The sequence below is a fragment of the Azospirillum brasilense genome (assembly GCF_001315015.1).
GTDB classification, from domain to species: Bacteria; Pseudomonadota; Alphaproteobacteria; order Azospirillales; family Azospirillaceae; genus Azospirillum; species Azospirillum brasilense.
This window is the reverse complement of the sequence record NZ_CP012915.1, coordinates 626519-854309: the sequence shown is the minus strand read 5'-3', so window position 1 is coordinate 854309 and position 227791 is coordinate 626519. Positions and strand designations below refer to the sequence as shown.

At 68.2% G+C, this 227791-nt stretch carries 214 protein-coding genes and 2 tRNA genes (2 of these 216 cut by a window edge); 112 read left to right on the top strand and 104 right to left on the bottom strand.

The genetic code is table 11. The features are described from left to right. A protein-coding gene (locus AMK58_RS17650; RefSeq protein WP_035675943.1) for a type II toxin-antitoxin system RatA family toxin crosses the window boundary here: on the top strand, positions 1–22 show its end. The gene continues 446 nt to the left of window position 1, outside the view; the window shows 22 of its 468 coding nt (coding positions 447–468); its start codon lies beyond the left edge, outside the window; the stop codon is at positions 20–22. A 13-nt stretch (positions 23–35) separates the two neighbouring features. On the opposite strand, the gene AMK58_RS17645 is transcribed toward AMK58_RS17650, so the two are convergent. Continuing rightward, positions 36–539, bottom strand: coding sequence for a CinA family protein (locus AMK58_RS17645; RefSeq protein ID WP_035675944.1), 504 nt, complete (start codon positions 537–539; stop codon positions 36–38). 71 nt (positions 540–610) lie between these two features. Beyond that, positions 611–1765: a bifunctional 2-C-methyl-D-erythritol 4-phosphate cytidylyltransferase/2-C-methyl-D-erythritol 2,4-cyclodiphosphate synthase gene (locus AMK58_RS17640; protein ID WP_035675945.1), complete on the bottom strand. Its 1155-nt coding sequence runs from the start codon at positions 1763–1765 to the stop codon at positions 611–613. 201 nt (positions 1766–1966) lie between these two features. Here AMK58_RS17640 and AMK58_RS17635 point away from each other — a divergent pair, with 201 nt between their 5' ends. The 18 genes from AMK58_RS17635 to mazG all read left to right on the top strand — a co-directional run bounded on the left by AMK58_RS17635 (position 1967) and on the right by mazG (position 19681). Next, positions 1967–2782: a cytochrome C assembly family protein gene (locus tag AMK58_RS17635; protein ID WP_059399240.1), complete on the top strand. Its 816-nt coding sequence runs from the start codon at positions 1967–1969 to the stop codon at positions 2780–2782. Positions 2783–2906: 124 nt separating this feature from the next. Further along, positions 2907–3893, top strand: coding sequence for a tRNA dihydrouridine synthase DusB (gene dusB / locus AMK58_RS17630; protein WP_035675952.1), 987 nt, complete (start codon positions 2907–2909; stop codon positions 3891–3893). Next, positions 3893–5095, top strand: coding sequence for a two-component system sensor histidine kinase NtrB (locus AMK58_RS17625; protein WP_035675954.1), 1203 nt, complete (start codon positions 3893–3895; stop codon positions 5093–5095). Before dusB ends, AMK58_RS17625 begins: the two co-directional genes overlap by 1 nt. Next, entirely contained in the window at positions 5092–6537 is a 1446-nt protein-coding gene (gene ntrC, locus AMK58_RS17620; RefSeq protein ID WP_014197046.1) for a nitrogen regulation protein NR(I), read from the top strand. Before AMK58_RS17625 ends, ntrC begins: the two co-directional genes overlap by 4 nt. A 186-nt stretch (positions 6538–6723) precedes the next feature. Then, on the top strand, positions 6724–9045 hold the full coding sequence (locus tag AMK58_RS17615) for a sensor histidine kinase NtrY-like (RefSeq protein WP_035675957.1): 2322 nt from the start codon (positions 6724–6726) through the stop codon (positions 9043–9045). Next, complete coding sequence (ntrX, locus tag AMK58_RS17610) at positions 9035–10435, top strand: nitrogen assimilation response regulator NtrX (protein WP_035675959.1); 1401 nt, start codon at positions 9035–9037, stop codon at positions 10433–10435. Before AMK58_RS17615 ends, ntrX begins: the two co-directional genes overlap by 11 nt. A 305-nt stretch (positions 10436–10740) precedes the next feature. Next, on the top strand, positions 10741–11049 hold the full coding sequence (locus AMK58_RS17605) for a hypothetical protein (RefSeq protein ID WP_035675960.1): 309 nt from the start codon (positions 10741–10743) through the stop codon (positions 11047–11049). Positions 11050–11272: 223 nt separating this feature from the next. Continuing rightward, the gene (gene trkA / locus AMK58_RS17600; protein ID WP_035675963.1) at positions 11273–12649 is read left to right on the top strand and encodes a Trk system potassium transporter TrkA; all 1377 of its coding nucleotides are present in this window, start codon (positions 11273–11275) and stop codon (positions 12647–12649) included. Between the two features lie 42 nt (positions 12650–12691). Beyond that, positions 12692–13555: a D-amino-acid transaminase gene (locus AMK58_RS17595; protein WP_035675966.1), complete on the top strand. Its 864-nt coding sequence runs from the start codon at positions 12692–12694 to the stop codon at positions 13553–13555. Continuing rightward, entirely contained in the window at positions 13552–14250 is a 699-nt protein-coding gene (locus tag AMK58_RS17590) for an HAD family hydrolase (RefSeq protein WP_035675967.1), read from the top strand. The genes AMK58_RS17595 and AMK58_RS17590 overlap by 4 nt, the downstream gene beginning before the upstream one ends. Before the next feature lie 95 nt (positions 14251–14345). Next, a complete protein-coding gene (gene hfq / locus AMK58_RS17585) occupies positions 14346–14594 on the top strand; it encodes an RNA chaperone Hfq (protein WP_035675971.1) in 249 nt (82 codons plus the stop codon). A 52-nt stretch (positions 14595–14646) separates the two neighbouring features. Further along, complete coding sequence (gene hflX / locus AMK58_RS17580) at positions 14647–15906, top strand: GTPase HflX (RefSeq protein WP_079284960.1); 1260 nt, start codon at positions 14647–14649, stop codon at positions 15904–15906. A gap of 172 nt (positions 15907–16078) precedes the next feature. Further along, complete coding sequence (locus AMK58_RS17575) at positions 16079–16363, top strand: hypothetical protein (RefSeq protein WP_035675976.1); 285 nt, start codon at positions 16079–16081, stop codon at positions 16361–16363. A gap of 100 nt (positions 16364–16463) precedes the next feature. Continuing rightward, the gene (locus AMK58_RS17570) at positions 16464–16994 is read left to right on the top strand and encodes a hypothetical protein (protein ID WP_236778291.1); all 531 of its coding nucleotides are present in this window, start codon (positions 16464–16466) and stop codon (positions 16992–16994) included. Beyond that, a complete protein-coding gene (locus AMK58_RS17565; RefSeq protein WP_035676033.1) occupies positions 16991–17803 on the top strand; it encodes an inositol monophosphatase family protein in 813 nt (270 codons plus the stop codon). Before AMK58_RS17570 ends, AMK58_RS17565 begins: the two co-directional genes overlap by 4 nt. Positions 17804–17936: 133 nt before the next feature. Beyond that, on the top strand, positions 17937–18203 hold the full coding sequence (locus AMK58_RS17560; RefSeq protein WP_236778290.1) for a hypothetical protein: 267 nt from the start codon (positions 17937–17939) through the stop codon (positions 18201–18203). A gap of 72 nt (positions 18204–18275) precedes the next feature. Further along, positions 18276–18695 carry a hypothetical protein gene (locus AMK58_RS17555; protein WP_035676039.1) on the top strand — a complete coding sequence of 140 codons (420 nt, stop codon included), beginning with the start codon at positions 18276–18278 and terminating at the stop codon, positions 18693–18695. Positions 18696–18871: 176 nt separating this feature from the next. Next, the gene (mazG, locus tag AMK58_RS17550; RefSeq protein ID WP_035676041.1) at positions 18872–19681 is read left to right on the top strand and encodes a nucleoside triphosphate pyrophosphohydrolase; all 810 of its coding nucleotides are present in this window, start codon (positions 18872–18874) and stop codon (positions 19679–19681) included. A 7-nt stretch (positions 19682–19688) separates the two neighbouring features. On the opposite strand, the gene AMK58_RS17545 is transcribed toward mazG, so the two are convergent. The 6 genes from AMK58_RS17545 to hyfB are packed head-to-tail and all read right to left on the bottom strand — an operon-like array spanning position 19689 to position 26878. Continuing rightward, a complete protein-coding gene (locus tag AMK58_RS17545) occupies positions 19689–20210 on the bottom strand; it encodes an NADH-quinone oxidoreductase subunit B family protein (protein WP_035676043.1) in 522 nt (173 codons plus the stop codon). Positions 20211–20221: 11 nt separating this feature from the next. Then, positions 20222–21763: a hydrogenase large subunit gene (locus AMK58_RS17540; protein ID WP_059399236.1), complete on the bottom strand. Its 1542-nt coding sequence runs from the start codon at positions 21761–21763 to the stop codon at positions 20222–20224. Positions 21764–21773: 10 nt separating this feature from the next. After that, positions 21774–23231: a hydrogenase 4 subunit F gene (locus AMK58_RS17535; RefSeq protein WP_035676045.1), complete on the bottom strand. Its 1458-nt coding sequence runs from the start codon at positions 23229–23231 to the stop codon at positions 21774–21776. Continuing rightward, positions 23228–23890, bottom strand: a complete 663-nt coding sequence (locus AMK58_RS17530; protein ID WP_035676048.1) for a hydrogenase-4 component E — start codon at positions 23888–23890, stop codon at positions 23228–23230. Before AMK58_RS17530 ends, AMK58_RS17535 begins: the two co-directional genes overlap by 4 nt. Before the next feature lies 1 nt (position 23891). Continuing rightward, complete coding sequence (locus tag AMK58_RS17525) at positions 23892–24848, bottom strand: respiratory chain complex I subunit 1 family protein (RefSeq protein ID WP_175424484.1); 957 nt, start codon at positions 24846–24848, stop codon at positions 23892–23894. Then, positions 24845–26878: a hydrogenase 4 subunit B gene (hyfB, locus tag AMK58_RS17520; protein ID WP_059399235.1), complete on the bottom strand. Its 2034-nt coding sequence runs from the start codon at positions 26876–26878 to the stop codon at positions 24845–24847. The genes AMK58_RS17525 and hyfB overlap by 4 nt, the downstream gene beginning before the upstream one ends. 396 nt (positions 26879–27274) lie before the next feature. Between hyfB and AMK58_RS17515 the strand changes: the two genes are divergently transcribed. Both AMK58_RS17515 and AMK58_RS17510 read left to right on the top strand, forming a co-directional pair. Continuing rightward, on the top strand, positions 27275–29644 hold the full coding sequence (locus AMK58_RS17515) for a Tex family protein (RefSeq protein ID WP_035676052.1): 2370 nt from the start codon (positions 27275–27277) through the stop codon (positions 29642–29644). A 106-nt stretch (positions 29645–29750) separates the two neighbouring features. After that, on the top strand, positions 29751–30860 hold the full coding sequence (locus tag AMK58_RS17510) for a sensor domain-containing diguanylate cyclase (protein ID WP_051140383.1): 1110 nt from the start codon (positions 29751–29753) through the stop codon (positions 30858–30860). A 31-nt stretch (positions 30861–30891) separates the two neighbouring features. Here the strand turns inward: AMK58_RS17510 and AMK58_RS17505 are convergent, their stop codons facing one another. From AMK58_RS17505 to AMK58_RS17480, 6 genes are all read right to left on the bottom strand, one after another. Beyond that, positions 30892–31527, bottom strand: coding sequence for a LysE family translocator (locus AMK58_RS17505; RefSeq protein WP_035676055.1), 636 nt, complete (start codon positions 31525–31527; stop codon positions 30892–30894). A 90-nt stretch (positions 31528–31617) separates the two neighbouring features. After that, complete coding sequence (locus AMK58_RS17500) at positions 31618–31938, bottom strand: hypothetical protein (RefSeq protein WP_035676058.1); 321 nt, start codon at positions 31936–31938, stop codon at positions 31618–31620. Between the two features lie 39 nt (positions 31939–31977). After that, a complete protein-coding gene (locus AMK58_RS17495; RefSeq protein WP_035676060.1) occupies positions 31978–32289 on the bottom strand; it encodes a hypothetical protein in 312 nt (103 codons plus the stop codon). 39 nt (positions 32290–32328) lie between these two features. Next, entirely contained in the window at positions 32329–33126 is a 798-nt protein-coding gene (locus AMK58_RS17490; RefSeq protein ID WP_236778289.1) for a hypothetical protein, read from the bottom strand. A 31-nt stretch (positions 33127–33157) separates the two neighbouring features. Further along, positions 33158–34111, bottom strand: coding sequence for a YqaJ viral recombinase family protein (locus AMK58_RS17485; RefSeq protein WP_079284959.1), 954 nt, complete (start codon positions 34109–34111; stop codon positions 33158–33160). A 340-nt stretch (positions 34112–34451) separates the two neighbouring features. Then, on the bottom strand, positions 34452–35087 hold the full coding sequence (locus AMK58_RS17480; RefSeq protein ID WP_035676062.1) for a hypothetical protein: 636 nt from the start codon (positions 35085–35087) through the stop codon (positions 34452–34454). A 218-nt stretch (positions 35088–35305) separates the two neighbouring features. Here AMK58_RS17480 and AMK58_RS17475 point away from each other — a divergent pair, with 218 nt between their 5' ends. Further along, positions 35306–35626, top strand: coding sequence for a heavy metal-binding domain-containing protein (locus AMK58_RS17475; protein ID WP_014197078.1), 321 nt, complete (start codon positions 35306–35308; stop codon positions 35624–35626). A 103-nt stretch (positions 35627–35729) separates the two neighbouring features. Continuing rightward, positions 35730–36926, top strand: a complete 1197-nt coding sequence (locus AMK58_RS17470; protein ID WP_059399234.1) for an E22 family MetX-like putative esterase — start codon at positions 35730–35732, stop codon at positions 36924–36926. An 89-nt stretch (positions 36927–37015) separates the two neighbouring features. Here the strand turns inward: AMK58_RS17470 and AMK58_RS17465 are convergent, their stop codons facing one another. From AMK58_RS17465 to AMK58_RS17455, 3 genes are all read right to left on the bottom strand, one after another. Further along, entirely contained in the window at positions 37016–37468 is a 453-nt protein-coding gene (locus AMK58_RS17465; protein ID WP_035676065.1) for a hypothetical protein, read from the bottom strand. Positions 37469–37689: 221 nt separating this feature from the next. After that, on the bottom strand, positions 37690–38094 hold the full coding sequence (locus AMK58_RS17460) for a response regulator (protein WP_035676067.1): 405 nt from the start codon (positions 38092–38094) through the stop codon (positions 37690–37692). An 18-nt stretch (positions 38095–38112) separates the two neighbouring features. Next, positions 38113–39939, bottom strand: a complete 1827-nt coding sequence (locus AMK58_RS17455; protein ID WP_035676070.1) for an extracellular solute-binding protein — start codon at positions 39937–39939, stop codon at positions 38113–38115. A gap of 206 nt (positions 39940–40145) precedes the next feature. Between AMK58_RS17455 and AMK58_RS17450 the strand changes: the two genes are divergently transcribed. Then, entirely contained in the window at positions 40146–40766 is a 621-nt protein-coding gene (locus tag AMK58_RS17450; RefSeq protein WP_236778288.1) for a glutathione S-transferase family protein, read from the top strand. A 61-nt stretch (positions 40767–40827) separates the two neighbouring features. Here AMK58_RS17450 and AMK58_RS17445 read toward each other — a convergent pair whose 3' ends face one another. The 3 genes from AMK58_RS17445 to AMK58_RS17435 all read right to left on the bottom strand — a co-directional run bounded on the left by AMK58_RS17445 (position 40828) and on the right by AMK58_RS17435 (position 44113). Continuing rightward, entirely contained in the window at positions 40828–41934 is a 1107-nt protein-coding gene (locus tag AMK58_RS17445) for a TRAP transporter substrate-binding protein (RefSeq protein WP_059399233.1), read from the bottom strand. Positions 41935–42101: 167 nt separating this feature from the next. Continuing rightward, positions 42102–43727: an alpha-glucosidase family protein gene (locus AMK58_RS17440; RefSeq protein WP_035676076.1), complete on the bottom strand. Its 1626-nt coding sequence runs from the start codon at positions 43725–43727 to the stop codon at positions 42102–42104. Between the two features lie 74 nt (positions 43728–43801). Beyond that, the gene (locus tag AMK58_RS17435; protein ID WP_035676078.1) at positions 43802–44113 is read right to left on the bottom strand and encodes a hypothetical protein; all 312 of its coding nucleotides are present in this window, start codon (positions 44111–44113) and stop codon (positions 43802–43804) included. Between the two features lie 145 nt (positions 44114–44258). Between AMK58_RS17435 and AMK58_RS17430 the strand changes: the two genes are divergently transcribed. Next, on the top strand, positions 44259–45377 hold the full coding sequence (locus AMK58_RS17430; protein WP_035676080.1) for a DNA topoisomerase IB: 1119 nt from the start codon (positions 44259–44261) through the stop codon (positions 45375–45377). A 3-nt stretch (positions 45378–45380) separates the two neighbouring features. Here the strand turns inward: AMK58_RS17430 and AMK58_RS17425 are convergent, their stop codons facing one another. The 3 genes from AMK58_RS17425 to AMK58_RS17415 form a co-directional block, all read right to left on the bottom strand. Beyond that, positions 45381–46370 (bottom strand): small ribosomal subunit Rsm22 family protein, encoded by a 990-nt coding sequence (locus AMK58_RS17425; RefSeq protein ID WP_035676082.1) that lies wholly within the window; start codon positions 46368–46370, stop codon positions 45381–45383. An 85-nt stretch (positions 46371–46455) separates the two neighbouring features. After that, positions 46456–48405, bottom strand: a complete 1950-nt coding sequence (locus AMK58_RS17420) for a methyl-accepting chemotaxis protein (RefSeq protein WP_236778287.1) — start codon at positions 48403–48405, stop codon at positions 46456–46458. A 267-nt stretch (positions 48406–48672) separates the two neighbouring features. Further along, positions 48673–49752: a lytic transglycosylase domain-containing protein gene (locus tag AMK58_RS17415; RefSeq protein ID WP_059399231.1), complete on the bottom strand. Its 1080-nt coding sequence runs from the start codon at positions 49750–49752 to the stop codon at positions 48673–48675. A 343-nt stretch (positions 49753–50095) separates the two neighbouring features. Between AMK58_RS17415 and AMK58_RS17410 the strand changes: the two genes are divergently transcribed. Genes AMK58_RS17410 through AMK58_RS17400 form a run of 3 tightly spaced genes read left to right on the top strand, consistent with a single transcriptional unit; the run spans position 50096 to position 55075 of the window. Continuing rightward, positions 50096–50755, top strand: coding sequence for a TetR/AcrR family transcriptional regulator (locus AMK58_RS17410; RefSeq protein ID WP_051140386.1), 660 nt, complete (start codon positions 50096–50098; stop codon positions 50753–50755). Then, on the top strand, positions 50752–51912 hold the full coding sequence (locus tag AMK58_RS17405) for an efflux RND transporter periplasmic adaptor subunit (RefSeq protein WP_035676099.1): 1161 nt from the start codon (positions 50752–50754) through the stop codon (positions 51910–51912). Before AMK58_RS17410 ends, AMK58_RS17405 begins: the two co-directional genes overlap by 4 nt. A gap of 16 nt (positions 51913–51928) precedes the next feature. Beyond that, entirely contained in the window at positions 51929–55075 is a 3147-nt protein-coding gene (locus AMK58_RS17400) for an efflux RND transporter permease subunit (protein ID WP_035676102.1), read from the top strand. A gap of 4 nt (positions 55076–55079) precedes the next feature. On the opposite strand, the gene AMK58_RS17395 is transcribed toward AMK58_RS17400, so the two are convergent. Continuing rightward, positions 55080–55829 (bottom strand): sulfite exporter TauE/SafE family protein, encoded by a 750-nt coding sequence (locus AMK58_RS17395; protein ID WP_035676103.1) that lies wholly within the window; start codon positions 55827–55829, stop codon positions 55080–55082. A 101-nt stretch (positions 55830–55930) separates the two neighbouring features. On the opposite strand from AMK58_RS17395, the gene AMK58_RS17390 reads away from it, so the two are divergent. Then, positions 55931–56818: a LysR substrate-binding domain-containing protein gene (locus tag AMK58_RS17390; RefSeq protein ID WP_059399230.1), complete on the top strand. Its 888-nt coding sequence runs from the start codon at positions 55931–55933 to the stop codon at positions 56816–56818. A 148-nt stretch (positions 56819–56966) separates the two neighbouring features. On the opposite strand, the gene AMK58_RS17385 is transcribed toward AMK58_RS17390, so the two are convergent. Together AMK58_RS17385 and AMK58_RS17380 are read right to left on the bottom strand one after the other, a co-directional pair. Further along, on the bottom strand, positions 56967–60089 hold the full coding sequence (locus tag AMK58_RS17385) for an efflux RND transporter permease subunit (RefSeq protein WP_059399229.1): 3123 nt from the start codon (positions 60087–60089) through the stop codon (positions 56967–56969). Then, complete coding sequence (locus AMK58_RS17380; protein ID WP_236778286.1) at positions 60086–61270, bottom strand: efflux RND transporter periplasmic adaptor subunit; 1185 nt, start codon at positions 61268–61270, stop codon at positions 60086–60088. The genes AMK58_RS17385 and AMK58_RS17380 overlap by 4 nt, the downstream gene beginning before the upstream one ends. Before the next feature lie 163 nt (positions 61271–61433). Here AMK58_RS17380 and AMK58_RS17375 point away from each other — a divergent pair, with 163 nt between their 5' ends. From AMK58_RS17375 to AMK58_RS17340, 8 genes are all read left to right on the top strand, one after another. Further along, positions 61434–62396, top strand: coding sequence for a LysR family transcriptional regulator (locus AMK58_RS17375; protein ID WP_035676106.1), 963 nt, complete (start codon positions 61434–61436; stop codon positions 62394–62396). A 43-nt stretch (positions 62397–62439) separates the two neighbouring features. Further along, on the top strand, positions 62440–63303 hold the full coding sequence (locus AMK58_RS17370; RefSeq protein ID WP_051140385.1) for a putative hydro-lyase: 864 nt from the start codon (positions 62440–62442) through the stop codon (positions 63301–63303). 2 nt (positions 63304–63305) lie between these two features. Continuing rightward, positions 63306–64292 (top strand): TRAP transporter substrate-binding protein, encoded by a 987-nt coding sequence (locus tag AMK58_RS17365; RefSeq protein ID WP_035676108.1) that lies wholly within the window; start codon positions 63306–63308, stop codon positions 64290–64292. A 156-nt stretch (positions 64293–64448) separates the two neighbouring features. After that, on the top strand, positions 64449–64958 hold the full coding sequence (locus AMK58_RS17360; protein ID WP_035676110.1) for a TRAP transporter small permease: 510 nt from the start codon (positions 64449–64451) through the stop codon (positions 64956–64958). Positions 64959–64961: 3 nt separating this feature from the next. Next, positions 64962–66263 (top strand): TRAP transporter large permease, encoded by a 1302-nt coding sequence (locus AMK58_RS17355; protein WP_035676113.1) that lies wholly within the window; start codon positions 64962–64964, stop codon positions 66261–66263. An 11-nt stretch (positions 66264–66274) separates the two neighbouring features. Further along, the gene (pxpB, locus tag AMK58_RS17350) at positions 66275–66997 is read left to right on the top strand and encodes a 5-oxoprolinase subunit PxpB (protein WP_035676116.1); all 723 of its coding nucleotides are present in this window, start codon (positions 66275–66277) and stop codon (positions 66995–66997) included. Beyond that, a complete protein-coding gene (locus AMK58_RS17345) occupies positions 66994–68091 on the top strand; it encodes a 5-oxoprolinase subunit C family protein (RefSeq protein ID WP_059399228.1) in 1098 nt (365 codons plus the stop codon). Before pxpB ends, AMK58_RS17345 begins: the two co-directional genes overlap by 4 nt. After that, positions 68088–68867: a LamB/YcsF family protein gene (locus AMK58_RS17340; protein ID WP_035676201.1), complete on the top strand. Its 780-nt coding sequence runs from the start codon at positions 68088–68090 to the stop codon at positions 68865–68867. The genes AMK58_RS17345 and AMK58_RS17340 overlap by 4 nt, the downstream gene beginning before the upstream one ends. A 10-nt stretch (positions 68868–68877) precedes the next feature. Here AMK58_RS17340 and AMK58_RS17335 read toward each other — a convergent pair whose 3' ends face one another. From AMK58_RS17335 to AMK58_RS17310, 6 genes are all read right to left on the bottom strand, one after another. Beyond that, positions 68878–69285: a response regulator gene (locus AMK58_RS17335; protein ID WP_035676136.1), complete on the bottom strand. Its 408-nt coding sequence runs from the start codon at positions 69283–69285 to the stop codon at positions 68878–68880. Beyond that, entirely contained in the window at positions 69278–70855 is a 1578-nt protein-coding gene (locus tag AMK58_RS17330; protein WP_059399227.1) for a PAS domain-containing sensor histidine kinase, read from the bottom strand. The genes AMK58_RS17335 and AMK58_RS17330 overlap by 8 nt, the downstream gene beginning before the upstream one ends. Before the next feature lie 219 nt (positions 70856–71074). Next, on the bottom strand, positions 71075–72682 hold the full coding sequence (locus tag AMK58_RS17325; protein ID WP_035676137.1) for a peptide chain release factor 3: 1608 nt from the start codon (positions 72680–72682) through the stop codon (positions 71075–71077). A gap of 157 nt (positions 72683–72839) precedes the next feature. Then, positions 72840–73325: a hypothetical protein gene (locus tag AMK58_RS17320; RefSeq protein ID WP_035676139.1), complete on the bottom strand. Its 486-nt coding sequence runs from the start codon at positions 73323–73325 to the stop codon at positions 72840–72842. 206 nt (positions 73326–73531) lie between these two features. Further along, the gene (locus AMK58_RS17315; protein ID WP_035676141.1) at positions 73532–74545 is read right to left on the bottom strand and encodes an aspartate-semialdehyde dehydrogenase; all 1014 of its coding nucleotides are present in this window, start codon (positions 74543–74545) and stop codon (positions 73532–73534) included. Positions 74546–74830: 285 nt separating this feature from the next. After that, positions 74831–77329, bottom strand: a complete 2499-nt coding sequence (locus tag AMK58_RS17310) for a glycogen/starch/alpha-glucan phosphorylase (RefSeq protein ID WP_035676143.1) — start codon at positions 77327–77329, stop codon at positions 74831–74833. A gap of 301 nt (positions 77330–77630) precedes the next feature. On the opposite strand from AMK58_RS17310, the gene AMK58_RS17305 reads away from it, so the two are divergent. The 5 genes from AMK58_RS17305 to AMK58_RS17285 all read left to right on the top strand — a co-directional run bounded on the left by AMK58_RS17305 (position 77631) and on the right by AMK58_RS17285 (position 83562). After that, complete coding sequence (locus tag AMK58_RS17305; RefSeq protein WP_236778285.1) at positions 77631–78824, top strand: GNAT family N-acetyltransferase/peptidase C39 family protein; 1194 nt, start codon at positions 77631–77633, stop codon at positions 78822–78824. Next, positions 78824–80305, top strand: coding sequence for a RimK family protein (locus AMK58_RS17300; protein WP_059399225.1), 1482 nt, complete (start codon positions 78824–78826; stop codon positions 80303–80305). The genes AMK58_RS17305 and AMK58_RS17300 overlap by 1 nt, the downstream gene beginning before the upstream one ends. 488 nt (positions 80306–80793) lie before the next feature. Then, on the top strand, positions 80794–81267 hold the full coding sequence (locus AMK58_RS17295; protein ID WP_035676146.1) for a sigma-70 family RNA polymerase sigma factor: 474 nt from the start codon (positions 80794–80796) through the stop codon (positions 81265–81267). 331 nt (positions 81268–81598) lie between these two features. Beyond that, positions 81599–81826, top strand: a complete 228-nt coding sequence (locus tag AMK58_RS17290) for an anti-sigma factor family protein (protein ID WP_236778284.1) — start codon at positions 81599–81601, stop codon at positions 81824–81826. Positions 81827–82077: 251 nt separating this feature from the next. Further along, positions 82078–83562, top strand: coding sequence for an alkaline phosphatase D family protein (locus AMK58_RS17285; protein WP_051140387.1), 1485 nt, complete (start codon positions 82078–82080; stop codon positions 83560–83562). Between the two features lie 16 nt (positions 83563–83578). On the opposite strand, the gene AMK58_RS17280 is transcribed toward AMK58_RS17285, so the two are convergent. The 7 genes from AMK58_RS17280 to AMK58_RS31435 form a co-directional block, all read right to left on the bottom strand. Beyond that, positions 83579–83977, bottom strand: coding sequence for a hypothetical protein (locus AMK58_RS17280; protein WP_035676147.1), 399 nt, complete (start codon positions 83975–83977; stop codon positions 83579–83581). A gap of 117 nt (positions 83978–84094) precedes the next feature. Then, entirely contained in the window at positions 84095–85021 is a 927-nt protein-coding gene (locus AMK58_RS17275) for a DMT family transporter (protein WP_059399224.1), read from the bottom strand. Positions 85022–85037: 16 nt separating this feature from the next. Continuing rightward, positions 85038–87623 (bottom strand): cation:proton antiporter, encoded by a 2586-nt coding sequence (locus AMK58_RS17270; RefSeq protein ID WP_079285452.1) that lies wholly within the window; start codon positions 87621–87623, stop codon positions 85038–85040. 169 nt (positions 87624–87792) lie between these two features. Beyond that, positions 87793–89436 (bottom strand): sensor histidine kinase, encoded by a 1644-nt coding sequence (locus AMK58_RS17265; protein WP_079285451.1) that lies wholly within the window; start codon positions 89434–89436, stop codon positions 87793–87795. After that, on the bottom strand, positions 89417–90217 hold the full coding sequence (locus AMK58_RS17260) for a response regulator transcription factor (protein ID WP_035676148.1): 801 nt from the start codon (positions 90215–90217) through the stop codon (positions 89417–89419). The genes AMK58_RS17265 and AMK58_RS17260 overlap by 20 nt, the downstream gene beginning before the upstream one ends. Then, positions 90210–90749 (bottom strand): hypothetical protein, encoded by a 540-nt coding sequence (locus tag AMK58_RS17255; RefSeq protein WP_014197128.1) that lies wholly within the window; start codon positions 90747–90749, stop codon positions 90210–90212. Before AMK58_RS17255 ends, AMK58_RS17260 begins: the two co-directional genes overlap by 8 nt. A gap of 799 nt (positions 90750–91548) precedes the next feature. Next, positions 91549–93003, bottom strand: coding sequence for a MerR family transcriptional regulator (locus tag AMK58_RS31435; protein ID WP_051140389.1), 1455 nt, complete (start codon positions 93001–93003; stop codon positions 91549–91551). A 260-nt stretch (positions 93004–93263) separates the two neighbouring features. On the opposite strand from AMK58_RS31435, the gene AMK58_RS17245 reads away from it, so the two are divergent. The 11 genes from AMK58_RS17245 (at position 93264) to AMK58_RS17195 (ending at position 102703) form a co-directional block, all read left to right on the top strand. Further along, positions 93264–94268, top strand: coding sequence for a hypothetical protein (locus tag AMK58_RS17245; protein ID WP_079285449.1), 1005 nt, complete (start codon positions 93264–93266; stop codon positions 94266–94268). Next, on the top strand, positions 94265–94681 hold the full coding sequence (locus AMK58_RS17240) for a phage holin family protein (protein WP_035676152.1): 417 nt from the start codon (positions 94265–94267) through the stop codon (positions 94679–94681). The genes AMK58_RS17245 and AMK58_RS17240 overlap by 4 nt, the downstream gene beginning before the upstream one ends. Positions 94682–94688: 7 nt before the next feature. Then, positions 94689–95714, top strand: coding sequence for a hypothetical protein (locus AMK58_RS17235; RefSeq protein WP_059399222.1), 1026 nt, complete (start codon positions 94689–94691; stop codon positions 95712–95714). 282 nt (positions 95715–95996) lie between these two features. Beyond that, on the top strand, positions 95997–96479 hold the full coding sequence (locus AMK58_RS17230) for an SUF system Fe-S cluster assembly regulator (protein WP_035676156.1): 483 nt from the start codon (positions 95997–95999) through the stop codon (positions 96477–96479). A gap of 48 nt (positions 96480–96527) precedes the next feature. Then, the gene (gene sufB / locus AMK58_RS17225; protein ID WP_014197137.1) at positions 96528–98015 is read left to right on the top strand and encodes a Fe-S cluster assembly protein SufB; all 1488 of its coding nucleotides are present in this window, start codon (positions 96528–96530) and stop codon (positions 98013–98015) included. 32 nt (positions 98016–98047) lie between these two features. Next, positions 98048–98800, top strand: coding sequence for a Fe-S cluster assembly ATPase SufC (gene sufC / locus AMK58_RS17220; RefSeq protein WP_035676158.1), 753 nt, complete (start codon positions 98048–98050; stop codon positions 98798–98800). A 2-nt stretch (positions 98801–98802) separates the two neighbouring features. Then, positions 98803–100158 (top strand): Fe-S cluster assembly protein SufD, encoded by a 1356-nt coding sequence (sufD, locus tag AMK58_RS17215; RefSeq protein WP_051140391.1) that lies wholly within the window; start codon positions 98803–98805, stop codon positions 100156–100158. Positions 100159–100172: 14 nt separating this feature from the next. After that, on the top strand, positions 100173–101435 hold the full coding sequence (locus AMK58_RS17210) for a cysteine desulfurase (protein ID WP_035676161.1): 1263 nt from the start codon (positions 100173–100175) through the stop codon (positions 101433–101435). After that, positions 101432–101899, top strand: coding sequence for a Fe-S cluster assembly sulfur transfer protein SufU (sufU, locus tag AMK58_RS17205; protein ID WP_014197141.1), 468 nt, complete (start codon positions 101432–101434; stop codon positions 101897–101899). The genes AMK58_RS17210 and sufU overlap by 4 nt, the downstream gene beginning before the upstream one ends. A 23-nt stretch (positions 101900–101922) precedes the next feature. Beyond that, positions 101923–102330, top strand: coding sequence for an iron-sulfur cluster assembly protein (locus AMK58_RS17200; RefSeq protein ID WP_014197142.1), 408 nt, complete (start codon positions 101923–101925; stop codon positions 102328–102330). A gap of 16 nt (positions 102331–102346) precedes the next feature. Continuing rightward, the gene (locus AMK58_RS17195; protein WP_035676164.1) at positions 102347–102703 is read left to right on the top strand and encodes a HesB/IscA family protein; all 357 of its coding nucleotides are present in this window, start codon (positions 102347–102349) and stop codon (positions 102701–102703) included. A gap of 21 nt (positions 102704–102724) precedes the next feature. On the opposite strand, the gene AMK58_RS17190 is transcribed toward AMK58_RS17195, so the two are convergent. Beyond that, the gene (locus AMK58_RS17190) at positions 102725–103240 is read right to left on the bottom strand and encodes a DUF305 domain-containing protein (protein WP_035676227.1); all 516 of its coding nucleotides are present in this window, start codon (positions 103238–103240) and stop codon (positions 102725–102727) included. Between the two features lie 167 nt (positions 103241–103407). Here AMK58_RS17190 and pepN point away from each other — a divergent pair, with 167 nt between their 5' ends. Then, a complete protein-coding gene (pepN, locus tag AMK58_RS17185) occupies positions 103408–106065 on the top strand; it encodes an aminopeptidase N (protein ID WP_059399221.1) in 2658 nt (885 codons plus the stop codon). A gap of 83 nt (positions 106066–106148) precedes the next feature. Here pepN and AMK58_RS17180 read toward each other — a convergent pair whose 3' ends face one another. The 3 genes from AMK58_RS17180 to AMK58_RS17170 all read right to left on the bottom strand — a co-directional run bounded on the left by AMK58_RS17180 (position 106149) and on the right by AMK58_RS17170 (position 107904). Continuing rightward, entirely contained in the window at positions 106149–106529 is a 381-nt protein-coding gene (locus AMK58_RS17180) for a c-type cytochrome (RefSeq protein WP_035676169.1), read from the bottom strand. Positions 106530–106658: 129 nt separating this feature from the next. Continuing rightward, entirely contained in the window at positions 106659–107342 is a 684-nt protein-coding gene (locus AMK58_RS17175; protein ID WP_035676171.1) for an SRPBCC family protein, read from the bottom strand. Between the two features lie 100 nt (positions 107343–107442). Then, positions 107443–107904, bottom strand: a complete 462-nt coding sequence (locus tag AMK58_RS17170; protein WP_035676230.1) for a hypothetical protein — start codon at positions 107902–107904, stop codon at positions 107443–107445. A 234-nt stretch (positions 107905–108138) separates the two neighbouring features. Here AMK58_RS17170 and folK point away from each other — a divergent pair, with 234 nt between their 5' ends. From folK to AMK58_RS30925, 3 genes are all read left to right on the top strand, one after another. Then, complete coding sequence (gene folK / locus AMK58_RS17165; protein WP_035676172.1) at positions 108139–108645, top strand: 2-amino-4-hydroxy-6-hydroxymethyldihydropteridine diphosphokinase; 507 nt, start codon at positions 108139–108141, stop codon at positions 108643–108645. Between the two features lie 126 nt (positions 108646–108771). Beyond that, entirely contained in the window at positions 108772–109179 is a 408-nt protein-coding gene (locus tag AMK58_RS17160) for a dihydroneopterin aldolase (protein WP_211105247.1), read from the top strand. Between the two features lie 213 nt (positions 109180–109392). After that, positions 109393–109551: a hypothetical protein gene (locus tag AMK58_RS30925; protein ID WP_014197156.1), complete on the top strand. Its 159-nt coding sequence runs from the start codon at positions 109393–109395 to the stop codon at positions 109549–109551. Between the two features lie 60 nt (positions 109552–109611). On the opposite strand, the gene AMK58_RS17155 is transcribed toward AMK58_RS30925, so the two are convergent. The 4 genes from AMK58_RS17155 to AMK58_RS17140 all read right to left on the bottom strand — a co-directional run bounded on the left by AMK58_RS17155 (position 109612) and on the right by AMK58_RS17140 (position 113205). After that, positions 109612–109971, bottom strand: coding sequence for a hypothetical protein (locus AMK58_RS17155; protein ID WP_035676175.1), 360 nt, complete (start codon positions 109969–109971; stop codon positions 109612–109614). Between the two features lie 258 nt (positions 109972–110229). Continuing rightward, positions 110230–110490 (bottom strand): hypothetical protein, encoded by a 261-nt coding sequence (locus AMK58_RS17150; RefSeq protein ID WP_014197158.1) that lies wholly within the window; start codon positions 110488–110490, stop codon positions 110230–110232. A 150-nt stretch (positions 110491–110640) separates the two neighbouring features. Then, positions 110641–111507, bottom strand: coding sequence for a universal stress protein (locus AMK58_RS17145; protein WP_051140392.1), 867 nt, complete (start codon positions 111505–111507; stop codon positions 110641–110643). Between the two features lie 138 nt (positions 111508–111645). After that, positions 111646–113205 carry a bifunctional aminoglycoside phosphotransferase/ATP-binding protein gene (locus tag AMK58_RS17140; RefSeq protein WP_059399220.1) on the bottom strand — a complete coding sequence of 520 codons (1560 nt, stop codon included), beginning with the start codon at positions 113203–113205 and terminating at the stop codon, positions 111646–111648. Positions 113206–113451: 246 nt separating this feature from the next. Between AMK58_RS17140 and AMK58_RS17135 the strand changes: the two genes are divergently transcribed. From AMK58_RS17135 to AMK58_RS17125, 3 genes are all read left to right on the top strand, one after another. Further along, entirely contained in the window at positions 113452–114027 is a 576-nt protein-coding gene (locus tag AMK58_RS17135; RefSeq protein ID WP_236778283.1) for an acyloxyacyl hydrolase, read from the top strand. A 162-nt stretch (positions 114028–114189) separates the two neighbouring features. Next, positions 114190–114732: a DUF2934 domain-containing protein gene (locus AMK58_RS17130; RefSeq protein ID WP_051140396.1), complete on the top strand. Its 543-nt coding sequence runs from the start codon at positions 114190–114192 to the stop codon at positions 114730–114732. A 115-nt stretch (positions 114733–114847) separates the two neighbouring features. After that, positions 114848–115810 (top strand): DMT family transporter, encoded by a 963-nt coding sequence (locus AMK58_RS17125; protein WP_035676179.1) that lies wholly within the window; start codon positions 114848–114850, stop codon positions 115808–115810. Between the two features lie 48 nt (positions 115811–115858). Here AMK58_RS17125 and AMK58_RS29700 read toward each other — a convergent pair whose 3' ends face one another. After that, complete coding sequence (locus AMK58_RS29700; protein ID WP_079285448.1) at positions 115859–119425, bottom strand: PAS domain-containing protein; 3567 nt, start codon at positions 119423–119425, stop codon at positions 115859–115861. A gap of 284 nt (positions 119426–119709) precedes the next feature. Between AMK58_RS29700 and AMK58_RS17115 the strand changes: the two genes are divergently transcribed. From AMK58_RS17115 to AMK58_RS17085, 7 genes are all read left to right on the top strand, one after another. Further along, a complete protein-coding gene (locus AMK58_RS17115; RefSeq protein WP_104675331.1) occupies positions 119710–120963 on the top strand; it encodes a multidrug effflux MFS transporter in 1254 nt (417 codons plus the stop codon). Positions 120964–121094: 131 nt separating this feature from the next. Then, complete coding sequence (locus AMK58_RS17110; RefSeq protein WP_035676184.1) at positions 121095–122039, top strand: LysR family transcriptional regulator; 945 nt, start codon at positions 121095–121097, stop codon at positions 122037–122039. A 156-nt stretch (positions 122040–122195) separates the two neighbouring features. Then, the gene (locus tag AMK58_RS17105) at positions 122196–122684 is read left to right on the top strand and encodes a formate dehydrogenase subunit gamma (RefSeq protein WP_035676186.1); all 489 of its coding nucleotides are present in this window, start codon (positions 122196–122198) and stop codon (positions 122682–122684) included. Then, a complete protein-coding gene (locus AMK58_RS17100; protein ID WP_059399219.1) occupies positions 122681–124246 on the top strand; it encodes a formate dehydrogenase beta subunit in 1566 nt (521 codons plus the stop codon). Before AMK58_RS17105 ends, AMK58_RS17100 begins: the two co-directional genes overlap by 4 nt. A 19-nt stretch (positions 124247–124265) precedes the next feature. Further along, positions 124266–127094 (top strand): formate dehydrogenase subunit alpha, encoded by a 2829-nt coding sequence (gene fdhF, locus AMK58_RS17095; protein WP_035676190.1) that lies wholly within the window; start codon positions 124266–124268, stop codon positions 127092–127094. A gap of 28 nt (positions 127095–127122) precedes the next feature. After that, a complete protein-coding gene (gene fdhD / locus AMK58_RS17090) occupies positions 127123–127908 on the top strand; it encodes a formate dehydrogenase accessory sulfurtransferase FdhD (protein ID WP_035676192.1) in 786 nt (261 codons plus the stop codon). Between the two features lie 32 nt (positions 127909–127940). Then, positions 127941–128171 carry a formate dehydrogenase subunit delta gene (locus tag AMK58_RS17085; protein ID WP_035676195.1) on the top strand — a complete coding sequence of 77 codons (231 nt, stop codon included), beginning with the start codon at positions 127941–127943 and terminating at the stop codon, positions 128169–128171. A 76-nt stretch (positions 128172–128247) separates the two neighbouring features. Here the strand turns inward: AMK58_RS17085 and AMK58_RS17080 are convergent, their stop codons facing one another. Further along, positions 128248–128685 (bottom strand): MarR family winged helix-turn-helix transcriptional regulator, encoded by a 438-nt coding sequence (locus AMK58_RS17080; RefSeq protein WP_035676197.1) that lies wholly within the window; start codon positions 128683–128685, stop codon positions 128248–128250. A 344-nt stretch (positions 128686–129029) separates the two neighbouring features. Here AMK58_RS17080 and rimO point away from each other — a divergent pair, with 344 nt between their 5' ends. Beyond that, entirely contained in the window at positions 129030–130394 is a 1365-nt protein-coding gene (gene rimO / locus AMK58_RS17075; protein WP_035676241.1) for a 30S ribosomal protein S12 methylthiotransferase RimO, read from the top strand. A gap of 66 nt (positions 130395–130460) precedes the next feature. On the opposite strand, the gene AMK58_RS17070 is transcribed toward rimO, so the two are convergent. The 4 genes from AMK58_RS17070 to AMK58_RS17055 all read right to left on the bottom strand — a co-directional run bounded on the left by AMK58_RS17070 (position 130461) and on the right by AMK58_RS17055 (position 133940). Next, on the bottom strand, positions 130461–130796 hold the full coding sequence (locus AMK58_RS17070; protein WP_035676199.1) for a tRNA-binding protein: 336 nt from the start codon (positions 130794–130796) through the stop codon (positions 130461–130463). Positions 130797–130936: 140 nt separating this feature from the next. Continuing rightward, positions 130937–131365, bottom strand: coding sequence for a phasin family protein (locus AMK58_RS17065; RefSeq protein ID WP_035676200.1), 429 nt, complete (start codon positions 131363–131365; stop codon positions 130937–130939). Between the two features lie 137 nt (positions 131366–131502). Then, positions 131503–132237 carry a TetR/AcrR family transcriptional regulator gene (locus tag AMK58_RS17060; RefSeq protein WP_059399218.1) on the bottom strand — a complete coding sequence of 245 codons (735 nt, stop codon included), beginning with the start codon at positions 132235–132237 and terminating at the stop codon, positions 131503–131505. Positions 132238–132293: 56 nt separating this feature from the next. Next, positions 132294–133940, bottom strand: coding sequence for a glycosyltransferase family 39 protein (locus AMK58_RS17055; protein ID WP_236778282.1), 1647 nt, complete (start codon positions 133938–133940; stop codon positions 132294–132296). A 146-nt stretch (positions 133941–134086) separates the two neighbouring features. Between AMK58_RS17055 and hflX (AMK58_RS17050) the strand changes: the two genes are divergently transcribed. From hflX (AMK58_RS17050) to AMK58_RS17025, 6 genes are all read left to right on the top strand, one after another. Beyond that, positions 134087–135493 carry a GTPase HflX gene (gene hflX, locus AMK58_RS17050; RefSeq protein WP_079285447.1) on the top strand — a complete coding sequence of 469 codons (1407 nt, stop codon included), beginning with the start codon at positions 134087–134089 and terminating at the stop codon, positions 135491–135493. Positions 135494–135643: 150 nt separating this feature from the next. Then, positions 135644–136069 (top strand): DUF2934 domain-containing protein, encoded by a 426-nt coding sequence (locus AMK58_RS17045; protein ID WP_051140378.1) that lies wholly within the window; start codon positions 135644–135646, stop codon positions 136067–136069. A gap of 167 nt (positions 136070–136236) precedes the next feature. Further along, positions 136237–138102 (top strand): dihydroxy-acid dehydratase, encoded by a 1866-nt coding sequence (ilvD, locus tag AMK58_RS17040; RefSeq protein WP_035675977.1) that lies wholly within the window; start codon positions 136237–136239, stop codon positions 138100–138102. Positions 138103–138394: 292 nt separating this feature from the next. After that, complete coding sequence (locus AMK58_RS17035; RefSeq protein ID WP_035675978.1) at positions 138395–140377, top strand: hypothetical protein; 1983 nt, start codon at positions 138395–138397, stop codon at positions 140375–140377. 216 nt (positions 140378–140593) lie between these two features. Beyond that, positions 140594–141544, top strand: coding sequence for a sensor histidine kinase (locus AMK58_RS17030; protein ID WP_051140379.1), 951 nt, complete (start codon positions 140594–140596; stop codon positions 141542–141544). Positions 141545–141636: 92 nt separating this feature from the next. Continuing rightward, positions 141637–142554: an acetyltransferase domain-containing protein gene (locus AMK58_RS17025; RefSeq protein ID WP_236778281.1), complete on the top strand. Its 918-nt coding sequence runs from the start codon at positions 141637–141639 to the stop codon at positions 142552–142554. A gap of 25 nt (positions 142555–142579) precedes the next feature. Here the strand turns inward: AMK58_RS17025 and AMK58_RS17020 are convergent, their stop codons facing one another. The 6 genes from AMK58_RS17020 to AMK58_RS16995 form a co-directional block, all read right to left on the bottom strand. Continuing rightward, entirely contained in the window at positions 142580–143587 is a 1008-nt protein-coding gene (locus AMK58_RS17020; RefSeq protein WP_079285446.1) for a YihY/virulence factor BrkB family protein, read from the bottom strand. Between the two features lie 10 nt (positions 143588–143597). Beyond that, on the bottom strand, positions 143598–144422 hold the full coding sequence (locus AMK58_RS17015; protein ID WP_051140380.1) for a DUF3618 domain-containing protein: 825 nt from the start codon (positions 144420–144422) through the stop codon (positions 143598–143600). Positions 144423–144631: 209 nt separating this feature from the next. Then, positions 144632–144707 (bottom strand) — tRNA-Lys (locus tag AMK58_RS17010). Between the two features lie 121 nt (positions 144708–144828). Further along, positions 144829–145377: a pantetheine-phosphate adenylyltransferase gene (coaD, locus tag AMK58_RS17005; protein WP_035675985.1), complete on the bottom strand. Its 549-nt coding sequence runs from the start codon at positions 145375–145377 to the stop codon at positions 144829–144831. Positions 145378–145398: 21 nt separating this feature from the next. Beyond that, positions 145399–148206, bottom strand: a complete 2808-nt coding sequence (gyrA, locus tag AMK58_RS17000) for a DNA gyrase subunit A (protein ID WP_059399216.1) — start codon at positions 148204–148206, stop codon at positions 145399–145401. Between the two features lie 199 nt (positions 148207–148405). Beyond that, positions 148406–149785 carry an MATE family efflux transporter gene (locus AMK58_RS16995; RefSeq protein WP_035676014.1) on the bottom strand — a complete coding sequence of 460 codons (1380 nt, stop codon included), beginning with the start codon at positions 149783–149785 and terminating at the stop codon, positions 148406–148408. 194 nt (positions 149786–149979) lie between these two features. Between AMK58_RS16995 and AMK58_RS16990 the strand changes: the two genes are divergently transcribed. From AMK58_RS16990 to AMK58_RS29690, 6 genes are all read left to right on the top strand, one after another. After that, positions 149980–150132, top strand: a complete 153-nt coding sequence (locus AMK58_RS16990; RefSeq protein WP_014197259.1) for an entericidin A/B family lipoprotein — start codon at positions 149980–149982, stop codon at positions 150130–150132. 41 nt (positions 150133–150173) lie between these two features. Further along, positions 150174–150362 carry a hypothetical protein gene (locus AMK58_RS29695; RefSeq protein ID WP_014197260.1) on the top strand — a complete coding sequence of 63 codons (189 nt, stop codon included), beginning with the start codon at positions 150174–150176 and terminating at the stop codon, positions 150360–150362. 256 nt (positions 150363–150618) lie between these two features. Next, positions 150619–151245: a calcium-binding protein gene (locus AMK58_RS31845; protein WP_035675989.1), complete on the top strand. Its 627-nt coding sequence runs from the start codon at positions 150619–150621 to the stop codon at positions 151243–151245. Between the two features lie 171 nt (positions 151246–151416). Then, on the top strand, positions 151417–151869 hold the full coding sequence (locus AMK58_RS16980) for a hypothetical protein (protein ID WP_051140381.1): 453 nt from the start codon (positions 151417–151419) through the stop codon (positions 151867–151869). A 141-nt stretch (positions 151870–152010) separates the two neighbouring features. Then, on the top strand, positions 152011–152265 hold the full coding sequence (locus AMK58_RS16975) for a hypothetical protein (RefSeq protein ID WP_035675990.1): 255 nt from the start codon (positions 152011–152013) through the stop codon (positions 152263–152265). Further along, positions 152262–152609: a hypothetical protein gene (locus tag AMK58_RS29690; protein ID WP_079285443.1), complete on the top strand. Its 348-nt coding sequence runs from the start codon at positions 152262–152264 to the stop codon at positions 152607–152609. The genes AMK58_RS16975 and AMK58_RS29690 overlap by 4 nt, the downstream gene beginning before the upstream one ends. Here the strand turns inward: AMK58_RS29690 and AMK58_RS16970 are convergent. Both AMK58_RS16970 and AMK58_RS16965 read right to left on the bottom strand, forming a co-directional pair. Further along, positions 152569–152874 (bottom strand): hypothetical protein, encoded by a 306-nt coding sequence (locus AMK58_RS16970; protein ID WP_035675993.1) that lies wholly within the window; start codon positions 152872–152874, stop codon positions 152569–152571. The two genes, AMK58_RS29690 and AMK58_RS16970, sit on opposite strands and share 41 nt — an antisense overlap. Before the next feature lie 153 nt (positions 152875–153027). Continuing rightward, positions 153028–153528, bottom strand: a complete 501-nt coding sequence (locus AMK58_RS16965) for a single-stranded DNA-binding protein (protein WP_059399215.1) — start codon at positions 153526–153528, stop codon at positions 153028–153030. A gap of 467 nt (positions 153529–153995) precedes the next feature. Here AMK58_RS16965 and uvrA point away from each other — a divergent pair, with 467 nt between their 5' ends. From uvrA to AMK58_RS16940, 5 genes are all read left to right on the top strand, one after another. Continuing rightward, positions 153996–156848, top strand: a complete 2853-nt coding sequence (gene uvrA / locus AMK58_RS16960) for an excinuclease ABC subunit UvrA (protein WP_035675995.1) — start codon at positions 153996–153998, stop codon at positions 156846–156848. Between the two features lie 115 nt (positions 156849–156963). Beyond that, positions 156964–157164: a hypothetical protein gene (locus tag AMK58_RS16955; RefSeq protein ID WP_014197270.1), complete on the top strand. Its 201-nt coding sequence runs from the start codon at positions 156964–156966 to the stop codon at positions 157162–157164. Positions 157165–157349: 185 nt separating this feature from the next. Further along, positions 157350–157826 carry an SRPBCC family protein gene (locus AMK58_RS16950; RefSeq protein WP_035675997.1) on the top strand — a complete coding sequence of 159 codons (477 nt, stop codon included), beginning with the start codon at positions 157350–157352 and terminating at the stop codon, positions 157824–157826. A 141-nt stretch (positions 157827–157967) separates the two neighbouring features. Further along, entirely contained in the window at positions 157968–159332 is a 1365-nt protein-coding gene (trmFO, locus tag AMK58_RS16945) for a methylenetetrahydrofolate--tRNA-(uracil(54)-C(5))-methyltransferase (FADH(2)-oxidizing) TrmFO (RefSeq protein WP_035676000.1), read from the top strand. Positions 159333–159484: 152 nt separating this feature from the next. Then, positions 159485–161530 carry a methyl-accepting chemotaxis protein gene (locus AMK58_RS16940; protein ID WP_079285458.1) on the top strand — a complete coding sequence of 682 codons (2046 nt, stop codon included), beginning with the start codon at positions 159485–159487 and terminating at the stop codon, positions 161528–161530. 10 nt (positions 161531–161540) lie between these two features. Here AMK58_RS16940 and AMK58_RS16935 read toward each other — a convergent pair whose 3' ends face one another. Continuing rightward, positions 161541–162395 carry a phytoene/squalene synthase family protein gene (locus AMK58_RS16935; RefSeq protein ID WP_059399214.1) on the bottom strand — a complete coding sequence of 285 codons (855 nt, stop codon included), beginning with the start codon at positions 162393–162395 and terminating at the stop codon, positions 161541–161543. 120 nt (positions 162396–162515) lie between these two features. Between AMK58_RS16935 and AMK58_RS16930 the strand changes: the two genes are divergently transcribed. From AMK58_RS16930 to AMK58_RS16915, 4 genes are all read left to right on the top strand, one after another. Then, entirely contained in the window at positions 162516–163388 is an 873-nt protein-coding gene (locus AMK58_RS16930; protein ID WP_014197277.1) for a squalene/phytoene synthase family protein, read from the top strand. Between the two features lie 39 nt (positions 163389–163427). After that, the gene (gene hpnD / locus AMK58_RS16925; protein WP_059399213.1) at positions 163428–164363 is read left to right on the top strand and encodes a presqualene diphosphate synthase HpnD; all 936 of its coding nucleotides are present in this window, start codon (positions 163428–163430) and stop codon (positions 164361–164363) included. Positions 164364–164372: 9 nt separating this feature from the next. Continuing rightward, positions 164373–165683: a hydroxysqualene dehydroxylase HpnE gene (hpnE, locus tag AMK58_RS16920; protein WP_035676259.1), complete on the top strand. Its 1311-nt coding sequence runs from the start codon at positions 164373–164375 to the stop codon at positions 165681–165683. A gap of 69 nt (positions 165684–165752) precedes the next feature. Further along, positions 165753–166358 carry a superoxide dismutase gene (locus AMK58_RS16915; protein ID WP_035676248.1) on the top strand — a complete coding sequence of 202 codons (606 nt, stop codon included), beginning with the start codon at positions 165753–165755 and terminating at the stop codon, positions 166356–166358. An 85-nt stretch (positions 166359–166443) separates the two neighbouring features. On the opposite strand, the gene AMK58_RS16910 is transcribed toward AMK58_RS16915, so the two are convergent. From AMK58_RS16910 to AMK58_RS16890, 5 genes are all read right to left on the bottom strand, one after another. Then, positions 166444–166821 carry an Mth938-like domain-containing protein gene (locus tag AMK58_RS16910; RefSeq protein WP_035676250.1) on the bottom strand — a complete coding sequence of 126 codons (378 nt, stop codon included), beginning with the start codon at positions 166819–166821 and terminating at the stop codon, positions 166444–166446. Between the two features lie 42 nt (positions 166822–166863). Next, entirely contained in the window at positions 166864–167817 is a 954-nt protein-coding gene (gene secF, locus AMK58_RS16905) for a protein translocase subunit SecF (protein WP_059399212.1), read from the bottom strand. Positions 167818–167829: 12 nt separating this feature from the next. Next, the gene (gene secD, locus AMK58_RS16900; RefSeq protein WP_035676252.1) at positions 167830–169428 is read right to left on the bottom strand and encodes a protein translocase subunit SecD; all 1599 of its coding nucleotides are present in this window, start codon (positions 169426–169428) and stop codon (positions 167830–167832) included. 36 nt (positions 169429–169464) lie between these two features. After that, positions 169465–169836, bottom strand: coding sequence for a preprotein translocase subunit YajC (yajC, locus tag AMK58_RS16895; RefSeq protein ID WP_035676253.1), 372 nt, complete (start codon positions 169834–169836; stop codon positions 169465–169467). A gap of 111 nt (positions 169837–169947) precedes the next feature. Next, the gene (locus tag AMK58_RS16890; protein ID WP_035676254.1) at positions 169948–170688 is read right to left on the bottom strand and encodes a hypothetical protein; all 741 of its coding nucleotides are present in this window, start codon (positions 170686–170688) and stop codon (positions 169948–169950) included. Positions 170689–170826: 138 nt separating this feature from the next. Between AMK58_RS16890 and AMK58_RS16885 the strand changes: the two genes are divergently transcribed. Continuing rightward, positions 170827–171684: an ATP-binding protein gene (locus AMK58_RS16885; RefSeq protein ID WP_035676257.1), complete on the top strand. Its 858-nt coding sequence runs from the start codon at positions 170827–170829 to the stop codon at positions 171682–171684. Here AMK58_RS16885 and AMK58_RS16880 read toward each other — a convergent pair. Genes AMK58_RS16880 through serS form a run of 4 tightly spaced genes read right to left on the bottom strand, consistent with a single transcriptional unit; the run spans position 171641 to position 175674 of the window. Further along, entirely contained in the window at positions 171641–172906 is a 1266-nt protein-coding gene (locus AMK58_RS16880; RefSeq protein WP_236778280.1) for a LysM peptidoglycan-binding domain-containing M23 family metallopeptidase, read from the bottom strand. The two genes, AMK58_RS16885 and AMK58_RS16880, sit on opposite strands and share 44 nt — an antisense overlap. A gap of 38 nt (positions 172907–172944) precedes the next feature. Then, complete coding sequence (locus tag AMK58_RS16875; RefSeq protein ID WP_035676268.1) at positions 172945–173598, bottom strand: protein-L-isoaspartate(D-aspartate) O-methyltransferase; 654 nt, start codon at positions 173596–173598, stop codon at positions 172945–172947. 28 nt (positions 173599–173626) lie between these two features. Beyond that, positions 173627–174409 carry a 5'/3'-nucleotidase SurE gene (surE, locus tag AMK58_RS16870; RefSeq protein ID WP_035676270.1) on the bottom strand — a complete coding sequence of 261 codons (783 nt, stop codon included), beginning with the start codon at positions 174407–174409 and terminating at the stop codon, positions 173627–173629. Continuing rightward, complete coding sequence (serS, locus tag AMK58_RS16865; protein WP_035676272.1) at positions 174409–175674, bottom strand: serine--tRNA ligase; 1266 nt, start codon at positions 175672–175674, stop codon at positions 174409–174411. The genes surE and serS overlap by 1 nt, the downstream gene beginning before the upstream one ends. A 185-nt stretch (positions 175675–175859) precedes the next feature. Here serS and AMK58_RS16860 point away from each other — a divergent pair, with 185 nt between their 5' ends. Further along, entirely contained in the window at positions 175860–177023 is a 1164-nt protein-coding gene (locus tag AMK58_RS16860) for a GGDEF domain-containing protein (protein ID WP_051140397.1), read from the top strand. 13 nt (positions 177024–177036) lie between these two features. Here the strand turns inward: AMK58_RS16860 and tatC are convergent, their stop codons facing one another. From tatC to AMK58_RS16805, 11 genes are all read right to left on the bottom strand, one after another. Continuing rightward, positions 177037–177840 (bottom strand): twin-arginine translocase subunit TatC, encoded by an 804-nt coding sequence (tatC, locus tag AMK58_RS16855; protein WP_035676283.1) that lies wholly within the window; start codon positions 177838–177840, stop codon positions 177037–177039. A gap of 22 nt (positions 177841–177862) precedes the next feature. Further along, positions 177863–178384, bottom strand: coding sequence for a Sec-independent protein translocase protein TatB (tatB, locus tag AMK58_RS16850; protein WP_035676275.1), 522 nt, complete (start codon positions 178382–178384; stop codon positions 177863–177865). Between the two features lie 48 nt (positions 178385–178432). Next, positions 178433–178726 carry a twin-arginine translocase TatA/TatE family subunit gene (locus AMK58_RS16845; RefSeq protein WP_059399211.1) on the bottom strand — a complete coding sequence of 98 codons (294 nt, stop codon included), beginning with the start codon at positions 178724–178726 and terminating at the stop codon, positions 178433–178435. Positions 178727–178825: 99 nt separating this feature from the next. Then, positions 178826–180139: an ABC transporter ATP-binding protein gene (locus AMK58_RS16840; RefSeq protein ID WP_104675330.1), complete on the bottom strand. Its 1314-nt coding sequence runs from the start codon at positions 180137–180139 to the stop codon at positions 178826–178828. 124 nt (positions 180140–180263) lie between these two features. Further along, complete coding sequence (gene scpB, locus AMK58_RS16835; RefSeq protein ID WP_079285440.1) at positions 180264–180917, bottom strand: SMC-Scp complex subunit ScpB; 654 nt, start codon at positions 180915–180917, stop codon at positions 180264–180266. Then, positions 180914–181732 (bottom strand): segregation and condensation protein A, encoded by an 819-nt coding sequence (locus tag AMK58_RS16830; RefSeq protein WP_035676279.1) that lies wholly within the window; start codon positions 181730–181732, stop codon positions 180914–180916. Before AMK58_RS16830 ends, scpB begins: the two co-directional genes overlap by 4 nt. A gap of 4 nt (positions 181733–181736) precedes the next feature. Then, entirely contained in the window at positions 181737–182423 is a 687-nt protein-coding gene (locus AMK58_RS16825; protein ID WP_079285439.1) for a site-2 protease family protein, read from the bottom strand. Positions 182424–182477: 54 nt separating this feature from the next. Next, positions 182478–183485: a beta-N-acetylhexosaminidase gene (gene nagZ / locus AMK58_RS16820; protein WP_079292167.1), complete on the bottom strand. Its 1008-nt coding sequence runs from the start codon at positions 183483–183485 to the stop codon at positions 182478–182480. 82 nt (positions 183486–183567) lie between these two features. Beyond that, positions 183568–184491: an SPOR domain-containing protein gene (locus AMK58_RS31790; RefSeq protein WP_059399209.1), complete on the bottom strand. Its 924-nt coding sequence runs from the start codon at positions 184489–184491 to the stop codon at positions 183568–183570. Beyond that, a complete protein-coding gene (gene argS, locus AMK58_RS16810; RefSeq protein WP_035671259.1) occupies positions 184488–186248 on the bottom strand; it encodes an arginine--tRNA ligase in 1761 nt (586 codons plus the stop codon). The genes AMK58_RS31790 and argS overlap by 4 nt, the downstream gene beginning before the upstream one ends. 61 nt (positions 186249–186309) lie before the next feature. Continuing rightward, positions 186310–187509 (bottom strand): deoxyguanosinetriphosphate triphosphohydrolase, encoded by a 1200-nt coding sequence (locus tag AMK58_RS16805; protein WP_035671256.1) that lies wholly within the window; start codon positions 187507–187509, stop codon positions 186310–186312. Positions 187510–187701: 192 nt separating this feature from the next. Between AMK58_RS16805 and erpA the strand changes: the two genes are divergently transcribed. The 5 genes from erpA to AMK58_RS16780 all read left to right on the top strand — a co-directional run bounded on the left by erpA (position 187702) and on the right by AMK58_RS16780 (position 190941). Then, positions 187702–188070 (top strand): iron-sulfur cluster insertion protein ErpA, encoded by a 369-nt coding sequence (gene erpA, locus AMK58_RS16800; RefSeq protein ID WP_035671253.1) that lies wholly within the window; start codon positions 187702–187704, stop codon positions 188068–188070. Between the two features lie 46 nt (positions 188071–188116). Next, positions 188117–188902 (top strand): exodeoxyribonuclease III, encoded by a 786-nt coding sequence (locus AMK58_RS16795; RefSeq protein WP_035671250.1) that lies wholly within the window; start codon positions 188117–188119, stop codon positions 188900–188902. 73 nt (positions 188903–188975) lie between these two features. After that, positions 188976–189548 carry a hypothetical protein gene (locus AMK58_RS16790; protein ID WP_035671248.1) on the top strand — a complete coding sequence of 191 codons (573 nt, stop codon included), beginning with the start codon at positions 188976–188978 and terminating at the stop codon, positions 189546–189548. A gap of 205 nt (positions 189549–189753) precedes the next feature. Next, a tRNA-Ser gene (locus AMK58_RS16785) sits at positions 189754–189843 on the top strand. Positions 189844–190044: 201 nt separating this feature from the next. Next, positions 190045–190941, top strand: coding sequence for a diguanylate cyclase (locus AMK58_RS16780; RefSeq protein WP_035671246.1), 897 nt, complete (start codon positions 190045–190047; stop codon positions 190939–190941). Positions 190942–190968: 27 nt separating this feature from the next. Here AMK58_RS16780 and leuD read toward each other — a convergent pair whose 3' ends face one another. The 14 genes from leuD to dcd all read right to left on the bottom strand — a co-directional run bounded on the left by leuD (position 190969) and on the right by dcd (position 206217). Beyond that, positions 190969–191565 (bottom strand): 3-isopropylmalate dehydratase small subunit, encoded by a 597-nt coding sequence (gene leuD, locus AMK58_RS16775; RefSeq protein ID WP_035671243.1) that lies wholly within the window; start codon positions 191563–191565, stop codon positions 190969–190971. A 2-nt stretch (positions 191566–191567) separates the two neighbouring features. Beyond that, positions 191568–192974 (bottom strand): 3-isopropylmalate dehydratase large subunit, encoded by a 1407-nt coding sequence (gene leuC, locus AMK58_RS16770; protein ID WP_059399208.1) that lies wholly within the window; start codon positions 192972–192974, stop codon positions 191568–191570. Beyond that, positions 192971–194392, bottom strand: coding sequence for an FAD-dependent oxidoreductase (locus AMK58_RS16765; protein WP_035676303.1), 1422 nt, complete (start codon positions 194390–194392; stop codon positions 192971–192973). The genes leuC and AMK58_RS16765 overlap by 4 nt, the downstream gene beginning before the upstream one ends. Then, on the bottom strand, positions 194389–195003 hold the full coding sequence (locus tag AMK58_RS16760; RefSeq protein ID WP_035676304.1) for a cysteine hydrolase family protein: 615 nt from the start codon (positions 195001–195003) through the stop codon (positions 194389–194391). The genes AMK58_RS16765 and AMK58_RS16760 overlap by 4 nt, the downstream gene beginning before the upstream one ends. After that, on the bottom strand, positions 195000–197096 hold the full coding sequence (locus AMK58_RS16755; RefSeq protein WP_051140402.1) for a hydantoinase/oxoprolinase family protein: 2097 nt from the start codon (positions 197094–197096) through the stop codon (positions 195000–195002). Before AMK58_RS16755 ends, AMK58_RS16760 begins: the two co-directional genes overlap by 4 nt. Positions 197097–197115: 19 nt before the next feature. Beyond that, positions 197116–198861: a hydantoinase B/oxoprolinase family protein gene (locus AMK58_RS16750; RefSeq protein ID WP_035676305.1), complete on the bottom strand. Its 1746-nt coding sequence runs from the start codon at positions 198859–198861 to the stop codon at positions 197116–197118. Continuing rightward, positions 198858–199745 (bottom strand): isocitrate lyase/PEP mutase family protein, encoded by an 888-nt coding sequence (locus tag AMK58_RS16745; protein WP_059399417.1) that lies wholly within the window; start codon positions 199743–199745, stop codon positions 198858–198860. The genes AMK58_RS16750 and AMK58_RS16745 overlap by 4 nt, the downstream gene beginning before the upstream one ends. A 110-nt stretch (positions 199746–199855) precedes the next feature. Further along, positions 199856–200569, bottom strand: a complete 714-nt coding sequence (locus AMK58_RS16740; protein WP_035676307.1) for an ABC transporter ATP-binding protein — start codon at positions 200567–200569, stop codon at positions 199856–199858. Beyond that, the gene (locus AMK58_RS16735) at positions 200562–201308 is read right to left on the bottom strand and encodes an ABC transporter ATP-binding protein (protein ID WP_059399207.1); all 747 of its coding nucleotides are present in this window, start codon (positions 201306–201308) and stop codon (positions 200562–200564) included. Before AMK58_RS16735 ends, AMK58_RS16740 begins: the two co-directional genes overlap by 8 nt. Further along, positions 201295–202293, bottom strand: a complete 999-nt coding sequence (locus AMK58_RS16730) for a branched-chain amino acid ABC transporter permease (RefSeq protein ID WP_035676309.1) — start codon at positions 202291–202293, stop codon at positions 201295–201297. Before AMK58_RS16730 ends, AMK58_RS16735 begins: the two co-directional genes overlap by 14 nt. Further along, a complete protein-coding gene (locus AMK58_RS16725) occupies positions 202290–203162 on the bottom strand; it encodes a branched-chain amino acid ABC transporter permease (protein ID WP_035676310.1) in 873 nt (290 codons plus the stop codon). Before AMK58_RS16725 ends, AMK58_RS16730 begins: the two co-directional genes overlap by 4 nt. Positions 203163–203269: 107 nt before the next feature. Beyond that, on the bottom strand, positions 203270–204514 hold the full coding sequence (locus tag AMK58_RS16720) for an ABC transporter substrate-binding protein (protein WP_051140403.1): 1245 nt from the start codon (positions 204512–204514) through the stop codon (positions 203270–203272). Positions 204515–204519: 5 nt separating this feature from the next. After that, complete coding sequence (locus AMK58_RS16715; protein ID WP_035676311.1) at positions 204520–205374, bottom strand: GntR family transcriptional regulator; 855 nt, start codon at positions 205372–205374, stop codon at positions 204520–204522. Between the two features lie 258 nt (positions 205375–205632). Next, a complete protein-coding gene (dcd, locus tag AMK58_RS16710) occupies positions 205633–206217 on the bottom strand; it encodes a dCTP deaminase (protein ID WP_035676313.1) in 585 nt (194 codons plus the stop codon). A 141-nt stretch (positions 206218–206358) separates the two neighbouring features. Here dcd and AMK58_RS16705 point away from each other — a divergent pair, with 141 nt between their 5' ends. Next, positions 206359–207234 (top strand): hypothetical protein, encoded by an 876-nt coding sequence (locus AMK58_RS16705; protein WP_051140404.1) that lies wholly within the window; start codon positions 206359–206361, stop codon positions 207232–207234. Positions 207235–207247: 13 nt separating this feature from the next. On the opposite strand, the gene AMK58_RS16700 is transcribed toward AMK58_RS16705, so the two are convergent. Then, on the bottom strand, positions 207248–207652 hold the full coding sequence (locus AMK58_RS16700) for a four-helix bundle copper-binding protein (RefSeq protein WP_035676315.1): 405 nt from the start codon (positions 207650–207652) through the stop codon (positions 207248–207250). 159 nt (positions 207653–207811) lie between these two features. Between AMK58_RS16700 and AMK58_RS16695 the strand changes: the two genes are divergently transcribed. Beyond that, positions 207812–208561, top strand: a complete 750-nt coding sequence (locus AMK58_RS16695) for a sulfite exporter TauE/SafE family protein (protein ID WP_035676316.1) — start codon at positions 207812–207814, stop codon at positions 208559–208561. On the opposite strand, the gene AMK58_RS16690 is transcribed toward AMK58_RS16695, so the two are convergent. Further along, positions 208551–209591: an SDR family oxidoreductase gene (locus tag AMK58_RS16690; protein WP_059399206.1), complete on the bottom strand. Its 1041-nt coding sequence runs from the start codon at positions 209589–209591 to the stop codon at positions 208551–208553. The genes AMK58_RS16695 and AMK58_RS16690 overlap by 11 nt on opposite strands. A gap of 189 nt (positions 209592–209780) precedes the next feature. Here AMK58_RS16690 and AMK58_RS16685 point away from each other — a divergent pair, with 189 nt between their 5' ends. Genes AMK58_RS16685 through AMK58_RS16675 form a run of 3 tightly spaced genes read left to right on the top strand, consistent with a single transcriptional unit; the run spans position 209781 to position 211626 of the window. Next, the gene (locus AMK58_RS16685; protein WP_035680244.1) at positions 209781–210017 is read left to right on the top strand and encodes a sulfurtransferase TusA family protein; all 237 of its coding nucleotides are present in this window, start codon (positions 209781–209783) and stop codon (positions 210015–210017) included. Positions 210018–210049: 32 nt separating this feature from the next. Next, positions 210050–211288 carry a DUF2478 domain-containing protein gene (locus tag AMK58_RS16680; protein WP_059399205.1) on the top strand — a complete coding sequence of 413 codons (1239 nt, stop codon included), beginning with the start codon at positions 210050–210052 and terminating at the stop codon, positions 211286–211288. An 11-nt stretch (positions 211289–211299) separates the two neighbouring features. Continuing rightward, on the top strand, positions 211300–211626 hold the full coding sequence (locus AMK58_RS16675; protein WP_014197334.1) for a DUF1244 domain-containing protein: 327 nt from the start codon (positions 211300–211302) through the stop codon (positions 211624–211626). A gap of 45 nt (positions 211627–211671) precedes the next feature. Here the strand turns inward: AMK58_RS16675 and AMK58_RS16670 are convergent, their stop codons facing one another. Further along, the gene (locus AMK58_RS16670) at positions 211672–212922 is read right to left on the bottom strand and encodes a molybdopterin molybdotransferase MoeA (protein ID WP_035676333.1); all 1251 of its coding nucleotides are present in this window, start codon (positions 212920–212922) and stop codon (positions 211672–211674) included. A 401-nt stretch (positions 212923–213323) separates the two neighbouring features. Here AMK58_RS16670 and AMK58_RS16665 point away from each other — a divergent pair, with 401 nt between their 5' ends. The 7 genes from AMK58_RS16665 to AMK58_RS16635 all read left to right on the top strand — a co-directional run bounded on the left by AMK58_RS16665 (position 213324) and on the right by AMK58_RS16635 (position 219177). Next, positions 213324–213998: an amino acid ABC transporter permease gene (locus tag AMK58_RS16665; protein WP_035676335.1), complete on the top strand. Its 675-nt coding sequence runs from the start codon at positions 213324–213326 to the stop codon at positions 213996–213998. Positions 213999–214012: 14 nt separating this feature from the next. Next, positions 214013–214666, top strand: coding sequence for an amino acid ABC transporter permease (locus AMK58_RS16660; protein WP_104675329.1), 654 nt, complete (start codon positions 214013–214015; stop codon positions 214664–214666). Between the two features lie 36 nt (positions 214667–214702). Next, the gene (locus AMK58_RS16655) at positions 214703–215503 is read left to right on the top strand and encodes a transporter substrate-binding domain-containing protein (protein WP_035676336.1); all 801 of its coding nucleotides are present in this window, start codon (positions 214703–214705) and stop codon (positions 215501–215503) included. Positions 215504–215567: 64 nt separating this feature from the next. Next, on the top strand, positions 215568–216356 hold the full coding sequence (locus tag AMK58_RS16650) for an amino acid ABC transporter ATP-binding protein (protein WP_059399204.1): 789 nt from the start codon (positions 215568–215570) through the stop codon (positions 216354–216356). Between the two features lie 25 nt (positions 216357–216381). Then, positions 216382–217320, top strand: coding sequence for a 2-hydroxyacid dehydrogenase (locus AMK58_RS16645; protein WP_035676338.1), 939 nt, complete (start codon positions 216382–216384; stop codon positions 217318–217320). A 12-nt stretch (positions 217321–217332) separates the two neighbouring features. Next, positions 217333–218385, top strand: coding sequence for a LacI family DNA-binding transcriptional regulator (locus AMK58_RS16640; protein ID WP_035676340.1), 1053 nt, complete (start codon positions 217333–217335; stop codon positions 218383–218385). A 39-nt stretch (positions 218386–218424) separates the two neighbouring features. Next, positions 218425–219177: a 2-keto-4-pentenoate hydratase gene (locus tag AMK58_RS16635; protein WP_035676349.1), complete on the top strand. Its 753-nt coding sequence runs from the start codon at positions 218425–218427 to the stop codon at positions 219175–219177. Between the two features lie 192 nt (positions 219178–219369). On the opposite strand, the gene edd is transcribed toward AMK58_RS16635, so the two are convergent. Together edd and AMK58_RS16625 are read right to left on the bottom strand one after the other, a co-directional pair. Beyond that, the gene (gene edd / locus AMK58_RS16630) at positions 219370–221172 is read right to left on the bottom strand and encodes a phosphogluconate dehydratase (protein WP_059399203.1); all 1803 of its coding nucleotides are present in this window, start codon (positions 221170–221172) and stop codon (positions 219370–219372) included. 28 nt (positions 221173–221200) lie between these two features. Then, a complete protein-coding gene (locus tag AMK58_RS16625; RefSeq protein ID WP_051140407.1) occupies positions 221201–221752 on the bottom strand; it encodes a gluconokinase in 552 nt (183 codons plus the stop codon). Between the two features lie 118 nt (positions 221753–221870). Between AMK58_RS16625 and gntR the strand changes: the two genes are divergently transcribed. Together gntR and gndA are read left to right on the top strand one after the other, a co-directional pair. Beyond that, positions 221871–222929 carry an HTH-type transcriptional regulator GntR gene (gntR, locus tag AMK58_RS16620; protein ID WP_236778279.1) on the top strand — a complete coding sequence of 353 codons (1059 nt, stop codon included), beginning with the start codon at positions 221871–221873 and terminating at the stop codon, positions 222927–222929. Positions 222930–223026: 97 nt separating this feature from the next. Then, the gene (gndA, locus tag AMK58_RS16615) at positions 223027–224469 is read left to right on the top strand and encodes an NADP-dependent phosphogluconate dehydrogenase (protein ID WP_059399202.1); all 1443 of its coding nucleotides are present in this window, start codon (positions 223027–223029) and stop codon (positions 224467–224469) included. A gap of 113 nt (positions 224470–224582) precedes the next feature. On the opposite strand, the gene AMK58_RS16610 is transcribed toward gndA, so the two are convergent. The 3 genes from AMK58_RS16610 to AMK58_RS16600 all read right to left on the bottom strand — a co-directional run bounded on the left by AMK58_RS16610 (position 224583) and on the right by AMK58_RS16600 (position 226853). Beyond that, positions 224583–225383 carry an oxepin-CoA hydrolase, alternative type gene (locus AMK58_RS16610; RefSeq protein WP_059399201.1) on the bottom strand — a complete coding sequence of 267 codons (801 nt, stop codon included), beginning with the start codon at positions 225381–225383 and terminating at the stop codon, positions 224583–224585. Further along, on the bottom strand, positions 225380–225811 hold the full coding sequence (locus AMK58_RS16605) for a PaaI family thioesterase (protein ID WP_035676358.1): 432 nt from the start codon (positions 225809–225811) through the stop codon (positions 225380–225382). The genes AMK58_RS16610 and AMK58_RS16605 overlap by 4 nt, the downstream gene beginning before the upstream one ends. A 61-nt stretch (positions 225812–225872) precedes the next feature. Next, positions 225873–226853 carry a S1C family serine protease gene (locus AMK58_RS16600; protein WP_035676360.1) on the bottom strand — a complete coding sequence of 327 codons (981 nt, stop codon included), beginning with the start codon at positions 226851–226853 and terminating at the stop codon, positions 225873–225875. Between the two features lie 213 nt (positions 226854–227066). On the opposite strand from AMK58_RS16600, the gene lysM reads away from it, so the two are divergent. Together lysM and AMK58_RS16590 are read left to right on the top strand one after the other, a co-directional pair. Then, complete coding sequence (gene lysM / locus AMK58_RS16595) at positions 227067–227552, top strand: peptidoglycan-binding protein LysM (protein ID WP_035676412.1); 486 nt, start codon at positions 227067–227069, stop codon at positions 227550–227552. A 156-nt stretch (positions 227553–227708) separates the two neighbouring features. Continuing rightward, positions 227709–227791: the 5' end (the start) of a hypothetical protein gene (locus tag AMK58_RS16590; RefSeq protein WP_035676362.1), read on the top strand. 799 nt of this gene lie beyond the right edge of the window; 83 of the gene's 882 nt are visible here — the first part of the coding sequence; the start codon lies at positions 227709–227711; its stop codon lies off the right edge, out of view.

Below are 227791 nucleotides of genomic sequence, written 5' to 3'. Positions count from 1 at the left end.
GGCCGCGGCGCGGACCGCCTGAGGCCGGTGTTCCCTCAGCGAATCCCGGTTTCCGGTCGGGCGGTGCGCAGCCGCTCCAGCGCGGTCTGCACGGTCGCGAGGCGCACCGCCTCGCGGTCGCCGGGGAAGGTGTATTCCTTGTGTTTGGCGGTCCCGCGGCGGACGGCCGTGGCGATGTAGACGCGTCCCACCGGCTTTTCCGGCGTTCCGCCGCCAGGGCCGGCGACTCCGGTCACCGCCACCGTCACGTCGGCCTTCGACTTTGCCAGGGCGCCCACCGCCATGGCCACCGCCACCTCCGGGCTGACCGCGCCATGGGCGTAGATCAGGCTGGGCGGCACGCCGAGCATCTCGGATTTGGCGACGTTGGAGTAGGTGACGAAGCCCCGGTCCACCACCTTGGATGAGCCCGCGATGTCGGTCAGTGCCCCCGCGATCAGGCCACCGGTGCAGGATTCGGCGGTTGCCAGGGTGTAGCCGGCCAGCTCGTACTCGGCGAGCAGCTTGGCGGCGAGCTCGCGGATGTGATCGGGAAACATGCGGGTCCCTTTCGTCGTCGTGCCAGAACCAGCCCCTCTCCGTCCTGGGAGAGGGCTACGGAAGGTTCATGCTATCCTGGCAGACGGATCGTCGCCATCGCCTGCGCCGCGATGCCCTCGCCGCGCCCGGTGAAGCCCAGGCGCTCCGTCGTCGTCGCCTTCACGCTGACCCGGTCCACCGGCATGCCCAGGATGTCGGCAACCCGCGCGGTCATCGCCTCGCGGTGCGGGCCGACCTTCGGGCGCTCGCAGATGATCGTCACGTCGACATGGGCGATCCGCCCACCGCGCGCCGTCACCAGCTCCGCCGCGTGTTTCAGGAACAGAGCGCTGTCGGCGCCGCGCCACTGCGGGTCGCTGGGCGGGAAATGGCTGCCGATGTCCCCGGCGCACAGCGCGCCCAGGATGGCGTCGGTCAGCGCGTGCAGCCCGACGTCGGCGTCCGAATGGCCGTCCAGCCGCTGCGTGTGCGGCACCCGCACGCCACAGAGCGTGACGTGATCGCCCTCGGCGAAGCGGTGCACGTCGAAGCCCGATCCGGTGCGAATGTCGGACAGGGCGGAGTCGAGCGCGCGGGTGGCGCGGGTCAGGTCGTCGGGGGTGGTCACCTTGAAATTCTCCTCCCTGGCGGGCACCAGCGCGACCGGCAGCCCGGCGCGTTCGGCGACCGCCGCGTCGTCGGTCAGTTCCAGCCCGGCGGCATCGCGATGCGCGGCCAGAATAGCGGGAAAGCGGAAGCCCTGCGGGGTTTGGGCGCGCCACAGGCCGCTGCGGTCCACCGTGCCGGCCACCAGCCCGTCATCCCCGCGCTTCAGCGTGTCGGCGACCGGAACGGCGGCCAGCGCCGCGGGATGGGTGTCCAGCGCGGCAATCACCGCGTTGATGGTGTCTGAGTCGATCAGCGGGCGTGCCGCGTCGTGGATCAGCACGAGGCCCGGGGCCGAGTCGGCCAACGCCTCCAGCCCATTGCGCACCGAATCCTGGCGGGACGCCCCGCCGGCAACCGGTTCGGGCAGATCCAGTCCCGCGACGGCCGCATCGTAGAGATCGCGAAACGCGGGATTGATGACGACGCGCACCGCGCTCACCTTGGGGTGGCGGCGGAAGGCCTCGACCGTGCGGCGCAGCACGGGCTGCCCGGCGAGATCGAGATACTGCTTGGGCTGTTCGGCGCCGAAACGCTGGCCGCTTCCGGCGGCGACGATCAGCGCGATACAGGAAGACATGGGACGCATCCGTGCCGTTTGGGCTATGGTATCCGCGCTTGACGGGCCGTCCGCGTGACGCTTACGTCATGGCGGCCGGACGCAGCGGAGCCTAGCCGCTCACCGGCGTTCCGCCAAGAGCTTCAGAGACTTGTCCAACAACGACTTTGGGTCCAACAGCGACTTTGGGTTTCCGCAGAGGGAAGGGCACGGGTCCGCCGCATGTCGCAGAACATCGTCTACAGCCTGACCGCGCTGATGGCTTTGCTGCCGGCGTCGATCTACCCGTACCACCGGATCGCGGGGCAGGGGGCGGACGGGCGGTCCGCCTATTTCTGGGGTGCCCTGGTTCTGGGCTTCGCCGGGCCGGCGGCCTGGGCGCTGACCCAGGTGGCGGGACGCTGGCACACCGGCCTGTCCACCGCGCTGTGGATCACCATCGCCGCCTGCATGCTGCTGTTCATGGCGATGAGCGCGCTGACCCGGTCGGCGTGGCGGCTGTCGCCGCTGCTGCTGCCCTATCTGCTGACCGTCGGCGCCTTCGCGACGCTGGCCCAGCAGGCACCGGCGCCGGTGCTGCGCGGCGGGGCGCCGGGCATCTGGATCGATCTGCACATCGCCGTGTCGGTCATCACCTACGCGCTGCTGACCATGGCCGCCGTGGCCTCGCTCGCCGCCTTCCTTCAGGAGCGGGCGCTGAAGTCGAAACGTCCGACGCCGCTGACCCGCTTCCTGCCCCCGGTGACGGAAAGCGAGCGGATGCAGCTCCACCTTCTCGGCGCGTCGGAGGCGGTTCTGGGGGCCGGTCTCGCCACGGGAATGGCGGTGCTCTATTACGAAACCGGCGCGCTGCTGCGCGCCGACCACAAGACGCTTCTGTCCGTCGCCAGCTTCGTCGTCATCGGCGGGTTGCTGCTGGCCCACGCCCGCACCGGCGTGCGCGGGCGGATGGCGGCGCGTCTCGTGCTGATCGCCTATCTGCTGCTGACGCTCGCCTATCCGGGTGTCAAGTTCGTCACCGACGTCCTGCTCGGCTAGCCGTTGCGCAGGATAGTCACCGTGGCGCTCGCGGTATGTGCACTTGCAACATGCCGAAACGCTGTGCTACCGTGCACAAATTCTCATCATATCGCTAATGTGCCCATCATGTGGGCAGGTGAACATGGCCATTCAAATCGGCACCATCTCGCTTGAGGGTCCGGTGATCCTCGCCCCTATGTCCGGCGTTACCGACCTGCCGTTCCGGAGGCTGGTAAAGCAGTCGGGCTGCGGACTGGTCGTCTCCGAGATGGTCGCGAGCCAGGCGATGATCCGCGAGAACCGCCAGACGCTGCGCATGGTCGAGTGCGAACCGGAGCAGTTCCCCATGGCCGTCCAACTCGCCGGCTGCGAGCCCGACGTGATGGCCGAAGCGGCAAAGCTGAACGAGGACCGCGGGGCGGCCATCATCGACATCAACTTCGGCTGTCCCGTGAAGAAGGTGGTCAACGGGCACGCCGGCTCCTCCCTGATGCGCGACGAGGCGCTCGCCGCCCGCATCCTGGAAGCCACGGCGAAGGCGGTCACGATCCCGGTGACGCTGAAGATGCGCAAGGGTTGGGACGACAGCAGCCTGAACGCGCCCCGTCTAGCCCGCATCGCCGAGGAGTGCGGGATCAAGCTGGTCACCGTCCACGGCCGCACCCGCGAGCAGTTCTACAACGGCACCGCCGACTGGTCCTTCATCCGCTCCGTGAAGGAGGCGGTGTCGATCCCGGTGGTGGTCAACGGCGACATCACATCCTTCGACGCCGTGGATCGTGCGCTCGCCGAGTCCGGCGCCGACGGGGTGATGATCGGGCGCGGCGCCTACGGGCGCCCCTGGTTCCCCGCCCAGGTTATGCATTACATCCGCACCGGCGAGCGGTTGCCCGACCCGCCGCTCCACGAGCAGCTCGACACGCTGCTGGAGCATTACGACGCCATGCTGACCCATTACGGCGTCGAAGGCGGGCTTCGCGTCGCCCGCAAGCACATCTCCTGGTACTCAACGGGCCTGCGCGACTCCGCCGAATTCCGCTCGGAGGTCAACCGCATGTCCGATCCCGAACGAGTGCGCGGCTTCATCCGCGACTTCTACGCCCCGGCGATCGAAAGGATGGCTGCCTGATGGCCCGTGCATCTGCCGCTGCTCCACTGCCCCGCCGCCCGGCGCGGCCCCGTGCGCCCTCCAGTTCCTACCGTCCCGTCCGCCCCTGCATCGATCCGTCCGTCATGCTGAACGCGCTCCCCGACCCGGTTCTGGTCGTCGACGGCTCCGGCGACATCCGCTACGTGAATCTGGAGGCGCAGGAGTTCTTCGGCCTGTCCGCCGCCATGATGGAAGGCATGCCGCTGGCCGAGCTGCTGCCGCCCAACAGCCCGGTCAGCCAGTTGATCGAGCAGGTGCAGCAGGGTCGCCACCGCGCCTCGCAGGAAGGTGTCGTCATCGACACGCCGCGCATCGGCCCGCACCATGTCACCGTGCGGGTCACCGCGCTGGGCGAGCCCGCCGACCATGTGCTGCTGACGGTCAACGAGCGTACGCTGGCCCGCAAGATCGACAATTCCCTGACCCACCGCAACGCTGCCCGCTCGGTCACCGCCATGGCGTCGATGCTCGGGCATGAGGTCAAGAATCCGCTGTCGGGCATCCGCGGAGCGGCACAGCTCCTGGAGGAAAACTGCAGCGAGTCCGACCGGGTGCTCACCCGGCTGATCTGCGACGAGGCCGACCGCATCGTCGCTCTGGTCAACCGGATGGAGGTCTTCTCCGACCAGCGCCCGCTGGAGCGCGATGCGGTGAACATCCACACCGTTCTGGAGCATGTCCGCAAGGTGGCCCAAAGCGGCTTCGCGCGGAACATCCGCTTCATCGAGCGCTATGACCCATCCCTGCCGCCGGTTTATGGCAACCGCGACCAGCTTATCCAGATTTTCCTCAACCTGATTAAAAATGCGGCAGAAGCTGCACCGGAATCGGGCGGCGAAATCATTCTCAGCACATCTTATCAGCACGGCGTCCGCATGGCCCTGCCCGGCGGCGACACCCGCCTGCACCTGCCGTTGCTGGTGTCCGTTCAGGATAATGGGGACGGCATACCCGACGACCTGCGTTCCAACCTGTTCGATGCGTTCATTACGACCAAGGTCAATGGGACTGGCCTGGGGCTTGCATTGGTAGCCAAAATCGTCGGCGACCACGGCGGCGTCATCGAATTTGACAGCCAGCCGCGCCGCACCGTCTTCAAGGTCTCGCTACCCATGTTCGATGAAGCGCAGATGAGCGGCGATCCTGCACCGGCCAGAGGCATCCGAGGGGCCATCGGATGAGCGCAGCCACGATCCTGGTTGCGGACGACGACCGCGCCATCCGCACCGTTCTGACCCAGGCACTCGCCCGTCTCGGGCACGAGGTGCGCACCACCGGCAATGCCTCCACGCTCTGGCGCTGGGTGGCGGACGGGCAGGGCGACCTCATCATCACCGACGTGGTGATGCCCGACGAGAACGGGCTGGACCTGATTCCGCGGATCAAGAAGATCCGGCCCGATCTGCGCATCATCGTGATGAGCGCGCAGAACACGCTGATCACAGCGGTGAAGGCGGCGGAGCGCGGTGCCTTCGAGTATCTGCCCAAGCCCTTCGACCTGAAGGAGCTGGTCTCAGTCGTCGAACGGGCACTGAACTCCAACACGCCGCCGGCGGCCTTGCCCGCCGACGCCGGCGAGGCGGACGAGCAGCTTCCCCTGATCGGACGCTCGCCGGCCATGCAGGAGATCTACCGCGTCCTTGCCCGTTTGATGGGCACCGACCTGACGGTGACGATTACCGGCGAGTCGGGAACCGGCAAGGAGCTGGTGGCCCGCGCGCTGCACGATTACGGCAAGCGGCGCAACGGCCCCTTCGTCGCGATCAACATGGCGGCCATTCCGCGCGAACTGATCGAGTCCGAGCTGTTCGGTCACGAGAAGGGCGCCTTCACCGGAGCCACCAACCGCTCCACCGGCCGGTTCGAGCAGGCGCAGGGCGGCACCCTGTTCCTCGACGAGATCGGCGACATGCCGCTGGAGGCGCAGACCCGCCTGCTGCGCGTGCTACAGGAAGGCGAGTACACGACCGTCGGCGGACGTACACCGATCAAGACGGACGTACGCATCGTCGCCGCGACCCACCGCGATCTGCGCACCCTGATCCGCCAGGGCCTGTTCCGCGAGGACCTGTTCTACCGCCTGTGCGTCGTCCCTATCCGCCTGCCGCCGCTGCGCGAGCGTACGGAGGACGTACCGCTCTTGGTTCGCCACTTCCTGAACCAATGCTCGGCCCAAGGGCTGCCGGTGAAGAGCATCGACCAGCCTGCCATGGACCGGTTGAAGCGCTACCGCTGGCCGGGCAACGTGCGCGAGCTGGAAAACCTCGTCCGCCGCCTCGCCGCGCTCTATTCGCAAGAGGTCATTGGGCTCGACGTGGTGGAGGCGGAGCTTGCCGATACCACCCCCGCTGCCCAACCGGTGGAGGAACCGCAGGGCGAGGGCCTGTCCGCCGCCGTGGAGCGCCATCTCAAGGATTATTTCGCCGCGCACAAGGACGGCATGCCGTCGAACGGACTGTACGACCGGGTGCTCCGCGAGGTGGAGCGGCCGCTGATCTCGCTCAGCCTCTCGGCGACGCGGGGCAACCAGATCAAGGCGGCGCAACTCCTCGGGCTCAACCGCAACACATTGCGCAAGAAGATCCGCGACCTCGACATCCAGGTGGTGCGCGGGCTGAAGTGATCCGGCGCCGGGCGGTTCGGCCCGGCGTCGCTACCAGCCCACAGCGTGTTGTTTTTGCGACAGGCTTTTGGCACCTCTGCCGTTCGCGATGCTCCTTAGGGACTGTGCGAAAGGCAGAGGGGTTGCCGCTTGGCAGGACGGCAACAGCTCGTGTATCATTCTGGCAACAGACTGGTTGCCGGATTGATGTCGCCCACACCCCCTGAAACCGTCACGCCGCTTTGGCAGCAGTTCCTTCGCTGGGCAGCCCGTGTCGGGCTGGCGAAGCGGCTTGCCTTTGCGCTGTCCTTGGCGGCCTTGGTGGCGGGCTTTGCAACCTATACGGCGCTGACGGAGAGCGCGCCCTTCGGGGAAACCAACCCGCGCACCGTCACATGGCTGCTGACCCTCGATCTGGCGCTGCTGCTCCTGCTTGGCGTGCTGATCGCGCGGCGGATCGTCTATCTGTGGATCGGGCGGCGGCGTGGCCTCGCCGGGTCGCAGATGCATGTGCGGCTGGTCGCGGTGTTCAGCCTGCTCGCCGTCGCACCGGCCATCATCATGGCCATTTTCTCCACGGTCTTCTTCTATGTCGGCGTGCAGTCCTGGTTCAGCGAGCGGGTGCGCACGGCGGTGAACGAATCGCTGGCCGTCGCCAGCGCCTATCTGCACGAGCACCAGCAGAACATCCGCGCCGACGCGCTCGCCATGGCGAACGACCTGAACCAGGAGGCGGCGCGCCTCGCCAGCGACCCCGAGCGGTTCGAGCAGGTGGTCGCCACCCAGGCGATGCTGCGCGCGCTGTCGGAGGCCATCGTCTTCAACGGAACGACGGGTGCCATCGTCGCGCGTTCCGGCTACACCTTCGCGCTGGAGTTCGACCCGATCCCCGACGACAAGCTCGCCACCGCCCGCCGCGGCGAGGTGGCGATGATCGTCAGCGAGAACGACGACCGCGTGCGCGCGCTGGTCCGGCTCGACCGCTTCGCCGACACCTATCTCTATGTCGGCCGCATGGTCGAGCCGCGCGTGCTGTCGCACATGGCCTCGGCGGAAGGGGCGGTGCGGGAGTTCGGTGCGCTGGAAAGCCAGCGCGGCAGCCTGCAGATCACCTTCACCCTGATCTTCCTGGTCGTCGCCCTGCTGCTTCTGCTGGCGGCGGTGTGGGCGGGGTTGATCTTCGCGACGCGGCTGGCGCGTCCGATCAGCGCCCTGATCGGTGCGGCGGAGCGGGTGCGCGCCGGCGACCTGACCGTCCGGGTGACCGAACCGCCCGGCGAGGACGAGCTTGGCCTGCTGTCGCGCGCCTTCAACCGCATGACGACGGAGATCGAAAGCCAGCGGCACGAGCTTCTCTCGGCCAACCGCCTGATCGACGAGCGCCGCCGCTTCACCGAGACCGTGCTGGGTGGCGTGTCGGCGGGCGTGATCGGGTTGGACGCGGAGGGGCGCATCACCCTTCCCAACTTCTCGGCCGCGCGCCTTCTCGGCGTCGAGGACGCGGAAAGCCTGATCGGGATGAGGCTGGCCGAGCTGTCCCCCGAGATGGGGGAACTTCTCGACCACGCGCCGGGCCGTCCGGGCCGGGTGGTGCAGGACCAGATCCAGATCCGCCGCCCCGGCACGACGCCGCTGACCCTGCTCGTCCGCATCTCCACCGAGGGGCGGGGCAGCGGGGAGATCCGCGGCTACGTCGTGACCTTCGACGACATCACCGAGCTGGTCTCCGCCCAGCGCAAGGCGGCCTGGGCCGACGTCGCCCGCCGCATCGCCCACGAGATCAAGAATCCACTGACGCCGATCCAGCTCTCCGCCGAACGGCTGCGCCGCAAGTACCTGAAGGAGATCACCAGCGACACCGAGGTCTTCACCATGTGCACGGACACCATCGTCCGGCAGGTGGACGACATCCGGCGCATGGTGGACGAGTTCTCGGCCTTCGCGCGCATGCCTCAGCCGGTGATGAAGCCCTGCAACCTCAACGACCTCGTCCGGCAGGCGGTCTTCCTGCAGTCCAGTGCGCACGCTGGGAAGATCAAGTTTGACATGGCATTGCCCCAGGGGCCGCTGACCGTGCCCTGCGACAGCCGCCAGATCAGCCAGGCGTTGACCAACCTGCTGCAGAACGCCGCGGACGCCATCGAAGGGCGCCCGCCGCCCGCCGAAGGCACGGAACTGCCGCCCGGCCATGTCGCCATCCGGGTCGAGGCCGATGCCGAGCGCATCGCCATGATCATCGAGGACAACGGCAAGGGCTTGCCGACCGAGGAACGCGACCGGCTGACCGAACCCTACGTGACGACGCGCGCGAAAGGCACGGGACTGGGGCTGGCAATCGTCAAGAAGATCATGGAGGACCACGGCGGCGTGCTGACCCTGGAGGACCGCGAAGGCGGCGGGGCGCGCGTCGGGCTGGTCATCCCCAACACATCCACCAGCTCCGGCACGGCCGCGGGCGACGCCCCCGGCGGCGTTGGCACGCCGGCGGAGACCGGTGAAGAGAAGAGGCACGCAGCCCATGGCGCATGACATTCTGATCGTCGACGACGAAGCGGACATCCGGATGCTGATCGCCGGCATCCTGAACGACGAAGGCATGAAGACGCGCGAGGCCGCCGACGCCGATCAGGCGTTCGCCCAGGTCTCCGCGCGCCGTCCGAGCCTCGTGGTTCTGGACATCTGGCTGCAGGGCAGCCGGCTGGACGGGCTTCAGATCCTCGAACAGCTGATGCGCGACCACCGGAACCTGCCGGTCATCATGATCTCGGGCCACGGCAACATCGAAACCGCCGTCTCGGCCATCAAGATCGGCGCTTACGACTTCATCGAGAAGCCCTTCAAGGCCGACCGGCTGCTGCTGATGGTGGACCGCGCCATCGAGGCGGCCCGGCTGAAGCGTGAGAACGAAGAGTTGAAGCTGCGCGCCGGCGGCGAGGTGGAACTGATTGGCCGTTCCACCGCCGTCAACCACGTCCGCCAGAGCATCGAGAAGGTGGCGCCCACCGGCAGCCGCGTCCTCGTCACCGGCCCCGCCGGCTCCGGCAAGGAGGTGGTGGCCCGGCTGATCCACGCGCGGTCGCGCCGCGCCGGTGGTCCCTTCGTCGGGCTGAACTGTGCCACCATGCGTCCTGACCGGCTGGAAATGGAGTTGTTCGGCACGGAGGCCGGGGTGGACGGCGGTGGCCGTAAGATCGGCACCTTCGAGCAGGCGCACGGCGGCACGCTGCTGCTCGACGAGGTGGCCGACATGCCGTTGGAAACCCAGGGCAAGATCGTCCGCGCCCTGCAGGAGCAGGTGTTCGAGCGGGTCGGCGGCGGTCACCGGGTCGAGGTGGACGTGCGCGTCATCGCCACCTCCAACCGCGACCTCCAGGCGGAGATCGACCAGGGCCGCTTCCGCCAGGACCTGTTCTATCGTTTGGCCGTCGTGCCGATCCGCGTGCCGTCGCTGGCCGAGCGGCGCGAGGACATCCCGCTGCTGGCCCGCCACTTCATGCAGCGCTCGGCCGAGGCCGCCGGTCTGCCGGCCCGCGAGTTCGGCGAGGATGCCATGGCCGCGCTGCAGGCCTATGACTGGCCGGGCAACGTGCGCCAGCTGCGCAACGTGGTGGATTGGCTGCTCATCATGGCGCAGGGCGATCCCAAGGAACCGATCCGCGCCGACCAGCTGCCGCCGGAAATCGGCGCCATCACCCCCACGGTCCTGAAATGGGACAAGGGCGGCGAGATCATGGGTCTGCCGCTCCGCGAGGCGCGCGAGGTGTTCGAGCGTGAGTATCTGCTGGCCCAGGTGACGCGCTTCGGCGGCAACATCTCCCGCACCGCCTCCTTCGTCGGGATGGAGCGTTCCGCCTTGCACCGGAAGCTGAAATCGCTCGGCGTGCACGGCAGCGAGAAGGGCAAGCTGTTCGTCGAATAAATTCGCTCCACAACGCCAAGAGTCCGTCGCTTACCTCGATCCTGAAGCAGGCTTCCCAAGCATGTCCGCGATAGCGGACGGCTTGCGAAGCATTTACAATTTGTGCCCTTCGGGCCGTCATCCCGGCGAAGGCAGGAATTCAGGGAGTCGACATTCATAAATACCATTGTATTTATATATTTAATGAAATCTCAAGTAACAGTTTTTACTGTTGATCGCATCAAATTGCCTAAATAAAAATATTTTTTGTGAGTGCTCATAAAAAAGAACGCAATGTCTTTCTTTTGTGATGGAGGAATTCCAAAATGGCGACCACGGCTATCTTGACCGTCAATTATACGGATAACCAGCTTGTTGCTTACTTGAACGGGGCGCAGGTTTACAACAGGATCGGGGGCGGCGAAGCGATCAATGAGCAGGTTGTGCTGACCGGCAATCTCCAGGCCGGCGTGAACCAGCTTCTCCTGGTCTGTGTGAATTTCGGTGGACCGGCCCACGCCCAGGGGTCGGTCAACATCAACGGCCGGTCCCAGGACTTCAACTTCGACACCCGCAGGGACGACGCGCCGCAGGGCATCGTCACGCAGTTCTATTACGCGATCGACAACAGCTGACCGGCGTGCCGGCACACGGCTCTTCGTCTCGCGCGCAGAGCCGGGGTGGGTGACGGGGCGGTCCCCCGTCACCCTCTTGCACACCCTCGCCAATGCCCGCGCCAATATCAGCGAGGCCAGGCGTATTTTCCTTCGCAAACATAGAGTTGGTGCGTCCTCGCGCGAGATGATAAGGTCTTCGGCCTGAGTGCCTGGAAAATGGGCGGGGAAGGGTGCAAAGGCCGTGAAGGTCATCGTTTGCGGAGCCGGGCAGGTCGGCTCGAACATCGCGCGCTATCTGGCGTCCGAGGGCAACAACGTCACGGTGATCGACCATTCGCCGGAGCTCATCCAGCGGATCAGCGACACGCTCGACGTGCAGGCCATGGTCGGCCACGCTTCGCACCCTGACGTTCTGGAGGCGGCGGGGGCGGGTGAGACCGACATGATCATCGCGGTCACCCAGATCGACGAGATCAACATGGTCGCCTGCGAAGTCGCCCACGCCCTGTTCAAGGTGCCGACCAAGATCGCCCGTGTGCGCAATCAAAGCTATCTGAAGCCGATCTGGGCGGACCTGTTCAGCCGCGACCACATGCCGATCGATGTCATCATCTCGCCGGAAATCGCGGTGGCGCGGGCCATCGCCCGCCGACTCCAGGTGCCGGGCGCCTTCGACATGATCCCGCTGGCGGACGGCAAGGTCCGTGTGGTCGGCGTTCTGTGCACCGAAACCTGCCCGGTGCTGCACACGCCGCTGCGCCAGTTGACCGGCCTGTTTCCCGACCTGGGTCTGGAGGTGGTGGCGATCATCCGCAACGACCGCTCCTTCATCCCCGGCGGTGACGACCAGATGCTGCCCGGCGACGAGGTCTATTTCGCCTGCGACAACCGCCACCTCAACCGCGCCATGTCCGCCTTCGGACACGAGGAGGTGGAGGCCCGCCGCATCATCATCCTGGGCGGCGGCAACATCGGGCTGTGCCTGGCGGAGGAGCTGGAGGCGAAATACCCTCACGTCACCGCCCGCATCATCGAGATGAACCGCAGCCGCGCGCAGTATGTGGCGCAGCGCCTGTCGCGCACCATGGTGCTGCATGGCGACGGGCTGGACCCGGAGATTCTGGAGGAAGCCAACGTCCGCGCCACCGAGACGGTGGTCGCCGTGACCAACGACGACGAGGGCAACATCCTGTCCTCGCTGCTCGCCAAGCGGCACGGGGCAAAGCGCGCCATCACGCTGATAAACAAGGCGTCCTACACCTCTCTGGTGTCGCCGCTGGGGATCGACGCGGTGGTCAGCCCGCGCGCCATCACCGTGTCGAACATCCTCCAGCACGTCCGCCGCGGCCGCATTCGCGCGGTGCACAGCCTGCGCGACGGCTTCGCCGAAGTTATCGAGGCGGAGGCGCTGGAAACCTCCGCGGTGGTGAACACGCCGCTGCGTGAGGTGAAGCTGCCCTCCGGGGTCATCGTCGGCGCCATCGTGCGCGGCGACGAGGTCATCGTCCCGCGACCGGCTACGGTGATCCGTCCGAAGGACCGGGTCGTCATCCTCGCCACCGCCGGTCAGGTGAAAAAGGTGGAGAAGATGTTCGCCGTCCGGCTTGAATTCTTCTGATCGCCTCACGTATCGTTTTTGGCACCAACAAAAAGAACCTCCATGGCTCGATGGGCATACGTCAACGGCCGTTACCTGCCGCACCGGCAGGCAGCGGTTCATGTGGAAGACCGCGGCTTCCAGTTCGCCGACGGCGTCTATGAGGTGGTGACCCTCCTCGACGGGCGTTTCGCGGACATGGACGGCCATATGGAGCGTCTGGGCCGCAGCCTGTCGGAGCTGCGCATGGACTGGCCGGCGGCGCCGCGCGTCGTCACGATGATCGCCCGCGAACTGGTGCGGCGGAATGGCGTTCGCAACGGCTCGCTCTACATCCAGGTCACCCGCGGCGTCGCCCCGCGGGACTTCAAGTTCCCAGCGGATACCCCCGCGACGCTGGTGATGACCGTCAAGCGGGTCACCGCCTTCGCCAAGCCGGAGCAGCTTGAGAAGGGCGTGGCCGTGGTCACGGTGCCCGACATCCGCTGGGGCCGGCGCGACATCAAGACGGTCGGCCTCCTCGCCCCGGTGCTGGCCAAGCAGCAGGCCGCCGAATCGGGCGCCTACGAGGCGTGGCTGATCGATCCGGACGGCACGGTGACGGAGGGATCCTCCTCCAACGCCTGGATCGTGACGCAGGACGGCGTGCTGGTGACCCGGCCGCCGTCGCAGAAGATCCTCAACGGCATTACCCGTCTGTCGCTCCTGCGGCTGGCCGGCGAGCGCGGTATCCCGGTGGAGGAACGCAGCTTCACGGTGGAGGAGGCGCTCGCGGCCCGCGAGGCCTTTGTGTCCTCGGCCGGCACCTTCGCGCTGCCGGTGACCCGCATCGACGGCAAGCCGGTGGGTGAGGGCAGGCCGGGGCCGGTCACGCGGGCGCTGCGTCAGGCCTATCTCGATTACGTGGCCGCCGAGCTGCCGTCATGAGCGACGCCGCCGCCGTCATCGACCGTCTGCCCGTGCTGCCGCGCGCCGTCCTCTACGACTGGGACAACACGCTGGTCGACAACTGGGGCACCGTGCGCGCCGCGCTGAACCACGCGCTGGTCACCTTCGGCCATCCGGCCTGGACGGAGGAGGAGGCGCGTGAGCGCATCAAGCAGTCGCTGCGCGACAGCTTCCCCCGCATCTTTGGGGAGCGCTGGACCGACGCGCGTGACCTTTTCTACGCCTATTTCGAGGCGCATCACCTGGAGCATCTCCGGCCCCTGCCGGGCGCGGAATCCCTGCTGCGCGGCTTCGCCGAGCGCGGAATCTATCAGGCGGTGGTCTCGAACAAGACCGGCCGCTTCCTGCGGGCGGAGGCCGACGCGCTGGGCTGGACCGGCTATTTCGGTCGTCTGGTCGGCGCCCAGGACGCCGAATTCGACAAGCCGCACGGTGCGCCGGTGCTGATGGCGCTGGAACCGGCGAACATTTCGCCGGGCCCGGACGTCTGGTTCGTAGGGGACGCCGACATCGACATGGAATGTGCCCATGGCGTGGGAATGGTCCCGGTGCTAATAGGGGCGGGCGAGGGCAGCGGCTTCACCCGCTTCCCTCCGGCCCATCAGTACGACACGTGCCATGCATTGTTCGGGTTGGTGGGCAGCGGTGGTGACACCATATCGGATGACCAGTAGTCGAGACGGTTGCGACCAACCATAACCTTATCGCTGCAGGGGGCGGGCTTCCAACAAGGAGCCCCAAAAAACACTGAAGAAGGGGGCGACATAAAATGTCTGAAAAAAGCCAAAATGTGCAGGACGTGTTCCTCAATCACGTCCGCAAGAACAAGACTCCCGTGACCGTGTTCCTCGTGAACGGTGTTAAACTTCAGGGAATCATCACCTGGTTCGACAACTTCTCGGTACTGCTGCGGCGCGATGCGCATTCGCAGCTCGTCTACAAGCACGCCATCTCCACTGTGATGCCCGCGCATCCGATCCAACTTTTCGAGCCGCCCAAGGAAGGTGAAAACGTCTGATCTTCCGACCAATGGCAACGGCCGGACGCCTGATGCCTCCGGCCGCGCCATCGTGGTCCACCCCGTCCTCCGCAATGAGGCGGACGGGGTCCTGCGCCATCCCGAATCCTGCCTGGACGAGGCGGTGGGCCTCGCCCGCGCCATCGATCTGGAGGTCGTGCACGCCGAATGCGCGCGGGTGAACCGCCCGCAGCCTTCGATCCTTCTCGGGTCGGGGACGGTGGAGCATTTTGCCCAGATCGTGGAGGAGACGGAGGCATCCCTCGTCATCCTCGACCATGCGCTGTCGCCGGTGCAGCAGCGCAATCTGGAAAAGGCCCTCAAGGTCAAGGTCATCGACCGCACCGGCCTGATCCTGGAGATCTTCGGCGCCCGCGCCCGCACGCGCGAAGGCATGCTCCAGGTCGAGCTGGCCGCCCTGACCTACCAGAAATCGCGCCTCGTCCGCTCCTGGACCCACCTGGAACGCCAGCGCGGCGGCTTCGGCTTCCTCGGCGGCCCCGGTGAATCCCAGCTTGAGATGGACCGCCGCCTGATCGGCGACCGCATCGTCAAGATCAAGAAGGAGTTGGAGGAGGTCCGCCGCACCCGCGGCCTGCACCGCAAGGCCCGCGCCAAGGTGCCGTACCCGGTGGTGGCTCTGGTCGGCTACACCAACGCCGGCAAGTCGACGCTGTTCAACCGGCTGGCCAACGCCGATGTCTTTGCCAAGGACCTGCTGTTCGCCACGCTGGACCCGACGATGCGTCAGGTGACTCTTCCGTCCGGGCGCAAGGTGATCCTGTCGGACACGGTGGGCTTCATCTCCGACCTGCCGCACGGCCTCGTCGCCGCCTTCCGCGCCACGCTGGAGGAGGTGGACGCCGCCGACATCATCCTGCATGTCCGCGACGTGTCCCACCAGGACAGCGAGGCCCAGAAGGCCGACGTGCACGAGGTCATGAGCGACATGGGCATCGACCCGGACGCCGACGACCGCGTGATCGAGGTGCTGAACAAGATCGACGCGCTGGACGAGGAGTCCCGCGAGGCAGTCCTGGCCCAAACGGCCCGCAATCCGCGTGCCGTCGCGGTGTCCGCCCTGTCGGGTGCGGGGATCGCCGATCTCGACCGATTGCTCGACCAGCGGATGAACGCCCACCGCCAAGTGGTGGACCTGTCCGTGGAACTGGGGGACGGGGCTGCGCTCGCGTGGCTCTATGAAAAAGGTGAGGTGCTGGAGCGGCGCGACGACGAGGTCCAGGCCCACATCCAGGTGGCCATAGATCCGGCGGATCTGGCCCGTTTCGAGAAACGGTTCGTGCACGGCTGATCTTTCGCCATAATGGAATCGGGCGCGTCATAATTCGTTCGTGCACGTGCGACGACATGACGCGCCCGATTTCAGCCCCGTCCTACGACGTCCGAGGTGTAGCCTTTTCCCAACGCGCCCCCGATATTCGACACGGGGAGCCGATGGGTTATCCCCGGGAGGAGGCCCGCCTATGCGTTTGCAGACCGATCCAACACACTTTTCGATCACCGCCTTCCTGGCCGATCAGGTGACCCTGGTCGCCCGGCAGGAGCAGTTGTCGCCCGGTGCCGCGGTGCTGCGCATCCAGGAGCTGTCGCGCGACAACGCCGGCCGCGCCCGTCTGCTGGAAATCATCAGTGACGCCTGGCGCAAGGAAACCAACCCGACGGAAAGCAGCAAGATTGCCGCCCTGCGGTCCGAACTGGCCGCCTGGGCGCTGCACGCCACCCCGAGCGACAGCCTGCCGCGCTCCTGACGGAGGCGGGTGTGCCGGGGCAAGGATTTGTCCGTGGCTATGCAGCGGGCAGGGCGCCATAATGGCGGCTCGGCCCGCTTCTTTTCTTTTTCGGATTCCCTTGCGCGTCCCGATCGCTCTCCTGTCCCTGGCGTTCCTGGCCTTCGTGGGCACCGCCGCCGCCGCCGAGCGGGTGTTGCCACCGGGATTCGTGGAGGAGCCGCCCGTCGCGCCGGAAGATCCCCTGCCGCCGGAGCCCGCGGAGTTTCCGCCCGCCCCCTTCAGCCCTCTGGTCGTGGCGCCGGACCCGAAAGAGTTGCTGAAGGCCTGCAAGGAAGCCACCTTCACCGACTGTTTCCGCCTGTGGCGTCCGCCCCCGCCGCCGCCCAAGGCGGAAACGCGGGAGGCGCGCGACGTGCCGCAGCCTCCGCCCGATCCGAACACGCCGCGCAAGCCGCCGGAGCCCGGTCCGCTGACCGGCACGCCGCCCGCCCCGAACCCGGCCGCCGATCAGGCCACCTATGACGCGCTGGTCAAAGCGTTGAAAGACAGTGGCTTGGACGGCAAAGTCATGCTGCCGGAGCCGCCGAAGGATGGCGGAACGGTTCTGAGACTCGACCCCCGATCCAACAAAGCAGCACCGAAACCGTGACGAAATTTCCGATTCCCGACGTCGACCGCGTCTCCGCGATCATTCGCGAGGTCGCGGAGAGCGAGATCCTTCCCTATTTCCGTGATCTGGCGAACGCCGGCATCCGCGAGAAGACCGGGCCGGCCGATCTCGTGACCCTGGCCGACGAGGCGGGCGAACGCGCCCTGACGCCGCGCCTGCTGGACCTGCTTCCCGGCAGCACGGTGGTGGGGGAGGAGGCTGTCTCCGAGGACAAGTCCCTGCTCGACCGCATCCACGGCGACGCGCCGGTCTGGATCATCGACCCGATCGACGGCACCCTGAACTTCGCGAACGGGCGCCCGCTGTTCGCGGTGATCGTCGCCCTGGCCTGCCGCGGCGAGACCGTCGCCGGCTGGATCTACGACCCGTGCGACGGCCGCATCGCCACGGCGGTGAAAGGGCAGGGCGCCTACCTGAACGGCACGCGCGTCACGGTCGCCCCGTCGGTCCCCCTGGCCGAGATGACCGGGGCCCTGTCGACGCGCTTCTGCGCCGAGGATCTGGGACGCCAGCTCGACGAGCGAGGCCGTTCCCTCGGCCCGCGTGTCTGCCTGTCCAGCGCCGCGCAGGAGTATCTGCGCCTGCTCGACGGGCGGGCGCATTTCTCGATGTACCACCGGCTGATGCCCTGGGATCACGCGGCGGGCGTTCTGCTCCACGCGGAGGCCGGGGGATACAGCGCGCTGTTCGACGGCTCGCCCTATCGTCCGACCGTGCTCAACGGTGGGGTGATGCTGACCCCCGACCGTGCGAGTTGGGAGGCGATGCACCGGCATCTGTTCGGTTAAGGCGGGGGCGCACCGGACTACCGCACACGTCCTGCGGTGGGGACCGGATTCGGCGGGAACTCCGCGGGCACGGCGGCCTTATAGTGCCAGGATGCCGGAAACGGCCGCCGTGAGCCTTGCGGAGCGCCCGACCATGAAGGCCAGTGCCCTGAAGCGCGTGTTGTTGGTGGCGTCGCTGCTGGCGCCCACGGCCTGCGCGGAGCGGATCGCCGAATGTCAGCCCAGCGGCGGGGCGTCCCTGGCGGCCGGACCATCGCGATGCCCGACCGAGTCCGAGTCCGCGGACGTCGCCCTGGATCATGAGGTGGTTCGCGCCACCGACGCCGAGCCGGTGCTCAGTGTGGCGCCGCCGCAGCGGCGGAAAGCGCGGGCCGTCGCACACGCGCATTCCATGGAGTGAAAAGGCCCGCGGTCCCTCGGAACCCGCCATCGCCACCATGTGTTGGACCAACGCAACAACGGCGGGTGATCCATGCAGACGGCCAACATCAACGATCCCTTGAGCATCGAGAGCGTCTATCCACGAAGCGCCTTCGACAACGACGCGCGGCAGAACGCGCGGGACAAGGAGGCGGTGGAGCATGGCGTGATGATCCTGTCGATGCCGGACGCCGATGGGAACTTCGCGCTGAAACCTTCCCAGCGTCATGTCGGCGAGCCGGAGACGACAACCCACTCGATTTTTCTGTCGCCGACCCTGGAAAACTCCGAGTACGGAGCGCTCAATCCGAGTGGCAGCGGCTATGACGGGCCGATTGAACCGGCTGAATCCGTGAAGACCTCCAGCGATCCTTACCGGTCCTTCGTGGACTCGCTGATCCAGGCCGCCCGTGACGCAGATTTCCCACCGTCGCCGCCCGCCGAGAGCTTGAAGGGGTTTCGCGGAGGCTGACGCATCATGGGAGCGGAGGGTCGCCAAGGCCCCCCTCCTCCCTTCCTCCCGCATATTTTCCATAATCTTGCTTATATGATTTTTATGCTCCGGCGGGGCGTGTTCCCTTTTCTCACCGCCATGGGTCGGCTAAGGTCGCTGTCCCATCCCATCCTGCTGCCGAAGAAGACCTTTCCATGGCCCGCAACATCGACCGACTGATCGACGTCATGGCCCGCCTGCGCGACCCCAACGGCGGATGCCCGTGGGATCTGGAGCAGACCTACGCCACCATCGCGCCGCACACGATCGAGGAAGCCTACGAGGTGGCCGACGCCATCGAGAAAGGCGACATGCCGGCGTTGCGTGAGGAGTTGGGCGACCTGCTCTTCCAGGTGGTCTATTACAGCCAGATGGCCCGCGAGGAAAATCTCTTCGACTTCGACGAGGTCGCCGGCGTCATCGCCGACAAGATGATCCGCCGCCACCCGCACGTCTTCGGCGCCGAGGAGGTCAAGGGCGCCGACATGCAGACTTCGCGCTGGGAGGACCACAAGGCCGCCGAACGCGCCGCCAAGGCCGCCGAAGAGGGCCGCGCCCCGTCCGCCCTGGAGGGCGTCATCGCTGGCCTCCCCGCCCTCACCCGTGCCCTTAAGCTGCAGAACCGCGCCGCCCGCGTCGGCTTCGACTGGACCGACGCGCGGGACATCCTCGACAAGATCGAGGAGGAGGTCCGCGAACTGCGGCATGAGATGGACAGCGGTTCCGCCCCGGACCGGGTGGCCGACGAGTTGGGCGATCTGCTCTTCGCTCTGGTCAACCTTGCCCGCCGCCTGAAGGTCGAGCCGGAATCGGCGCTGCGCGGCACCAACGCCAAGTTCGAACGCCGCTTCCACCGCATCGAGGCGTTGCTGTCCGAACAGGGTCGCACGCCCAAGGAGGCGACGCTGGACGAGATGGAGGCCTTCTGGCAGCAGGCCAAGCGCGAGGAACGCGGGGAGTCCTGACCCGCCCTCACCGCGCCGCGCTGGTCTCCAGCAAGGCCAGCAGGCCGGCCAGCAGATCGGTCGGCCGCGGCGGACAGCCGGGAATGCGCAGGTCCACCGGCAGCACCTCCTCCACCGGGCCAACGCAGGCGTAGCCGCCGGCGAACAGCCCGCCGCTGACCGCGCAATCGCCGCAGGCCACCAGCCATTTCGGGCCGGGCGTGGCGTCCCAGGTGCGGACCAGCGCCTCGCGCATGTTGCGGGCGACCGGGCCGGTGACCAGCAGGACGTCGGCGTGGCGCGGCGAGGCGACGAAGCGGATGCCGAACCGTTCCAGATCGTAGATCGGGTTGTTCAGCGCGTGGATTTCCAGCTCGCAGCCGTTGCAGGACCCCGCATCGACCTCACGGATCGACAGGCTGCGGCCCAGCCGGGCCTTGGCGGCCTTGTCCAGCTTTCCTGCCAGTTCCGCCAAGGCCGGATCGGCGGGGGCCGGAGCGGCTTCGGTGACCGGGCCGCCGGTCAGGGAGGTCAGGATGTGCTTCAGCATCGGCGGCCTCCTTACAGGTCGTGTCCCGCGTAGGAACAGTTGAACGACTTGTTGCACAGCGGAAAGTCGGCGACGATGTTGCCGCCGATGGCCGCCTCCAGCAATGGCCACTGGAACCAGGACGGGTCGCGCGGGTGGCAGCGGGTGACGGCGCCCTCCCCGTCCAGCCGCACCCAGGTCAGGATCTCGCCGCGGAAGGATTCCACCAGGGCCATGCCCTCCCCGCCCCGGCCGGAGTCCAGCGGGACCGACGGGTGGTCCAGGCCGCGCGAGATCGCCGGCAGGCGGGCCACGATCTGCTCGATCAGCGACAGGGATTGCTCCACCTCGCGGATGCGCACCCAGACTCGGGCGTTCACGTCGCCCTCGGTCAGCACCGGCACCTCAAAATTCAGCGCGTCGTAAGGCGCGTATCCGGGGCTGCGGCGGGCGTCCTGGTCGCGGCCGGAGGCTCGCCCAACGTGACCGCCGGCGCCGAAGCGGGTGACCAGTTCCGCAGACACGAACCCGGTGGTGACCGTGCGGTCCTGCAAGGACGCCTTGCCGTCATAGATGGCGACCAGCGGCGGGAAGCGTTTGCGCAGCTCCGCCACCAATTCCAGCAACAGGCCCGCGCCGCGCTCCGGCAAATCAGTGGCGACGCCACCGGGAATCACCCGGTCCATCATCAGCCGGTGCCCGAAGCAGGCGTCCGCCGTGCGCAGCACCCGCTCCCGCAACTGGCTGGTCTGGGCCAGCATGAAGGCGAAGGCGGCGTCGTTGCAGATGGCCCCGATGTCGCCCAGATGGTTGGCGATCCGCTCCAACTCCGCCATCAGGGCGCGCAGCCACACCGCCCGCGCCGGCACCTCGACGCCGAGCGCCGCCTCGACCGCGCGGGCGAAGGCGAGGCTGTGCGCCACCGTCGCGTCGCCGGAGATGCGGGCGGCCAGCATCGCCGCCTGTGCCACCGGCCTGCCCTGCATCAGCCCTTCCACGCCACGGTGGACGTAGCCGAGCCGCTCCTCCAGCCGGACGACGGTCTCGCCGTTGGCGGTGAAGCGGAAATGGCCGGGCTCGATGATGCCGGCGTGGACGGGGCCGACCGGGATCTGGTGTAGCCCGTCGCCCTCCACCGGCAGGAAGGTGTAGGGGCCGGGGTTGGGCACCGGTGCCGCCGGCTGCTCCGACAGGGGACGGCGCACGCCCCAGGCGTCGTGGTCCAGCCAGGGGCGCGGGTCGGTGGTGCGCTCCGCCACCAGGCCGTAGAGGTCGTGGGCGGCGCGCTCCAGTCGGTTGGCGGCGGGGCGCACGGCGCTCAGGCTCGGAAAGCGGCCCTGCGGGCAGTCGAGGCTGACCACCGCGACGTCGCCGGAGAAATCCTCGCGCAAGGCGGCGTGGACCGTCTTGGGCTCGCCCCACAGGCCGAGCAGGCTCCAGCCGTTGCCCGCCAGCCCCTCGATCAGGCGCAGCCAGCCGTCGCGGCCCAGCCGGTAGCGCGGCCAGGGCCGGTGGCCCTCGACCGGCGTGCCGATGCGGTTCAACAGGCCGAACAGCGGTTCTTCCCCGTACATGCCGCCTCCCCTACCCCAGCAGCGCCGCGACGGTCTGGAACCACGCGACCAGCGGCCCCGGCAGCCAGACCCCCGCCACCAGAACCAGCGCCAGATGCGCGTAGAGCGGAACCAGCGTCCCTTGCAACGGCACCTCGGCCACCGGAACGCCGCTGCCCTCCGCTGTGCCGGGCGCTCCGAAGCACAGTTGCTGGACCCGCAGCACCAGCGCCCCGAAGGCGACCAGGATGCCCACGACCAGCGGCAGGGCCAGCAGCGGTTCCCGCGCGAAGGTGCTGGTGACCAGCAAAAATTCGCTCATGAACACGCCGAAGGGTGGCAGGCCGGCGATGGCCACCACACCGGCCAGCAGGCCCCAGCCGAGCGCCGGATGGCTGACCGTCAGGCCGGAAATCCGCTCGATCCGCTGCGTGCCCGTCACCTGCACGGCGTGGCCAACCGCGTAGAAGATGGCCGACTTGGTCAGGCTGTGCATCGCCATGTGCAGCAGCCCGGCGAAGTTGGCGAGCGGCCCGCCCATGCCGAAGGCGAAGGTGATGATGCCCATATGCTCGATGGAGCTGTAGGCGAAGAAGCGCTTCACGTCGCGCCGCCGATAAAGCATCAGCCCGGCCAGCAGCAGGGAGGCCAGCCCCATGGCGATCATCAGCGGCCCCGGCGCGATGGCCTGCCCGTTCGCCGCCAGCAGCATCTTGAAGCGCAGCACGGCGTAGAGCGCCACGTTGAGCAGCAGGCCGGACAGCACGGCGGAGATCGGCGTCGGCCCTTCCGCGTGGGCGTCCGGCAGCCAGGCGTGCAGCGGCGCCAGCCCGACCTTGGTGCCGTAGCCGATCAGCAGGAAGACGAAGGCGAGGTTGAGGATCGCCGGGCTGATCCTGGCGACGTGGCCCATCAGCTCCGTCCAGGTCATCGCCGCCATGCCCGGACCCATCACCGGCTGGGCGGCCATGTACATCAGGATGGTGCCGAACAGGGCGAGCGCGATGCCGACGCCGCACAGGATGAAGTACTTCCACGCCGCCTCAATGCTGGCCGCGGTGCGGTAGAGGCTGACCATCAGCACGGTGGTCAGCGTCGCCCCCTCCACCGCCACCCACATGACGCCCAGGTTGTTGGCCGACAGGGCCAGCAGCATGGTGAACATGAAGGCCTGGTACATGGCGTGGTAGAAGCGCAGCTTGCGCTCGTCCAGCTTCCCCACCGCGATCTCGTGGGCGATGTAGCCGGCCGAAAAGACGCTGGTGGTCAGCCCGACGAAGGCGGTGAGCGCGATCAGGTAGATGTTGAAGGCGTCCACCACGAACAGCGCGCCGCTCGACGGCTCCAGCCCGAACAGGACCAGCGACGCCAGCAGCGTGACGGCGGAGAATCCGATGTTCAGCCGCGCGCCCAGCCGGTGGCCGGGAACCAGGGCGAGGACGGCGGCGCCGATCAGCGGGGTGGCGACGATGACGGCGACGGCGTTCAATCGCTCTCCCCCCGGAAGCTCTCGATCTTCTGCATGTCGAGCGTGTCGAACCGCTCGCGGATGTGGAACAGGAAGATGCCGAAGATGATGAAGGCCACCATGACGGAGAAGGCCACCGACATCTCGACGACCAGCGGCATGCCGGCGACACCGACCGCCGCCAGAATCAGCCCGTTCTCGATCGACATGAAGCCGACCACTTGGCTGACTGCGTTGCGCCGGGAGATCATCATCAGCAGGCCGAGCAGGACGACCGACAGCGACAGCGCCAGATTCTCGCGGGTCAGGGCGGTGGCGTCCGCCGTCACCGGCAGCACCAGCAGGATCGACAGGGTGACCAGCGACACGCCCGCCACCATGGTCAGCCCGATCCCCAGCGCCGGCTCGATGCTGCGGTGGATCTTCATCTTCACGACGATGCGGTGCAGCGCCACCGGAATCAGGATGGCCTTGAGGACCAGCGTCAGCAAGGCGGTGATGTAGAGGTGCGGCTCCCCGTGGGAGTAGGCCTGCCACGCCGCCGTCGCGGTCAGGGCGAGCGCCTGCATCGTGAAGACGTTGAGCAGGGAGAACAGCCGCCGCTGGTACAGCAGGGCGAAGCTCATCAGCAGGACGACGGCCCCCAGCATGTGCGCGACGTCATAACCCAGGTCGCTCACCTCACACCCCCCGCGACACGTAGAGGAAGATCGCGCCGAGCAGGCTCAGCAGCAGGGCGCCGCCCAGGAACTCGCCGACCCGGAAGACGCGCATCTTGGCGATGGAGGTCTCGAACAGCGCCAGCAGGGTCCCGCCGACGGCGAGCTTCGCCACGAAGACGACCATGCCGCCCAGCGCCGCCGCCACGCCGGACCCGGCGGTCGCCATGCCCCAGGGCGCGAAGACGCAGGCGATCAGCGCCATGTAGAGCAGCATCTTGAGCATGCTCGCCGCCTCGACCAGGGCGAGGTGACGGCCGGAATATTCCAGCACCATGGCCTCGTGCACCATGGTCAGTTCCAGATGCGTGGCCGGGTTGTCGATGGGGATGCGCGCGTTCTCGGCGATCGCCACCATGACCAGCGCGATCAGCGCGAGCGCCAGGGAGATGCGCAGCCCGACCGCGCCGGACAACATGAAATCGGCGATCTCGGCGAGCGAGGTGCTGCGGACAAGGATCGCCACCGAGAAGACGATCATCAGCATCGCCGGTTCGGCGAGCGCCGCGATCATCATCTCGCGCGACGAGCCGATGCCGCCGAAGCTCGTCCCCGTGTCCATCCCGGCGAGCGCCAGGAAGAAGCGCGCCGAGCCGAGCAGCGCGATCAGCGCGATCAGGTCCGCCGTGGGGGCGAGGGCCAACTGTGTGGTGAAGACCGGGACCAGCCCGGCGGCCAGCCAGATCGCCGTGAACATCATGTAGGGCACGGAGCGGAACAGCCAGGAGGCGTTGCGGGCCAGCACCACCTCCTTGCGCAGCAGCCGCAGCAGGTCGCGGTAGGGCTGAAGGACAGAAGGCCCCCGCCGCCCGACCAGCCGCGCCTTGACCAGCCGCACCCAGCCGGTCAGCAGTGGCGCCAGGGCCAGCACCAGCAGCATCTGCAGGATCTGGTAGAGGGTGGCCAGCAGCAGCGTCATCGTTGAGTCACCGCCACCATCACCAGCAGCACGACCAGCGCCAGGAACATCAGGGTCAGGTAACGGCGGATGGTCAGGAACTGCAGCCGGTTGGCCTTCTCGGCCAGCCAGCCCACCGCGCGGGACAGCGGCTCCACCACCACGACCCAGGCCGGGTCGGTCCAGGTCACCGACAGGCGGGCGGGGCGCGTGTCGCCCGGCACCGGCATGTCCACATGGTCGCGGGCGCGGAATACCGTGCTGCCGAAGGCGCGGCGGATCGGCTGGCCGAAGCTGGAGGCCGTGTATTGGGTGACCGCCGCCGGGTCCGGACCGTCGAAGCCGCAGCCCCAGGGGATCGACCAGCGCACCCGGTCGCTCGCCTTGCGGTGGATGCCCAGCACCAGCACGACCGACAGCAGCGCAATCACCACCAGCATGATCAGGCCGTTGTAGGAGTTGCCGATGGCCGAGGTCGGGGCCAGCCAGAACCACGGCTGGTAGGCGCGCCCGTCGAACGGCCCGGCCTCCACCAGCAGGCGCAGCGCCGGCTCGAACAGGCGGATCAGCGGGGTCGGCAGCACGCCGAGAACGACGCAGAGCACCGCCGGAACCGCCATGCCCAGCCGCATCGCCCGCCCGACCTCAACCGCCTCGCCCGCGGCGCGCGACCGCGGCCGTCCCAGGAAGGCGATGCCGTAAAGCCGCACGAAGCAGGCGCCGGCAAGCGCGGTGGCGAGCGCCAGGGCGGCACCGACCACGGCGATCTCAATCTTCAGCGACCATTCGGACAGAGCCGGAGCGTTCAGGATGGCCTGGAACAGCAGCCATTCCCCGACGAAGCCGTTCAGCGGCGGCAGGGCCGAGATCGCCGCGGCGCCGATCAGGGCGAGGACGGCGGTGGTCGGCATCCGGTGGATCAGCCCGCCCAACCGATTGAGGTCGCGCGACCCAGTGGCGGTCAGCATGGCGCCCGCCGCGAAGAACAGCAGGCTCTTGAACAGGGAATGGTTGACCACATGGAGAAGCGCTGCCGCCAGGGCGAGCGCGGCGATCACCGGCGTGTGGGCGGCCTTGAAGACCAGCGCCAGACCCAGTGCGATGACGATGGCTCCGATGTTCTCCACCGTCGAATAGGCAAGCAGCCGCTTCACGTCGTCCTGCATCAGCGCGTAGAGCACGCCCATCACCGCGGTCAGCGCGCCGAATCCCATGGTCACGCCGCCCCACCACCATTCCGGCTCGCCCAGCAGATCGAACAGCACGCGGATCATCGCGTAGACGGCGACCTTGGTCATCACGCCGGACATCAGGGCCGACACATGGCTGGGCGCCGCCGGATGGGCCAACGGCAGCCAGACATGCAGCGGAACAAGCCCGGCCTTCGACCCCGCCCCCAGCAGGATCAGCACGACGACCAGCGCCGCAGCCCCCGCCGCCGGCGCGTGGGCGCGGATGGCGGCGAAGCTGTAGTCGCCGTGCGCCGTCGCCAGGACCCCGAAGGCCAGCAGCAGGCAGGCCGTGCCGAAGCTCGCCATGATGATGTAGAGGCGCGCGGCCTTCGGCGTTTCCGGATCCCGGTGGGTGGACAGCACGAGCAGCCAGGAGGCCAGCGACATGAACTCCCAGGACAGCAGGAAGGTGAAGGCGTCGGCGGCGATCAGCACCATGTTCATGCCCGCCAGGAACAGCGGGTAGAGCGGCAGCACCGGCCCGTCCTGGGATCCGCCATGGGATTCGTGATGCGCCCGCTCGTACCCCCAGCCGAACAGGCTGGCGGTGATGCCGCCCAGATTGACGACGATCAGGAAGACGGCGGACAGCGCGTCGGCGCGCAAATGGGCCTGTATCCAGGGCAGCCCGACCGGCAGCACCAGCGTCGCATCCGGCCCGCCTCCGGCCAGCCGGAGCGCCGCCCACAGCGCGATCAGCGCGCAGGCCGACGCCGTTCCGCCATAGACCACCGTGGACACTTGCGGCAGCCGCCTCGCCGCGGCGCCGACGACGGCCACTGCGAACAGAAAGACGATTGCCGAAACGACCAGTCCCAAGGCAGCGAATCCGTTTGGATTAGACCCACAATCAGTAAGGATGTTTCTCCCAATGAACGCAAGGGGAAAAACTCTGTCGCGTTCATCTTGCGAGTGCGCGTGCTTTGGGCGACACGCGCACAGAAAAAAGGCGGCTCACCAATTCGGGAGCCGCCGTAGTCTGTTCGGGAGGAAACGCAACCAAGTTGCAGGGGAAGATATGCGCCCGTTAAGGTTAACGACGCATGAATCGTGTGTGGTTTTTCTTTAACTATACTTTTTCGCAGGAACCGGGCTCCGGATTCGCGCGTCCTCTCCGGACCGGTCTCCCCGGCCTCTCCCAGATCGGCACTGGCCGGGAAGGCCCCCTTCGCGCTATAGGAGGCACCCTTCCCTTTCACCAGTCACCGGTCCTCCATGCCGTCCACGTCCATCAGCCAACGCATCGCCGACGAGCTTTCGGTCCGTGAATCCCAGGTCGCCTCGGCCGTCAAGCTGCTCGACGAAGGATCGACCGTCCCCTTCATCGCCCGTTACCGCAAGGAGGCCACGGGCGGGCTCGACGACACGCAGTTGCGCACGCTGGAGGAACGGCTGTCCTACCTGCGCGAGCTTGAAGACCGGCGCGCGGCGATCCTGTCCTCCGTCCGCGAGCAGGACAAGCTGACGCCGGAGCTGGAGCTGCAGATCCGTCAGGCCGACACCAAGACGCGCCTGGAAGACCTCTACCTGCCCTACAAGCCGAAGCGCCGCACCAAGGCGCAGATCGCCCGCGAGGCGGGGCTGGAGCCGCTGGCCGACCGCCTGCTCGCCGATCCGTCGCTCCAGCCGGACGCCGAGGCCGCCGGCTTCGTCAGCGCCGACAAGGGCGTCGCCGACGTCAAGGCGGCGCTCGACGGCGCCCGCCATATCCTGGTGGAGCGTTTCGGCGAGGACGCCGAACTGGTCGGCCGGCTGCGTGCCACCATGGCCGACAAGGGCGTGGTGACCGCCAAGGTGATCGAGGAGAAGCGGGCGGAGGGCGCCAAGTTCTCCGATTACTTCGAGTTCGACGAACCCTGGGCGAAGGTCCCCTCGCACCGGGCGCTGGCGCTGTTCCGCGGCCGGACCCAGGGCGTTTTGGACATCCGCCTGGACCTGCCGGTCGAGGAGGGACAACCCCACCCGGCGGAGCGCACCATCGCCGCCCACACCGGCATCCGCGATCAGGGCCGCCCCGCCGACAAGTGGCTGTCCGACGTGGTGCGCTGGACCTGGAAGCTGAAGATCGGCCCGCATGTCGAGACCGATCTGATGGGCGACCTGCGCGAGCGTGCGGAGGACGAGGCCATCCGCGTCTTCGCCCGCAACCTGCACGACCTGCTGCTGGCCGCCCCGGCCGGTCCGCGCACCACCATCGGCCTCGACCCCGGCATCCGCACCGGCGTGAAGGTCGCCGTGGTCGACGCCACGGGCAAGCTGGTCGACACGGCCACCGTCTACCCGCACCAGCCGAGGAACGACTGGGACGGCGCCATCGCCGCCATCGCCGCCCTGGCGGTGCGCCACAAGGCGGAGCTGATTTCCATCGGCAACGGCACGGCGAGCCGCGAGACGGACAAGCTGGTCGCCGATCTGTTCAAGCGCCATCCGGAGCTGAAACTCACCAAGCTGGTGGTCAGCGAAGCCGGCGCGTCGGTCTATTCGGCCTCCGAGACCGCGGCGGCAGAGTTTCCGAAGCTGGACGTCAGCCTGCGCGGCGCCGTCTCCATCGCCCGCCGCCTTCAGGACCCGCTGGCCGAGCTGGTGAAGATCGAGCCGAAGTCCATCGGCGTCGGCCAGTACCAGCACGATGTGTCGGGCGGCAAGCTCGCCCGCTCGCTGGACGCGGTGGTGGAGGACTGCGTGAACGCGGTCGGCGTGGACCTGAACACGGCATCCGTTCCGCTGCTGACCCGCGTGTCCGGCCTGAACGAGACGATCGCCCGCAACATCGTGGAGCACCGCGACCGCAACGGCGCCTTCCGTTCGCGCAAGCAGCTGCTGGACGTGGCGCGCCTCGGCCCGAAGACCTTCGAGCAGGCCGCCGGCTTCCTGCGCATCCGCGAGGGCGACAACCCGCTGGACACCTCCGCCGTCCACCCCGAAGCCTACCCGCTGGTCGAGCGCATCCTGAAGAAGACCGGCAAGGATCTCGGCAGCGTCATCGGCGATGCCCGCTTCCTGCGTGGGCTGAACGCCGAGGACTTCACCGACGAGCGGTTCGGCGTGCCGACCATCGAGGACATCCTGAAGGAGCTTGAGAAGCCGGGCCGCGACCCGCGTCCGGAATTCAAGACGGCCACCTTCCAGGAGGGCGTCGAGGAGCTGAAGGACCTCCAGACCGGCATGGTTCTGGAAGGGGTGGTGACCAACGTCACCGCCTTCGGCGCCTTCGTGGACATCGGCGTGCACCAGGATGGGCTGGTCCACATCTCGCAGCTGTCCACCAGCTTCGTGAAGGACCCGCACACCGTCGTGAAGGCCGGCGACATCGTGAAGGTCAAGGTGATGGAGGTCGACATCCCGCGCAAGCGCATCGGCCTGACCATGCGCCTGACCGACGCCGCTCCGCGCCCCGAGCGTGGCCAAGGCCGTACGGAGGGGCAGCGTGGCGACGACAAGCGCCGGGACGACCGCCGCAGCCCGCCGCCCGGCAAGGGCGGCTCCGCTCCGAAGCCGGCCCCCAAACCGGCAAAGGCGCCAGAGCCCGTCAACAACGCCTTCGCCGAAGCCTTCGCGCGGGCGCAGGCCGGCAAGAAGCGGTGAGGCTCAACAAACGTGGGGCGGGTGCCGGACACACTCCGGTACTCTCCCCATGGACGGTGCGTGCGCCAAAGGATAGTGTGCACTGACGCCAACCGCATAGGCGCCCATGTTCTCTTCGGCAACCCGAATCGTCGGACTGTACGCGGTCCTCGCCACCGCGTGGGTGGTGGGGTCCGACCGCCTTTTGGACGCCGCCGGGCTGGACGAGGTGGTGCTGATCCAGAACGTCAAGGGCACCGCCTTCGTCCTGTTCACCGCCCTGGTGCTGTGGGGTTTCCTGCGCCAGGAGTTCCAGCGCCGCACCCGGTCGGAGGACGCATTGCGCTCCACGCTGGAGCGGCTGGCCCAGTCGGAAGCCGACCTCCGTTCGGTCATCGAGAAACTACCGGACGCCTTCTTCCGCACGGATCTCGACGGTCGGGTCAGCATGGCCTCCCCCCAGTTCGCGCGGGAGTTCGGCCTGACTCCGGAGACGGTGATCGGCACCCGTATCGCCGACCATTACGTGGAAGAGGACGGGCGCGCCAAATTCCTTGCGGCGCTGGAGGAGGCGGGCGGCGAGGTCCGCGACCACCGCATGCCGATGCGGCGGCAGGACGGCACCAACTTCTGGATTTCCGCCAACGCCTACATCCGCCGCGATCCCGCCGGGCGTCCCATCGGGGTGGAGGGGATTGCCCGCAACACCACCGCCCAGCATCATCTGGAGGAGCGGCTGCGCTACCTCGCCGGGCACGACGCGCTGACGGGCTTGTGCAACCGCATCCGCTTCGAGGACCGGCTGGAGCACGCCATCGCCCGCGCCAAGCGCGAGGACAAGAGCTTCGCCCTGCTCTTCCTCGACCTCGACGGGTTCAAGGAGGTCAACGACACCCACGGGCACCAGAAGGGCGACGAGGTGCTGGTGACCACCGCCCAACGCCTGTCCGGCGCGCTGCGCAACAGCGACACCACCGCCCGCATCGGCGGCGACGAGTTCGCCGTGCTGCTGGAGGGGGACATCTCCGTCGAGAACGCACGGGCCGTGGCGGAAAAGGTCATCGACTCCATCGACCGGCCCCTGCCCGGCCTTGACCTGTCGGTGTCGGCCAGCGTCGGCATGGCCTTCTACCCGTCGGACGGCGCCGACGCCGGCGTTCTACTGCGCTGCGCCGATCAGGCCATGTACCGCGCCAAGCGTTTGGGCAAGAACCGGCTGGAGCTGGGCACCGCCTGAGTGGGACGGCCACCGCCGGAAGGGTTGGCCGTCAGGACGGCTTGGCCGCGTCCATCACCAACCGTATGCCCAGCGCGCCGATAACCGAGGCCGCCAGCCGGTCGATCCACGCCTTGGACCGCAGATAGGCGGCGCGGGGGCGGCCGGCGGAGAAAGCCACGGCGACGATGGCATACCAACCCGTCTCGACCAGGAACACGGCGGGCGGCAGGGCCAGCAGAACCCAGGCCGGCGGCGAGGCCGGCAGAAGGGCGGCGAAGATGCTGGCGTAGACGATGGCGGTCTTCGGATTGCTGATTTGCGTCGCCAGCCCGATCCCGAAGGAGCGCAAGATGCCGTGAGACTTGGCGGCGGCATCCGGAACGCGGACCGGCTCCGCCGCTCCCCGCCAGATCCGTACCGCCAGATGGACGAGATAGAGGCCGCCTGCGACTTTCAGGGTCAGATAGAGCCACCCGACCTGAGTCAGCAGGGCGTGCAGACCGAGGAGGGCCAAGGTGGCGAAGACCACGCCGCCGGCCCCCATGCCGACGGCGGCGGCAACACCCGCGGCACGCGACACGGCGATGGAGGTGCGTGCCACCAAGACAAAGCTGGGGCCGGGGCTGATGGCGCCGATGGCCAAGGCGCCGAGAACGCTCAAAAGGGCAAGAACGGACCCATCCATGGCTGCGGCTCCGCTGTTCGGGAAAGCCGCAGTTTATGGATGGCGAACGGTATCGTCAGCCGACAAAATGATCGCAGGCGCCCTGCCCGCTCACTCCGCGGCCATCAGAAAGCTCGTGCCGTGATGGGTGCGCGGGGGCATGTCGGGGAGGCCGATCGTCCGTCCGACCTCCTCGGTCGTCGGCTGGCGCCGGTAGGTTTCCACATAGCGGTCGAGCGCGGCGAGGCACTCGGCGATCGAACCGGAACCGACCGCCCGGCAGTCCTCGAAGGCGTGCGGGTCGGGGCGGAACCAGTGGGTGATGTAGCCGTCCTCGGTCCCGTTCAAGGTGAGGGTCAGGGCGAAGCGTCCCTCATGCCCGATGCGGGCGTGGGCCGCGCGCAGCCGGGACTGGACCTCTTCGATGGTCATGGCGCGTGCATCCTTCTTAAACATCAGGCGGCCTTTCGATCACGCGGCGTTGCGGAGCAGCCGGTCTTCCAGGCTGCGCGCCCATTCGGCGTCGCGGGCCAGCGATTCGACCAGCAGGCGGGCCGGGCCGGCGGAGTCTGCCGGGGTGTCGGGACGGAGCAGCCCGGCCAGCCGCAGAGCCAGCGATTCCGCCTCCGCCTCGACCCAGCGGGCATACTGCTTGCGGCGTTCCGCCTCGTTCCAGTACCAGCGCGGAAGCTGGGGATAGCTGCGCTCCATCTCGCCTTCCCAGGCGCTCATGCGGAACAGGCCGCTTGGGGAACGTTCAGTGGTGGTGCTTGCGGGTGTCATTCAGGACTTCTCCCTTCCACGCCGCGGGAATGGCGTGGCTCAGGCGGCCTCCAGATCGCCGCCCTCATCGTCGTCTTGCTTCAGGATTTCCGCCTTCTTCTGGGCGAACAGGCTGGTGATGCGGTGCTGGGCCGTGCGGTCCACCGTGCCGATCTCGCGCAGGCGGGTGCCGGCGCCGGTGCGCCACAGCTCCTCCAGGTCGTCCAGGTCCAGACAGGCGCCGAGCCGCTTGCGGATCTCTTCCTCGAAGGCGGCGATGGCGGACGGCTGCAGGTCCGGGTTGGACTTGGCGGCGTAGAAGGCCTCGGCCTCCTCCCGGTACTTGCTGTCGTCGAACTGGCCCATATGGACGTCGGCGGCAAGGCCGAGCTGGACGAGGCATTTGCCCACCGCGTCGGTCATCGACATCTTGAAGCACTCGTCGTCGGGCGCCTCGATGCCGTTGCGGCGGCGGACCATCTCCGTGCCGCCCCACTGCGGCCCGGTCCAGCACTTCTCGCCCGTCTCCGGGTCGAGGTACCAGACGCGGGCGCAGATGAAGATCATGCGCTCGGCGATGGTCCAATCCATCTGCTCATAGCCCCAGCCCTTGCCGACCGGACCGAACACCTCGGTCATCATCATCAGGCGCCACGTCGGGTCGATCTGCGTGCCGCGGAAGCCACCGGAGCGGGTGAAGGGCTTGGTCGCCTTGGGGTCGGTCCGCTTCAGCCGGTTCCACAAATGCATGGGGTCCGGGGCGGCGGGGTCCACGGTGGCGGTCTGGGAACCCGCGACCTTCGGAGCGGCCGTGCTGACGGTCTTTTCGGTTTCGGCAACGGTGTCGGTCTTGCTCATGCGTCCCATGGTCGTCGGGTTCCCCTTGTGGTCAGTAGCGTTCGTCTCTCCCCTCACCCCAGCCGCCGCTGAGCACAGCGTCCAGGCTCGGGTCAGGGGACGGATCGGCCGTGGCCGGCTGCCACGGTTCGGCGGTGTCGAGCGCCCGCCGCGGCGGCGCGCCGTAGCGCAACGACAGGCGTCCCTCGCGGTCGCGGGCGAGATACAGGCCGCGGCCCGGTTCCTCCCCCGCCACGAAGGCGATGCGCGCGTCGGCGGGCATCAGCGCCTTCAAGGCGGCCTCCGCCTCGCGGACAGCGAGCGCGGCGGCGCGGCGGTCGACCAGTTCCGCCGCCAGAGCGGCGAAGCGGTTGTGCCGGGCCATATCGACCACCCGACGCGTCTCGTAGGACGGCGCCTCCGCGGGCAGCGGATCGCCGGGCTCCACATCGTTGGCGACGTGCCACCAGAAGGCATCCAGCGTCGCCATCAGCCGCCCGCAATCCGCCTCCCGTCGCGGCACCCGGACGAGCGTGTGGCCGGTGGGGCGCAGAATGGACAGCATGGCCCGGTCCAGCCCGGTGACCACCAGCTGGTGCTGGACCTGCCAGTGGTAGCGCTGAGCCAGTTCCGCATCCGTCTGAAAACCGCCGGTGAATTTCGCTTCCACCAAAGTGTCGGGCAGCGTGTCCGGCGCGCCGCCGTCCGTGTCGCCCTCCCAGGTCAGGAAATCCGGGTGGGCGACCATCCAGTCATGCTCCGGATGGACCCAGGTCCGTTCCGCCGGCACGCAGGGAAGGCCGGTGGCCTTTTCCACGAAGCGGGGATGCAGGTGTTCGGTCGCAATGCCGATCTGCACCGCGGCGACGAGGTCGAGGTCGGCCGGCGACGACCGCCCTGTCTTCTCGCGCCACAGGCTCAGCCAGTCGCCCGCCATGATGCGGGTGGCGTCGGAAGACCCGATACGCCCTGCCCGTGCGGCGCGCTGCGCGTCCGTAATCGCCATTCCCCTGCCGGCCCCCAGCCGTTTCTCTGCGTCTCTGGTTTCGAATCGATGCGTCTTCGCAGCGCCATCGCCGTTAACCATAAGCCGTATCGTGAATATGGGCTGCGAACACGCAGGGTTCAAGAACAAAAAGAGAACCTGCGGCTTGGCCGCAGGATCGAATCTTCGAACCTTTTCAAAAAACTAAGTAGAATGCAGCGCAGCCGCGGTCCCGCTGTGACCGAGTCGGGCGACTCGGCACAGATGGTTATGGATTCGTGGAGTCAAAGGGGGTTATGGAAAAGAATTTCACCGCCAGAATTGGCAGCTTTTCTCCCAGATTCCCGCCAAATACGCGCGATCAGGCGCGCAGGAAGCGCGTGATGTGAACCGCGACCCCCGCGACGTTGGCGCGCTCGATGGGCGTCGGGCGGCAACCGGGGTCGGTGCTGACTGGCAGCAGATGGGGTGGGAAAAAGCGGTATCCGCACACCGTTCCGTCGCCCACCGTAACCACCACGTCACCGGCCTGCGGGGCCAGCACGTCCAACGGCTCCAGCACCACGCAGTCGTCGGGCAGCACGCCGGCGGCGTTCAGGCTGGAAGAGGCGATGGTCAGCGCGAAGGCGCGGCGTGAGGCCGGGCGGTCCACGGCGATGCCCCGCGCGCCGCCGCTGAGCGCCGCGGCGATGAAGGATTCGCCCGCCCGCCGCCCCAGTTCCAGGAAGGCGCGCACCTGCTCGACCGACAGCAGCGGTACGCGAGCGACCGGCGTGTAGGCGGTCTCGTCGAGGAAGCGCGGCTCCGACCCGGCGACACGGGCCAACCGGCCCAGGGTTTCCGCGCTGGGAACGCTGCCGCGCGCCGGGTCGCGCAGGAAGCGGGTGATGTTGGTCGGGGTCACCTCGGCCAGCCGCGCCCAGGCTCCGGCGCTCCAGCCCTGAGCCTCCATCACACCAGTCATCCAGCGCAGGATCGCCCGCCGCGTGTCGTCCATACCGCCGTCCTCCCCGCCGAAAGAGCGCCTTATAAGAGAGAACGTTGACGGAACGCGCAAGGTTTCTTCGCTTATGTCGCAATTTCGCCGAGGATGCGCTGCGATTTCGCAGTATCGCGTTGCCCCCCCTCCCCTCCGGCTGCGCCCTTTCCCAACCCATTGCGCCGTGCCGTGCACGCCGCCATCTGGAGGGCGCGAAACCACATCCGGAGGAAGCGATGATCGTCACCAGCACCGACACCGTCGAAGGCCGTCCCGTCACCCAATATCTGGGCATGGTCGCGGGCGAGGCGATTTTAGGCGTGAACATGTTCCGCGACCTGTTCTCCGGCATCCGCGACATCGTCGGCGGCCGGGCCGGCGGCTACCAGAACGCGCTGCGCGACGCCCGAGAGGCCGCCTTCGCCGATCTGCAGGACGCTGCGCGGGCGCTGGGCGCGGACGCCATCGTCGGCGTGGACATCGATTACGAGGTGCTGGGCAAGGAGAACGGCATGCTGATGGTTTCCATCAACGGAACCGCCGTCCGGCTGGGCTGAGTTCCCCCAACCGTTTAGGCCGATTGCCCGCCTGGACGGGCAGCCGCACCCTCTTACACTCCCTCCCCGCATCGATAGGGACCTGAGAAACGGGAGGGACGACATGCGTTCTCTGGCGAAACGGCTCGGCGGTCTGGTTCTGGCCGCCGGGCTCTTCTGCGCGGCGCCGGCCCTGGCCTTCGAAGGCCTCGTGGAGAAGAAGGTGTTCGAGATGCCGTCCTACACCACGGTGGGCGGCGGCACGATCAAGAACGTCCGGATCGGCTGGGAAAGCTACGGCAAGCTGAACGACGCCAAGGACAACGTCATCCTCGTCACCCATTTCTTCAGCGGCAACAGCCATGCCGCCGGCAAGTACAAGATGGAGGACCCGGCCCCCGGCTATTGGGATTCCATCATTGGGCCGGGCAAGCCGCTGGACACCGACAAATACTTCATCGTCAGCTCCGACACGCTGGTGAACCTGTCGCCGAAGGACCCGACCGTCACCACCACAGGCCCGGCCAGCGTCAACCCGGACACCGGCAAACCCTACGGCATGAGCTTCCCGGTCGTCACAATCCGCGATTTCGTAAACGTTCAGAAGGCATTGCTGGACAGCCTTAATGTCACGTCTCTGCATGCGGTGATGGGCGGGTCCATGGGATCGCTCCAGGCGCTGGAATGGGGCGCCGCCCATCCGGAGATGGTCAAGCGCGTGGTCGCGGTGATCGGCGGGGCCGAAGCCGATCCCTTCCTGATCGGCTGGCTGAATCTGTGGGCGGCCCCGATCCGCGTCGATCCGAACTGGCAGGGCGGCGATTACTACGGCAAGACGGAGCCCAAGGCCGGGCTGACCGAGGCGCTGAAACTGGTGACACTGCACGCCCGCCATTGGAAATGGGCCGACGCCACCTTCGGCCGCGGTTGGGCGGAGGACGGCAAGGACCCCGCCGCCAGCATGAACAACCAGTACGCCATCGAGGCGTGGCTGGACAAGGCCGCCGCCGCCCGCGCTGCGGTCAGCGACGCCAACCACTTCCTGTATCTGGTGAAGGCCAACCAGACCTTCCTGGTGGGTGGCGGCGGGTCGTTGGACGAGGGGCTGGCGAAGATCAAGGCACCGGTCCTGCTGATCCCGTCCGCCGACGACCTCGTCTTCCCGCCGGAACGCGCCATGCGCCCTCTGAAGGAGCGGCTCGAAAAGCAGGGCGTCGCGGTCACCTACACCGACGCGATCACCACCAGCCTCGGCCATCTCGACGGCATCGCCAACATCGCCAAGGCGGGAGATACGATATCGGCCTTCATGGCGAAGTGACGAACGCAACCGCCCCGCCCGGAGATAACCGCCCGGCGGGGCGTTTTCCGTTTGCTCTCAAGGACCAACGTTCTCAGGGACCAACGTTCTCAGGGACCAACGTAGTGCGGCATCAGCTTGGCCTGTTCGCCGACATAGACGCTGCAGCGACTGTCCTGGCCGTCGAAGAAATACACCTCTCCGGTTTTCCGCTTGTTCTGCGGGTCCGACAGGTTCGCCCCACCGGAGAAGGCGACGCCGTAACGCTTGTCCGGGGTCCGCGCCCAGTAGAAGCCGTCCATCTCCTGCCCGAAGGCACCGCGCTGGCACAGGCGCGACAAGGCGGCGTCGTAGCGGGTGAACCCCTCCAGCCCCTTTGGCAGGCTATAGACCGCTTGGCTGCGCACGTAGCGGGTGCGAGGCGGAATGACCTCTGGGGGAAGCGAGGAGCGATTCAAGGCGCGCAGATGGCCGGGATCGGTCCGCTCGACCCGCATCGGGTCCGCCGCCGCGGGCACAGCCAGCAGCGCAAGCAACAGCGGAACGGCGGCGATGACCTTCATGGGCTGAATGGCGGAACGGGCAAGGAGGACCGGACTTTAGCATGGACTGCTCGTCACTGAGGAGCGGGCACCGGACGATGCCACTGTGCGAGTTGAGAAAATCGTTTCTTTTCAGATGGCTGAGATCATTTCCTCACCTTACTAAATAAAAGAGTCTGCCGTTCTGATTTTTGGAGTGATACCTGATGAAATTTCCTTAATAGACTGTTTTTAAAGGGATTTCATATTCGTTCCCCCTTGCCGTCCAGATAGCGGGTGATCGTCGCCAGGAAGTCCTTCGGCTGGATCGGTTTGGGCACGTGCCCGTCGAAACCGGCGTTGGAAAAGCGCAGCATGTCCGTAGGTGTGGACAGATTGGTCACCGCTACCACCAGCGTGCGTGCCAAAGCCCGGTCGGCGCGGATCAGCCGAACCAGCTCGACACCGGACAGGCCGGGCATCACCACGTCCATGATCACCAGATCGGGATTCAACGCGCGCATCAGGTCGAGCACGCCCCGCGGATCGTCCGTCTCCACAACGCGATGACCGCCCTCCTCCAGACAACGGACCAGCAGTTTGCGCATCAGGGCGTTGTCATCGACGACGAGGATGGTCCGCGTCGCGGTCAGTGATTGAACACTCATGGCAGCCGTCCTGCTTCGTCACGGCGCTTTGCCAGGGCCGGCGGACGAGGCGTCCGACAGCCACCAGGCGTCGAAGGAGATCGAATAGGGCGGCACGGTGTCGGGGCGCTTCAACCGGCTCCAATAGGCCACACGGTAGACGCCGGAGTACCAGTGCGGCACCACGTAATGGTTCCACAGCAGCACCCGGTCCAGGGCCGACACCGCAGCCTTCAAATCCTCCTGGCTGTTGGCGCGGACGATCTCGCCGATCAGATGATCGACCGCCTCGCTGCGCACACCGGCCATGTTCTGGCTTCCCGGACGGTCGGCGAAGGCCGATCCCCAATAGCCGGTCTGCTCGTTCCCCGGCGACAGGGACTGCGGCCAGACATGGACAACCATGTCGAAATCGAAGTCACGCGTGCGGTTCTCGTACTGGGTTGTGTCCACCGTGCGGATGCTGGCGCGGATCCCGAGCCGCTTCAGATTCTCGATGAAGGGCAGCGTCACCCGCTCGAAGGTCGGGCTGTCCAGAAGGATTTCGAAGTCCAGCGGCTTGCCGGTCGCGACGTCGACCCGCACCCCGTTGCGCACGTCGGTCCCCGCCTCGTCGAGCAGCCGCTTGGCCTCCAAGAGGTTGCGGCGCAGCCCGTTCTGGCCCTCCGTGCTGGGCGGGTGGTAGGTCTTCTCGAAGACCTCGGCGGGCACCTTCCCACGCAGCGGCTCCAGGATCGCCAGTTCGCGGCCCTGCGGCAGGTCCCTGGACTGGAGCGGCGAGTTCTCGAAATAGCTCTCCGTCCGTTTGTAGGCGCCGTAGAACAGGGTCTGGTTCGTCCATTCGAAATCGAAGGCGTAGGCGATGGCTTGGCGCACCTTCGGGTTCGCGAAGACCGGGCGGCGCGTGTTGAACACGAAGCCCTGCATGCCCGCCGGCACCTCGTTGGCGATCTCCTCCTTCACCACCCTGCCGTCGCGCACGGCGTCGAAGTCGTAGCCGGTGGCCCAGGTCTTGGCGACATTTTCCTGGCGGAAGTCGTACAGCCCGCCGCGGAAGGCCTGCAGGGCGACGCTGGCGTCGCGGTAATACTCGTAGGCCATGCTGCCGAAATTGTTCCGCCCGACATTCACCGGCAGGTCCCGGCCCCAATAGTCGGCAACCCGCTCATAGGTGATGCCGCGGCCCGGATCGAAGGACGCGATGCGGTAGGGACCACTGCCCAGCGGTGGCTCCAGCGTGGTCGACTGGAAGTCCTTGCCCTCCCAATAATGCTTCGGCAGGACGGGCAGCTGGCCGACGATCATCGGAAGCTCGCGGTTGTCGCCCGGCTTGAAGGTGAAGCGGACGCGGCGCTCCCCCTCCGCCTCCACCTTGTCCACCGCGCCGTAATAGCTGCGGTAGAAGGGATGGCTCTCCGTCAGGATGGTGAAGGAGAACACCACGTCCTCCGCGGTGACCGGCTTGCCGTCGTGCCACCGCGCGCCGGAGCGCAGGTTGAAGGTGATGGAGGAGCGGTCCTCCGGCATCTCCACGCTTTCCGCGAGCAGGCCGTATTCGGTGAAGGGCTCGTCCGCCGACCCGGTCATCAGCGTGTCGTAGATCAGCGCCGCCCCCGCCGCGGGCACCCCGCGCAACGTGAAGGGGTTCAGCGTGTCGAAGGAGCCGATGGCCTGAAGGGTCACCTTGCCGCCCTTCGGGGCGTCCGGGTTGACGTAATCGAAATGCCGGAAGTCCGGCCCATATTTGGGCTCGCCATACAGCGCCATGCCGTGCCGCGCCATGCCCTGCTGTGTCTGCGCGCCCGCCGTTCCGGCCACGGCGGCGGCGATCAGCCCGATCAACAGTCCTGCGGCCACACGGCGCATGCCCCATCCTCCCATCGTTCGCTCCGGGGCGCTCGGCCCCGGTTCCGCTCTGATAACATGTGGGAGGGATGAGGCGGTGCGAAACCCCCTTCCCCACCCCGCGGCATCGCGCCCCGCGATTTGCTCTGGCGTCCCGTCGGGCTTGCGGTCATGGTTTTCGGCAATCCGCGCGGCCAAGCGCGATCAGCATGGAGGGTTCTTCGACCGTGTCCGCCGAATTCACCGTCTACGGCAATGTCAACTCGCAGCCCGCCACCCGCGTCGTCCTGTTCCTGTCGATGGCCGGGGTACCCTTCGCCTACCGCCATGTCGACCTGCGCGGCGGCCAGCAGAAGTCGGCGGATTATCTCGCCATCAATCGCTTCGGCCGGGTACCGACCCTGGTCCATGGGGACCTCAGCATCTCCGAATCGGGCGTCATCCTGACTTATCTGGCGGAAAAGACTGGCCAATTCGGTGGGCGGGACGAGCGTGAGAAGGTCAAGCTGGCGGAGTGGCTGTCCTGGCTGGCCGACGTGCTGCTGCCCGTCCAGCGCGCCCGCGCGGTGCGCAAGTTCAACGGCGACGCCAACGCCCTGCCCTGGATCGACGCGGCAGCGGCCAGCGGGCTCGCCCAGTTCGACCGCCATCTGGCGGGGCGGACCTTCATCGAGGGTGAGCGGGTCACCATCGCCGACATTTTCGCCTTCCCGTGGATCGACCTCGTGGAGGAGTCGAACATCGACATCGCCACCTACCCCAACGTCCAGGCGTGGCATGGCCGCATGCTGACCCGGCCCGGTGCCAAACGCCAGATGGAACTGATGCCGCAGAAGGATGTCGGCTGACGAACAAAAGAAAAGCCCCCAGCCGCGGCGCGGCTGGGGGCCTGTTTTCAGAAAAACGATTTTACTTCTTGGAGCTGTTCGTCGCCATGAAGTTGTCGTAGGGCAGCTCGGCGACGCGGAACCAGAGCTGGGTCTCGTCCAGGAACGGCTTCCAACTCTCGTAGATCGTCTTGAAATTCGGGTTGGTCTTCGCCAACTCGTCATAATACTCGAAGGCGATCTTGTGCGCCTGCTCCATCAGTTCGCGCGGGTAGCCGCGCAGCAAGGTGCCCTTGGCGATCAGGCGCTTCAGGGCCTTTGCGTTCTCCGCATCGTAGCGGGCGATCATGTAGGTGTTCGCCTCGGCGCAGGCTGCCGTCAGGATCGACTGGTACGCCTTGGGGAGCTTCTCCCATTCCTGCAGGTTGACGTAGAGCGAGACGTTCGGCCCGCCTTCCCACCAGCCCGGGTAGTAGTAATACTTGGCGACCTGATGGAAGCCCAGACGCTCGTCGTCGTAGGGGCCGACGAATTCGGTCGCGTCGATGGTGCCCTTTTCCAGCGCCGGATAGACATCCGCGCCGGCGATCTGGGTCGGGGTGGCGCCCATCTTCGACATGATCTGACCAGTGATGCCGGCGATGCGGATCTTCAGCCCCTGGAAGTCCTCGACGGTCTTGATTTCCTTGCGGTACCAGCCGCCCATCTGGGCGCCGGTGTTGCCCGCCGGAAACTGAATGACATTGTAGTTCTTCATGAAGGCGCGCATCAGTTCCAGACCCCCGGCCTGGAACCAGGCAGTGGTCTGACGCGCGTTCGGGCCGAACGGAATGGCCGTGTCGAAGGCGAAGGTCGGGTCCTTGCCGACATAGTAGTAGCCGCAGGTGTGGCCGCACTGGACCGAACCGTTCTGCACGGCGTCGAGCACCTGGAGGCCGGGCACCAGTTCACCGCCCGGGAAGGCGCGGATCTGGAACTTGCCGTCCGTGCTCTCGGCGACGCGGCGGGCGATCAGCTCCGATGCGCCGAACAGGATGTCGGTGCTCTTCGGGAAGCTCGACGCCAGGCGCCACTGGATTTCCGGCTGCGACTGCGCAATGGCCGGCGCGGCCACGCCGGTGACCGCCAGCCCCGCACCCGCGGCCGCGGCGCCCGCACCCGCCGACTTCAGAAACGCACGTCTTTTCACGATTCTTCTCCCGTGGACTCCGCCTTCCCTTTTCGTTTCAAGCGGCCCGTCGGACCACTTGTTGCGAGGGAATTTTCACAACTGTAACAAAGCAGCGTTTTCGTTCCGATTCATCGCACAAAAGCGCATGACAGGTCTACCCTGACCCTACGGATTAGGTGTGCGCCTCAACCACGTCGCCCCAGGAAGGCGGCGAGAGGCGGCAGGACCAGCGTCCGCCCATCGGCGCTGATCTCGGGAACCGACGCTCCCGGCGGGCGCGGCAGGTCGAGGGCAACCATCAGCGGCTTGCGCTTCAGCGCGTATTCCGCCGGCTGGTCGGACAGGTTGAAGACGGCCAACAGGCTTTCGCCCTCGGCCGTCCGCTCGAAGGCGAGCACGCTGCCGGCCTCCTCCACCGCCGCCACGCTGCCCTGAGTCAGCGCCGGATGGCGGCCGCGCAGCCGCAGGGCGTTCCGCCAAACGTCGAGCGGGCTACCGGGGCGCCGTTCCTGCACGTCGACCGCCAGGGTGTGGTGAATTTCGGCCACCGGCAGCCAGGTCTCGACCGCGCTTGAGAAACCGGCATTGGCGACGCCGGACCGCCAGGGCATCGGCGTGCGGCTGCCGTCGCGTCCCTGGAAGTCGGGCCAATAGGCGATGCCGAAGGGGTCGCGCAGATCCTCCGGCTCCAGCACTGCGTTCGGCAGCGCCAGTTCCTCCCCCTGATAGAGGCAGACGGTGCCGGGAAGCGTGGCGAACAGGGTGGCGAGCAGAGCGTTGAAGCGCTCCGGATCGGCGCCGGGGGGCAGCCAGCGGCTGGCGGCGCGCTCGACGTCGTGGTTGGAGAAGCTCCAGCAGATCGCCTCCGGCTGCGGCGTGCCGGTCAGCGCCCCGGCGAAGTTCTGCGCGGTGAAGGGCTGCTTGGCCAGCGACAGGGTGTAGGCGGCGTGCAGTCCCTGCGGCCCGCAATAGGCGGCGATGCGCCGCGCCGCGCCCGGCTGGCTCGACAACTCGCCCAGCAGCACCCGGTCGGGATAGCGATCCACGACGACGCGCAGCCGGGCCAGCACGGTGTGAATGGCCGGGTGCATCATGTCGTAGAGATGCTGTTGCAGGGCGAACAGCTTGGCCGGCGGCTCCGCCCCGCCCCAGGCCGCCGCGGGGTTGGAGCGCAGTTGCGGGTCGTGGGCGAAGAAGTCCACCGCGTCGATGCGGAAGCCGTCCACCCCACGCTCCAGCCAGAAGGCCGCCGTGTCGTCGAGCGCCTGGAGCACCGCCTCGTCGTGCAGGTTCAGGGCGGGCTGGCTGGACAGGAAATGGTGCAGATAATACTGGCGCCGCCGCGGCTCCCACGTCCAGGCTGGACCGCCGAACACCGACAGCCAGTTGTTGGGCGGCGTCCCATCAGGGCGCGGGTCGGCCCAGACGTACCAGTCGGCGAACTCTCCGTCGCGCGACCGGCGGCTGGCGCCGAACCAGGGGTGCGCGTCCGACGTGTGGCCGCAGACCAGATCAAGGATCACCTTCAGCCCGTGGCCGTGCGCCGCCTCGATGATGCGGTCCACCGTCTCCAGCCGGCCCATGCGCGGGTCGACCGCCCGGTGGTCGGTGATGTCGTAGCCGAAGTCCTTCTGCGGCGACGGGTAGAAGGGGCTGATCCACACCCCCTGCACGCCGAGCGACGCCACATGGCCGAGGCCGTCCAGCACGCCGTCCAGATCACCCCAGCCGTCGCCGTTTCCATCAAGAAAGCTGAGGGGATAGATCTGGTACAGCGCGGAACCGCGCAGCCACGAAGACGCCTGGGACATAAGGACCCTCCACAACAGACTTGTGGAAAGGGTCCCCCCATAGCCCTAACGATCGGTTACCGAGCCGGTTTTGGTCACGGCTTCCGAGCGTCCGGCGATGGCGTCAGGCGCAGCCAGGGCGCCCAGGCCTGCCGCACCGCGTCGCTCCACAGCCGCATCGGTGCCATCCACAGGGCCAGCATCGGGTTGGCATTGGCGAGGGCCGGGTTGAGCAGCGGGTTGGCCGAGGCCAGCAGCGCCGGTCCCATCATCCCGCGCAGCGCGTCGAAGGAGGGCGTGGCGGTGATCTGCACGGCGATCGTCTCGGACCCACGCTCCGGGTCGTCCCGGTGCAGGATCTGGATGTCCAGATTCGGCAGGGCGGCGGTCAGCTTGATCTCGTCCATCGTCCTCTTCCCTTCGGTGCCGGCGGGTCGCTTGGCCGGGGCCATGGTCGCCGAACGGCGTGCGCGCCGCAACCATGCAACCAAAAGCCGGCACGGATGTTTCCCGCTGGCAGCCGAAGGGCTGGCAACCGATGGGGATTCCAGCATGGACGGAGTGACGGTCATCGATCCCCGCACCGACGCGGAGGAGGCCGCGGCCTGCGCCGGCCTGAGCTACGTCTGCGACGACGAGCCGGGCATCCGGCGGCGCCGCGCCGGCAAGGGCTTCTCCTACCGCTGGCCCGACGGCACGCGGGTGACCGAGGAGGACACGCTGGAGCGCATCCGCAAGCTAGCGATTCCCCCGGCCTACCGCGGTGTCTGGATCTGCCCGGACCCGGACGGCCATCTCCAGGCCACGGGGCGTGACACGCGCGGGCGCAAGCAGTACCGCTACCACCCGCGCTGGACCGAGATGCGCGAGGGCACGAAGTTCGGGCGGATGCTCGACTTCTGCCGCGCCCTGCCGGCCATCCGCCGTCAGGTGGACGGCGACCTCGCCCGCCGTGGCCTGCCGCGCGAGAAGGTGCTGGCCGCCGTGGTGCGGCTGCTGGAGACCACGCTGATCCGCGTCGGCAACGAAAGCTACGCGCGGGAGAACAGCAGCTACGGCCTGACCACCCTGCGCGACGACCACGCCGACATCGAGGGGACCGAAATCCGTTTCACCTTCAAGGGCAAATCCGGAAAGGAATGGAACGTCGCGCTGAAGGACCGCCGCCTCGCCCGCGTCGTCCGCGCCTGCCGCGACGTGCCGGGGGACGAGTTGTTCCAGTATGTCGACCGCGACGGGCAGCGCCACGCGGTGAGTTCCGGCGACGTGAACGAGTATCTGCGCGCCGCCACGGGCCAGGACTTTACCGCCAAGGACTTCCGCACCTGGGCCGGCACCGTTCTGGCCGCCATGGCGCTGCGTGAGTTCGAGAGTTTCGACAGCGCCGCCAAGGCCAAGCGCAACGTCACCCACGCCATCGAGCAGGTGGCCGCCCGCCTCGGCAACACCGCCAGCGTCTGCCGCAAGAGCTACGTCCATCCCGAGATTCTGGACGCCTATCTGGAGGGCAACCTGCTGGACTCCCTGACCCGTGAGGTCGAGACCGAACTGCGCGAGGAGCTTCCCGAACTGGAGGCCGAGGAGGCCGCCGTGCTGGCCTTCCTGCGCGGCCGGCTGGAGCGCGAACGCCGGTCCCGCGCCAGCGAGAGCCGGCGGCGGCGCGTGGCGTAGGGTCTAGGACTCCGGCTGGTCCGGGGCGGACAGGCCGTCGCCCCAGTCCAGCCGGCGCGCGGCCTTGAAGGCGGCGCCGTCGCGCTTGCCGAGAATCCGCTCCGTCCGGGTGCCGTCCCGGCCGCAGAGCTTGAAGCCGATGCGTCCGTTTCCGGCGCTCCAGGGCGGTGCGATGATGCGGGCCTCGGGGCGGGTACCGGGCTGGCGGGAGGCGGCGATGTAGACGAACTTCTCGTCTTCCCATGGCACCTCCGCCCCCTTGGCCATGCGATGCAGGCGGGAACGGGCGACCCGGCGGGAGAAATGGCACCAGTCCGGTGCCGCCAGCGGACAGGCAGCGCTATGCACGCAGGGCGCCACCAAATGGGCACCGGCGGCGACCAGCCGCTCCCGCGCCCGGATGATCCGCGCCCAGCCGGCCGGCGTGCCGGGCTCCACGATCAGCAGCGTCCCGGCGGTGAGCGACCACAACCGGTCGACCAGCCGGTCGCGCGCCGGCTCCGCCAGTTCGTCCAGCACATAGGCCAGCGTCACCAGATCGCGCGGTTCCAGTCCAGGCAGGTCACCCGTGGCGTCGCCGGCCCGCCATGCGATTCGCGCCGCCGGCGCCGCTTGCGACAGCGTCTCGCCGACCGCGCGGATGGCAGGGCTGCCCTCGATCAGCAGGGCATCGTCCAGGCTGGCCCAGCAGTCGGATGCCGCCCAAAGCGCTGTTCCCGGCCCGGCCCCGACGTCCAGGGCGGTGACCGGCGCGAAGTCGGGAAGCGCCTCGGCCACCGCCTCCATGCTGGAGCGGACGGCGGCGAAGGTGGCCGGCAGGCGGGTGGCGAGATAGGCCCGCGCCGCCAGATCGTCCGACAGGTGGAAACGCCCGTCCCGCACCTCCGCCCGGTAGCGTTGGGAGAGGCGGTCCGCCGCGCGCTTCAGGTCGGACAGGGCGATGCCGTCGAGCGCGCGGTCCACCGCGTGGCGGAGCGAGGGGGGAAGTTCCATGGGTCCGGAGGGGCAGGCGTGGTCTCGTTCCGCCTGTTAGCACGCCACCCGCCCCGCGCACACGGACAAAACAGGGAACCGGCGCTTACGCCCGCACCTGCCGCAGGAAATCGTCCACCGCGCCGTTCAGGGTGCCGGCCAGCTCCGACAGGCGGTCGGCCGCCCCCATCATGGCGTCGGCGGAGCGCCCGGTGTCCACCGCCACCCGGCTGACGTCGCCGATGTTGGACGACACGTCGGTGTTCATGCACTCCACGATGCGCACGTTGTGGGTGATCTCCGAGGTGGCCTGGCGCTGCTGCTCGACCGCCGCGGCGATGCCGCTCACGCTCTCGCCGATGACGCCAATGGTGGAGCCGATGCGGGCGATGGCGTCCACCACCCCCATGGTCGATTGCTGGATGCCATGGACCAGCGTGGCGATCTCCTCCGTCGAGGAGGCGGTCTGGGAGGCGAGCGCCTTCACCTCGGTGGCGACGACGGCAAAGCCCTTGCCGGCGTCGCCGGCCCGCGCCGCCTCGATGCTGGCGTTGAGCGCCAGCAGGTTGGTCTGCTGGGCGATGGCGGTGATGATGGCGACCACCTCGCCGATCTTCTGGGCGGAATCCGACAGGCCCTTGGTCAGGCCATCGGCGCGCCGGGATTCGGCGACGGCGTCCTCCGCCACGCTGCGCGACTGGGCGATCTGCCGCCCGATCCCGTCGATGGAGGCGGAGAGCTGCTCGCTGGCCGAGGCCACGGCGCCGACGTTGCTGGTCGCCGTGCCGGCGGCGTCCGCGGCGGCGCGGGTGCGCTGCGCGGTGTCCGACGCCATGCCGGCCACCGCGCGGGCGGAGCCGGTGACCTCCTCCGCCGCCACGGACAGGGAGCCGGCCACCGCCTGGACGGTGCGCTCCAGCCCGTCCGCCAGTTTCGCCATCAGGGCGCGGCGTTCCTCCTCGGCGCGGCGCTCCTGGTCGCGGCGCGTCTCCTCCGCCCGCTGGCGGGCGTCCAGCGCCTCGCGGAACGCCTCGACCGCGCCGTGGATGTCGGCGATCTCGCGCAGGGGCGAGGGGCGCAGGGGCACCGCGCCCTCGCCGCGGGTCAGCGCCTGGAGCGCCCGGCTGGCGTCGCGCACCGGCTGCATGATGAAACGGTACCCCAGCAGCATGTTCAGGCCACCGATCAGCCCGATCAGCACGAAGGCACCCAGCGCGATCAGCGTCAGCCGGTCGAGCACCGCGGTCAGCGCCGCCGCTCCCTCCTGACTGCGCGCGGTCACCGCGTCCGAGGCGGCGTTCATCCCCTGTACCAGCCCGTCGACCAGCGTCCGGACCTCCTGGTTGTGGGCGTGGGCGTCGGTGGTCAGGCGCAACGTTTCGGTGCGCTGCGTGAAGGCCTCGTCGAGTGCGGCGAAGGACGCGATGTCGTCGGCGACACTCTCGAACTCGTCGGCGGATGGCAGATGCCGGCGCAGCTCCATGGCCTTGGCCATGTGCTCGCGGAACTGGCGCAGGTCGTTGCCGACGGCCGGCGGGTAGAGCTGGGACGGCAGGCGGGTCAGCAGGAACTTGGCGTCGCGGATCGTCGAGAAGAGCGTGGCGAGCGCCTGCTCATCCGCCGGCTGCGTGGTCGCGCGCATCGCCGCCGACAGGCCGCGGGCGATGTCGCCCGACAGGCTTTCCGCGCGGCTGATGTTGAAACCGAACTTCTTGTCCAGCGCCTCGACCTTGGCACCGATGGCCGCGGCCTCCCGGCTCGCCGCGACCGCCTTGACGACGGTCTGCGCGATCTCCGGCGCGGCGTTGGCCGACATCCGCGCGGCGTGGGCGTCCAGGCTGGTCAGCGCGTCGCCGCGCGTCGCCTCGTCGCCGCTGACGATCACCGCCTCGCCCAGCTTGGCGAGCCGCTCGGCCTCCAGCGCGATCCTCTGGTTTTCGGCCACCCGCTGCGCCAGTTCGGCGTTGCCGTCGGCGATGCGCGTCGCCTCCATGGCGGTCATGCCGCCGAACACCGCCAAAGCGGCCACCACGACGCCCGCAATCAGGCAATCCACCACAACGACTTGAAAGGTCGAGCGTTTTGCCCGTTCACCTGCACCGGATACCATCTCCACACCTCATCCGCAGCGTTCCCCCGAACTCTTCGTTCTTCCGGATGGGCGGCACTGGGCGGCTCCTCCGGGGCTTTATTGTTTGAGTACCTATATGCTCGGGGATGTGGGGGTGAGGCTATTGTGGAAAACCGAAGACGGCGCCCGACCGTCCGGTGGGCGCCGCCTCTGGTTGTTGCCGATGCTGTGAGACGGAAGCGGACGAGGCCGTTACAGGCCGGCGCCTTCCCCTCCGGCCAGAGCGACGCAGACGCGGTCCCGGCCCTCCAGGCTGCCGCAGCCGCCGCTGCGCTGGGACACGAAGCGGATGACCACCCGTTCCCCCTTGCCGACCGCGTGGGGCGGCAGCATCGCCTCGGCGACCAGGGTTTCCACCGTCCGCGACGGTGTCCGTCCGGAGCGGGCCGCGGTCGGCGCATCCCGGTCGGTGGCGGCGACGAATTCCGCGGGCGGACGGGCTTCGCCACGGCCACTCGGCTCCACCACCAGCGGAGCCGGGCGGGGTTCCAGGGCGGCCACGGCGATCGGCGCGAGAGCGGCCGGGGTCTGCGGCACCGGCGCCACCGGTTCCGGAACCACCGCGGCGACGGCCACCGGCTCCGGAGCCGCCGGCTTGACGGCGGGCTTGGCGGCCACCGCCACGGGCGGCGGCGTGGGGGCGCTCGCCGGAACGATGGCGACCTCGATCGCACTAGCGCCCGCCGCCTGCGACGGCTCGCGCGGCGCCGCGCCGCGGAGATTTGGCGTCAAGGCTGCGATGTACATCCGGGTTTCGCGCGGCAGCCTCTGCTTGCCCGCGAGGTGCGAGGCGTAGCAGGCCGGGCCGCAATTGTAGGCGGCGACGAAGCCCGGCGCGCCGAACAGGTCGTACATCTCCCGCAGATAGGCGGTGCCGGCCAGGATGTTGTCGCGCGGGTCCGACGGATCGGAGCCCAGCCCGTATTGCGTGCGCATCATATCGTAGGTGCCGGGCATCACCTGCATCAGCCCGATGGCGCCGGCGTGGCTGGTGATGGTGCGGCCGTTCACGACGGAACGCCCGCCGCTCTCGCGCATCATCACGGCCCTGATCCACTTCTCCGGCACGTCGAACCGCTCCGACGCCTCACGCATGTGGGGGACCCAGCGGCCGAGCGGATCGTTCGGATCAATCGGGACGACGGCCACCTCCGGGGCCTTGACGGCAAGCTCCGCCGTTTCCGGAGCGTTCGAGGCGCAACCCGCCAAGCCGAGGGCGAGAATCAGGGCGGCACCGGCGGTGCGAGCCGCGGTGAAGTCACGATAAGCCACGAGGAGGGGTCCGTGCTGATTGCACAAAGATCGAAAGCGTTACCCTCTCTTTGCGATGTAATGGTGCCTGCTGTCAAGCAACAAGGCGGGTGTAATGTCCTGATTCCACGGTCTTTCCCTTTTTCATAGCCCCTTTGGAATGGTTTTCAGGTAAATGCTGTTCATCCGTTTTCGCCCTTTTTCTGTCCCGGCCGACACTGTTGCGATCTTTGCCAAGGCAGGCGAGAGACCGATTCCTGTCACGCCCTAAACTTGCAGGGCCGATCACCGCAGCCCCCTCAACCACTTGACTTTACAAAGGTCAGTCCATATTGAATGAACATTCATTTATAGCCGCATGCCGATGCCCGACAGCTCTCCCCTTCCCCCCTCCCGCCGGTCCCGGCGCAAGGAGGCCCGCCCCGCCGAGGTGATCGAGGCGGCGCGCGACCTGTTCATCTCGCGCGGATTTGCCGCAACCAAGCTGGAGCATGTCGCCCGCAGGGCCGGCGTCAGCGTCGGGCTGCCCTACCTCTATTTCGAGAACAAGGAAGGGCTGTTCAAAGCCGTCGTCCGGCAGTCCATCCTGCCGCAGTTCCAGATGGGCGAAGACCTGCTGGACAGCTTCACCGGCAGCAGCGAGGAGTTCCTGCGCGGCCTCGCCCGCGGCTTCTGGGAGATGGAGCAGAGCCCCAACGCCGGTCTGTCGAAGCTGGTCATCGCCGAGGCGCAGAACTTCCCCGACCTCGCCCGCTTCTACATGGAGGAGGTCGTCCTGCGCGGGCGGCGCTTCTTCACGCGCATCCTGCGCCGCGGCATCGAGCGCGGGGAGTTCCGGCCCGTCGATGTCGAGCAGATGGCCCGCGTCATCGCCGCCCCGCTCAGCATGCTCTCGCTGTGGAACCATTCGCTGCGGCCCTTCGAGCCGGATCCCGCCGCGGCCTCCGCCGAATCCTACCTCGACGCCTATCTCGACCTCGTCCTCGCCGGGCTGAGAGCCGAACCCAAGGACCGCACCCCATGATCGACGCCGCCCGTTCCGATGGTCCCGCCGCCAAGCCGCGGCGCCGCCTGCTGCTGCCCCTGCTGATCGTCGGGGCTCTGGCCGCGGGCGGCGTCGCCTGGAGGACCACGAGCAGCCACGACGCGGTCTCCCCCGCCGCGGCCAACCTGCCCCCGGCAGAGCGGGCGGTGGAGTTGTCGCCCGTCGAACTGACCCGCATGGCCCCGCGCCGCCTGACCGAGCTGGTGCGGCTCAGCGGCTCCGTGAAGCCGATGGAGCAGTCCATGGTCAAGTCGGAGGTCGCCGCCCGGCTGGTCGAGGTGCCGCTGCGCGAGGGGCAGGCCGTCCGGAAGGGCGAGGTGCTGGCCCGCTTCGACACGGTGGAGCTTCAGGCCAAGCTGGACGAGAAGCTGAGCAACCTGGAAGGCGCCAAGGCGCAGCTCGTCCTGGCGGACAAGACCCGCGCCAAGAATCTGGCTCTGCGCCAGAAGGACATCGTGTCGGAAACCAACATGGATCAGGCGCAGAGCACCTTCCGCTTCCAGCAGGCTGCCGTCGCGGCGCTGGAGGCCCAGGTGGACCTCGCCCGCAAGGCGCTGCGCGACGCGGTGGTGGCGAGCCCGATCGACGGAATGGTGGCCGAGCGGGCGGTCAACCCCGGCGAGACGCTGGCGGTCAACGCCAAGATGTTCTCCGTCGTCGACCTCAGCCGCGTCGAGGTCGAGGCGGCGGTGCCCGCCGACGACGTGGCCCGGCTGAAGCCCGGACAGACCGTGCGGCTGCGCGTCGAGGGCTTCGGCGAACGCGACTTCGTCGGCCAGATCGCCCGCATCAACCCGATGGCCCGCGCCGGCACCCGCGCCATCCCCGTCTACATCGTCCTCGACAACGCCGACGGGGCCCTGCGCGGCGGCATGTTCGCCGCGGGCGACGCGATGGTCGACGAGGTGGAGGGCGCCTTCGCCCTGCCCCCGGCGGCCGTCCGCCACGACCAGGACGGCACCTTCGTGCTCGTCGTCTCCGGAGGCCGGGTGGAGCGCCGCAAGGTCGAGGTGCTGGGCGCCTGGTCGCGCGGCGATCTCGTGCAGGTGCGCGGGCTGGCCGACGGCGACCTGGCGGTGACCGCCCCCCTGCCCGGCCTGACCGCCGGGCGGGCCGTCACGGTCATGGGTTCATAAGGGAACGCGCCGCACCATGCCGATCACCCGCATCAGTGTCGACAACCCCGTCTTCGCCACCATGATGATGGTGGCGCTGATGGTGCTGGGCCTGTTCTCCTACAACCGGCTGGGCGTCGACCAGTTTCCCGACGTGGACTTCCCCCTGGTCGTCATCTCCACCGAATATCCCGGCGCCAGCCCGGAATCGGTCGAGACCGACGTCACCCGTCCCGTCGAGGACGCGGTCAACACCATCGCCGGCATCAAGACGCTGACCTCCCGCTCCTACGAGAGCCAGTCGGTGGTGATCGCCGAGTTCGACCTGAAGACCGCCTCGACCCAGGCGTTGCAGGACGTGCGCGAGAAGGTGTCGGCCCTGCGCCCCAAGTTCCGGGACGAGGTGAAGGACCCGCAGATCACCCGCTTCAACCCGGACGACCAGCCCATCCTGTCCCTGGCGGTGAAGTCGGACATCCGGTCCTTGCGCGACCTGACCACCATGGCCGACCAGATCGTCCTGAAGCGCCTGCAGAACGTGCGCGGCGTCGGCCGGGCGACCATCGCCGGCGGGGTCAAGCGGCAGGTCCAGGTGCGGCTGCGCCCCGAACGGCTGGAAGCGCTGGGCGTCGGGGTCGATCAGGTCCTCAAGGCGATCCGCGACGAGAACCAGGACATTCCCGCCGGCACCGTCTCGGGCAACGGGGCGGAGCGCGTCGTCCAGGTCGATGGCCGCGTCATCAACCCGCGGGAGCTTCTCGACATCATCGTCACGCGGCGCGGCGGTGAGCCGGTGCGGCTGCGCCAGGTCGCCGAGGTGCTGGACGGCCAGGAGGAGCAGGACTCCGTCGCCCTGTTCAACGGGCAGCCGGCGCTGGCCGTCGACGTGGTGAAGATCCAGGGCTCCAACACGGTGGAGGTGGCTCGCGGCCTCTACAAGGCGCTGGACGAGCTGCGCCGCGACGGCTCCCTGCCCTCCGACGTCGCCCTGGAGGTGGTGCGCGACACCTCGCGCGGCATCACCAACTCGCTGAGCAACGTGCAGCGCACGCTGGTCGAGGGCGGCGTGCTGACCATCGCCATCGTGATGATCTTCCTGGGGTCCTGGCGCAGCACGGTGATCACCGCGCTGACCCTGCCGGTGGCGGTGATGGGCACCTTCGGCGTGCTGGCGGCCTTCGGTTTCACCCTGAACACGATGACGCTGATGGCGCTGTCGCTGGCCATCGGCATTCTGATCGACGACGCCATCGTGGTGCGCGAGAACATCATGCGCCACCTCGGCAAGGGCCAGGGGCACCGGCAGGCGGCGCTGGACGGCACCAAGGAGATCGGTCTGGCGGTCCTGGCGACCACGCTGACCATTGTGGCGGTGTTCCTGCCCGTGGCCTTCATGGGCGGCATCATCGGGCGCTTCTTCCTGCAATTCGGCATCACCGTGTCGGCGGCGGTGCTGATCTCGCTGTTCGTGTCCTTCACCCTGGACCCCATGCTGTCCAGCCTGTGGTACGACCCGGCGGCCCACGGGCGGCACGGGCGCGGCGTCTTCGGGCGCTTCGCGGCGGGCTTCCAGGGCGCTTTCGACACATTGGCTCGGGTCTATGGCCGGACACTGCGCTGGGCGCTGCGCTGGCGCTGGCTGGTCCTGCTGATGGCGCTGGGGATCTTCGTCGGCAGCTTCTTCCTGGTGCCGCGCATCGGCGTGGAGTTCGTGCCCGCCGCCGACCTCGGGGAATCCATCGTCGACGTGGAAACGCCGGTCGGCTCGTCGCTCGACTACACAGCGGCCAAGCTGCGGCAGGTGGAGGCGGCGATCCGCGAGTTTCCAGAGGTCGCGTACACCTATTCTACGGTGAACACGGGCGCGTCGGTCGGCAAGAACCGGGGCAGCGTCTATGTCCGGCTGAAGCCGATCGACCAGCGGACGCGCACGCCCAACACGCTGGCCCCGCCGCTGCGCGAACGGCTGTCGGCGATCCCCGGCGTCCAGATCGGCATCGGCATTCCCGGCGTCGGCGGTGTGCAGAAGCAGATCCAGGTGTCCGTCCAGGGCCGCGACATCGCGGAGCTGGACCGCATCGGCAAGCAGGTGACCGCCGCCATGGCTGGCATCCGCGGCTTCGTGGACGTGGACGTCAGCCTGAAGGCCGCCAAGCCGACCCTGTCGGTGCGGCTGGAGCGCGATCTGGCGAGCGACCTCGGCGTCGGCACGGCGCAGGTGGCGAACACGCTGCGGCCCCTCTTCGCCGGCGACAAGGTGTCGACCTGGAAGGCGCCGGACGGCGAGACCTACGATGTGCTGGTCCGCCTGCCGGAAAGCGACCGGGTGGGCCGCGCCGACCTCGACCGCATCTACCTGACCGGCTCCAACGACGCCGAGGGGGCGCCGCGCATGGTGCCGCTGTCGCAGGTCAGCCGGGTCGAGACGACTCTCGGCGCCTCGCAGATCAACCGCCGCGACCTGTCGCGCGAGGTGAACGTCCAGGCCAACGTCCAGGGCCGCCCGGCCGGCGACGCCGGCAAGGAGCTTCAGGCGGCCATCGCGGAGATCAAGCTGCCGCCCGGCTACCGCATCGTCTTCGGCGGCTCGACCAAGGACATCGCCGAGACGTCGGCCTACGCCACCCAGGCGCTGCTGCTGGCGGTGATCCTGATCTACCTGATCCTGGCCTCGCAGTTCGGCAGCTTCCTCCAGCCCATCGCCATCATGATGTCGCTGCCGCTGTCGCTGGTCGGGGTGTTCCTCGGGCTTCTGGTCGCCGGCTCCACCCTGAACATCTTCAGCGCCATCGGATTCATCATGCTGATGGGTCTGGTGACCAAGAACGCGATCCTGCTGGTCGACTTCGCCAACCAGGCCCGCGCCCGCGGGGTGGACCTGCGCGACGCGGTGGTGGAGGCCGGCATCATCCGCCTGCGCCCCATCGTCATGACCACCATGGCGATGATCTTCGGCATGATCCCGCTGGCGCTCGGCATCGGCGAGGGCGCGCAGCAGCGCGCACCCATGGCCCACGCGGTGATCGGCGGCCTCATCAGCTCCACCCTGCTCACCCTTCTGGTAGTGCCCGTGATCCTCACCTACCTCGACGCGCTGTCCCGGCGCTTCAAGCGCTGGTTCGCCCACAAGGACCCGGACGCCGTGGCGCACGGCACGGCAACACAGGGCACGGCTGCGGAGTAGCTCTTTACCTCAGATGCTCCAGCATCAGGAACAGCCCGAGCGCCAGCAGGCCGAGGAAGAAACAGCGCCGGAACACCTCCGCCCGCACCCGCCGGCGGAGGCTCTGGCCGAGCGCCATCCCGGCCAGGGCCGGCAGCAGGGACGCCAGTGATCCCCAGGCCAGCGTGCCGTCGAATAGCCCATGCTGCGCCAGCCCGGCGGCCAGAGCCAGCGTGGACACCGTGAAGGACAGGCCGAGCGCCTGGATCAGCCGGTCGCGCTCCAGATCCAGCGCCTGGAGGTAGGGCACGGCGGGAATGACGAAGACCCCGGTCGCCGCCGTCACCACCCCGGTCGCCACGCCGACCAGCGGCGACAGCCAGGATTCCGCCGCGGGCGGCACCCGCAGCGGCAGCTTCACCAGCCCGGCCACCGCGTAGAGCGCCAAGGCCCCGCCCAGCGCCGCCGCGGCCTGCCCCGACGAGGCGCCGGCCAGCAGCCCCGCCCCTGCCCAGGTGCCCAGCGTGATCCCCAGCATCATCGGCCAGAATCGCTCGATGGTGGCACCGAGGCCGGGGCCGAAGGCCAGTTGCCAGAGATTCGTCACCAGCGAAGGCACGATCAGGATCATCGCCGCCTCGGCGGGCGGCATGACGAGGCCGAGCAGACCCATGGCAACGGTCGGCAGGCCCAGGCCGATCATGCCCTTGACGAACCCGGCCAGCAGGAAGGTCAAGGCCATGGCGGCGACAATGAGGAGGGGAAGGTCGGTCATGCCCACCACTTGAAGCCTAGCCTCGGCTTCCGGCAATGTGGATGTCACGCAGCCAGCCTTCGGTTCAGACGAAGGCTGGCACCCCACCGGAGACCCGTCCCATGCGCTTCGACCTGACCGACCTGCGGCTGTTCCTGAACGTGGCGGAGGCGGAGAGCATCACCCACGGTGCGGAGCGGACGCACCTCGCCCTCGCCTCGGCGAGCGCGCGCATCCGCGGGATGGAGGAGACGCTCGGCGTGCCGCTGCTGGAGCGCGGGCGGCGCGGCGTCCACCCAACTCCGGCGGGTGAGGCGCTGGTCCATCACGCCCGCCTCCTCCTTCAGCAGGTCGAGCGCATGCGCGGCGAGCTGGGCGATTACGCCAAGGGGCTGAAAGGGCATGTCCGGCTGCTGTCAAACACCGCCGCCCTGGCCGAATTCCTGCCCGAGGCTCTGGCGCCCTTCCTCGCCGCCCACCCCAACATCGACATCGATCTGGAGGAACGGCCCAGCCACGAGATTGTGCGGGCGGTGGCGGAGGGTCTGGCCGACGCTGGGGTGGTGTCCGATCACGCCGACCTGTCGGGTCTGGAGGTGTTTCCCTTCCGCACCGACCGCATGGTGCTGGTCACGCCGCACGGCCACCCGCTGGCCAACCGCCGCAGCGTCGCCCTAAACGAGGTTCTGGAAGAGGATTTCGTCGGGCTGGCGACGCGCAACGCCCTTCAGCGGCACATCAACGAGCACGCCATCCGCTCCGGGCACCCGCTGAAGCTGCGCGTGCGGGTGCGCGGCTTCGACGGGATATGCCGGATGGTCGAACAGGGGGTGGGGCTCGGCATCGTCCCGGAAGCTTCGGCGAAGCGCTGCCGCCGCTTCACCAAGATCCGCGCGGTGCGCCTGACCGACCCCTGGGCGGTCCGCTCGCTGGTCGTCTGCGTCCGCCGGCTGGACGCGCTGCCCAGCCACAGCCGCGAGCTGGTAAAACGGTTGGCCGGCGCTGTTTAGCCCTCTCCCCTCTGGGGAGAGGGTGGCCCGGAGGGCCGGTGAGGGGGTTGCGCTTTTGCCGGACGCATCGCCACGTGCAACCCCCTCACCCTAACCCTCTCCCCGGAGGGGAGAGGGGATTCGTTCCATGGTGTCGGGCGGCGTTCCCTTATTCCGCACCCGGCACCGGGTGCGGCGCCTCCGGGGCGGCGCCGTGACGGCGCTTCCACAGGCGGGAGACGGCGTTGCCGGCATCCTCCATGTAGAGATACAGCACCGGCGTGATGTAGAGCGTTAGGATCTGCGACACGCACAGGCCGCCGACCACGGCGAGGCCCAGCGGTTGGCGAAGCTCCGCGGCGGCGCCATGGGCGACGGCGATGGGCAGCGTGCCCACGATCGCCGTCACCGTCGTCATCATGATCGGGCGGAAGCGCAGCAGGCAGGCCTGCTCGATCGCCTCGCGCGGGGACATGCCCTGGTTGCGCTGCGCGTCGATGGCGAAGTCGATCATCATGATCGCGTTCTTCTTCACGATGCCGATCAGCATCAGGATGCCGATGATCGCGATGACGCTTAGTTCCTGCCCGAACACCATCAGCGTCGCCAACGCGCCAATGGCCGCCGAGGGCAGACCGGACAGGATGGTCAGCGGGTGGATGAAGCTCTCGTACAGCACGCCGAGCACGATGTAGATCACCAGCACCGCGGCCAGCAGCAACAGCCCCTGGCTCTTCTGCGCGTCCTCGAACACCTGGGCGGTGCCGGCGAATCCGGTGGTGATGCCCGGCGGCAGGGCCATCTCCACCTCCGCCTGCCGGATCATGTCCACCGCCTCGCCGAGCGAATGGCCCGGCGCCACGTTGAACGACACGGTGACGGCGGGCAATTGGCCCTGATGGTTGACCGTCAGCGGCCCGGCGGTGCGCTGCACGCTGGCAAAGGCGTCCAGCGGCACCAGCTTTCCGGAACCGGAGCGCACGTAGATGCGCGACAGGGCGTTGTCGTCCTGCTGGTACTTGGGCGCCAGCTCGATCAGCACCTGATAGTCGTTGGTGGGTGTGTAGATGGTGGAGACCTGCCGCTGGCCGAAGGCGCTGTACAGCGTCGAACGCACCTGATCGACACCGATGCCCAGCGTCGCGGCCTTTTCCCGGTCCACATGGACATAGGCCTGCGGGCTGTTGAGCTGAAGGTCGCTGGTCACGTCCTGAAGAATGGAAATGTCGTTCAGGGCGCGCTCCAGCCGCCCGGACCAGACGTACAACTCCTCCGGGTTCAAGCCCTGGATGGTGTACTGGTACTGGCTCTTGGAGGACCGCCCTCCGATGCGCAGATTCTGGACCGGCTGCATGTAGACCGCGAAGCCCGGTATGCCGGAAAGCTGGCGGCGCAACTGCTGGATCACCTCGCCCGCCGGCGGCCGCTCGCTGCGGGGCTTCAACACGACGAACATGCGGCCCGTGTTGACCGAATTGCCGCCGATGGCGACCGCCGACGTCATGTCCGCCACCGCCGGGTGCGCCGCGACAATCCGTGCCGCCTCCTGCTGCCGTTCGGCCATAGCCGGGAAGGAGATGTCGGGAGCGGCCTCCGTCGAGACGGTGATCTGCCCGATGTCCTCCGTCGGGAAAAAGCCCTTGGGAATTGCCTGGAACAGCAGGACGGAACCGACCACCGTGGCGATCATCACCAGCCCCATCACCGGACGGTGCTTCAGCGCCAGCCGCAAGGTGGATGCGTAGCCGCGGTGCATGGCGCTGAACCCGCCCTCCAGGATACGCCCGAACCATCCCTCCTTGGGCTTATGAGTCTCGTGGGTCAGCAGGCGCGCGCACATCATCGGCGTCAGCGTCAGGGCCACGAAGGCCGACGCGCTGATGGACATGGTCACCACGAGCGCGAAGGAGTGGAAGACCCGCCCGACGACGCCGCCCATCAGCAGGATCGGGATGAAGACGGCCACCAGCGACACGGTGATGGAGATGATGGTGAAGCCGATCTCCCGCGAGCCTTTGATGGCGGCCTCGAAGGGCGGCATCCCTTCTTCGACGTAGCGGACGATGTTCTCCATCATCACGATGGCGTCGTCGACGACGAGGCCGACCGCCAGCGTCAGCGCCATCAGCGAGATGTTGTCGATGGAGAAGCCCATCAGATGCATTCCGCCCGCCGTCGCGATCAGCGACACCGGAACGGTGAGGGCCGGGATCATGGTGGCCGTCAGGCGGCGCAGGAACAGGAAGATGACCAGCACGACGAGCGCAATGATCAGGCCCAGCGTGAACTGCACGTCCTCCACCGCCTCGCGGATCGAGGTGGAACGGTCGTTCACCACCTCGACCTTGGCGCTGGGGGGAAGCTGCGCGCGGAAGCTGGGCAGCAGGTTGCGCACCCGGTCCACCACATCCACGGTGTTGGCGTCGGGCTGGCGCTGCACGGCCATGACGATGGCGCGGGTGCCGTTGTGCCAGCTCGCCGTGCGGGCATTTTCGACGCCGTCCAGCACGGTCGCCACGTCGCCCAGCCGGACCGGGGCGCCGTTGCGGTAGGTGACGATCAGGCCGCGGAATGCCTCGGCGTCGGGAAGCTGCGGGTTGGCGGCCAGCACGAGCTGCTGCTTGGCGCCGGACAGCGTGCCGACCGGGGTGTTGGCGTTGGCGGCGGCCAGCGACCGCTGAAGCTCGTCGATGCCGATGCCGCGCACGGCCAGCGCGTTGGGGTCGACCTGGACGCGCACGGCGTATTTCTGCGCGCCGTAGATCTGCACCTGGGCGACGCCCGGCAGGGTGGCGACCTTGGGCTGGACCGCGGTCTCGGCGAAATCGTTGAGCGCCGACAGGGTCAGCGTCGGCGACGAGAGCGCCAGCATCAGCACCGGCTGGTCGGCCGGGTTCACCTTGCGGTAGCTGGGCGCGGTGGTCATCTCCGCTGGCAGGCGGCGCTGGGTGCGGGCGATGGCCGCCTGCACGTCCTGGGCGGCGGCGTCGATGTCGCGCTCCAGAACGAACTGGATGGTGATCGAGGTGTTGCCGAGGCTCGACGTCGAGGTGATCGTGTCGATACCGGCGATGGTTGAGAATTCACGTTCCAGCGGGCTGGCGACGGAGGCCGCCATGGTTTCCGGGCTGGCGCCGGGCAGCGTGGCGGAGACGTTGATGACCGGAAAATCCACCCGCGGCAGCGCCGCGACGGGCAACTGGCGGTAAGCGGCGAGCCCCCCTAGAACCAGCGCCGCCGTCAGCAGGATGGTCATCACCGGACGGCGGATGCACAGCTCCGAGAGGTTCATGACGCGCCTCCGGTAAGCGGAGCCTTGCCGTTGGCGCCCTCCTTGCCGCCGTTCTTGGCGGCGGCGACCTTGGCGCCGGGATAGAGGCGGGACTGGCCGTCGACCACCACGCGCTCACCGGCCTGGAGCCCGTCGGCGATGACGGCGACGCCCTCCTGGCTGCGCGCCACGGCGACGTTGCGGATCTCCACCGTGTCGTCGGGCTTGACCACATAGACGAATCGGCCCTGCTGGCCGGTCTGCACCGCCTCCTCCGGCAGGGTCAGCGCCTGTGGCTCGACCCGCAGGGTCAGCACCACGTCGACGAACTGGCCGGGCCACAGCCGCGTGTCGGCGTTGTCGAACTGTCCCTTCACCAGGATGGTGCCGGTCTGCTGGTCGACTTGGCTGTCCACGAAATTCAGGACGCCCTCGGCGGGCGGGACGGCGGCGCCGGGAATGCCGGCGGTGACCGCCAGCCGGCTCGTCTCCATCGCCGCGCGGATGGTCGGCAGATGGCGCTCCGGCACGTTGAAGGCGACGGTGATCGGACGGAGCTGGGTCAACGTGACCAGCGGCGTGGCGTCCGCTGCGCGGACCATCGTGCCGGGCTTGGCGTTCACCGCACCGGTGCGCCCATCCATGGGAGCGGTGATGCGGGTGAAGCTGAGCGAGACCTTGGCCGCCTCGATGGCCGCCTGCCCGGCCTTCACCGTGGCCTCCAGCGCGTCGGCGGCGGCCACCGCCGCGTCGAACTGCTGGCGGGCCACCGTGTTGGAACGGACGAGCTGCTCGTAGCGCTTCACGTCGCCGCGCGCCTTGTCGAGGTTGGCGCGGTCGCGCTCCAGATTGGCCTGGGCCTGACGGAGCTGCGCCTCCAGCGCGCGGGAGTCGAGGGTGAACAGCAGGTCGCCCGCCTTCACCTCCTGTCCCTCGGTGAAATGGACCGTCTCGACGACCGAATCGACGCGCGCCTTGATGGCGATGGCGGCCAGCGGCTGGACCGAGCCGATGGTGCCCAGCCGCTCCGGCACCGCGCGCTGCTCCACCGGCCGGATGACCACCGGGAGGGCGCGCGGTCCCGCCGGGGCGGCGGCCTTCGCCGTCTGCGCGTCGGCCCCGCCCGCCCGGTGCGTGTACCAGTAGCCGCCGCCCATGAGCGCGGCCAGCAGGAGCGCAAACAGCGCTATGCGTTTCGTCACATCGAACTCCCGATGGGGCTGCCCGGTCCGGCCGGAATGCGCCATCCCGCCATAAGGCAATGCGGCCCATTATCGCAGGAGAGGCTTTGCAGGTTAATGTCCATCCTACAGCCATTTGGTAACAGACTGTAACAGCGGCTATGGGCTGCGGAGCGATTCGGCGATGTTGGACCTGAAGAACCTGGAAGCCTTCGTGTGGATTGCCCGTTTGGGCGGCTTCCGCGCCGCGGCCGGACGGCTGAACACCACCCAGCCGGCCATCTCCGCCCGCATCGCCCAACTGGAAAAGGAACTGGGCGTCCAGCTGTTCAACCGCGGAACCCGGCGGGTGACGCTGACGCTGAAGGGCATGGAGCTGCTGGACCACGCCGAGCGGATGCTGACGCTCCAGGCCGAGCTGGTCCACGCGGTTGCCGAATCGACGACCCTGCGCGGGCTGATCCGGCTGGGGGTGGCGGAGACCATCGTCCACACCTGGTTGAGCCGCCTGATCGAGCGGCTGCACAATCGCTTCCCGCTGGTCAGCCTGGAGATCGAGGTCGACACCTCCATCCATCTGCGCAACGGGCTGCTGGCGCACGACCTCGACATCGCCTTCATGCTGGGACCGGTGGCCGAGCCGGACATGCGCAACGAGGCATTGAGCAGCTACCCCATGGCCTGGGTGGCCAGCCCCTCGCTGGACCTGCCCGCCGGGCGGCTCGGGCTCGCCGATCTGGCGCGTTATCCGGTCATCACCTTTTCCCGCCAGACCAAGCCGTCGGTGGCCATCCAGCAGATGTTCAAGCGACCCGGCCTGCCGCCGCTGCGATTCTACGGCAACAGCTCGCTCGCCAGCATCGTGCGGATGACCCTGGACGGCATCGGCATCAGCGCCATCCCGCCCGCGGTGATCGAGCGCGAACTGGCCGAGGGGCTGCTGCGGCTGATCCCGGCGGAGGACCCGCTGCCCGACCTCGACTTCACCATCTGCCATCCGGTGGACAGCGACAACCCGCTGGTGCCCATCGTGGCGGATATGGCATTGGAGATCGTGCGGGCGCAGCGGCATGGAGCGCCCACTGATAAACGCCGTTTATCGCAAACGATCCAAAATGAAAATTTGACGGATCGGACGGATGCGTGAACCCTTAGGACACAACAGTTTGGTCACCGAGGTTTTGCCCGCCATGCAGTCCGTGACCCCAAGCACCCCGTTTCCGCCCGGCTCACCGTCCGCCGCCCTGCTGGCCCGGCTGGCGATCCGCCGGGGCGAGCATCGCGGGCCGACCGCCGGACTGGCGCCCGGCCATGTGCAGGCAAACCTTGCCATCGTTCCCGCCGATGCGGCCCCCGCCTTCGAGCGGTTCTGCCGCGCCAACCCGGTGCCCTGCCCGCTGCTCGCCGTGTCGCAGCCCGGCGACCACCGCTTCGCGGAGCTTGGCGCGGACCTCGACCTGCGCACCGACTTCCCGCGCTACCGCGTCTACCGCGACGGCCGGCTGTCCGAGGAGCCGGAGGACCTGCTGTCGGTCTGGCGCGACGATCTGGTCGCCTTCGCCATCGGCTGCTCCTTTTCCTTCGAGGAGGCGCTGCTCGCCGCCGGCCTGCCGGTCCGCCACATCGAGCGCGGATGCAACGTGCCGATGTACGTGACCGACCGGGACTGCGTGGCCGTCCCGCCCTTCGCCGGGCGCATGGTGGTGTCGATGCGTCCGATGACGCCCGCGCAGGCCGAACAAGCCGCCGCGGTGACCGGGCGTTACGCCGCCGTCCACGGTGCGCCGGTGCACGTCGGCGACCCGGCGGCGCTCGGCATCCGCGACCTTTCCCGGCCGGAGTTCGGCGACGCCGTGCCGATCGCCCCCGGCGAGGTCCCCGTCTTCTGGGCTTGCGGGGTCACCCCCCAGGTGGCGCTCGCCGCCGCCCGCCTGCCCTTCGCCATCGCCCACAGCCCCGGCCACATGCTGGTCACCGACCGGCTGAACGCCGAGCTGGAGGGTGTGTCCCCTTCGGTCGCGCAACTTTTCAGACAAGAACAGGGAGCTTCCTAACCATGACCGCGATCACCCTGCGGACCCGCCTCGCCGCCGCCGCCTTCGGCATCGGCCTTTGCGCCACCCCGGTCGCAGCCTTCGCCGAGACCTGGGACATGCCGACCCCCTACCCCGACACGAACCTGCACACCATCACGGTGCGCCAGTTCGCCGAGGACGTGAAGGCGGCGACCAACGGCAAGATCCAGATCACCGTCCATTCCAACGGCTCGCTGGTCAAGCATCCGGAGATCAAGCGCGCCGTCCAGTCCGGCCAGGCCCAGATCGGCGAGGTGCTCATCAGCTCCTGGGCGAACGAGGACCCGCTCTACGGCCTCGATTCCGTGCCGTTCCTGGCGACCGACTTCGCCGCGTCGAAGAAGCTCTACGAGGTGTCCAAGCTCTTCCTGGAGAAGAAGCTGGAGCGTCAGCGCCTGAAGCTCCTCTACTCGATTCCGTGGCCGCCGCAGGGCCTCTATGTGAAGCAGGAGATCAGCTCCGTCACCGACCTGAAGGGGCAGAAGTTCCGCGCCTACAACCCGGCGACCACCCGCATCGCCGAACTGGCCGGCGCCGTGCCGACCAAGATCGAGGCCGCCGAGGTGTCGCAGGCCTTCGGCACCGGCATCGTCACCGCGATGATGACCTCCGCCGCCACCGGCGTCGACACCAAGGCGTGGGACTTCGTGAACGTCTATTACGACGTGCAGGCCTGGTTGCCGCGCAACATGGTGTTCGTCAGCACCGAGGTCTGGAAGGGCTTGGACGACGCCACGAAGAAGGCCGTCGAGCAGGCCGCCGCCAAGGCCGAGGCCACCGGCTGGACCGAGTGGGAGAAGAAGACGGCGGAGCTGAACCAGACGCTGTCCGGCAACGGCATGAAGGTGCTGACCCCGTCCCCGGCGATCAAGGACGGCTTCGCCGCCATCGGCAAGACGATGACCGACGAGTGGACCAAGGCCGCCGGCGCCGATGGCGAAGCGATCATTTCGGCCTTCCGGAAGTAAGCGGCGCCGTTTGCCCCCACCCCGGCCCTCCCCCGCTTCGCGGGAGAGGGAGACTGATCCCCTCCCCTGCGAAGCGGGGGAGGGTTAGGGAGGGGGCAAAACCTACCCCCCAAAAAAAGACACTCCCCGCCCGCCCAATCCGGAGGTGGTCGCGCCATGCGCACCGCATTGACCTTCCTGTACCGCGCCGCCGAGATTCTGGGCGCGGTGTTCCTGGTGCTGATCGCCGTGCTGATCGTGTCCCAGGTCTTCGCCCGGCTGGCCAACCGCATGGTGCCGGGAGCCGATGAGCTGGCCGGCTACTGCATGGCCGCCTCCTTCTTCCTCATGCTGGGTCCGGCGCTGCGCCGAGGCGCGCACATCCGCGTCGGCGTGCTGGTGGACCGGCTGCGCGGTGGCCCCCGGCGCGCCGTGGAGCTGGTCTGTCTCGGCTTCGGCACGGCGCTCAGCGCCTATTTCGCGTGGTTCTGGCTGCGCATGACCTACGATTCCTACGATTTCGGCGATTTGGGACAGGGGGTGCTGCCCATCCCGTTGTGGATTCCTCAGGCCGCCATGGGGGTGGGGCTGGTGATCCTGGTGATCGCCTTCCTGGACGACCTGCTGGCGGTGATCCAGGGGCGCGAGGCGTCCTACCAAAGCGCCGGCATGCAGAGCGAGGGCTGATCGATGGACCAGACGACCGCTTCCATCGTCGTCGTGGTGACGATGCTCCTGATGCTGGGGACCGGCATCTGGGTGGCCCTGGCGCTCGCCGGCGTCGGCTTCGTCGCCATGGCGCTGTTTACCACACGCCCCGTCGGCATGGTCATGGCGACCAACATCTGGGGCGCCAGCACGAGCTGGACCCTGACCGCCCTGCCCCTGTTCATCTGGATGGGCGAGATCCTGTTCCGGACGCGCATCTCGTCCGACATGTTCAAGGGGCTGGCCCCATGGACGGGCTGGCTGCCAGGACGGCTGATGCATGTCAACATCGTCGGCTGCACGATCTTCGCCGCCGTCTCCGGCTCCTCCGCCGCGACCGCCGCGACCATCGGGCGGATGACCATCCCGGAGCTGACCCGGCGCGGCTACGACCCGATGATGATCGTCGGCTCGCTGGCCGGCGCCGGCACGCTGGGCCTGCTGATCCCGCCCTCGATCATCATGATCGTCTACGGCGTGGCCGCGGACGTGTCCATCGCCCGTCTGTTCATCGCCGGCGTCATTCCGGGCATCGTGCTGACCGGGCTGTTCATGCTCTATGTCGGCGGCTGGTCCCTGCTGAACCCCGACCGCGTGCCGCCGCGGGAGGCGCGCCAGAGCTTTGCGGAGAAGATCCGCGATACCGGGTCGCTGATCCCGGTCATGCTGCTGATCGTCGGGGTGCTCGGCTCCATCTACGCGGGTATCGCCACGCCGACCGAGGCCGCGGGCATCGGCGTTCTGGGATCGCTGGTGCTGGCCATGGTCACCGGCACGATGAGCTGGGCGACCTTCCGCGACAGCGTGATGGGGGCGGCGCACACCTCCTGCATGATCGGCTTCATTCTGGCGGGGGCGGCCTTCCTGACCGTCGCCATGGGCTACACCGGCATTCCGCGCCTGCTGGCGGAGTGGATCACCTCCATGCAGCTCTCCACCGCATCGCTGCTGGTCGTGCTGACGCTGTTCTTCATCGTCATGGGCTGCTTCCTCGACGGCATTTCGATGGTCGTGCTGACCACTTCGGTCATCCTGCCGATGGTGCAGAACGCCGGGATCGATCTGCTGTGGTTCGGCATCTACATCATCATCGTGGTGGAGATGGCGCAGATCACGCCGCCGGTTGGCTTCAACCTGTTCGTCCTGCAATCGATGACGGGCAAGAGCATCTTCACCGTGGGCAAGGCCAGCCTGCCCTTCTTCGTGATGATGATCCTGATGGTGGCGCTGCTCTGGATCTTCCCAGGCATGGTGACGTGGCTGCCCTCGCTGATGATCGGGTGAGGTGCAAGTCCATGAACGTCCGTTTCACCACGGCGGGCGACACGGCCTTCAACGTGGAGTTCGGCGAGGGCATCGACCGCCCCACCAACGCCCGCGTCATGGCTCTGCACGCCCGCCTGAAGGCCGCCGCCCCGCCGGGTCTGGTGGAGACGGTACCGACCTTCCGCTCGCTCCAGGTCGTCTACGACCCGGCGGCAACCAGCCGCCGGGAGGTCCAGGCCGCCGTCGAGGCGGAGCTGGCCCACGCCGGGGAGGCGCCGGTCGAAGGCACCCTGTGGCGCCTGCCCGTCTGCTACGATCCCGATCTGGGGCCGGACCTTGCGGAACTGTCCGCGTCGCTCGGCCTGACGGCGGAGCAACTGATCGCCCTGCACGGATCGACGGAATATTTCGTCTACATGCTGGGCTTCATGCCGGGCTTCGCCTACATGGGCGACCTGCCGGCGGAGCTGGAGAAGCCGCGGCGCAGCGAGCCGCGGGTCCGCGTGCCGGCGGGGTCGGTCGCCACCGCCGGGCGGCTGACCACCGTCTATCCGTGGGAGAGCCCCGGCGGCTGGCATCTGATCGGGCGCTGTCCGGTGCCGCTCTACGACGGCTCCCGCCCCTCCCCGGTCTTGCTCGCCGCGGGCGACCGGGTGCGGTTCGAGGCGGTGGACCGCACCCGCTTCGACGCCCTGTCGGCCGAGGCCGCCGCCGGCCGCTTCGATCCCGACACGCTGAGGGCCACGTCATGAGCGCTTCCCGCCTCACGCCCTGTCTCACCGTTGTCCGGCCGGGGTTGTTCGCCACCATCCAGGACCTCGGCCGCTTCGGCCATCAGGAACTCGGCATGCCGGTCGCCGGCGCGCTCGACCCCATTGCCCTGCGCCTCGCCAACGCGCTGGTCGGCAACCCGGCGGGCACGGCGGGGGTGGAGATCGCCCTGCTCGGCCCGACGCTGAAGGTGGAGGCCGACGGCGTGCGCGTCGCCGTCGTCGGCCCCATGGCGCTGAGCCTGGAGCGCGAGGGGCAATCGCCCCAGCCGCTGGAACCCCACCGCAGCCACACGCTGGCGCGCGGCGACGTGCTGAAGCTGGGCGCGGTCACCGGGGCGGCGGTCGCCTATCTGGCGGTGGCCGGCGGCTTCGCGCTGGCCCCCTTCCTGGGCAGCCTGTCCACCTACGTGCGCGCCGGCATCGGGCCGCTCGGCGGCAGGCCGCTGGGCGACGGGACGCGCCTGCCGCTCAACCGCAGCGACGCCCCGCCGGACGCCGACGTGGAGCTGCCGGAGCCGCCGGACTATGGCGGCGGGCCGGTGCGGGTGGTCCTCGGCCCGCAGGAGGACCGTTTCACGGCGGAGGCGGTGGAAACCTTCCTGTCGGCCGGCTACCGCGTCGGCAAGGACGCCGACCGCATGGGCCTGCGGCTCGACGGCCCGACGCTCGCCCACACCGGCTCCGCCGACATCCCGTCGGACGGGCTGGTTACCGGCTCGATCCAGGTGCCGGGCAACGGCCAGCCGATTCTTCTGCTGAACGACCACCAGACGGCGGGCGGCTATGCCAAGATCGCCACGGTGATCTCCGCCGACCTGCCCCGCGTCGGCCGGCTGAGCCCCGGCGGCGCCCTCAGCTTCCGCGCCGTCACGGTGGAGGAGGCGGAGGCCATCCGGCGGCGCCAGGAGCAGACCATCGCCGCCTGGGTTCGTGCCATCCGCCCGGTGCGTCCGGCGGGCGGTGTCGATCTGGAGGCGCTCTACGCGGAAAACCTCGTGTCCGGGGTCGTCGACATCGTCAACGGCAACGGCGACATCCTGAACCGAGAAGAGATGTGCGGGAGGGCACCATGACCATCACCGTGAACCTGAACGCCGACCTGGGCGAGGGTTTCGGCGCCTACGACATCGGCGACGACGACACGATGCTCGGCATCGTAGCCTCTGCCAACATCGCCTGCGGCTTCCATGCGGGCGACCCGCTGGTGATGACGCGGACCGTCCGGAACGCGGTGGCGAAGGGCGTCAGCCTGGGCGCCCACCCCTCCTACCCCGATCTCCAGGGCTTCGGGCGCCGTCCCCTGCGCATGTCGGCGGCAGAGGTCGAGGCAATGGTCGCCTATCAGATCGGCGCGCTGATGGGCATCGCCGCCACCGCCGGCGGTTCGGTCACCCATGTGAAGGCGCACGGCGCGCTGAACAACATGGCGGCGGTGGACGAGGGGCTGGCCCTGGCGATCGGGCGGGCGATCAAGGGCGTCGATCCCAACCTGATCTATCTCGCCACCGCCGGGTCGGAAATGGCTCGGGCCGGGCGGACGCTGGGCCTGCCCACGGCGGAGGAGGTCTTTGCCGACCGCGCCTACGACGACAACGGCAACCTCGTGCCGCGCGGTCAGCCCGGCGCGATGGTGCATGACCCGGACGTGGCGGCCGCCAACGTCCTGCGCATGCTGGAGGAGGGCGTGATCCTGTCGGTCACCGGCACGCGCATCCCCTGCACCGTCCATTCCGTCTGCGTCCATGGCGACGAACCGAGCGCCGTTGCCATGGCCGGAAACCTGCGCCGCACCCTGGAGGCCAAGGGCGTCCGCATCGTCCCCCTGCCGGAACTGCGCGACCGGTTCTAGGAAGGCGCGATCATGCAGGCCGCAGCTTCGCCGCCTGGGCGAGGTTGGCGAGCGTGTCCAGGATGACCTGAGGACTGACCGGCTTGCGCAACACCACCAGTGGTTGCCATCGGTCGGACGTCAGGTCGTCCTCCCCCGTCTCCATCGACAGGAAGCCGGTCATCACCAGGATCGGCAGTCCGGCGGCCTTGATCCTCAGCTCGCGGATCAGGGCTCGGCCGTCCATACGCGGCATGCGCAGATCGGTGATGACGAGGTCGGCGGGGTCGGCGCTGTAGCGCTCCAACCCCTCCTGCCCGTCCTGGGCCAGGGTCACGCGGTATCCCTTGCGGGAAAGAAAATCCTCCAACGCCATGGCGGCCAAGGCTTCGTCCTCGGCCACCAGAACATGCAACGGAGCGGTGACGGGGTCAGGCATGAGCGCGCTCCACGTCCTGAATGGAGGGATGGGACACCGGAACGGTGATGGTGAAACGGACGCCGCGGCTTCCATCGTCTTGGGTCACATTCGCCGCATCGATCCGGCCCCCCATGGAGTCGATGATGCCATAGCCGATCGACAGTCCGAGGCCCGACCCCTTCCCCACTTCCTTGGTCGTGAAGAAGGGGTCAAAGATGCGCGGCAGGATGTCCGGGTCGATGCCGCCGCCGTCGTCGGTGATGGTGATGACGGCCCGCCCGGCGGTCATGTCGCAACGCATCCCGATGGCAATCCGGCCGGCAGCGGGCGACCCGTCGGGGTCGGCGCGCCATTCCAGAATCGCATCGCGCGCGTTGGACAGCAGATTGACCAGCACCTGCTCCAGTTGCAGGGGACGGCCGCGCGTGACGCAGTCGATGGCCGGGACGTCGCTCACGACCTCGATGTTTTCCAAGGCGAACTGGTTGGACACCAACTCGACGGCGGAGCGGACGCTGGCCGCGGGGTCGAAGCGCTGGGTGGCGCCGTCGCGGCGGCTGAAGGTGCGCATATGGTCGATGATGCGGCCCATGCGCTCCGCCTGGTCCGACATGATGGTCAGCACCTTGTCCAGGCGCGCGGTGTCGGTGTCGCCGTCGCGCAGGCGGGACAGGGCGTTCTCGGCCCAGATCCGGATGATGTTCAGGGGTTGGCTCATCTCATGGGCCATGCCGGCGGCAAGCGTGCCCAGGGTCGCCAGCTTGGAGGTCTGGACCAGCTCCTCCTGAAGCCTCTTGCGGTCGGTGATGTCGCGGGAGCTGCCCAGAATCTGGACCACCTCCCCTCCCTCGCCGCGCACCGGCACCAGGACGGTGTGCCACGTGCGCCGTCCGACCGGAAGGTCCAGCGTCTCCTCGTAATCGATCGGGCCGCCCGCAGCGACGCAGGCGCTGTAGCGTTCGATCACCGCCGCGGCAGTCTCCGGCGGAACGGCCTCGCGGACCAGCCGGCCGCGGATGGTCTCCGGGTCGATTCCCGTCCCCCGCGCGTGGGCGGGGTTCAGCGTGTCGAAGGCGAAGTCACCGTCCGGCAGCACCGTGACGACGAACAGCCCCTCCGCCAGATTGTTGAAGAAGCTGGCGTAGCGCAGCTCGGCCTGACGCCGGATCTCGATCTCGCGCTGAAGGGCTCCGTTGGCGTCGGCGAGCTGGGTGGCGCTGGGCAAAGCGAGAGCCTTGGGCATCTGCACCCACAAGGCGACGGCGGTCAGCACCGACACCATTGCGGTCAGCGCCTTGACGATGCCTTCCACGGCATAGTCGGGATACCACAAGGTCCACAGGCTGAAGAAATGCGTCGTGCCGCAGGCCAGGATGAAGGCGGCGAACAGCCAGACGATCCAAGTGAAGGCCACGTCGCGGCGCTTCACAACGAAATAAAGCAGCGCCACCGGAATCGAATAATAGGAGAGGCCGGTTAACACATCGGACACGATGTGCAGGGTCAGGATTTCCGGACGCCAGAACAGGCACACGCCGTGAGGCAAGTACGCGCTGGTGTCGAAGAAGGCTTCCACGCCACCGAACATGCCGCCCCTCTTTTATTCGGTCACCGTCCGCGGTCCAGCCGGGTCCGGAAATGCCACCGTTTCTCTGATCTTGCCCCAAAACCTTGAAGCACAACGCCTTGCGGCACCATGCCGCGGAGGCTGCGTCAGCAAACGCTACTCGAATCAGCGGGGCGGAGCAACACGCGGAACGCGATGCCGGCCAATGGTCAGCGCGTTCCGCATGGTTCTGGATGCACGTTACGCCGCAGTGTGCACCTTGCGGTTTTGCTCGCGGGTCTTCAAGAAGCGCAGGGCCGGAAAATCCTCCTGCGTGCGGTTCAGGTGCCAAGCGTTGCGGGCGAGGAACACCAGCGCCCCATCATGGTCCTCCGCCGCTGCCGAGCGATTGAGGTCGAGGAACTTCTTGAGTTGGTCCTCGTCGTCCGTCTCGATCCAGCGGGCGGCGTCCACACCCGCTCCCTCGAAGCGGGCGGCGAGACCGTATTCCGCCTCGATGCGGGCGGCCAGCACCTCGAACTGCAGCTGGCCGACCACGCCGACCACCCAATCCGCCCCGGTCAGCGGCTTGAACACCTGGGAGGCGCCTTCCTCCGCGAAATGCTCCAGCGCCTTGCGCAGGTGCTTCACGCGCATCGGGTCTTCCAGCCGGACGCGCTGCAGCAGTTCCGGTGCGAAGCTCGGCACGCCGGTGAAGCGCAGGTCCTCGCCCTCGGTCAGCGTGTCGCCGATGCGCAAGGACCCGTGGTTCGGGATGCCCATGATGTCGCCGGGCCACGCCTCTTCCGCCAGCTCGCGGTCGCGGGCCAGGAACAGCACGGCGTTGTTCACCGCCATCAGCTTGCCCGAACGGACATGCTTCAGCTTGGCACCGCGCTTGAACTTGCCCGAGCAGATGCGCACGAAGGCGATGCGGTCGCGGTGGTTGGGGTCCATGTTGGCCTGGACCTTGAACACGAAGCCGCTGAACTTGCCCTCGTCGGGCTGCACGGAGCGCTGCTCCGCCGGCTGGGGGCGCGGCGGCGGGGCGTTCTCAGCGAGGCCCTGCAGAAGCTCGCGCACGCCGAAGTTGTTGATGGCCGAGCCGAAGTAAATCGGCGTCAGATGGCCGGCGCGGTAGGCCTCCAGGTCGAAGGGCGGCATCAGCCCGCGGGCCATCTCCACCTCCTCGCGCAGCTTCGCCACCGCGTGGGCTGGAAGCAGATCGTCGAGGCGCGGGTCGTCGAGACCGTTGCACTCGATGCCGTCGTCGATCTCGTCGCCCTTGGTGCGATCCATCAGGATCAGGCGGTCGCGGATCAGATCGTAGCAGCCCAGGAAGTCGCGGCCCATGCCGATGGGCCAGCTCGCCGGGGTCACCTCCAGCGCCAGCGAGCTTTCGATCTCGGAGATGAGGTCGAAGGGGTCGCGGGCCTCGCGGTCCATCTTGTTGCAGAAGGTGATGATCGGCACGTCGCGCAGGCGGCAGACCTCGAACAGCTTCAAGGTCTGGCTTTCGATGCCCTTCGCGCCGTCGATCACCATGACGGCGCTGTCCACCGCGGTCAGCGTCCGGTAGGTGTCCTCCGAGAAGTCCTCGTGGCCCGGCGTGTCCAGCAGGTTGAAGGTGCGCCCTTCGTAATCGAAGGTCATGACGGAGGCGGTCACGGAGATGCCGCGCTCGCGCTCCACCTTCATCCAGTCCGACTTGGCGCGGCGCTGCTCGCCGCGGGCCTTCACGGCGCCGGCCATCTGGATGGCGCCGCCGAACAGCAGCAGCTTTTCGGTGAGGGTGGTCTTGCCGGCGTCGGGGTGCGCGATGATCGCGAAGGTTCGACGCCGGGAAACAGCGTCCAGAAGCTCGGACATGCGCGTTCCCGTAACTCAGCGGTGCAGACAACGGCGAAGAGGGCCGGGAGGCGGAACGCCCCACGGCCCTCTTCGTTCGGACGTATAGATAGCAGCCTGAGCGCTCAGGTTCCAGGCGCCTTTTGGGAGCCCGGCGGCTTTGCGTCCCACCAAACCCCTAACTTTTGAAGACCTCCTTGCAGATGCGCCCCGAGAAGTCCTTGCTCAGACCATTCTCGGCGTCGGCCAGGATCGCGAGTCCGACGACGCCGGCGCCGGCGGTCACTTCCGAAACGCGATATTCGCCGAGAAGGCGCCCGCTCTGCGCGTCCGTGAACGTCACCAGACCGACCAGCGTGACGTGGTCACCCAGCAGGACCGTCATCGCGCCATTCTGTTCCTTGTAGTTGTCGACGCGCACGTTGATGTTGGCGGGCATTGAACCTGTCATGCAAGTCGCCAAGGTGTTCATCAGGTTGGTGCGCAGCGTCTCGGGAAGGGTTTTCCGGACATCGGGGACCTGGACATCGACGGTGATCTGACCGGGTTGGAGCTGGGCGGCCTGATCCGGTGTCATGGTGGTACGCGGGTCGACACTGGACGCGCAGGCGGTGGTCAAGGCGCACGTAGCGGCAATGATCAGAACGCGCAAAAACGACGACATCTCAAACTCCAAAGTCACGCATTACACCGATGATGCGTCGTTATGCCGTAAAAACGTTAATACTCTACAACCTTGGATGATAAAATCCGCAACGGCTCCATCATGCATCGACCGATCTTTCGAGCCTTCCGTACAACCACGAGACATGAAAAAAGGGCGCCTCCGGAGAGACGCCCTCGTTCACCATCCCAGACAGAAGATGGGCCTTACAGGCTGAGTTCCGCAATCTGGACGGCGTTGAGCGCAGCACCCTTCAGGAGCTGGTCGCCACAGACGAACAGGTCGAGGCCGTGGTCGCCGAAGATCAGGCTGGTGCGGATGCGGCCGACCTCGACGTCGAACTGGCCCGTGGCGTTGATCGGCATCGGGTAGACGCCGTCGGCCGGCACGTCCTTCACCACCACGCCCGGCGCGTCGGCCAGCACGGCGCGGGCAGCGTCCGGGGTGACCGGGGACAGCGTCTCCACGGTGATCGCCTCGGAATGGGCGCGGTAGGTCGGGATGCGCACCGCCGTGCAGCTCACCGGCAGGTCCGGGATCTCCAGGATCTTCCGGGTCTCCCAGGTCACCTTCATCTCCTCCTTCGTGTAGCCGTTCTCCTGGAAGGCGTCGATCTGGGGGATCAGGTTGAAGGGGATCGGGTGACGGAACACGCTGTTGACGACCGGCTTGCCGTCGAGCTGGTTGCGGGTCTGCTCCTCAAGCTCGGCCATGCCCTCCGCACCGGCGCCGCTGGTCGCCTGATAGGTGGAGACGATGACACGGCGAAGGCCGAACGCCTTGTGCAGGGGCCCGAGCGCCACGACGGCGATGGCGGTCGTGCAGTTCGGGTTCGCGACCAGCTTGGCGTCGCCCATGGCGTGGGCGTTGATCTCCGGCACGATCAGCGGGACGTTGTCGTCGTAGCGGAAGGCCGAGGAGTTGTCGATCACCAGCGCCCCGCCGGCGGCGATGGCCGGCGCGTGCTCCTTGGCGAAATCACCGGACACGGCGAGCAGGACGATGTCGTAACCCTTCACCTTCTCGACGTCGAACGCCACGAGGGTCTTCTCGCCGAACGGGGTCTCGACCGTGCGGCCGGCGCTGCGCTCCGACGCGAACAGGCCGAGTTCCGCGACCGGGAACGAACGGCGGTGAAGAACATCGACCATCTCGCGGCCGACGGCGCCCGTGGCACCAACGATGGCAACGCGGCGGGGAGAAGGGGAAGAGGTGCTCATGGGTGTGGTCCGTCCTTTGGTCTTGCCCGGATCGAGCGTGGACGGCGGCCCCAGATGCACCAAGGCCCCGTCCGTGTCCGGCGGGGCCTTCGTGGTGGGTGAAGCGTCTTACTCGATCAACGCACGCCACCGTCCGACGGCCCGCCGGAGCGGGTCGTTTTGGTAGTGGTGGTGGTGATGGCGAGCGAGCGATTCATAACTCGCTAGATAAACGAAAGGCGCGGGGCTTGTAAAGCGCCCGCGCCTTCGCAGCACAATTTTTGTCCGGGCCCGGACGGGGCCGCGTCAGGTCTCGGTTTCGGCGGGATGCTCCGGCTTCACGGGATGCACGTCCCAGATCTCCGTCGCGTATTCCATGATGGTGCGGTCGGAGGAGAACCAGCCCATGTTGGCCGTGTTCAGGATGGCCTTGCGCGTCCATTCCTCCTGGTCGCGGTAGAGGTCCATGGCCGCCTGCTGCGCCTGGCAATAGTCGGAGAAATCCGCTGTCACCAGGAAATGGTCGCCGCCGTCGGTCAGCGCCTGGAGGATCGGGTGGTAACGGTGGGGATCGTCCGGCGAGAAGACGCCGGTGGAGATCATGTCCAGAGCCCGCTTCAGGCTGGGGTTCGACGCGATGACGTCGCGCGGGTTGAAGCCGCCGCTGGCCCGCAGGTCGTTCACCTCCTCCGCGGTCAGGCCGAAGATGAAGATGTTGTCCTCGCCCACATGCTCGCGGATCTCGACGTTGGCGCCATCCAGCGTGCCGATGGTCAGCGCGCCGTTCAGGGCCAGCTTCATGTTGCCGGTGCCCGACGCCTCCATGCCCGCGGTGGAGATCTGCTCCGACAGGTCGGCCGCCGGCATGATGATCTCCGCCGCCGTCACGTTGTAGTTCGGCAGCAGCACGATCTTCAGGTTGTCGTGCACCGACGGGTCATGGTTCACCACCTTCGCCACATCGTTGATGAGCTTGATGATGAGCTTCGCCATGTGATAGCTCGGCGCCGCCTTGCCGGCGAAGATCTTGGTCACCGGCACCCAGGATACGGTCGGGTTGTCGCGCATCTCGTTGTACAGCGCGATCGCCTGGAGGATGTTCAGGAGTTGGCGCTTGTACTCGTGCATGCGCTTGACCTGCACGTCGAACAGGCTGTCGACCTGCACGTCCACCCCGGTCTGGCGCGCGATATAGGCGGCCAGCCGCTTCTTGTTCTTGCGCTTGGCGCGGCGGAACTCCTCGCGGAAGACCAGATCATCAGCCTTCTCGGCCAGCGCGCTGATCTGGCTGAGGTCCTTGATCCAACCGTTGCCGATGCGGCTGGTGATCAGCGCGGCCAGCGGCTGGTTCGCCTGATGCAGCCAGCGGCGCGGCGTGATGCCGTTGGTCTTGTTGTTGATGCGCTCCGGGAACTCCGCGTGGAAGTCGGCGAAGACGGTCTGCTTCATCAGCTCGGTGTGCAGGGCCGACACGCCGTTGACCTTGTGCGAGCCGAGGAAGGCCAGATTGCCCATGCGCACCCGGCGGTCGCCGCGCTCGTCGATCAGCGACAGGCGGGACAGCCGCCCGTTATCCCCCGCCGCCCGCGCCTTGGAGCGGTTCAGGAACTTGGCGTTGATCTCGTAGATGATCTGCATGTGGCGCGGCAGCACGCGCTCCATCATGCGCACCGGCCACGCCTCCAGCGCCTCCGGCAGCAGCGTGTGGTTGGTGTAGGAGAAGGTCGCACGGGTGATGTCCCACGCCTTGTCCCAGGTCACGCCGTGCTGGTCCACCAGCAGACGCATCAGCTCGGCGATGCCGATGGCCGGGTGCGTGTCGTTGAGCTGGATGGCCGCCTTGTCCGGCAGGCTGTCGAAATTGGAATGGTGCTGCAGATAGCGGCGCAGGATGTCCTGCAGCGAGGCGGAGGTGAAGAAATACTCCTGCTTCAGCCGCAGCTCCTTGCCGCCCTCCGTCGCGTCGTTCGGGTAGAGGACGCGGCTCAGATTCTCGGTCAGCACCTTCTGCTCGACCGCCTTCATGTAGGCGCCGTCGTTGAAATGGCCGAAGTTGAAGTCGCGCGTGGCGCGGGCCGACCACAGGCGGAGCGTGTTGATCGTGTCGCCGCCGTAGCCGACCACCGGCGTGTCGTAGGCCATGGCCAGCACGCGCTCGGCGTCGACCCAGCGGTAGGCGCGCTCGCCCACCGAATCCCGGAACTCCTCGACGCGGCCATAAAACTGGACGGGGTACAGCACCTCCGGGCGCGGGAATTCCCACGGGTTGCCGAACTGCAGCCACTGCTCCGGATACTCGACCTGCCAGCCGTGCTCGAAGCGCTGCTCGAACAGGCCGAACTCGTAGCGGATGCCGTAGCCGTAGCCGGGCAGCGCTTCCGACGCCATGCTGTCGAGGAAGCAGGCGGCCAGACGGCCGAGGCCGCCGTTGCCGAGCGCCGCGTCCGGCTCAGCCTCCACCACGTCGTCGAGGTTCAGGCCGATGCGGTCGAGCGCCTGACGGCACTGGTCGGTGATGCCGAGATTGGCGAGGCTGTTCGTCAGCAGGCGGCCGATCAGAAATTCCAGCGAGAGGTAGTAAACGCGCTTGGCGTCCTGCTGGTAATAGGTCCGCGTCGTGTCCATCCAGCGGTCCACGAGGCGGTCGCGCACGGCGAGCGCCACGGTGTGGAACCAGTCGCGCCGGGTCGCCGCCCGCGCGTCCTTGCCGACGGAATAAACCAGCCACTCCAGAAACGAGCGCTTCAGCCCGTCGACATCCAGACTGCGGCGTTCGATCTCGCGGGACTTATACCGAGCGTCCATGTCTTGACTTTCTTCTTTCCAGGGCCAACTGGAGCGGCGGTTATTCAGCCGGTCTTCCATCGGCGGCAGTTTCCGGGGTCCATGGTTAAGCAACGTTTAAGTCGCTGCGCCAACCAGTCGAATCGGCCTGTCGAATTGCCTAGGCCGTTCGTCCAGAGCAACAGCCAAGACTTGCCCTTGTGCCACACGCGCTGTGCCAAAATGGAAACCATCCCCGCGGCGCACCGAAGCTCGGTAATCGCTGCGAAGCCCCGCTGGAGGGAGTAAGATGGCGTCCGTGTCAGCCTCTTTGAACCTCCCGATGCTCGACAATACCGTATCCGCGGACTCCCGCCAGGAACTGCCCGGCGACGCCACCATCCTGCTCCGTCAGGCCCAGCCGGCGGACATTCCCGCGCTGCTGGCCATCGAGGAGCGGTGCTTCGCCACCGACCGCCTGACCCGACGTAGTTTTCATTATTTGCTCACGAAAGCCAAGGCCACAGGACTTGTGGAAGTCCACAGCGGGGCGGTCGTCGGTTACGCGCTGGTGTCCTTCCATTCCGGGACGTCGCTCGCCCGGCTCTACTCCTTCGCCGTCGATCCCGGCCACCGCGGCCGGGGCGTCGCCAAGCGGCTGCTGGCCGCGGCGGAGCAGGCGGCCCGCTCGCGGGACTGCATCTACCTGCGTCTGGAGGTGCGGCGCGACAACACCGCGGCGATCGATCTCTATAAGAAGGCCGGCTACCGCGAGTTCGGCGTCTACACCGATTATTATGAAGACCATATGGAGGCGCTGCGGCTGGAGAAACGCCTCGGCCACAGCGGCCCCAGCGCGCCGCTGGGTGGCCCCCTGGTTCCCTACTACCAGCAGACCCTGGACTTCACCTGCGGCCCGTCGGCCCTGATGATGGCGATGAAGGCGCTGAAGCCCACGGAGATCGAACTGGGGCGGAAGCTGGAGATCCGGCTGTGGCGGGAGTCCACGACGGTCTTCATGACTTCGGGCCATGGCGGCTGCGGCCCGTTCGGGCTGGCGCTGGCGGCGGCGCGGCGCGGCTTCGCGGTGGACATCCACATCAAGGACAACGCCACCCCCTTCCTGGACAGCGTGCGCAGCGACGAGAAGAAGGAGGTCATGCGCATCGTGCACGAGGACTTCCTCGACGAGTTGGAGGGCAGCGGCGCCACCGTCCGCCACAACACGCTGAGCGCCCAGGATATGGCCGACGCCGTGGCGGGCGGGGCCATCCCCATCGTGCTCATCAGCTCCTACCGGATCTATCACGAAAAATTTCCGCATTGGGTCGTCGTGACCGGTGCCGACGACCGCTTTCTCTATGTTCATGATCCGCTTGTGTACGACCGTCACCACGCTCACATCGACCGGATGAACATGCCGATCCCGAAAGCCGACTTCGAGCGCATGGCCCGCTACGGCAAGGCCCAGTTGAAGGCCGCCCTTCTCCTCCGCCCCCAGTCCTCTGATCGGGCCTCCGATGGGGCCGCCGACTGATGCCCGCGCATCTCCTGGTCGTCGACCGCCGGGCGGACGTGAAATGGGCGAAGGACGGGCTGCCGGTGATCAGCGCCCGCGACTACATCGCCCACCCGGAGCAGGCGCCGCGCGGCGCGCGGGTGCTGAACCTGTCGCGCAGCTACCGCTATCTGGGCACCGGCTACTACGTCTCGCTGCTGGCGGAGGCGCGCGGCGAGCGGGTGATCCCCTCCGTCCGGACCATCCTGGACCTGTCGCAGAAGACCTTCTACCGCGCCCAGCTGGCCGAGGTGGAGGAGGCGCTGCGCAAGGCCATCAAGCGGATGGACCACCCGCCGGAAGCCTCCTTCAACCTCACCCTCTTCTTCGGCCACGCCGACGACGCCCGGTTCCAGGACATCGCCCGGACGATCTTCGATCGGTTCCGCTGCCCCCTGCTGAAGGTTCAGGTGCGGCTGAAGGAGGGCTGGACCGTCCATGCCCTGGAGCCGCTGTCGCTGGCCGACCTTCGGCCCGACCAGGAACCGCTGTTCCAGGCGGCGCTTGACGCCTACACCCGGACCTCCTGGCGGGAGCCGGCGGCGAAAGCGCCGCCGCGCTACACGCTGGCGATCCTGCACAACCCGAAGGAGGAGCTTCCCCCCTCCAGCCCGCGCGCGCTCCAGAAATTCGTGAAGGCCGGGGAAAGCCTGGGCATCGCGGTCGAGCTGATCGAGAAGAAGGACTACGTCCGCCTCGCCGAGTTCGACGCGCTGTTCATCCGCGAGACGACGAATCTCGACCACCACACCTACCGCTTCGCCAAGAAGGCGGCGGCGGAGGGCATGCCGGTGATCGACGATCCGAACTCGATCCTCAAATGCACCAACAAGGTCTATCTGGCCGAGTTGCTGCGCGCCAATCGTATCCCGGCACCGAAGACGGTGATCTTCGACAAGCGCGGGCTGGCGACGCTGGATCAGGATATCCCCTACCCCATCGTCCTCAAGATCCCGGACGGCTCCTTCTCCCGCGGTGTCTTCAAGGTGCAGACCCGCAGCGAGCTGGAGGCGACGGCGGAAAGCCTGTTCGAGCAGTCCGACGTGATCCTGGCCCAGGAGTTCATGTACACGGAGTTCGACTGGCGCGTCGGCGTGCTGAACCGGCAGCCGATCTATGTCTGCCAGTATCTGATGGCGAAGAAGCATTGGCAGATCGTCAAGCACGGCGGCAATGGCCGGGCCGAGCAGGGCTCCGCACGCACGCTGGCCGTCGAGGAGGCGCCGCGCGAGGTCATCGAGAACGCGGTGAAGGCGGCGGGACTGATCGGCGACGGGCTCTACGGCGTGGACGTGAAGCAGAACGAGCGCGGCGTCTTCGTCATCGAGATCAACGACAACCCCAGCATCGACCTGGGCGTCGAGGACGCCAAGCTGAAGGACGGCCTGTACCGCCTCATCATGGGCGAATTCCTGCGCCGCCTGGAATCGCGGCCGCGCAAACCCGGCCCTGGCGCCTGAAATCCCCCTTCGGGCAGTTCCACCATCCGTTTGGATGACCCCCACATTCCAAACACTTCTCCTCCTAAGATGTTTTCGGCTGTGGCCGCCGGGGAACAAGCCTCTTCCCACCGCGTTATGAATTCAACGTCACCACGAACGGGAGCAACACCGAAGCGCATCAACGCTTTGGAGTTGCCCAGGCTGGAGAGCGGGAGACCGTTGATGACGACGAACTGCTCATTGTGCTGCGCCGGACCGATGCCCGGACACTGCTAGGCAGCACCACCGCATTTTAACCCACCGACAAGAATCACAAAAACCGGCACGGCCACAGGACCGGCGCCGGAAGGGACCACGCGTCGAAAATTGGGCGCGCCGAAAGAGGGATCGTCTCCCACCGAAGCCTCGGGAGCCGGAATCCCGCGAACTGAACTCTCGGGACGGGGGCGCCGTCACCACGGACCGGCAGCCCCGCCGAATGAAGAGAAGCTGGAGGAAGAGCAACAATGGCGTATTGTTTCGAATCCGAACTGATCCGTTGCATGCCGAACCTGCAGCGCTATGCCTGCAAGTTGACCCGCGACGTCAGCGCCGCCGAGGATCTCACCCAGGACTGTCTTGCCCGCGCTCTGTCCCGCCAGCATCGTTTCGAGCCCGGCACCAACATGCAGGCTTGGCTGACCACGATGCTGAAGAATCTGCATTTCAACAACCTCCAGCGTGAAAAGCACGTCACCAAGGTCGAACTTTGGGACGGCGCCATGTCGGTCGAGGCCTCGCAGATCGCCCGGCTGGTCTTCCGCGACGTGGACCGTGCCTTCGGCGCCCTCACCCCCAGCCAGCGCAAAGTGGTCAAGCTGGTCGCTATCGAAGGCCGCCCCTACCAGGAGGCTGCGGAGAAGCTGAACGTCTCCATCGGCACCATCCGGTCCCGCCTGTGCCGGGCCCGCGAGCGGCTGAACAACCTGATGGCCGCCTAGGGCACGGCAGGGAATGCGCCGCGGGGTATGGCAACCGTACAACAGGTTGATTCTTCCATCGCATCGGACAATCCGGCGCCGGAACAACCGACGGGAGCGGCTGTTACATCCCGCGTGTGAAACGAGTATGGCTGCTGCGGAGTGGCCGAACATCCACGGGGAACGATCGGGTACGCTTCGCCACCCATTTGGCGGTATCGGCATCATCCCCATAAGAAGAGGTAAGTCACCACTCCCGACGCCGTGCCCGCCGCACTATATTGAACTCTGCGTCGCGGATCGTTTCCGTCTCAGGGGGATGGCCTCCGGAGACGTTCCGGGATCAAAAGATATGAAGCGTGTGACGATGAACCATATCAACGCATATCTTGACGGTGCCTTGGACGATAAGGAGCGTCAGGAGTTCGAGCAGTCCGTAGAGGACGATGCCGACGCGAAGGCCGTGGTGACCTTCCACAGAAGCCATGTGGAGGAGCTTCACCGCCTTTACGATCCCGTGCTGGAAGAGCCGGTACCGGCGCGCATGCTCGAACTGCTGAGGCAGCGCCGCAAGGACTAGCCCCCCCGATTCCCGCGTTCCATCGTCACATGAGGGGCGACCGGACGACCCGGCCGCCCGCTTTTTTTGCCCGCACCCCGGTTTTCCGCCGCGGCCGTGGCTGCTTCCGCATTTCCACGCGGCCTCCCCCTTCGGATCAACGCTTGCCCCTTTTACAGACCGGCGGCTTTTCCCATAAACAGGAGCCGCAGAAACGGAAGCTGGGCCATGGGCGCCCGGACCGGCAGGAATGAAGAGGAAGAACAGCGTCCATGGCGCGCGGCAGGCCGGCACCGAACATCATTCTGGGTCCCGTCCTTTATTTCCGGGGAGAGCAAGGCGACCGTTGGTGGCTGTCCGCCCTCTTCGTGCTGGACGGCGACGCAGAACCCTACGATCTGCGGGTGGACGGCGTGACCCTGCCCGTTCCGCCCCGCCACCTCGCCCAATGGGGCAACCGGCATGTCTGGCGTTTCGATTTCGCCATTCCGCGCGGCGTGCGTGATGTCGAGGCCGCCTATGGCTTCACCGACGGCGCTTCGCCGGGGGACACCTGGGCGGTGACCGTCCCCGGACGCGCTTCGTCGCCGCGGATCGCCTACGTCTCCTGCAACGGGGCGGAGGACGAGGAGAAGATCGCCGGGCTCGACGCGCCGCGCAACGCCCTGTGGGGTGACCTGCGCCGCCGCCATGAGAGCGAACGCTTCCATCTGCTGCTGCAAGGCGGCGACCAGCTCTACGCCGACGCGGTGTGGCGCCGGCCGCCGCTGCTCAGCGCCTGGAAGAAGCGGACCGACGCCGCCCGCCTGGACGAGCCCTTCACTCCCGCCATGGCGCAAGAGGCGGAAGACTTTTACTTCGACCTCTATCTGCGGGTCTGGGGCCAGCCGGAAACCGCGGCGGTCACGGCGCGCATTCCCTCGGTGATGATGTGGGACGACCACGACATCTTCGATGGCTGGGGCTCCCACCCGGACGAGGAGATGACGTCCCCGGCCTGGCGCGGCGTCTACGCGGCCGCCCGCCGCCACTTCTCGCTGTTCCAGCTTGCCGCCATGGAGGGCGCCCAGCCGGAATGCGTGTGGGGGGCGCCCATGGACTCCTTCAGCCAGGGGTTCCGGCTCGGCGATGTTGGCGTTCTGGCGCTGGACATGCGCAGCGACCGCACCCCCCGCCGCGTTCTCTCGGACCGGGTGTGGGAGGCCCTGCCGGAGTGGCTGGAACGCTTCAAGGGCTGCCGCCACCTGATTCTGATGTCCAGCGTGCCGCTGCTCTACCTCGACACCGGCGTGATGGAGCGGGCGGTCGGCCTGTCGCCCGTCCGCGTCGGGATCGAGGACGATCTGCGCGACCAATGGCGCAGCCCGGCCCACGCCGAGGAGTGGTTGCGCCTGATCGGCCTGCTGGCGGAATTCTCACGGCGCACCGGGTGCCGGGTGACGTCCGTATCGGGCGAAATCCACGCGGGTGCGCGGGCCGTGCTGCGCGGCGGCGGCGTGGAGATCTGGCAGCTCATCGCGTCGGGGGTCGTCCATCCGCCGCCCGCCAAGGCCACCGCCTTCGCGTTGGAATGGCTGGCCGGCCGCAAGGAAACCCTGCCCAACGGCTATGTCTTCGAAATGCCGGCTTTTCCTGAATCGGGCAAGCGCATCATCCGGCAGCGCAACTGGCTGTCGCTGATCTTCGACGGCAAGGGGCAAATCCATGCCCGCTGGTCCGCCGAGGGCCAGCCGAACCGCTACACCCAGGTGATCTGACCGGAGTTGAGCCGGCTCACTCCGACTGCGGCGACCGGCGGCGGTTGCGCAGATTGAGCGCGTTGAGGAAGCTGGTGGCCTGCGCCGGCGTGGCCGGGCCGCCGGACCCCGGCGCCTTGGCCGAGGTTGCCAGGAAGCCACCGACGCGGGCACGCAGCTCGACCGAATCGTGGGCCGCCTGATCGGCGGTCTCCGCCACCTGACGCCGCACGTCGGCGTCGAGTGTGTTGAAGGCGCGGGTGGCGAATTCGAAGGCCGGCTGGGACTTGGTGGCGATCACCTGCCGCAGCGCCTTGGAAACCAGAACCGTGTCCAGCCCGCCGGGGCCGTCCACCCCGTCCAGGACATCGGCCAGGATGCCGATGGCCTGCAGGGTCTGGTTGTCATCGAGCGAGATGGGCTCCAGGCCGTCCATGACACTCACTTCCGATGTGGTTTGCCGAAGCGTGATTGAACCAGCGGACACCGCTGGATCTTTTGCCGGTGCGGGAAAGCATAGTCGGAGCGCCCCGCCGAGGCAATGCGCACGGCGTCAGGGCGCACGCTTGGCGCCCCGGTTGATGGCACTGCGGTTGACCAGGGCGACCCCGGCGACCGCCAGCGCCATGCCGGACAGGGCCAGCAGCCCCAGCCGCTCCCCGAACATCGCCCAGGCGATCACCGCCGTCACCGGCGGGACCAGATAGAACAGGCTCGCCACACGCGCCGCCGCACCGCGCCGGATCAACAGGAACAGCAGGAAAATCGCTCCCACCGACAGCACGAAGCTGAGCCACAGCAGGGCGAAGACGAATTCGCCGGTCCAATCGATGTGCATGGTCTCGAACAGCGGAGCCAGAACCGCCAGAACCGCCGCGGTCGCGGCGTATTGGATGGCGGCACCGCTGCGCAGGTCCATCGCCGTGCCGTGGCGCTTCTGGTAGAGCGTGCCGAAGGTGATGCCCAGCAGGGCGGCCAGCGCCAGCCCGATGCCCAGCGCGTCGGTGGAGTCGAAGTGGAGCTTCTCGCCCACCACCAGCCCCACACCGGCCAGCCCCATCAGGAAGCCCACCCATTGCCGTCCACTCACCCGCTCGCCCAGCAGCGGGCCGGAGAGTGCGGCGGTCAGCAACGGCTGGATGCCGACGATCAGCGCGGTCACCCCCGCCGGCATGCCCTTGGCGATGGCGCAGAACACGCCGGTCAGGTAGACGCCGTGCACCAACAGCCCGGCCAGCGCGATCCGCCCGGCTTCGGCCCAGCTTTTCGGCCAGGGCGCGCCGGTGACCAGGGCGACGAGGCCGAGGATCACGGCGACCAGCCCCAGCCGGACCAGCAGGAAGGTCAGCGGCTCCGCGTAGGGAAGGCCGTATTTGGCGCCGATGAACCCGGTGCTCCACAGCAGGACGAAGACGCCCGGCATCAGGCGCACCCAATCGGGCCGCCCGCCCGCGGCGGCGGTGGTCGCTTGCACGGTCATCGTCTCTCGTCGTCTCCTATCCCCGTGCCTGCGCGCTTTCGGCGGCGGGGGCCTCGACCACGGCAGGCGGGTCCGCCAGCGGGGTCGCAACCTCCTGAACGGCCTCGGGCGGCTTCGGCGGCGGGTTGCGCCGCGCCTCGGCCACCGACTGAAGATGGGCGCGCAGGCTTGCGTCCTTCTTCACCAGCCGATGGAAGTCTCTCACATCCAGGACCAGCAGTTGGCAATAGCCCATCGCACGCACATCGGCGTTGCGCCGCTGGCGGGTCAGCAGCGCCATCTCGCCGAACACCTCCCCGGTGCCGAGCTGGACCGGCTCGTCCAGACCCGGAACCAACACCTCGACGGCGCCGGACGCGATGAAGAACATGGCGTCGCCGCGCTCGCCGCGCCGGACGATGGTCTCCCCAGGCAGGACCAGCCGCGGCTTCAACAGGGTGGCGATGCCGCGCAGGCGATCGCCCTCCAGTCCCTTGAACAGCGGCACCCGCCCGACGAGGTCCATCAGATCCAGCCGCAGATCGAGCTTCGGCAGGGCGTCGAGCGCGCGGCGGCGGTCATCCAGATCGCGCTGCAGGTCGCTCAGGATCTCCTGGCTGATGATCGATTCGGCGAAGAGCGCCCGGTAGTCCGCCTCCTCCAGCCGCAGGGCGGCGCGGCTGACGTAGCGGCTCTGCAGGATCAGCGCGTAGTCGGGATATTGCAGCTTCAGCGCCGCCAGCGCCTGCTCGACCATGGCGAGGCGCACCGTCAGGATGCCCTCCAGTTCGCAGGCGACGTCTGTGCCCAGCACCTGCCCGACCTTGTCGTTGATGAACTCCAGCAACTCGCGCTGCACGGTGCGCACGCCCAAAAGGATCTCGAAGCGGAAGGCGAGCCGGCGGGCCAGCGGAGCGTGGATGCCCAGCCGGCGGTGCAGCAGGCTGGCGACCCGCATCCAGGGCGTGAAGGAGATGAAAGGCTCCTCGAAGGCGCGGTAACCGGCGCGCCCCTGGGCCTTCACCGCGTCGAGCAGGCGCCCGGTCCGGCGGTTCAGCAGTTCCGCCACCCCGCGCGACAGGATGCCCTCGCGGAAGTGTTCGTAGTACAGCTCCTCCTCGCGATTCACGAGGATGACGAGGCCGATGGTCACGCGGTCTTCGTTGTTCAGCGGCGCTTCGGTCGACTGCTCCCGGAGGATGGCGTCGAGCCGGTCGCTGTATTGCGACACGGTGGAGGCGACGGCCTGCTCGTCGACTTCGTAGCGATGGGCCAGCCCCTCCACCCGCTCGCGCACGCCGGCCAGGGACAGGGCGAGCGCGCGGTTGCGCATGGCGTGTTCGACCGGCGACAGCTTGTTGAGGCCGAGCAGGTTGATGACGGCGCGCAGCGTCGTGCCGTTGATGAACAGCGTGTAGAAGACGAAGCCGGTGACCAGCACGGCGACGAAGCCCTGGACCCGGTCGGGCACGCGCCCGTTCTCGGTGACGGCCAGAGCCAGCGTCAGCGACACCGCGCCGCGCAGGCCGCCCCACAGCATCACCGTCTTATAGGGGTGACTGACGCGTTGGGCCAGACCGGCGCCGGACAGCAGCGGCAGCAGACCGAACAGCACCAGCGCGCGGGACACCGTGGCCGCTCCGACCACGACCAGCACCAGCCCGACGTCGCTCCAGCCGATGCCCCCCAGCAGGCGCGGCACCAGCAGCGCCGTCATCAGGAAGATCAGCGAGTTCGCCCAGAAGCCGAGCTGCTTCCAGACATGCTCCAGCGCCCCCCAGGTGGCCGGTGATATGCGCGTGCGCCCGACCGAGCCGACGACCAGCGCGGCCGTGACCACCGCCACGACGCCCGACGCGCCGACGTAATGCTCCGCCAGCACATAGCTGAGATAGGCGAGCGCCACGGTCAGCGTGATCTCGGCCATCGGCTGGTCGCGCACCGGCTCGACGACCATGCAGACCACGCGCCCGCAGACATAGCCGGTCGCCACGCCGCCCGCGAAGTCGCGCAGAAACTCCATCGCCGCTTCGGTCGCCCCACCATGGGCGTTGCGGGTCAGCATGCCGAGCAGAAGCGTGAACAGCGCGATGGCCGCGGCGTCGTTCAGCAGGCTTTCGCCCTCGACCAGCATGGTCAGGCGGCGCGGCGCGCCAAGGTCCCGGAAGATGCTGACGACCGCCGCCGGATCGGTGGTGGCGACGATCGCCCCCAGCAGCAGGCAGGCCACCAGCCCCATCGAGGTGAAGAGATTGAGCGCGTAACCGACAGCGAAGGTGCAGACGAACACCGCCACCACGGCCATCAGCAGGATCGGCCACACATCGTCGAACAGTCGCCGCACGTCCACCGCCAGCGCCGTCTCGAACAGCAGCACCGGGAGGAAGATGTAAATCAGCACCTCGGACGAGATGTCCATCTCGGCCAGGGAATTCAGGAAATCATGGAAGGGGCCGGTGCCGCCCTGCCCGGCGAAGGTCTGGATCGCCAATCCCAGGGCCACGCCCACGGCGGCCAGCAGAACCGTGTAGGGCACCCGCAGCCGCGCTGCCAGTGGCGGAAGCAGGCTGACCAGCGCCAGAAGGCCGGAGACCGCGAGGACATAAATGACGATGACGTGCATGGGGCTGCCTTGCCCTTTTGGGGGGCCCTTGGAAGGTCGCGGCGCACGGTATCGCCCGATTGGGGCGGGAGCAAGGTCAGGATAAGGGACAATGCTGTTCCGTACGTGTGACCGGACGTACGGTCCGGCCACACCCCTACGGAGGGGCGCGTACAGGGCGCCCCGCCCGTCAGGCCACCGCCAGCGTCACCGTCATGCGGAAGCCGCCGGTGGAGCGGTTTTCGGCGCGGACCTTTCCGCCGAACGCTTCGATGTTCCGTCGCACGATCCACAAGCCGATGCCAAAATGGGTCGCCTCGGCCTGGTTCTGGGCCACCGCGTCCTCCGGCATGCCCCGTCCCGGCTCGCGCTGGGAGAAGTAACGTTCAAAAATGCGCGGCAGGTTCGCCGGGTCGACGCCCGGCCCCTCGTCCTCGACCACCAGTTCAGCCCAAGCGCCGTTGCGCGACAGGCGCACACTGACGGTGCCGTCCGGCGGGGAGAAGCTGACGGCGTTCTCCACCAGATTCTCGATGACGGTTTCCAGAATGTCCTCGCTGGCCCGCACGACCACCTCGGATTCGATACGCGAGCGCATGTGGAGCTGCCGTTCGGCAAGCAGGCTGGTGTAGCCGCCGGCCATACGCTCGACCAGATCGGACAGGTCCACCCGGCGGCGCGGCGGAACCAGCAGGTCGGCGGCGGCCTCGTCCATGCGCCGCCCGAAGGAAACCAGACCGTCGAGCTTGTCCACCGACTTCTCGATCATGGTCAGGGCGCGCTGGCTGCGGTTGTCCTCGGCGGACAGGGAGCGGCGCAACGGCTCCACCGACTGGCGGATCACCGCGATGGGCGTCTTATAGGCGTGGGCGTTGTCCTCGGCTGCGCGGCGCAGCGACCGCGCGCTTTCGCGCAGGGTGTCGACCAGCCGGTCGAAGTCCTCGGCCACCCCGGACAGTTCCGGCACGGTGTTCCGGTTGGTAAAGGACCCCTGCCCGCTCTCACCGATTCCGCCCGACACGATGTCGCGCGCCAAGTCGCCGAAACGGTGCAGGTTGCGCCAGACGCCCAACAGCACCGCCATCACCAGCGCCGCCATGACGATGTAGATCATCGCCGCGGCCTGGACGACCGGCGTGCTCCAATAGGGGCGTCCCAGGGAGGATTCCAGATAGCCGCCGGCGGTGTGGCTGGTCACCAGCGCCCAGCAGCCGAAGGCGGTGTTGATCGGCGTGACCGAAGTCAGAATTTCATAGCCACCGGAGGCGCGCGGCAGGCGCAAGGCCAGCGGTTCGTTCCCGGCGCAGGAAGCGCCCAGCCGATCCAGAACCCCCTGTTCAAGGAGTTGGTGCCGCTCGGCGTCCAAATCGTCGGTCGGCACCGACGGAGCGGCGGCGACGTAGTAGAAGCCGTCGCTGCCCATCAGGTTGTTGCCGGCCAGGGCGCGCGGCCGGACCAGCAGCTTCAGCCGCGTGTTCCCGTCCGCGAAGCGGCGCAGGATGGGGCCGAGTTGCGGCAGGGCGGCGCGGTTGGCGCGGGACAGGTCCGGCTCCAGCGCGCGGGCGATCAGCTCGCCCTGCCGCTGCGCGCTTTGCAGCAGCAGGGTCTGCGTCGTGGTGTCGGCCCGCTGGAACTGATCGTAGATCAGCACCGGGACCGCCAGGAAGACGATGGTCAGCAGCGCCAGCCGGCTGGCCAGCGAGTGCCACAGCCACCGCAACCGGCCGCCGGGGAAACCCGCCATGGAGAAGCCTCCCTTGGTGAGTTCCGCCCCGTCCCGCGCGCCGTCCGGCCCCCCGTCGGGCCCATGGGCCTCAATCGGCAGCAGCGCCATCGACCATCACATCCGCGTCGTCATCCCGCGTGCGGCCCGTGCCACCGGTGCCGTTGCCCCAGCGGTAGCCGAAGCCCGGATAGTTCTCGATGCAATCGAACTCGGCATCCACCACGCGGAACTTCTGCCGGATACGCTTGATGAAGGCGCGGACGTTGGCGCGGTAGCCCGACGGGCCGTAACCGGCCAGGAAGCCCTTGCCATGAACGAGGTCGTAGATCTCGCGGTACGACACGTCCTCTTCCGGACGGGTCGCCATCAGCTTGACGATGTTGAACTCGGTCAGCGTCAGGTCGATGCGCTTGCCGTTCCACAGGGCGCGGCTGTTGTCCAGGCGCAGGTCGAGATTGCCCAGCGCATAGACGGACTCCTTCGGCCCCTCGGCCTCCTCGGGCGTGCCTTTGGAGCCGTCCACGATGAGGCGCATGCGCTTCAGCAGGATGGACAGGCTGCGCGACTTCTCAACGAAGTCGAGCGCGCCGCCGGCCAGAGCGGCCTCTTCGTAAATCTGGTCCGACAGCACGGTGAGGAAGATCACCGGCAGGTCGATGCCGCGGGAACGCATCTGGCGGAGGACGTCGATGCCGTCCATCTTCGGCATGCGCCAGTCCAGCAGGACAATATCCACCGAACCGCCCTCGGCGAAGAAGTCGAGCGCGGGTTCGCCACGGTCGAAGGTGACGACCTCATACCCCTCATCGGCGAGGTTGAGGCTAAGGGATTCGCGGAACAGGTCGTCGTCGTCGACCAGCGCCACGCGGGCGACGGCGGCCTCAGTCATTGCGGACATCCCAGCCTTGGGCAAGGAGTTGAGCGAAGCATCGTTTATCGACATCTGGGACATTTTCGCTGCTCTTCATATCGTAGGAAAGGGCACGGAAGTCCTGGGAGGACGTCATGTCCATGAAGAAGAAGACTTTGAGCGAACAGTCGCCCTTAGCGTAATGCCACACCTTTGCAGGTGGCGCCTCTTCCGTTGCGGCAGGGGTGCCCAGGAGACGCCGGGTCTGGACTTGGTCCAGGCCGACGAGCGTTTCGGGGGACAGGGTGGCGGGCGGGCTGGCGCCGCCGAACGGTACGGGGGGCAGCCCCGCCACCTCTGTTCCAGCCATGGCGATGACCTCGGCGGCGGGACCGGTCCCCGGACCGTTCACCGCTGGCGTGGCCGCCTGATCCTTGCCCGCGGTCTTGACGCGCGGAGGAGCAGGTTTCGTCTTCGGCACCGGAACGGCCATGGCGGTCGGTCCGGCGGTCTGCGTTTCAGGAGGAACCGTGGTGCCGGGGCACCCGGCCAGCAGAAGAACCGCCAGCACAAGGCCCGCCTTCCGCCGCCGGCACCCCACTCCGACATTGGTTCCAGCCACTTCGCATATGGTACCCGTCATCGTCATCGTCGGGCCTTTCAAGCATCGTGGTTGAATTCGCGGGCGGTGTTGCTGGCCCCTTGCCTGCACTTGCCGCCTCTGTGAGATCAAGGTCAGTCCAGTCTGGTTAATGTGGCGTTAAACCCCTGTTTGATACCCCCTTTTTGCGCACATTTGCGGCCAATTTTTGTTCCTACTCCTATCGATAGGTCGGATTTTGAACTAATTTGCCTATTTGGAGGTTAGGTGAGCGGATGCCGATCGCCTCAAATACCCACACTTCTCTTTGGCTTATCCTCTGACGGGAAAAGCGCAAGAACTCTTTGCGCACGGCGCGTAGCGCCATGCGCCCATGGGCGAGAAAACCGGCGGCTGGGAAGGGAAAAGGAAGGGGCGAAAAAGAGCCCCAAAAACAATCGGCGGCGGAGCCACCCGGGTATGGCCCCACCGCCGGTCAGCCGGACGGGCAACAGTATCCATAAGATGAGAGCGCCACATTGGCGTCTCACATGATGTTGCCGCTTGAACTCCAGCCTTCTATCCGACCGTCGTTACCGCCGGTCGGCACTGTGCGTACAATGCTTTTTGAGCATCAACCTTCACGCCGATCATCCTGCGCCCACCCGATCTCCTCGTCAAGACCGCGTTGACTGCAAAATGGGCTGGGTTACCCAGATGGCGATACTGCCGAAGGGGAGCGCCCAACGCGCACGAAGGGGGTGAGTCGAGCATCCGCGCCCCGACGCTCTTACGCGAGCAGATTGACCGAACCGGACAGGGCGGGCATCCCCAGATCCGTCCCACTGAGTGCTTGCAGGCTGTCCGCCGAAGGCATGATTGCGGCCTCTCCGGCGGTACCGTCCTGCTCGCCGGAACCGCCGTCCGCATCGTCCGGGGTGGTCATGGCCTCCACGAAATCCTTCAGGGTCGTGCCGGACCCGAAGGCCGCTTGGCGCAGTTCGTTGACGTTGTCCTGCGCCTCTTCGACGATTTTGTCGTAATCCTTGAAGGACTCCCGCCGTGCCTTGCGCCGCTCTTCGGCCTGATCCAGCTCGTTGGCGGCCTTTGCTTCGGCGATGATCGACTTCGCCTCGGCGAGCACGGCCTCCACCCGGCGCCCGAACTCGTCGGCCTCGCGGTAGCGCGACATCTTCAGCTCGTTGTCCGCCATCATCCGCTGAATGTAGTTGCGGATCCGGTCGCCCTGCGGAGCGTTGGGCGTGGCGTTCAGACTGGGCGCAACGTCCTTCATCAACTGCTCGAGGTCGGTCCCCTGCCCGTCTTTGGCCTCCGCGGCCTCCGCGTCGGTTTTCCCTTCGGCCCCGTCCTTTTCCTTTTCTTCTTCCGTCTTCTCGGCCGCCGCCTTTTCGTCAGCCGCCTTTCCAGTGGCGGACTTGCCGTCCGACGGGGTCTTGCCATCCGGAGCAACGCCTTGGGTCGTGGCCTGCCCGGCCAGACCAGCGGCCTCCGCCGCGACGGCCTCGGCGGCGCGCGCCTCTCCGTCTTCCGCCGCCTCTTCGCCGGCCGCCATATCCTCAGCCGTGCTCGTGCCCTCTGCGGCCGCAGTGCCCGTCGGCAGCGGCGGGGCTGGCGGAGCCGCCGGCATCTCCGGCGGCGCCCCTTCGGTCGAGGCGCCCTCGGCCGTCGCGCCGTCGCCGCGGATGGTCACCGTCACATCGACGGCGATTTCCGTCTGAACCATCGTGATGGAGGTGCGGGTGGTGGTCCGCTCGATGGTGATGCCGCCGATGGATGGCGCCCCCGCCCCGCCGGGAAGCCCCATCTCAGCCGCGGCGGCCACACCGGCGCCGTACTCCTTCGCCGCCCGTCCGGCCTGCTTGGCGAGGATCGCGGCTTCCCGCGCCAACTGCACCAGCTTTTCCCGGTCGCCGTGGTTGTGGCGCATCATCATCTTCAGTTCGGCGATCTTGCGCTCGACCTCCTCCAGCCTCTGCGCGGCGACAGCCTTCGGGCCCCCGACGCGCTTGGCCTCCTCCAGCGCGTTGACCACGGCGGTGAAGTTCTTCTGCTGCTCGGGAGTCATGGTGAACGGCATTTTCGCTTGGTCGGCCTTGTCCGCAAGGCGCTGGGTGGCGTCCTTGTAATCCATGGCGTCCATCGCCCGCTCCCAGTCCTTCTTGGCCTTCTGGAGCTGGAAGAGGCTGTTCTGGCCGTTGCTCAGAGCGGAAAAAATGCCGTTCACGGCCGCCTCCTCCGGTTCATTGGAACCTTCGCGAATTCGCGGAGAAGTTTAGCACAGTTCCGCAGTCCGTCCAATTCCGACAGCGTTCACGGAATCGGCGCCGGCAACCCCGCGTTGATGCGTAGGAACGCATTACACACCCCGGAACTCCGATGCCCATGAGGGTGTTTGATTCCCGACATCGGACGCCGCAGAGCGCGGCGAATTGCCGCAGGCTGCGGCCGGGACACACCCGCAGCCGACCCCGAGGAGGAAAACAGATGGCAGACCGCGATACGTTGGGCACCGGCGAACCGAACCGCAAGTCGTCAGACCCGATGGCAAACAGTGGAGCGAACACGGGAATGGGGAACGACCGTTCGCAAAATCGGGGTTCCTCCAACGACATCAACCGCACGGCCGGCGAGGCCGCCCGCGAGGCTTCTGACGCCGGCCGCGACACCCTCGGCGCCGCACAGGGCCGCATCCGCTCGCTTCTGGAGACGCAGACGGACCGCGCCGCCGACCAGTTGGGCAGCGTCGCCAACGCGCTGCACAAGGCCGCGGAACAGTTGAACGACGAGAACAACGGCACCGCCGCGCATTACGCCGGGCAGGCCGCCGACCGTGTCGAGCGGGTGGCCGACATGCTGCGCAACTCCACCGTGGACGACATGGTCGGTCAGGTGGAGCGCTTCGCGCGGCGTCAGCCGGAGGTCTTCGTCGGCGCGGCCTTCGCCGTGGGCTTCCTGTTCGCCCGCTTCGTCAAAAGCTCCGGAGAACGGCGATTTCGCGGCGCGTCGTCGTCGCATCTGACCGGCGGCTACGCCCGGCATGACCGCGGCTACGGCGGTCATGACCAGGACCATCACGACTACCGTGACTTCGGCCTGCGCGGCGCCGACCGCGCCGGGCAAGAGGCCCTGCGCACCGATCATGATCTCGCCGGCCATCGCCGGACCGGGACCGGCGGCATCGGCGGCGCGACCTCCACGGAAGGCACCGGGGTGGTGCGCCCGAGGGCCGGCCTGTCGTCCGGCATCGCCTCCTCCGGCATGACGTCGGCGGCGGCGATAACGTCGGCCGGCGGCGGGATCGGCCGCAACCAGGAGAGCCCGCGTCCGCTGAACACCGCCACGGCGGCGACCACCGCCGCCCGCACCCGCGACGCCGCTGAAATGGTCGCCGGCACCACGCCCAGCGCCACGCCCGGTTCCACGCAGGGCAGTTCCACCGAGTCCAAGCCGGTGTCCGGCAGCAACCCGATCCAGGGGATCAAACCATGAGCGCTGCGGAGGACCGTTCCTACGATCCGCGGCAAGACCGTCCCATCGCCGGGCTGTTCGCCGATCTGGCGCGGGAGACCACAAACCTCGCCCGTACCGAGATCGAACTGGCCAAGGCCGAGTTGACCGAGAAGGCCGGACAGGCGGCAGGCGGCGCGGCTTATGTCGTTGCCGGCGGACTGATCGCCTTCGCGGGCGTTCTGGTCCTGCTGGCCGCAGCGGTGCTGGCCCTGTCGAAGGTGGTCGAGCCCTGGCTGGCCGCCGTCATCGTCGGAGCCGTCGTGCTGGTCATCGGCGGCGTGCTGGCGATGATCGGCAAGAAGCGGCTCAGTCCCGAGAATCTCCAACCGCAGCGCACGATCGAGACGCTGCGTGACGACAAGCGCTGGGCCCGCTCCCAGCTTGCCCGATGAGCGGCCCATGAACGACGGACCAATGAACGGCGGTGAGAAGGGGCGCGGAACGCCCCGCGACTACGACGCGATGCAACGGGAGATCCGCGAACGCCAAGCCCGGATCGGCGACACGATCCAGGTCCTGAAGCGCAAGACAGCGCGGCTCGCTCCCCGTCACCTGATGGAGCAGACCATGAACCGGATGCACACCACCACCGGCGGCTACGGCGAACGCGCCCAGGACCGCTATTACGAGCCGATCCGCAACCAGACCCACCAGCGGTCCCACTCGGTCGGCGAGACCATGCGCAGCAATCCGATCCCACTCGCCATGATCGGCATCGGTCTGGGCTGGCTCGCACTGACCGCCTCGGGCTATGACCGGCGCATCGCACGCAGCGGCGCGATGCACAATGTCCGCGACCGCGCCGGCAGCGCCGCGCAGTACGCCCGCGACACCTTCTACAGCGCAGGCCACAGCGTGCGCGACGCCGCCAGCCAAGCCTACGAGCGGGCCAGCGATGCCGCGGGCCATGTCTACGAACGGGCGAGTGACGCCGTGGACGAGGCCGGTGACCGCGTGCGCGGCCTTACCGACCACGCCCGTGAACGGGCGCATGATCTGACCGACCACGCCCGCGACCGGGCGTATGGCATGCGCCGGGACATGAGCAGCCGCGTGGAAAGCCATATCGGCAATCACGGTGGCAACCACGGCGGCGCCAGCCATTTCCGCGCATCGGACCGGTTGCACAGCGCGACCGGACGTTTCTGGGAGATGGTGGACGACCATCCGATGGTGGCCGGCATGATGGGTGTCGCCCTGGGAGCCGCGCTGGGCGCCAGCATCCCCTCATCGCGCTACGAGGACCGCTGGGTCGGCGACTACGCCGACGAGGCGACGAACCGCGCCAAGGAAATGGCCCGTGACGCCATGGACCGCGGCACCCGCGCCGCCCGCGCGGCCGTCGAAGCCGCCAAGGAAGAGGTCGGCGATGCGGTGAGCGCTGCCAGCGACGCGGCGCGGGAAGAGGCGCACAAGCCGGGCTGATCCGGTTTCGCTCACCGCTTCCACCGGCTCCTTTCGGGTTCCACGCTGATTGCACCGGCCCCGCGGCCTTCACCGCGGGGCCGGTTTTTTTGTCCGACCGCAGTGTATGGTTTCCCGTAGGTGGAAGCCGCCTGCGACCGTTCGCCGCAGCGTGCACCGGGCGCAGGCCTGCCATCCTTATACCCGAGTGTTTTTCCCGGTTATCCCGCTCCGGTTCCGCTTGACAAAGGTCCTATGATGGCCACTTAATCAGGACCAATTTAGTCCTGTATCGGGGTGGTCATGATCCGGCTGAGCAAGCTGACCGACTACGCCATCGTCGTGATGAGCGAAATGGCGCGCCATGTGGGCACGGTTCACACCGTCTCCCATCTGGCGGAGCGCACGGGCGTGCCCTCCCCCACGGTCGCCAAGCTCATGAAGACGTTGACCCCGGCGGGCCTCACGACGTCGCACCGCGGCGCCGCCGGTGGTTATGCGCTCAGCCGCAACGCCGATGCAATCTCTATCGCCGAGATCATCACGGCGCTCGACGGCCCGATCGCGCTGACCGCCTGCGTGGAGGGCGGCGACAGCCAGTGCGGCGTGCAGCGCCTCTGCCCGATGCGCGGCGGCTGGGAAAAGGTCAACAGCGCCATCCGTGGCGCCCTCGAACAAGTGACGCTGGCCGACATGATGGGACCGCCCGCCTGGGCGGAGAGCCCACCCGGCCCGCTCGACAGCATTGGAGCCGGCCCAGGTCCGGCACGGCGCGCCGCCGTCTGACGTTTCGGCGCCTTCATCGGAAACGCTTTCAGGGAACGAGAGACAAGCATGGCCGCCACGACCGAAACCGTCGAACAGGTCCGCGCCGTCACGGAGCAGAAGTACAAGTACGGCTTCACGACGGACATCGAATCGGATGTCGCGCCCAAGGGCCTGAACGAGGACATCGTCCGCTTCATCTCCGCCAAGAAAGAGGAGCCGGAATGGCTTCTCGAATGGCGCCTGAAGGCGTTCCGCGTCTGGCAGGAGATGGAGGAGCCGCGCCACTGGGCGAAGCTGTCCTTCCCGCCGATCGACTATCAGGACGCGCACTACTACGCCGCGCCCAAGATGAAGGATCGCCCGAAGTCTCTGGACGAGGTCGATCCCGAACTGCTGAAGACCTACGAGAAGTTGGGCATCCCGCTGCGCGAGCAGGAGATCCTGGCCGGCGTCGAAGGGGCCGAGGGCAAGAGCCCGGCCATCGCCGTGGACGCCGTGTTCGACAGCGTGTCGGTCGCCACCACCTTCAAGGCCAAGCTGGAGGAGATGGGCATCATCTTCTGCGCGATCTCCGAGGCCGTGCACAAGTGTCCGGAGCTTGTCCAGAAGTATCTCGGCTCCGTCGTGCCCTACACCGACAATTTCTACGCGACGCTGAACTGCGCGGTCTTCACCGACGGCAGCTTCGTCTACATCCCGAAGGGCGTGCGCTGCCCGATGGAGCTGTCCACCTACTTCCGCATCAACCAGGCCAACACCGGCCAGTTCGAGCGGACGCTGATCATCGCCGACGAGGGCAGCTACGTCAGCTATCTGGAAGGCTGCACGGCGCCCCAGCGCGACGAGAACCAGCTGCACGCCGCGGTGGTCGAGCTGGTGGCGCTGGATGACGCGCAGATCAAGTACTCGACGGTCCAGAACTGGTATCCGGGCAACGCGGAAGGCGTCGGCGGCATCTACAACTTCGTGACCAAGCGCGGCGCCTGCCGCGGCCGCAACTCCAAGATTTCCTGGACGCAGGTGGAGACCGGTTCCGCCATCACCTGGAAGTACCCGAGCTGCATCCTGCAGGGCGACAATTCGGTGGGCGAGTTCTATTCGGTCGCCATCACCAACAACTTCCAGCAGGCCGACACCGGCACCAAGATGATCCACATCGGCAAGAACACCCGCTCGACCATCGTGTCGAAGGGCATCTCCGCCGGGCGGGCGCAGCAGACCTACCGCGGGCTGGTCAAGATCCTGCCGAAGGCGGAGGGCGCGCGCAATCACACCCAGTGCGACAGCCTGCTGATCGGCGACCAGTGCGGCGCCCACACGGTGCCCTACATCGAGAACCGCAACCGCACCGCCCGCGTCGAGCACGAGGCGACGACCGCCAAGATCAGCGAGGACCAGCTGTTCTACTGCCGCCAGCGCGGCCTGTCGGAAGAGGACGCCGTATCGCTGATCGTCAACGGCTTTTGCAAGGAAGTGCTGAAGGAGCTGCCCATGGAGTTCGCCGTGGAAGCCCAGAAGCTCGTCGGCATCAGCCTCGAAGGCAGCGTCGGCTGACCGCCCACCGTATCGCGAAGGAAGAAGAAACGATGATCGAGATCAAGAACCTGCACGCCACGGTGGACGGCAAGGAAATCCTCAAGGGCATCGACCTGACGATCAACCCCGGTGAGGTGCACGCCATCATGGGGCCGAACGGCTCGGGCAAGAGCACGCTCAGCTACGTGCTGGCCGGCCGCGACGGCTATGAGATCACCGAGGGCTCGGTGAGCTTCTTCGGCAAGGACCTGCTGGAGATGGAGCCGGAGGAGCGCGCCGCCGCCGGCCTGTTCCTGGCCTTCCAGTACCCGGTCGAAATCCCCGGCGTCGCCAACACCACCTTCCTGAAGTCCGCCCTGAACGCCATCCGCAAGCAGCGCGGCGAGCCGGAGCTGGACGCCATGCAGTTCCTGAAGCTGGTGCGCGAGAAGACCAAGGCGCTGAGCATGACCGATGAGATGCTGAAGCGCGCGGTCAACGTCGGCTTCTCCGGCGGCGAGAAGAAGCGCAACGAGACGCTCCAGATGGCCGTCCTCCAGCCGACGTTCGCCATCCTCGACGAGACGGACAGCGGCCTGGACATCGACGCGCTGAAGATCGTGGCCGAGGGCGTGAACGCGCTCCGCTCGCCGGAGCGGTCGATGCTGGTCATCACCCACTACCAGCGCCTGCTCGACTACATCGTGCCGGACCATGTCCATGTGCTGGCCTTCGGCAAGATTCAGCGCTCCGGCGGCAAGGAGCTGGCGCTGGAGCTGGAGAAGAACGGCTACGCCGAGTTCGGCGTGAACGAGGCGGCCTGACCATGGCGACGACGACCCTCACCAAGGCGCCGCGGGGTTACGACCCGGCGGCGGCCAAACCCTTCCTGGAGCAGTTTGACCGGGTCAAGGACGGCCTGCCCGGCGGCGGCCTGTCCTGGCTGAACGACCTGCGCAGCCAGGGGCACAACCGCTTCGCCGCGCTCGGCCTGCCGACCGTTAAGAACGAGTCCTGGCGCTACACCAACCTGCGCGCGCTTGACAAGCTGGCCTTCCAGCCGGCGGCCGTGACCGGCGAGGCCGTCCGCTTCGACGTGCTGCCGACCGTGCGCACGGACGGCACGAACGGTCCGCGGCTGGTCTTCGTCGACGGGCGCTTCCGGGCGGAACTGTCCTCCACCGCCGGTCTGCCGGCGGGGGTCGAGCTGCTGAACCTCGCCGACGCCCTGACTCGCAAGCCCGATCTGGTGGCCGAGCATCTGGGCCGCATCGCCGCCCCCGACGATCAGCCGCTGGTGGCGCTGAACACCGCCTTCCTGGCGGACGGGCCGGTCCTGCATGTGCCGCGCGGCGTCACGGTGGACGAGACCATCGAGCTGGTCTTCGTCTCCGTCGGCACCGAGGCGCAGCCCACCGCCTTCCACCCGCGTGGCCTGATCGTCGCGGAGGCGGAGTCCCGCGCCGTGATCGTCGAGCATCACGTCGGCCTGGGCTCCTGCACCACCCTGTCGAACGGCGTGACCGAGGTCTTCGTCGGCGCGGGCGCGTCGGTCCATCACTACAAGGTCCAGCGCGAGCACGCGGAGGCCTTCCACCTGTCGCACACCGCGGCGAAGGTGGCCGGCAAGGGCATCTACGACAACTTCATCCTGACCATCGGCGCCAAGCTGTCGCGCAACGAGGTGAACAGCGTCCTCGACGGCGAGGACGGCGACACGCATGTCAGCGGCGCCTACATGGTGCGCGGCGGCCAGCATGTCGACACCACGACCTTCATCGACCACGCCAAGCCCTGCTGCACCAGCCGCGAGGTCTACAAGGGCGTGATCGACGACCAGGCCCGCGCCGTCTTCCAGGGCAAGATCATCGTGCGTCCCGACGCGCAGAAGACCGATGGCTACCAGCAGAACCGCGCGCTCCTGCTCTCCGACACCGCGGAGATCGACGCGAAGCCGGAACTGGAGATCTACGCCGACGACGTGAAGTGCAGCCACGGCGCCACGGTGGGCGAGCTGGACGACGACCAGCTCTTCTACCTGCGCGCCCGCGGCATCGACAAGGATACGGCGCGCGGCCTGCTGATCGGCGCCTTCCTGTCCGAGGCGCTGGAGGAGATCGCCGAGGAGAGCGTCCGCGACGCCTTCCAGAGCTACGTCGCCAACTGGCAGAACGCGCGCTGAGGAGGGACCCGGATATGGACACCCAGATCACCCTCCCCACCTTCGATGTCGAGCGTGTGCGCGCCGACTTCCCCATCCTGTCGCGCAGCGTGCACGAGCGGAAGGGCAAGCCCGGCAAGCCGCTCGTCTATCTGGACAGCGCCGCCTCCGCGCAGAAGCCGCGGCAGGTCATCGACGCCATGACCCGCTTCCTGGAGGAGGATTATTCCAACATCCACCGGGGCGTCCATTTCCTGTCGCAGACCGCGACCGACCAGTTCGAGGAGGCCCGCCGCAAGGTCGCCCGCTTCCTGAACGCCCCGTCGGAGCGCAACATCGTCTTCACCCGCAGCGCGACCGAGGCCGTCAACCTCGTCGCCCACAGCTATGGCCGGACCTTCCTGTCGGAAGGCGATGAGATCATCGTCTCGGTCATGGAGCACCACGCCAACATCGTGCCGTGGCAGCTCCTCCAGATGGACAAGGGCATCCGCATCCGCGTCGTCCCGGTGGACGAGCACGGCGTGCTGGACCTGAACGCCTACGAGGACCTGCTGTCCGACCGCACGAAGCTGGTGGCGATGACCCACTGCTCCAACGTGCTGGGCACGGTGACGCCGGCCAAGATCATCGCCCGCATGGCGCACGAGCGCGGCGTGCCGGTGCTGTTCGACGGCAGCCAGGCCGCGGTGCACGGCGTGGTGGACGTGCAGGACATCGACGCCGACTTCTACATCATGACCGGCCACAAGCTGTACGGCCCGACCGGGACCGGCGTGCTCTACGGCAAGTACGATCTGCTGAAGAAGATGCCCCCTTATCAGGGCGGCGGCGACATGATCGAGAGCGTCAGCTTCGAAGGCACCACCTTCAAGGCCCCGCCGGCCCGCTTCGAGGCCGGCACCCCGGCAATCACCGAGGTGATCGGTCTGGGCGTGGCGCTGGACTACATGGAGACGCTGGGCCGGGAGGCCATCGCGGCGCATGAGCACGACCTGCTCCAGTACGCCACGCAGCAGCTTTCCCAGGTCGACGGCCTGCGCGTCTACGGCACCGCGCCGGGCAAGGGCCCGATCATCTCCTTCACGCTGGAGGGCGTGCACCCGCACGACCTCGGCACCATCGTGGACCAGTACGGCGTCGCCGTCCGCGTCGGCCGCCACTGCGCGGAGCCGCTGATGGAGCGTTTCGGCGTCGGCGCCACGGCGCGGGCCAGCTTCGCGCTTTACAACACGCGGGCGGAAGCCGACGCTCTGGTCGAATCGGTGATCGCGGTGAAGGAGTTCTTCGGAGCATGATGGACGAATTGCGCGAGCTGTACCAGGAAGTGATCCTGGACCACGGCAAGAACCCCCGGAACTTCCGGCATCCCGACGATGCCAACCGGGAGGCCAAGGGCGAGAACCCCATGTGCGGCGATCGCTTCATGGTCTACCTGAAGCTGAAGGACGGAGTGGTCGAGGACGTGGCCTTCCAGGGCCGCGGCTGCGCCATCTCCACCGCCAGCGCGTCCATGATGACCGAGGTGGTCAAGGGCAAGACCGAGGCGGAGGCCAAGGCTCTGTTCGAGACCTTCCACGACCTCTGCACCAAGGACGACCACGACCACGGCGACCACGGCCCGGTGGACGAGGACGCCATGGAACGGCTGATGGTGCTGTCCGGCGTCCGTCAGTTCCCGGTGCGCGTGAAATGCGCCACCCTCGCCTGGCACGCGATGAACGCGGCCATCGAAGGCGAGGACAAGGCGAGCAGCGAGTAAGTTGCAGGAAACGGTGAAACGCGATGCCCGATGACGCGATCTCCAAGGAAGCCGACGCCGCGGAGGCCAAGCCGATGAACCAGACCGAAGCGGACATGGCCGCGGCCAAGGCCGCCTACGACCCGCGCGCCGCGCTGAGCGAGGCGGTGATCTCGGCGCTGAAGAGCTGCTACGACCCGGAAATCCCCGTGGACATCTGGGAACTGGGCCTGATCTACCGCGTCGACATCGGCCCGAACAACGAGGTCGAGATCGACATGACCCTGACCAGCCCCATGTGCCCGGTGGCCGGCGAACTGCCGATGCAGGTGCAGCAGGCGGTTGAGTCCGTCGAGGACGTCACCACATGCAAGGTGGAACTGGTTTGGGAACCGCCCTGGCGCCAGGACATGATGTCCGAGGTCGCGCGGGTCCAACTGGACATGTTTTAAGGAGGCGAAGATCCCCATGGCCACGGCTTCTACGGCTTCTCTCCCCAAGGCCCTTTCCATCACCGACGCCGCCGCGGAGCGGGTGCGGATGCTGATGTCAAAGGCGACCGACGATTACATCGGCCTGCGCATCGGCGTGAAGGCGAAGGGCTGCTCCGGCCTCAGCTATGACGTGCAATACGCCAAGGAAAAGATGAAGTTTGACGAGGTGGTCGAGGACAAGGGCGTCACCGTCCTGATCGACCCCGCCGCCGTGATGTTCCTGATCGGCAGCGAGATGGACTACGTCGACGACAAGTTCCAGACCGGCTTCGTCTTCAAGAACCCGAACGAGAAAGGCCGCTGCGGCTGCGGCGAGAGCTTCCACGTTTGAGGGGAGATGGAAGGAGGGCGCCTATTCCTTGGCCGGTGCAGGCGCTCCCCGTTCCCGATAGGACGGAATATCCGGCGCCGAATCCGGTGTGGGATTGCGTTTCAGATCGGCGATGAGGGCCTTCATCTCTCCGATCTCCCGCACCTGCGCTTCAATGATGCCGTCCGCCAACTCACGCACGCGCGGATCGCGGATGTGGGCGCGTTCGCTGGTCATGATCGCGATGGAATGGTGCGGGATCATCGCCTTCATGTAGGACAGGTCGTCCACGGTCTCCTGGCTGCGCACCAGCCATAGTGCTCCTGCGAAGACCAGAAGCCCCGCCACCACGATGCCGAGGTTGGCGGCGGCGTTCCTGTACATGGACCACATGAAGCCGATCATGACGATCGCCATGGCGGCCCCCATCACCAACGCCATCCAGGCCCGCGTCTGGCTGTAGAACACGTGGTCGAAAGCGTAGGTGTTCAAATACATCAGCCCGAACATCACGACCGTCGAGACCACGATCATCGCCAAAAAGCGCCAATAGCTCATGACCATTCGCTCCGCCGTCAGGACCTATGACTGCGAACAGCGAATGGCAATCATCGTCCCATCGCTGGCATCTCCCCTGTCCAACGCCCCTTCGCGTCCCCACTCTCCATGCTAGAGTCCGTCTCCGCGACGCCGACACGGCCAAAACAAGGTTAGAGAAAAGCCCCATGGACAAAGGCACGCCCAAGGCCATCCGCCTGCAGGACTACCGCCCGCCCGCGCATCTGATCGACACGGTCGATCTGTTCTTCGACCTCGGCGAGGAGGTGACCACGGTCCGCGCGCAGTTCGGGCTGCGGCGCAACCCGGCGCGCGACGACGCGGCGGCGCTGCCGCTGACGCTGGACGGGCAACGGCTGGAACTAGTGTCCGTGGCGCTGAACGGGCAGCCGCTGGGCGACGCCGACTACACCGTCACGCCGGACCATCTGACCGTCCACAGCGTGCCGGAGATCTTCACGCTGGAAACCGTCGTCCGAATCAAGCCGCAGGAGAACACGGCGCTGGAGGGGCTCTACAAGTCCTCCGGAAACTTCTGCACCCAGTGCGAGGCGGAGGGTTTCCGCAAGATCACTTACTTCGCCGACCGCCCCGACGTGATGGCCCGCTACACCACCACGATCACCGCGGACAAGGCGCGCTATCCGGTGCTGCTGTCCAACGGCAACCTCCTCGAATCCGGCGACCTTTCCGACGGGCGCCACCGCGCGGTGTGGGAGGACCCCTTTCCCAAGCCCTGCTACCTGTTCGCCCTGGTTGCCGGCACGTTGGTGCACCAGGAGGACCGTTTCCGCACCGCATCCGGCCGCGACGTCACCCTGCGCATCTATGTCGAGCCGGGGAACGAGGACAAGGTCGATCACGCCATGCGCTCGCTCATCAAGTCGATGCGCTGGGACGAGGAGGTGTTCGGTCTGGAGTACGACCTCGACATCTTCAACATCGTCGCGGTCGGCGACTTCAACATGGGGGCGATGGAAAACAAATCCCTCAACGTCTTCAACACGAAATACATCCTGGCGAAGCCGGAGACCGCCACCGACCAGGACTTCCTGGGCATCGAGGCCGTGGTGGCGCACGAGTATTTTCACAACTGGACCGGCAACCGCGTCACCTGCCGCGACTGGTTTCAGCTGTCGCTGAAGGAAGGGCTGACCGTCTTCCGCGACCAGGAATTCTCCAGCGACATGAACTCGCGGGCGGTCAAGCGCATTGCGGACGTGCAGCGCCTGCGCACCGTACAGTTCCCGGAGGATTCCGGTGCCATGGCGCATCCCGTGCGCCCGGACAGCTATGTGGAGATCAACAACTTCTACACCCCCACCGTCTACGACAAGGGGTCGGAAGTCATCCGCATGTACCACACGCTGCTGGGGCCGCAGGGCTTCCGCAAGGGCATGGACCTGTATTTCCAGCGTCACGACGGACAGGCGGTCACCTGCGACGACTTCGCCGCGGCGATGTCCGACGCGACCGGCGTGGACCTGACGCAGTTCAAGCGCTGGTACCGGCAGGCCGGCACGCCGGAACTGGACGTGAGCGGCACCTATGACCAGGCGGCCAAGACCTACCGGTTGACCGTCCGGCAGACCGTGCCGCCCACCCCCGGCCAGCCGGTGAAGGAGCCGATGCACATCCCGCTGGTCATGGGGCTGCTCGGTCCGGACGGGGCGGACCTGCCGCTGCGCCTGACGGGCGAGGCGGAGCCGGCCGGCACCAGCCGCATCCTGCACATCACCGAAGCCGAGCAGGCTTTCACGTTCGTCGACGTGCCGGCCCGCCCGGTGCCCTCGCTGCTGCGCGGCTTCTCCGCCCCGGTGAAGCTGCGGGCCGACCTGACGGACGGCGACCTGACCTTCCTGATGGCCAACGACAGCGACGCCTTCAACCGCTGGGAGGCTGGGCAGACGCTGGCAACCCGGCTGTTGCTCTCCCTCGTCGCCGACCGTCAGGCCGGGCGGGAACTGGCGCTGCCGCAGAGCTTCATCGACGCGGTGGGCGCCGTTCTCAAGGACGCCGACCAGGATCCGGCCTTCGCCGCGCAGGCCCTGGTGCTGCCGACCGAAAGCTACCTCGGCACGCAGATGGAGGTCATCGACCCCGATGCCATCCACGCCGTGCGCGAGTTCGCCCGCCGCCGGCTGGCCGAAGCGCTGCGGCCCGGCTGGCTCGACACGCACCGCCGCAACGCGGGCAACCAGCCCTTCTCGGTGGACGCGGCGGCCATCGGGCGGCGGGCGCTGAAGAATCTGTGCCTCGCCTACCTCATGGCGCTGGAGGACGAGGAGGCGCTCGATCTCTGCCTCGGCCAGTATCGTGGCGCCCAGGCGATGACCGACGTGATGGCGGCGTTGCAGTTCCTCAGCAATTCCAACGCGCCGGAGCGGGACGAGGCCATCGTCAGCTTCTACGAGCGCTGGAAGGGCGAGGCGCTGGTCGTCGACAAGTGGTTCGGCGTGCAGGCGACCTCGCACCGGCCCGACGCGCTGGAGCGGGTGACCGAGCTGCTCTCCCACCCCGCCTTTGAGATCCGCAACCCGAACAAGGTCTACGCCCTGATCGGCGGTTTCGCGGGCGGCAACCCGGTGCGCTTCCACGACGCCAGCGGGGCGGGCTATCGCTTCCTGGCCGATCAGGTTCTTCGGCTCGACCCGATGAACCCGCAGGTGGCGGCGCGCATGGTCGGTCCCTTCTCGCGCCTGCGCCGCTACGACGCGACGCGCCGTGCCCTGATGAAGGCCGAGTTGGAACGCATTGTCGCCACGCCGGGCCTGTCGCCGGACGTCTTCGAGGTGGCGAGCAAGAGCCTGGAGGCGGCGGGCTGACCGGGAGAGGCTGATGCAAAAAGAAGGGCCGGAGGGTTTCCCCTCCGGCCCTTCTCCACCCCCGCGTCGAAACGCGGGCGTCTTTACTTCTGCTCGCCCAGGAAGGCGATCAGATCGTCCACCTTGCCGGCGTCCTTGATGCCCGCGAAGGCCATCGTACCGCCCGGAACGACTTCCTTCGGGGCGGTGATGTAGGCCTTCAGGTTGTCCGGGGTCCAGACCAGACCGCCGGCGGCCTTCTCCTGCATCGGCTTGGAATACTTGAAACCATCGATCGAGGCGGCCGGGCGGCCCACGACGCCGAACAGCGACGGGCCGACCTTGTTCTTGCCCTGCTCGGCCGTGTGGCAGGCCATGCACTGCTTGAAGACGTCCTTACCGGCGGCGGCGTCAGCGGCCTGCGCGGCGCCCGCGCCCATGGCAATGCCGGCGATCAGGGCGGCGCCCAGGATATGCTTGTTCATTGGTCAGATTCCCCCTTCCGGATGAGGCCGGCATTCGGATGCCGGCAGGTTCGGGCGCAGCATACACATTCTGTGGTTAAGGCCAAACCCCCAACGTGTCGCGCCCACAGCACAAACACCAAATACGGGTTATTTCATCCAGGCGAGAAGAACAACAAGAACAGCCACAACGCCGAGAGCCGCCCAGGGAACATAGAAGCCGCCCCGCCCTCGGGCGGCGGGAAGCGGGATCGGGATTTCCGGGACGGGGGCCGCCACGGCGGGTGTGATCGGCTGCGCCGCCGCGGCGCTCCGCATCCCTGGCCCCGCGAGGGATTCAGGGGTCGCTGGCGTAGCCGGCTCGGGCGCCGGCTCGGGCACCGGCTCGGGTGGCCCGCCGACCACCGCCGTGAACCGGTTGAAGAAATCGTCGGCCATCTTGCGCGCCGTGGCGTCCACCAGACGGGACCCGATCTGCGCCAGCTTGCCGCCAACCGTGGCGTGCGCGGTGTAGGTCAGGATCGTCGCCGCCTCGCCGTCGGGTTCCAGCGAGACCTTGGCGCCGCCCTTGCCGAAGCCGGCGGCCCCGCCGGAACCTTCCCCGGAAATGGTGTAGCCGTTGGGCGGGTCGAGATCGGACAGAGTCACCTTGCCGGAGAATTTGGCGCTGACCGGACCGACCTTGGCGACCACCTTCGCGGTGAATTCCGTGTCGGAGGTCTTCTGCACCTCCTCGCAGCCGGGAATGCACTGGCGCAGAATATCCGGATCGTTCAGCGCCGCCCAAACCTTGTCGCGCGGGGCCGTGATGCGCTGGCTGCCGCTCATGTCCATGACGTGGTCCTCCCCTGCTTTTTTACAGCCAAGCCGTAGCCGGACGATACGGCAAGGCCGCAACCGGCGACAGTCCCCCTTTCAGCCAGGAAGGGACGGCTCAGCGCGGGGCGGGCGGCACGCAGTTCTGGACGATCGGTGTGCAGGCGGACAGCGAGGCGTTGCCCGGGTAGGACACCTGCTCCACGACCCCGCTCGGCCCCAGGACGAAGGTCGCTTCGCACATGCCGGGGGAAGAGGAACCGATCGGGAGCCCGAATCCCAGCCCAACGCCGACGCCGCTGGAGCCGCCCCCGCCGAAGCCGCCGACGCCGATGCTGCTGCCACCCAGCGGGCTGACCGCCACTCCGGGATCGGAGACATACGTGTAGTAATCCCGCCCGCCGGCCTGGGCCTGCCGCGCCGGAACACCGGCGCAGGCGAGCAGCCGCTCCTTCGGCATGCCGACCAGTTCGGTCTGGGCGCGCCGGGCGATCTCCGGGTCCGGCCCCGTGGCGCAGGAGGCCAGGAGCGCCCCGGCCAGCCCCAGAAGCGTTGCCGTCCCGACATGCCGAACCGCCATGACCATTCCCCTCCGATGCAGCATCGCACGACTGGCACAACCCCGCCCGCCGCTTGCGGTTCCCGGAGAAAGCCGGCTACCTAAACCGGAGCGTGCTCCATGCCGGCCCTTTCCACCGACGAAAGGACTGTTTTGGATGTGACGGCGGCGCCGTCCGACGCTTTGACGGTTGATGGAACGGAGGATCATGGTATGACTGACGGGGATTTGGTTTCGACTAGCGACGGTTCGGCGATGACCACGGTCTACCTTGCGCTCGGCAGCAATCTGGGCGACCGCGCCGCCAATCTGGCGGCGGCGCAGCAGCGGCTCGCTCCGCAAGTCCGCGTCACGCTGGCATCGCCCGTCTACGAGACCGCTCCGATGTACGTGACCGACCAGCCGTCCTTCCTGAACATGGTGCTGCGCGCGCAAACGGCGCTCGGCCCGTGGGAGCTTCTCCGCCATGTCAAGGCCATCGAGGCGGAGATGGGCCGCGATCTGGAAAACGGCCTTCGCTTCGGGCCGCGCCCCATCGACATCGACATCCTGCTTTACGGCGAATTGGTGATGTACGCGCCGGAGCTGGAGATTCCTCATCCCCGCATCGCAGAGCGTGCCTTCGTCCTGGCCCCGCTGGCCGACATCGCGGGCGGCCTTCAGCACCCGGCCATCGCGCGCAGCTTCGATGATCTCCTGGCCGCCGTACCGGGGCGCGACACGGTGGTCCGGACCGGCACGGAGCTTCCGGCGGAAGTCTGATCTTGTTGGCGGTCTGACCTTGCCGAATGGGCGGGCGCCTGCGCTATAGTGGGCGCGGCGCAGCGACGAGGCGGCCGCCCCGGACGGGGCATCGATCAGGGCCGCCGCCCGCCAGGAGATGTTTTTTTGGCCAACGATCCCGTTTCCAGACACACTGGCCCCGGCTCTCCCGGCGCGGGGGCGATCTACACCATCCTGTTGCGCGATTTCACCGCCACCGTGTCGCTCGCCGGGCGCTCCGGACGCCACACCGTTCACATCAGTCTGGAATTGAAGGTCAGTCATCCCGGTCTCGGCTTTCCCGATGACATAACCGCAGTCATGTCCTACGAGGACATCGTCGAGGATCTGCGCCGTCTGTGTGCAGAAGAAATGGTGCCCGGTCCCGACTATCTGGCTGACCGCACCGCAGCGTTGTGCATGGCCCAGCCGAAGGTCCGCCATGTGCGCGTCGATGTGGAACTGCCATCCCTGCTTCCCGACACGGCCGGGGCCGGCGTCACGATCATGCGAAACCGCGACGCGGAACACTGAACTCATTCAACTCCACAACTCCACTAATGCGGTAACCCTTTTGCCGATATAGGCATCGGCTCGGTGTTCAGGCATGAACACTCAGCGGTTTCATACCCTTGCGCAAACCGCGATAGAATATTTCGCGATGCAGCATTGTTGCGAAATACCGTATCTTAAGTACAATAGAACCACGCCGCCTCAAGGCCGGCCGGAATGCACAGGGAGGGTAACATGGACCATTTGACGGCTCCGACCCTGTCGGAAATCCTGGACGAGCCCATCATCGTCGCCCTGATGAATCGGGACGGCATGACCGCCGAGACGCTGCGACAGCTTCTCGAGCAGGTCGGACGCAATTTGCGCGATCGCGAGGACCGGCTGGCCGCCTGAGCGTACGGGATCGGGCGGCGGGTCCGTATTACACAGACCCCCGCGCGAACCAGCCGGCGTTCAACGGACGGACACGACGCGGAAGGGGCGCTGCTCTCCATCATGCTCGGTGATGGAGATGTACTCCCCCTCGACCAGCGTGTGGCGGTCGAAGCGGAAGATCGGTTCGTCGTCGTCGCTGTCATCGGCGTCGTAATCGAACAGCCACCCTTTGCCCCGATGAATAAGGTGGCCGGTCTGCTCGTCCTCTCCGCGCCAGAAGCGGCGGACCGTGCAGGAGGCCCTCCGGCTGCGCCATTCTTCCAGATCCAGATGGCCATCCGCGGTCAGCGGAGCGATGAACTCATAGCCATGCTCCGCGCTGCCTTCCGGATGATCGGCGGTGCGGGCCAGTTCAAGGCGGATTGTCTTCAAGGGCACGGTCGTTCGTCCTTTGCTGGCAGCGGAACAAAGCAAAACGTCGCGGAAGCCCGACGGTTGGGGGAGCGCGCCGAGCGCGCTCCCCGCCGTCCCCCCGACGCGATCCCGCCAATGCCAACCGGACAAGGGGGCCGGATGTTCCGCCCCTCCCCTCGACCACCCGCACCGTCTGGTGCGGGTGGGGCGTTTCCTTCCTGGCACCCTCTTGTTTTGCCGCGTTCTTGTGTCGTGGCCGCGTTCTTGTGTCGTGGCTTCGCTTTACAGGGCCGGGTGCTGGTGCACGAAGCCGTCCAGGACGACCGTCAACTGGCGGGCGTGGACGGTCTGCCCGTGGCTGCGGGCCCGGTCGATGTCCTCGCGGATGATGCGGGCGATCCGACGGATGCCTTCGGCGTCGTGGGCAAGGCAGCAGCCCAGTTCCACCGCCAGGATTTCCGGAAGATGCTCATGCTCCGCGATGGCGTCGATTTCCTCTTCGGTCAGATCGCTGAGCGCGATGCAATCGTCGATCGTCAACATGGCGCGTTCCTTCCCGATTGCCGGGCCTTGCCCGGACCGGAGTCCGGGTGGCCCTTGTGGTTCAAAACCATCGGCGTGGAGGGCGCCCGTCATTGCGGCGCCGCGCGTCGGATCGGAGAAGCCCGGCCTTTTAAAAGAGAGGCCCCGTCGTCAGTGGGCCATCAGCACGGGCAGGCCGGCGTGATTCAGCACATAGCGGGTCACGCCACCCAGGATCATTTCCCGCATCCGGCTGTGTCCGTAGCCCCCCATCACGAGGAGGTCGGACCCAAGTTCCGCGGCCTTGTTGATGATGGCTTGGCCGACGGGTTCCGATCCCGGCTTCAATATGGTTACCTGAACGTTAACGCCGTGCCAAGCGAGATATTGGGCGATGCGACGCCCTGCCGCAGCCTGGGTGTTGGAGGTCTCGGCGGTCAGCACATGGACGGTGTCGGCACCGGTCAGGAAGGGCATCGCCCCAGTCAGGGCGCGCACCGATTCGGGGCTGCCGTTCCAGGCGAGCGCCACCGTGCGCCCGATCTCGTCCGGCAGGGTGGCCGGCGCCAGCAGCAGCGGACGAGCCGCTCCCAGCAGGGCGCTTTCCACCGTGGCGTAAGCCTGGGTGTTGCTGTCCAGCGTGGTGTGGGCGAAGACCAGCAGGTCGGCCAGCCGCCCCTCGCGCGGCACCACCTCCTCGACGCGGCCCGTTTCCTCCCGCCATTGGGCGGTCGGCGCCTCGACGCCGGTCGGGATGTCGCGCAGTTCGATGTCCGCGGCGCGAATCACATCGTCGAAGGTGCGGCGGGCGGTGTGGAGGTGGGTCTTCGACTCCCCTTCGGCGGCGCGCATGATCTCCTCGACCATCGCGCCGGACATGCCCTCGCCCAGCATGGGCACGGCATCGCGCGGGTCCAGCGACACGAACAGGGCATCGACATGGGCGTCGAATTCACGCGCGATCTTCAGCGCGGCGTTCAAAGCCACTGTGTCGCCGTCGAGTCCGGCCAGCGGCACAAGGATCGTCTTGAGTGACATGATCTCCCCCCGGGCCGTTTCCGCCGGCCCATCTTCTGGACGGTGCCTGTCGGAACGGCGGCTGGATGCACCGTTTCCAGCGCCGCGCCGCCCGTATATTAGACCATGGGGAACCGGCGGCGCCCGTTCCACCTGGAATTACACCAGTCGCTCCAGCACGGCCGCAAGCGTTTCCCCCGCATCCCTGCCAGCATTCGTACGCAGCCACTCAAGCGGGCCCAGATCATAGACGTCCTGCCGCTCGGCCACCTCCACCGTGGCGTCGGAAGCGTCGCCGCGCCGGGCGGCGATGCGGGCGACCCGCCTGTCCAAGGGCGCATCCAGCCAAACCCCGTCGAATCGCACGCCGACATCCGCCGCCACACCGGCCGCGGCGGACCGCTCCTCCGGTCGGGCATGGACGGCGTCCAGCACCACGGCGTGGCCGGCGGCCAGCACGACCCGCGCCCGCTCCAGAAGCCCGGCATAGACCCGCCGGGTCACCGCCGGCGTGTAAGCCTCTGCGGCAAGCCGCTCCATCTCCCCGACCCCGAACAGGCGCTTGCGCAGCGCATCGGAGCGCAGGACCACCGCGCCCGGCGACGCGCCCAGCGATGGCGCCAGGGCGCGGGCCAGCCGGGTCTTGCCGCTGCCGGACAGCCCGCCGATGGCGACCAGCCGCGGTGTCGGCGGTTCCAGCGCCGCAACGGCTTGCTTCAGATAGGCCAGGGCCTCCTGCTCCGACGTCCGCGACGCAACGTCGTCGGGACGGAGCACCGCCGTGCTGGCGGCGATCTTAGCGCGGATGGCTGCCCTTGCCGACAGGAACAGGGGCAGCAGCGCCAACGCGTCATAGTCCTCCGTCGCGTCCAAGCCGCGGTTGAGGAAGGCGTTGCCGAGCGGACGAAGCCCGCGCTTTTCCAAATCCATCAGCAGAAAGGCGAGGTCGTAAGCAACGTCGATGACCGCCAGCCGTTCGTCGAACTCGATGCCGTCGAACAGCACCGGCTTTCCTTCGAGAAGCACGATGTTCCGCAGATGCAGGTCACCATGGCAATGTCGGACGAAGCCACGCCGCCGCCGCTCCTCCAGCAGCGGAGTCAGGCGCTCCAGAGCGTCCGTGGACCGGCGGGCCAGCGTTTCGACGTCCTTCGGGGGAAACAGCGACGGGCTGGCGCGCAGTTCAGCGATGTTGCCGTCCACCACCTCCCGCATCGCCACGGCCCCGCCACCGTCCGGGCGTGGTTCGGCGGCCTTGTGAAATGTGGTCACGGCGTCGGCCAGCCTGCAAATCAACTCGTCGTCAAGACCGCCCCGCTCCGCCATTCGGTCGAGCAGGGCGTCCTGCGGAAAGCGGTGCATCACGACCAGCCAGTCCAGTGCCGGTCCACCCGCCGCGTGCTCGCCACCGAAGGCGAGCGCGCCGTCCGCACGCCGCACCACCGACTCCAGCCCAAGATAAAGGGATGGTGCGGTTCGCCGGTTGAGACGCAATTCCTCCGCGCAGGCCGCACGCCGCCGCTCGGCCGTCGAATAGTCGAGATAGGGATAGCGGACCGCGCGCTTCAGCTTGTAGGCCCGGTTTCCGGCCAGGAAGACGATGGCAGCGTGGGTTTCGACACGCTCCACCGCTGCCCCGCCATGGCTCGCCGGATCGGCGAGGAAGGCGGCCGCCAACTGCGTCGGGACCCGTGCCGGATCGGAAGCGGCGTGCTGCATGACGGCAGTCTAGCATGCTCCCGCGCTCCACGATGAGCCCCGCCAACCGCCTAGGCCTTCACAAACAGGGCAGCCCACCCACCATTGACGCGGGAGACGGCGCGCACGACATCTGGGAGTAGCACCGTTACGCGCTTGCGTGGGGCTGCGGTGCAACGCGTAATGCCACAACCGCGCCGGGATCGGACGCGGTAGGCTGGAGCAGCCGGGGTAGGACGGTCAACGATCGATCGGGAGCAGGCCGCCGTGCGTCATGGGACTTCGTGCCTCTGTCTGGTGGTTGCCGCGGTGGGCGTTGCGCTCTCCGCTTCCGCGGACGCGCAGACCCTGTCGATGCCGGACGACCGGATCGGCAACTGGAAGATCGGCGGCCTCGCCTACAGCGTCGGGGAAACGCCAGACACCAAGGTGTCCGACCTGCACAACAAGATCCGCATCGGCTCTTCACTCCTGCCCAAGCTCGACGGATATGCGGAGGTGCGTCCCTGGGTGTCGCTCGGTCCCAGCGCACCGGACGGCAGCCTGCACGGCATGGGCGGCATCCTCATCGACGTTCCGCTGGGGGGGTCCTCCTTCGTCTTCACGCCCAGCGTCGGCGCCGGAACCCTGCCGGTCACCCCGCGCGATCCGGCGGCATCGGGCAGCGTCGTCGAGTTCCGCTCCCAGCTCGAACTCGGCTACCAGTTCGAGAACAAGGCCCGCTTCAGCCTGGGCTACAGCCGCATCGACACCAGCGGTCCCGCCGCGGACGCCGCCGCACCGGCCAACAATGTGTTCGGATTCTATTATCGGATGCCATTCGGGGCCTTCACCGGACGCTAAAGGTCGACCCGTTATTTTGCATCGCAACATAATCTTCCGCGAATCACTTGGCGCTTCATCTGACGCGGAGGCTGCGCAAAAGGGTTGGCAATACTCGCCTTAACCACTTGTTAATAACGGCTGGTTCTATTGACCTCGGGGACCAACGCCGGGGATTCGATCATGGCCAAGCGCAAGACCGCCACCGCAAAGACCGTCGAAGCCGCTCCGTCGCCTGAAGCGGCCGAAGCGCTCGCCACCGATACCGGGGCGGAAATCGTCCTGAACACCAATTTCGCTGCGATCGAGCAGGACGCGGTCGCCTTGCTGCACGCCGCGAGCCTCCTCGTCGAAGCCGACACACCGGAAAAGGCGAATCACGCCCTCGACCACAACCTCCGCCTCTGGGTCGCCATCAAGACGGTGCTCAAGAACGAGGAAAATACGCTGGATTCGGAGGTCAAGGCGAACCTGCGCAACCTCGCGCAGTACGTCACCGTCACCACCATGGAAGCGACCCAGGGTTCCATCGAGGCACGCAAGCTGGTCTCGCTGTCACGCATCAACATGCACATCGCCGAGGGTCTGCTGCAGGGCCAGAAGAGCCGCATGGTGCAGGAGCGCGCCTATGAGATTTGGGAACGCGAGGGTCGTCCGAACGGTCGCGAGATGGACCATTGGCTGCGGGCCGAGGGCGAAATCGCCGAGCTTCTGACCAACCGCTGACAATAGGCGCAGCAGCCGGATCAGAGTCCCACCGCAATCCGGCCATTCCGTCAGGACATGACCACCCGCGTCGCGGCAACGTGACGCGGGTGGTTGCAGTTGATAGCATCCGGGAGTGACCGCGCCTCCCCTCTCCCCCGCCCCCACCCGTCCCGCGACGCCCCGCCACATCCGCGTGGAGAACATACCGCTTGGCATCGTCATGATGCTGGGGTCGGTGTTGCTGTTCTCCGTGATGAACGTGCTGGTGAAGCTGCTCTCAGAGACGTATCCCGTCATCGAGGTGACCTTCTTCCGCAATGCCATGGCCCTGATCCCCGTGGCGGTGGTCATCTCGCTGCAGGGCGGCTGGATCAACAGCCTGCGCACCGAACGTCCGATGGGCCATGTCTGGCGCTCGGTTGTCGGCTTGACCGCGATGTCCCTGACGTTCTGGTCCTTCAATCTGCTGCCTCTGGGCGACGCGGTGGCGCTGAACTTCTCGGCCCCGCTGTTCCTAACCGCACTGTCGGTGCCGCTGCTCGGCGAGAAGGTCGGTATCTACCGGTGGAGCGCGGTGCTGGTCGGCTTCGTCGGCGTTCTCATCATGGTCCGTCCCTCAGGCGAGATGCTGACGCATCTGGGCGCGCTGGTCGCGCTTGGCGCCGCTTTCTGCCAGTCCTTCGCGATGGTGGCGATCCGCCAGCTCAGCAAGACCGAGCGCGCCAACACCATCGTCTTCTACTTCACGGCCATTACCACACTCATCCTGGCGCTGGTCATGCCCTTCGTGTGGGTCACCCCGCACAACCTGACCGATTTCGCCCTGCTGTCGGCCACCGGCGTGCTGGGCGGCGGTGCTCAGCTGTTCCTGACGCGGGCCTATTCGCTGGCCCCCGCAGCCGTGGTGGCGCCCTTCAACTACGCCTCGCTGCTGTGGGCCGTGCTGTTCGGTTGGATGTTGTGGGGCGAGATGCCGACCCTGCACATGGTGTTGGGCGCCGCCGTTGTGGCGGTGAGCGGCCTATACATCCTGCACCGCGAAACCCGCCGCCGCCTGCCCCCCAGTCCGCCCGCGATGGGTGGTGGTGGCGACTGACCGTCCAGAACCTGACAGCCTCACGCGGCCGCCCTCAATCCGCCGCCCTCAATCCGCCGGTTGCAAACAGCGCTCCATGGCCCCGGCGAGCTGGTGCGGAGTCACCGGCTTGTGCATCAGGCCGAAGCCGTGGCGCACGGCGTCACGCTGGCACTCGGGGCCGGTTTCCCCGGTCACGATGATCGCCGGAATGTCGGCGTCGAACAGCTGGCGGACGTCGAGGATAGCGTCGGTGCCGACCTTGCCTTCGCGCAGGCGGTAGTCGGCGATGATGATATCGGGCTTGCGGCTGACCGAGCGCAGCTTGTCCATTGCTTGCTCTCCCGAGCCGGCGATCAGCACGTCGTACCCCCATTCGCGCAGAATGGCCTGAAGGCCCAGCAGAACGATGGCGTCGTCGTCGATGACCATGGCCAACCGCTCGTCCCCGTTCGCCGACGCCGGGAGCGTCGCGGCCATCGGCTCCACGGGCTTCAAGCTCTCGCCCAGCGGCACCTCGATGGTGAAGACCGACCCCGCGCCGGGCGTGGAACGGACGGTCACCGGATGGTCCAGAAGCAGCCCGATGCGCTGAACGATGGCGAGGCCCAGCCCAAGCCCCTGGCTGCGGTCGCGCTCCGGGTTGCCGACCTGATGAAACTCATCGAAGATTCGGGGCAGATGCTCTTCGGAGATGCCGATTCCGGTGTCGGCAACAATTATCCGCATCCGCCCGCCCATAGCCGTGCAGGTGATGGCGATGCTGCCCCGTTCCGTGTAGCGGATGGCGTTCTCCACAAGATTGCGGATCATCCGGCCCAGCAGCACCCGGTCGGAACGGATGTTCAGCGGGCACCCCTCCATCGTCCAGTCGAGCCCCTTGCCGCGGGCCACGGGGGCATAGCCCGCCGCGATATGGTCGAGCAGCAACGCCACCGGAAAATCCTCCAGCGTCGGCTTGACCACTCCGGCGTCCAGGCGCGACACGTCGAGCAGGCTGTCCAACAGTCCCTTCAGCGCGTCCAGCCCGCTTTCCAGATGGCGAAGCGCCCTCATCCCCTTCTCGCCCTGGACATGGCCGTGCAGCGCGCCGGAAAACAGGAACAGCGACTGCATCGGCTGGCGCAGGTCGTGGCTGGCCGAGGCAAGGAACTTGGATTTGGACAAGGCCGCCTGCTCCGCCTCCTCCTTGGTGCGGCGCAGTGCCTCCTCGACCTCGAGACGGTCGGTCACGTCGGTGTTCGTGCCGAACCACAGCACGACGGCGCCGTCGGAATCGCGAACGGGCAACGCCCGTGACAGGAACCAGCGGAAGGAACCGTCCCGCCCCGCCATGGGGAAGGTATCCTCCCACGGCTCTCCGGTCCGGAACGATCGCTGAAGGCTGGCCGTGACGCGCTCGGCGTGGTCGCCGGGAAGGATCCCGTCCCACAGCGGACCGGAAGCGGCGTCCACGCCCTCGACACCCGTGTAGTCGCACCAACGTTGGTTGTACCAGAAGATACGGCCGTCCGGACGGGCCATCCAGGCGAGCTGCGGGATGGAGTCCGCCAGTGTGCGGAAGCGCAACCCGACCTCCTCCGCCTCCTCCTTCGCCGCCTGCATGGCGTTGCGCGCCTCGAAGATGTCGGTGATGTCGGTGGAGGCGCCGAACCAGCGCTCTTCGCCGGTCTCCGGGTCGGTGATTGGCAGAGCACGCTGCTTGAACCAGCGGTAGATGCCGGCAGCGCTGCGGATACGCGCCTCGGTGTCGAAGATCGTCCGCGCTTCGACCGCCTGCATCCAAATCGTGAGAAGGCGGTTTCGATCGTCGGGATGAACGGCCTCGGACCAGCCGAAATCCCGCGCCTCCTCCAACCGCTGGCCGGTGTAGGACAGCCATTGCTGGCTGAGGAAGTCGCAACCGCCATCCGCCCGGCAGGTCCAGACCATCTGTGGCAACGCTTCCAGAAGCGTGCGGTAGCGGTGCTCACTGGCCCGCAGGGCGGCCTCCGCCGCGCGGTGGGCGGACACATCGCGGAAGTAGATGGACAGGCCGCCGCCCGCCTGTGGATAGACGTTGAACATGGTCCAGCGCTGGAAGATGCCGGACAGCGCCTCGAACTCGCGCGGCTGCTGGTCGGCCATGGCGGCCTCGAAGGCGCGGATGACTGTGTTGCCCGCGACGTCGGGAAAAAGGTCCAGCAGGCTGCGGCCGACGATGTCGTCGCGCGGGCGCGCGAACATCTCCTCGGCGCGCCTGTTCACATAAGTGATCCGCCAGTCGCGGTCGATGGCATAGAAAGCGTCCCCGATGCTCTCCAGGATCTGGTTCGCCTGCTCCACCGCGCGTTCCAGCGCCCGTTCGGCGAGAAGACGCTTGCTGATATCCTGGAAATAAATGGCCAGCCCGGCGGACGATGGAAACACCCGCAGGAAGAGCCAGACACCGAGCGGCGCGAAATAGGCTTCGAATTCGTCGGGATGGCGGCCCTTCATGGCGATGTGCAGGCGGTCCCACAACACCGTCCCCATGGCGTCGGGAAAGGCCTCCCACAGACGCTGTCCGGTCAGGTCGCTGCTGCCGCCCATCAGGCCGCGCGCGCGCCCGTTCATGTAGACGATTCGCCAGGACCGGTCGACCTCGTAGACGCCGTCCGTCGTGCTTTCCAGAATGGCGTGCGACCGCCGGTCGGCCTCCGCCGCAGCCTCCGCCACCCGTGCACGCCGCTCCGCCGCCTCGCGCCGGTCGTGGGAGCGGGCAAGAGCCCAAGCGACCAGTGCCGCCACCGCCAGCGCGCCCAGCCCGCCGCCGGCGATCGTGTAGATCGTGCGCCGCGCCGCCGCCTGGATCGGCTCTGCCGGGGTGCCGAGGGCCAGGAGCCAGCCGGGCGCAGCGACGGAGCCGGCCTTCGCCGACAGCACCTCCTGCCCCTGCTGCGTACGGGATAGGAAAAACTCGTCGCCGGTCTTCAGGGCCAGGGCAAGAGACTCGTGCGCCGGCTTTCCAACCGCGGAGTCGAAGGCCGTTTCGGACCTCGTCCGGGCGATGAAACGCCCATCGCGGTCAAGAAGCGCGACAATCCAATTCGGCATCGCCACCTGATCGACCAGGACCTGATGCAGGGACCAGGCCCGCACATAGGCGGTCAGGACCAGCCGCACTTCTCCCGCGCCCCAAACCGGCACACTGACCGCAAAGACCGGTTCCACCTTGCCGGCCGAGTCGCTGATGACGCCGCTGATCCAGACTTCTCCTGACCGGAACACCCGGTCCGCCTGGACGGAACGGGCGACGGGGTCGATGCCGCCGGCTTCCGGTTCCTGCGGCCGGTGGAGCAGGTTGACGACACCCTGCCGGTCGCGCACTTCCAGGGCAAACCAATCCGAACGCTGCCGCAGCGCACGTTCCCCCCGATCCCTCCAGACGACGCGGTCGTCGATGTCCAGCGAGCGGGCCGTGGACATGATTTCAAGCGCGCTGCGCGTCATGAGGACGCGCCCGTCCACCGTCCGCACCGCCGCGTCGGTGGCGTGACGGATCAGTTCCTCCACCGATCGCTCCTGTTGACGGTCGACCAACATGATCGAGGCCACCGCGAAGGCGACGAGCGGAAGAAGCGCCAGCAGAGGCACAAAGGGGAGACGAAGGCGCATACCCGATTTTCACAGACCGTTGACGCCGCCCACTATAGACAGGCACTAAGGCGACGCCCACAGAATCCGCCTATCTATCACTATTTTCAGCATGAAATGCGTGAAATTCTTGAAATCATCAAATGAAAGTTGGGCGCGCCACAATAGGTGGTAATGTGTGGGGCATAGGGATGCAAGGTGGCACAGCTCTGAATTGTCCATGTCCAAATATCGATGGCGGGCCTGCGGGAATTCGATTTGCCGCAGAGACAGACGGGCGGCACACTGGTCCAATGCCTAAATCCATGTCCCACCCCGCTTCCGCCGGCCGGAGCGTTGACATCCGCTTCGGCGAGTTCGTCGCGCTCATGGCCCTTTTGATGGCGCTGACAGCGCTGTCCATCGACATCATGCTGGTCGCCCTGCCGGACATCGCCAGCACCTTCGGGGTGGTTCGCGAAAACGACCGGCAACTCGTCATCACCGCCTATATGCTGGGCTTCGCCGTCGGGCAGCCTTTCCATGGGCCGCTGTCCGACCGCTTCGGGCGCAAGCCGGTCTTGGCCGCCGGTTTGGTGATCTTCGCCATCGGGTCGCTGGGCGCGGTCTTCGCCCCGAGCTTCACCGCGTTGCTGGCCGCCCGCGCGCTTCAGGGGTTCGGTGCCGCCGCCCCGCGAGTCGTCGCCATCGCCATCGTGCGCGACCGCTTCGTCGGGCGCGACATGGCGCGGGTGATGTCCTTCGTGATGATGATCTTCATCATCGTGCCGATCATCGCCCCGGCCCTGGGTGAGGGAATCCTGCGCCTCGGCACTTGGCCATGGGTGTTCGGCGCGCTGTTCCTGGCGGCCGTGGCCGCCTTCGCCTGGTCGATGCTGCGGCTGGCGGAAACCCGCGCGCTGGAGGACCGGCTGCCGCTGTCCCCGGCAGCGCTCGGCCATGCCTTCCACAAGGTGATGACGACGCGCGCGACGGTCGGCTACACCGCCGCCATGGGCCTGCTGTTCGGCGGGCTGCTGAGCTACGTCGGCAGCGCCCAGCAGATCTTCGTGGACGTCTATGGGCTGGGGGCGATGTTCCCGGTGGCCTTCGGCGCCATCGCCGGCGTGATGGCCCTGGCTTCGCTGGTCAACGCGCGGCTGGTCGGGCGGGTCGGCATGCACCGGGTGTCCCATGTCGCCCTGCTCGGCTACACGCTGACCGGCGTCGCCATGGCGCTGCTGGGCTTTCCGGAGCATCCGCCGCTGCTCGGCCTCGGACTGTTCATGGCGGCGATCTTCTTCTGCTTCGGCCTGATCGCTCCGAACTTCAACGCGATGGCGATGGAGCCGCTAGGCCATGTGGCGGGCATGGGGTCGTCCTTCGTCGGCTTCTTCAGCACCGGCATGGCGGCGGTGGTCGGCTGGATCGTCGGCCAGTCCTTCGACGGCACCGTGCGTCCGCTGACCATCGGCTTCACCGTTCTGGGCATTCTGGCGCTGCTGACCGTCCTGCTGACCGAGCGCGGAGCCCTGATGCGCTCCACCCACGACGCCGCCGCGCCGCAGCCGGGAGACTGACCGCCTAGGAGCATCGGACGGCAAGGAGGAGTCTCCGCCCTTGCCGGCGGTGTGCCCGATTCGGCATAACGTGCGCGACGTCCCCCGAGGGCGCCAAGCGGGCACCGGCCCATCACGCACGGGAGGGGACTGTGTTCCGCAAATTCGTCTATCTGCTGGCCCTGGCGCGCGAGCAGCATTTCGGCCGGGCGGCGGAGGCCTGCCACGTTTCCCAGCCGACGCTGTCCAACGCCATCCGCCAGCTTGAGGACGAACTGCGCGTGCCCATCGTCGAACGTGGGCAGAAATTCTCCGGCTTCACGCCGGAGGGGCTGAAGGTGCTGGAATACGCCCGCCGCATCGTCGCGGAGCGGGACGGGCTCTATCAGGAGCTGACGGCGCTGGGCCAGGGCCTGTCCGGCCATCTGCGGATCGGCGCCATCCCGACCGCCCTGCCCGCCGTCCCCCACGTGCTGGCCCGCTTTGCCGAGCGCTACCCGCAGATCCGCTCCAGCGTGCGCTCGCTCAGCTCGCGGGACATCCAGCGCGACCTCGACGGGTTCGAGCTGGACGCCGCCATCACCTATCTCGACAACGAGCCGCTGAGCAACGTCCGCACCGTCCCGCTGTTCTCGGAGCGCTACTTCCTGCTGGCCCAGCGCCGCCAAGTCGGCGAAGGCACCACCAGCATCCGCTGGGCTGACGCAGCGAAGCTGCCGCTGTGCCTGCTCACCCCCGACATGCAGAACCGGCGCATCGCCGACACCGCCTTCCGCATGGCCGACCGGACGGTGGTTCCGCTGATGGAGACGAACTCCATCGTCACCATCTACACCATCGTGCGCAGCGGTCTGGCGGCCAGCGTGGTGCCCAGCCAGCTCCTGACCCTGGTCGCGCTCCACCCCGATCTGGTGGCCCTGCCGCTGACCGAACCGGACCTCACCTACGCCGTCGGACTCGTCTACGCCGACCGCGAACCGCCGGCCCCGCTCGCCAAGGCGCTGGCCGCCGTCGCCGCCGAACCGGGCCTCGCCGAGCGCGTGCGCGCTTTGACCGATGAGGCCCTTGCCCCATGGGATTTGTCAAAAGGGCTATGATCTCAAGGACATAACCGCGCGATCCGTGTGGTGATAGCGAAACCCTATCACCGCATCAGAAAATCAAATTTGCCCGCCTCCCCCAATGTCCGTAACGCTGACGGACGAGACACCAACGAAGCGCCGCCGATCCAGGCGGGCGCGGGGGAGGAGACCATGAACGCCCGATCTCCATGGAGCGCGGAACGCGCCACGGCGGTGATCGCCGCCAACCGTCACCTGCGCGGGGCGCTGCTGCCGATGCTGCACGCTCTTCAGGAAGAGTTCGGCTGCATCGACGAGGAGGCCATCCCGCTGCTGGCGCGTGAGCTGAACCTGTCGCGCGCCGACGTGCACGGGGTGGTGTCCTTCTACCACGAATTCCGCCGCAGCCGCCCGGGCCGCCACACCATCAAGGTCTGCCGGGCTGAGGCCTGCCAGTCGATGAACGCCGACGGACTGATCGAGCACATCCGCCGCCGCCTGAAGGTGGACTTCCACGAGACCACCGCCGACGACGCCTTCTCGCTGGAGCCGGTCTTCTGCCTGGGCAACTGCGCCCTGGCCCCCGCCGTGATGGTGAACGAGACGCTGCACGGCCGGGTCAGCCCGGCCCGCTTCGACGCCATCACCGCCTCCACCCTGGCCACGGAGGCCGCACGATGAGCGAGCCCCTGCACACGGTGTACGTGCCGCGCGACGCCGCCGCCCTGTCGGTGGGCGCCGACGAGACCGCCGCCGCCATCCGCGCCGAGGCCACCCGGCGCGGCATCCCGCTCCGCATCGTCCGCAACGGCTCCCGCGGCATGCTGTGGCTGGAGACGCTGGTCGAGGTGGAGACGCCCGAGGGCCGCGTCGCCTACGGCCCGGTGATGGCCGAGGACGTTCCCGGCCTGTTCGACGCCGGCTTCCTCGACGGTGCCGACCACGCCCTGGCCCACGGCCTGACCGAGAAAATCCCCTACTTCGCCAAGCAGGAGCGGCTGACCTTCGCCCGCTGCGGCATCATCGACCCGCTGTCGGTCGAGGATTACCGGCTGCATGGCGGCTTCCGCGGGCTGGAGCGGGCGCTCGCCATGACCCCGGCGGAGATCGTGACCGAGGTCACCGAATCCGGTCTGCGCGGCCGCGGCGGCGCCGGCTTCCCGACCGGCATCAAGTGGAACACGGTGCTGAACGCCAAGGCGGACCAGAAGTACATCTGCTGCAACGCCGACGAGGGCGACAGCGGCACCTTCGCCGACCGCATGATCATGGAGGGCGACCCCTTCTGCCTGATCGAGGGAATGACCATCGCCGCCATCGCGGTGGGCGCCACCGAAGGCTACATCTACATCCGCTCCGAATACCCGCACGCCGTGGCGACGATGCGCGAGGCGATCCGGCTGGCCTATGACGAGAAGTGGCTGGGCGACGAGATCCACGGCACCGGCCACCGCTTCCACCTCGACGTCCGCGTCGGGGCTGGCGCCTACATCTGCGGCGAGGAGACCTCCATGCTGGAAAGCCTGGAGGGCAAGCGCGGCACCGTCCGGGCCAAGCCGCCGCTGCCGGCGCTGGAGGGCCTCTTCGGCAAGCCGACGATCGTCAACAACGTGCTGTCGCTGACCTCGGTCCCGATCATCCTCGACAAGGGCGCCAACCATTACCGCGACTTCGGCGTTGGCCGGTCGCGCGGCACGCTGGCCTTCCAGCTCGCCGGCAACATCAAGCACGGCGGCATCGTCGAGAAGGCCTTCGGCGTCACCCTGCACGAGCTGCTCTACGAGTTCGGCGGCGGCACCATCACCGGGCGTCCGATCCGCGCGGTGCAGGCCGGCGGCCCGCTCGGCGCCTACCTGCCGCCCTCGCTGTTCGAGTTGCCGAAGGATTACGAGGCCTTCGCGGCGGTCGAGGCGATGGTCGGCCACGGCGGCATCGTCGTCTTCGACGACAGCGTGGACATGGCCAGGCAGGCCCGTTTCGCCATGGAGTTCTGCGCCGCCGAATCCTGCGGCAAGTGTACTCCCTGCCGCATCGGCGCGGTGCGCGGCGTCGAGGTGATGGACAACATCATCGCCGGCGAGAAGGTGCAGGCGAACATCACGCTGCTGAACGACCTGTGCGAGGTCATGACCGACGGCTCGCTCTGCGCCATGGGCGGCATGACGCCGATCCCGGTGCGCAGCGCCCTGAAGCACTTCCCCGAGGATTTCACCCGCAGCCCCGCGGCTGTCGCGGCCGAGTGAGCGGAAAGGACCAGACCCCATGTCCATCCAAGACATCGATTACGGCACCCCGGCCCGCGAGTCCGCCACCATGGTGACGCTGGACATCGACGGCCGCACGGTGACCGTGCCGGAAGGCACCTCGGTGATGCGCGCGGCGATGGAAGCCGGCATCACCGTGCCGAAGCTGTGCGCCACCGACATGCTGGACGCCTATGGCTCCTGCCGCCTGTGCATGGTGGAGATCGAGGGGCGGCGCGGCACCCCGGCCTCCTGCACCACGCCGGTCGCCCCGGGCATGAAGGTGCACACCCAGAACGAGCGTCTGGGCCGCCTGCGCCGCGGCGTGATGGAGCTGTACATCTCCGACCACCCGCTGGACTGCCTGACCTGCCCGACCAACGGCAATTGCGAGCTTCAGGACATGGCCGGCGCGGTCGGTCTGCGCAGCGTCCGCTACGGCTACGAGGGTGAGAACCACCGCGCCGCCGTGAAGGACGAGAGCAACCCCTACTTCACCTTCGACCCGTCCAAGTGCATCGTCTGCTCGCGCTGCGTGCGGGCCTGCGGCGAGGTCCAGGGCACCTTCGCCCTGACCATCGACGGGCGCGGCTTCGACAGCAAGGTGTCGCCGGGCGCCCTCGAACAGTTCATGGACAGCGAGTGCGTCTCCTGCGGCGCCTGCGTCCAGGCCTGCCCGACCGCGACCCTGACCGAGAAGTCGCTGATCGAACTGGGCCAGCCGGAGCACAGCGTCATCACCACCTGCGCCTATTGCGGGGTGGGGTGCTCCTTCAAGGCGGAGATGAAGGGCACCACCGTGGTCCGCATGGTCCCCCACAAGGACGGCGGCGCCAACGAGGGCCATTCCTGCGTCAAGGGCCGCTTCGCCTGGGGCTACGCCACCCACGCCGACCGCCAGACGCAGCCGATGATCCGCGAGAGCATCGACGACCCGTGGCGCACCGTGTCCTGGGAGGAGGCGATCACCTACGCCGCCACCCGCCTGCGCGCGGTCCAGCAGAAATACGGCCGCGGCTCCATCGGCGGCATCACCTCGTCCCGTTGCACGAACGAGGAGGTGTATGTCGTCCAGAAGATGATCCGCGCCGCCTTTGGCAACAACAACGTCGACACCTGCGCCCGCGTCTGCCACTCCCCGACCGGCTATGGCCTGAAGCAGACCTTCGGCACCTCCGCCGGCACGCAGGACTTCAAGAGCGTCGACAAGTCCGACGTGATCCTGGTCATCGGCGCCAACCCGACGGACGGCCACCCGGTCTTCGGCTCCCGCATGAAGAAGCGGCTGCGCCAGGGCGCCAAGCTGATCGTCATCGACCCGCGCCGCATCGACCTCGTGCGCAGCCCGCACGTCTCGGCCACGCACCACCTCCAGCTCCGCCCCGGCACCAACGTCGCCGCGATGAACGCGCTGGCCCATGTGATCGTGACCGAGGAACTGGTCGACCGCAATTTCGTGGCCGACCGTTGCGACCCGATGGAGTTCGCCCGTTGGGAAGCCTTCGTCCGCGACCCGCGCCACTCCCCGGAGAACACCGAGCAGTACACCGGCATTCCGGCGGCGGAGATGCGCGCGGCGGCCCGGCTCTACGCCACCGGCGGCAACGCGGCGATCTATTACGGCCTGGGCGTGACCGAGCACAGCCAGGGTTCCACCGCCGTGATGGGCATGGCGAACCTTGCCATGGCGACCGGCAACATCGGGCGTGACGGCGTCGGCGTGAACCCGCTGCGCGGCCAGAACAACGTCCAGGGCTCCTGCGACATGGGCTCCTTCCCGCACGAGCTGACCGGCTACCGCCACGTCTCCGACGACGTGGTCCGCCAGCAGTTCGAGGAGGTGTGGAACGCGGCGCTCGACCCCGAGCCGGGCCTGCGCATCCCCAACATGTTCGACTCCGCGGTGGACGGCACCTTCATGGGCCTGTTCGTGCAGGGCGAGGACATCGCCCAGTCCGATCCGAACACCCAGCATGTGTTCGCCGCCCTGCGGGCCATGGAGATCGTCGTGGTGCAGGACCTGTTCCTGAACGAGACCGCGGCCTTCGCCCATGTCTTCCTGCCCGGCACCTCCTTCCTGGAGAAGGACGGCACCTTCACCAACGCCGAGCGCCGCATCAACCGCGTCCGCCCGGTGATGCCGTCCAAGACCGGCAAGCAGGAATGGGAAGTCGTCTGCGATCTGGCCACCGCCATGGGCTATCCCATGTTCTACCGCAGCGGCGCGCAGATCATGGACGAAATCGCCCGCCTGACCCCGACCTTCTCCGGCGTCAGCTTCGAGAAGCTGGACCGGGTGGGCAGCGTGCAATGGCCATGCACCGACGAGGACTCGGTCGGCACGCCGATCATGCACGCCGACGGCTTCGTGCGCGAAGGCAAAGCGTCCCAGGGCCGCTTCATGATCACCGAGTATGTGCCAACGGAGGAGCGCGCCTCGCGCTTCTACCCGCTGATCCTGACGACGGGCCGCATCCTCAGCCACTACAACGTCGGCGCCCAGACCCGCCGCACCGCCAACGTGGCGTGGCACCCGGAGGACATCCTGGAGGTCCACGCCCACGACGCCGAGGAGCGGGGCATCCGCGACGGCGATCTGGTTTCCATCGCCAGCCGCATTGGCGCCACCACGCTGCGGGCGCGCATCTCCGACCGGATGCCGCAGGGGGTGGTCTACACCACCTTCCACCACCCGGTGACGGGGGCCAACGTGGTCACCACCGAGAACTCGGATTGGGCCACCAACTGCCCCGAATACAAGGTGACCGCGGTGCAGGTGACGCTGAGCAACCACCCGTCCGATTGGCAGATCCGCCGCGGCGATCTGGTGGAAGTGGCGGCGGAGTAAAGCGGCAACGCGCAGCGGAGGACCAGCCATGCTCACCCACGCCCATTCCCTGCCGGCCAGCGGCACCGGCTTTCCGGAAGCGGCCAACCAGGCTGACGTGACGTGGCTGGTCGCCGAGGAGACCCCGGTGGCGTTCGAATACAACGGACGCTCCCACGCCGTGATGATGGCGACGCCCGCCGATCTGGAGGACTTCGCGCTGGGCTTCAGCCTGTGCGAGGACATCGTCGGCAGCGCCGCCGACATCGACCGCATCGACGTCCGCCCGGTGGAGGACGGCATCGTCCTGTCCATTGAGGCTGACCCGTTGCGTCTTCTGCGCGGCTCGCTCCGCCGCCGTTCCATGGAAGGGCGGAGCGGCTGCGGCCTGTGCGGGGTGGACAGCCTCGCCAACGCCGTGCGCGAGCCGCCACGGGTCACGGCGGGCTTCACCCCATCGGTGGCGGCGGTGGCCGCCGCCTTCGCCGCCCTGCCCGACCACCAGCCGATGAACCGGGCCAACAAATCGCTGCACGCGGCGGCCTGGGCTCATCCGGACGGGCGCATCGTGATGGCGCGGGAAGACGTCGGGCGGCACAACGCGCTCGACAAGCTGGCCGGCGCGCTGGCCCGCGCGGGGATCGATCCGTCCGGCGGCTTCGCGGTGATGAGCAGCCGCTGCAGCTTCGAACTGGTTCAGAAGGCCGCGACCATCGGCATCCCCATGCTCGCCACCATCTCCGCCCCCACGGCGCTGGCGCTGAAGCTCGCCCGCGCCGCCGGCATGACCCTGGCCGCGCGCGCGCGCGGCAACGGCGTCATGCTGTTCCGTTAACGAAGAAATCCGATTTTTCCGGGAGCCGACCCATGGACACCACACGCGAACTCGTCCGCATGGCCAACCAGATCGCCAGCTATTTCCAGTCCTACCCGCAGGACGAGGCGGTGACCGAGACCGCCGGCCACATCCGCGCCTTCTGGGAGCCGCGCATGCGCCAGCGCCTGCTGGAGCACAGCAGCGCCGGCGGCGAGGGCCTGCATGAGATCGTTACCCAGGCGGTGGAGCGGCTGAAGGGGCCGACCGTGGGCAGCGCGTAGGAACGCGTTGCCCCCCACCCCGGCTCTCCCCCCTTTCGCAGGGAAGGGCCGGGGTGGGGGCTCGTGCCTGTCCTCCCTACGCCCGCTTGCTCAGCAGCCCCTTCAACACGCGCGTCAGCAGATCCGCCAGTTGGAACTGCTCCGGCCCCGGCAGGGCCGCGATGACCGCGGCGAAGTCCTTCAACGGGTCGTATTCGAGAAGCGCCAGCGCCTTCTCCGTGGGGTGAAGCTGCACGACGCGGCGGTCTTCCGGCACGGGGACCCGCGTCAGCAACTCCTTCGTCACCAGCACCTCGACCATCTGAGACGCCGCGCCGCGGGTCGTCGCGTGGAAGTCAGCGAAGGCGGACACCGTCCGCTGGCTGTCGTTGGCGCGCGCGAAGTAGCGCAGCGCCGTCCACTGCGACGGCTTCAAACCCTGCGTGTAGCCCATGCTGTCGGCGATATGGCCGATGTGCATCATGACCTCGGCTATCGCCTGCGCCGATGCCAGGGACTGGGGGCTTTTCGACATGGCAGCGGGGTCTCGACAGTTGCCGGAGAAAGACGGCGCCACGGGCGAAAGCCGGCAACGCGTCTGTACGTTATAGAGACTATATGGTCACCAAACTAACATACCACAGTAGGCAAGTCCATGACTCCCCACCCCCGACGACGGGGCGCACACTACGGCATCAGGACAGTAAACGAAACATTGACCTTAAATCTTATCCAGCACAAGGTGTCGCACCCCCCTGTGGCGCCGTGCGGATTACCGGACCGGTGCGGAGACAACGCAGGGCACCTACCACCTCGTGTCGGGGCTGCGCCGCGCGTTTTGTCTGGCGTTGCGCCGCGACTCGCCTATATATGCGCGCCATGACCAGCACCCCCCCGTCCATTCCCGGATTCAAGACCAACCCGGCGTCCTCCCCCAAGGTGGGGATCGTCAGCCTGGGCTGCCCCAAAGCGCTCGTCGACTCCGAGCGCATCCTCACCCGCCTGCGCGCCGAAGGCTACGAGATCTCGCCGTCCTACGACGGCGCGGACGTCGTGCTGGTCAACACCTGCGGCTTCCTCGATTCCGCCAAGAAGGAATCGCTGGAGGCCATCGGTGAGGCGATCAAGGAAAACGGCCGGGTCATCGTGACCGGCTGCATGGGCGTGGAATCGGACATGATCCGGCAAGTCCATCCGGACGTGCTGGCCGTCACCGGTCCTCACCAGTACGAGCAGGTGGTCAACGCCGTGCACGACGCCGTGCCGCCGATCCACGACCCCTTCACCGATCTGGTGCCGCCGGAAGGGCTGCGGCTGACTCCGCGCCACTACGCCTATCTGAAGATTTCCGAGGGCTGCAACAACCGCTGCAGCTTCTGCATCATCCCATCCCTGCGCGGCGATCTGGTGAGCCGCCCGGTCGTCTCGGTCCTGCGCGAGGCGGAAAAGCTGGCGACCGCCGGGGTCAAGGAACTGCTGGTCATCTCCCAGGACACCAGCGCCTACGGCATCGACCGCAAATATGCGGAAGAGGATTGGTACGGGCGCAAGGTGAAGGCGCGCTTCATCGACCTCTGCCGCGAGCTGGCGAACTTCGACGTCTGGGTGCGCCTGCACTACGTCTACCCCTACCCGCATGTGGACGAGGTGATCCCGCTGATGGCGGAGGGACGCATCCTCCCCTATCTGGACATCCCGTTCCAGCACGCCTCGCCCACCGTGCTGAAGGCGATGCGCCGCCCGGCGGCCCAGGAGAAGCAGCTCGACCGCATCCGGAAGTGGCGGCAGGAATGCCCGCATCTGGTGCTGCGCTCCACCTTCATCACCGGCTTCCCCGGCGAGACGGAGGAGGACTTCCAGTTCATGCTGGACTGGCTGAAGGAAGCCCAGCTCGACCGCGTCGGCTGCTTCAAGTACGAGCCGGTCGAGGGCGCCACCGCCAACGACCTGCCCGGCGCCGTTCCGGAAGAGGTCAAGCAGGAGCGCTGGGAGCGCTTCATGGAGACCCAGAAGGCGATCAGCGCCGAGCGGCTCCAGCAGAAGGTCGGCTTCACGCTCGGCGTCCTCATCGACGAGGTCGACGAGGAGGGCGCCATCGGCCGCTCCTACGCCGACGCGCCGGAGATCGACGGCAACGTCTTCCTGAACGGCGAGACGAACGTGAAGCCGGGCGACATCGTGGACGTGACCATTGAGCACGCCGACGAATACGACCTCTGGGGCTCCATCGAGCGCGCCGAATAAGGCGCTTCGCCAAAAGCAAAAGGGCCGGGACGGCAACGCCTCCCGGCCCTTTTGCTGTCCGCAGCCTCAGTACAGTCGCCCGCCGTTCGGCACACTCTGCCCTGGCCCGACCAGCACGACCTCGCCCTCTGCATCGGGCAGGCCCAGGCACAGAACCTCGCTGGTGAAGGGGCCGATGCGTTTGGGCGGGAAGTTCACCACCCCCAGCACCTGCCGGCCCACCAACTCGTCGAGCGTGTAGTGGCGGGTGATCTGGGCGGAGCTGCGCCGGGTGCCGATCTCCGGCCCGAAATCGATGGTCAGCTTATAGGCCGGCTTGCGTGCCTCCGGAAATGGCTCCGCCGCGGTGATGGTGCCGACGCGGATGTCCACTTTCAGAAAATCGTCGTAACTGATGGTCACGGGTCTCGTCCCTGCCCTGTTGCGGTTGTCATGGTTTCAATCGTCACGGGCAAGGCTAGCACTGGCGGCGCCGAAGCTGAAACGCGAAAGGGCCGCCCCGGTGGGCGGCCCCTTGCGGCACTCTCCGGCGGGAGAGACGCTTACTTCTTGGCGATGGCGGCCTTGACCTCGTCCAGGCTCTCCGACACGCGCTTGGACAGCACGTCGGCGGCCTCGGTGTTGGACTTGGCGACCAGTTCGGCCAGTTCCTTGATGTTCGACAGGGCCTTCTCGAAGGCGACCTTGACCAGTTCGGCCTGCTTGGCGGCCTTCTCTTCCGGCGTGCCGGCGGCGGCGACCTGGTTCACATAGGTGCCAGCCTCTTCGACAGAGGAACGGACGATCTCGGCCTGGCGGCGCAGCACGGCCTGCAGACCCTCGATCGCGAGCTGGTTGGCGGCGGTCACCGCTTCGATGTTCTTGCGCTGGCTCGCCAGGATCGACTCGACGTCGAGGCCAGGCACCTTGTACTCGCCCAGCATCTTGGACAGGTCGAATTCGAGGAACGGGTTACCGGTCTGCTTGGCCATGGTTCTCACCCCCGACGAAAGGATTTATTCGGCATGCTGCGACGCAGCAAACCTGTGGCGCGACTATGCAGATTGCCAAAAAGATAGTCAACGCCCTTGTGCGTCGCACCAGGGGCTACACCGCGGCTCATGGAACCTCAACCGGCGGACGCGCTTCCTGGTTCCTTGGCCGGTTCCCCGGCGCCCTGCGGGGCTGTAGACGATGCGGTTGGAGAGGCGCGTCCGGATCTGCGGCGTAATGCCCCAGCCCAGCGTTCGGCCCGCCGCAACTCGGAATCGAGCGCCGCCATGGTCCGCGACAGGTCGGCGCTGTCGTCCTCCAGGAAGACGCGCATAACCCGCGTCTGCACCGCGCCGAGCCCGGCCACCAGGAGGGCGCCGCCGGTGCGGTCGGCCTCCACCCCCGCGGCGCGCAGCATCCAGGCCATCGACCGCCCGAAGTGACGGGAGAAGGCCAGCGCGGTGAGCGGTTCCCGTTTCAAATCGCGGACGACCGAGCGCAGCCCGTCCCGGTAGGGCAGCAGCGCGTCGTAGCGGCGCATCATCACGTCGAACAGCCGATCGCGGGCGCTCTCGTCCGGACCGGACGGAGCCTCGTCGGCGAGGACCGCCGTGTCGGCAACCCGCGACACAGCGGCCAGCACGTCGGACCGGTCGGGGAAGCGGCGGTAGAAGACGTCCGGCGGCACCCCTGCCCCCCGCGCGATGGCCAGCAGGCCGGTGTTGCGCCAGCCCTGCCCGGCGGCGAGCCGCATCGCCGCGGCGGCCACCCGCTGGTCCAGTTCGTCGGTCCCTCCCCCACCCACGGTGTTCCTCGCGGCGTCGGGGGCGTCGGGATCGGTCTTCCAGCGGGTGTCGGCGGTGTCGTCCATGGGGTCGAACCTCGTGGTCAGCCTGTCCCCATGATGTGGGACGCCCGCGCCGCACCTCAACCGGGGCGGCAGAAGGGGAAGGGCTCAACGCGCTTCATATAGGTGGGAATCCAGCCGCACTGGCCGGCGGGGTTGGGCAGGCGGATGGCCTCGATGGACGGCCAGACCTGGGCGACCACCACCACCAGCGCCACCATGCCGACGATCCAGCGGCGCGTCCGGGCGCGCTCCAGCAGACCGGGCAGGCGCAGCAGCACCCAGGCGGCGGCCAGCCCCGTCAGCGGATCGGTGTAAGCGGCGTAGGCCCGCTGGAAGCCGCGCAGAGAGAACAGAGTCTCCAAACCCCAGGCGACCAGCAGCAGAAGCGCCGCCTGCGCTGCGGCCACCCGTTCTCCCCGCCGCCACAGGACGATGCAGCCGCCGATGATGAACCACTCCACCACGACGGTCTGCGGGATGTTGTCGGGATGGAGGACGATGGTGCGGATCGCCAGCGTGCGCCACAGCCCCTTCGCCAGCAGCGTCACCAGCCCGTCGGAGAGCACCTGTTCCTGCCCCTGGAGCGCCGCCTGATGCTTCCAGGTGGTGAAGACGAACATATGCTCGATCAGGTTGGCGACGGCGATGACGTTCTGCTCGTGCGGGCGGATCGTCAGGGCGAGCACGCCGAGCGCCAGCCCGAGCGCGACCGCCGCCGTGGCCGCCACCGCGTAGGACGCCCGCACCCTCCACACCGCGGCGTAGACCAGCATGCCCAGAAAGACCCAGCCGACGATGATCCCCTGATAGACCCCCGACAGCCCGCCGCCGACCGGGCGGTAGGGATAGAGCGACTGGCCGGCGCTGGCGATGCCGTGCTGGATCAGCGCCACCGCCGGCAGCGCCGCGGCTCCCGCCGCCAGCGCGAGAATTCCGGCGGCGAACCAGTGGTGTCCGCCCTCTCCCGCGAAGCGGCGTCCGAAGGCCAGCGCGATCACCGGAATGCCCAGCGCCAGGAAGATCGCCTGGATCTTCGTCACCACCGCCAGCCCGGCCAGCAGCCCGGCCAGCCCGAGAAGCAGAAGGGGACGCCAGCCCGGAGCGGTGCGGACGGCGACCAGCACGAGAAGAAGCGCCGTCACCACGAAGGAGGCCGACAGCAAATCGGTGCGCATCTGCCGCGCCTGGGTGGACAGGCCGATTCCGAAGGCCATCACCACGGCGGCCAGGAAGGCCACCCGCCGGTCGCCGACCAGCGCGCGGACGAGGTTGGCGTAGATCAGCGCGAAGGCTGTGGTGACGAGGATGGACAGAGCCCGCCCGGCCTCCACCAGATTTTGCCAGGCCGCGTTGTAGGCGGCGGTGTCGGCGGCGGGCGGCAGGCCGGAGAGGGTGATGACCGGCATCAGCCCCAGCGCGTGCAGCAGCCGGTACCAGACCTCGATCACCAGGAAATAGGTGTAGCCGGGATGATCGAAATACTCCTGCGGCAACCCCTCGCTGAACAGCAGGCCGTGATAGGCCAACACCAGGTCCTGGTCGGCGTGTGACCAGTAAGGTGTGCGGAAGCCGATCGCCAGAGCCGACGCCACCATCACCGCCGCCAGCGCCGCGCACAGCCCCCACCAGGGCCAGCGCTCCAGCATGCCGGCCCCGGGCACCCCGGCGGAGCGGTTGGGCATGACCGTATGGGGGGAGGTGGCGCCGCGGTCCAGGGATGACATGATTGGAGTATGTCCAGAGGTTACACGCCAGCGGTTTGTGCACGATTCCGGACGGTTTTGGAACCGCGGCAGCGGCGCGCTGTTTTTTGCGGACCTGCAACTCCTGATCGCCCAAACCCATTGTCAGAAGGAACGGTGCCAACCCAATGCCTGATTCCGACGACCGCCCGTCACCCCGTTCCGCCGCCTCCGTTTCCCGCAGCGTCCAGGGCAACGATCCTGACGGGGCGGGACCGCCCTCCGCCGGCCGCGCGCTGGTCATCCTGCCGGTCCTGACCACGCACCCCGACGATGGAAACGCCGCGGTGCGCCAGCCCGACGCGCGGCTCTCCGAAGCGATCGCGCTTGCCCAGGCCATCCGCCTGGAGGTGCCGCATGCCGAAGTGATCCGCATAGCCCGCCCCGACCCCGCCACCCTGTTCGGGCGCGGCACCGCCGAGCGGATCGGCGGCATGGTGGAGGCCTTCCACGCCGATCTGGTGGTGATCGACCATCCGCTCAGCCCGGTGCAGCAGCGCAATCTGGAGCGCCGCTGCATGGCCAAGGTGATCGACCGCACCGGCCTGATCCTGGAAATCTTCGGGGAGCGCGCCCACACCCGCGAGGGCCAGTTGCAGGTCGAACTGGCGGCCCTGACCTACCAGCGTTCGCGGCTGGTGCGCTCCTGGACCCACCTGGAACGGCAGCGCGGCGGCTTCGGCTTCCTGGGCGGCCCCGGCGAAAGCCAGCTCGAACTCGACCGCCGCCTGATCGCCGAACGCATCACCCGTCTGAAGTCGGACCTGGAGGAGGTCCGGCGGACGCGCAAGCTGCACCGCTCCGCCCGGCAGCGCGGCGGCACGCCGCTGGTGGCGCTGGTCGGCTACACCAACGCCGGCAAATCGACGCTGTTCAACCGGCTGTCCGGCGCCGGGGTCACCGCCGAGGACATGCTGTTCGCCACGCTCGACCCCACGGTGCGCCGGATCGTCCTGTCCTCCGGCAAGACCATGGCCCTGTCGGACACGGTGGGCTTCGTGTCGGAGTTGCCGACCCAACTCGTCGCCGCCTTCCGCGCCACGCTGGAGGAGGTGCAGGCCGCCGACCTGATCCTCCACGTCCGCGACGTCTCGCACCCCGATACGGCGGCGCAGAAGGCGGATGTGGATTCGGTGCTGGCCGACCTTGGGATCGACGCCATCAACGACTCTCGGGTGGTGGAGGTTCTGAACAAGACCGACCAGATGCCGGCAACGGCCCGCGGCGCGCTCCACATGCGCCTCGCCAACCAGAGGATGATGGAGGGAGAGGAACGCGCCGTCGCCGTGTCCGCCCTGACCGGGGAGGGTTTGGACGACCTGCTGGAGTTGCTGGATCGGCGCGTATCGGCCGAGCGGCAGGTGCTGGAATTGAGCGTCAACCTGTCGGACGGACGCGCCCTGGCGTGGCTGTACGAGCATGGGCAGGTCCTGGACCGCCGGGACGAGGACGGCCAAGCCCACCTGCATGTGGCCCTGGCCCCGGCCGACGCCGCCCGCTTCGAAAGCCGGTTCGTCGGCCAGGAAAGCCGCTGACGATACGTTTCGCGTCTTTTGTCCCGCTGTTTCGGCTGGTTTGAAACCACCGCCGCTCTCCTGCGTTGTGACGGGCAGGCCGGTCCGTGACCCGCCCGGTCCGTAACCCGCCCGGTCCATAACCCGCCATGACCAGGAGGAGGCAGTCCCATGAGCCAAAAGCCGGAACAGGATCGGGCCGAGCGCGTTCGCCGCCGCGCCCACGACATCTGGGAACGGGACGGCCGCCCGGATGGCCGGCATGACGAGCATTGGGCTCAGGCCGAAGCTGAGGTCGACGACGAGATCCGCGCCGAGCGGCAAAGCGCGGAAACGGAAAGCAGCGCCCCGGAAGCCCCGCCGAAACGGCGTTCCACCAAGGCACCCGCCGCGAAGCCGGCCTCCGCAAAACCCAAAGCCACGCCCAAAGCCGCTCCAGGGAGCGGCACGCGGGCCGCGGCGGAGAACCTGTCGGCGGTGGCTGCCGGACGGACGGAGCAGACCGGCACCACCAAGACCGGCGGCCAGATCTCCCGCGGCGGTGCGGCCAGCGGAAAGCCGGGAAAGGCCTCGCGCCGGGACGCCTCGCGCGGTTGACCGGGGCGGGGCATTCCCCCTTCCCGTTCATCGCAGACCTCCCATGCCCCATCCACCGGAAAATGGGACGGAAAAGGGAACGAGAGGTCTGGTTTCTGCCCTTCGGGATTGCTAGTGTTGCTGCCCCTGCGCATCCGCACGCAATGTTCGATCCCTGAGGTAGAGACATGCCGCATTATCGCTCCCGCACTTCCACGCACGGCCGCAACATGGCGGGCGCCCGCGGCCTGTGGCGCGCGACGGGCATGAAGGACGGCGATTTCGGCAAGCCGATCATCGCGATCGCCAACTCCTTCACCCAGTTCGTGCCGGGGCACGTCCATCTGAAGGATCTGGGCCAGCTCGTCGCCCGCGAGATCGAGAAGGCCGGCGGCGTCGCCAAGGAGTTCAACACCATCGCCGTGGACGACGGCATCGCCATGGGCCATGACGGCATGCTCTACAGCCTGCCCTCGCGCGAGCTGATCGCCGACGCCGTCGAGTACATGGCCAACGCCCACTGCGCCGACGCGCTGGTCTGCATCTCCAACTGCGACAAGATCACTCCCGGCATGCTGATGGCCGCCATGCGGCTGAACATCCCGGCGGTCTTCGTGTCGGGCGGCCCGATGGAGGCCGGCAAGGTCAACTGGCGCGGCAAGACCAAGGCCGTGGACCTGATCGACGCCATGGTCGCCGCCGCCGACCCGACGGTGACCGACGAGGAGGCGGCGGTGATGGAGCGCGGCTCCTGCCCGACCTGCGGTTCCTGCTCCGGCATGTTCACCGCCAATTCGATGAACTGCCTGACCGAGGCGCTGGGCCTCTCCCTGCCCGGCAACGGCACGATCCTGGCGACCCACGCCGACCGCAAGGAGCTGTTCCTGGCCGCCGGCCGCATGGCGGTGGAGCTGTGCCGCCGCTGGTACCAGGAGGAGGACGCCACCGCCCTGCCCCGCGGCATCGCCACCTTCGAGGCGTTCGAGAACGCCATGACGCTCGACATCGCCATGGGCGGCTCCACCAACACGGTGCTGCACCTGCTGGCCGCCGCGCAGGAGGGTCAGGTGCCCTTCACGATGGCCGACATCGACCGGCTGTCGCGCCGCGTGCCCAACGTCTGCAAGGTCGCCCCGGCGGTGTCCGACGTCCACATCGAGGACGTGCACAAGGCCGGCGGCATCTTCGGCATCCTGGGCGAGCTTGACCGCGGCGGCCTGCTGAACCGTGACGTCGCGACCGTCCACGCCAAGACGCTGGGTGACGCGCTGGACCGCTGGGACGTCAAGCGCACCCAGGACGAGGGCGTGCACACCATGTTCAAGGCCGCCCCCGGCGGCATCCCGACGACCATCGCCTTCAGCCAGGAAAAGCGCTGGCCGGACCTGGATCTCGATCGCGACAAGGGCGTCATCCGCTCCGTCGACAGCGCCTTCAGCAAGGACGGCGGCCTCGCCGTGCTGTTCGGCAACATCGCCGAGAAGGGCTGCATCGTGAAGACCGCAGGCGTGGACGCCTCCAACCTCGTCTTCGCCGGCCCGGCCCGCGTCTTCGAAAGCCAGGACGCGGCGGTCGAGGCCATCCTGGGTGACACGGTCAAGGCGGGCGACGTGGTGGTCATTCGCTACGAAGGCCCGCGCGGCGGCCCCGGCATGCAGGAGATGCTCTATCCGACGAGCTACCTGAAGTCGAAGGGGCTGGGGAAGGCCTGCGCCCTTGTCACCGACGGCCGCTTCTCCGGCGGCACCTCGGGCCTGTCGATCGGCCACGCCTCGCCGGAAGCGGCGCAGGGCGGCGCCATCGGCCTCGTCCAGGACGGCGACCGGATCGAGATCGACATCCCCAACCGCAAGATCAACCTCGCCCTGTCCGACGAGGAGCTGCAACGCCGCCGCGACGCCGAGAACGCCAAGGGCGCCGATGCCTGGAAGCCGGCCAACCGCAACCGCGTCGTCTCGCCGGCGCTGCGCGCCTACGCCGCCCTGACCACCAGCGCCGACCGCGGCGCGGTCCGTGACGTGTCGCAGGTGGAAGGCATCGCCGTGAAGCGCTGAATCGTCGCCGAAGGCGCAACCGAAGGCACCAGAACCTTCCGGTTAAGACTTTCGGCAAGGTTGCGAGTGCAGCATGCAATAACGAACGGCGCCCGGAAATCCGCGGCGCCGTTTCTCTTTCCAGGCGCAACGGTTCGGAGAACAGCATGCGGCAGTATGTCTCCGATCCTCCCGCCCCGTCACCAAAAGAAGCACAGGCCATCTGCCGCGAAATCTGTCATTGTCTTTCCGCATGTTCCGCCATGCCGGAACGGGACGAACGGTGCGAAAGATCAACACCACGGGGAAACCGATGGCACAGCCGCGGTCCGTCGCTCAGGATGATGCCGGGGCGCCACCCGATGGTGCGGCGTTCCGGCGCGCGCTGGCCGACATCACGGATGCTCTGCATCGGGCCGAGGAGGGCATCGGTTCCATCCTTTCCCTGACCGCGGCGGACGGCGAAGCCCGGTGTATGGTCGGCGCGCTTGTCCACAGCCCCGTTGCCGCCGGGTTCGGCATCCTGCGCTGGCCGCAATCCCTGCTGCCGCCGTTGGGTGGACCCGACGATCTCGAAGCGGTGGCGTTGGGCATGCTGCCCTTGATCGATGGCCCTTCGGACGAAGCCCGTCGCGGCATTGCCCTGGCCGCCGAGAGGGGCGGCGGCGAATTGGCTGGGGAGGCGGTGCGCGGCCTGTTGGGCCTTCCGTCGCTCCAACCGCTCTGGCTGGGGCTGGACGGCGCGCAGAGGGCAGAGTTTCAAGTGGAGGGGTTGGCGGCCGCCCTTCTGGACCTGTGCTATGAACGTCCCGTTCTGATCGTGGTGGAGAACGCCCAGTGGACGCGGGGCTTGACCGGGGCGCTGCTCGATGCACTCGGCAACACCGTCGAGGACGCACGGCTGTGCCTGCTGCTCATCCGCTCTCCCGCATCGTGCGAGCAGCCCGGTGGTTGGATGCCACCCGACACGGCACGATGCATCGTCCTGCCGGCGCCGGATGGCGGTCCGGTCGGGGCCAATGGCGCTGGGCGGAATGATCCGACGACACACATCGCCCTGTTGAACGCACTGCGCCACGACCGGCGGCCGGAACGGATCGAGTGGATGGCTCACCACGCCCCGTTGGCCGGCGACTGGGCGCTGGCCTGTGCCTGCGCGCGGCACGCGGGACGACGGGCGGAGGCGGAGTGCCGCCCGGCTGACGCCGTCCGTCATTACATGGATTCGCTGGCCGCACTGAACCGGTTGCCTGAAACCGGAAGGCACGCGCAACGCCGGATCGATTTATGGACCGCGCTGGCCCGCACCCAATCTCTGCCGGACGGCAGTGCGATGAGAGCGGCTGAGACGGCCCGCATGCTCGCCGAAGACCTCGGCGATCACCTGCGCGTTGCGCGCGCCCTGTCGCTTCTGGCCACTCTGCACTGGGTCGGTGCCGATCTGCCGGCGGTCCGGCGAACCGGCATGCAGGCCCTGCGAATCTGGCGGCAAATCCAAAGCTCCGGGCAACAGGTGCAAACGCTCATCAAGCTGGGGCGCGGTTTGACCGAGGAGGGCCGCTTTCGCCACGCCGACACTGTCCTGCGCGCCGCAGCCGTGCTGACAACACGTGGGGAAACGTGCCGCCTCCACGGTCCGACCGCGTTGGCGTCCGTGTGCATCGCCGCGCACCGGGCGCGCTGCCGGGCGGAACTGGGCGAGCCGGAGGAGGCGCTGGGGCTGGCCCGTGCGGCGCTCGCTCAGGCGGAGGATAGCGGCCACGCCGCGTCCTGCGCCCTGGCCTGTCTGCATCTCGGCTGGGCCGCGTTGACTGGGCAGCGCTACGTCGTCGCGGTGGAGCCGCTGAAGCAGGCCGTCGCGATAACTGAAACGATCCGCCTGCACGCCTGCCAGCCGCTGGTTCTTGGTGCACTGGGCTACGCTCTGGTCCGCACGGGAGCGCTCAACGATGGGGCCTCCCTGCTGCTGGGCAGTCGGGAGCATGCGCGGATGCTCGGCATTCGGCGCCACGAGCCGCAAATCCTGATCTGGATCGCCGAGGCCGCACTGCTCTCCGGACAGCCGGAAGACGCCGTTCGCAACGCACGCGACGCTGCCGAGAAGGCTGCGGCAGCGGGACGATCAGGTGACGAGGCCTGGGCGCGACTCGCGCTGGCCCGTGGGCTGGCCGCAAAAGGGGACTCCGCATTGGCCCGGCAATCCTTGGAGGCCGCCGCCCGCATCGCCGCACAACGCTCGATGGCGCCTTTGCTGACCCAATGCACTGATTTCCGCAGAACAGTGATATCGGCATAAAGACCCAAGGCCAAGCGCTGAGCAAATTCCACGAAGATCAAACTTAATTTGCCAAGCACCCGCATAAAAGGCGGTGCGTTCGCATACGAATCTCCATATCGTAGACGCTCTCTGCCACGGACGGCATCGTCCGTTCCCCACTTCCGAAACGGACGACCGCCGCATATGACTCTTGCCCAGCTTTCCCGATTGCGCGGGCATAAGGGTTTAGGGTTCATGTTCGCGCTGGCGACCTTCGCCATCGCCCTGGTGGCACGACTCGCCCTGGACGACCGGCTGCCGGCAGGTTTCCCCTTCCTGACCTTCTTTCCAGCGGTCATCGTCACCACGTTTCTGGCCGGGCTGTGGCCGGGCATCCTGACGGCGCTGCTGAGCGGGCTGGCCTCGTGGTACTTCTTCCTCGGCACCAACCAATCGCTCGAGCTGACGCCCGGCAGCGCGCTGGCTCTGGGTTTCTTTGGGCTGGTCGTGGCGGTGGATATCGCCGTGATCCACATCATGAACGTGGCGCTGGAACGGTTGGCGGAGGAGCGCAACCGCAGCGCACGCCTGACCCAGCAGACCCAGGTGATGTTCAGCGAACTTCAGCATCGCGTCTCCAACAACCTTCAGCTTGCCTCTTCGCTGGTCGCGATCCAGAAGTCCAAGGTCAAGGACCCGGAAGCCCGCCGCGCGTTGGACGAGGCCGCCGGGCGGCTGTCCACTCTGGGCCGCCTGCACCGCCGGCTCCACGCGCCCCATGACGGGCCGATGGACATGGAGCCGTTCCTGCGCGAATTGTGCCAGGATATCCTGAAGACCTCCGGTGCGGAGCGCGTCGACTGCACGGTCAATGCCGCCGAGGCCGACCTGCCGCCGGACACCTTGATTCCGCTGGCCCTGATTCTCGCCGAACTGGTCAGCAACGCCCTGGAGCACGGATTCCCCGACGGCGAAGCTGGACGGATCGCCGTCGATTTGCGCGCCGATGACGGAGAACTCGTGCTGACGGTGCGCGACGACGGGGCGGGACTTCCCGATGGATTCACGCTGACGCGCCCCTCCAGTCTCGGCCTGAAGATCGTCAGCTCGCTGGCCGCTCAGATCGGCGGAAGCTTCAGCATGACCGGATCGCGCGGACAGGGCACCACCGCCCGGTTGGCCCTTTCCCAGACCGAGGTTTCCTGACGGCCACCGGTGGACAGCGTCGTGCCATTCCGGCAAAAGTCGCGCCCATGCCTATCCTCCCTGCCTCATCCGCATCGGCGATCTCGCCAAACATGACGACGCGGCGCGTCGGCGTCATCGACGTGGCGCGCGGCGTGGCTCTGCTGGCCATGGCCGTCTATCACGGTTCCTGGGACCTGACGTATCTGGGACTGGCGGATTTCGACCTGTTCGGCGACCCGCTCTGGCTGGCCGCGCGCACCGTCATCCTCGGCAGTTTCCTGATCCTGTCGGGCCTCAGCCTCACCCTGGCGGCGGGGGACGGCATCGACCGGCGCCGCTTCCTGCGGCGCTTCGCCCTGCTCGTCCTGGCCGCGGGCGGTGTGTCGGCGATATCGATGGTCATGTTTCCGGACAGCCCGATCTTTTTCGGCGTGCTGCACCATATGGCGGTGGCGAGCCTGATCGGCCTCGCTCTGCTGCGCCTTCCCTGGCCGGCGCTTCTGTTGCTCGGCGTGGTGGTGATTGCGCTGGGCGAAACGGTCGCCCTGCCGCTGTTCGATGAGCCCTGGCTGCGCTGGATCGGGCTGATGACTTTCGCGCCGGAATCGAACGATTACGTGCCGCTCATTCCGTGGTTCGGCGGCTTCCTGTTCGGTATGGCGCTGGGGCGCCTGTGGCATCCAGGGCCGGCGAGGACTCCGGGCGGAGCGGTCGGACGCGGGTTCGCCTGGGCCGGACGACACAGCTTGGCGGTCTATCTGCTGCACCAGCCCGCGCTGTTCGGCCTTCTGTCCTTGCTGGCGATGGGAATTGGCGCCGATCCGGCGGATATCCGCAGCTTTCAGACCTCCTGCGTGGCCACCTGCACCGCCAGCGGCGGGGAGGCGGCGCACTGCACCGCCACCTGCCGCTGCGTGTCGGACGACCTGAATCGGGCAGGCCTGTGGTCCGACTTCGTCCACGACCGGCTGACCGCGGACAGCGCCCGCAAGGTCGATGGCGTGATTCAGAGCTGCGGCAGCCGTTGAACGGAGAAGTCTGAGCGAAAAAGCGCTACGCCCGCCGTTTCCCCACCGTGTCGGCGACATAGGCGTCCCGGTGGCCCATCGGCTTGGGGCCGCGCCCATCCTCTTCCGTGGTGTCGCGGGCGGTCTGGTGTTCAATCTCCGCGTTCAACTCCGCCCCCATCAGGATCACGTAGGACGTCAGGTTGAACCACAGCAGAAGCACCACGCCCGCCCCGACCGACCCGTAGGTCTGGTTGTAGCTGCCGAAGTTCGAAACATAGACGGAAAAACCCACAGAGGCGATGATCCACAGGCCCGTGGCGATGGCCGATCCCCAAGTCACCCAGCGCCATTTCGGCTGTCGCCGGTCCGGGGCGTAGCGGTACAGCACGGCGAGCGCCAGCACGATCGCCACCGCGAGGATGGGCCAGCGCGCGAGGCTGGCGGCCCAGCCGATGGGGGTGTCACGCAGGCCAAGAAAATTGATGGCCGCTGGAACCGCCACGATCAACGCCAGAGTCATGATTACGAACACCAGCCCGGCCAGCGTCAGCACCAGCGATAGGAAGGCGAGCCAGAAGAAGCCGCGCCGCTCCTCCTCCCCGTAGGCGATGTTCAGGGCGGTGATCAGCGAGTTGGTGCCGCGCGACGCACTCCACAACGTCAGGGCAAGGCCGAGCAGAACGCCGAAGCCCAGACCTTCGCGTGGTGCCGATGCCACATTGCGCGCCTGATCGCGCAGCACGTCCAGGGCCTCCGGCGGCAGCAGCCCGGCCAGTTGGCTGACCTGTTGCTCCACCCCCGCCGGGTCGAAGACAAGTCCGTACAGCGATACCAACGCCGCGATTGCCGGGAAGATGGCGAACAAGGCGTAGTAGGCCACCCCCGCCGCCACGATGGAGATGTTGTCCTTCCCCTGCTCCTCCCAGGTGCGCCAGAGGATGTCCTTCCAGCCAGCCTTTGGGATGTCGGAAGGCTGAACCGCTGATCGGCCCCGCCCCCCCATCTCGACACGTGGATATTGATTGCGGTGGCGACGGCTCAATCCCAGCATGCCTCCTCCCTCACGCGACCGCTTCGCGCAACGCGCCGACACGGTGGCGCACCGTCTCAATCTCGTGGAAATGGGCGCCAACGATCACCGTCAGGTCTTCTGGGAGGTCATCGTGCAAGCTGTTGCGGAACAGCCCGAGCGTGCCCTCCACACCGCTTTCCAACCCACGGAGCAGTCCGCCGCGCGTCCGCGCACCACCCAGTTCCGTATCCAGGTCACGCCAGACCGCGTGGACGGGAATCCGCAGATCCTGCCCACCGCCGCGGCGCACCAATTCCGCTTCCAGGGCGGCGGCGCTGCGATCGAACTGGTTGGCAACCTGGGTCAGCCGCGCCCTCAAACCGGGATCGTCCAGCACCATATCGGCTTGGCGGAACCCTGTGGCCCCCTGGCGGCACGCGGCGACCAGAACGCTCAGCACATCCTGGGTCGTTCCATCGGCGACCCGTCCCGAAGCGTGCCCCGAAACGGTCGGCTCGACCTCAGGCGTGCGCGAAACGGTCCAGGCGAACCACAGGGCGCCCGCCGCCATCACGGCCAGAGGCCAAGGGTTGGAGCGAATGGCGCGGGCCATGCGCGACGGGTTGCCCTCCACCACGTCCCGCACGACCTCGATGACCCCTCCCGACATCTGGCCGGGCGACAGGCGGAACTCGATCTCGTCGAGAACCGCGTCCATGCGACCACGGATGGCGTGGATGTCCTGCTCGATCTCATCCGTCCCGCGCCGGCCCTGCGGCGATACCGGGGCGTCGGATGTGGGTGTTGTGTTTGCTGTGTTGCCCGCCGCGACGCCGCCCATGGTGTCGGCATACGGATCGGTGGCTCGGTTCATGCCGGCGACTCCCCCTCTTGACGCTGCCGCCAAGCAACACCGCACATTGGCCGAAGGTTCCGGCTTGCTGCCGGGGTGACACGAAGGTTCGGCTATTTAAACAGGCCGCGACCAGGAGCAGTAACCCGTCCTTTGCAAACCTCCAAGGGCGGGCTTGCCAGGGGAGTCTGAACGGATGCCCCGTTATACCGCTAAGTCATTAAGGAGAATGGTGATCCGGGTGGGATTCGAACCCACGGCCACATGATTAAAAGTCACGTGCTCTACCGACTGAGCTACCGGATCACAGAAGCATGCGGCCTGTTGCCGATGCGGGGCGCAACATAGGGGGCGGTGACGCCCCGGTCAACAGCGGGGTTGGGCGAAGCGCACAAAAATTTCGCTCTCCGCAGCGCCCCCGGTGCCGTTACTGCTTGAGCGTCTGCACCTGCTTGCTGGCGTCGCCGTTGCCGGCCTCCAGGGCGAAGCGCTCGGCCAGATGCTCGGCCACCCGGCCGCTGACGAAGCCGCGGATGTCGCCGCCCAGCCGCCCGATCTCCTTGACGAAGCGGGAGGAAATGAACTGGCTCTTCTCCGAGGCCATCAGGAACATGGTCTCGATCTTCGGGTTCAGGCGGGCGTTCATCCCCGCCATCTGGAACTCGTACTCGAAGTCTGAAACCGCCCGCAGGCCGCGGATGATCACGGTGGCGTTCACCTCCACCGCGAAATGCATCAGCAGCGTGTCGAAGGCCCGCACTTCGATGCTGGCCCCGGCGTTGTTCAGGGCGGTCACGTCCTCCCGGACCATCGCCACCCGCTCGTCCGTCGAGAAAAGCGGACCTTTTCCGGCGTTGCGGGCGACGCCGACGATCAGGTGATCGACGAGGCGCGACGCCCGCTGGATGATGTCCATGTGCCCGTTGGTGATCGGGTCGAAGGTGCCGGGATAGACACCGATGCGGCGCTTGGCCATGGGAGTACCTTCCGCCTCTTCTTATTCGATGGTGTCACCGGGCGTATTGCCAGGAGCAGCCTCGTTCCCAGCCGTGTCGTCCACGGAGGCCGTTTCGCCGCCGTTTGGATCGCCGCCGTTGCCGTTGGTCCCGTTCCCGTTGGTGTCCTCGTCCTCCGCGATGGAGGCGACGGACACCACACGCTCGTCCGCACCGACACGGAACAGCGTGACGCCCAGCGTCTTGCGGCCCGCGATGCGCACGTCGTGGATGGGCATGCGGATGACCTGACCGCCGTTGGTCACCATCATCACCTGATGCGAGTCCTCCACCGGGAAGGCCGCGACGATGGAGCCGTTGCGCTCGCCCATCTCCATGTTCCAGATGCCCTGACCGCCGCGGCCGGTCACCCGGTACTCGTAGGAGGAGGTCCGCTTGCCGTAGCCGCGCTCGGTCACGGTCAGCACATACTGCTCCAGGCCCTTCAACTCCTCGTAGCGCTCCGGGCTGATCGTCACGGCCTCAGTCGGCACCTCGTCGGCCTCCGGTGCCGCCTCGCCTTCCATATCGACGCCTTCCTCGCGCTTCATCTTCAGGAAGGCGGCGCGCTCCTCGGGCGAGGAGTCGACGTGATGGAGCGTGGTCATTGAGATGACCTCGTCGCCGTCGGCAAGACGGATGCCGCGCACGCCGGTCGAGGTGCGGCCCGCGAAGACGCGCACGTCGGCGACCTCGAAGCGGATGCACTTGCCGCCACCGGTGGCCAGCAGGACGTCGTCCGCCTCGGAGCAGGTGCGGACGGCGATCAGGCGCTCGCCCTCCTCTTCCAGCTTCATGGCGATCAGGCCGTTGGAGCGGATGTTGGCGAAATCCGACAGGCGGTTGCGCCGCACGTTGCCCTTCGAGGTGGCGAAGACGACGTGCAGATCCGCCCAAACGGCCTCGTCCTCGGGCAGCGGCAGGACCGTGGTGATGGTCTCGCCGTCGATCAGCGGCAGCAGGTTGACGAAGGCCTTGCCGCGTGCCTGCGGATTGCCCAGCGGCAGGCGGTAGACCTTCAGCTTGTAGACCATGCCGCGCGACGAGAAGAGCAGCAGCGGCGTGTGGGTGTTGGCGACGAACAGGTCGCTGACCGCGTCCTCCGCCTTCATCGACATGCCCGACCGCCCCTTGCCGCCACGCTTCTGCGCGCGGTAGGTGGACAGCGGAACGCGCTTCACGTAGCCGGACTGGCTGACCGTGACGACCATGTCCTCGCGCTGGATCAGGTCCTCGATGTCGGCCTCGAACTCCAGCTCCTGGATCTCGGTGCGGCGCGGGGTGCCGAACCGCTCCTTCATCTCCACCAGCTCGTCGCGAAGGATGCCCAGCAGCTTCGTGCGGTTGGCCAGAGTCTCCAGGTAGTCGGCGATCTGGTCGGTCACGTCCTTCAACTCGGCGCCGATGCGGTCGCGCTCCAGCCCGGTCAGGCGGTGCAGACGCAGGTCGAGGATGGCGCGGGCCTGCTCCTCCGACAGCCGGTAGGTGCCGTTCTCCGACACGCCGCGGCCCGGCTCGTCGATGAGCGCGATCAGCGGGGCGACGTCCATCGCCGGCCACTCGCGCTCCATCATCTGCTCGCGCGCCCAGACGGGGTCCGGGGCACTGCGGATCAGCGCGATCATGGCGTCCAGATTGGCGACGGCGACGGCCAGACCGACCAAGGTGTGGGCGCGCTCGCGCGCCTTGCCCAGCAGAAACTCGGTGCGCCGGGTGATGACCTGCTCGCGGAAGCGGACGAAGGCGACGATGATCTGCCGCAGGTTCATCAACTCCGGCCGGCCGCCGTTCAGCGCCAGCATGTTGACGCCGAAGGACGTCTGCAGCTGGGTGTGGCGGAACAGCTGGGCCAGCACCACGTCGGGCACGGCGTCGCGCTTCAGCTCGATCACCACGCGCACGCCGTCGCGGTCCGATTCGTCGCGCAGGTCGGAGATGCCCTCGATCGTCTTGTCGTTGACGACCTCGCCGATGCGCTCCATCAGCTTGGACTTGTTGACCTGGTACGGGATCTCCGTCGCCACGATGGCGAAGCGGTCCTTGCGGATCTCCTCGATCTCGGTCTTGGCGCGGATGATCACGGAGCCGCGCCCGGTCATCAGGGCCGAGCGGACGCCCGACCGGCCCAGGATCATGCCGCCCGTCGGGAAGTCCGGGCCCGGCACGAACTCCATCAGCTCTTCGTCGGTGACGTCGTTGTTGTCGATGTAGGCGCAGCAGGCGTCCACCACCTCACTCAGATTGTGGGTGGGGATGTTGGTCGCCATGCCGACGGCGATGCCGCCGGCGCCGTTGACCAGAAGGTTCGGGAAACGCGCCGGGACGACCGAGGGCTCCTTGCCCGAATCGTCGTAATTGGCCTGGAAATCGACGGTGTCCTTGTCGATGTCGTCGAGCAGCGCCTCCGCCGCCTTGGCCAGCCGCGCCTCGGTGTAGCGCATGGCCGCCGCCGGGTCGCCGTCCATCGAACCGAAGTTGCCCTGCCCGTCGATCAGCGGCAGGCGCATGGAGAAGCCCTGCGCCATGCGGACCATGGCGTCGTAGATCGCGCTGTCGCCGTGCGGGTGGTACTTACCCATCACGTCGCCGACGATGCGCGCCGACTTCTTGTAGGGCTTGGTCGAGTCGTACCCGCCCTCCTTCATCGCGTAGAGGATGCGGCGGTGCACCGGCTTCAGACCGTCGCGGACGTCGGGCAGAGCGCGGCTCACGATCACGCTCATCGCGTAATCGAGATAGGACCGGCGCATCTCGTCTTCGATGGTGACCGGCGCGATGTCGGAGGCGGGAGGAAGGGGCGTCGTGCTCAAGGAGACAAACTCATTCTACGGGCTGCGGCGATGCTCGGTGTTCAACGCTTGCTGTTCAACGCTCAAGGTCAACACTTAAGGTTCAACGGGGCACGTCCGCACGGCCCTTCGGGCCGCTGCATGTAATATAAGAATTCCTATCAGCTTTCGCATGTGCACACAACGCTCCGGCAGTCCCACGATTTCTGGCCTTTGCCGGTCAATGGCCTCCGGCCTTTGCAGGACGAGGGCGGCTCAACAGCGCGAAGCGCAGCGAAAGGATGGTCACGGATACCACACTGGCGATCAAAATTCCCTCAAAAAGACCACGCGCGCCGCGGTCCAACCCGAAGGCGAGCAGGGCCGACACCGGAATCATCACCACCGCGTAGGAGATGAAGTGCAGCGCGGTGGGAACCCAGGCGTCGCCGCGCCCGCGCAGGGCGTTCGCCATGACCACCTGCCCGCCGTCCGCCACCAGGACCCAGGCGGTGAAGGCGATCAGCGGCGCCACCGCGGCGATCAGCTGGGGGTCGGCGCTGTAGATCGCCGCCAGCGGCTCCGGCATCCAGCGGTAGAGCACCCCGACTCCGGCCAGGATCAGGCTGGTCACCGCCAGCCCCGTCCAGCCGGCCAACGCCATGTCCAGCGGGTCGCGCCGGCCGTAGGCCACCCCCACCCGCACCGCCGTGGCCGAGGCCAGCCCGACCGCCGCCATGAAGGGCAGCGCCGTCAGGTTCAGACCAACCGTGTAGGCGCCGAGCGCGAGCGGCGAAATCATCCCGGCGAAGAGGCCCAGCGTGGCGAAGGCGCCGCTTTCCACGCCCAGGCTGACCCCGGCGGCGTAGCCGAGATGGCGCTGCTTGCGGCTGCCGCTCCACCAGTCGCGGACCGGGTCGCGCACCGCCCAGCGGGCGTGGTCGCTCATATGCCAGGCGTAGACGACGAGGCCGAGCCCCATCCCCCAACGCACCGCCGTGGTCGCCCAGGCCGAGCCGACCGCTCCCAGGGCCGGGAATCCACCATGCCCCCAGACCAGCATCCAGGCGAGCAGCGCGTTCAGGAGGTTGCCGAGGATCATCGCCACCATGCCCGGCACGGGCCTCTTCAACCCCTCCAGGAAGAAGCCGGTGGCGACGTACAGCATCATGCCCGGCATGCCGTAGCCGAGCACCGCCATCACCTGCCCGCCGCCCGCCGCAAGATCCGCGGACTGGCCGGTCAGACGGAAGAAGGGCTCGCCGGCCAGCGAGGCCAGGGCGAAGAGGATGCCGAGCAGCAGCGCGTAGGGAATCGCCCGGCGCCAGATGCGCCCGCACTCGGCGTCCTGACCGGCGCCAAGGGCATGGGCGGTCACCGCAACCACGCCCATCATCAGCCCTACGCCGGTGGTGACGAGAAGGTTGGCCGGCAGGTGGGCCAAGCCGTAATAGGCCAGTTCCTGCGCGCTGTAGCGGCCGACGATGGCCGTGTCCACCGCCATCATGACGACCAGCCCGGCGCGCGAGACGATGACCGGGGCGGCCAGCCGCAACAATTCGCCGGCGTGGGTGCGCAGACGGTCGGCCAGGAGAGGGGCGGGAATCGCGTGGTCAGGCATGATCGGGGGGGCGGTCGCTTGTGTACGGTTGTCACCGCCGGTGGCGGAACCGGCCATCTTGACCGTGCGGCGTACCACGTCAAGTGGCGGTTTATTGTCCTTCCGCCCTGTTGCAAATCCGCCGAATGGGTCGGAACCAACGCCCGCGGCGGCGCGTTGACGAGGCAACAGCATCCACTGAGGAGTTCGGGATCATGAGCCGCTCCATGCCGTTCCCCGTCCGCCAGATTGCCCTCGCCAGCTTCGTCCTGACCTTCGCCGCGCTGCTTGTCGGCTGCAACACGATCGAAGGGGCCGGTCAGGATGTCCAGGCCGGCGGCCGGGCTGTCGAACGCGCCGCCGAGTGACGCGCCCCACCACGCTTTTCAACCACAAGAGAGACGCCCGCATGAGCGATCCCATGACGCCGGAGCGCCCCACAGAGGTGCCGCCGCCGAGCAATCCGAACACCCCGCAGCCGGATCGTCCGACCACGCCGGACCCCTACCCGGTGCCTGAGAATCCCGACACCCCTCCAGAGATGCCGCCCCCGGCGGATCAGCCGGTTCCCGGCATGCCGACGCCAACCCAGGCGTAAGGCGCCGGACACGCCGCAATCCGCGCGAACGTCGTTTCTAGAAAGGCCGATGCTGCGAAGCGTCGGCCTTTTTCCTTGTCCGGACTCCAGCCGCCAGAAGTCGAAGATTCGAATCTGAAAACAACACCGAAACACAAGAGCAACAAGACCCAAGGGACCGTGGCAAAAATTGGCGCCGATGCGTTAAGTGTTTTTTTACCTTTCTCTCCCTCCAACTTGATGTTAACGATTTGTTAATCATTAAGGAGGGGCAAGCATGGCCAGGTTTTCGGGAACCAACGCCGCCGAACGCTACCTCGGCACCGACTCCGCCGACACGGTTTATGGCAATGGAGGGAATGACTCGCTCTCCGGGGGGCTCGGCAATGATTTTCTGGATGGTGGGCTTGGGAACGACTGGCTGGGCGATCCCTACGCCGGCGATCCGGGCAACGACCGCATGTACGGGCGCCAGGGCGACGACCAGCTGTTCGGCGGGGCCGGCAATGACTGGCTGGACGGCGGTTCGGGCAACGACACGGTGAAGGGCGGGCGCGGCGACGACACTTTGGTCGGCGGAACCGGCGACGATTGGCTGATCGACACGCTGCGCGATGACGGGTCCGACATCTTTCTGCCCGGAGCCGGCAACGACCACATGGTCAGCTACCGCGACGACGCCACGGACATCTTCCGCTTCGATGTGGCACCGGGCGGCTTCGGCACCGACGACATCAGCTATTTCGAAGCCGGGATCGACCGCCTCGAGTTCCGCGGCTTCTCTGCCGCCGACCTCACCGTGTCCACCACAGCCACCAGCACGGCCTTCGGTTTCCGGGACGGATCGTCGCTGACTGTGGATGCGGTGGGGCTCGTGTCCGGCCGCGACTATGTCTTCACCTGACCGGGTGCCCACCTAACCGGCCCTCTCACCTGAAGGAAGTACCGCGGGTATGGGGGCATGATGGCGCAAGGGGCGTGGCCACGGCTGGCCGCGCCCTTTTCCGCTGTTGTCCGCTGCCCCTCTGCTCCGCTGCCGCGTTATAGCCTTGCCCACGCGACGGAGGAGCCACGCATGAACCATCGACGCCTCACCCCCCGCCCCGCCACCCGGCTGCTCGCCGTCTGCGCCCTGGTGGCGCTCGGCGCCTGCGCGGAAACCGGCGCTGCGCAACGGCCCATGGCACAGATGTCTCCCCTGGAACTGGTTGGGCTGACGGTGCAGTCCATTCCCGAGAACCGCATCCTGGGTTCGGTGGAAGATGTCGTCCTCACCCCGGCCCGCGAGCCGGTCCAGCTCGTGGTGGCCAGCGGCGCGCCGGTCCATCCGGTGAAGCGCCACGCGACGCTGGACTCCGGGCAGCTGCGCTATTCGGAGGAGCGGCAGGCGCTCGTCCTGACCGGCATGACGGCGGACCAGTTCGACGCCCTGTTCGCCACGCCCGCCGCGATGGCTCCGGCTTTAGCCCCAATGCCCGGCAACCCGGCGGACGCCACCAACTGGAACCGCGCCACTGCCCCGCGCTGATTCCACCTTCGGCCAGACCATGCGAGGAGCCCCCATGATGGGACCGCAAGGTCTGGCCGGAGTGCATCCTTTAGCCTTTTAAATGTTATGATATAACGTTACATACCCTGGCGCTGTTTGGCGACACGCGGCAACGGGGGGATGATGATCGAAGATGCGGATGCGCCGGACGTTCCGGTGGGCTTCGAGGCGGCGCTGGACCTGGTGCGCTCGCTGTGGGCCGAAGGGCGGCACGAGGGCGTGCCGGATCGGTTGGTCGCCTGGGCGATGATGGTCGAATCGGTGGACCGGCTCGCCGCCCTGCATGGCCCAAGCGCGACGGCCGGTCTGCTCGACCGGTTGGGCCGGGCCGTTCTGGACACTCCTCCGGGCGCCGTTCCGGGATCGCTTCAATGAGCGGGGTGACCAACAACCGCTTCTACGGCGCGCGCTCCTGGCGGGAGGCGAAGCCGGTGGTCCTGCATCCACGATTCTTCGACGGGTTCCGGGACTTCCTCGACGGGCGCCCGTTCGATTACCGCGGGTTGGACGGCTGGCCGCTGCTCGACCAGCACCGCTACGAGAATGGCCGCGAACTGGCGGCCGAATGCCGCGCCGCCGGGATCATCGTGCGCTGGGGCGACCGCAAGCGCATCCCACGCGGACTGAAGGAACTGGTTGCCAGGCGCGCCCGGCGTCGTGCCCCCCCCCGAAGGCCCATTAAAAGCGCAAGCCAGCCGCGGGATTGTCGATCTGGTTGAGCGGGCAGCGGCAGGTTGGGCACGACATCTGGGAAAGCAGCGTGTTGCGCTGCTCCTCCGTCAATGACACGCCGGCGGCGTGAACCGCCTCGTTGATCATCCGGCGATGATAGGCGGTGGCGCCGCAGCCCTCGTCCAGCACGCCCTTCAGATCGTCGTTCGGAATCACGCGGAACGCCGCGGCGGGACCCGACAGGGTCGCAGCGCCACCACCGACCGCGACGGCGGCAAGGGCACGCAGGAAGTGACGGCGCTGGGGTGCCATGGCTGCTCCTGGATCACGACGGACGCTCGCCGTGGAATCTGGGTTGGCAGGCATCCCCCGTCAAGCCCGGCCTGCGCAGGTTCCGCGAAGACAAGCCTTCGCCCGATGGCGGACGGGAGGGGAAAGCCCCCTCCCTCACGATCATCCGGGTGGTCAGAACGGGATTTCGTCGTCCAGGTCGTCGTGCTTGGGCGGAGCACCACCGCCGCTGCGGCCGCCACCGCCACCACCGTAGCCGCCACCGCCGCTGCTGCCACCGCCGTAGCCACCGCCACCGCCACCGCCACGCGACTCGTAGCCGCCGCCACCGCCCCCGCCGTAACCGCCACCACCGCCGCCTTCGCCCTCACGACCGCCGGTGAAATCGATCTCGGCAACACGCACCGACAGGCCAGCGCCGCGGGTGCCGTCGCGCTTCTCGAACTCGCGGATCGTCACCTCGCCGGAGATCACCACGGCCTTGCCCTTGGTCAGGTGCGGCGCCAGAGCCTCCGCGCGGCGGCCCCAGATGGAGCAGTCCACCCATTGGGTGGTCTTGCGGTCGCCGAACCCGACGTCGTTGGCGACGCGGAAGCCCAGAACCTTTTCGCCGCTCTGCGTGGAGCGAAGCTCGCCATCCGCGCCGAGGCGCCCCGTAAACGTCCATACATTCATCGCACGTGTCTCCTAGCGCGGGTTCCCGGTATCCCATCCGACCCGTTCGGGCGCCCGGCGGAAGGGCGTCCGGATACCGGGGGTGTCTGTTCGCAGGGCCGGTTTGATCCGTGGTCCGGTCCATGCCCGCCCCGCCTTGCGCTTCACAAAGCACGGGGGACAGGCACGGGTCAACCGCCGCCGCCGGAGCGCTTCGCCCCTTCCATCCGGATCAACCCGCCCAGCCCGCATGGAAGAGAACACTCCATGAACAAACATAGCAGACAGAGTCCGTGGCGCCAACATATTCCTTGGTGGTTCCCCATCGTCGGCCCCCTGGCATTCCCGCACCGCGACCCTGGGTCCCGCAAGGCCGGAAAGGGACGCGTACCGGTGGCAAGTCGCCTGCGCGTGGCACATATCTGTCCGGGCTTTCGGAGCTTTTTTGGCGCCTTCCCTTCCCCTCCGGTTTCGGCTAAGAACACTCCATGAACAAGCACATCAGTGTCCGCGGCGCGCGGGAGCACAACCTCAAGAACGTCGATGTCGATCTGCCTCGGGACGAGCTGATCGTCATCACCGGCTTGTCGGGATCGGGCAAGTCATCGCTGGCGTTCGACACGATCTACGCGGAAGGCCAGCGGCGCTACGTCGAGAGCCTGTCGGCCTACGCGCGCCAGTTCCTGCAACTGATGCAGAAGCCGGACGTCGATTCGATCGAGGGGCTGTCGCCGGCCATCTCCATCGAGCAGAAGACGACCTCGAAGAATCCGCGCTCCACCGTCGGCACGGTGACGGAGATCTACGACTATATGCGCCTGCTGTGGGCGCGGGTCGGCATCCCCTACTCCCCGGCCACCGGCCTGCCCATCGAGAGCCAGACGGTCAGCCAGATGGTCGACCGCATCCTGGCGATGCCGGAGGGCACGCGCCTGCTGCTGCTGGCCCCGATCATCCGCGGCCGCAAGGGCGAGTACAAGAAGGAGATCCAGGACCTTCGCAAGCGCGGCTTCCAGCGCGTGCGCGTCGACGGCACGATGCACGAGATCGACGAGGTGCCGGCGCTCAACAAGAAGCTGAAGCACGACATCGACGTGGTGGTGGACCGCATCGTCGTCCGCGAAGGGCTGGGCAACCGGCTCGCCGATTCGCTGGAGACGGCGCTCGGCCTTGCCGACGGCATCATCTTCGTCGAGAACGCCGAGTCGCACGAGCAGACCGTCTTCTCGCAGAAATTCGCCTGCCCGGTGTCCGGGTTCACGATTCCGGAGATCGAGCCGCGGCTGTTCTCCTTCAACAACCCGTTCGGCGCCTGCCCGGCCTGCGACGGGCTGGGCAGCAAGATCTACTTCGACCCCATGCTGGTCGTTCCGGACGAGCGGCTGTCGCTGAAGAAGGGCGCCATCGCTCCCTGGGCCGGCTCCTCCTCCCAATATTACGTGCAGACGCTGGAGAGCATCGCCCAGCATTTCGGCGTCGCCATGGACACGCCGTGGGAAAAGCTGCCGGAGAAGGTCCGCCAGACCATCCTCTACGGCTCCGACAGCGCGCCGATCACGATGACCTACGACGACGGGCTGCGCAGCTACCAGACGAACAAGGCCTTCGAGGGCATCGTCAACAACCTGGAGCGCCGCTACCGCGAGACGGAAAGCGCCTACATGCGGGAGGAGCTGTCCAAGTACCAGTCCTCCCAGCCCTGCGAGACCTGCAAGGGCGCCCGCCTGAAGCCGGAGGCGCTGGCCGTCAAGGTGCACGGCCAGCACATCTCCCAGGCGGCGGAAATGTCCATCGCCGACGCGGCGACATGGTTCAGCACGCTGAACGACCATCTGCGCCCGAAGGACAAGGAGATCGCCTACCGAATCCTCAAGGAGATCAACGAGCGGCTGGGTTTCCTCAACGCGGTGGGGCTGGAATACCTGACGCTCAGCCGCGGCTCCGGGTCGCTGTCCGGCGGCGAGAGCCAGCGCATCCGCCTCGCCTCGCAGATCGGGTCCGGCCTGACCGGCGTTCTCTACGTGCTGGACGAGCCGTCGATCGGCCTGCACCAGCGCGACAACGACCGGCTGCTTGCGACTCTGAAGCGGCTGCGCGATCTCGGCAACACCGTGATCGTGGTCGAGCATGACGAGGACGCCATCCGCACCGCCGACTATCTGGTGGACATGGGCCCCGGCGCCGGCCAGCACGGCGGCACCGTGATCGCCCAGGGCACCCCGGCGGAAGTCCAGGCCAATCCGGATAGCGTTACCGCCCAGTTCCTCACCGGCGCCCGCTTCGTGCCGGTGCCGGACCAGCGCCGCCCCGGCCACAAGGGCCAGTTCCTGGAGGTGAAGGGCGCGCGCGCCAACAATCTCCAGAACGTCTCGGCGCGCATCCCGATGGGCACCTTCACCTGCGTGACCGGCGTGTCGGGCGGCGGCAAGTCCACCCTGATCATCGAGACGCTCTACAAGGCGGTGGCGCGCAAGCTGATGGGGGCGCGCGAGCATCCGGCGGAGCATGACGAGCTGCTGGGGCTGGAGCATCTCGACAAGGTCATCGACATCGACCAGTCGCCGATCGGCCGCACCCCGCGCTCCAACCCGGCCACCTACACCGGCGCCTTCACCCCGATCCGCGACTGGTTCGCCGGCCTGCCCGAGGCCAAGGCCCGCGGCTACGGCCCCGGCCGCTTCTCCTTCAACGTGAAGGGCGGGCGCTGCGAGGCGTGCCAGGGCGACGGCGTCATCAAGATCGAGATGCACTTCCTGCCCGACGTCTACGTCACCTGCGACGTCTGCCACGGCAAGCGCTACAACCGCGAGACGCTGGAGGTCACCTACCGCGACAAGACCATCGCCGACGTGCTCGACATGACGGTCGAGGAGGGCAAGGAGTTCTTCAAGGCCGTGCCCGGCATCCGCGACAAGATGGAGACGCTGGAGCGGGTGGGTCTCGGCTACATCCACATCGGCCAGCCCGCCACCACCCTGTCCGGCGGCGAGGCGCAGCGGGTGAAGCTGTCCAAGGAACTGAGCCGCCGCGCCACCGGCCGCACCCTCTACATCCTCGACGAGCCGACCACCGGCCTGCATTTTGCCGACGTGGAAAAGCTGATGGAGGTGCTGCACGCTCTGGTCGACCAGGGCAACACGGTGCTGGTGATCGAGCACAATCTGGAGGTCATCAAGACCGCCGACTGGATCATCGACCTCGGCCCCGAAGGCGGCACCGGCGGCGGCGAGATCGTCGCGGAGGGCACCCCGGAAGACGTGGTGAAGGTCAAACGGAGTTACACCGGCCAGTATCTGGCTCCCTACCTGAAGGCGAAGCCGAAAAGCCGGAAAAGGGCATGAAGACGGGCCGGGGTCATCCCCGGCCTTTTTCTTAAGGCCGATTTTTGCCCCGGAAACAAAGCTGCGGCGGGGGCGTTTCCTCTTCATCATTCGCCAAACAGGATGGAGACGGAGCATGTCCAGGACCATGATGTCCGGTGTGGCGCTGGCCTTCGGCGCGGCCTTGCTGGTCAGCGCCTGCGGGACCGACGAGTCCACCAGCACCACGACCACCACCACGACCACCTCGCCCAACTACGGCAACTCCAGCCTGACCACCCCGCCGACCGGCGGTTCAACCACCACCGAGCGCACGACGACGACCAAGAGCGAATAAGGACTTTTCGTTTCGCTCTCAAATGAAACGGCCGGCTCCGCACAGGCGGGACCGGCCGTTGTCTTGCCGGCCCCTCTACTGTTCGTCCTACCAACGTACAAGTTTCAATCCCTCCCTACTCGGCTAGGATTTCAATGCGCGCCCAACGATGCGCGCCGGAACAGCCGAACAACGGAGGGAACCCCATGCGCACCCTGTTCGCGGTCGCGGCCACCCTGATAACGCTGGCAAGCCCGGCCCTGGCCGTGGAGGTCACGGAATCGACCACCTTGCCCTACCCGGTCGAGAAGGTCTGGCAGCAGATCGGCCCCTTCTGCAACCTCGGCACATGGCATCCCGCCGTGGAAAGCTGCACCCTGCGCCGCAAGGACGGCGCGCAGGAGCGCGTGCTGGCCCTCAAGGGTGGCGGCGCGATCGAGGAGCGGCTGCTCTCCTCCTCCGCCAGCAGCCACCGCATCCGCTATTCGATCCTGACCAGCCCTCTGCCGGTCAAGGACTACGCGGCCTCCCTGTCGGCCGAACCGGCGGGCAAGGGCACGCGCGTCGTGTGGAAGGCGCGCTACACCTCCAACGGCGCCAGCGACGAGGAATCGCGCAAGGTGATCTCCGGCATCTTCACCGCGGGCTTCGACGGGCTGAAGCAGAAGCTCGCCGCCCAGTAAGTCACCGCACGTCGGACGAGCGACCAGGATCGCCGGAACCGGCGGACGATCCTGGCCGCGATTCCGCACCGTGGTCCGGTTGGTCTTGCCGTGGCGACAATGACGGTCTACTTGTTCGGCAACTTTGTGAAAGTTGCTGATATGGTCGATACGTCCCTTTCCCCCGTTCACGTCATCGGCGGCGGTCTCGCCGGGTCCGAAGCCGCTTGGCAGCTCGCCCAGCGCGGCGTTCCCGTCGTGCTGCACGAGATGCGGCCCGTCCGCCCGACCGAGGCGCACAGCACCGACCAGCTCGCCGAACTGGTCTGCTCCAACTCCTTCCGGTCCGACGACGCGGAGTACAACGCCGTCGGGCTGCTGCACGAGGAGATGCGGCGCTGCGGTTCGCTGATCCTGCGTTGCGCCGACGCGCACAAGGTGCCGGCGGGCGGCGCGCTGGCGATGGACCGCGACGGCTTCGCTGGCGCGGTGACCGAGGCGATCACCGGACACCCGCTCATCACCGTGGAACGCGGCGAGGTCGCCGGCCTGCCCCCGGAGGCGTGGGACAGCGTTGTCATCGCCACCGGCCCCCTCACTTCTCCGCCACTGGCCGAGGCAATCCGTAGCTTTACCGGCGAGGAATCGCTGGCCTTCTTCGACGCCATCGCTCCCATCGTCTATCTGGAGAGCGTGGACCTGTCCAAGGCGTGGTTCCAGTCGCGCTACGACAAGCCCGGCCCCGGCGGCACCGGCAAGGACTACATCAACTGCGCCTTTGAAAAGGACGAGTACCGTGCCTTCATCGACGCGCTGCTGACCGCCGAAAAGGTGGACTTCAAGGAGTGGGAGAAGAGCACGCCCTACTTCGAAGGCTGCCTGCCCATCGAGGTGATGGCGGAGCGCGGGGTGGACACGCTGCGCTACGGCCCGATGAAGCCGGTCGGCCTGACCAACCCGCACAAGCCGGAACGCCGCCCCTACGCGGTGGTCCAGCTTCGTCAGGACAACGCGCTCGGCACGCTCTACAACCTCGTCGGCTTCCAGACCAAGCTGCGCCACGCCGAGCAGGCGCGGATCTTCCGCATGATCCCCGGCCTGGAGAAGGCGGAGTTCGCGCGGCTGGGCGGCCTGCACCGCAACACCTTCCTGAACAGCCCGCGCCTGCTGGACGGTGCGCTGCGGCTGAAGGCGCAGCCGCGCATCCGCTTCGCCGGGCAGGTGACGGGCTGCGAGGGCTATGTGGAAAGCGCCGCCGTCGGCCTGCTCGCCGGGCGCTTCGCCGCCGCCGAGCGTCTGGGCGGCGAACCGTCCGCCCCGCCGGTCACCACCGCGCTGGGGGCGATCCTCGGCCACATCACCGGCGGCGCCAACGCAGACACCTACCAGCCGATGAACGTCAATTTCGGCCTGTTCCCGCCGGTGGACGAGCGCATCCGCGGGCGCGACCGCAAGCTCGCCTACACCCGCCGCGCGCTGGAGGATCTGGAGGGGTGGCTAAAGGCCGCACCCGCTGTCGCGGTCTGAGGCCCGGCAATTCCGGGAAAATTATCACGGAACTATAATAAAGGTCATAAGTGACGCTTAACCAATCCCATGGGACACTTTCTTTCGAATGAGCGAGAAAGTCTTCCGGCGGGATGGTTATGATTAAAACAAAATCATTGGTTGCCAAACAGGTGATCGTCATCGTGACGGTGACGATCTTTTCCCTGGCGGTGGGAATTGCGGCCCTGACGACCAAGAGCGGGTCGGACATCGAAACCCTGGCCTTCCAGAGCGGGGAGCAGCTTGGCCACCGCTACGGCGAAATGGTCCACGCCCGGCTCGGCACCGCGATGGAGGCCGGCCGCTTCATCGCGACCTCCCTGGTCGGCCTGAAGGCCGCGGGCCGCGCCGACCGGGAGCAGCTCTCCACTTGGCTCAAGAGCATCGCCGAGGCCAACCCGGATTTCCTCGGCGTGTGGGTGGGGATGGAGCCGAACGCCCTGGACGGCCGCGACGCGGAGTTCGCCAACAAGCTGGGTTCCGACGCCTCCGGCCGGTTCCTCCCTTATTGGAACCGCGGGTCGGGGACGGTCGCGCTGGAGTCCCTCGTCGGCTATGACGATCCAGGTTCCGACGGCGCCTATTATCAGATCCCGAAGCGCACCGGGCACGCCATGGTGGTGGAGCCCTACAACTACACGGTCGCCGGCCGGAAGGTTCTGATGGTGTCCATGTCCGTCCCGATCGTCGAAAACGGCCGGGTCATCGGCGTGGCCGGCATCGATCTGTCCACCGACGGCATCTGGTCCATGCTGAAGACGGTGAAGCCCTTCGACAGCGGGTCCATCCACCTGGTTTCCAACGACGGCGTCTGGGCCGGCCATCCGGATGCCGAGCGGATGGGGCAATCGATCGGCGCATCGGACCCGGCGCTTGACGCCGCCAAACCGGCCATCCGCGCGGGCCGGAGCTTCGAGCAGATGGCGGTTGCCGATGGACAGCCCGTGAAGCAGCTGTTCCTACCGGTGAAGGTCGCGGGAACGGACACGCCCTGGTCCCTGCTGGTCAATCTGCCGCTCGACAAGATCAACGCCCCCGTCCGGGAGCTGCGCAACGCCACCATCATCGGCGGGCTGGTCCTGCTGGCCGCCCTGGTGTCAGCACTTCTGTTCGCCAGCCGCAGCATCGTCGGCCTGCCGTTGCGTCGGACCATCGCAACGCTGGACGCCGTGGTCGCCGGGGAGCGCGGCGTGGTCATCGCCGACACCGGCCGCGCCGACGAAATCGGCGCCATCAACAAGGCCCTGAAGCTCTTCCAGGACAACAACACCCGCATGGCGGAGCTGGAGGAAGAACGCCACCGCGAGGAGCAGCGCGCCGCCGAACGCCGCAAACGCGACCTCGCCGACGTCGCCAGCCGCTTCGAGGCGTCGGTGGGCGGTGTCGTGCGCAACGTATCGGAACAGGCGGGGGAGATGCGCAGCACCGCGCAGAGCCTGTCGGCCATCGCCGCCCAGACCGACCGTCAGGCCGCCGCCGTGTCCACCGCCGCCGAGGAGGCCAGCCAGAACGTCCAGACGGTGGCCGCCGCCGCGGAGGAGCTGAGCTGCTCCATCCGCGAGATCAACGAGCGGATCGGCCATTCCTCGCAGATGGCCGCGGAGGCGGTGGCCGAGGTGGAGCGCACCAACACCACGCTGGAAGGGCTGTCCGCCGCCGCGCAGAAGATCGGCGACGTGGTGAACCTGATCCAAGGCATCGCCGGGCAGACCAACCTGCTGGCGCTCAACGCCACGATCGAGGCCGCCCGCGCCGGGGAGGCCGGCAAGGGCTTCGCCGTGGTCGCCAGCGAGGTGAAGAATCTCGCCAACCAGACGGCCAAGGCGACCGAAGACATCTCGCGGCAGATCGCCGACATGCAGACGGTCAGCGGCACGGTGGTCAGCGTCATTGGGACGGTGGGGCGGAGCATCATCGCCATCAACGAGACGATCACCGCCATCGCCGCCGCGGCGGAACAGCAGGGCGCCGCCACCCAGGAGATCAGCCGAAACGTCCAGCAGGCGTCGATGGGCACCGCCGCCGTGTCGGTGAACATCGGCGGCGTGACCCAGGCGGCGGGCTCCACAGGCTCGATGGCCGATCAGGCACTCAACGCCGCCGGCGATCTGTCCCGTGAGGCCGACCAGCTCCGCCAGGAGGTGGAGCGGTTCGTGGCGATGATCCGCGCCGCCTGAGCGACAGGGGTCAGAACCTGCCGCGCAGCGCCGCCCAGGCCAGCTTGGCGTGGCGCAGCGGGTGGGACATCAGCACGCGCGCGGCGAAGGGGTCATTGTCCTCCCGCGCCAGCGCGTCCAGATGCAGCCCGGCCAGCACCGCCGGCAGCAGCGCCGCCAGGGCGGCGCGCGGCACGGAGCGGCGCATCGCGCGGGCCTTCGCCAGATGGTCGCGGGCGGCCTGCGCCACCTCGCGCACCACGGGGCGCAGTTCGGGTGTGGAGCGCAGCTCGAACAGGTCCCCTTGCTTGGCACCATGAGCCGCCATGCGGTCGCTGGGGAGAAGCTGGCGGTGCTGACGGGCGTGGAAGGGCACGGCCCGGGCGATGCCGGCCAGAGCGTAGCCGATCCCGGCCTGGCGCCCGGCCTCCATCGCCTCGGCCCCCTTCGCGCCGAGGATTTCCAGCGCGAGCTGGACGAGCGGCGCGCCGGTGACCTCCGCGTAGTTGACGAGGCAGGACAGGTTGGCCGGCGGGGTGTCGTCCAGATCGGCCTCCCGCGCGTCGATCAGCCGGTCGAAAAGGGGGCGGCTCAACCCGCCCTCCCGCACGGCGGCGGCCAGCGGTTCCATCACCGCGTGCTTGGGCACCGCGCCGCCCTCGTAGATCTTGTCCAGCCCATCGCGCCAGAATTGCAGCCGCATCTGGCCCAGCACCGGCTCGGTCACCACCTCGCGGGTCTTGGCGATCTCCAGATTGAAGGCGTAGAGGGCGAACAGCGATTCGCGGCGCTCCGCCGGGGCGAAAAGGCACGTCAGGAAACGGTCGTTGTCATATTTCCTCACCTCCCGTCCGCAATAGGACAGGTCGGGGGTCGCCTTCGCCATGTGATGCCTGTTCTGGAAAAATGGGGGTGGCACAGTTTGGAAGCGGGGCAAAACCCGCAAGCGCCTTATATTAGGCAGACAGGCTCTCCACACCAGCCCCGACGCGCAGCAGGCGGAACAATGGCCGATTTCAACGTCGCCCCCACCAAGCCCCGCAAACCCAGCCCGGTCGCCCGCAAGGACGCGGACTCGGAGAATTTTCCGGTCGCCTCGCGCCTGCTCCCGAAGCATCTCCGGCCGCATGTCATGGCCTTCTACCGGTTCGTCCGGCTGGGCGACGACATCGCCGACGATCCCGATCTCGAGCCGGAGACCAAGCTCGCCTATTTGGAGGCGCTGGAACGCTCACTGACCACCGGACAGGCCAAGCACGCCTATCTGAAGCCGGCGCTGGACCTGCGCGCCAGCCTGCAGGCGACCGGGGTCAGCGACCGCCACCCCCGGCAGGTGCTGCGCGCCTTCCGGCGCGACGCGGTCGGCGCGCGCTGCCACAGCTGGAGCGACCTGCTGCTCTACTGCCGCTTCTCCGCCAACCCGGTCGGGCGCTACCTGCTGGACCTGCATGGCGAGGGCGTGGCCGCCGGACCGGCGTCGGACGCGCTGTGCACCGCCCTGCAGGTGCTGAACCACCTTCAGGACTGCCGGGAGGATTGGAGCCAGCTCGGGCGCTGCTACATCCCGCTGGTCTGGTTCGACGATTCGGCGATCAGCGTCGAGCGGCTGGTCGAGACGGAGAGCGACGCCAAGCTGCGCGCCATCTTCGACCGCACGCTGGAACACACCGACCGGCTGCTGGAGCGCGCCGCCCCCCTGCCCGGCCTGATCCAGCACCGCGGCCTTCGGATGGAGGCGTCGGTGATCCTCAGCCTCGCCGAATCGCTGGCGCAGCGGCTGCGCAGCCGCGACCCGCTGAAGAAGCGGGTGGTGCTCGGCACGCATCACAAGCTGTTCGCCACCGCACGCGGGCTGGCGCGCGCCATCGGGAGCAAATAGACTCCGCCCCCATCGACCGCCACCACGCAGGACCGACGTATGCCGCAGCCATCGCTGGATTCGACGCAGAGCGACACCGCCGGCAGCCCGGCTGCCGCGGCGGCGGCGGTGACCGGACGGTCGGGCAGCACCTTCTACTGGCCGATGCTGCTTCTCCCCCGCTCGAAGCGGGCGGCGATGTTCGCCATCTACGCCTTCTGCCGGCGAATCGACGACATCGCCGACGAGCCTGGAGAGCCCGCGGAGAAGCGCGCGGCGCTCGACGCTTGGAGGACCGAAATTCGCGGGCTCTACGCCGGCGGCGCACCGTCCAGCTCGCTGGGGGCCGCGCTGAAGGGCGCCATCGAGCGTTACGGCCTGCCGCGGGGCGAGCTGGAAGCGCTGATCGACGGCATGGCGATGGACATCCCGGCGGACGGCGGCACTGACGGCAACGGCAGCGGCGGCATGACCGGCCCGGCGTTGCCGACTCTCCGACTCTATTGCCGACGCGTCGCCGGCGCGGTTGGCATGCTGGCGATTCGCGTCTTCGACCGGGCCGACGCCTCCACCGAGGCCTTCGCCCTGGCGCTGGGCGAAGCGTTGCAGCTCACCAACATCCTGCGCGACCTGACGGAGGACGCCGAAATCGGCCGCCTCTACCTGCCGCGCGAACTGCTCGACGACGCCGGCATCGGCAGTTCCGACCCCGCCACCGTGCTCACCCACCCCAACCTGCCGCAGACCTGCGAGGCGCTGGCCGTGCTGGCCGAGGAACGCTTCGCCGAGGCGCGACGGGCGCTGGCCGAGGGGCAGGCCGCCGGGCGGCGTGGCTCGCTGTGGGCGGCGGTCGCCATGATGGTGCTTTACCACCGGCTGCTGGTGCGCCTGCGCGCGCGGGGCTGGCGCGATCTCGACCGGCGGGTGCGGGTCGGCAAGCGCGAATGCGCGCTGGTGGCCGTGCGCTGCGCGCTCGGCTATCCGCCCGCCGCCTGACGGGCCGGCTTGGGCACCGTCCACATCGTCGGCGCCGGCCTCGCCGGCCTGTCCGCCGCCGTCCGCCTGACCGAGGCCGGGCGGCGGGTCATCTTGCATGAGAGCGCGCCACAGGCCGGGGGGCGTTGCCGCTCCTTTTACGACGCCACGCTGGACCGTGTGGTGGACAACGGCAGCCATCTGGCGCTCAGCGGCAACCGCTCCCTGCTCGGCTACCTGGAGCGGGTCGGCGCCGGCGGCGCTCTGACCGAGCTGCGCCCTGCTGCCTTTCCCTTCCTCGACCTTGGCAACGGTGAGCGCTGGTGCCTGCGGCCCGGCGGGCTGTGGCTGTTCGACAAGGCCCGCCGCGTGCCGGGAAGCCGCCCGGCCGACTACCTCGCCGCCTTGCGGACGCTGACCGCCCGCCCCGAGGCGGCGGTCGCCGACGCCCTGCCCCCCAACGGAGCGCTGTACGAACGCCTGTGGCGGCCGCTGGCCGTGTCGGTGATGAACGGGGCGCCGGAGCGGGTGTCCGCCCGCCTGTTCGGGGCCGTGCTGCGGGAAACGCTGCTGCGCGGCGAGGCCGCCTGCCGCCCCCTGTTCGCCGAGAAGGGCCTGTCCGCCGCCCTGGTCGAACCCGCGGTGGCGTGGCTGGAACGGCACGGCGCCGAGCTGCGCACCGGAGTGCGGGTGAACGGGCTGGAACGCGCGGGTGATCGTGTGGCGGCCCTGTCGGTGGATGGCGAGCGCATCGCGCTTGGCAACGACGACGCGGTGGTTCTGGCGGTGCCGGCCTGGATCGCCGGGCGCCTGCTTCCCAGGACCCTGCCCGTTCCCGCCGCCGGCCGGGCCATCGTCAACGCCCACTTCCGCCTGCCCGCCGCGACGGCGCTGCCGGGCGGCCTCCCCTTCCTCGGGCTGGTGGGTGGAACGGCGGACTGGCTGTTCCTGCGCGGCGACGTGCTGTCGGTGACGGTCAGCGACGCCGACGCGCTCGCCGCCCTGCCCACCGACACCGTCGCCGCTACGCTGTGGCGCGACGTGGCGAAGGCGTTGGGCACGCCCGGCGCGGCCCTGCCGCCGTACCGAATCATCAAGGAGCGCCGGGCGACTCCGGACCAGTCCCCTGTCCATGCGGCGAATCGCCCCGGTGCCCGAACCGCTTTGGAAAACCTCGTTCTGGCCGGCGATTGGACGAAGATGGGGCTTCCGGCAACACTCGAAGGTGCGGTGCGCTCCGGCGAGTTCGCCGCGCGGGCGGTCCTGACCGCTGGGATTACCACCTTTTCGCGCCTCGGCCTTTTTCCAGCCTTCACTTTGCCGCGCCGCGGGCCTATTTGAGCGGACGGAGGTGCCGCGCCGCCAAGGCGCGGGCCGAGATGGGACAATCCAAGAAGAGAGGGTAACTCAATGGCGTTCGAACTGCCGCCGCTCCCGTATGGCTATGATGCTCTGCAGCCGTTCATGTCGTCGGAGACGCTGCACCTGCACCACGACAAGCACCACCAGACCTACGTCACCAACCTCAACAACCTGACGAAGGACAGCCCGCTGGCCGACGCCAGCCTGGAAGACGTCATCAAGCAGAGCTACGGCGACGCCTCCAAGCAGGGCCTGTTCAACAACGCCGGTCAGGTGTGGAACCACACCTTCTACTGGCAGAGCATGAAGAAGAACGGTGGCGGCGCCATCCCGGGCGAGCTTGAGAAGCGCCTGATCGCCGACTTCGGCAGCGTCGACAAGTTCAAGGAAGAGTTCTCGAACGCCGCCATCACCCAGTTCGGCTCGGGCTGGGCGTGGCTGTACCTCGACGGCGGCAAGCTGAAGGTCACCAAGACCTCCAACGCCGATACCCCGCTGGCCCAGGGCCACTTCCCGCTGCTGACCGCCGACGTGTGGGAACACGCCTACTACGTCGACTACCAGAACCGCCGCGCGGACTTCGTGAAGGCGTTCCTGGAGAGCCTGGTGAACTGGGAATTCGTGGCCGAGCGCCTGTCGAAGGCCCCGGCCTGATCCTTTACCGGATCGCCAGAACGGAAAAGGCCCCCAATTGGGGGCCTTTTTTGTTGGTCTTTTCCGGTCAGGCTTCCGACCCGGCTCACACCGGCAGCAGCGCCGCCCCCACCCGCCGGCCTTCGGCCAGCAGGACGTTGTAAGTGCGGCAGGCCGCCCCGGTGTCCATCACCTCGACCACCAGACCGGCGTCGCGCAGGCTCTGGCGCAGGGCCTTGGGCAGAAGCTGCATCCGGGCGCCGGAGCCGAGCAGGAGAAACTCCACCCGCGGCTCCGCACCGATGACCGGGGCGAAGTCCTCCGCCGTGAGGGCGGCGAAGTCCTGGGGGCGCCAGGGCTCCGTGCGGTCGGGAAGGACCACGACCGCCCCGGTGCGCCATTGCCCGGACACGCAGAACTGCCCGTCCCCGTAGCCGTCGATGACCTGCCGGTCCGACGGGATGATCGGCGTGATGTCCGCCATCTCTGATCCGCTTCCTGTTTTCGCCGGTCTGTGCTTGGCCGATCAGGGCGTCGGGTTGGCGGCCGGGGCCGCGTTCTCCGCCGGCGCGTTGCGGCGCAGCCGGTTCTCGCCCAGGAACAGCAAGATGGGGGCGGCGATGAAGATGGACGAGGAGGTCGCCAGGAAAATGCCGAAGATCAGCACGATGCCGAAATCCTGCAACGCCTCGCCGCCGAAGAAGGCCAGCGGCAGGATCGACAGCAGCGTCGACATGGAGGTGCCCAGCGTGCGGTTCAGCGTCTCGTTGATCGAACGGTCGATCAACTCGCGCAGCGGCATCTTCTTGTAGATGCGCAGATTCTCGCGCATGCGGTCATAGACCACGACCTTGTCGTTGGTCGAATAGCCCATGATCGTCAGGATCGCCGCGATGGCCGTCAGGTTGAACTGCATCCCGGTGATCGCGTAGAAGCCGACCACCTTCGTCACGTCCAGCAGCAGCGTCACGATGGCGCCGAAACCGAACTGCCATTCGAAGCGGAACCAGATGTAGACGAGCATCGCCAGCAGCGCGAGGCCGAGCGCCAGCATGCCGTTGAAGAACAGCTCGCCGCTGACCGACGCGCCAACCGCCTCGACGCGGCGCACGGTGGTGCCGGGAAGCTCCTGGGCGAGCGTGGCCCTCACCTTGTCGGCGGCCACCTGCTGGGCGGCGTCATCCCCCGGCTGGCGTTCCAGACGGATCAGCACGTCCTGGGGCGAGCCGAACTCCTGCAACGCCACCTGCCCGAGATTGAGCTGACCGAGCGTGTGGCGCAGCGAGGCAAAGTCGGCGGCCTGCGGCGTGCGCGCTTCGATGACGATGCCGCCGCGGAAGTCGATGCCGTAATTAAGGCCGGGATAGAAGAACAGCACCACCGACGCGATCGACAGGAACGCCGACACGATCAGGCCGGCGTGTCGCCCGCGCATGAACTGGATGTTGGTGTTGTCAGGGACCAGACGAAGCCGGAACATGGGAATGACCTCTTACACCGGCAGGACGGCCGGCCGCGTCTTGCGCAGCCAACTGACCATCATGAGACGCACGAGCACGGTGGCCGTGAACAGCGAAATCAGGATGCCGAAGGTGATGGTGACGGCGAAGCCCTTGATCGCGCCGGTGCCCAGCACGAACAGGATGGCCATCTTGATGGCGGTGGTCAGGTTGGCGTCCACGATGGTGGAATAGGCGCGGCTGAAGCCGGCCTCGACCGAGCCGAAGACGCCGCGGCCCTTCTTCGTTTCCTCGCGGATGCGCTCGTTGATCAGGATGTTGGCGTCGACCGCCAGACCGAGCGACAGCAGGACGCCGGCGATGCCCGGCAGCGTCAGCGTCGCCTGGAGCAGCGACAGCGCGGCCAGCGTCAGAACGGTGTTGACCAGCAGCGCGAAGCAGGCGAAAGCCCCGAACAGGCCGTAGGCGGCGATCATGTAGGCGCAGACCAGCACGAAGCCGATTCCCACCGACATCAGGCCGGCGCGGATCGAATCGGCGCCGAGGTCGGGGCCGACCGTGCGCTCCTCGATCACCTTCAGCGGGGCCGGCAGTGCGCCGGCGCGCAGCAGGACGGCGAGGTCGTTGGCGTCGGCGGCGGTGAAGCTGCCGCTGATCTGGCCGCGTCCGCCGGTGATCGGCTCGCGGATCACCGGGGCGCTGATGACCTTGTTGTCGAGCACGATGGCGAAGGGCCGGCCGACGTTGGCACGGGTCACGTCGGCGAAGCGGCGGGCGCCGATGCTGTCGAATTCGAAATTGACCACCCATTCGCCGGTCTGCGGGTTGCTGCCCGCGGTGGCGTTGGTCAGGTTGGCGCCGTCCACCTCGACCTTCTTGCGGATGACGTAGGCGCTCTGCGCCCGCCCGCCTTCCGCCGAGGGAAGGATGTCGGTGCCCGGAGGGGCGCGGCCGGCGCTCGGGTCGGCGTTCATGTCGACCAGACGGAAGGTCATCTTCGCGGTGGTGCCGAGAAGACGCTTCACGCGGTCGGGGTCCTCGACGCCGGGAAGCTGGACCAGGATGCGGTCGGCGCCCTGGCGGGCGATGGTCGGCTCGTTGACGCCGGTCTCATCGATGCGGCGCCGCACGATCTCGATGGACTGCTCGATGGCCTGGGTGGCGCGCTCGCGCAGGGCGATCTCGCTCAACCGGGCGGTGACGCTGCCGCCGCCGGAGGTGACCTCCAGATCCGGCTGGCCGCCGCCGAGCGGTCCGCCGCCGATGGTGTTGGCGAGCTGGCGCAGCGCCCGCACCGCCGTGTCGGCCTGCGCCGGGTCGCGGAGCTGCACGGTGATGCCGCGGTCGCCCGGGGTGATCGCCGTGTAACCGACATTGTCGTTGCGGAGCTGGGTGCGCGCCGAATCGACCAGGCCTTCGACGCGGTCACGGATGACCGCGCCCATGTCCACCTCGAGCAGCAGGTGCGACCCGCCGCGCAGGTCGAGGCCGAGGTTGACGCGGTTGTGCGCGTACCAGTTCGGCAGGGCCGACAACGTCTCGCGGCTGAAAAAATTCGGCAGCGTGAGGATGGTCCCGAGCACGCAGATCGCGACGATCAGAAAAATCTTCCAGCGCGGAAAATACAGCATTCGTAAACCAGTCCCGTTCGCTACCGGAGAACCGCGTTACTTGCGGTCCACGACCTTTTCTTCAGCCTTCTCGTCGGCGCTCTTGGCCGGCTCGGACTTCGACAGCACGAGGTTCACGGTGGAGCGCATGACGCGGACACGGACGTTCTCGGCGATCTCGACCTGAAGTTCGTCCTCCGGGCCCACCTTGGTGACGGTGCCGATGATGCCGCCGCCGGTCACCACGCGGTCGCCGCGACGGATGGACTCCAGCATGCCCTTGTGTTCCTTCATCTTCTTCTGCTGCGGACGGATCAGCAGGAAATAGAAGACGACGAAGATCAGGATCAGCGGCAGGAACTGCACGATCATGTCGGCCCCACCGGCGGCGGGCGCGGCGGTCTGTGCATAGGCCGTCGAAACGAACATCTGGAGGCTCCCTGTGGTTTGGTTCCGAAGGCGCAGCGGGCGCTCGCGGACGCGGCGACTATAACGGTCCGGGCCGTCGATGCAATGGAATAGGGGTACGCCCGCCGGGCTTCAAGGGCCGCGGCTGTCCATCACGGCAAAGAGAAGCAGGAAGCGGCGCACGCAGGGCGCCTCCACGGGCTCCACCCCGTGGAAGGAGCGGTCGGAGGGCGCGTAGGCCAGCAGATGGTTCGGCAGGAAGGGCGCGGTGCCGGCCAGCTCGAAATCCGCGCGCGGGAACCGCTCGGTCGACCGTCCGGCGTTGGCGGAGAAGGACGGGTCGCGCGGCCGGTACAGCGCCGTCCCGAGATCGGGGCGGCGGCCGTCCGCCGGCATGTAGAGCAACATGGATAGGAAGGTGCCGAACACGTCGGTGTGGGGCAGCATGGCGTGGCCCGCATGGTCCTCGACCAGCCGTGCGTAGACCATGGCCGGCCGGGCCGCGGCGGGCGTCTCCAGCTTGGCGGCGAGCGAGGGAAAGCGCGGCGCCAGCCGCTTCAGCGTCTCCGGCCCGAACAGGCAATCGCGGACCTCCCGCCAGGCCGCACCGGCCTCCGGCTCCATCTCCCTCAGGGCGCGGTCGGTCAGCACCATCTGATGGCGCTGGGGCAGCGTGTCCATCTGCAGGAGGGCCAGCGCCTCGAACTTTGGCCATTGGGCGACGGCGCGGGCGTAGAGGTCCGCCGGCAGGGCGTCCGGCACCACCAGATGCGGGAAGGGGTCCTCGCGAAGGGGCGTTTCCTCCAGCCGCCGCAGGACATGGTCGGCGCTCCCGGCCGGATTGGGGAGATCGGCGGAACGTTCTGCGTGCATGGCCGCCCCTCGGTTCGCGTTGCACGCACCTTAGCGGCGCGCACCCCTCCCCCGCAAGCGCGGTGCCTTGTCCGGCGGCGCGCCGGCGGGTTAGGGTCGGCGCAACGAAACCGGAAGAAACGCCTGCGAAGGAACACGATGTCGGACGCCCAACTGCTGCCCCTCCTCACCCGCATCGCCGAGGCCCTGGAACGGCTTGCCCCGCCGCCGCCCGGCCGGCTCGACCTCGGTGCCGCCGACGCCTTCGTCTGGCACGCCGATCCCGACCGGCTGGAGCCGGTGCCCTCCGTCAACCGGGTGGAAATTGGCCTGTTGCGCGGCGTGGAGCGGCAGCGCGACATCCTGCTGGACAACACCACCCGCTTCGCCACGGGCCTGCCGGCCAACAACGCCCTGCTCTGGGGCTCGCGCGGCATGGGCAAGAGCTCGCTGGTCAAATCGGTGCACGCCGCGGTGGCCCAGGACCATCCCGGCACGCTGGCGCTGGTGGAGATCCACCGCGAGGACATCCCCACCCTGCCCCGCCTGCTCGCCCGGCTGAAGGACGAGCCGCGCCGCTTCATCCTGTTCTGCGACGACCTGTCCTTCGACCATGACGACGCCCACTACAAGTCGCTGAAGGCGGTTCTGGAAGGCGGGATCGAGGGGCGTCCGGAGAATGTGGTGTTCTACGCCACCTCCAACCGCCGCCACCTGATGCCGCGCGACATGATCGAGAACGAGCGGTCCACCGCCATCAACCCGGCGGAGGCGGTCGAGGAGAAGGTGTCGCTGTCCGACCGCTTCGGCCTGTGGTTGGGCTTCCACAACTGCGACCAGCCGACCTACTTCGCGATGATCGAGGGCTACGCCGCCCGCTTCGGGCTGGACATCCCGGCGGAGCAGCTGCGGGCCGAGGCCGTGGAGTGGTCGGTGACCCGCGGCAGCCGCTCCGGCCGGGTGGCCTGGCAGTTCATCCAGGACCTGGCTGGCCGTCTGGAGAAGCCCCTTCGGTGACCCGCGGCTCCATGCGGTCGCGCGGGTCGACCGCCTGGCTGCCCTTGCGCAGTTCGAAATGAAGCTGCGGGCTCGTCACCGATCCGGTCTGACCGACCGTTCCGATGGCCTGCCCGCGCTTCACCGCCACGCCCCGCTCCACGTCGATGCGGTCGAGATGGGCGTAGGCGGTGATGAAGCCGTCCGAATGCTTCACCAGCAGCAGGTTGCCGAAGCCGCGCAGTTCGTTGCCGGCGTAGGCAACCACGCCGTTGTCGGCGGCGACCACCGTCGTTCCCTTGCTGGCGGCGATGTTCAGGCCGTCGTTATGCAGACCGTCCGGCTTCGGCCCGAAGGTCGAGATCACCTTCCCCTTCACCGGCCAGAGCAGCCGCCCGGTGGCGCGCTGCGGCGTCGGCTGCTCCACCGCCTTCGGCGGCGGGGGCGGGGCGGCGGCGACCTCCTGGGCCGGCGGCGGGGTCGGGGCTGGAGGGGCCTCGACGACACGCGGCGCGGGCGCCGGTTCGGGAACGACGGGCTTCTGGCCGGGGGGGCGCAGCGATGTCGGGGCCTGCCCCGGCTGGTAGACGGGCGCTCCGGTCGTCCCCTCCGGCGCGGCGGCCGGCTTGGCGCCGGGCACCGGCGCGAGGACGGTCGTGGTCTGCGACGGGCTGTCCACAGGAGCTGAGGTTGAAGCACCCGGCGGCGGCAGCTCCGCCGCCTGGATGGAGCCGCGCGACACCTGCTTGACTGGCGCCGCCGCGACCATCCCGCCGACCGCGGCACCCGCGCTGGAGGACGGCGCCTGGGCCACCGCCGTGCCGCCCGGCGCATCACCGCCCGGCAGGCGCAACGGTTGCCCGGCCTGCACCGCGTAGGGCGCGGTCAGGCCGTTGAGCCGGGTCAGTTCGCTCATGTCCGCGCTGAACATGCGGGAGATGCCGTAGAGCGTGTCGCCGCGCTGCACGATGTACTGGCGCGATACCGGCAGGACGAGACGCTGCCCGACCTGGAGCTGGTAGGGCGGCGACAGGTGGTTGACCTCCAGAAGGTCGCGCAGCGGCACATTGTAGCGCCGCGACAGCGAATAGGCGGAGTCCCCACGCTGTACGATGACGGCGCCTCCGATTGAATCCGGGGTGTTGGACACCGAGGTGACCGGCGCCAGATCGCCGGTGCGCTGCTGGCAGGCGGCGAGCAGGGGGATCAACGCCAGCGCCGCGAGGAGGGCGCGCCCAGACACGCTGGATGTGACGCCAAGTGACACGCCGAACGGGCCGGCTACTCCGTTCCTGGCGGGGACGGAGGGTCGGACAGCAACGGTACGAAGCGGACGGGCCACAAGTCCTCCCGTGTAAGACCGGTTTCGGTCCGCCGGATGCGGACGACCCGCTGGCCGCGGTAGTCGTCCCCCAGCGGGATGACCATGACACCACCAACGGCGAGCTGATCCGTCAAGTCCTTTGGCGCATCGGGGCCTCCGGCGGCCGTGACCAGTATGCGCTCGAACGGCGCCTGTTCGGGCCAGCCCTTCGTCCCGTCGCCGTGGCGGGTCGTAATGTTGTTCAGGCGCAGCGCCTGGAATCGCGCCTCCGCCTCGGTCAGCAGCGGGCGCAGCCGCTCGACGGTGTAGACCCGCCGGCACAGCCGCGACAAAACAGCCGCCTGATAGCCGGAGCCGGTGCCGATCTCCAGCACCGTCTGCCGCTCCCCCAGCTCCAACGCCTGGGTCATCAGCGCCACGATCAGCGGCTGGCTGATGGTCTGGCCCAGATCGATGGGAAGCGCCGTGTCCTCCCACGCCTGATCCTGGAAGGGTTCGGGGACGAAGCGCTCGCGCGGGATTCGCTCGATCGCGGCCAAAACCCGGGTGTCGGTCACGCCGTTGCGGCGCAACGCCATCAGAAGCCGGATCTTGCGTGCCTCGACCGTCACATCCTACCCATTCACCTCGGAAACCAAATTACTCGAACGCGTGCCGCAGGGTCTGGAGCGTCGGCGTGTGCGTCAGATCCAGATAGACCGGCGTCACCGAAATGCCGCCATGGAAGACCACGTGGATGTCGGTGTCGGGCGCCACATCGGCCTCGCCGCGCAGCGTCCCGATCCAGATATAGGGCTTGCCGCGCGGATCGACACGTTCCACCAGCTCGTCGCCGATCTTGCGCTTGCCGTGGCGGACGACCTGGATGCCGGTGACCCGGTCCGCCGGACAGGCCGGGAAGTTCACGTTGAGCAGAACGTATTTCGGCCAGGGCGTGGAAACGGCCTTGCGGATCACCTCCGCCCCCCAGCGCTCTGCCGCCGACCAGTCGATCTGGGCGCGGTTTTCATAATGCTGGCTGAGCGCGATGGCCGGAACGCCCAGCAGGGTCGCCTCCATGGCGGCCGCGATGGTGCCCGAATAGGTCACGTCCTCGCCGATGTTGGAGCCCTGGTTGACGCCGGACAAGACCAGCGTCGGACGGGCGTCCTTCATGATGCGGTTGACGGCCAGCAGGACGCAGTCGGTCGGCGTGCCGTCCACCGTGAAGCGCCGCTCGTCCAGCTGGCGCAGCCGCAGCGGCCGGTTGATGGTCAGCGAGTGGCTGGCCGCCGACTGCTCCATCTCCGGCGCCACCACCCACACGTCGTCGGAGATGGAGCGGGCGATGGCCTCCAGAACCTTCAGGCCCGGCGCGTGGATGCCGTCGTCGTTGGTGACGAGGATGCGCGCGTTCGACAGGTCGAGCGGAAGATCGAACATCAGGCGGTGATCCTTTCCAGCCCGCGCATGTAAGGCCGGAGCGCTTCGGGAACCAGGATGGAGCCGTCGGGTTGCTGGTAGTTCTCCAGCACCGCGATCAGGCAGCGCCCGACCGCCACGCCCGAGCCGTTCAGCGTGTGGACGAACTGCGTCTGCTTCTCACCCTTCGGACGGCAGCGGGCCTTCATGCGGCGGGCCTGGAAGTCACCGCAGTTCGAGCAGCTCGAAATCTCGCGGTACATGTTCTGGCCGGGCAGCCAGACCTCGATGTCGAAGGTCTTGCGCGCGGAGAAGCCCATGTCGCCGGTGCACAGCGTCACGACGCGGTAGGGCAGCCCCAGCCGCTGCAGGATGGTCTCGGCGCATTGGGTCATGCGCTGGTGCTCCGCCTCCGACTGGTCCGGCGCGGTGACGCTGACCATCTCCACCTTCCAGAACTGGTGCTGGCGGATCATGCCGCGCGTGTCGCGCCCGGCCGATCCGGCCTCGGCGCGGAAGCAGGGGGTCAGCGCGGTGTAGCGGTGGGGCAGTTCTTCCGTCGCCACGATCTGGTCGTTGACGAGGTTGGTCAGCGGCACTTCGGAGGTCGGGATCAGATAGTGATCGCCCGTGCGGAACAGGTCCTCCTCGAACTTCGGAAGCTGGCCGGTGCCGAACAGGGCGTTGTCGCGCACCATCAGCGGCGGTGCGATCTCGGTGTAGCCGTGCTCGCCGGTGTGGATGTCCAGCATGAAGTCGGCGAGCGCGCGCTCCAGCCGGGCCAGCCCGCCCTTCAGGACGGTGAAGCGGGCGCCCGACATGCGCGACGCCGCCTCGAAATCCATCAGGCCCAGCGCTTCGCCCAGCTCGAAATGCTGCTTGGCGCCGGCGATGGCCTTCGGCTCGCCCCAGCGGCGGATTTCGACGTTGGCGCTCTCGTCCGGGCCTTCCGGCACGTCGTCAGCGGGCAGATTCGGGATGGAGGCGAGCAGGCCGTCCAGCTCGGCGCCCAGCGCCTTCTCCTCCTCCTCGACCTGGGGCAGCCGCTCCTTGAGCTGCGCCATCTCGTCCATCAGCGGTTGGGCATCACGGCCCTCCCGCTTGGCGAGCCCGATCTCCTTGGCCGCCTCGTTGCGGCGCGCCTGCATCTCCTGCAGTTGGGTCTGCGCGGCGCGGCGGCGCGAATCGAGGTCCAGCACCGTCGGCGACATAGCCTCAAGGCCCCGGCGGGCGAGGCCGCGGTCGAAGGATTCGGGGTTCTCACGGATGGCGCGAAGGTCGTGCATGGCTCACGGCGATACGGAATGGGTGGGAGGCTGGTTATAGTCCGCCGCCGGGTGAAGGTCCAGAGGCGGAGCCGCGCCGATGGGAAAGACCCTGAAATGATTGGCGTCCTATACTTATCGGTAGCGCCGGGAACGCGAATGCGTGCAGAACCCCGAAATCGACCGCTGCCCTCCCCACTCCGGACATGATTCTCGACACCCGCACCCTCATCATCGTCCTGGTCGGCATCGGCGTTCTGCTGTCCATCGCCGCCTTCCTGACCTGGAGGGCGCACCGCCACATCACCGCGCTGGCCTACTGGGCCGGGGGAGCGCTGGTCGGAGCCGGTGGATTGGCGCTCGTCATGCTGTACGGGGTCTGGCCACCCGCCCTCGTCATCCCTCTCAGCAACGCCCTGGTGGCCGCCTCCTATCTGCTGAACTGGTTCGGCGTGCGCAGCTTCGCCGGACAGCGCATCCCTTGGCGGAGGGGATTGGCGCTGCTCACCGCGCTGACCGCTGGCAATCTGTGGTTCGTGGTGATGGCGAATGACGTGACGGCACGCATCCTGATCGGGTCCGCGGGCATTACCGGCCTATCGCTGCTGGCGGCCATCAGTCTGTGGCGGATGGGGCCGGAGGATAAGCCGGGGCGGGCGCAGCGGGTCACCGCTCTGGTCTTCCTGTTTCACGCCCTGTTCGTTGCCGGACGCGCCGCCCTGACGGCCGGTAGCGGGCCTGTGGACGGCATTCTGACGCCGAATCTGGTGCAGAGCGCCGGGTTCCTGGAAGCCATTATGGCTGTCACCGGATGGGGTTTCGGCTTCCTCGCCATGACCAGCGAGCGGCTCCAGGCCGATCTGGACCGCATCGGCACCATCGACCCGCTGACCGGCGCCTACAACCGCCGGGCTTTCATGAAGCACGCCGATAAGGAGTTGGCGCGGGCGCAACGCAACGGGGCGCCGCTCACCCTTTTGCTGCTCGACCTCGACCGTTTCAAGCGGGTCAACGACACCTTCGGCCATCTGGCCGGCGACGCGCTCCTCCGGCTTTTCTCCGAGACTGTCACGGCAAGGCTGCGCCGCACCGATCTGTTCGGACGCTATGGCGGTGAGGAGTTCTGCCTATTGCTTCCCGACACCGACCGTAGCGGGGCAGCGGTTCTGGCGGAAGCGTTGCGCCGCGACGTGGCGGCCCGGCCGCTGCCCTTCCAGGGCCACGAGATCGCCGCCAGCGTCAGCATCGGCATCGCCGCCTGCCGCAGCGGCGAGGATCTCGACGCGGCGCTGGCCGCCGCCGACCTGGCCCTCTACCGGGCCAAGCGGAACGGCCGCAATCAGGTGATGCTCGACGAAGCGACGGCGTAAGGCGCGAAGGGCCTTACGCCTGCTCCGCTTCCGTCTCGTCGGCGTCGCCGCGCGTCTTCTCGATGCGGCGGCCGATCAGGATCGACACCTCGTAGAGCGCCAGCAGCGGAATGGCGAGGCCGACCTGGCTGATGACGTCCGGCGGGGTCAGGACCGCCGCGACGACGAAGACGAACACGATGGCGTAGCGCCTCTTGGCGGCCAGCGTCTCCGTCGTCAGCAGCCCGGCGCGGATCAGCAGAGTCAGCAGGACCGGAAGCTGGAAGGCCAGACCGAAGGCGAAGATCAGGTGCATCACGAGGCCGAGATACTCGCTGACGCGGGCCTCGAACTCGATCGGCAGGGCGCCGGCGTCCATGCCTGGGTGGAACTCGAACCCCAGGAAGAAACGCCAGGCCAGCGGGAAGATGAAGTAGTAGACCATCGCCCCGCCCAGGAAGAACAGGATCGGGGTGGCCACCAGGAAGGGCAGGAAGGCCTTGCGCTCGTGCTTGTAGAGGCCGGGCGCGACGAACATCCAGATCTGGCTGGCGACGATGGGGAAGGACAGGAAGCAGCCGGCCCAGAAGGCCACCTTCACATAGGTGAAGAAGGCTTCGGTCAGGCCGGTGTAGATCATCCGCCGCCCCTGCCCGGCCAGGATGTCGGCCAGGGGCTGGACCAGGAAATTGTAGATGCGGTCCGAGAAAGCGTAGCACACGAAGAAGGCGATGAGGATCGCCAGCGTCGCGTACATCAGACGGTTGCGCAGTTCGACCAGATGGTCGATCAGCGGCATCTTGCTTTCTTCGAGCTCGTCGTCGGACTCGCCGGTCATGCGCGTTTCGCCGGACACTGGGTCACGCCTGCTTGTTCGTGGTTGCCGCCGCAGCGGAGTCGGCGGAGGCCGGAACCGGCGGCTGGGCCGGGGCCGGGACGAACTCCGCGGGCGGAGCCGGAGGAAGCGGCGCCGTGACCGGCGGTTCGGTCGCTGGCTGCGGCTGAGCCGCGGTCACCTGCGGGGAGCCGACGGGAGGCACGGAAGCGGGACCATCCTCCGGCGGGCTGCCGTGATAGCCGTCAGCCCCAAGGTTGGCCCCCACGTCGAAGGCGCCCTTCAGTTCCCCCTTCGGATCGATCGTGTTCTCGACCATCTTCTGGAGGTTCGTATCGCGGACCTTCAGGGCTTCCTTGCGGAGCTCGTCAAGCTCCGCCTCCCGCATCATGTCGTCGATGTGGCCCTGGAAATCGCGCGCGACGAGACGCGCCTTCTTCACCCATTTTCCGAGGGTGTAGATGGCCTTGGGCAGGTCCTTCGGGCCGATCACCACGAGGGCGATGACCGCGATGACCATCAGTTCCGACCATGCGATGTCGAACATGGCTCCTCAGCCTTTCGAAGCGGCGCGGGGATGAAGGGCGCCGGACGGTCAGGTGCGGGCCGTCTCGTCCTTCTTCACGCCGGGGTCGGCGACGGGCGGAACCGGGGCGGGCGGAACCGGATGGACCGAGGACACCGGCTGGGCCGGCGGAACCGGCTGGTTCGGCAGGACCTTGGAATCGGCGCCCGCAGCGGTACCCTCTTCCTCGTCCTTCAGGCCGGCCTTGAAGTTCTTGATGCCCTTGGCGAGGTCGCCCATGACCTTCGGCAGCTTGCCGGCGCCGAACAGGAGAAGGACGATCAGAAGGACGATGACCCAATGCCAGACGCTGGAGAATCCCATGACACACGTTTCCTGAACAGGCAGCCCAATGGCGGGGCGGCACTATGGCAGAAAGGTTCCCCTCCCGCAACGATCGGTCGGGCGAAACCGCTCAAACGACTAAGTGGGTGCACCGGCTGGAAAAACGAAGGCCTGACACAGGTCCATGCACACCGAAACGTGACTTTGTTCGGCGGGGAGGAACTGGCCCGGCATGCGGGAGTGCAGATGCACCGAACCGCCCTTCCCGTCCGGCACGTCGAGATGGACCAGGCTGGTCCGGCCGAGCAGGCGCGCCGCCATCACGCGCGCCAGGACCGGCAGGTCTCCGGCGGGAACCGTGGCTGCGGGCTGGGCGGACAGCTTCAGCGCTTCCGGACGGATCAGCACGTCCACGGCGGTGCCGTCGGCGACCTCCGTGGGGATCGGGCCGACCGGCGTGTCCACCACCCCGCCCTGCACGACGCCCGCCATCCGGTTGACCTCGCCAAAGAACTCGGCGGCGAAGGCGTTGACCGGGCGGGTGTAGAGGTCCACCGGGTTGCCGACCTGAACGACCTTGCCGGCGCGCATCAGCGCGATGCGGTCGGCCAGGAACATCGCCTCCTCCGGGTCGTGGGTGACCAGCATGGTCGCCGCGCCGTTCTGCTTCAGCACGTGCAGCGTCTCGTCGCGCACCTGCTCCCGCAGCCGGGCGTCCAGGCCCGAAAAGGGCTCGTCGAGCAGCAGGACCGCCGGGTTGGGGGCGAGCGCGCGGGCGAGCGCCACGCGCTGCTGCTGGCCGCCGGAGAGGTGGTGCGGGAAGGAGTCGGCGTAGCCGGCCATGCCGACCTGCCCCAGAGATTCCAGCGCGCGCTTGCGCTGCGTCTCGCCGGACAGGGCGGTCAGGCCGAAGCGCACGTTGTCGAGCACCGACAGGTGCGGAAACAGCGCGTAATCCTGGAAGACGAGGCCGACGCCGCGGCGTTCCGGCGGCACCGCGCCGCGCTCGTCGGCGACCACCGTGCCACCGATCCGGACCGAACCGGTCTGCACCGCCTCCAGCCCGGCCGCGATGCGCAGCAGCGAGGATTTGCCGCAGCCGGACGGTCCGCAGAGACAGACGATCTCCCCCGCCCCGATGGTCACGCTGACGTCGTTGACGGCGACGACGCGCCCGTAACGGTGGGTGACGCCTTCCAGCGCCAGGGCCTCCACCGCGATGGCGGCGCCGCCACCTTGGGGACCAGAGGCGTCAAGATGCCGTCCGTTGGCCGGCAGCGTGACCGGCGCGGCCTCGCAGGGAGCGCCCTGCCGCGGGTCGGTCCCGCCGCGGCTGAACAGGGCCGACGCCTTGTCGCGCAGCGCGGTGCGCAGGCGGGCCGGCCGGGGTTCGGAAACGGCGTCTCCGGTCGCGGAGAAAGAACGGGCGTCGGTGACGGACGGACGATCCATGGCAGTCCCAGTCTATGGCGGTCCCAGTCTGAAGCGGCCCGGGGGTCGTTTGATGGCGGTCGATTGACCTTAGTACCGGTGCACCGACCCCGATGCAAATGGTTCTTATTTTCGAGCGTTTCGCTCAGGTATCGGAATCGTCAGCGTTTTCCGATGGTTCCGCGTCCTCCAGCCCGGCTCCGCCGATGCCCAGCAGCACCGGCCGCGAATCAAGCAGGCCGGCGGCGCGCAGGTCTTCCACCCCCGGCAGGTCGCGCAGGGTTTCCAGGCCGAAATGGTCGAGGAAATGGTCGGTGGTGATCCAGGTCAGCGGGCGGCCCGGCGTCTCGCGGCGGCGCCCCGGCCGGATCCAGCCATTCTCCATCAGGATGTCCAGCGTGCCCTTGCTGGTCGCCACGCCGCGGATCGCCTCGATCTCAGCCCGCGTCACCGGCTGGTGGTAGGCGATGATCGCCAGCGTCTCGATGGCGGCGCGGGACAGCTTCTTGGAGACCTCCTCCTCCTGCCTCAACAAGGGGGCGAGGTCCAACGCCGTGCGGAAGGACCAGCCGGCGCCGGTGCGGATCAGGTTCACCCCGCGCGCCGCGTAATGAACCCGCAATTCCTCCAGCAGGGCGCGGACGTCGGCGTCGCGGGTCAACCGCCGCCCCAGCGTCTCCTCATCCAGCGGGTCCGCGGAGGCGAACAGCAACGCCTCCAGCAGGCGCAGATCGCGCAGCCGCTGCTCCACCTCCTCCGGATTCTCGATCTCCTGGATCATGCCGTCGGGTCCGCTCATTCCTCGTCGCCCTGCTCATGCTGGTGCTCATGCCGGCGCGATGCCCGGCGGACGTAGATGGGGGAAAAGGCGCCGTCCTGGCGAAGCTCCACCCGCCCCGCCTTGGCCAGCTCCAGCGTCGCCGCGAAATGGGCGGCCAGCGCCGAGCGGGTCAGCAGCCCGCCGCGCACGCCATCCGGCAGGAAACTCGACAGGGTGGCCCAGTCCGGCATGCGGCCCAGCAGCTCCGACAGGCGGCGCACCGCGTCCTCCAGCGAATAGAGGCGCACCGGCTCGATGTGCAAGACGCCGCCCTCCTGCCGCTTCCTGTGCTCGCCGTAGGCCTTCAGCAGGTCGTAGAGCGTGACCTGGAAGACAGACTTGCGCAGGATGTCCAGATCCTCCGGGGCGCCACGGGCGAAACGATCCACCCCAAGCTGCGGGCGGGCGAACAGCTTGGCCGCCGCCCCCTTCATCGCCTCCAGCCGCTGAAGCTGGAAGGCCAGCGCCGCCGCCATGTCCTCGCCCGAAGGCTCCTCGTCCTCGACCTCCGGGATCAGCAGGCGGGACTTCAGGTAGGCCAGCCACGCCGCCATGACGAGATAGTCCGCCGCCAGCTCCAGCCGCACCTTCCGCGCCTCGGCGATGAAGGCGAGATACTGGTCGGCGAGCTGGAGGATGGAGATCTTCGTCAGGTCCACCTTCTGCTCGCGCCCCAGCGCCAGCAGCATGTCGAGCGGCCCCTCGAACCCGTCCAGGACGAGGACGAGCTGCTCCGCCGGGCTGGCCGCCTCGGCGCCCTCGTCCTCATGATCCGGGGGTTTTCTTCCGACCATGCCGTCAATTGCCGCTGAGGATGCGGATCAGCTCGATCATGTAATCCACCGGCGGGCCGAGCACCCAGGAGAAGACGCTGAGGTCCATGCCAAGCTCCCGCCCGATGAAGGGCAGCAGGAAGAAGGCGCCGATCAGGATCAGCATGCCGTACTTCTCCAGCCGCGCCAGCGGGAAGGCCAGCGCGTCGGGCAGGATGCCGACCGCCACGCGCCCGCCGTCGAGCGGCGGCAGCGGGATCATGTTGAAGACCATCAGCACGACGTTGACCAGGACCGACACCTCCAGCGCGGCGCGGAACCACATCTCCGTCGCCCCGCCCTGTGGGCTGGTGAAGCCCCAGATGATCGCAGAGACCAGCGCCAGCACGAAATTCACCCCCGGACCGGCCAGCGCCACCCACACCATGTCGCGGCGCGGGTGGTGCAGCCGCCCGAAATTCACCGGCACCGGCTTGGCCCAGCCGAAGACGAAGCCGGTGGTGAAATACATCACCGCCGGCAGCACCACCGTGCCCAGGGGGTCGATGTGACGGAGCGGGTTGAGGGTCACCCGGCCCAGCCGCCACGCCGTGTCGTCGCCGCGCCACATCGCCACGAATCCGTGCGCCGCCTCGTGCATTGTGATGGCGAGGATCGCGGGGATGGCGACCGCAAAGATCATCGGTATGCGGTCGATCAGACCTTCCAGCACGCCTGTCTCTCCCGTTGCGCCCCCCGGATGCGCCGGGGAAGCCTGAGCATGGCTCTAAACCTGGGGAGTTCCCAGCAATTCCGCCAGACGCGCCCGCAGCTCGTCGGCGTCCACCGGCTGCGCCGGGCCGCGCAACGCCTCGGCCCGCTCCCAACGGCGGACGGCCGCGCCACTCATCGCCGGAACGCCCTCGGCCACCGCCACCATCTCCTCCATCACGCCGTTGCAGTGGAGCACGACGTCCAGCCCGGCGGCGAGAACCGCCTCGGCCCGGCCGCGCATGCCGCCGGCCAGGGCGCCCATCGACAGGTCGTCGCTGAACAGCAGCCCGTCGAAGCCGATGGGGGCGCCGCGCACCACGTCGCGCACCACGATCGCCGAGGTGCTGGCCGGCTGGTCCGGGTCGATGGCCTTCATCACCACATGGGCGACCATGCCCAGCGGCATGTCGGCCAGGGCGCGGAAGGGCGCGAAGTCGGTGGCCTCCAGCGCCGCGCGCGGGGCGTCTACCACCGGCAACTCGGCGTGGCTGTCGGTGAAGGCCCGGCCATGGCCGGGCAGATGCTTGACGACCGGCAGAACGCCGCCGGCCATCAGCCCTTCGCAGGTCGCCCGCGCCAGATCGGCGACGCGGGCCGGATCGCCGCAGAAGGCGCGGTCGCCGATGATGTCGTGAGCGCCCTCCACCGGCACGTCGCAGACCGGGGCGCAATCCACCGTCACGCCGCAGTCCGCCAGCATCAGGGCCAGCAGCCGGGCGTTGATCCGGGCGGCCTCCCGTCCGGCGTCGGCGTCGCGGGCCGCGAGGTCGCCGAAGGCGCGCATCGGCGGAAAGGCCGGCCAGTGCGGCGGGCGCATGCGGGCCACCCGCCCGCCCTCCTGGTCGATCAGCACAGGAGCGTCGGCGCGGCCCACCGCCGCGCGCATCTCGGCCACCAGCGCGCGGACCTGCTCCGGCGTCTCGCAATTGCGCCGGAACAGGATGAAGCCCAGCGGATCGGCCTCGCGGAAGAAGGCGCGCTCGTCCGCGGTCAGGGTGGTGCCGGCGGCGCCGAACACCACGGCGCGATGGGGGGCGCGATGGGGGGCGCGATGGGGGGCGCGATGGGGTCCGGACGCGTTTCGGGCGTTCGGCAAAGCCGGATCAGGGACGGACAACCACACACCCCACATTCTGGGACTTGAGCTGGGCGCAGACCGACTTGGCGCGCTCCTCGTCAAGGCCGACGCCCTGGATGCGGTAGAAGATGCCCTTCTCGCCCAGATCGGCCTTGGCGACCTGCATGGACAGACCGCCGAGCGCCGCGCCGTAGCGGCTGGTCAGGCGCTTCCACTCCGTCGAGGCCTCGGCCTCGCTGCGCACCGCGGCGAGCTGGACGCGCCAGTTCCCCCCGCCAGACGCCTTGGCCGGAGCAGGCGCCGGTTGCGGAGGCGGAGCGGCGGCCACCGGTGGCGTGGGCTGCGGCTTTGGCGCCGCGGCAGGCGGCGCCGGAGCCGGCTTGGCCGCGGGTGGAGGGGCAGCTTTGGGAGCCGGAGCCGCCGGTGCCGGTGCTGGAAGGGCGGCCACCGCGGGCGGCGGGGCCGGAGCGGCGGCGGGCGGCAGCGCCCCCTCCCCCTCCTGGCGCGGCACCGTGGTGGTGGAGCCCGGCGGGGGCGGCGGCAGTTGGGCCACGGCGGGCGCCTCCGGCAGGGTCGGCGACGGCGGCACCTGCGGGGCCACGACCGGCCGCGGCAGCGGCTCCTCCGGCGGCGGCAGCAGGCGTTCGATCTGCGACTTCGACCCGCGGTCGTTCAACCGCTCGTAGACCAGCTTGTCCTGGTGCGGCACTTCCATGCCGCCGGGCTGCTCCGGGCGGGCCTTGGTCGGCGCGCTGTCGGCCATCAGCAGCGGCGGGCCGCCGTCCGGCGTGCTCTGCCCCTTGCCGCCGTAGACGACGACGATCGCGCCGGCGAAGGCCACGATGCCGACGACCGCCAGACCGAGGCCAAGCAGACCGCGCCGACCTCCCCGTTGCGGCGGCGTGCCGTAGGGATCGCTGGCGTAGTTGGCATCGCCCTCATACCTCATGACCGCAATTCCTCCACCGGTTCCACGCCCATCACGGCGAGGCCGGAGGCGATCACCGTGGCGACCGCGCTGATCAGCGCCAGACGGGCCACCGTGACCTCCTCGTCACCCTCGATCAGGAAGCGCAGGCTGGTGTCGTCGCGGCCCTTGTTCCACAGCGCGTGGAAGTCGCTGGCGAGGTCGGACAGGTAGAAGGCCACGCGGTGCGGCTCGTGTGCCTCGGCGGCGGATTCGACCAGACGCGGCCAGGTCGCCATACGCTTGGCCAGCGCCATCTCCTCCTCGCTGTCGAGACGGGCGAGGTTGGCCCTGGCTGCCAGCGCCGCCAGCGACAGGTCGGCCCCCGGCAGCGCCGTCGCGGCGTGGCGCAGGACCGAGCGGCAGCGGGCGTGGGCGTATTGCACGTAAAAGACCGGGTTGTCCTTCGACTGCTCGACGACCTTGGCGAAGTCGAAGTCCAGCGTCTGGTCGTTGCGGCGGGTCAGCATGATGAAGCGGACGACGTCGCGGCCGACCTCCTCGATCACGTCGCGCAGCGTCACGAAGGTGCCGGCGCGCTTGGACATCTTCACCGGCTCGCCGTTCTTCATCAGATGGACGAGCTGGCAGAGCTTCACGTCCAGCGACGCCTTGCCCTCGGTGATCGCCGTGGTCGCCGCCTGCATGCGCTTGACGTAGCCGCCGTGGTCGGCGCCCCACACGTCGATCTGCAGGTCGAAGCCGCGGCGGTGCTTGTCGTAGTGGTAGGCGATGTCGTTGGAGAAGTAGGTAAAGGACCCATCCGACTTCTTCAGCGGGCGGTCGACGTCGTCGCCGAAGTCGGTGGACTTGAACAGGGTCTGCGGGCGCGGCTCCCAGTCGTCGGGCTTCTTGCCCTTCGGCGGCTCCAGCACGCCGACATAGATCAGGCCGCGGTCCTCCAGCGCCTTCAGCGCCGTGTCCACCGCCCCGGCCTTCACCAGCGCGCGTTCGGAGCTGTAGACGTCCATGCGGACGCCGAGGACGCCGAGGTCCTCCTTGATCCATTCCATGATCGTGGCGATGGCGAAGTCGCGGCAGGCGGGCAGCCAGTCGGACTCGTCCGCGCCGACCCACTTGTTGCCGTCGCGCTCGGCCAGGGCCTGACCGACCTCCTTCAGATACTCGCCGGGATAAAGGCCCGCCGGGATCTCGCCGATGTCCTCGCCCAGCGCCTCGCGGTAGCGCAGGAAGGTCGAGCGGCCCAGCACGTCAACCTGGGCGCCGGCGTCGTTGATGTAATATTCACGGGCAACGGCGTAGCCGGCCTTCTCCAGCAGCGCGGCCAGCGCGTCGCCGAACACGGCGCCGCGGCCATGGGCCGCGTGCAGCGGGCCGGTGGGGTTGGCCGACACGTATTCGACGTTCACCGGACGCTGGCCGCCCAGCGTGCTCTCGCCATAGGCGGTGCCGGCGGTCAGCACGTCGCGGATGCAGTCGCGCCAGACATCAGCCGTCAAGCGCAGGTTCACGAAGCCTGGACCGGCGATCTCGGCGCTCGCCACGTCGGGGCGGGTCTTCAGCTTCGCCACCAGCAGCTCGGCCAGGGCGCGGGGCGGCTTGCCCGCCGGCTTGGCCAGGATCATCGCCGCGTTGGTCGACAGGTCGCCGTGCGCCGCCTCGCGCGGCGGCTCCACCGTCAGGCGCGCGGTGTCGAGCCCCGCTGGGATCTGGCCCTCGGCAGCCAGCTCGTCCAGCAGCTTGCGGATGTCGTTCTCGAAGACCTTGAAGATGTTCATCGTTTCAATTCTTGCTTTAGGTCTGGGCCGGTTAGGTCTTAGCCGTTTAGGTCTTAGCCGTTTAGGTCTTGGCGTCCATGTCGAACAGGCGGGCGTATTCGGCGAGCGCGTAGCGGTCGGTCATCCCGGCGATGTAGTCGGCGACCAGCCGTGCCAGCACCGTCCGGTCCCCCTGCCCGCCCTGTTTGACGATCTCCTCCTGCCATTGCGTCGGCAGGGTGTTCGGCTCGGCCATGAACAGGTCAAACAGGGCGGTGACCACCCGCTTGCACTTGCTCATTTCCCGGTTCACCCGGTAATGGCGGTACATGCGCTGTTTCAGGAAGGCGCGCAAGGGCCGCTGCGCCTCGAACATCGCGGGGGAGAAGCTGACGACCGCCTCCGGCAGGGCGCGCAGCTCGGCGGCGCTGCCCGGACGGTGACGGTCCAGCCGCTCCCGCGTCTCGGCCAGCAGGTCGACGATCATGTTGTTGATCATCCGCCGGATCGTCTCGTGGATCAGGCGGGACCGCTCCAGCCCCGGATAGCGGTCGCAGACCTGCCGCACCACCGGGCCGACCAGCGGCAGTTCCGCCACCTCGTCCACCGTGAACAGGCCGGCGCGCAGCCCGTCGTCGATGTCGTGGTTGTTGTAGGCGATGTCGTCGGCCAGGGCCGCCACCTGCGCCTCGGCACCCGGGTTGGTGTGAAGCTCCAGGTCCCAGCGCTCCTGGAAGGCGGCCAGCGTCGTCGGCAGCGTTTCGCCATCACGAAGTGGCAGCAGCGGGCCGTTGTGCTTGACCACGCCTTCCAGCGCTTCCCAGGTCAGGTTCAGCCCGTCGAAATCGGCGTAGCGCCGCTCCAGCATCGTCAGGATGCGCAGCGTCTGGTCGTTGTGGGCGAAGCCGCCGTAGGGCGCCATGCAGGCGTTCAGCGCGTCCTCGCCGGCATGGCCGAACGGCGTGTGGCCGAGATCGTGGGCGAGCGCCACCGCCTCCGCCAGATCCTCGTTCAGCCCCAGCGCGCGGCTGATCGAGCGGGCGATCTGCGCCACCTCCAGGCTGTGGGTCAGGCGGGTGCGGAAATAATCGCCCTCGTGATAGACGAAGACCTGCGTCTTGTATTTCAGCTTGCGGAAGGCGCCGGAATGCACGATGCGGTCGCGGTCGCGCTGGTAGCACGAGCGCGTCGGGCTTTCCGGCTCCGGAAACAGCCGGCCGCGCGTCTGTGCGGGGTCGCAGCCATAGGGCGCCGGGCGATCCTGGAAGAAGTCCGCCGTCATGGCGCGGACACTACCGGCGCAAACCGCGCTGTGCAACGGCGAAGGCGGTGACCCGCCGAGACATCCGGCAGCCGCCTCCGGGCGAACCGCAGGTCAGGCATGAGTTCGCCGGACATGCCTTTGACGAAAGGCGGACACACCCTTACATTCGTCGTTGTGTCGTCCGTTCCGCGAAACCCTGAGGTCCGTCCCATGCCCGACACCGCCCTTCCCGCCACCGCGCAAGAGGGTGCGCGCGTTCTCGCCGTGTCCGACAGCGCCGCCAAGCGCGTCGCCTTCCTGATCGAGCATGAGGGCGACCCGGCCCTGATGCTGCGCCTGACCGTGTCGGGCGGCGGCTGCTCCGGCTTCCAGTATGGTTTCTCCTTTGACGCCGCGGCGAATGAGGACGACCATGTGTTCGAGAAGAACGGCGTGAAGGTCGTCACCGACGACGCCTCGCTGGATCTGCTGGCCGGCTCCACCCTCGACTATGTCGAGGACCTGATGGGGGCCGCCTTCCAGATCAAGAACCCGAACGCCACGGCCTCCTGCGGCTGCGGCAACTCCTTCGCCGCCTGACGGTTCCTTTTTCCCCCTGGCCTTTGCCGAACAAGAAGAACACGACGTGAAGATCGCCACCTGGAACGTCAATTCGGCGAAGGCCCGCCTTCCGCTGATTACCGACTGGCTGCGCGCGGAGTCCCCGGACGTCGCGCTTCTCCAGGAGATCAAGTGCGAGACCGCGGCGTTCCCCCGCGCCGCCTTCGAGGATCTCGGCTATCACGTCACGCCGGTGGGGCAGAAGTCCTACAATGGCGTGGCGTTCCTTTCCAAGGCGCCGCACGAGGACGTGCTGACCCGTCTGCCCGGCGAACCGGAGGACGAGCAGGCCCGTTACGTCGAGGCCACGGTGGGCGGCGTGCGCATCGCCTCGCTCTACCTGCCAAACGGAAACCCCCTCGGGACCGAGAAGTTCGCCTACAAGCTCCGCTGGATGGACCGGCTGCACGCCCATGCCCGCGGCCTGCTGGCGCAGGAAATCCCCTTCGTTCTGGGCGGCGACTACAACATCATTCCGGAACCCCGCGACGTCTTCGACCCGGTGGCCTTCGCCGGCGACGCCCTGTTCCAGCCGGAATCGCGGGCGAAGTTCCGCGCCCTGCTGAATCTCGGCCTGACCGAAGCCTACCGCGCCCTGCACGACGACGACCACGCCTACACCTTCTGGGACTATCAGGCCGGCTGCTGGCCACGGGACCTGGGGTTGCGGATCGATCACTTCCTGCTGTCCCCGCAGGCCGCCGACCGTCTGGTGGAGTGCCGCATCGACCGTCGCCCGCGTGGAGCGGAAAAAGCGTCCGACCACACGCCGGTCCTGCTCGAGCTGCGTGACGGGTCAGACATTTCTTAAATTTTTTCGCGCATCCTCAAGGCCGACTCGGAAACCGAGCAAGCGTCCATCCGCGGGGAGAGGCGGCAAGACGATGGTCTGGGGACAGGACACCGGCCGCAGAGCGATCGAAGAGTTGCTGACGGCCATCGAGCACCAAGCCGGCGAAGCGGTCGCATTGGGCGCGCGTGCGCAGCGCGACATTCAGGAGGACCGTTTCTCTTCGTTCCTCGGCTTCCGCCGGAAGGTGGAGGAGGTGCGCGCCCTCGTCACCCTGACGGAAGAACGCCTAACAACCGTCGGCACGGCGAAGCTTTCCGACCTGCGCACGGAGTTCGAACGGATCGACCTTCTCCTGACCGGCTTGCTGGCCCGAGCGACACGGAACTATTTCGAACGGATGCGGGACGATCAGGCGCTCCCCATCGGCGCCCGCGAACTGTTCGAACCGGAATTGAAGATCATAGAGGAGATGCGCACCAAGCTGGACCGCCCACACTATGCGGGTCGCGTGTCGGCCACGGTGATTGAGGATCTGGAAGCGACCGGCGTCATGATCCGCAAGGTCATCAGCCGCGCCTCCAGCCTGCCTGATTTCTCCGACTCTCCGACTCCTCCAAAGCCGACGAAGCGCCTATCAAACCTGGGCCGCCCGATCCGGATGTGACTCCCCGCTTTGAACCGAGGCGGTCGCTACGCAGCGGGGATCAAAAGCAAGTTGACCAGGGGAACCGGAAACGGCATCTTCGCCCCGCTTCCGATCCCCGGCAAGCGATGAGCCGAGATCAGGCTTCGGTTTTGGGGATCAGAGCGGGGATCAGTAGGCAATGGTCCCCGAAATGCGCAGGGCGCCGCTCCTGATGCATTGAGTTGGATGGGTGGCCGAGCGGTTTAAGGCTCCAGTCTTGAAAACTGGCGTGGGGGCAACTCCACCGTGGGTTCGAATCCCACCCCATCCGCCACCATTTCCACTCATCAAATGAGAAACACCGCTCCTTCGTTGAAAATCTTTTGATTTTCGACAAGACTGACTTGCGCCGCCACGATTTACGGTCGAATCGGTGTCAGCGACCCGTCGATCCAGGTTCATTCGGAATTCCACGCAATTGTAATGTTTCCTTCAAGGCTTTGTGCTTCTCTGAGGCAATGGTCGTGGAGGCCGCATGCGGATTTTGGTGGTGGACGATTCGCGCATGGCGCGCATGGTGCTGTGCCAGCAGCTTGAAGGCTTCGGCCATCAGGCCGTCTTTGCCGAAAGCGGCCAAGCGGCCTTAGACCGCTGCCGCGACGAGCCCATCGACATCGCGCTCGTCGATTTCCGCGTCAGCGAGATGGAGGGAGTGGAGGTGTGCTGGCATCTGCGCGCGGCGCAGCGGGAACGGCACCTCTATCTTATGCTGATGATTCCCGGCAGCATCACGAACCAGTTCTTCGAGGTCGTGGAGAACGGCGCCGACGAGTTCCTCCGCAAGCCGCTGGACCTCACTTGGCTGCGCGCCCGACTGCTCGCCGCCTCCCGCGTGGTCGACATGCAGCGCCAGTTGGAGCGGCTCGCCACCACCGACTCGCTGACCGGGGCGCTGAACCGCGGGCGCTTCATGGCCCGGGCCGCCGACGAGGTGGCACGGGCACAGCGCAGCGGCCAGCCGCTGTCGGCGATCATGCTGGACATCGATCACTTCAAGAAGGTCAACGACACCTACGGCCACGCCACCGGGGACGAGGCCATCCGCACCGTGGTCCGTGTCTGCCGGTCTATGGTGCGCGGCGCGGACGTGCTGGGCCGGCTGGGCGGCGAGGAATTTGCCATCCTTCTGCCCGACACGCCGCAGCAGGGAGCGGCGCTGCTGGCGGAGCGGCTGCGCCGCGCGCTGGCTGAAACCGATGTGCGTATCGCCAACGGTGCCGGGTCCGTCCTCACCTTTACCGTCAGCATCGGCGTCAGCGCGCTGAAACCGGGTGAGAACGGCGTCGCTGCGGTGCTCGCGCGGGCGGACGAGGCGCTTTACCGTGCGAAGAACAGTGGCCGCAATCGGGTGATGTGCGACGCGGCGCCGTAATCCGGTGCGGAACCGTCGAATACCTCGTCAGGCTCCCGGCACCAACCAGGGCCGCGCTTCTGCATCCGCACGGTCGAAGGCGTCGATGGCATCCTGAAGGCGCAGCGTCAAAGCCACATCGTCAAGTCCTTCGATCAGGCATTCCTTTTTGAACGGGTCGATGGCGAAGGGCAGCGGCTGGCCGTCCGGGCCGGTCAGGGTCTGGGCCGGCAAATCCACGGTGACGGCGACGCCCGGCGCCTCCTGCAACTGGCGGCGCAGCTCCGCCACCGTCTCCTCCGGCAGGGTGATGGTCAGCAGGCCGTTCTTGGCGGCGTTGGCGGCGAAGATGTCGCCGAAGCTGGGGGCGACGACGCAGCGGAACCCGCCGTCCACCAGCGCGTAGACTGCCCCCTCCCGCGACGACCCGCAGCCGAAGTTTCGGTCGGTGACCAGCACGCGGGCGCCCGCATAGGAGGGGTCGTCCAGCGGGAAGCCGGGCTTGCGCTCGTCATGGAACAGGAAATTGCCGTAGCCGGCGCTGCGCGGCTTCTTCAGGAAGCGCGCCGGGAGCAACTGGTCGGTGTCGATGTTGGCGATGTCGAGCGGCACCGCCGGCGCGGTCAGCGTGACGAAGGGGTCCATCCTTACGAAGCTCCCAGCTTGCGGACATCGGTGAGTTTGCCGGTCACGGCGGCGGCGGCGGCCATCGCCGGGCTCATCAGATGCGTGCGGGCGTTCGGCCCCTGGCGGCCGGGGAAGTTGCGGTTGGTCGTCGAGGCGCAGCGCTCCCCCGCCGGGACGAGGTCGCCGTTGATGCCGACGCACATCGAACAGCCGGGCTCGCCCCATTCCAGGCCGGCGTTGGTGAAGACGCGGTCCAGCCCCTCGGCCTCCGCCTGACGGCGCACCGGGACCGATCCCGGCACCACCAGCCCCGGGACCACGGCGCGGCGGCCGCGCAGCACGGCGGCGGCGGCGCGCAGATCCTCCAGCCGGGCGTTGGTGCAGGAGCCGATGAAGATGCGGTCGATGCCGACCTCTTCCAGCCGCGTACCGGGGGTCAGCCCCATGTAGTCGAGCATCTTGCGCATCTGGCCGGCGCGCACCGGGTCGCTCTCGACGCCGGGGTCGGGAACCACGCCGGTGACCGGCACCGCGGTCTCCGGGCTGGTGCCCCAGGTGACCGAGGGGGCGATGGCCGCGGCGTCGAGCGACACCTCGCGGTCGAAGGCGGCCTCCGGGTCGCTCGGCAGGGTGCGCCAGTGCGCGACGGCGCGGTCGAACAGGTCCCCCTTGGGGGCATAGGTCCGCCCCTCGATCCAGGAGAAGGTGGTGTCGTCGGGGGCGATCATGCCGGCCCGCGCCCCCGCCTCGATCGACATGTTGCAGACGGTCAGCCGGCCTTCCATCGACAGGCCGCGGATGGCGCTGCCGGCGTATTCGATGATGTGGCCGGCCGCCCCGTCGGCGCCGATGAAGCCGATCACCGCCAGGATCAGGTCCTTGGCCGTCACATGGGCGCCCAGCACTCCGTCGACGGTCACGCGCATGGTCTTGGGCCGGCGCTGCCACAGCGTCTGGGTGGCCAGCACATGCGAGACCTCGGTGGCGCCGATGCCGAAGGCGAGCGCGCCGAAGGCGCCGTGGGTGGAGGTGTGGCTGTCGCCGCAGACGATGGTCAGGCCCGGCAGGGTCAGCCCCTGCTCCGGCGCCAGCACATGGACGATGCCTTGCGCCGGGTCGTGCAAACCGAAATGGCGCAGACCGTGGCGCCCGGCGTTCGCCTCCAACATCGTCACCATGTTGGCGATCTCCGGATCGGCGATCGGCGTGGCGCGGCTGTGCGAGGGCACGTAATGGTCGGCGACGGCGAAGGTCAGCTCCGGCCGCCGCACCGCGCGCTTGGCGTGATCGATCATCCCGAAGGCGTGAAACGAGCCCTCGTGCAGGAAATGGCGGTCGATGGCGAGCAGCGCCTGCCCGTCCGGCCGGGTCGCCACCAGATGGGCATCCCAGACCTTGTCGAACAGGCTGCGGGGGGACTGCGTCATTGGTTGCTTTCCTCCTTAACGGCGTCTGCGGCCGCCACCCCGGCGATGCGCCCCAGCGCCACCGCGGTCAGCAGCCCGTTGCCGGACAGGTAACCGGACGCCTTCGATCCCGACACGCCGCAGGCGGCCCCGCCGGCGGCGTAGAGGTTGGGCAGCGGCCTGCCCTGCCCGTCCGGCGTCTTGGCCAGCACGCGGGCGTCGTCATCGACGACCAGCCCGCCCTGGGTGTGGAACAGGGCGCCGGTGACGCGGACGGCGCGATAAGGTGGCACCAGCGGCGCCGAGCCGGCGAAGCTCCGGCCGAAACCGTCGGTACCGCCCTCGGCCTTCAACCGGTCGACCTCGGCCAGCGTGGCGGTCAACGCCTCAGGGTCCATCTTCATCGAACGGGCGAGGTCCACCGGGCTGTCGGCGCCCAGCACCGCGCCCATCGCCTCGGCCTGCCGGAAATCCTCGAACTGGCGGGCAACGGCGGCGATGCGCTCGTCGAAGATGGTCCAGGCGATGCCGTCGGGCTGGCGCAGCACGATGGCGGCCTGCTCCGAATAGCCCTGTGCCTCGTTGGAGAAGCGCTTGCCCGCGCTGTTCACCTGCACGCCGCCTTCGGTGACCGTCGCCCAGGTGACCAGGATGCCGGCGGGATGGGCGACCGAGCCGTGGCCCTGGTGCCCCGACAGGTGCCGCGTCGCCGCGCCCAGCGCTTCACCCCAGAGAAGCGCGTCGCCCTGGTTGCCGGGATGGCCGAAATAGAGCGCGTCGGCCAGTTCCGGCACATGGCGCTCGACCAGCGCCCGGTTGCCGCCATAGCCGTTGCAGGCGAGCACCAACGCGCCACAGCCGACCCGCTCGACGCTGCCATCGGGCCGGGTGACCTCGACGCCGCGGACGCGCGGGCCGTCGGCGTGGAGCGCGGTCACATGCGCCTCGCACAGCACGTCGATGCCGGCGGCCTCGACGGCGCCGCGCAGCCGGTCGATCAGCTCCGCCCCCGACCGGCTGGGCAGCCCGTGCATGCGCCGGGCGCTGTGGCCGGGGTAGGTGAAGTTGTCGACCACCGAGAACGGCAGGCCGTAGCGGTCGGCCAGCCATTCCAGCGCCGGGCCGACGGCGCGGGCGACGCGGGACACGTCCGCCGGGTCGGGCTCCCCCTTCGCCTTGGCGATGATGTCGGCGGCGAAGCGCTCCGCGCTGTCCTCGATCCCGGCGGCGCGCTGCCAGCGCGTGCCCGGCGCCGGGATCAGACCAGCCGACAGGGCGGTGGAGCCCTGGGGCAGCGCGTCGCGCTCCAGCACCAGCACCTCCGCCCCGCGCTCGTGGGCGGCGAGCGCGGCGATCATCCCGGCCGCACCGCCGCCGATCACGACGACGGGCACCGTGAATTCGAACGTCACGCCCTCGGCGGGCAGGATGCGGCTCATGGCGCGGACAACTCCTCCAGCATCGCCGCGACCGTCGCCACGCGGCAGACCGGGCGCAGCGCGGTGACCGAGACGTCATGGACCTGCGGCGTGAAGGCGGCGCAGCCGTCCTCCAGCAAAATGGTGTCGAAGTCGCGGACATGGGCGTCGCGCACGGTCGAGGCGACGCCGCCGTTGGTGACGATGCCGCAGACCAGCAGCCGCTCCACCCCGCATTTGCGCAGCACCCATTCCAGCCGTGACATGTAGAAGGCTGAATAGGCAATCTTCTCCACCTCGACATCGACGGGCTGGAGCGTGTCCACCGTGCGGTGCCCCCAGCCGCCCGGCTGGAAATCGCCCTTCGCCAGGAAGGGGCGCAGCGCCTTCAGGTGGGGGGAGATCATCGGCTCGCCACCGCGGCCGGGAACCAGGGTGAAGTTGGTCGAGATCACCCAGCCGCCGCGCGACCGCAGCAGGTCGGCCAACGGCTTCACCCGCTCCGGCAGGGCCAGGATTTCCGGCGCCGTCTGGCCGGCACGGCCATAGGCCCCCTCCGGGTGGAGGAAATCGTTCTGCAGGTCGCAGACCAGCAGCGCGGTTCGCTCCATGGGAATGGCGGAGACGCTCATCGGGCGCTCCTTTCCACGATGACGTTGCCGTACCCGTCGACGCGGGCGCTGAGGTCGGGGTCGATGACGGTGGTGGCGTCCGGCTGCTCCAGGATCGCCGGTCCCTGGATGTGGGCGCCGACCGGCAGGTCGAGACGGTTGTAGACCGCCGTGTCGTGCCACGCCCCGTCGAACCACACCGGACGCGACCCGGCGTAGGCGCCCTCCACCGTCGTTTCGGCGGCCGGGGCCAGGGCGGCGAGGTCGAAATGCGGACGGCGGCCGATGGCGGCGGTGCGCAGGTTGACGATCTTGGCGCCGACGCCCGGCAGCAGCCGGCTGAAGGACGCTTGGTAGGCGCGCTCGAAGGCGGCGCGGATGGTCGCCTCGTCGACCCCGGTTGTCCCGTTCGCCACCGACACCGGCAGCGGCACGGCGACCGTGTGGGTCTGGCCGATGTAGTGCATGTCGAGTTCGAAGACGAGGTCGATGCGCTCTACGCTGAGGCCGGCGGACTCCACCACGGCGCGGGCGGCGGTCGCCTCCTCGACCATGCGGCGGTCGAGCGACGCGGCGTCGATGCCGGCCAGCGGCAGGTTCACCGTCTGCACCTGATCGTGGCGGATGTCGGCGATGACGCAGCCAAGCGCCGAGGTCACGCCGGGGAAGCGCGGCACCAGCGCCGCCTTCAGCCCGACCTCCTTGATCAGCGCGCCGACATGCAGCGCGCCGCCGCCGCCGAAGGGCACCGCGGCGAACTTGGCCGGGTCGTGGCCGCGCTCGATGGAGACGAGGCGGATGGCGCCGGCCATCTTGCTGTTGGCGATGCGCACCACCGCCTCCGCCGCCGCCATGACGTCGAGGCCCAGCGGCTCGGCGACGTGGGTGGCGATGGCGGTGCGGGCGGCGTCCACGTCCAGCCGGGCGAGCTTGCCGCCGATCGGACGCTCGGCGTTGATGCGGCCGAGCAGCACGTTGGCGTCGGTCAGCGTCGGGCGGGTGTTGCCCTGGCCGTAGCAGACCGGTCCCGGCCGCGAGCCGGCGCTTTCCGGCCCGACCTGGAGCATGCCGCCGGGATCGACCCCGGCGATGGAGCCGCCGCCGGCGCCGATGGTGGTGATCTCGATCATCGGCGTGCGGACGACCAGACCGAAGTCGATGGTGGTCTGGGCGGCCAGCATGGTCTGCCCCTCCACCACCAGCGACACGTCGAAGCTGGTGCCGCCGAGGTCGCCGGTGATGACGTTGGGGAAGCCCGCCGCCTTGGCGATCGCCGCCGCGGCGATGACGCCGGCCGCCGGCCCGGACAGGGCGGTGCGCACCGGCAGGCGCCGGGCGGTGTCGGTGGACATGACGCCGCCGTTCGACTGGACGATGTGGAAGCGTCCGCCGAACCCCTCCCCCGCCAGCGCGTTGTCGAGCTTGGCGAGGTAGCTGCCGACCACCGGCTGGAGATAGGCGTTCAGAGCGGTGGTCGAGGTGCGCTCGAACTCGCGGATCTCCGGCAGGATGCGCGACGAGCATTCGAGGTTGGCGTTGGGCCACACCTCGCGCGCCGCCTCCAGCGCCGCCAGCTCGTTGGCCGGGTTGGCGTAGGCGTTGATGAAGACGATGGCCAGCGCCTCCGCCCCCATCCCGGCCAACCGGCGGGCGGCAGCTCGCACCTCCTCCGGATCGACGGCGGCGCGGATCGTGCCGTCGGCCAGCGTGCGCTCCGCCACCTCCAGCCGCAGATCGCGGTCGACCACGGGGACGAAGTCGCCCCACAGACCCCAGGTCTGGCGGCGGTCGCGGCGGCGCATCTCCAGCACGTCGCGGAAGCCGGCGGTGGTGATCAGCCCGACCTTGGCGCCCTTGCGCTCCAAAAGCGCGTTGGTGCCGACCGTGGTGCCGTGGACGATGGACCCCAGCTCGGCGACCGGGCCGAAGCTCTGCAGGCCGGCGAGGAAGCCGACCGCCTCGTCGCCGCGGTTGGAGGGGACCTTGGCGGTGCGGAAGCTGCCGCGCGCCTCGTCGTAATGGAACAGGTCGGTGAAGGTGCCGCCGACATCGACGCCGACGATCGCGCCCTTGGGGGCGCCCTTGGCCACACCCGTGGAAATGCCGTTGCTCATGGTCTTGCTTTCGGATTCGTCAGGCGGCGGAGGGTTCGCGGAGCGCCGCGGTGGCGGCGACGTCGAGCGCGCCGTCGTCGGTCAGCGCCACGCCGTAGGCGCTGCGCGCGGCCTCGGCGCCGAGATAGCCGAGCCGCACGTCGCGGGCCACGGCCTCGGCGTCGCGGCGGAGCGGATCGCCCCAGCCGCCACCACCGGGAGTCTCCAGCCGGACGCGCTGGCCGTCGCGGACTTTCACGTCAGTGACCTTGGAGGCGAGCGGCGGCGATTTCTCGCCCTCGTCGCTCTGCCAGACGAAGCGGTTCAGCGCCGCGGGCGTGCCGCCGGCCACCCCGAAGGGCGGGAAGACGCCGCGCTCGCCCAGCAGGAAGACGTCGGCGGCGGTCAGCGCCTCGATCTCGTAGACGGCGCCCAACCCGCCGCGGTGCAGGCCGGCCCCGGCGGAATCCGGGCGCAGCGCCCATTGGGTGAACATCACCGGATAAGCGGCTTCGAGGATTTCCACCGGCGGGATGGTGGCGGTGGAGATTGGGTTGTTGGCGTGGTTCAGTCCGTCGCTCTCCGGGTTGCCGCCCAGGCCACCGCCGAAGAAGGAGAACATCACCCAGCGCGAGCCGTCCGGACGGTGGCCGGCCAGCGACAGCGCGTTGATCGTGCCGAAGGGTGCCGCGGTGGCGCGGGACGGATCGGCCAGGGCCAGCGCACCGAAGACCACGCCGATGACGCGCAGGATGGTCTCGGTGTAGCCGCCGACCGGCTTGGGCGGCTTCACCGCGAGCAGCGTCGTCTCGGGGATGACGAAGGTGATCGGGTTGAGGCAGCCGGCGTTGGCCGGCACGTCGGTGAAGACGTGCTTCAGCGCGACGTAGCAGCAGGCCACCGCCGTGGAATAGGCGATGTTGAGCGGCCCGGCGCAGGGGGCCGAGGAGCGGGAGAAGTCCAGCACCATGCGGTCCCCCGCGATGGTCAGGTCGAGGGCGATGCGCAGACGGTCGGCGGTGATGCCGTCGTTGTCGAGATAATCCTCGAAGCTGTAGGTGCCGTCGGGCAGTTTGGACAGCGCGCTGCGCATCAGCGCCTCGGCCCGCGCGGTGAAGGCGTCGAAGGCGGCGGCGACGGTGTCCTCGCCATGCTCGTCCAGCAGTTCGGTCAGGCGGCGCACGCCCAGATCAAGCGCGTTGAGCTGCCCGTTCAGGTCGCCGTAGTTGGATAACGGCACGCGGGAGTTGGCGGCGAGGATCGCCAGCAGGTCGTGGTTCATTGCCCCGGCCTTGACCAGCTTCACCGGCGGGATGCGCACGCCCTCTTGGAAGCTGTCGGTGGCCCGCGCGTTGAAGTTGCCCGGCACGTTGCCGCCAATGTCGAGCCAATGGCCGACCGACGCCATCCAACAGAACAGCCGGCCCTGGCGGAAGATCGGCCGCACCAGCCGGAAGTCGTTCAGATGGGTGCCGCCGTCGTAGGGGTCGTTGAACAGGAAGATGTCGTCGGGGTGGAGGTCGCCCTCCCGCGCCACCTTGTCGATCACCGCCTTGACCGCGAAGGCCATGGCGCCGACGAAGATCGGCAGGCCGTTGGTGCCCTGCACCAGCGTGGCCCCGGTCTCGGCGTGGTAGAGGCCGTGGCAGGCGTCGCGCGCCTCGGCGATGATCGGGTTGAAGGCCGAGCGGTAGAGCGTCGCGTCCATCTCGTCGGCGATCTGCTCCAGCCGGCCCTTCAGGACGGCCAGCGTGACGGGGTCGATTGTCGTTTTCTGAATTGTCATGCCGCGTCCTCCCGCTTGGCGGAGGTGAAGTCCTTGTAGGTTTCGCCGAGCGCCAGCATCTCCGGCGTTCCGATGAGATCGTTCAGCGCGTTGAAGTCGAACATGCGGTCGCGGAAGGGCTGGGTGGTGCCATGCTGGGCCAGCGACGCGTAATAGTCCTGCGCCTGCCGGGCCAGCGCCCGCACGATGCCGCCGGGGAAGATCACCAGCCGGTAGCCGAGATCGCCCAGATCGGCGGCGGAGCTGATCGGCGTCTGCCCGCCCTCCACCATGTTGGCGAGCAGCGGGCGGATGCCGCCGAGGTCGGTGGCGATGGCGGAGAGCTGCTCGCGGCTTTTCGGCGCCTCGACGAACAGCACGTCGGCGCCGGCCTCGACGTAGAGCCGGGCGCGGTCGAGCGCCGCCGGGACTCCCTCCACCGCCACCGCGTCGGTGCGCGCGATGATCAGCGTGCCTTCGCTGGACCGGGCATCGACCGCCGCCTTGATCTTACCGGCCATCTCCCCCGCCGGGATCACCGCCTTGTCGGTCAGATGCCCACAGCGCTTGGGAAAGCTCTGGTCCTCAAGCTGCAGGGCGGTGGCGCCGGCGCGCTCGAACATGCGCACGGTGCGCTGCACGTTGAGCGCGTTGCCGTAGCCGGTGTCGGCATCGACGATCAGCGGCGTCGGCACGCGGTCGCGCACCAGCGCGATGGTGTCCGCCACCTCGCTGACCGAGACCAGCCCGATGTCGGGCCGGCCGAGCCGGGTGTAGGCGATGGCAGCCCCCGACAGGTAGAGCGCCTCGAACCCCGCCGCCGCCGCCAGCGAGGCGGTGAAGGCGTCGTAGACGCCGGGGGCCAGGACGACGCGGTCCTGGGCCAGTCGGTCCCGGAAACTCATGCTGGGGACGGTCATGTCAAACGCTCCCCCCGGTGCCGGTCCGCGAAGCCGTCGCAGCACCACCGGGTCAGGGTTGAGAAATGTCGGGACAGGGCCGGAGCACGCATCGCTCACAGCCCCAGATAGGTGCGTTTCAATTCAGGGTCGCGCGCGATCTCGGCGGACGGTCCGGAGAGCGCGAAGACGCCGTTTTCGAGGATGTAGGCGCGGCGGGCGACCTCCAGCGACTGGACGACGTTCTGCTCGACCAGCAGGATCGCCAGCCCGCCCGCGTTCAGCTGGCGGATCAGCCCGAACATCTCTTCGACCACCAACGGCGACAGGCCGAGCGACGGTTCGTCGAGGATCAGCAGCAGCGGTTCGGCCATCAGGCCGCGCCCGATGGCGAGCATCTGCTGCTCGCCGCCCGACAGCGTGCCGGCGAGCTGGCCCTCGCGCTCCTTCAGGCGGGGGAAGGTGGTGAAGATGCGCTCCAGGTTCCGCGCCCGGTTCGGCTTGCCGCGCCGGTAGCTGCCCAGCTCCAGATTCTCGCGGATCGACAGGTTGGGGAAGATCTTGCGGCCTTCCGGCACCTGGATCAGCCCCTCCTCCACGATGCGCGCGGCGGAGCGGCCGTCGATGCGGGTGCCGGCGAAGCGGATCTCCCCCGCCCAGGGCGGCAGCACGCCCGACAGCACCTTGTTCAGCGTCGTCTTGCCGACGCCGTTGGAGCCGAGGACCGTGACGATCTCGCCGTCCAGCACGGCCATGTCGATGCCGCGCAGCACCTCGGTGGCGCCGTAGCCGGTCCTCAGCCCCTGGATGCTCAGAAGCGCCTCAGCCATGGGACGCCCCCTCCGCCGCCAGACGGGCGGCGGCGCCGTGGCCGAGATAGGCCTCGATCACGCGGGAATCGGCGCAAACGGCGGCGGGCTTGCCCTCGGCGATCATGCGGCCCTGGGCCAGCACATAGACGCGCTCGCACAGATTCATCACCGCCTGCATGACGTGTTCGATCATCAGGATCGTCACCCCTTCGTCGCGGATTCCCCGAATCACCGGGATGATGTCGCGGATTTCCGACGGGTTCAGGCCGGCCAGCACCTCGTCCAGCAGCAGCAGCTTCGGCTCGGTGGCGAGCGCGCGGGCCAACTCCAGCCGCTTGCGCCCGGCCACCGTCAGCCCGCCGGCCGGCCGGTCCAACTCGGCCGCCAGCCCGACCCGGCGGGCCACCTCGCGCGCCTTGGCGATGGCGTCGGCGCGCCTGGCGTGGCGCAGATAGGCGCCGACCGCGATGTTCTCGCACACCGTCAGCCCGGCGAAGGGCTGGACGATCTGGAAGGTGCGGCCGATGCCGCGTTCGGCGCGGCGGTGCGGCTCCTCGCCGGTGATGTCGGTGCCCTCGAACAGGATCCGCCCGTCGCTCGGTGCGACGAAGCCCGAGATCATCGAGAACAGCGTCGTCTTGCCGGCGCCGTTCGGCCCGATCAGGCCGACGATGCCGCCGGGCTCCAGCGCGAGCGATGCGTTGTCCACCGCCATCAGACCGCCGAAGCGCTTGGAGACGGACTCAACGGCCAGCATGGGACACCTCCTTGGCGCCGCGCGTCATCATCCCGCGGCCGCGGTCGCGCAGCCGCTCCAGCAGGCCCAGGATGCCGCCGCGGGCGAAGGCGACGGCCAGAACCAGCACGCTTCCGAAGACGATCAGGTCGATGCCGGGGATGCGGCCGGCGAACTGCTTGGCGAGTTCGCCCAGCCCATGCAGGGTCAGCGCCCCCACCACCGGCCCGAAGACGGTGCCGACGCCGCCGATGATCGGGGCGAGCAGCAACTCCACCGAGATCCAGCTGCCGTAGGCGATGTGGGCGTCGATGTAGAGGAAATACTGGGCGTAGAGGCAGCCGGACAGCGCCGTCACCGCGCCCGACAAGGCGATGGCGCGCAGCTTCACCTTCAGGGAATCAACGCCCAGCGCCTTGGCGGCGTCCTCGTTCTCGCGCACCGCGACGAGCTGCGCCCCGAAGCGCGAGCGCTGGATCCAGCGCGTCAGCAGCAGCACCCCGGTGACGAAGGCGAGGACCAGCCAATAGAAGACGGCGCGGTCGGCGAATTGCAGATTCGCGGGGTGGACCTCCAGCTTGATCAGCAGGCCGGCGGCGCCGCCGGTGACGGGCGTCGCGTTGGCGAGGATGCGGAACACCTCGGCGAAGGCCAGAGTCACCAGCGCGAAGTAGGAGCCGCGCAGACCGGAGCGGAAGCTGAGGAAACCGATGGCCCAGGCGACCGCCGCCCCTGCCGCCGTCGCCAGCAGCAGACCGGCCCAGGCGTTGACGCCGTAGCGCAGCTGCAGGATCGCCGTCACATAGGCGCCGGTGCCGAAGAAGGCGGCGTGGCCGAAGCTGAACTGGCCGCCGAAGCCACCCAGAATGTTCCAGCCCTGCGCGCCCAGCGCCACGATCAGCGTGAAGACGAGGAAGTTCATCACCGGGCTGGACGTCACCACCAACGGCAGCAGCGCGGCGAGGACGGCCAGGACGGCGATCGGGATCAGGTCGCGCGCGGTCATGCCTTGGCTCCGAACAGGCCGGTCGGCCGCACCAGCAGCACGGCGATGAAGATCAGGAAGATGCCGATCTGCCCCAGACTGTCGCCCAGGAACAGGCCGCACAGGCTCTCCACCACGCCGATGAACAGGCCGCCGAGCAGCGCGCCGGGGAGCGACCCCATGCCGCCCAGCACCACAACCGTGAAGGCGACCAGCACGAAGGCGCTGCCGATGCGCGGGTTGACGTAGAAGGTCGGCATCAGCAGCCCGGCCGCCACGGCGAGGCAGGCGCAGCCCAGCCCGAAGGTGATGGCGTAAACGTGCGGCACGTCGATGCCGACCAGATTGGCGCCCAGCTTTTCCTTGGCGACGGCGCGGATGGCCTTGCCGGTGTCGGTGCGGTTCAGCACCAGCCAGAGCAGCCCGGTCACCACCACCGCCACCGCCAGCCCGATCACCCGCGGGAAGGACAGCAGCAGCGGCCCCAGCGCGACCACCTGGAACGAGTAATCGGTGTCGAGCGTGCGGGTGTCCGACTGGAAGACCGCCAGCAGCACATTCTCCAGCACGATCGACAGACCGAGCGTGACCAGCAGGATGTTGCCGTCGTCGCCGTGGCTGGCCGGCCCGATGACGAAGCGCTGCAGCCCGTAGCCCAGCACGAACATCAGCGGCACCAGCGGCACGATCACCAGATAGGGGTCGAGGCCCAGCCACGCCCAGGCGATCCACACCGCGAACATCGCGCAGGTCAGCAGCGCGCCGTGCGCGAAGTTGATGATGTGGAGCACGCCGTAGATCAGCGTCAGGCCGAGGGCGATCAGCGCGTAGACCGCGCCGGTCATCAGCCCGTTCAGCGCCGCTTCCAGGATGATCTGAGGTGAATACATGGCAGCCAGCGCATGAGGGAAATGGCCCCCCACCCGTCCGGGCGGCCGCTGCGCGGCACCGCAGAACGGATGGGGAAATGCGGGAGGTGCGAAGGCGAAGTGACGGATTACGCCGCCGGGTAGTTGGCCTTCGACTCCGCGAAGGTTTCGGGGAAGATCACCTTGATGTCCTCGCCCTGGATCTGCGTGTTGATCGGGGTGGCCCCCTCGTTCTGGCCGTTCACGAACTTCGTCGGGCCGTAGGGCATGATGTGGCCGGCGAAGGTGGAAGCGTTCAGCGCCTCGATGATCGTCTTGCGGTCGGCGGAGCCGGCGCGCTCGATGGCGTCGGCCAGCAGCAGCAGGTTCGAATAGTTCAGCGGGACGTTGTAGGCGAAGGACTTGCCCTGCGCCTCCACGGCCTTGCGCAGCGCCAGCGCCTTCGGATTCTTCGGGTCGTGCCAATGGTTGCAGTCGATGACGTTCTGGGCGGCCTGCGGGAATTCCTTGACGAAGCGCCCGTTCGACGCCGCCCCGCCCAGCACCGCGTAGACGCCCTTCGGCTTGATGCGCTGCTGCTGCATGGTGCGGGCGAGCAGAACGAATTCGCCGTAGTAGTTGGACGGGATGACGAGGTCCGGGTTCAGCGAGCGGATGCGCAGCGCCACGTTGGACATGTCTCGCGCCGGGGTCGGGTGGGCGATGGTTTCCAAAATCTCGAAGCCGCGCTTGGGCAGCTCGGCCTGCAGCAGCTTGGCGAGACCGGAGCCGAACAGGCCGTCCTCATGGACCAGCACGACGGTCTTCGCCGGCTTGCCGGCCAGCTCGTTGATCCTGGTCAGGTTGTCGAGCGCGACCTGGGTGACCTTGCCGAAGCCGGGGCTGAAGCGGAAGGTGTTGGTCAGGCCGCGGGCCATGATCTGATCCGACACGCCGACATCGACGAGATAGGGCAGATCGTAGCGCGCCGCCGCCTGCGAGGCGGCGAGGCAGATCGGGCTGGCGAAGCCGCCGACGATGGCGCACACGCCCTCGGCCTGCATGCGCTCGACCTCCTGCGTGCCGGCCTCCGGCGTGGAGCGGGCGTCGCCGAACACCATTTCGATCTTGGCACCGCCCAGCGACTTGATGCCGCCCGCGGCGTTGATCTCGTTGATCGCCATCTCGGCGCCGACCCGGCCGAGGTCGCCGTCATGGGCGAGCGCGCCGGTCACCGGCTGGAGGATGCCGATCTTCACGGCCGGGGTCTGCGCCCGCAGAATCGACGGGGCGGCCACCGGCACCGTCACAAAGGCCGCTGCCGCCGCGCCCGCCTTGAGCACGGTGCGGCGGGAGATGCCCGAGAGTGCGGAGTCCTGAACCGAACGTCCCATAACGCTCAACTCCTCTGCTTGATGGCCCGCGAGCCGCGGGTGGGCTTTTCGCCCGCTTTGTTCTTGTCGGTTTTGGTGGTGTCGGATGCGCGCGGCCGGCCCAGGGCCGGGCTCCAGCGCCGCTCCCCGTCGTCGCCGATGCGCACCAGATCCATGTGGAAGCTGTAGCGGTCGGGCCGATACAGCGCGTGCAGATGCTCCACCCCGCGGCCGGACGGGTCGTGCACGACGCGGGTCAGGGTCAACAGCGGCGAGCCGATCTCCAGATCGAGCGCCGCCGCCGGCTCCGGCCCGGCCAGCGTGGCGTTGATCGCCTGGGTGGCCCGCTCGGTCTTCACGCCCGACCGCTCGATCAGCTCCAGCAGCGGACGCGCCGCCAGCTCCGCTTCCGAATAGGTCAGGCCGAGCCATTCCGGCACATGGGTGGTCAGGTAGGAGAAGGGCTCCCCGTCGATCAGCCGGACACGCACCGACCGCTGGACCCGCTCGCCCGGCTTCAGCCCCAGGCTTTCGGCGATGGCCTCGGGCGGCGCGACGTAGCCGAAGGAGAGCAGCTTCACGTCGGTGCTGCGCCCCATGTCGATCAGGTGCGACAGCACGTTGGAGAGGTCGGCGACGATGGGGCGGACGCTGCGGGTGTCATGGACGAAGGTGCCGGAGCCGGGCTTGCGCTGCACCAGCCCCTCCTTCTCCAGCAGGTCGAGCGCCCGGCGCACGGTCACCCGCGACACGGCGTGCTCGGCGGCCAGCGCCGGTTCCCCCGGCAGGCGCCCGCCCGGCGGCAGGTCGCCGGCGACGATGCGGTCGCGCAGCAGCAGGTAAATCCGGCGCGCCTTCAGCGGTTCGACCGAAGACTTCACAGTGCCCCGCCTCCCTCTCGCTGGAAACCGGCGTGTGTCTCTGTATAAGACAGGAACCTGTATGATTGATAATACAGCTTTGGTCAACAGCGATGTTGGGGATACGAATGATCCTGGCGCGATCAATCGAGTCCCTGCCGAGTCCCTGCCGAGTCCCTGCGGGCGGGGGTGAGGGGCGAGGGTTGGGCAAGCCGAATGCCCAAAAGAAAAAGGCGCCTCGGAAGGGAGGCGCCTTTTCGTCGTTCTCGTCGTTTGCCGTCAGGGCTGTTCCAGATTGATCCGGCTTGGCAGCGGGTCGAGCTGGTCGCGGTACTTGGCGTCGGGGCGCGCGGCATAGGGCTTGGAGGTCGGCGACATCAGCGTCTCGAAGCTGAGGGCGCAGATGCGCATGCCCGGCCGCAGCGCCAGCGGCAACCGTCCGCAATTGAAGAATTCCAGCGTGATGCGGCCATTCCAGCCCGGATCGATGGTATGCGCGGTGGCGTGCACCATCAGGCCCAGACGGGCGAGGCTGCTGCGGCCGTCCAGGCGGCCGGCGATGTCATTGGGCAGGCCGATGCGCTGCACCGTGATGCCAAGCACCAGTTCGCCCGGATGCAGGAAGAACGGCTCGCCCTCGGAAACCTCGACGCGGTCCATCAGCTTGTCGGGGACCTGGCTGGGATGGCCCTCGGGCGGGGCGAGGTCGACGAAGGCCGCCTTGCCCGGCGGGAAGACCTGAAAAGCGTTCCCGAGCTGGAGGTCAACCGACATGGCCCCGATCTGGCTCTCCGCCGGCAACGGGTCGATCTCGATGCGTCCTTCGGCCAGGTATCGGCGAATATCGACGTCTGACAGCTTCATTCTTTCCGACCCTCCTGGCGAAACCGCAATCAGCGCGGCTCCGGTCGCTTCCCTGGCGCACTCTATAACCGGATCGACGCCTCTCGACAACACAATCACCGGTCCCTTAGATGAGGCCGCTTTGCACAAGGGGTGATGGGAATGGCGGTATCCTCGATCGACGCGGCGGCAACGGATCATGAGGCCGCCCTGCGGCGGCTGTCCGTCATTCTGGGCGATGCCCCGCCCGTGGACAAACGACCGGACGCCCTCGCGCTGTTCCGCACCCGCGTCGCCGACCACGGCGAACGGGTCCGCGCCTTGCGGGACTCCGCGTCGCCGCTGTTCGTCACGAACGGCGACCTCGCCGCCTACGCAGCCAAGGATGGCGCTCTGCCGGAGTTGATCCTGGTCGGCGACAATCCGGGGCGCCGGGAGTATGAGCAGTCCGTCTATCTGTGCGTCCAGGGGCGCGCCGGGGCGATGGCGCACAGCTTCTTCGACGGCATCTTCGGCGCCGCGTCCTTCCGCAGCAAGGTGATGGTGCTGAACAAAAGCTCCTTCCACACGCCGCGAACGGTGGGGCTGTCCGAGGCGATGCGCGGCGATCCGGCGCTCGCCGAGGCCATCCGGCGCGACCAGGAGGAGAACGCCCGCCTGATCGCCGACTCGGTGGCCCTGCTCGGCGTTCCGGTCGTCACCATCGGCATGGAGAGCGGCGGGACGACCTTCCAAAGTTTCCGCAAGACGCTGGAAACCCGCTACCGCGCGCTCGACAACCCGCCGGCGGTGTTCCAGGGGAAGCGCCTCGCCAGCCCCTTCCGCAAGGTGCCGCATTTCTCGCTGTCGAAGATCTTCTGCCGCAACGCCGATCCGGCCTGGAACGCCGCGTTGGATGGCTTCCTGGCCCGCCACGCGGCGGTTCCCGGCTTGCGGACAGAGAACGGCAACGTCTCGTCCAAGCTGCTGCTCGGACTGGGGGACGGCCCGCTGCTGGCCGACTATCTGGACAGGGTGATCCTCGGCAACGGCGGATAATCTTCCACATCCGTCAGTGGCTCAGCGTCTGCAGGGCCTTGCGGCAGGCATCCTCGCAGGTCCGGCAGGCTTCGGCGCAGATGCGGCAATGCTGATGCATGCCGGCGTGCCCCTCGCACTCCTCGGCGCACAGCCGGCAGGCGGTGGCGCAGGCGTCGAGCATGGCTCGGATCACCGCCTCGTTGGAGCCGCTGCGCCGGGTGGCGACGGAGCCGGTCGCCGCGCAGACGTCGGCGCAATCCATGTTCAGGCGGATGCATTGGACAAGCTCGGCCACCTGATCCTCGCCCAGGCAGGCGTCGGCGCAGGTGGTGCAGGTCTGCGCGCAGTCGTAGCATGCTTCGACGCAGCGGATGAGCGCGTCGTTGGTGCTTCCGTGCACATGCGGGTGCGTGCTGATCATTTCGCGGGCGTGCATGGGCAGCCTCCAAAGGACAGGGGTAAGGGGGATGGGCTCGGTGTCCTACCCCGCCAACAGCGCCACGCCGCCATGGTTCGGAAATTCTCCGCCCTTTCCCTGGCCCCGCCCGCCCCGCCCGGTTTACAAGCGACCGGCACGGCTTGAGAGGAAACGCGGGTGTTCAACGAGACGGTCGGTCTGACGGCGCTGATCCTGGGCGTTGCCACGCTGTACGCCGCGGTCGGGCAGGCCGGAGCCTCGGGCTATCTGGCGGTCATGGGCATCGTTGGGCTCGACCCGGCAACGATGAAGCCCACCGCGCTAGCCCTCAACCTCCTGGTGGCGGGCATCGGCACCGTGCGCTTCGCCCGCGCCGGGCTTTTCACGTGGCGGGCCTTCTACCCGTTCGGCGTGCTGGGGATGCCCTTCTCGTTCCTCGGCGGCACGATGCACCTGCCGCCGCATCTCTATTACCCGCTGGTCGGGGCGATCCTCCTGCTGGCGGCGCTGGAGCTGGCGCGTTCTACCTGGGCGACCCGCGGAACACCCGAACGGGCGGACTCCACCACGCCGCCCTTCCTGCCGGCGCTCGCCGCCGGGGCCGCCGTGGGGTTCCTGTCCGGGATGACCGGCACCGGCGGCGGCATCTTCCTGGCGCCGCTGATTTTGCTCATGGGCTGGGTCGAGACGCGCCGCGCCGCCGCCGTCTCGGCCGCCTACAACCTGCTGAACTCGGCGGCGGCGCTGGCCGGGACCTGGACGACCGCCACCACCCTGCCCGCGGCCCTGCCCTGGTGGCTGGCCGCCGCCGGGGTCGGCGGGGCGGTCGGCGCCTGGCTGGGCAGCCGCCATCTGCCGACCGCGGCGCTGCGCTATTTGCTGGCGGTGATCCTCGCTTTGTCCGGCCTCAAGATGCTCACGGCCTGACCCTCAAATCGCGCCACGTCCGCCGCTCCCAAACCTGGGCGGGCAGGCGGCTCATCAGGCCGATGGGCAGCAGGAACAAGGCGACATTGGTCCAGCACAAGACGCGGCGTCCCTCCACCCGGCCTTGCGGCGCCCGCGCCGCCGCTCGCTCCATCCAGCCGCCGCTTGCCTCCCGATAGTCCGGCATGGCCTCCAGAACGCCGCCGGAGGTGTCATGGGCCGGACGGTTGTCGAACATATCGCGGTCCATCCGGTGCGCCAGCATGCGGTCGGCCAGCGCCGGTGCCACCGCATGCGGCAGGGCCGCGGAGCGTCCCGCGGCGCCGACGAACAGCTCGGGCCGGGGACTCTCGGCCAAGCGCAGGATCGCTTCGGCGACCTCCTCCGGCGGGCGCAGCGGCGTCATCGCCTTGACAGCGCGGCCGGTGTAGTTCGCGCCATGCTGCCACAGCGGCGTGTCGATGGGGCCGGGCAGCACGGTGCAGACCTGGATGCCGGGGTCCTCCACCAGCTCCTGCCGCAGCGTTTCGGAGAAGCCACGCACCGCGAACTTGCTGGCGGCGTAGGCGGCGGCGTAGCGCTGCCCGACGATCGAGGCCAGCGAGGCGACGTTGATGACCGTGCCCTCCCCCCGCTCCAGGAAATGCGGCAGCACGGCGCGGCAGCCGTTGGCGGTCCCGAAGAAGTTGGTGCGCATCACCTCCTCGAACACATCCTGCGGAGTCTCCTCGAAGCGCCCGAAGGCGATCACGCCCGCGTTGTTCACCCAGACGTCGATCCCGCCGAACACCTCGATGGCGCGCTCGGCCAACCGGTTCATCTGCTCCTGGTCGCGCACGTCGGTGGGTACGACCATGGCCCGCCCCCCGGCCTCGATGCAGTCCTCCGCGACCTCGTGCAGGGCGGCGTGGCGCCGCGCCGCCAGAACCACCGCGGCGCCGTGGCGCGCGAACTCCAGCGCGGTCGCCCGGCCGATCCCGCTGGACGCCCCGGTAATGACCACCACCTTGTCGAAATGCCGACCGGCCATAAGCGTTGCTCCCGCATTGTTCGTTCGAATCCGTTTCCCTGGCTAACATCCCAGCCCGGCAAAGGTGCCCTGGGCCTCTGGGCCGCCAAACTGTCCGGAACGCCAAATCTATGGGAACGGTGGAGACGGAGGCGCGAACCCGCTACAGTCGCGGCGTCCGGTGCCCATGCAGAAGAAGAGGTTACGTCCGTGTCGGCCAAGGAACTCGACGTGAAGGGGCTGCATTGCCCGCTGCCCATCCTGCGGACGCGCGCCCTGCTGGACAAAATGGCCGAGGGGGAGGAGGTGATCGTCTACGCCACCGACCCGGCGTCGATCATCGACTTCAAGCATTTCTGCAACACGACCGACAACGTGCTGCTGGCGCACGAGACGCGCGGCGAGGTGTTCGTGTACCACATCCGCCGCGGGACCTCCGCCGCGTGACCCTCATCTCCATCCCTGAAGGAGCCCGCCCCATGCCGACCCTGCGCCCCGCGGTTCCGCCCCCGCTGCGTCCCGGCGCGGTGGTCCATGGCCCCGGCTCCACCGCCGTGGACGCGATGATCGACCGGTTCGTGATGGAATTGCAGCGGCGCGGCTTCCGCGTCGGCGGCGTGATCCAGCGAAACACCGGCGCGCCCGGCGACTGCGCCGACCTGATGGAACTGGTCGACGTCGCCACCGGCCAAGCCTACGACATCTCTCAGCATCTGGGCCGCCAGTCGCAGTCCTGCCGCGTCGATCCGCAGGGGGTGGCCGAGGCCAGCCAGGCGCTGCGCCGCGCCATCGCGGAGCGCGCCGACCTGTTGGTGGTCAACAAGTTCGCCGGGCTGGAAGCGCACGGCGAAGGGCTGGCGGACGAACTGCTGGCCGGCATCGCCGAGGGCATCCCGGTGCTGACCAGCGTCGGCAGCCGCTTCCTCAACGAGTGGCAGAGCTTCACCGGCGGCTTCACCGCGCTGATCTCGCCGGACGAGGACGCGCTGTGGCGCTGGTGGGGGGCGCACCGGCTCTACGACGACCTGCTGCACGGGGTGGAGGACGCCGAGGTCCGCGCCATCACCATCGGCGCCAAATGGATCATGGTGGAGACGGACGGCGCCCGGGGACCCGGCATCGGGCTGGCCGCCCGCCCGCAATCGGCGCCGCCGCCCGATCCGGCGCGCTGGGCCGGGGTCGGCCTCGCCGGACTGGCCGCCCACGCCGCGCGCTCCTGGGACCCGCAGGAGGCCGCGGTCGGCATGGCCGCGCTGAACGCCCACTACAACCGCCCCGACCTGACCGGCTCCACGGCCAATGGGCTTGACCTGTTCACCGGGATGGAGGGGCGCGTGGTCGTCTTCGGGGCCTTCCCCCAGATTGCCCGGCGCCTGCCCAACGCCCATGTCGTCGAAATGAACCCCAGCGACGGTGAGTATCCGGAAGCCGCCGGGGAATGGCTGCTGCCGGGCGCGGAGGGCGCGGCGATCACCGCCTCCACCCTGACCAACCGCAGCCTGCCCCGTCTGCTGTCGGTGGCCGAGGGCACCCGCGTCGCCCTGGTCGGGCCGGGGACGCCGCTGACCCCGCGGCTGTTCCGCTACGGCGTCGCCGCGCTGGCCGGCTTCGTGGTGGAGAACCGCGACGCCGTGGCCGAGGCGATCCTGGCCGGCGGCTCGTCCCAGAGCTTCCACCGCCATGGCCGCTTCGTCACGCTGCACAACGAACAGAATTGAGAGGGATTGGAATGGACGAGAAGACCCGCACCGAGCTGGAAGCCGCCGCGTTCCGCGGTCTGGTCGCGCATCTTCAGAAGCGCACCGATGTGCAGAACATCGACCTGATGAATCTGGCCGGCTTCTGCCGCAACTGCCTGTCCAAATGGTACGCCGCCGCCGCCAAGGAGCGGAACGTGCCGCTGACCGACGAAGAGGCCCGCATCGCCGTCTACGGCATGCCCTATTCGGAATGGAAGGCGAAGCACCAGAAGGAAGCTACCCCCGAGCAGCAGAAGACCTTCGAGGACACCAAGCCCCTGCACGCCGAGATCAGCGGCCATATGCCCAAGAAGTAAGGGCTCTCCCCCTCTCCCGTCCCCGGGAGAGGGGTCGTCCGGCGCTCAGGCGAACAGCCCGGTGAAGGGCAGAAACTCCACCATGTCCCCGTTATGGATCACGGTGGCGTCGGCCGGCATGTCGACCAGCCCGTCGGCCTCGACCATCGAGGTCAGGACGCCGGAACTGTCGCTGGGGAACTTGTGGGCGACTGGGCGGCCATCGGGTCCGGTCGCCAGACGGGCGCGCAGGAACTCCCGCCGCCCCGGCTTCTTCCTGAACTCGAAGCCGGCGACGACGAGGCAGCGGGGGGTCGGCGCGCTCTCCGCCCCCGACAGGCGCAGCACCAGCGGGCGGCCCACCAGCATGAAGGTCACCATGGCCGAGACCGGGTTGCCCGGCAGGCCAAGGAACGGCGTGGTGCCGATGCGCCCAAGCGCCAGAGGCTTACCCGGCTTCAGGGCGAGCTTCCACAGGTCGACGGAGCCAAGCTCGCCGACCACCCTCTTCACATGGTCCTCCTCCCCCACCGACGCACCGCCGGAGGTGACGACGAGGTCGGCGGTCGCCGCGGCATCGGCCAGAGCGGCGCGGGTCACGTCCGGCTTGTCGGGCAGGATGCCGAGGTCGCGCACGTCCGCCCCCAGCGCGTCGAGCTGGGCGGCCAGCGTGTAGCGGTTGGCGTCGTAGATCGTGCCCTCCGGCTTGACCGTCCCCGGCTCGCGCAGCTCGTCGCCGGTGGAGAACAGGACGACGCGCAGACGCTTGCGCACCGACAGGCTCGACCGCCCGACCGCGGCGGCCAGACCGACCTCCTGGGCGCGCAGCCGCAGGCCGGGAGTCAGCACGACGGACCCCGCTGTCATGTCCTCACCGGCGTCGCGGATGTTGGCGCCGCGCTTGAGGGTGGCGGGCACCAGCACCGCGCCGTCCTCGGCCCGGCAGTCCTCCTGCATGGCGACGGTGTCCACCCCCACCGGAATCGGCGCGCCCGTGAAGATGCGCACCGCTTCGCCCTGCCCAACCGTACCGGGGAAGACGGAGCCGGCGGGCACACGCCCCACCACGGCCAGCCGCCGGAATTCGCCCACTTCGGCACCGTCCGCCGTGCCGAATCCCCAGCCGTCCATCGCCGAGACGGCGACTGGCGGCACGTTCACCGTCGCCGTCACCGGTTCCGCCAGGATGCGGCCGAGGGCGGCGCGCAACGGCACCTCCTCGGGCTCCGTCACCGTGCCGTAGGTCCGCTGCACGCGGGCCAACGCCTCGTCCAGCGGGATGGGGGCGGCAGGGCCGGGGCCGGCGAAGCAGTCCATGCGACAATCCTTCTCCCTTGGGGCCGCCCTGGAGGGCGGCACCGCGTCATATCACCCCGGATAGTCCGGTGCGCGGTTCTCTTCCACCTTGATCATCGTCAAGACGCGGCGCGGCGCAAGCGTCCGTTCGGGGACGCACCATCGCGGTTTAGTATCATCAGAGGAAATTCGCGGGATGATTGTTGGTTGCACGAATTAATTTTCGCAGCGCTGCGTTTTCCATCTTGCGCGTTTGGATCGATCCAAATAGGCTCCCCTCCAACATCCGGCGCCGGAGGCATCGCCACGGCCCGCCGGACGACGAGAGGCCGACAACGAGAATCCCGCGCAAGGGACCGTTCACCGAACGCGCGCAGCGCCCTGGTCCGGATGCAGCCGGCCCGGATGCGGAGGAAAAGCCCGTGAACTACACCTTCGATTTCAAGGCGGTCATCGAGTCCTGGGACTATCTGCTCCAGGGCGCTTGGCTGACCGTGCAATTGTCGATCGGCGCCATGGTTCTCGGCCTGATCGTCGCGATTCTCTGCGCGCTGGGCAAGACATCCGGGCCGAAGCCGGTCCGCTGGGTGATCAACGCCTACATCGAGGTGGTGCGCAACACGCCCTTCCTGGTGCAGATCTTCCTGATCTTCTTCGGCCTGCCGACCATGGGCGTCCGCCTGTCACCCGACCTCGCGGCGCTGATCGCCATGGTGGTCAATGTCGGCGCCTACGCGACGGAGATCATCCGGGCCGGAATCGAATCGATCCAAAAGGGCCAGATCGAGGCTGGGCTGGCGCTGGGGCTGAAGCCGTTGCAGGTCTTCCGTTACATCGTCATCAAGCCGGCGCTGCGCACCGTCTACCCCGCGTTGACCAGCCAGTTCATCCTGTTGATGCTCAGCTCCAGCGTGGTCTCGGCGATCTCGGCGGACGAGCTGACCTCGGTCGCCAACAACATCCAGTCGCAGACCTTCCGCAGCTTCGAGATCTACATCGTGGTCACCGGCATCTATCTGGCGCTGGCGATGATGTTCTCCGCGCTGTTCGCCGGCATCTACAAGCTGGCCTTCGCCTACGACACCGACCGGCGCTGAGGGAGGGCCGAACCATGATCCGCGCCTTCAGTTACAACGAATTCCTCTTCCTCCTCAGCGCCGTGCAATGGACGCTGGCGCTGTCGGCCATCGCCTTCATCGGGGGCGCCACGGTCGGGCTGGTCATCGCGTTGGCCCGCACGTCGGAGATCAAGGCGGTGCGGCTGGCCGCCACCGGCTACATCCAGCTCTTCCAGGGCACGCCGCTGCTGATGCAGCTCTTCCTGGTGTTCTTCGGCGCCACGGTGATGGGGCTCGACCTCAACCCCTGGGCCGCCGCCGCGCTGGGCCTGACGCTGAACGCCAGCGCCTTCCTCGGCGAGATCTGGCGGGGCTGCATCCAGGCGGTGCCGCGCGGCCAGTGGGAGGCCGCCTCGGCGCTCGGCCTGCGCTATCCCGGGCTGATGCGCTACGTGATCCTGCCGCAGGCGGTGAAGGTCGCGGTGCCGCCGACCGTTGGCTTCCTGGTGCAGCTCATCAAGAGCACGTCGCTGGCCGCCATCATCGGCTTCACCGAGCTGACCCGCGCCGGGCAGATCGTCAACAACGCCACCTTCCAGCCCTTCCTGGTGTTCGGGATCGTGGCGGTGCTCTACTTCCTGATGTGCTGGCCGCTGTCGCTGCTCAGCGCCCGTCTGGAGCGGCGCTACGCCCTCGCTACCCGTTGATATCCCCGTTTTCATAAGAACAGTGAGGAAACCCCAATGACCCTGTCGATCACCCGCCGCCTCGCCGTCGCCGGCGCCATGATGGCCGCCGCCGTCGCCCTGGCTGCTCCGGCCGCCGCCCAGACCGTCGACGAGATCAAGTCGAAGGGCAAGCTGACCATCGGCATGCTGGTGGACTTCCCGCCCTTCGGCATCACCACCGCCGACGGCAAGCCGGACGGCTACGACGCCGACGTCGCCAAGCTGCTGGGCAAGCACATGGGAGTCCCGGTGGAGATCGTCCCGGTCACCGGCCCGAACCGCATCCCCTACCTGCTGACCAACAAGGTCGACCTGCTGGTCGCCTCGCTGGGCATCACCCCGGCCCGCGCCGAGCAGGTGCAGTTCTCCGAGCCCTACGCCGCCATCGAGATCGGTCTGGTCGCTCCGGCCAACACCAAGATCAAGGAGGCCGCGGAGCTGTCGGGCAAGCGCGTCGGCGTCGCCCGCGCCAGCACCCAGGACAACGCCCTGACCGCCGTCGCACCGAAGGACGCGCGCATCATGCGCTTCGACGACGACGCCAGCGCCGTGCAGGCGATGCTGTCCGGTCAGGTGGACGCGCTGGGCCTCAGCAACGTGGTCACCAAGGAAATCAAGAAGCTGGCCCCGCAGGCCAACTACGAGATGAAGTTCGTGCTGAACCGTCAGGTCCAGGGCATCGCCATGCGCAAGGGCCAGGACGCCCTGCTGAAGTGGGTCAACGAGTTCATCGAGACCGCGAAGTCGAACGGCGAACTGAACGAGGTCCACAAGAAGTGGCTGGGCACCGACCTGCCCCCGCTGACCAAGTCGTAACGTCCCACATCCCCTCTCCCCTCCCCCCTGAGGGGAGAGGGTTTGGATAAAGGAGGAGTCCCCCATGGCCTCGGCTTACGATACCACGGACGTCCCCGCGCCGCGGCCGGTCAGCGGCGAGGTCGTCATCCGCATGGCCGGCGTCCAGAAATGGTACGACAGCTTCCATGTGCTGAAGGACATCGAACTGGAGGTCCACAAGGGCGAGCGGATCGTCATCTGCGGCCCCTCGGGCTCCGGCAAGTCCACGCTGATCCGCTGCATCAACCAGCTTGAGAAGCACCAGAAGGGCACGATCACCGTCAACGGCGTCACCATCGACGCCCACCACCGCCACCTCGATCAGGTGCGGCGCGACGTCGGAATGGTGTTCCAGCAGTTCAACCTGTTCCCGCACCTGACCGTGGTCGAGAACTGTATGCTGGCGCCCATGCGGGTGCGCGGCACCTCCAAGCAGGAGGCGCGCGACATCGCCATGAAGTATCTGGCCCGCGTGCGCATCCCGGAGCAGGCGGACAAGTACCCCGGCCAGCTTTCCGGCGGGCAGCAGCAGCGCGTCGCCATCGCGCGGTCGCTGTGCATGAACCCCAAGGTCATGCTGTTCGACGAGCCGACCTCGGCGCTCGACCCCGAGATGGTCAAGGAAGTGCTGGACACCATGATCGGGCTGGCCGAGGACGGCATGACCATGCTGTGCGTCACGCACGAGATGGGCTTCGCCAAGTCGGTCGCCGACCGCGTCATCTTCATGGACCGCGGCGAGATCGTCGAGCAGGCCACCCCCGCCGAGTTCTTCACGAATCCGAGGTCCGAGCGGACCCGCAACTTCCTCGGCCAGATCCTCACCCACTGAGCCCACCCCACGAAGGACGCTTTTGATGAAGCCGGAGATCCTCCTCGTCGAATCCATGATGCCGGACATCGAGGCGGCGCTGGACGCGGGCTACACCGTCCACCGCTTCGCCGGGGCGCCCGACCGCGACCGGCTGGTCGCCGAGGTGGGACCGCGAGTCCGCGCCGTCGTCACCGGCGGCGGCACGGGCGTCAGCAACGCGGTCATGGACGCCTGCACCAACCTGGGGATCGTCGCGATCAACGGCGTCGGCACCGACGCGGTGGACCTGAAGCACGCGGCCGGCCGCGGCGTCCGCGTCACCAACACGCCCGACGTGCTGACCGACGACGTCGCCGATCTCGCCATCGGGCTGATGATCGCCGGGTCGCGCCGCATGATGGTCGGCGACCGCTTCGTGCGCGCCGGGCGCTGGCCGAACGGCGGGCTGCCGCTGGCCCGCAAGGTGACCGGCAAGCGGCTCGGCATCCTGGGGCTGGGCCGCATCGGCATGGCCATCGCCCAGCGCGCCGCCGGCTTCGGCATGGACATCGCCTACACCAACCGCAAGCCGCGCAGCGACGTGCCCTACCGCTTCGTCGCCTCCCCGGTTGATCTGGCGCGGGAGAGCGACATCCTGATCGTCGCCGCCTCGGCCGGGCCGGACGCCCGCAACATGGTCAACCGCGCAGTGATCGAGGCGCTGGGGCCGGACGGGCTGCTGGTCAACGTCGCCCGCGGCGCCGTGGTGGACGAGCCGGAGCTGGTCGCCGCCCTGACCGACGGTCGCCTCGGCGGGGCCGCGCTGGACGTCTTCGCCAACGAGCCGCACGCGCCTGAGGCCCTGTTCGGCCTGGACAATGTGGTGCTGCAGCCGCATCAGGCGAGCGCCACGGTGGAGACGCGGATGGCCATGGGCAATCTGGTGCTGACGAACCTGTCCGCCTTCTTCGCCGGCCAGCCGCTGCCGACCGCCGTCGTCTGAATGGCGGCGTGAATGACCATCCTTGACGAGCGCGGCGGACCGGCCCGCATCACCCTGACGGAGGTGGCACACCACGCCGGGGTGTCGCGGTCCACCGTCTCGCTCGTCCTGCGCGGCAGCCCGCTGGTCGCCGCCGAAACGCGGGAGCGCGTGCAGGCTGCCATCGCGGCGTTGGGCTACGTCTACAACCGCGGCGCCGCGACCCTGCGCGCCGCCCGCACCGACACGGTCGGGCTGCTCGTCTGCGAGATCAACAACTCCTTCTACGGCGAACTGACCGCCGGGGTGGATGACGTCCTGGGTGAGCAGGGGGTCGTCGCCTTCCTCGCCAACACCGCGGAATCGGGGGAGCGGCAGGACCGCTACCTTCAGCGCATGCGCGAGCAGAATGTGGATGGGGTAATCATTTGCCCCGCCGCCGGCACGTCGCCGGCGCTGCTGGACCGGCTGCGCCAGTGGCAGCTTCCCGTCGTCCAGGCGCTGCGCTTCCTCTCCGCCCGCGAAGGCGACTACGCCGGGGTGGATTACGAGTTCGGCATGGAGATGGTGACCGAGCACCTGCTGCGGATCGGCCATCGCCGCATCGCCTTCGTTGGTGGAAACCTGTCCCACTCCGCCTTCGCCGGGCGCCGTGTCGGCTTCGCCGCGGCGCTGCGCCGCCACGGCCTGACCCCGGACCTCGTCGTGCGCTGCCCGGCCACCCGCCGCGGCGGGCTGGACGCGGTGGGGCCGCTGATGGACCTTGCCGACCCGCCCACCGCGATGCTTTGTTACAACGACCTCGTCGCGTTCGGCGTGATGCTGGGGCTGGAGGCCCGCGGTCTGCGGGCGGGACGGGACATCGCCGTGACCGGTTTCGACGACCTGACCGAAGCGGCGATAAGCCGCCCCGCCCTGACCACCGTCGCCACCTCCGCCCGCCAGATCGGGCAGGAGGCCGCCCGCCTGCTGCTGCGCCGCATCGCCGACCCGCAGGGCGCGCCGGAGCGTGTGATCCTGCCCGCCCGGCTGGTCATCCGCGAGTCCTGCGGCGCCCTGAGAGTCCAACCCGACAAGCACCAATAACCGAAGAAAAGCGAAGGCCCGAAGACGATGTCCGAAGAGATGAACGAGTCCGCATTCAACGCTTCCGTCGATGCCCTGATCCAGGCGCGCAAGAGCCGCGACTGGTTGTCCGCCCTACCGACCCGCCCCACCAGCGAGGCCGAAGCCTACGCCATCCAAGACGCCGTGGCCCGCCGCCTCGGCCCGGTCGTCGCATGGAAGGTCGGCGCCCGCACCCCGGAGTCCGAGCCGTTCCGCGCGCCCATCCACGCCGACACGCTGTTCTTCGACACCACGGTGCTTCCCGCGGCGGACTATCAGGTCATCGGCATGGAAGCCGAGATCGCCTACAAATTGGCCAAGGATCTGCCGCCCCGCGCCGAGCCCTACAGCCGCGAGGAGGTCCTCGACGCCGTCGAGTCGGTCCATCCCGCCTTCGAGATCGTCGACACGCGCTTTGCCGGCTTCGGCTCGCAGGAGTGGTTCAGCCACATGGCCGACCAGTTCAACCACGGTGCCCTGGTCGTCGGCCCGGCCATCGCCGACTGGCGCTCGCTGGAGCCGCTGAAGGAGCGCGTCGCCCTGGTCGTCGACGGCGAGACGAAGGCCGACACGGTCGCCGGCAACTCGGCGGGCGAGCCGGTGCGGCTTCTGGTGTGGATGGCCAACACCGGCGCGGTCAGCCTGGGCGGCCTGAAGGCCGGCGACGTGGTGACCACCGGGTCGCACGTCGGCACCGTCATGGTCCCGGCGGGCAGCACGTCGGTCGCCGTGTACGGGACGATGGGCACCTACGAGCTGACGGTGAAGTGAGCGAGTTCCCCCTTCGCTGTCAAAGGCCATCACCTCTGGCCTTTCTTTTTAGCCCTCTCCCCTCTGGGGAGAGGGTGCCCGCGAAGCGGGCGGTGAGGGGGTTGCGCGTGGCGGTACGTCCGGCACAAGCGCAACCCCCTCACCCTAACCCTCTCCCCAGAGGGGAGAGGGAATTTGCATTGGAATCATCCCTCACCCGAACACCGACGCCCCGGCCTCGGCACTGCCGACCGCCCGGCGGAACACACCGAACAGCTCCCGCCCGCAGCCGACACCGGCATCGGCCGGTGCGTCCGCCAGCGGGCGAGCGGTCCACTCCGCGTCGTCCACCAGCACCTCCAGCGTGCCGCGCTCGGTGTCCAGCCGCAGCATGTCGCCATCCCGCACCCTGCCCAGCGGCCCACCCGCCGCGGCTTCCGGCGTGACGTGGATCGCCGCCGGGACCTTGCCCGACGCCCCCGACATCCGCCCGTCCGTGACCAGCGCCACCCGGTAGCCGAGATCCTGAAGCACGCCCAGCGGCGGCGTCAGCTTGTGCAGTTCCGGCATGCCGTTGGCCTTCGGACCCTGGAAGCGCACCACCACCACCACGTCGCGGTGCAACTCGCCGCGGCGGAACGCCGCCTGCACCGATTCCTGGTCGGTGAAGACGCGGGCCGGCGCTTCGATGACGCGATGGTCCGGCTTCACGGCGGAGACCTTCACCACCGCGCGGCCCAGCGGCCCGCTCAGCACGCGCAAGCCCCCCTCCGCCGCCATGGGCGACGCGACCGGAGCCAGCACGGCGGGGTCGGCGCTCTCGTGGACCGCTGCGCCCCGCACCAGTTCGCTCCCCTCCAGCCGCAGCGGACGGCGGTAGGCCGCGATGCTGTCGCCCTCCCACACAGTGGCGGCGTCGCCGTGCAGCAGACCGGCGTCGGCCAGTTCCCCGATCAGGAAGGCCATGCCGCCCGCCGCCTCGAAATGGTTCACGTCGGCGCTACCGTTCGGGTAGACGCGGGCGAGCAGCGGCACCACCGCCGACAGCTCGGCGAAGTCCTCCCAGGTCAGGGCGATGCCCGCCGCCGCCGCGATGGCCGGCAGATGCAGCGTGTGGTTGGTCGAGCCGCCCGTCGCCAGCAGCCCGACCACCGCGTTGACGATGGCGCGCTCGTCCACGATCTCCCCGATGGGCGTGCGCAGGGCGACCACCCGCCGCGCCGCCGCGTCGGTCAGCGCGTCGCGCAGCGCCGTGCCGGGGTTGGCGAAGCTCGATCCCGGAAGGTGCAGCCCCATCATCTCGACCAGCATCTGGTTGGAGTTGGCGGTGCCGTAGAAAGTGCAGGTGCCCGGCGCGTGGTAGGACGCGGCCTCGGCCTCCAGCAGCGCGTCCTTGTCCAGCTTGCCCTCCGCGTATTGCTGGCGGATGCGCCCCTTCTCCTTGTTGGGCAGGCCGGAGGGCATCGGCCCGGCGGGCACGAAGACGGTGGGCAGATGGCCGAAGGACAGCGCGCCGATCAGCAGACCCGGAACGATCTTGTCGCAGACGCCGAGGCACAGCACGCCGTCGAAGGTGCCGTGCGACAGGGCGACCGCCGTCCCCATGGCGATCACCTCGCGGGAGAACAGCGACAACTCCATCCCCGGCTCGCCCTGGGTGACGCCGTCGCACATGGCCGGCACGCCGCCCGCCACCTGCGCCACGCCGCCCGCCGCGCGCACCGCCGCCTTGAGCCGCTCCGGATAGTCGCCGTAGGGCTGATGGGCGGACAGCATGTCGTTGTAGGAGGTGACGATGCCGATGGCCGGCAGGGAGCCGCCACGCAGCGCCGCCTTGTCCTCCGCGGCGGTGCAGCCGGCGAAGCCGTGCGCGCGGTTGGCGCAGCCCAGCGCCAGACGGCGCGGCCCCTGGGCCGCCGCGGCGCGCAGCCGCTCCAGATAGGCGGCGCGGGTGGCGTGGCTGCGCTCCCGGATGCGGCGGGTGACGGCGTCGAGGACGGGATGAAGACTCGTCATGGCGCGATCCTTCCAGACGGCGGACTGTTCAGGCGGCGGGAGCGATCCGGGAGGAGACGCGGGCGGCGATCTCCGCCGGGCTGGCGTCGATGTCACAGACGATGCCGAGTTCCCCGGACTCCAGCGGCTCGAGCGCCGCGAACTGGCTGTCGAGCAGGGTGGTCGGCATGAAATGGCCGGCGCGCAGCGCCATGCGGGCGTGGATGGTGTCCCGGCTGCCGTCGAGATGAACGAACAGGACGCGCGTCCCGCCGGCGCTCAGCCGGTCGCGGTAGCGCCGCTTCAGCGCGGAGCAGGACACGACGATCGGCGCCCTGGCCTCCTTCGCAAGGACGATGTGGGCGGCAAGGGTGTCCAGCCAGCCCCAGCGGTCCTCGTCCTGGAGCGGGATGCCGGCGGACATCTTCGCGATGTTCTCCGGAGGGTGGAAGCCGTCGCCCTCCAGGAACTGCCAGCCGAGCCGCCGGGCCAGTTCCTCCCCCACCGAGGTCTTGCCGCAGCCCGCCACGCCCATCACCACGATCGCGTCCACGGCCCCGCTTATGTTAGCGGTAACATCGGGAGACGGAAGAGCGCTCATGCCGGTCGGTCCTCAAAAGAAAACGGGTTGGGAGAGATGCGCATGTTACCGCTAACAAACGAGGCTTGTAAAGCCCAATCCGGCGCGGGATAATGGCCGCCGGACCACTGGAACGCCGATGACCGCCACCCCCCGCAAACCCCGATCCTCGCGCAGCGGACGCGCCACCATGGCCGACGTCGCCGCCGCCGCCGGGGTCAGCGCCATGACCGTGTCCCGCGCCCTGCGCCGGCCCGACACGGTCAGCGAGGAGGTGCGCGCCCGCGTCGAGGAGGCGAGCCGCCGCCTGGGCTTCGTGCCCAGCCGCGTGGCGTCGGCGCTGGCCTCGGCGCGGACGATGACGGTGGCGGTGCTGATCCCCTCCTTGACCAACGCCGTCTTCATCGACCTGCTGGCGGGCGTGCAGGAGACGCTGAGCCCGCAAGGCTACCAGCCGCTGGTCGGCATCACCGGCTACGGCCCGGAGGCGGAGGAGCGCGTCCTGCGCACCCAGCTCGCCCACGATCCGGACGGGGTGATCCTGAGCGGGCTCGACCACACGCCGGGCACCTGGGACCTGCTGCGCGGCCTGACGATCCCGGTCATTCACACCATGGATCTGACCGCGGAGGGTGAACACAGCGATTGCCCGGTGCAGACGGTCGGCTTCTCGCAGTTCGACGCCGGCTACGCCGTCGGCGCGCATCTGGCCGCGCGGGGGCGGCGGCGGATCGGGCTGATCGCCGGGCAGCTAGACCCGCGGACGCGCCAGCGCTGCGACGGCTGGCGGCAGGCGCTGCGCGACGCCGGGCGGCACGACCCCGCCTTGGAACTGATGGTGCCGGACGCCACCTCCGTCGCGCTGGGCGCGGAACTGCTGGAGCGCGCACTGGCCACCCACCCGGACACCGACGCGCTGTTCCTGTGCAACGACGATCTGGCGCAGGGCGCGCTGTTCCAATGCGCGCGGCTCGGCATCCCCGTGCCGGAGCGGCTGGCCGTTGCCGGCTTCAACGATCTGGCGGGGGCGGCCTGGACCGTCCCGCCGCTGACCACCGTCGCCACCCCCCGCCGCGCGATCGGCGTGGAGGCGGCCCGCCTGCTGATCGCGGGCATGGCGGACCGGACGCCGAAAAGCCGGGAAAATCCGCGCCGCGTGGATCTGGGCTTTCGCCTGATGGTCCGCGAGACCACTTGAGAGACCGCAACCGACCCCCGCGCCGCGGGGCGTCAGCGAAGAGCCAATCCCCGCACAGCGGGGTATCGTCAAAGAGAATTCACGGGAGTTCGTTGTGATGGTGCAGGGCAACGCGACCAGGACCGGGGCGGAAACCACCGCCGTCGGCTCGGCCGACATCGCCGTCCTCGGCCTGGGCGTGATGGGGCGCAACCTCGCCGCCAATCTGGCCGACCATGGGGCCGTGGTGGCGGGCTACGACCTGGACGAGGGGCGCCGCGGCGCCTTCGCCGCCCAGGTGGGCAACGCCGTCCCCTGCGCGTCGGTGGAGGACCTGCTGGGCGCGCTCAAGGCGCCGCGGACGATCCTGATGATGGTGCCCGCCGGTGCCCCGGTGGACGAGCTGACGGCCGCCCTGCTGCCCCGCCTGTCGCCGGGCGACGTGCTGATCGACGGCGGCAACTCCCACTTCCGCGACACCAACCGCCGCGCGGCGCTCGCCGCCGCGGCGGGCGTGCGCTTCGTCGGGTTGGGCGTGTCGGGCGGCGAGGAGGGCGCGCGGCGCGGCCCCGCCCTGATGGCCGGTGGCGATGCCGAGGCGCTGGCCCCCGTCGCCCCGCTGCTGGCCGCCATCGCCGCCCGCGCGCCGGACGGCGAGTCCTGCTTTGCCCGCGTCGGGCCGGAGGGGGCGGGCCACTTCGTGAAGATGATCCACAACGGGATCGAATACGCCGACATGCAGCTGATCGCCGAGGCGTATCATCTTCTGCGCGAGATCGGCGGCTGCTCCTACGAACGACTGGCGGACATCTTCGCCGAATGGAACGGCGGGGAGCTGGCCTCCTACCTGATGGAGATCACCACCGACATCCTGCGCACGAAGGACGGCGAGACCGGCGCCCCGATCCTGGAGGTCATCCGCGACGCCGCCGGCCAGAAGGGCACCGGCCATTGGGCGGCGACCACCGCGCTGGAGCTGGGCATGCCCGCCCCGACCATCGCCGAGGCGGTGCACGCCCGCTGCCTGTCCGCCTTGAAGGACGAGCGCGTGCGCGCCGCCGAGGCGCTGGCCATCCCGCACGTTCCCTCCACGGAGGATCTGGTCGCGTCGGTCGGCGACGCGCTGCTCAGCGGGCGGATCGCGGTCTACGCCCAGGGCTTCGCGGTGATCGCCGCGGGCAGCCGGCAGTTCGGCTGGGATGTCGATCTGGCGGCGGTGGCGCGCATCTGGCGTGGCGGCTGCATCATCCGCGCCCGGCTGCTCGACCGCATCCTGACCGCGCTGAACCGCGCGCCGGAGCTGCCGAACCTGATGCTGGACCCCGACATCGCCGGCCTGATGACCCACGGCGACGCCGGCTTCCGCCGCGTGGTGGCCGCCGCGACCCTGGCCGCGGTGCCGGTGCCGGCGATGGCCTCGGCGCTGTCCTATTGGGACGGCTACCGCAGCGGCCGGCTGTGGGCCAACATGATCCAGGCCCAGCGCGACTATTTCGGCGCCCACGGCTACGAGCGCACCGACCGTCCGGGCATGGTGCACACGGAGTGGAAGGGGGCCTGAGGTCACGGCACGGGCCCCCACCCCGGCCCTCCCCCGCTCCGCGGGAGAGGGAGAACAGTCCCCTCCCCTGCGAAGCGGGGGAGGGTTAGGGAGGGGGCCCCCCACACCCGCGCTCACCCCTTCGGAAACACCGGCGCCCGCTTCTCGAAGAAGGCGGTCACACCCTCCCCGGCCTCGTCGTTGAACAGCGACTCCACGAAGGCGTCGCGCTCGCGGTCAAGCTGATCCGCCAGCCCGCCGTAAGCCACCTCCAGCAGCCCCTTGGCGCGGCCCAGCGCAGCGGTCGGGCCGGCGGCCAGCCGCTCCGCCCAGGACGTCGCCTCGGCCAGCGCGCCGCCGGGGGCGGTCAGCCGGTTGACCATGCCAAGCTGCGCCAGACGCGGCGCCCCGACGCGCCCGCCCTCGAACAGGATCTCCGCGGCGAGCTGCGGCGGCAGCGCGCGGGCCAGCGACGCCGTGCCGCCGCCGTCCGACGTCAGCGCCACCTTGATGTAGGACAGGGTGAAGACCGCGTCCTCCGCCGCGACGATCAGGTCGCAGGCCAGCGCCAGCGGGAAGCCCGCCCCGCCCGCCGGACCCTCGACCGCGGCGATCACCGGCTTGGGGCAGGCGCGCAGGCTGCGGATCATGGCGTGGAAGCTCTCCACCCCCGCCCGCACCGCCTCGCGGTCGCCACCGCGCGCCTCCTTCAGCCATTTCAGGTTCCCGCCGGAGCAGAAGGCTCCTTCCGCGCCGGTCAGCACCACCGCCCCGACGCTCGCGTCCGCCGCCGCCGCGTCGAAGGCGGCGCGGGCCGCCTCCATCAGCGCCGGGCCGATCGAGTTGCGGGTGGCCGGGTCGTTGATGGTCAGGCGCAGGACACGGCCGTCCTGGGCGATGTCCAAACCAGTCTTCTTATCGTTCGTATTGGTCATCGGGGCGTTCCCTCCGGATTTTCACTTCCCGGAGCATACTTGAACATTCCCTCGGCGGACGCCAGCAGCGCGCCGTCGTCCTTGCGCCGCACCTCACCGCGGCAACCGACGATCTTGCGCCCGCCGCCCAGCAGCGTGCCGCGCGCCACCACCGTGCCCTCCGCCACCGCGCCCAGGAAGCTGGAGGACAGCGACAGCGTGACCACGCGCCGCGAATGGCCGGGCACCGTGCAATGGGTCGCCGCGAATCCCATGACGGTGTCGAGCAGGGTCATCAGCGCGCCGCCGTGCAGGACGCCGCCCCGGTTGCGGTGCTGCGGAGCGATGGTCAGCTCCACCTCCGCCACGCCCTCATCCCAGCGCACCAGCGTGTAGCCGAGCAGGGTCTGGAAGCCGGAGGCCGGTTCCCCCTTCATCAAGTCGTCCATAAAAGCGCTCTCCAACCCGTCTTCTTGGTTCTGAGGCGCCAGTGTCGCACAGATGGGCGTGTCAGTGCCGCCGCGCCGCCTTCAAAAAGCGCTCACGGTCACTGGAGCCGACGCGCATGTCGAAGACGTCGCCCTCCCGCTCCATGGTCAGCGGCACGTCGACCCCCGCCGGGCCGAGATTCCACAGAGCCCGGTAGAAGTCGGCCAGCGAGCCCACCGGCTGCCCGGCAACGGCGCGCACCACGTCGCCGGCCCGCAGTTCCGCCCGCTGCGCCGGCCCGTCGCCGGCCAGCCCGACCAGCACCACCCGTTCCCGCTCGTCCTGCGTGGCGTAGAGGCCGAGCCAGGGGCGCGGCGGGTCGCTGACCCTCCCGCGGGTCATCAGGTCGTCGAGGATCGGCTTCAGCAGGTCGATCGGCACGTTCATGTTCAGTGGCAAGACGCGCTCCTCCGGCGCCCGGTATTGGAGCTGGAGGGAGCCGATGCCCAGCAGTTCGCCCCCCGCCCCCAGCATCGCCGTGCCGCCCCAGTTGGGATGGGCCGGCAGGGTGAACAGCGCGTCGTCGATCATGTATTCCCAGTAGCCGGCGAACTCCTGCTGGGCGACCACCCGCGCGGTGATGGACCGTTCGCGCCCGCCGGCCCCGGCCACCACCACCGGGTCGCCCAGTTGCACATGGCGCGACGAGCCGAGCATCAGCGCCGGCACGCCGAGCGGCGACAGCGCCTGCACCAGCCCGAAGCCGCTGGTGTGGTCGTAGGCGACGACATGGGCCTGCACCGCCCGCCCGTCGTTGGTGGTCAGCCAGACCTCCTCGGCCTCCGCGATCAGATAGCCGATGGTCAGGACCAGCCCGTCCTCGCGGATGACGGCGCCCTGCCCGGCGCGCTCCGTGCCCAGAACGCCGGCGGTGTAGGCGTCTTCAGGAACGCTGGCCCGCAGCCCGACCACGGCGGACAGCGCCCGCTCCAGGTCGTAGGCCAGATCATCCGGGTCGGGCTGGAATTGCGGCGGAATCCGCCAGTCGTCGGACGGGTTCATCGGCGGCTCCTTTGCGCAGGGGACGGTGTGATCCTCTCCCCTTTCGGCGTGATTCTCTATGACGTTATTTGGGCTCCATGGCCTTATTTGGGAAGTCGAACGCGCCTGCTAAGCCCGGCGTTCCTACCCCCCTCCTCCGCGCGTGAAACCAGCGAGCCGCAGCGATGTTGTTCGGGATCGCTTCACCATGGCGACCAACCGAGGGAGGACATGATGGGCCTGTTCGATTTCTTCCGCCGCGATCACGGCGAAAAGGTCGGTGCCGCGGACAACCCGACCGCCGATGAGCTGAAATCCCACCTGACGCAGGTCGGCCTGCCGACCAACGGGCTGGACATCCAGGTCGCCGACGACACCGTGACCGTGCGCGGCAGCGCCGCCTCGCAGGAGGAGAAGGAGAAGATCGCGGTGGCGCTCGGCAACGTGAAGGGCGTGTCGCGGGTGGACGACCAGACCGCCGTCATCGCCAAGGACCAGAGTGCGGGCGGCCCCGACCAGCCGACCGTGCCGCCGACCGGGCAGCCGGCCAGCCAGACGCAGTTCCACACGGTGGAGAAGGGCGACACCCTGTCCGCCATCGCCAAGAAGGTCTACGGCGATCCCAACCGCTACAACGCCATCTTCGAGGCGAACAAGCCGATGCTGAAGGACCCGAACAAGATCTACCCCGGTCAGGTCCTGCGCATCCCGCCGCAGTGAGACGGCACCGTCCCGCGGCGGCAAGGCTCCGCCGCGGGATCGGTCCGCAAAGGTGCAGATCGCGCCGGACTCTCCCGTCTTTCCGACCGATCTCGAATTGCTCCGCCCAAGCCCGTTCGGCAGGCTCTCCCCACAACCGGCAGGGAGGAGCAGGCCATGAAGATCATCGGATACCCGGACGACCTCATTCCGCGCGTCGCGGCGGCCAGCCTGGGCACCTGCCAGGACCGCCCGGCCTG

Coding starts and splice junctions, on each gene's coding strand:
- AMK58_RS17265 (WP_079285451.1), bottom strand. CDS start 89,436: ATGGCGCTGCTGCCGATTGAGGCCCATGGGCCCGACGGGGGGCCGGAC.
- mazG (WP_035676041.1), top strand. CDS start 18,872: ATGGCCCGCAACATCGACCGACTGATCGACGTCATGGCCCGCCTGCGC.
- AMK58_RS17625 (WP_035675954.1), top strand. CDS start 3,893: ATGGCCCGTGCATCTGCCGCTGCTCCACTGCCCCGCCGCCCGGCGCGG.
- AMK58_RS16935 (WP_059399214.1), bottom strand. CDS start 162,395: ATGGCGAAGGCGACCCCCGACCTGTCCTATTGCGGACGGGAGGTGAGG.
- dcd (WP_035676313.1), bottom strand. CDS start 206,217: ATGAAGCTGTCAGACGTCGATATTCGCCGATACCTGGCCGAAGGACGC.
- AMK58_RS17270 (WP_079285452.1), bottom strand. CDS start 87,623: ATGCACGTCATCGTCATTTATGTCCTCGCGGTCTCCGGCCTTCTGGCG.
- AMK58_RS17210 (WP_035676161.1), top strand. CDS start 100,173: ATGGACACCCAGATCACCCTCCCCACCTTCGATGTCGAGCGTGTGCGC.
- AMK58_RS16640 (WP_035676340.1), top strand. CDS start 217,333: ATGACCATCCTTGACGAGCGCGGCGGACCGGCCCGCATCACCCTGACG.
- AMK58_RS16600 (WP_035676360.1), bottom strand. CDS start 226,853: ATGAACCCGTCCGACGACTGGCGGATTCCGCCGCAATTCCAGCCCGAC.
- AMK58_RS29700 (WP_079285448.1), bottom strand. CDS start 119,425: ATGCGCCTTCGTCTCCCCTTTGTGCCTCTGCTGGCGCTTCTTCCGCTC.
- AMK58_RS17335 (WP_035676136.1), bottom strand. CDS start 69,285: ATGCCTGACCCCGTCACCGCTCCGTTGCATGTTCTGGTGGCCGAGGAC.
- AMK58_RS17485 (WP_079284959.1), bottom strand. CDS start 34,111: ATGGCGATTACGGACGCGCAGCGCGCCGCACGGGCAGGGCGTATCGGG.
- AMK58_RS16930 (WP_014197277.1), top strand. CDS start 162,516: ATGGCCGATTTCAACGTCGCCCCCACCAAGCCCCGCAAACCCAGCCCG.
- AMK58_RS16845 (WP_059399211.1), bottom strand. CDS start 178,726: ATGGGATTCTCCAGCGTCTGGCATTGGGTCATCGTCCTTCTGATCGTC.
- trmFO (WP_035676000.1), top strand. CDS start 157,968: ATGGTCGATACGTCCCTTTCCCCCGTTCACGTCATCGGCGGCGGTCTC.
- AMK58_RS17390 (WP_059399230.1), top strand. CDS start 55,931: ATGCGCTTCGACCTGACCGACCTGCGGCTGTTCCTGAACGTGGCGGAG.
- AMK58_RS17555 (WP_035676039.1), top strand. CDS start 18,276: ATGCAGACGGCCAACATCAACGATCCCTTGAGCATCGAGAGCGTCTAT.
- AMK58_RS16890 (WP_035676254.1), bottom strand. CDS start 170,688: ATGCACGCAGAACGTTCCGCCGATCTCCCCAATCCGGCCGGGAGCGCC.
- yajC (WP_035676253.1), bottom strand. CDS start 169,836: ATGTTCGTTTCGACGGCCTATGCACAGACCGCCGCGCCCGCCGCCGGT.
- AMK58_RS17020 (WP_079285446.1), bottom strand. CDS start 143,587: ATGCTGGGATTGAGCCGTCGCCACCGCAATCAATATCCACGTGTCGAG.
- AMK58_RS17330 (WP_059399227.1), bottom strand. CDS start 70,855: ATGTTCGGTGGCGTGGAAGCCTTCTTCGACACCAGCGCGTACTTGCCT.
- AMK58_RS17055 (WP_236778282.1), bottom strand. CDS start 133,940: ATGTCATCCCTGGACCGCGGCGCCACCTCCCCCCATACGGTCATGCCC.
- rimO (WP_035676241.1), top strand. CDS start 129,030: ATGACCAGCACCCCCCCGTCCATTCCCGGATTCAAGACCAACCCGGCG.
- AMK58_RS17340 (WP_035676201.1), top strand. CDS start 68,088: ATGACCATCACCGTGAACCTGAACGCCGACCTGGGCGAGGGTTTCGGC.
- AMK58_RS17190 (WP_035676227.1), bottom strand. CDS start 103,240: ATGAGCTATTGGCGCTTTTTGGCGATGATCGTGGTCTCGACGGTCGTG.
- AMK58_RS17495 (WP_035676060.1), bottom strand. CDS start 32,289: ATGACACCCGCAAGCACCACCACTGAACGTTCCCCAAGCGGCCTGTTC.
- hpnD (WP_059399213.1), top strand. CDS start 163,428: ATGCCGCAGCCATCGCTGGATTCGACGCAGAGCGACACCGCCGGCAGC.
- secF (WP_059399212.1), bottom strand. CDS start 167,817: ATGTTCCGGCTTCGTCTGGTCCCTGACAACACCAACATCCAGTTCATG.
- AMK58_RS17240 (WP_035676152.1), top strand. CDS start 94,265: ATGAGCGCTGCGGAGGACCGTTCCTACGATCCGCGGCAAGACCGTCCC.
- AMK58_RS16740 (WP_035676307.1), bottom strand. CDS start 200,569: ATGGCTGAGGCGCTTCTGAGCATCCAGGGGCTGAGGACCGGCTACGGC.
- AMK58_RS17425 (WP_035676082.1), bottom strand. CDS start 46,370: ATGGAACTTCCCCCCTCGCTCCGCCACGCGGTGGACCGCGCGCTCGAC.
- sufC (WP_035676158.1), top strand. CDS start 98,048: ATGATCGAGATCAAGAACCTGCACGCCACGGTGGACGGCAAGGAAATC.
- AMK58_RS17290 (WP_236778284.1), top strand. CDS start 81,599: ATGAAGCGTGTGACGATGAACCATATCAACGCATATCTTGACGGTGCC.
- AMK58_RS17235 (WP_059399222.1), top strand. CDS start 94,689: ATGAACGACGGACCAATGAACGGCGGTGAGAAGGGGCGCGGAACGCCC.
- ntrX (WP_035675959.1), top strand. CDS start 9,035: ATGGCGCATGACATTCTGATCGTCGACGACGAAGCGGACATCCGGATG.
- AMK58_RS16720 (WP_051140403.1), bottom strand. CDS start 204,514: ATGGGACGTTCGGTTCAGGACTCCGCACTCTCGGGCATCTCCCGCCGC.
- folK (WP_035676172.1), top strand. CDS start 108,139: ATGACCACGGTCTACCTTGCGCTCGGCAGCAATCTGGGCGACCGCGCC.
- argS (WP_035671259.1), bottom strand. CDS start 186,248: ATGAACATCTTCAAGGTCTTCGAGAACGACATCCGCAAGCTGCTGGAC.
- hflX (WP_079285447.1), top strand. CDS start 134,087: ATGCCTGATTCCGACGACCGCCCGTCACCCCGTTCCGCCGCCTCCGTT.
- AMK58_RS16975 (WP_035675990.1), top strand. CDS start 152,011: ATGATGATCGAAGATGCGGATGCGCCGGACGTTCCGGTGGGCTTCGAG.
- uvrA (WP_035675995.1), top strand. CDS start 153,996: ATGAACAAGCACATCAGTGTCCGCGGCGCGCGGGAGCACAACCTCAAG.
- AMK58_RS31845 (WP_035675989.1), top strand. CDS start 150,619: ATGGCCAGGTTTTCGGGAACCAACGCCGCCGAACGCTACCTCGGCACC.
- AMK58_RS16605 (WP_035676358.1), bottom strand. CDS start 225,811: ATGGACGACTTGATGAAGGGGGAACCGGCCTCCGGCTTCCAGACCCTG.
- AMK58_RS17395 (WP_035676103.1), bottom strand. CDS start 55,829: ATGACCGACCTTCCCCTCCTCATTGTCGCCGCCATGGCCTTGACCTTC.
- AMK58_RS17615 (WP_035675957.1), top strand. CDS start 6,724: ATGTCGCCCACACCCCCTGAAACCGTCACGCCGCTTTGGCAGCAGTTC.
- AMK58_RS16655 (WP_035676336.1), top strand. CDS start 214,703: ATGACCCTGTCGATCACCCGCCGCCTCGCCGTCGCCGGCGCCATGATG.
- AMK58_RS17025 (WP_236778281.1), top strand. CDS start 141,637: ATGACGACGCGGCGCGTCGGCGTCATCGACGTGGCGCGCGGCGTGGCT.
- AMK58_RS17385 (WP_059399229.1), bottom strand. CDS start 60,089: ATGAACCTCTCGGAGCTGTGCATCCGCCGTCCGGTGATGACCATCCTG.
- lysM (WP_035676412.1), top strand. CDS start 227,067: ATGGGCCTGTTCGATTTCTTCCGCCGCGATCACGGCGAAAAGGTCGGT.
- gntR (WP_236778279.1), top strand. CDS start 221,871: ATGACCGCCACCCCCCGCAAACCCCGATCCTCGCGCAGCGGACGCGCC.
- AMK58_RS16675 (WP_014197334.1), top strand. CDS start 211,300: ATGGACGAGAAGACCCGCACCGAGCTGGAAGCCGCCGCGTTCCGCGGT.
- AMK58_RS16970 (WP_035675993.1), bottom strand. CDS start 152,874: ATGGCACCCCAGCGCCGTCACTTCCTGCGTGCCCTTGCCGCCGTCGCG.
- AMK58_RS16805 (WP_035671256.1), bottom strand. CDS start 187,509: ATGACGGCGGACTTCTTCCAGGATCGCCCGGCGCCCTATGGCTGCGAC.
- AMK58_RS17410 (WP_051140386.1), top strand. CDS start 50,096: ATGCCCGACAGCTCTCCCCTTCCCCCCTCCCGCCGGTCCCGGCGCAAG.
- AMK58_RS17460 (WP_035676067.1), bottom strand. CDS start 38,094: ATGAGTGTTCAATCACTGACCGCGACGCGGACCATCCTCGTCGTCGAT.
- AMK58_RS17605 (WP_035675960.1), top strand. CDS start 10,741: ATGGCGACCACGGCTATCTTGACCGTCAATTATACGGATAACCAGCTT.
- serS (WP_035676272.1), bottom strand. CDS start 175,674: ATGCACGACCTTCGCGCCATCCGTGAGAACCCCGAATCCTTCGACCGC.
- AMK58_RS29690 (WP_079285443.1), top strand. CDS start 152,262: ATGAGCGGGGTGACCAACAACCGCTTCTACGGCGCGCGCTCCTGGCGG.
- AMK58_RS16990 (WP_014197259.1), top strand. CDS start 149,980: ATGAGCCGCTCCATGCCGTTCCCCGTCCGCCAGATTGCCCTCGCCAGC.
- coaD (WP_035675985.1), bottom strand. CDS start 145,377: ATGGCCAAGCGCCGCATCGGTGTCTATCCCGGCACCTTCGACCCGATC.
- scpB (WP_079285440.1), bottom strand. CDS start 180,917: ATGAGCGGACCCGACGGCATGATCCAGGAGATCGAGAATCCGGAGGAG.
- AMK58_RS17310 (WP_035676143.1), bottom strand. CDS start 77,329: ATGGACGCTCGGTATAAGTCCCGCGAGATCGAACGCCGCAGTCTGGAT.
- AMK58_RS17080 (WP_035676197.1), bottom strand. CDS start 128,685: ATGTCGAAAAGCCCCCAGTCCCTGGCATCGGCGCAGGCGATAGCCGAG.
- sufU (WP_014197141.1), top strand. CDS start 101,432: ATGATGGACGAATTGCGCGAGCTGTACCAGGAAGTGATCCTGGACCAC.
- AMK58_RS16680 (WP_059399205.1), top strand. CDS start 210,050: ATGCCGACCCTGCGCCCCGCGGTTCCGCCCCCGCTGCGTCCCGGCGCG.
- AMK58_RS17170 (WP_035676230.1), bottom strand. CDS start 107,904: ATGGCGGTTCGGCATGTCGGGACGGCAACGCTTCTGGGGCTGGCCGGG.
- AMK58_RS17370 (WP_051140385.1), top strand. CDS start 62,440: ATGCAGTCCGTGACCCCAAGCACCCCGTTTCCGCCCGGCTCACCGTCC.
- AMK58_RS16755 (WP_051140402.1), bottom strand. CDS start 197,096: ATGAGCAACGGCATTTCCACGGGTGTGGCCAAGGGCGCCCCCAAGGGC.
- AMK58_RS16910 (WP_035676250.1), bottom strand. CDS start 166,821: ATGGCGGACATCACGCCGATCATCCCGTCGGACCGGCAGGTCATCGAC.
- AMK58_RS17355 (WP_035676113.1), top strand. CDS start 64,962: ATGGACCAGACGACCGCTTCCATCGTCGTCGTGGTGACGATGCTCCTG.
- AMK58_RS16995 (WP_035676014.1), bottom strand. CDS start 149,785: ATGCCTGACCACGCGATTCCCGCCCCTCTCCTGGCCGACCGTCTGCGC.
- AMK58_RS17300 (WP_059399225.1), top strand. CDS start 78,824: ATGCCCGCGCATCTCCTGGTCGTCGACCGCCGGGCGGACGTGAAATGG.
- gndA (WP_059399202.1), top strand. CDS start 223,027: ATGGTGCAGGGCAACGCGACCAGGACCGGGGCGGAAACCACCGCCGTC.
- AMK58_RS17280 (WP_035676147.1), bottom strand. CDS start 83,977: ATGGACGGCCTGGAGCCCATCTCGCTCGATGACAACCAGACCCTGCAG.
- AMK58_RS17645 (WP_035675944.1), bottom strand. CDS start 539: ATGTTTCCCGATCACATCCGCGAGCTCGCCGCCAAGCTGCTCGCCGAG.
- AMK58_RS30925 (WP_014197156.1), top strand. CDS start 109,393: ATGGACCATTTGACGGCTCCGACCCTGTCGGAAATCCTGGACGAGCCC.
- AMK58_RS16790 (WP_035671248.1), top strand. CDS start 188,976: ATGGTCTGGGGACAGGACACCGGCCGCAGAGCGATCGAAGAGTTGCTG.
- AMK58_RS17035 (WP_035675978.1), top strand. CDS start 138,395: ATGGCACAGCCGCGGTCCGTCGCTCAGGATGATGCCGGGGCGCCACCC.
- AMK58_RS17405 (WP_035676099.1), top strand. CDS start 50,752: ATGATCGACGCCGCCCGTTCCGATGGTCCCGCCGCCAAGCCGCGGCGC.
- AMK58_RS17470 (WP_059399234.1), top strand. CDS start 35,730: ATGCGTTCTCTGGCGAAACGGCTCGGCGGTCTGGTTCTGGCCGCCGGG.
- AMK58_RS17545 (WP_035676043.1), bottom strand. CDS start 20,210: ATGCTGAAGCACATCCTGACCTCCCTGACCGGCGGCCCGGTCACCGAA.
- leuC (WP_059399208.1), bottom strand. CDS start 192,974: ATGACGCAGTCCCCCCGCAGCCTGTTCGACAAGGTCTGGGATGCCCAT.
- AMK58_RS17595 (WP_035675966.1), top strand. CDS start 12,692: ATGGCTCGATGGGCATACGTCAACGGCCGTTACCTGCCGCACCGGCAG.
- AMK58_RS17465 (WP_035676065.1), bottom strand. CDS start 37,468: ATGAAGGTCATCGCCGCCGTTCCGCTGTTGCTTGCGCTGCTGGCTGTG.
- AMK58_RS17175 (WP_035676171.1), bottom strand. CDS start 107,342: ATGGACATGAGCGGCAGCCAGCGCATCACGGCCCCGCGCGACAAGGTT.
- AMK58_RS17180 (WP_035676169.1), bottom strand. CDS start 106,529: ATGAACAAGCATATCCTGGGCGCCGCCCTGATCGCCGGCATTGCCATG.
- AMK58_RS17360 (WP_035676110.1), top strand. CDS start 64,449: ATGCGCACCGCATTGACCTTCCTGTACCGCGCCGCCGAGATTCTGGGC.
- AMK58_RS16645 (WP_035676338.1), top strand. CDS start 216,382: ATGAAGCCGGAGATCCTCCTCGTCGAATCCATGATGCCGGACATCGAG.
- AMK58_RS17590 (WP_035675967.1), top strand. CDS start 13,552: ATGAGCGACGCCGCCGCCGTCATCGACCGTCTGCCCGTGCTGCCGCGC.
- AMK58_RS16830 (WP_035676279.1), bottom strand. CDS start 181,732: ATGGTCGGAAGAAAACCCCCGGATCATGAGGACGAGGGCGCCGAGGCG.
- AMK58_RS17325 (WP_035676137.1), bottom strand. CDS start 72,682: ATGTCCGAGCTTCTGGACGCTGTTTCCCGGCGTCGAACCTTCGCGATC.
- AMK58_RS16650 (WP_059399204.1), top strand. CDS start 215,568: ATGGCCTCGGCTTACGATACCACGGACGTCCCCGCGCCGCGGCCGGTC.
- AMK58_RS17295 (WP_035676146.1), top strand. CDS start 80,794: ATGGCGTATTGTTTCGAATCCGAACTGATCCGTTGCATGCCGAACCTG.
- AMK58_RS17365 (WP_035676108.1), top strand. CDS start 63,306: ATGACCGCGATCACCCTGCGGACCCGCCTCGCCGCCGCCGCCTTCGGC.
- pepN (WP_059399221.1), top strand. CDS start 103,408: ATGGACAAAGGCACGCCCAAGGCCATCCGCCTGCAGGACTACCGCCCG.
- fdhD (WP_035676192.1), top strand. CDS start 127,123: ATGCTCACCCACGCCCATTCCCTGCCGGCCAGCGGCACCGGCTTTCCG.
- ilvD (WP_035675977.1), top strand. CDS start 136,237: ATGCCGCATTATCGCTCCCGCACTTCCACGCACGGCCGCAACATGGCG.
- AMK58_RS17400 (WP_035676102.1), top strand. CDS start 51,929: ATGCCGATCACCCGCATCAGTGTCGACAACCCCGTCTTCGCCACCATG.
- surE (WP_035676270.1), bottom strand. CDS start 174,409: ATGTTCGATCTTCCGCTCGACCTGTCGAACGCGCGCATCCTCGTCACC.
- AMK58_RS17230 (WP_035676156.1), top strand. CDS start 95,997: ATGATCCGGCTGAGCAAGCTGACCGACTACGCCATCGTCGTGATGAGC.
- tatB (WP_035676275.1), bottom strand. CDS start 178,384: ATGTTCGACATCGCATGGTCGGAACTGATGGTCATCGCGGTCATCGCC.
- AMK58_RS16635 (WP_035676349.1), top strand. CDS start 218,425: ATGAACGAGTCCGCATTCAACGCTTCCGTCGATGCCCTGATCCAGGCG.
- AMK58_RS16965 (WP_059399215.1), bottom strand. CDS start 153,528: ATGAATGTATGGACGTTTACGGGGCGCCTCGGCGCGGATGGCGAGCTT.
- AMK58_RS17640 (WP_035675945.1), bottom strand. CDS start 1,765: ATGTCTTCCTGTATCGCGCTGATCGTCGCCGCCGGAAGCGGCCAGCGT.
- AMK58_RS16840 (WP_104675330.1), bottom strand. CDS start 180,139: ATGGATCGTCCGTCCGTCACCGACGCCCGTTCTTTCTCCGCGACCGGA.
- sufB (WP_014197137.1), top strand. CDS start 96,528: ATGGCCGCCACGACCGAAACCGTCGAACAGGTCCGCGCCGTCACGGAG.
- AMK58_RS17515 (WP_035676052.1), top strand. CDS start 27,275: ATGCCGTCCACGTCCATCAGCCAACGCATCGCCGACGAGCTTTCGGTC.
- sufD (WP_051140391.1), top strand. CDS start 98,803: ATGGCGACGACGACCCTCACCAAGGCGCCGCGGGGTTACGACCCGGCG.
- AMK58_RS17140 (WP_059399220.1), bottom strand. CDS start 113,205: ATGCAGCACGCCGCTTCCGATCCGGCACGGGTCCCGACGCAGTTGGCG.
- AMK58_RS16725 (WP_035676310.1), bottom strand. CDS start 203,162: ATGTATTCACCTCAGATCATCCTGGAAGCGGCGCTGAACGGGCTGATG.
- AMK58_RS17475 (WP_014197078.1), top strand. CDS start 35,306: ATGATCGTCACCAGCACCGACACCGTCGAAGGCCGTCCCGTCACCCAA.
- tatC (WP_035676283.1), bottom strand. CDS start 177,840: ATGACCGGCGAGTCCGACGACGAGCTCGAAGAAAGCAAGATGCCGCTG.
- AMK58_RS17480 (WP_035676062.1), bottom strand. CDS start 35,087: ATGGACGACACGCGGCGGGCGATCCTGCGCTGGATGACTGGTGTGATG.
- edd (WP_059399203.1), bottom strand. CDS start 221,172: ATGACGAGTCTTCATCCCGTCCTCGACGCCGTCACCCGCCGCATCCGG.
- AMK58_RS17635 (WP_059399240.1), top strand. CDS start 1,967: ATGTCGCAGAACATCGTCTACAGCCTGACCGCGCTGATGGCTTTGCTG.
- AMK58_RS16860 (WP_051140397.1), top strand. CDS start 175,860: ATGATTCTCGACACCCGCACCCTCATCATCGTCCTGGTCGGCATCGGC.
- AMK58_RS17015 (WP_051140380.1), bottom strand. CDS start 144,422: ATGAACCGAGCCACCGATCCGTATGCCGACACCATGGGCGGCGTCGCG.
- AMK58_RS17575 (WP_035675976.1), top strand. CDS start 16,079: ATGCGTTTGCAGACCGATCCAACACACTTTTCGATCACCGCCTTCCTG.
- AMK58_RS17030 (WP_051140379.1), top strand. CDS start 140,594: ATGTTCGCGCTGGCGACCTTCGCCATCGCCCTGGTGGCACGACTCGCC.
- AMK58_RS16765 (WP_035676303.1), bottom strand. CDS start 194,392: ATGAGCCGCATCCTGCCCGCCGAGGGCGTGACGTTCGAATTCACGGTG.
- secD (WP_035676252.1), bottom strand. CDS start 169,428: ATGCTGTATTTTCCGCGCTGGAAGATTTTTCTGATCGTCGCGATCTGC.
- AMK58_RS16690 (WP_059399206.1), bottom strand. CDS start 209,591: ATGGCCGGTCGGCATTTCGACAAGGTGGTGGTCATTACCGGGGCGTCC.
- AMK58_RS16760 (WP_035676304.1), bottom strand. CDS start 195,003: ATGAGCGTCTCCGCCATTCCCATGGAGCGAACCGCGCTGCTGGTCTGC.
- hfq (WP_035675971.1), top strand. CDS start 14,346: ATGTCTGAAAAAAGCCAAAATGTGCAGGACGTGTTCCTCAATCACGTC.
- AMK58_RS16625 (WP_051140407.1), bottom strand. CDS start 221,752: ATGAGCGCTCTTCCGTCTCCCGATGTTACCGCTAACATAAGCGGGGCC.
- AMK58_RS17115 (WP_104675331.1), top strand. CDS start 119,710: ATGTCCCACCCCGCTTCCGCCGGCCGGAGCGTTGACATCCGCTTCGGC.
- dusB (WP_035675952.1), top strand. CDS start 2,907: ATGGCCATTCAAATCGGCACCATCTCGCTTGAGGGTCCGGTGATCCTC.
- AMK58_RS17100 (WP_059399219.1), top strand. CDS start 122,681: ATGAGCGAGCCCCTGCACACGGTGTACGTGCCGCGCGACGCCGCCGCC.
- leuD (WP_035671243.1), bottom strand. CDS start 191,565: ATGGACCCCTTCGTCACGCTGACCGCGCCGGCGGTGCCGCTCGACATC.
- AMK58_RS17560 (WP_236778290.1), top strand. CDS start 17,937: ATGAAGGCCAGTGCCCTGAAGCGCGTGTTGTTGGTGGCGTCGCTGCTG.
- AMK58_RS17285 (WP_051140387.1), top strand. CDS start 82,078: ATGGCGCGCGGCAGGCCGGCACCGAACATCATTCTGGGTCCCGTCCTT.
- AMK58_RS17105 (WP_035676186.1), top strand. CDS start 122,196: ATGAACGCCCGATCTCCATGGAGCGCGGAACGCGCCACGGCGGTGATC.
- AMK58_RS17440 (WP_035676076.1), bottom strand. CDS start 43,727: ATGTCCCAGGCGTCTTCGTGGCTGCGCGGTTCCGCGCTGTACCAGATC.
- AMK58_RS17505 (WP_035676055.1), bottom strand. CDS start 31,527: ATGGATGGGTCCGTTCTTGCCCTTTTGAGCGTTCTCGGCGCCTTGGCC.
- AMK58_RS17315 (WP_035676141.1), bottom strand. CDS start 74,545: ATGAGCACCTCTTCCCCTTCTCCCCGCCGCGTTGCCATCGTTGGTGCC.
- AMK58_RS17540 (WP_059399236.1), bottom strand. CDS start 21,763: ATGTACGGGGAAGAACCGCTGTTCGGCCTGTTGAACCGCATCGGCACG.
- AMK58_RS16780 (WP_035671246.1), top strand. CDS start 190,045: ATGCGGATTTTGGTGGTGGACGATTCGCGCATGGCGCGCATGGTGCTG.
- AMK58_RS16950 (WP_035675997.1), top strand. CDS start 157,350: ATGCGCACCCTGTTCGCGGTCGCGGCCACCCTGATAACGCTGGCAAGC.
- AMK58_RS31790 (WP_059399209.1), bottom strand. CDS start 184,491: ATGAGGTATGAGGGCGATGCCAACTACGCCAGCGATCCCTACGGCACG.
- AMK58_RS16980 (WP_051140381.1), top strand. CDS start 151,417: ATGAACCATCGACGCCTCACCCCCCGCCCCGCCACCCGGCTGCTCGCC.
- AMK58_RS16750 (WP_035676305.1), bottom strand. CDS start 198,861: ATGACAATTCAGAAAACGACAATCGACCCCGTCACGCTGGCCGTCCTG.
- AMK58_RS17525 (WP_175424484.1), bottom strand. CDS start 24,848: ATGACGCTGCTGCTGGCCACCCTCTACCAGATCCTGCAGATGCTGCTG.
- AMK58_RS16745 (WP_059399417.1), bottom strand. CDS start 199,745: ATGAGTTTCCGGGACCGACTGGCCCAGGACCGCGTCGTCCTGGCCCCC.
- AMK58_RS17345 (WP_059399228.1), top strand. CDS start 66,994: ATGAGCGCTTCCCGCCTCACGCCCTGTCTCACCGTTGTCCGGCCGGGG.
- AMK58_RS17435 (WP_035676078.1), bottom strand. CDS start 44,113: ATGGACGAGATCAAGCTGACCGCCGCCCTGCCGAATCTGGACATCCAG.
- fdhF (WP_035676190.1), top strand. CDS start 124,266: ATGTCCATCCAAGACATCGATTACGGCACCCCGGCCCGCGAGTCCGCC.
- AMK58_RS17060 (WP_059399218.1), bottom strand. CDS start 132,237: ATGGACGACACCGCCGACACCCGCTGGAAGACCGATCCCGACGCCCCC.
- AMK58_RS17145 (WP_051140392.1), bottom strand. CDS start 111,507: ATGTCACTCAAGACGATCCTTGTGCCGCTGGCCGGACTCGACGGCGAC.
- pxpB (WP_035676116.1), top strand. CDS start 66,275: ATGAACGTCCGTTTCACCACGGCGGGCGACACGGCCTTCAACGTGGAG.
- AMK58_RS17430 (WP_035676080.1), top strand. CDS start 44,259: ATGGACGGAGTGACGGTCATCGATCCCCGCACCGACGCGGAGGAGGCC.
- AMK58_RS16955 (WP_014197270.1), top strand. CDS start 156,964: ATGTCCAGGACCATGATGTCCGGTGTGGCGCTGGCCTTCGGCGCGGCC.
- AMK58_RS17490 (WP_236778289.1), bottom strand. CDS start 33,126: ATGAGCAAGACCGACACCGTTGCCGAAACCGAAAAGACCGTCAGCACG.
- AMK58_RS17275 (WP_059399224.1), bottom strand. CDS start 85,021: ATGACCGTGCAAGCGACCACCGCCGCCGCGGGCGGGCGGCCCGATTGG.
- AMK58_RS17245 (WP_079285449.1), top strand. CDS start 93,264: ATGGCAGACCGCGATACGTTGGGCACCGGCGAACCGAACCGCAAGTCG.
- AMK58_RS17045 (WP_051140378.1), top strand. CDS start 135,644: ATGAGCCAAAAGCCGGAACAGGATCGGGCCGAGCGCGTTCGCCGCCGC.
- AMK58_RS17510 (WP_051140383.1), top strand. CDS start 29,751: ATGTTCTCTTCGGCAACCCGAATCGTCGGACTGTACGCGGTCCTCGCC.
- AMK58_RS17260 (WP_035676148.1), bottom strand. CDS start 90,217: ATGACTGAGGCCGCCGTCGCCCGCGTGGCGCTGGTCGACGACGACGAC.
- AMK58_RS16915 (WP_035676248.1), top strand. CDS start 165,753: ATGGCGTTCGAACTGCCGCCGCTCCCGTATGGCTATGATGCTCTGCAG.
- AMK58_RS17375 (WP_035676106.1), top strand. CDS start 61,434: ATGTTGGACCTGAAGAACCTGGAAGCCTTCGTGTGGATTGCCCGTTTG.
- AMK58_RS17130 (WP_051140396.1), top strand. CDS start 114,190: ATGGCCAAGCGCAAGACCGCCACCGCAAAGACCGTCGAAGCCGCTCCG.
- AMK58_RS17195 (WP_035676164.1), top strand. CDS start 102,347: ATGGCCACGGCTTCTACGGCTTCTCTCCCCAAGGCCCTTTCCATCACC.
- AMK58_RS17085 (WP_035676195.1), top strand. CDS start 127,941: ATGGACACCACACGCGAACTCGTCCGCATGGCCAACCAGATCGCCAGC.
- AMK58_RS17500 (WP_035676058.1), bottom strand. CDS start 31,938: ATGACCATCGAAGAGGTCCAGTCCCGGCTGCGCGCGGCCCACGCCCGC.
- AMK58_RS16705 (WP_051140404.1), top strand. CDS start 206,359: ATGGCGGTATCCTCGATCGACGCGGCGGCAACGGATCATGAGGCCGCC.
- AMK58_RS16660 (WP_104675329.1), top strand. CDS start 214,013: ATGATCCGCGCCTTCAGTTACAACGAATTCCTCTTCCTCCTCAGCGCC.
- AMK58_RS29695 (WP_014197260.1), top strand. CDS start 150,174: ATGAGCGATCCCATGACGCCGGAGCGCCCCACAGAGGTGCCGCCGCCG.
- AMK58_RS16730 (WP_035676309.1), bottom strand. CDS start 202,293: ATGACCGCGCGCGACCTGATCCCGATCGCCGTCCTGGCCGTCCTCGCC.
- AMK58_RS16700 (WP_035676315.1), bottom strand. CDS start 207,652: ATGCACGCCCGCGAAATGATCAGCACGCACCCGCATGTGCACGGAAGC.
- AMK58_RS16610 (WP_059399201.1), bottom strand. CDS start 225,383: ATGACCAATACGAACGATAAGAAGACTGGTTTGGACATCGCCCAGGAC.
- AMK58_RS16885 (WP_035676257.1), top strand. CDS start 170,827: ATGTCGGACGCCCAACTGCTGCCCCTCCTCACCCGCATCGCCGAGGCC.
- erpA (WP_035671253.1), top strand. CDS start 187,702: ATGCCCGACACCGCCCTTCCCGCCACCGCGCAAGAGGGTGCGCGCGTT.
- AMK58_RS17305 (WP_236778285.1), top strand. CDS start 77,631: ATGCTCGACAATACCGTATCCGCGGACTCCCGCCAGGAACTGCCCGGC.
- AMK58_RS17200 (WP_014197142.1), top strand. CDS start 101,923: ATGCCCGATGACGCGATCTCCAAGGAAGCCGACGCCGCGGAGGCCAAG.
- AMK58_RS17065 (WP_035676200.1), bottom strand. CDS start 131,365: ATGGCCAAGCAGACCGGTAACCCGTTCCTCGAATTCGACCTGTCCAAG.
- ntrC (WP_014197046.1), top strand. CDS start 5,092: ATGAGCGCAGCCACGATCCTGGTTGCGGACGACGACCGCGCCATCCGC.
- AMK58_RS17320 (WP_035676139.1), bottom strand. CDS start 73,325: ATGTCGTCGTTTTTGCGCGTTCTGATCATTGCCGCTACGTGCGCCTTG.
- AMK58_RS17150 (WP_014197158.1), bottom strand. CDS start 110,490: ATGTTGACGATCGACGATTGCATCGCGCTCAGCGATCTGACCGAAGAG.
- AMK58_RS17455 (WP_035676070.1), bottom strand. CDS start 39,939: ATGCGCCGTGTGGCCGCAGGACTGTTGATCGGGCTGATCGCCGCCGCC.
- AMK58_RS16670 (WP_035676333.1), bottom strand. CDS start 212,922: ATGGACTGCTTCGCCGGCCCCGGCCCTGCCGCCCCCATCCCGCTGGAC.
- AMK58_RS16735 (WP_059399207.1), bottom strand. CDS start 201,308: ATGCTGGCCGTTGAGTCCGTCTCCAAGCGCTTCGGCGGTCTGATGGCG.